Here is a 230,686-nt window from a genome sequence, read left to right as displayed (position 1 = left end):
GCCGGGGATCAGCGGCGTCCCCGGGGTGGCCACAGCCCGCCTCCGCCCCGGTCCGCTGAAAGTTTGGATCCAAACGATATGCCCCGCCTCGTCGATTGGCAAGACGTTCCAGGCGGTCAGGCCATTGACGCCGGTTTGTTTGGGCCCATACATTCGCTCCCGAACGACCGGCGGAGGCGACTCTCAAGGACGGATCTGATCCGGTAGCTCCAAGAAGAGAGGGCAAGGATGTCCACCACAGCCGATCTGATCATGGTGAACGGCGACGTGCTGACCGTCGACGCGGACTTCTCCGTCGCGCGGGCCGTGGCCGTACGGGACGGGCGCATCCTCGCCGTGGGCGGGAACGCCGAGATCGAGGCGCTGGCCGGGCCGCGGACCCGGGTGATCGACCTCGCGGGCCGTACGGTCCTGCCCGGCATCAACGACTCGCACCTGCACGGCGCCACGTGGGGGCTGACCCGGCCGCCGTTCGCGCTCAGCGTGGGCCACCCGGCCGTGACGTCGATCGCCGACGTCGCCGAGGCCGTACGGCGGGCCGCCGCGACCACCCCGCCCGGGGAGTGGATCACCGGCCTGGGCTGGGACCTGGGCTACCTGGCCGAGTGCCTGGCCGACCCGGCCCGCCGTCCGCACCGGCGCGACCTGGACGGGGTCTCCCCGGACCACCCGGTCTGCCTGACCGACTTCTCCGGGCACACGGCCTGGGTCAACTCCAAGGCCCTGGAGCTCGCGGGGATCACCCGCGACACCGTCGCGCCCGCCGGCGGCGTGATCGACGCCGATGAGGACGGGGAGCCCACCGGTGTCCTGAAGGAGACCGCGCAGGCCGTCGTGCAGGGACTGATCCCGCCCGCCACCGTGGAGCAGCGCAAGGAGGCCATCCGCTCGGCGGTCACGTCGCTGCACGCCCAGGGCATCACCAGCTACACCGAGCCCGGACTGGGGCCCGGCGGCACCGAGATCCTCGGCGGCGGCCTGAGCACCGAGACGCTGGAGGCCTACGTCGAGCTGGTCCGCGCCGGCGAGCTGGCGTCCCGGGTGAGCGTGCTGCTGCTACCCGCGCCGATGGGCGGCTCGGCGGCCGACGTGACCGCCGGGCTGGCCGGACTGGACACGACCGCCGGCCTCGACCGGGAGCGGCTGGCGGTGATCGGCGTCAAGCTGTTCGCCGACGGCGTGCCGCCGAACGAGACCGCGTGGATGCACGACCCCTATGTCAGCGGCAACCAGGGCGCGCTCTGCGTGCATGGAGCGGACTCCGGGCTGCAGCAGGCCGAGCTGGCCGAGATGATCCGGGTCGCGCACGCGGCCGGCTACCAGCTCGGCGTGCACGTCACGGGCGACCGGGCGATCGACGCCGTGGTGGACGCCTTCGTCGCGGCGGACGAGGCGCATCCGCGGCCCGACGCCCGGCACTACGTGATCCACGGCGACTTCGTCTCGGCCGGGAGCCTCGCGAAGCTGGCCGCGCGCGGCTACTCGGTGAACATGAACCCGGCCATCAAGTGGACCATCGCCGATCTGATGGACGAGGTCGTGGGCAAGGAGCGCTCGGACTACCAGTGGCCGGTCCGCTCCGCCACCGAGGCCGGTCTCGCGGTCTGCGCCAGCTCCGACGCCCCGATCACCGAGCCCAACTGGCGCCAGGGCGTCACCGCGATGATGCTGCGCGAGTCCAAGGCCACCGGCCGGGCCAGCGGGGCCGGGCAGTGCGTGTCACTGGAGGTCGCGATCCGCGCCTACACCGTCAACGCCGCCCGGCAGGACTTCGCCGAGTCCTGGAAGGGCAGCATCGAGCCGGGCAAGGTCGCCGACCTGTGCGTCCTCGGCGGCGACCTGCGCGCCGCCGACCCGCACGACATCCCCGCCATCCCGATCGACCTCACCGTCTTCGACGGTGAGGTCGTCTACGAGCGTTAGGGGAGCGAGTCCCTCGCGGAACCCCCCGGCACGGCACCGGGGGTTCCGCGGCGCGTTCGGCGTTCACCGGTCACACCTCCCCGCCACGGTCCGCCGGTGCGGCGACGGACAAGATCCAGACGATAGGGCGGGCCGGGCGGACGGGTGGGCGCCCCGGCCCGTCCGGGACGCCGTCGCCTCCGGGTCAGCGGGTGGGCGCCCCGGCCCGTCCGGGGCGCCGTCGCCTCCGGGTCAGGCGGTCGCCGGGGCGCGCATCAGCTCGGTGCGGTAGCGGGACGCCGCCGCGGGGAGGCCGATCATGACCACGCCGACGAGCCGGTCGGCGTCGTGGTAGCCGACCACGACCTCGCCGCCGAGGTCGCCCTCCAGGACCCGGATGTCGTCACACCCCAGCGTGGGAGCGCCGAAGGACTGGATCCGCAGGTCGTACTGGTCGCTCCAGAAGGTCGGCAGCGGCGCGAACGGGGCCGGGTCGTGCGCGGCGTGCCCGAGGTCGGCCAGCAGGCTGGCCGCCGCGCGCCTGGCCGTGTCGGTGGGGATGCTCCAGTGCTCCACGCGGCGCGCCACGTCGTCGTAGCGGGGGTTGGGGAAGCGGGCCACGTCACCCACCGCCACCACGCGGGGGCGCCCCTCGACGCGCAGCGCGTTGTCGCAGAGCACGCCGTCGGACAGGTCCAGCCCGTTGCCCTCCAGCCACGCGGTGTCGGACGCCGAGCCGACGGCCTCCACCACCACGCCGGCCTCCACCACGGTCCCGTCGGACAGCTCCGCGCCGCGCACCCGCTCCGCCGTACGGCCGTCGCCGAGGAAGCGGTTCACCGTACGGCCGAGCAGGAACCGGACCCCCTCCGCCTCGTGGCGGTGCCGGAGCGCCGTGCCCAGCCCCGCGCCGAGCGGGCGGAGCATCGGCGCGCTCTCCGGTGCGACGACGGTCACCCGGCAGCCCAGCCCGCGAGCGGTCGCCGCCACCTCGCACCCGATGAACCCGGCGCCGATCACCAGAGCCCGGACCCCGGGCCGCAGCTCCGCGCGGAGCGCCGCGGCGTCCTCCAGCGTCCGCACCACGTGCCGCCCGGCCGCCGGGCCGGGCACGGGCAGCCGCCGGGGACGCACCCCGGTGGCCACCACCAGCCCGTCGCAGGCGAGCTCCGCGCCGTCGGCGAGCCGTACGGTGCGGGCGGCCAGGTCCGCGGCCGTCACCGGCGAGCCGAGCCGCCAGGTCACGTCGGCCACGGCCGGGCGGAGCCGGAAGGCGACCGCCTCGTGGGTCACCTCGGAGGCCAGGGCCTCCTTCGACAGCGGCGGCCGGTTGTAGGGCAGGTGCGTCTCGTCGCCGATGGCGACGATCTCACCGGTGAAGCCGCCGGCCCGTAACCGCTCGGCCGCGCGCAGGCCGCTCATGGACGCGCCCACGACAACGATGCGGTGGTCCACCGTCATCCTCACTTCCTCGGCCGCCTGCGCGGGCCGTACGGGGAAAGGATTCAGCCCTCGACCGTGATGGCCTGGAGCGGGCACACGTCGGCGGCCTCCTCGACGGCGTCGCGCAGCGTGTCGTCGGGGTCGGCCTCGTAGACCAGGCGGCCGTTCTCGTTGATCTGGAAGACCTCGGGCGCGGAGAAGACGCACTGCCCGTGGTCCTTGCAGACGTCCATGTCGACGATGACCTTCATTGCATGTCTCCCGGTGAACCTGGTGAATCGGCGACGGGGGCGCGGACGCCGCGGGCGGGCGGACCTGCCCGCCGCCGATCCGGTCACCGCCCTCGATCGCGGCGACCCTCCGCTCCGCCAAATCGTTTGAGTCCAAACAATTTAAGGGCGTCTCGGCGGCCGGTCAAGGCGCCGGGATGTCATTTGGCTTCAAACGATTTTTCGGGCGGCCTGGGACCTCGTGGTTTTCCGTCCGCCGGGGTCTGCGGGATGGCGAGGGACGGGGGCCTCGCCGTCTCCTCCGGCACGGAAGCCGGGCGCCTTCCGTGCCGGTCCCTTCGGGGGTGGCCGTTGCCGGGTGTGGTGGCTACCCGGTGCGGCGGCGGCCGCCTCGGCGTGGGGGGAGGGGGGTGGTGCGGTGGAGGTCTTCGCGTCGTTGTTCGCCGTGTTGTTCGAGGTGGGTGATGATGCGGCGGAGGGTGTCGGCGAGGTGGCGGGATTCGTCGGGGGTGAGGGGGGCGACGACGAAGGCCTCTTCGTCGTTGAAGGTGGGGAAGAGGTGGTGCATGAGGTGGAGGCCGTGGGGGGTGAGGCGTAGGAGGGCCAGGCGGCCGTCTTCGGGGTGTTGGCTGCGTTGGGCGAGGCCGCGGGATTCGAGGGTTTTGATGATGCCGGTGAGGGTGCCTTTGGAGATGCCGGCTTCGGCGGCGGCGTGGCGGGTTTCGATCTCTTCCCAGATCCAGATGACCCAGAGGACGACGAAGGCGCTCCAGGTGAGGTCGGCTGCGCGGAGGGCGGAGTTTTCGAGGTGTTGGCGGACGGCGGTGGCGGCGCGGTAGAGGTTGGAGACGGCGGCCAGTGCCTCGCGTTGTACCGGGATGGGTCCGAGGCGGTGGTTGACGGCTTTCTCGGTCTCGGTCAGCGAGTAGTGCGCGGGCACTCAAGCTCCTTCGGCATCGAGTTCGGCATCGAGCGGCGGCGGACGTCCGGAGTGCCGGACTCCAGGAGGGTACCGCCGTTCCGGGCGCCCCCGTCCGGCGGCGCGGCCCCGCGCCCGCCGGGCGCCGGGCCGCGCTCCGGCGTCGCCAGGGGCGCGGGGGCGGCACTCGAACGCGGCCCGGCCCGGCCCGCCGGCGGCTAGTGCGAGTGCGAGTGCGACCACCGGTGGAGGTCGTCGTGGATGATGCGGAGCTCCTCCATGGCGCGGCTCGCACCGGTCTGCCGCGACAGCGACAGAGCCTGGCGGGCGATGCCGGCCGAGCGCTCGCTCTCGTGCGCGTCGGCGTAGGCGTGAGCGAGACGGGCCATGTTGTAGGCCGTGAGGTAGTTCGACGGGGCCGCCGAGAGGTCCCGTTCCAGGATCTCGATCGCGTCGGCGGGATGGTGGAGCTGGATGAGGCATCCGGCGGCCAGGGCGTTGTGGAGCCAGGCGGGGTAGTCGAACACGATGGGCGTGTCGTCCTTCGAGCCCTCCCGGGGCGCCTCCGCGGACTCCTCCAGGCGGCGGTGGCACATGTCCTCGGCTCCGGCCATGGCGTGGCCCTGGGCTTCGTGCCGGCGGGCCATCGCCTCCAGCGGCGGCGGGGAGAGGACGTGCTCGCGGGCGGCGACGGCCAGGCCTATCAACTGCTCGGGATTGCCCTGGTTGTCCTGAAGGCCGGCCCGGCGGGCAAGGGTGTATGCCACGAGCCGTTCGTCGCCCGCCTGGTGCGCGGCCAGCAGAGCCCGGTCCGACCAGGCCAGCGCCTCGTCGAGGTTGCCGGTCTCGTAGTGCATCCGGCTGATCAGCTCGGCGTCCTGCGAGCTGATCCGGAGCAGCGCCCGGTGGATGCCCGACCTGGAGTCACGGCGCAGTCCGTCGATCGCGGCGAAGACGGGAGACAGGGCGTTGATCGTGCGGGCCGGGCGGAGGTCCGGCCGCGAGTAGGCCCGCAGGACGGTCTCGAAGTAGGCGGCGGTCCGGTCGTCGGCCCGCTTGGGGTCTTCGATCGCCCGGCCGGTGCGCTCCTCGTCCTCGGCGGAGAAGGTCCCCGCCATCAGCGGGATGCCGGTCAGGTGGTGCCAGAGCGTCGTGCCGGCCGCCTCGCCGCTGAACAGCTCCGCCTCGTTCATGTTGAACGCCCGGCAGAACAGCTCGGAGTACAGCTCGTCGGGCCGCTGTTCCCCGGCCTCCCAGGAGCGGACCATCTCCGAGAGCTTCTCCTGGCTGGGCAGGCGGTCGCGGGTCGTCTCGTCCGCGGCCTCGGTCAGCTTCTCGCCGAGGTCCTGCCGGCTCCACAGGCGGCCACGCCGCCAGGCACGCAGGCGGGCGGCCCAGGTCGGAATGTCGATGGCAGCCATAGGTGCATCCTCTCGGCAGACGGGCGGGAAGAGACATTCCACCCACTCAGGGACATTCGCTCCCATTCTCCCCTGCCGGTCGCTCGTCGTTCTCATAAGAATGCTAAAAACTCGGGCGACGATCTTGATGGGGGCGGGGTGCGGGCATGGCCGGCGGTGATCGTCTCCCGTGATCCGCGGGGGGCGTCCGGGCTTGGCGATCACGATGTGGCGCGGGAGCCCCCTCTCGTCCGGACGGGTTTCCGGGAGAAACCTCCTCCGGCTGCGATGTCGCGCGTCACCTGGCAGCGGGATTGCGCATGACAGGAGAAAGTGACAGAGAGTTTTTGAGGATGTTGGAGAGCTTTATGTATTTCGCGCTGTTTTCCGTAGATAAATCTGCTTAAATTCGATCGCGGGAGCCCCGGGATCCTCCGGTGAGGCGACCTCCGCGCCGGCGCCTTCCGGCGCAGGGTACGGGCCGGTGGAAAGGCGCGCGGATCCATCGGGTGGGTGTTTCGTCTAAGAGGAGCAAGTTGTCTTAAAGGCCGGTTTTCGCGCTGTGTACATGTGGGAGTAAGTGCTCGATACATGCGCCAGAATATGGTTGTCCGATTCTCGTCGAAAAAAGCGGAACGGTCGCACCGCCCGGGTGGCGCGACGGGGAGTGATCATGAGCACGGAGCACGCCGAAAGCAGCGTGGCGCACGGCGGTGTCCTGACCGGGGCCGGCGGCGGTCCCACGATCCTGCGGATCCTGCTGGGGGCCCAGCTGCGGCGGTTGCGCGCGGCCAGGGGCATCTCCCGGGAGGACGCCGGCTACGCCATCCGCGCCTCCCACGCCAAGATCAGCCGCCTGGAGCTGGGGCGGGTCGGCTTCAAGGAGCGCGATGTCGCGGACCTGCTGACCCTGTACGGGGTGACCGACCCCGGCGACAGGGCGCCGTTGCTCTCCCTGGCCGGCCAGGCCAACACTCCGGGCTGGTGGCACAAGTACGGTGACCTGCTCCCCAACTGGTTCCAGGTCTATGTGGGCCTTGAGGAGGCCGCCTCGATCGTGCGGACCTATGAGGTGCAGTTCGTCCCCGGCCTCCTGCAGAGTCCGGAATACGCTCGGGCGGTCATCATGCTCGTGCACAGTGCCGCCTCCTCGGAGGAGGTCGACCGCCGTGTCGCCCTGCGCATGACCCGGCAGGAGCGTCTCACCCGGCCCGACGCGCCGACGCTCTGGGCCGTGATGGACGAGGCCGTGCTGCGGCGTCCCATCGGCGGGCCGCAGGTGCTGCGCGCGCAGGTCGACCACCTGCTGAAGGTCACCGAGCTGCCCAACGTGAGGCTGCAGATCATGCCGTTCCACCGCGGCGGTCACGCGGCGGCCGGCGGTCCGTTCTCCATCCTGTGCTTCCCCGAGCGGGACCTGCCCGACGTGGTCTACCTGGAGCAGCTCACCAGCGCGCTCTACGTCGACAAGCATGAGGAGACCGACCACTACATACAGGTCATGGACCGCCTGTGCGTCCAGGCCTACTCCGTCTCGGACACCAAGAGGTTCCTCCGCGACCTGCGTGCGGAGCTGTCAGGCTGACATCCGGTCCGCCCGCCGCCCGGCCGGCCTCCTCAGTAGTCACTGAGGGCGATGGCGGTGGCCGCCCTGTGGATCGGCTCGACGATTTTGGCCATCATGCGGTCCTTGCCTGGCATGCGGTTCATCAGCGCGAGCATCTTCAGGGAGAACCAGACCTGCGACTTGCTCCGCATCACCATCCGCTTGACGTTGGCCGGCCCGAGGTTCTGGTTCTGCTCGGCGAAGTGCCGCAGCGCCCTCTCGTAGCCGTCGAACCCGGCCCGGTGGTCGCCGCCGGCGGCGGCCAGCTCCCCGGCCAGGACGTAGGCGCCGACCAGGGCCAGGCTCGTGCCCTGTCCCGAGGCGGGGGAGGCGCAGTAGGCGGCGTCTCCGACCAGCGCCGTCCGCCCCTTCGACCAGCGGTCCATGTGGACCTGGCTGAGCGAGTCGAAATAGAAGTCGGGCGCGTCGTTCATGCCGCCGATCAGGCGCGGGACCTCCCACCCCTCCCCGGCGTAGGCGTCGGCCAGGATCCTCTGCTGCCGGTCGCGGTCGCGGTGGTCGTACTCCAGCGGTTCGGAGGCGAACAGGAACATGGCCTTGGCCCCGGTGGCCCCGGCCGTGCTGTAGGTCAGCGAGGTCCTGCGGGGGGAGACGTAGGTGAGCTCCCAGCGGTCGAGGTCCAGGTGGTTGGGGACACTGAAGATCGAGACGTAGTAGCCGAGGTCGCGGACGAACCGCGCCTCGGGGCCGAAGGCCAGCGCGCGGGTGGCGGAGTGCAGCCCGTCGGCGCCCACCACCAGGTCGAAGACGCGTGTCCGGCCGCTGTCGAAGGTGACCTTCACCTCGTCGCCGACCTCGGTGAGGGCGGCGATGGAGTCGTCGAGGAGATATTCGACCTCGTCCCTGGTGAGGTCGTGAAGGACGCGCTGCAGGTCGCCGCGTAGGATCTCGGCGTCCTCGCCCTCGCGCCCGCCGAAGGTGTCGCCGTCCATGCTCGCCACCGCCCTGCCGGTGGCGGTGACGATCGATCCGCCCCGCACGTCGGTGCGCAGGCGTCGGATCTCGTCCAGGACGCCCATGCGCTCGACCACCTTCAACGCCGCGCCGCGAATGTCGATCTTGTAGCCGCCCTCCCGGATCGCGGGCGCCCGTTCCACCACCGTGGGGGTGAAGCCGTGGCGGCGCAGCCAGTAGGCCAGCGTGGTGCCCGCGATGCCGGCGCCTGAGATCAGGATGTTCTTGTTCCGCACGGGGACTCCTCGGCCGTCGCTCGGTTTCCACTTCCCTGGCGATGGTACAAGTGTATGAGACATTTGTACAACACATTCGTTTGAGACGATCGTTCAAGTCGGGCGCGAGGTCGGCGGCGCGAGGGCTCCCCGGAGCCGGAGAGGGTCCTTACTGTTGAGTCAGTAATCTGTAAACCAGCTTGTAAACACGGCGGAACGGGCCGACATTCTTGAGCAACGGAGCCGCTCGGGGGAGAGCCCAGGAGGCCAGTTTTGAACGTCCCCCGCCGGACCCTCGCCCTCGTCGCAGCGCTGACCCTCGCGTCCGTCCCGGCCACGGCCGTGGCGGACGCCTCGGCGGTCCCCGACACCATGGCCGCGATGGGCGACTCCATCACCCGCGGGTTCAACGCCTGCGGCTTCTACCTCGACTGCCCCTCCCGATCCTGGTCGACCGGGTCCAGCCCGGCGGTCAACAGCCACTACCTGCGGCTGCAGGCCGGCAGTCCCTCCCTCGCCGTCCACAACGACGGCCGGTCGGGCGCCAAGGTCGCCGACATGGCCGGGCAGGCCCGGCAGGCGGTCTCTCAGGGGGCCGACTACGTCACGATCCTGATCGGGGCCAACGACGCCTGCGCGTCATCGGAGGCGGGGATGACCTCGGTGGCCGACTTTGAGGCGAGGTTCCGTACGGCGGTGCAGACGCTCACCGCCGGCCTGCCCGGTGCGGGGATCTTCGTCTCCAGCATTCCCGACGTCAAGCGGCTCTGGGAGGTCGGCAAGGACAGCTCGTCCGCCCGCACCGCGTGGTCCACCTTCGGCATCTGCCAGTCGATGCTGGCCAGGCCCCGCTCCACCGACCAGGCCGACGTCGACAGGCGTGACCGGGTGCGCGGGCGCGTGGCCGACTTCAACGCGGTGCTGGCCCGGGTCTGCGCCGAGCAGATCACCTGCCGGTACGACGGCGGAGCCGTCTTCGGCCACCCGTTCACGCTGTCCCAGCTGAGCCGCTGGGACTACTTCCACCCCAACGCCTCCGGCCAGCAGCTCCTCGCCGAGATCACCTACACGGCCGGCGCCGTTCTGTAGGGCCACGCCGTACGGCTCGCGGGCCGGGGTGCGGGCCGGTGCTCAGCGGTGGCCGGGCACCGGCCTGACCCAGCCCAGCGCGCGTTCGACGGCCCGCCGCCAGTTGTCGTGCTCGGCCGTGCGCAGCCGCGGGTCCATGTGCGGGCTCCACTGCGCGGCCCGGTGCCAGTTGCGCCGGAGCCCTTCGAGGTCGGCCCAGTACCCGACGGCGAGACCGGCCGCGTAGGCCGCGCCCAGCGACACGGTCTCCACCGCCATGGGACGCACGACGGGCACGTCCAGCACGTTGGCGACGATCTGCATGAGGAGGTTGTCGGCGGTCATGCCGCCGTCGACCTTCAGCGTCCGCAACGCCAGGCCCGAGTCGGCGTTCATGGCGTCGACCACCTCGCGGGTCTGCCACGCGGTCGCCTCCAGCACGGCCCGCGCCAGATGCCCCTTGGTGACGTAGGAGGTCAGCCCCACGATGACCCCGCGGGCCTCGCTGCGCCAGTGCGGTGCGAAGAGCCCGGCGAAGGCCGGGACGATGTAACATCCCCCGTTGTCCTGCACGGTCCGGGCCAGCGTCTCGATCTCCGGCGCGCTGCTGATGAGCCCGAGCCCGTCGCGGAACCACTGCACGAGCGCACCGGTGACCGCGATCGGCCCCTCCAGCGCGTAGACCGCCGGTTCCCGGCCCACCTGGTAGCCGACGGTCGTCAGCAGGCCGTGGGCGGAGCGGACCGGCGTGGTCCCGGTGTTGAGCAGCAGGAAGCCGCCCGTGCCGTAGGTGCACTTGGCCTCGCCGGAGGCGAAGCAGGTCTGCCCGAACAGCGCCGCCTGCTGGTCGCCGAGCGCGGCGGCGATGCGCACGCCGGGGAACACCCGCCGGGCGGTGCCGTAGGTCTCCGTCGAGGGCCGGATCCGCGGCAGCATCCGGCGGGGGACGCCGAAGAAGGCGAGGAGCCCGTCGTCCCAGTCCAGGGTGGTCAGGTCCATCAGCAGGGTGCGGCTGGCGTTGGTGACGTCGGTGACGTGGACGCCGCCGTCGGGCCCGCCGGTCAGGTTCCAGATGAGCCAGCTCTCCATCGTCCCGAAGAGCACCTCGCCGCTTTCGGCGCGCTCCCGCAGGCCCGGGGTGTGGTCGAGGAGCCACCGGATGCGCGGCGCGGAGAAGTAGGCGGCCAGCGGCAGGCCGCAGCGTTCCGGCACCGCCTCCGCGCCCGGCCGGCGGGAGAGCTCCTCCACCAGGGCGTCGGTCCGCGTGTCCTGCCACACGACGGCCCGGCCGACGGGGACCCCGGTCCGCCTGTCCCACAGGACGGTCGTCTCCCGCTGGTTGGCGATGCCGACGGCCACCACCTGCCCGGGGCCTATGCCGGCCCGGGCGAGTGCCTCGGGCCCGATGCGCTCCAGGTTGCGCCAGATCTCGACGGCGTCGTGCTCGACCCATCCCGGCCGGGGAAAGTGCTGGCGGTGCTCCCGCTGGGTCACCGAGACGAGATGTCCCCGTTGGTCGAAGACGATGCACCGCGTCGACGTCGTGCCCTGGTCGATGGACATCACGTAACGCGTGGCCATGGTGTCCTCACCCGGACGTGGACGGTCGGTATCGGGAGGCCCCGAGGTCCCGGGAAACGGCACGGGCCGCATCCCGGACATAAGTCACCAGCACCGGGACCGGCTGCCCCCTGGTGTCGCAGATCCGCTCGACCGCGCCGGAGATCCCGATGGCCCCCACCACCAGGCCGCCGTAGCCGCGGATCGGCGCCGCGACGCCGGCCTCTCCCATGGTCATCTCCTCGACCTCGGTCACCCAGCCCACCTCCCGCGCCCGGGCCAGGGCGCGGGAGAGCGCGCCGGGCGTGGTGATGGTCCTGCGGGTGCGGGGTTCCAGGCCGCCGGCCCGTACGGCCGCCGCCGCCCCGGAGTCGTAGGCGAGCAGCGCCTTGCCGAGCGCCGTGGCGTGCATGGGCAGCAGCGACCCGACGTCGAGCGTCTGGAGGGTGTCGTCGGGCCGGAAGACGTGGTGCACCACGAGGACCTGGCCGTCGAGGACCGTCCCGATCCTGACCGCCTCACCGCTACGCGCGGCCAGCGCGTCGGCCCAGTTGATCGCGCGCGAGCGCAGCTCGTTGACGTCGAGGTAGCTGGTGCCGAGGTGGAGCAGCGCCGCGCCGAGCCCGTACTTGGCGGTCGCCTCGTCCTGCTCCACGAAACCGACGCGCTGGAGGGTGCGCACGATGCCGTGCGCGGTGCTCCTGGCCAGGCCCAGGGAGCCGGCGATCTCACCGATGCCCAGCCGGCCGGGGCTCCGGGCGAGCAGCCGCAGGATGGCCGCCCCGCGCTCAATCGACTGGACTGAGCCGGGCATGTGGCCGGTGGGGGACGGGACGGCGGTCGTTCGACAATGTCGGCACCCATCGAGAGACGGTCTCCGCTTCTCCCGGCACCGCCGGACATCCGGGCGCTGCCGCACAGCCCGCCGATACTACTATCGACTCTCATTCCTGACCAGTGTTCGACATTGTCGTCAGCCTGCCGTTGACCCTGTCCCCTTTCGCGCCTAGCGTCCCGGGCAGCCGAGAGGATCGCCTCTTCGGGGGCGGATTTCTCCACGGCCGTCCGGCGGTATTCCGGTCCCGCCCGGAGAGCGGGCGCGGGCTTGTGACGCAACGCGGCACCGTGAGGAGAGCACATGGCGGAACGGCTGAAAGCCCGGGGACTGCTCGGTGAGATGGCCGCCGAGTTCGCGGGGACCCTGATCCTGATCCTGTTCGGGGTGGGGGTCGTGGCGCAGGTCGCCGCGGCCGGCATCGGCGACCACGACAGCATCGCGTGGGCGTGGGGGCTCGGGGTCACCCTGGGCGTCTACACCGCGGCCCGGATCAGCGGCGCGCACCTCAACCCGGCCGTCACGGTCGCGCTCGCGGTCTTCAAGGGCTTCTCCTGGCGCAAGGTGCTGCCGTACTCGCTCGCGCAGACCGCGGGCGCGTTCGTGGCGGCGCTGCTCGTGCGGTGGAACTACGCGGAGGTGCTCGCCAAGGCCGACCCCGGCCACACGATCAAGACCCAGGGGGTCTTCTCCACCCTGCCCGGCAACGGAGCGCTGCCCGTCGGCACCTGGGGGGCGTTCCGCGACCAGGTGATCGGCACCGCGATCCTGCTGTTCCTCATCCTCGCCGTCTCCGACGTGCGCAACTCGCCGCCCGCGGCGAACCTCGCCCCCTTCGTGGTCGGACTGGTCGTCGTGGCGATCGGCATGGCCTGGGGCACCAACGCGGGCTACGCCATCAACCCGGCGCGTGACTTCGGGCCCCGGCTCGCCTCGTTCCTCACCGGTTACGAGACGGCCTGGCGAGATCAGTATGGCCAGCTCTACTTCTGGGTGCCTATCGTGGCACCGGTGATCGGCGGACTGATCGGCGCGGGCCTCTACCAGGCCATGGTGGCCCGTTTCCTGCCGCCCGGAGCCGAGCCCGAGGCGGGCCGGGTGCCGTCACCGGCCGACTACGAGACCGCCTGAAAGCCGCCGCCCCCAAGCCGCCCCTTGAAGGAGACATCACTCCATGCCTGACTTCGTCGGAGCCGTCGACCAGGGAACCACGAGCACCCGTTTCATGATCTTCGACCACGGTGGCAACGAGATCGCCCGCCACCAGCTCGAACACGAGCAGATCCTGCCGCAGGCCGGCTGGGTCGAGCACAACCCCCTGGAGATCTGGGAGCGGACCAGGGCGGTGATCGAGACGACCCTGAACCGGGCCAACCTGACCGCCTCCGACCTCGCCGCGCTCGGCATCACCAACCAGCGCGAGACCACGGTGGTGTGGAACCGGATCACCGGCCGGCCCTACTACAACGCGATCGTCTGGCAGGACACCCGGACCGACCGCATCGCCGCCGCGCTGGACCGCGACGGGCGGGGCGACGTCATCCGCCGCAAGGCGGGCCTGCCGCCGGCCACCTACTTCTCGGCCGGCAAGATCCAGTGGATCCTGGAGAACGTCGACGGCGTGCGCAAGGCGGCCGAGGCGGGGGATGCGATCTTCGGCAACACCGACACCTGGCTGCTGTGGAACTTCACCGGCGGGACCGACGGCGGCGTGCACGTCACCGACCCCACCAACGCCAGCCGCACCATGCTGATGGACCTGGAGACGCTGGAGTGGGACGACGAGCTGCTGTCGTTCTTCGGCATCCCCAGGCAGATGCTGCCCGCCATCCGGCCCTCCTCGGACCCCGGCCTGTACGGCCTGACCAGGGGCAGCGGCCCGATGGGAGGCGAGGTGCCGCTCTCGGGCGACCTCGGCGACCAGCAGGCCGCCACGGTGGGACAGGTATGCTTCGAGGTCGGCGAGGCCAAGAACACCTACGGCACCGGCAACTTCCTGCTCCTCAACACCGGCCACGAGCTGGTCCGCTCGGAGAACGGCCTGCTCACCACCGTCTGCTACCAGTTCGGCGCGGACCGGCCGGTCTACGCGCTGGAAGGCTCGATCGCCGTGACCGGCTCGGCCGTGCAGTGGCTGCGCGACCAGCTCGGCATCATCTCCGGGGCGGCGGAGAGCGAGGCGCTCGCCCGGCAGGTCGACGACAACGGCGGCGTGTACTTCGTGCCCGCCTTCTCCGGCCTGTTCGCCCCCTACTGGCGCTCCGACGCCCGGGGCGCCATCGTCGGCCTGTCGCGCTTCAACACCAACGCCCACATCGCGCGGGCGACCCTGGAGGCGATCTGCTACCAGACCCGCGACGTCGTCGAGGCGATGAGGCAGGACTCGGGCGTCACCCTCGACGTGCTGAGGGTGGACGGCGGCGTGACGGCCAACGACCTGTGCATGCAGATCCAGGCGGACATCCTGGGCGTCCCCGTCTCCAAGCCGGTCGTGGCCGAGACCACGGCGCTGGGCGCCGCCTACGCCGCCGGCCTGGCCGTCGGCTTCTGGAAGTCGGCCGACGAGCTCAAGCAGAACTGGCAGGAGGACCGGCGCTGGCAGCCGGAGTGGTCCGACGAGCGGCGGACCGGCGGCTACGCCGGCTGGAAGAAGGCGGTCGACCGTACGCTCGACTGGATCGACCTGTCCTGAGGCCGGATCACCCCGCCGCGGGGGCGCGCGGTCCCGCGGTCATGTCCTCAGGGCCGCGCGCGCACGGGCGGCCCGCACCGCGGCCGAGAGGGTGGCGATGTCGTAGGCGCCGTGGTGCCGCCGCCCGTTGATGAAGAACGTCGGTGTGCCCGACACGCCGCTCAGGTCGGCGGAGTCGATGTCCTCGGCGACCCGGGCGGCGCCGGCGTGGCCGCGGAGGCTGTCGCGGAACCGCTCGACGTCGAGACCGAGCTCCCCGGCGTAGCCGATCAGATCGCGGATCCGGAGCTCGTCCTGGTGGTCGAGCAGCAGGTCGTGCATCTCCCAGAACGCCTCCTGCTCGGCGGCGGCCTCCGCGGCCTCCGCGGCGAGCTGGGCGTAGGGATGCACGTCGTGCAGCGGCAGGTGCCTCCAGACGTAGCGGACGTCGCCGAGGTCGGCGAGCAGCTCGCGGACGACCGCTTCCGCCTGGCCGCAGTAGGGGCACTCGAAGTCGCCGTACTCGACCACGGTCACCGGCGCGACCTGGGGACCGCGCACGTGGTCGCGGTCCGGGTCGACGGGCGCGGCGAGGTCGACGATGCTCTCGGCGGTGCCCAGCAGCGCCCGGATCCGCAGCCGTTTGGGGAGCAGCGTGGTCACGCGGTGGACGGCCCAGGTCATGAGAGGCGCGCAGAGCGCCGCGGTGAGGATGCCGAGCTTCGCCTCCTCCAGCTGCGGGCCGTCGAAGGCGAGGGTGGCGATCAGCAGGGACACGGTGAAGCCGATGCCGGCGATCGTGCCGCCGGCCGCGACGGCGGCCCAGCCGACGGGCGGGCGGACGCGGCCGCGGCTCAGCCGGGTGACGAGCCACGAGGACCCGATGACGCCGACGGGCTTGCCCACGACGTAGGCCAGCAGGATGCCCAGGGTGATCGGGGAGGTGAGCGCCCGCGCCAGGAACTCGCCGCTGATCGTCACCCCCGCGTTCGAGAGGGCGAAGAGGGGCACGACCAGGTAGCTCACCCACGGGTGGTAGAGCTGCTGCAGCCGCTCGTTCGGCGAGATCGTCGAGGCGAGCCCCACGCTGGCTGAGCGGGCCAGCTCCGGTGTCGGCTGCTCGCGGAAGAGCCGGAAGAGGTCCGTCGCGCGTGCGAGATCCCCGCGCGCGGCCGGGGAGGCGTAGGTCAGCAGCCCCATGGCCAGGCCGATGACGATGGGCTCCACGCCGGACTTCAGCAGCGCCACCCACGCCGCCGCTCCGAGCAGCGCGTAGGGCAGGCCGCGGCGCACGCCGGCGGCGCGGACGAGCAGGATCACAGCGAAGATCCCGGCCGCGGCCAGCAGCGCCGCCGGCACGACCCGCTCGCTGTAGAAGATCGTGATGACCCCGAGCGCGACGAGGTCGTCGACGACGGTGACGGTGAGCAGGTAGGTGCGCAGCCGTGCCGGGAAGCGGGACCCGAAGAGCGCGAGCATGCCGAGCGCGAACGCGGTGTCCGTCGACATCGCCGCGCCCCATCCGTGCGCGGAGGGGCTGCCCGCGTTGACGGTCAGGTAGATCGCGACGGGCACGGCCATCCCGCCGACGCCGGCGACGAGCGGCAGCACGAGCCGCCGCCGGTCGCGCAGCTCTCCCATGTCGAACTCGCGGCGCGCCTCAAGCCCGACGACGAAGAAGAAGAACGTCATCAGCCCGTTGTTGACCCACTGGCGCAGGTCCTGCGACACGTCCAGTCCGTCGAGGCGGATGGACAGCACCGTCCGCCAGACGGCCTCGTACGACGACGGGCCGGCGTTCGCCCAGGCGAGGGCGGCCAGCGTCGCGGCGAGCAGGATCAGGGCGCTGCCGGTCTCGGTCCGGAGGAACTCGCGCAGCGGCGTCGTGAGCCCCTGTGCCCATGCGGTCCGTCCGGAGAACGGCGCGCCGGCCTCCCGTGGTTCTGTCATTCCTGACGGTATCTCCTGTCCGCCCGTCCCGCCCGGAGGCGGGGGCCGCACCGTCCGCGCGTCCCGGCGCGCCCCTACCCCTGCCGGGTGGCCGCCTCCGGCTCCTCGTCGGTGAACTCCATCTCGGGGGGCGGCAGCCGGAACAGCCGGGTGAGGTAGGCGAGGTAGACCACGCCGATGCCGAGCCAGATCAGCCCGAGCGTGATGGCGTGGCTGTCGAGCTTGGTGAGCAGCCACAGGTCGACGGCCGCTCCGATCACCGGCGCGAGGACGTACGGCACGGCTCCGAGCCTGCGCCCCGCCCGGCGTTCCCGGAGGTAGAGCGCGATGACGCTGAGGTTGACGAAGGTGAAGGCGGTGAAGGCCCCGAAGTTGATGAACGAGGTCGAGGTGGCGACGTCCAGGCGCAGGGCGACCAGGCCGACGACGCCGGTGAGCAGGATGCCGAACGCCGGCGTGCGGAACCTGGGGTGGACGTAGCCGAAGACCTTGTGGGGGAGCACCGAGTCGCGTCCCATGGCGTACAGCAGCCGCGAGGTACTGGCCTGGGCGGCGAGGCCGGAGGAGAACTGGGCGATGACCAGGCCCGCGAGGAAGACCGCCCCGAACAGGTTCCCGCCGATCGTCCTGGCGATCTCGAAGGCCGCCGAGGAGGGGGCGTCGAAGGAGCCGCCGGGATGCACGAGCTGGGTGGTGTAGGAGACGAGGATGAAGATCGCGCCGCCGATGAGGGCGATGAGCAGGATCGCCCGGGGGATCGTCCGCCTCGGCTCGACTGTCTCCTCGGTCAGGGTGGTGACGGCGTCGAACCCGAGGAAGGAGTAGGCGGCGATGGCCGCCCCGGCCGCGATGCCGGACACGGTCGTGGCCGGGTTGACGAACGGGGCCGGGTCGAACAGCGCGCCCGCGCCCCCGGCCCTGAGGACGTGGCCGGCCGACAGCAGCACGAAGAAGGCGAGGACCAGGATCTGGAAGGTCATGAGCAGGGAGTTCGCCCTGGCCGCCACCTTGATGCCCAGCAGGTTGAGGGTCGTCGTCACGGCGATGAAGGCGACGATCCACACCCAGGAGGGGACGCCGGGGAACTGCGCGGACAGGTAGGCCCCGCCGATCAGCCAGATGACCATGGGCAGGAAGAAGTAGTCGAGCAGCACCGCCCAGCCGACGAGGAAGCCCACCCGGGAGTCGACGGTGCGCCGCACGTAGGTGTAGGCGGACCCTGCGACCGGATACGCCGCCGCCATCCTGCCGTAGCTGAAGGCCGTGAACAGCATGGCCACCAGGGCGAGCGCGTAGGCGGCGGCGGTCGCGCCCCCGGTGGTCTCCGCCACGATGCCGAAGATGCCGAGGACGATCAGCGGTGTCATGTAGGCCAGGCCGAACAGGACGACCGGCCTGAGCGTCAGGGTGCGCCTCAGGACCGGTTCGGTGGACGGCATCACGGGACCTCCTCCGGTCGGTCACCCGCCGGGTTCCAGCGGGAGGGGTCGATACGTCCCTGGTAGACGGGGAGTTCGATCGGCTGGTCGGCGTCGGTGAACTGGTCCCACATCCGGTTGAGCCCGGCCGTGCCGTACCTCCGGACCCGGGTGACGTCGTCGAGGTCGACGACGTCGGTGAGCACGGTGGCGGCCTCGCCCGCCTCGACCCGGACGCGGCCCTCGGGGTCGACGACGAGGCTGCGCCCGGTGCCGGTGGGGGCGGCCGTGTTGACGCTGATCACGTAGACCTGGTTGACGATGGCGTTGGCGCGCGCCAGCACGAGCTCCTGGGCGCGGTCGGCGGTCGTGGTCATGACCGGGTTGACGATGACCTCGGCACCCATCCAGGCGAGCTGGCGCGCCACCTCGGGGAACCACACGTCGTAGCAGATCGCGAAGCCGACCCGGCCCGCGCCCGGGACGTCGAAGACGACGAAGCGGTCGCCGGGCCGGTAGGGCTCGTAGGGCCGCCAGGGGAACACCTTGCGGTACCACGCGGCGAGCCGGCCTTCGGGGGAGAAGGCGAGGGCGGTGTTGTGCAGCGCTCCGTCCTGCCCGCGCTCGCACACGCTGCCGGGGAGCAGCCAGACGCCGAGGTCGCCGGCGAGTTCGGCGAGGAGCTTCGAGCGGGGGCCGTCCAGCGGCTCCGCGGACGCCTCCAGCTCCGCCTCCCTCTGCTCGGGCGGGGCCTGCGCGCCGTGCAGGTGCAGCTCGGGGAAGACCACGAAGCGGGCCTGGGGGAAGCCGGCGGCGAGCGCCTCGACCTCTCCGGCGAAGGCCGAGGCCGGTGCCCCGATCGGCTGGGGGGCGGCCTGGGCGAGCGCGACGGGAAGGGGGCGGGACATGGCGTACCTGCTTTCGGGCTGCGGGATGTGAAAATGGTGCATAGTGAGCACTTAAATCAATAATGCTCACTATGAACCATTTTTCGCCGAGTACCGTAGGGGCATGACGCCTGGTAGCCCCCTGACCGCGCTCAGAGCCCCCGCTCTCGCGGGTATCCGGCGACTCAACGCACTCGACACCGTCCGCGCCCGCATCGCCATGGCCGTCGACCTCGGCCTGCTGCAGCCCGGCGAGCGGCTCCCGCCGACCGGGGAGATCGCCCGTGCCCTCGACGTCGGGGAGATGACGGCACGGCGCGCCCTGGTGGCCCTGTGCGAGGAAGGCATGCTGGAACGGCGGCGCGGCCGGACCGGCGGCACCCTGGTGGCCCCCCGCCCCGCCGGCGGCCGGGTCCGTGAGATCGCGGCCTACCAGGCGGCCGCCGGAGACGTCCACCGGCTGATCGACCAGCGGCTGCTCCTGGAGTGCGGGACCGCGCACCTGGCGGCCTCGAACGCGGCGCGCCACCAGATCGGGGAGCTGGAGGCCCTCGTGGCGCGGATGGACCAGGCCTCCGACTGGGCCGAGTTCCACACCTGGGACGAGCGCTTCCACATGACGGTGGCGGCGGCCACCGGGCTGCCGTCGGCGGCCGAGCAGTACGGCCTGGTCCTGCGGGAGCTCTACCGCCACTACCTGCCCTGCCCGCTGAGCCACCTGCGTGAGTCCAACTGCGAGCACGCCGAGCTCGTCACGGCCCTGGCCGACCGTGATCCGCTGAAGGCGGCCGAGGTGGCGCGCGGCCATGTCGAGGCGCTCCGCCGCACCATGTTCGTCGGGCTCGCCGAGCACGGACGGGATGCCTGAGCCCCGCGGAGAGTAATGACTTCTTTTCTCTTTACTAGTTTCAACCGCAACGCGTCCGGGGCTTTGCTGGAAACAACCGGCCGTCACGAGTCTTTGTTGAATGAAAAGTTCTCCGTGTGCCTTCCCTCACCACCGTCGGCACACCTCCGTCCTCCGTAGATCTATGACGGCAGCCGCCTGAGACGCCTGCCGGGCTCCCCCCTGAACAGCTTTCAGGAGGTCGTTATGGCTCGCTCACGTATCGTCTTCTCCCTTTCGCTCGTCGCCGCCATCGCACTGGTGGCGCTGGTGCTGGGAGTGGTGGGAGGCCGGGCGACGAGTTCGGCCAGCCAGTCGGCGGGGGGAGGAATGGCCGGGGCGGCGAGTGGCAAGAAGATCGACGTGATCATCAAGGCGAGCGACTCCTCGTTCTGGCAGACGATGATCGCCGGCGCGAAGCAGTCGGGCGGGGACTTCGGCCTCAAGGTGAGCACCTTCGGCCCCACGTCGGAGACGAACATCGACCAGCAGGTGCAGCTCGTTGAGAACTCCATCTCCCGGGGCGTCGACGGCCTCGTCATCGCGCCCAACTCCTCCAGCGCCCTGAACTCGGCGATCGAACGGGCGCGCAAGGCGGGCCTGAAGGTCATCACGGTGGACAGCCGCGTGACCACCGCCTCGGAGGGGTTCATCGGCACCGACAACCTCAAGGCCGGGATGCAGGCCGGCAAGCGCATGTGCGAGCTGCTCAAGGCCCAGAACAAGACGAGCGGCAGTGTCATGATCGAGTCCTCCGTGGCGGGCATCCAGTCGCTGGTCGACCGGGACTCCGGCTTCAAGCAGGGCCTCGCGAACAACTGCCCGCAGGTCAAGGTGACGCTGCAGCGCTACAACAACAACGACATCAACACCGCGGCGTCGCAGGTCAACGACGCGCTGACCGCCAACCGCGAGCTGGCGGGGGTCTTCGCCGACAACAACACCTCAGGGGTGGGCGCGGCCCGCGCGATCCAGGACAACAACGTGACCGACACCGTCCCCGTCGTGGCGTTCGACTCCGACCCGCAGGAGAACGCCGCGCTCGCCGCCGGCACCATCGACGCGCTGGTGGTGCAGAACCCCTACTTCTTCGGATACCAGGGCGTCCTGGCGGCCGGGATGGCCGCGGCCGGTCGCATCCCGCCGCGTGACATCGACCCCGGAGCCGTCGTGGCGGACAAGCGGAACATGAACGACCCCGATGTGAAGCTGCTGCTCAACCCGCCGACGATGAAGGCGGAATGATGAAGGCGAAAGAACCCGTCGTCGAACTGCGCGACGTCTCCAAGGCCTTCGGGCCCGTGCAGGCGCTCACCGACGTCTCGCTCCGCCTGATCCCCGGCCAGGTGAACTGCCTGGCCGGGGAGAACGGCGCGGGGAAGTCGACCCTGATCCGGGTGCTGACGGGTGCGCTGCGCCGCGACAGCGGCTCCTACGTGATCGACGGCCGGTCGGTCACCTCGCCCACACCCGCGTCGGTGCGCGCGGCCGGTGTCCAGGCCGTCTACCAGGAGCTCAGCCTTCTCCCTCACCTGTCGGTCGCGGAGAACCTGTTCATGGGCCGTCTCCCCGCGCGCACCGGGGTCATCGCCAGGGGCCGGCTGCGGGCCCGCGCCAGGGAGGCGCTCGATGAGGTCGGCCTGACGGACCTCAGCCCGGACGCGATCGTGGAACGGCTCCCGGCGGCCACCCGCCAGCTCGTGGAGATCGCCAAGGTGCTGACCGCCGACTCCGTCAAGGTGGTCGTGTTCGACGAGCCGACCACGGCGCTCACCGAGGCGGAGTCGGCGCGGCTCCTCGAATACATCCTGCGGCTGCGCGAGCGCGGCATAGCGATGCTCTACGTGACCCACCGGCTGGAGGAGATGTTCGAGATCGGCGACTGGGTGACCGTCCTGCGGGACGGGAGCCTGTCCGAGGCGGGGCCGATCAGCGACTACGACGAGGACCGCCTGATCACCGCGATGGTCGGGCGGGAGATCAGCTCGCTCTATCCGGAGACCCACCGGCACGCCGGCACGCCCGCGCTGCGGGTCCGGGGGCTGCGCCGGTCCCAGGACTCGCCGAGCATCGACCTGGAGGTCGGGACCGGGGAGATCCTCGGCATCGGGGGCCTGCTGGGGTCGGGACGGAGCGAGCTGCTGCTGTCCATCTTCGGCGCCGACCCCATCGTGGCCGGTGAGCTGGAGGTCGCGGGCAAGCCCGTGAAACCGTCCGGGCCGCGCACGATGATGAACGCCGGGGTGGGGTTGCTCACCGAGGACCGCAAGGTGCTGGGGCTGCTGCCCGAGCTGTCGATCCGGGAGAACGTCACCATCGCCAGCCTGCGCAGCGGCTCCCGGCACGGCCTGCTGCCCGCCCGGGAGCAGGCCGAGGAGGCGGACCGGCTGCTCGACAGCCTGCGGTTGCGGGCCGGTTCCTACGACCAGCCGGTCTCGACGCTGTCCGGCGGCAACCAGCAGAAGGTCCTGCTCGCCCGATGGCTGCTCACCAAGCCGAAAGTGCTGATCTTCGACGAGCCGACCAAGGGCATCGACGTCGGCGCCAAGGGCGAGCTCTACACGGTCATCGGCGACCTGGCCGCCAAGGGGCTGGGGATCATCGTGGTCTCGTCGTATCTCCCGGAGCTGCTTGGCCTCGCCGACCGCATCCTCGTGCTGCGCGACGGGCGGGTCGCGGGCGAGCTCCCCGGAACCGCCACCGAGGAGGACGTGCTCCGCCTGGCGAGCGGCGGCGGCAGAGCCGCCGAGTCGGTGCTCCAGGAGGAGATCCCCGCGCCCAGAGAAGGGGCTCCGGCGTCCTCCGAAGGCGCGGGAGCCACCATCCCGCCGACCCCAGACGACCCAGGAGAGGTGAGCCGAGATGCCTAAGCTGATCTGGCGCGAACCGATCGCCACCACCACGATCACCAGCAGGCAGCCGACCGGCGAGGAGCTGGGGCCGGATGCGGTACCCAGGGCCAGGGAGCCGGAGCCCGAGCCGAAGGGCGAGGCCCCGCGCCGGGTCGTCACGCTGGGAGACATCGCGGGACGCGAGAGCGGCGGGCTCGTGGTGCTGCTCGTGGCGGTCGGCATCCTCACACTCGCCAGCGACGAGTTCCTCACCGGCAACAACCTGGCCAACCTCGCCCGGCAGGTCGCGATCTTCGGAATCATCGCGGTCGGCCAGCTCCTGGTCATCCTGACCGCCGGGATCGACCTGTCCGTCGGTTCGGTCCTCGGCCTGTCCGGCGCGTCCACCGCGCAGTTCCTGGTCGCCGGCATGCCGATCTGGCCGGCGCTCCTGCTCGGGGTCGGGATCGGCACCGTGCTCGGGATCGTCAACGGCCTGCTGGTTACCCGGGCCCTGCTGCCACCGTTCATCGCGACCCTGGGCATGCTCGGCATCGCCCGGGGAATCGTCCTGGTCACCACCGACGCCCAGACGGTGCAGGGCCTGCCGGCCGGGTTCCAGGCCATCGCCAACGGCACGATCCTCGGCATTCCCAACCTTCTCATCGTCGCGGCCCTGGTCACGGGCGTGATGTGGTTCGTGCTCTCCCGGACGGTCTTCGGCCGCTACATCTACGCGGTCGGCTCGAATCCCGAGTCGGCCCGCCTCGCGGGTGTGCCCGTGCGCATGGTGACGATCTCGGTCTACGCGATCTCGGGCCTGCTCGCCGGCCTCGGCGGGGTGCTGCTCGCCTCCCGGCTGGGAGCGGGCATCCCCACCGCCGGTACGGGCTTCGAGCTCAACGCGATCGCCGCCTGCGTCATCGGCGGCGCGAGCCTGTTCGGTGCGAAGGGCAGCGCGATCGGCGCCGCCACCGGAGCGCTGATCATGGGTGTCCTCAACAACGGAGGCAACCTCCTCGCGATCAACGCCTTCTACCTCCAGATCGCCATCGGCGTGCTCATCCTGGTCGCGGTCGGGTTCGACCAGCTGAACACCAGGAGATCGGCGACGGCCGGCTGACCGCCGGGGGGCCCGCGCCGGCCGGCCCCCCGGAGGCGGTCACCAGGTGACCGGGATGCGGGTGAACCCTCCGGTGAGGGAGGTCTCGCGCTCCACCAGCTCCTCGGCGGGCACGGCGAGTTCCAGCGTGGGGAAGCGCCGGAACAGGGTGCCGAACACCGACCGCAGCTCCACCCGGGCCAGGCTCGCCCCGATGCAGTAGCGGGCCGCGTAGCCGAAGGCGAGCTGCGGGTCGCCGAGAGGGCGGCCGATGTCGAACCGGTCGGGCTCGGGGAAGGTCCGCTCGTCGCGGTTGGCCGCCGTCGTGACGATGAGCACCGCCTCGCCGCGCCTGATCGTCACGCCGCCGATGCTCACGTCCTCGTGGGCGTACCGGGGCAGGCCGTGGTTGCCCGGCGCGGCCATCCGCAGGATCTCCTCCACCGCCGGGGCCGTCAGTGAGGGGTCGGCGACCAGCGCGTCGCGCTGTGCCGGGTTGCCGAGCAGCAGCAGCACGCCGTAGTCGATCCGGTTGACCGTCGTCTCGTGGCCGGCGAACAGCAGCCCCGCGGCGAGCGTGGCGATCTCCTCGTCGGGCGCCTCCATGGTGGCCATGTCGGAGAACACGTCGTCGGCCGGGTCCGCCCGCTTGTCGATCAGGATGGCGCGGGTGTAGTCGGCCAGCTCGGTCATCGCCGCCTCGGCGCGCCGCGGGTCGCTCAGATCCGTCATCGCCTCGGCCAGCTTCCTGAAGTGCCCGCGGTCGCCGTACGGCACGCCGAGCAGCTCGCAGATCACCAGCACCGGCAGCGGTACGGAGAACTCCTCCCGCAGGTCCACCGGGCGCGGCAGCTCGGCCATGTGGTCCAGCAGCTCGTCGACGAGCTGCTGGACGTGGGGCCCGAGGGCGCTCATCCGGCGGGCGGAGAAGGCCGGGGCGAGCATCCGGCGCATCCGCTCGTGCTCGGCCTTCTCCGTCTCGATGTCGCCGCGCGGGCCGCCGAGCAGCACCGAGCCGGAGATCCGGGCGGCCCGCTCCGGGTCGGGCGCCGACCGCCCGAGGCGCGGGTCGGCGAAGGCCTGCCTGGCCTCCTCGTAGCCGGAGACCAGCCAGGCGAGGTCACCCGCCTGGGTACGGACCCGGGTCACCGGCCTGACGGCCCGCAGGGCGCGGTACATCTCCGGAACCTCAAGCGGGTCGTCGCGGGTGAACGGCAGTCTCGGCAGGTCGTCGGCGTGACCGGTGTGGTCGGTGTTCTGGTCGTCCATGGTCGGGAAGCACCCCCAGGGCTCGACGGCAGGGCCACTGTCGAACGTGTCATCTGCGGGCAGGTCCGGCAAGACGGGCACGGCAGTACGGCGGAAAAATCCAGCAGACATGGGTCTGACCTGGTGGAACGCGCGGCCCCGTGAGATCGCCGAGCCCGGATGGGTCGTCAACGGGCGGGTCGACGTGCGCGAGGAGACGGTGGGCGTCATCGCCCGGCCACCGGTCCGGCGCTGCCGTCGCCCTCCCGGCTTCCGGGCGATCCGCCAGGTCCGTTCGGGCACAATAGAGGGCATGTCCCGTCGTGTCCCCGCCACCGCCGGCTGCCTCTGCGGCCTGCCGGCCCCCTACCAGGACTGCTGTGCCCGCTTCCACCGGGGCGAGGGTTCGGCCTCCACCGCCGAGCTGCTCATGCGGTCCCGTTTCAGCGCGTTCGGCGTCGGCGACGAGGCATACCTGCTGCGCACCTGGCACCCCGCCGACCGCCCGCCCCGCGTCGAGCTCGACAAGAAGCTGCGCTGGGTCCGCCTGGAGATCCTGGAGACCGCCGACGGCAGCGTCTTCCACAACGAGGGGACGGTCCGGTTCCGCGCCCACTACCTTGATCGCGGACAGCCCGGGCAGATGGAGGAGCACAGCCGTTTCGTCCGCCTCGACGGCCGCTGGGTCTACGCGGGCGTCGTGTAGGACACGACGCGTGCCCGCCTCCGCCCTACCGGCTCAGGCGAGTGTCCCCGTCCTGCGCCTCGGGTCCAGATGTCCGCCCGTGTCCGGCGCGCTCAGGCTCGGGCGAGCGCCCCCGCCCTGCGTCCGCCTCCGCCCGGCGTTCAGGCGTCCGCCTCCGTCCTACCGGCTCAGGCCCAGGCGAGCGCGCCGCGTCCGGCCCAGTAGGTCTCGGGGTCCTCGGCCAGCCCGGCGAGCCGCTCGTCGAGATCCGCGTCCCATCCCACCTCGGCCGCGCCCAGATTGCTGTGCAGCTGCTCGACCGAGACCGCGCCGCTCAGCACCACCCCGGCCCAGGGTCGTGCGAGCACGGCCGCGAGCGCGAGCGCGTCCGGTGTCACCCCCCGATCGCGCGCGGCCGCCGCCAGCGGGGCGGGAGCCGCGCGGGCGGTCAGCCGCCCGTTCGCCACCCCCTCCTTGACGATCACGCCCATCCCCGCCCCGTGCGCCCGGGAGAGGGCTCCGCCGGCCGAACGTTCGAGCAGGTTCCAGGTGGACTGCACCGTGTCGAACGTCCCGATCTCGACCGCCCGCGCGATCGTGTCCGCCTGGCGCGGGCCCGTCGTGCTGAGCCCGATCGCGACGCCCTCGGCCCGCAGCGCGCGCAGCCGGCCGAGCACACCCTCGTCTTCGAGCACTCCGCTCTCCACCGTCGCCGAGTGGATCTGATAGAGCGACAGGTGCTCGCCGAGCAGCTCGCGCGTCTGGTCGAGCTGGCGGCGGAGCCGCTCGGCCGACAGCTCCTTCACCTCGTGGTGCTCGGCGTCCATCCGCCAGCCGCCCACGTAGGCGTATCCCCATTTCGAGCCGGTCGTCGCCGCTCCCGGCGCGATCCCGCGCTCGCGCAGCCAGCCGGCGAGGAACTCCTCCGCGCGGCCGTACGAACGCGCCGTGTCGAAGTAGCGCACGCCCCTCGCCCACGCCGCGTCGAGCACGGCCCAGGTCCGCGCCCGCATCGCGGCGACGCCGCGGTCGTCGCCGAGATCCTCCTCGCGGCCGAGCGTGATGTAGGCGGGGCGGCCGAGCGCGGCCAGGCCGAGACCGAGCCGCGTCACCGTCAGGTGGGTCCGGCCCAGCGGCCGTTGGACGAGTGCCTGCACCCCCACAACATAACCAACCTGCGAGGAGTCCTCCGCGGCGGCCGGGTCACGGCAGGGCCTTCCCGCCGGCCTTCCAGGAGGGGTACGGCGGGGCGGCGCCGTGCCCGGTTTCCGGCAGCCAGGACTCGTCGTCGGCGGCCTGGGCGAGCAGGTACTGCAGCAGCCCGCGGAGGGTCTTGATCTCGTGGGGCCCATGCCGCCGGGGTGAAGGCGCTGACCGCCGAGGTCGGGCGCCCCACCCTCGACGACGTCTTCCTCGCGCACCGGCCGCAGCCTCCTCGTGGAGGCCGGCGACGGCTCCGCGCACCCGGTTGCCCAGGCGAACATGCGGCTCCGCGCACCCGGTTGCCCAGGCGAACATGCGGCTCCGCGCGGTCGTCGTATCGGCGTACGGCCGGCGGAAGCCGTGACGGGCCGTCCACCGGTTACCGTGAAAGAGGGCGAGGTGTGTCCCCGCCCGGACGCAGGGAGGTCGCGGTGTCGGAAGATCGTGAGGGCGTGCGGGCCCCGAAGTGGTCCATGAACCCGGCGACCAGGTCCACGAATACGTCGTGGAGCAGGTCAGGGATGTGACCCGCGGCGGAAAGATCGTGTTCGAGGTCCCCGGCGGGGGCGTGGACACCGGTCTGCGGCGGCTGATCCCGGTGACCTACGACATCGTCCTCGACCACCCGGAGGTCAGGGAGACCGGCGAGGACAGGTGAGCCGTACCACCCGCTGAGGGGGGCGCCTTCCCCTCTCCGGCCTGGCCGCGTGTGTCCCCGGCCTGGCCGCGTGCGGCGCGGTTCCGACGTCGCGACCTCACTCCGAGACGGCGACGTAGCGCCACTCTTCCAGCGAGGGCTGGGGCTCGGAGAGGTCGACCTCGACGCCGGGAAGGGCGAGCCGGACCCGCGCGGCCATGTCGTCGGTCAGGAAGTGGTGGTGCAGGTCGAGGTGGCGCAGATGGGTGAGGGGCTGGCCGCTCAGCAGCGACTCGGCTCCGGTGTCCGTCAGCGCGCCCATGCTCAGGCTGAGCGCCTCCAGGCGGGCGACGACGGGCGCCGACGCCACCGCGGCGGCCACCTCGTCCTGGATCTCGCTGTCGCGCAGCCCGAGCCGCCGCAGCGCGGGCAGGCCGCTGCCTGACAGGATGCCCTGCAGGTCGCCCACGGTGGCGTCGCCGCCGTACTGGGAGACGCCGAGCCACATCTCCAGATGCTCCAGGCCGGGCAGCTCCGACTCGCCGACCGCGCGGACGACGTGGCCGGGCAGTCCGCCGGACTCGAAGCGCAGGACCTTGAGGGACGCGTGCCGTACGGGCCGCAGCCGCAGTCCCTCGCTGCCGCGTACGTCCAGCCGCTCCAGGCGGGGGAAGGCCTCCAGGACCGGGGTGACGTCGCCCTGCTGGATCCAGGAGATCTCCCAGTGCTCCGGTTCGACGAAGCCGAGGAACAGCGAACGCAGCCGCGGCAGCCGGTGGGCGTTGGCCGCGAGCATGGCGGGAGCGTTGGGTGCGCCGCTCCCGGCCACCACGATGGCCTGGATCCTGGAACCGTCGACCGTGCCGAGCAGTTCCTCCAGCCCGGCCGCGAACCCGGAGCCGTCGTCGTTCTCGCGGTCCGGGTCGCCGTCGTAGAGAGGCCAGGCGAACCGCCAGGGGTCGGGGGAGCGGTGGTGGACGATCACGTGCGGTTCGGCGACGGGCAGCCCGGCGTAGGTCTCCCGATGGGCGCCCGCCATGTCCCAGTGGTAGGCCCCGCTTGCGGGGATGAACGCCTCACCGGGATCGCGCGGGTCAGCCGGTGTCTCGGCGTTGAGTGCCGCGAGATCCTCCTCGTCGTGGTCGTAGTGGCCGTCGTGCGTGTGGCCCACCTGCCGCATGATCGCCTCACTGCCCTTGACGACCGCGGACAGCTTCGCCAGAAAGTCGTCCGTCATCCGTCCACCGCCACGGGGCACCGGTCGTGTTCGATCATGATGGACATCCTCGCCTGGGGGGACTGGGTGGTCCTGTCCTACCAGACCCGGACGACAGTGCCGGGACCGATCCGTCGCCGGTCAGAAAAGCGCCGGGGTGGTGACCGTGTCCGCCGGGCTGGGCTCGCCGGGTCCGAAGAGCCGGATCGTCCCGTACTCACCGTCGTACCCGGGCTCCCGGATCACCTTGCCGCGGCGCAGCCGGTCGACGGCCTCGGCGAGCGGCGGGGAGAGGGCCGCGATGTCGCCGACCGGCACGTCCTCCAGGATCGTCGGCTCCGGCCCCAGGGCGGCGATGAGACCGTCGACCTCCGCGAGCACCTTCTTGCTCTGCGGCCCCACCCCGAGGATCTCGCCCACGATCTCCGGGAGCGGGACGAGGTTGCGGAAACCGGCGGCGCCGTCCGGCCGTACGGCCTCCTCGCGGTCGGCCAGCTCCTCGACCCGGCTCAGCACGCCCACCGTGAGCGGCCTGCCGCACACCGGGCAGATCCCGCCGTGCTCGCGCGTCTGCTCCGGGGCCATCCGGACGCCGCACTTGCGGTGCCCGTCCAGGTGGTATCTCCCCTCCTCGGGGAAGAACTCGACCGTCCCCTCGTGCCCGGCGCCGGTCCGCAGCGCGCGCAGGACCGCGAAGTAGTCGAGGTCGACGTCGAACACCGTGCTCTCGCGGCCGACCCTGGGCGGCGAGTGCGCGTCGGAGTAGCTCACCATCCGGTAGCGGTCCAGGCCGGAGACCCGCCAGTTCATCGCGGGGTCGCTGGACAGCCCGGTCTCCAGCGCGAAGATGTGACCGGCCAGGTCGCCGTAGCACTCCTCGATCGTGTCGAACCCGGACTTGGAGCCGAACACGCCGAACCAGGGTGTCCAGACGTGCGCCGGCACCAGGTAGGCGCCGTCGCCGCAGGCCAGGGTGATCTCCAGCAGCTCGCGGGAGTCCAGGCCGAGGGTGGGCCGGCCGTCCGAGCTCAGGTCGCCGAAGCGCGCCACGCCGCGGTTGAACGCCTCCGCCGCGTCGAACCCGGGCATGTACACCAGGTGGTGGATCTTGCGGGTGCGCCCGCCGCGCCGGTAGACCGTGGAGACCTCCACCGACAGCATGAACCGCACTTCGGCCGAGGCCACACCGGGCGGCAGCCCGCGAGCGGCCTCCCCGTCCAGCTCCGCGCGGAGCCGGAACAGCCCGGGCTCCGCCGGCACGAGGTCCTCGCGGAGCCGCTCGAACCAGGCCGGATGCGTGAAGTCTCCGGCGCCCATCACGGTGACGCCCTTGCGCCGTGCCCACCGGGCCAGATGCTCCAGGTCGCTGTCCTTGCTGCAGGCCCTGGAGTATTTCGAGTGGATGTGCAGATCGGCATGGAACCGCATCCATGTGATTGTGTCACGGACCGCCCTGGCCCCCTCGGAGCATCCCGGAGCCGTGGAGCATCATCTGCGTGGGCAGAGGACGAACATCCTGGCCGCCGTCGCAGAGGCACGCTACGGCCTCGCTTCCATGACCCGGGGGCTGTTTCTCACTCCATGGGTTTCCTAGAGGCTGTGCGTGAGCGGGGCGGCGGGGTTCCGGGTGGCAAGCGTGCGATTGACGCGGGCTGTCATGATCCAGTGTGCCGCCCACAGCGGGAGGGCGATTGCTGCGCCGACATACCCGGCCGTCCCCGGGAAGAGCGACAGGATCTGGAACGCGCACCAGCCGTATCCGAGTGCCGCCCACCGCCGGATGAACGCGCTCGTCACCTGCCCGTCAGCGGCCAGCGAGGTGGAGACGGCGCGCACGATGAAGAAATCTTCGGTGAAGTTGTAGGGGGTCGCGAACATCCACCAGACCGACGTGGGTGACGCGGTCCTGGCATCGGGGCGCACGAGCGTTGTCGTCTGCTGGCGGAGTGTACTGATAGTACACGTCGGTGATCCACCTGCGATCGGGAACGGTCGGGAGCGGTGGAGAGGCCGGACCACGGCTTTCCCGGAGTCAGAGGCAGGCGCCCTCAAGGGGCCCCGGTAGCATCGGCGAAATTTTCAACGGATATGCAAGTCAGGGCTTTCTCAAGGGCCTTGGGGCCCGGCTTGGAAGATGGACCGCCGACCTGCATATCCGTTGTTTTCCACGTCGTTATTACCGGGCTTCCGTGGCTTCGCCGGCCGGCCGGCTTCCGGGAAACAGGGTTTTCCGGAGATCGGGCGTCCACCGGAAAGACTCCAAGCCGTTTGCAAGCCTCCTCCAAGGAGGCTGCGGAAGCCTTGGCCATGATCGATCGGATAAATCGACCGGATAAAAGGAGAAAACCATGCTCGCGCGTTCCAAGCCCAGTGCCGTTCTGTCGATGCTAGGCATTCTCGGGGCGCTGGCCCTGGCCACCGCCGCCCCTGCCGGCGCCGCTCCTGTCACCGCCGCCCCCGCCGCCGCCGTCGTCGAAACCGAACTCGGCATCACCGTCTACGCTCACGATATAGACGAGGAGGGGACCTGGAGCAACGGCGACGAAGTCTTCATCAAGGTCGTGCGTAATGGAGCAAGTCAGCGCTTCGCCCCGACCGATGGCACAGTCGACGTCAACGAGGACGAAGAGGGCCAGATAGTCGAATTTCCGTCGCATTACCCTCTCAAGTTTTCGCCGGGCGAGAAGGTGACGGTCCAGGTATGGGAAGATGACACTGCCGGAGATGACCTCCTCGCCGAAGCCAAGGACGTCATCGTCGAGTGCAACCGCCCGTTCAGCGGCGTAACCGAAATCTCAAAGCGGAAATACTATCATTACTCATTCGAAGCCAAGTTCTCCGCATTCGGCTGCTGATTTTTGCATTGTGATGTTCTTCGGACGGTGAGAGGGTCGGGTCACCGCGGTATCCCTGTCCATGCGGTATGCGTGAGGCGGCGGGCTGCTCGCCGGACGACGGGCCGAGTGTGAGAAGGGACGGCCGCGCGTGGCCGACCTGTCCGCACGGGGGCGTACAGGCACCCAGGCCGCCGAGGCGGTGGCGGTGCCCGTTCACCTCCGCTCCGATCCAGGGGGGTGTCCATCTGTGCGGCGCCGTACCGGAGTGGAAGGTCAAAAGCGCGGCGAGGGCGGGTGGGGTGGCCGGGGACCGGCCCATCCGCGCGGCGCCGTACGGGGTGCTCCCCGCTGCGCGGGCCGGGGGAGGGGCGGTGCGGGGGTTTTCCTTGATCTGTTGGGATTGGGCGTCCTATAGCACCGCCAATCCCAACAGATCAAGGAAAACCCCTGATCACTGCCGCTCCCGGGGCTCATCGGCGCCCGCCCGGTCCAGCACCGGCCCCTCACCAGGCCTTCCCACCCGCCCATCAGCCGACCCCTCCTGAGCACCACCCCCCAGGCCACGAGACACCGACCCGCACGGAAGAAACGGCCCCCGGCCACCCCACCCGCCCTTGCTGCGCTTTTGACCTTCCACCCCGGTACGGCCTGCACGAAAGGGATGGCCCCCGGCCACCTCACCCGCCCTCGCTGCGCTTTTGACCTTCCACCCCGGTACGGCGCCGCGCCGGTTGGCGGCGAACGACCTTGTCCCCACCTCCGGTCCCGGCCTCACCTTCGCCTCGGCCCCGGACACTCGTACACCACGCCACTGGATGTGGCCTTCATGGTAGGTATTCTTGGCATGGAGTTCTTCTGTTATCACCGTGATCGCCCCGGTTCCGCGACCCTCCGTGACCAGTTGGTGGAGGAACATTGGTCCTACATGGACCGGTACGCGGCGGAGCTGATCGCCCGCGGCCCCACTTTGAGCCCCGACGGCGAGACGGCCACCGGCAGCGTGCACATCGTCGACCTGCCGGACCTCGCCACCGCACGCGCGTTCGTCTTCGATGAGCCCAACTACCAGGCCGGTGTGTACCGGGACGTGGTGTTGCGCCGATGGCGCAACGTGCTGGGGCGTACCATGTGGGATTTCCCTGGTGGCAAGGAGGGCGGCAACCGGTATCTGGTGCTGGGCCTCGGCTCCGGGCAGGCCGCCGACCTTGTCCCGGCCGACCGGGACGAGCTGATCGCGTATGGGCCGTTGCTGTCCGACGACGGCACCACCTGGCTGGGTACGGCGCTGCTGGTCCGGGCGCCGGACCCGGATGCGGCACGCGCCGTCCTGACTCCGGATCGGTACGCCGACATCGAGGTCCACGACTGGACGTTCGGCGGGCGGCGGTAATGAGCACGTGACCGGGTCGCCGCCGATGGAGGGATACGAGCGACTTCGGGCGACGGGGGCGGGGGCGGGGCAGACAGTGATCCTGTAGACCATGACGCCGCGCCCGCCCCTCTGGGCGGACGCGGCGGGAACGGGGGGGCCGTCTAAGCGATGATGCCGGTCCAGACGTTGGAGGCCTTCTGGTAGACCGTGTACAACTCACCGTCGAAGTACGGCGAGACGCCGGTGTCGTACCGGTTGTCGCCATCGGTGTCGGAAACGCTGATCGTGATGCCGTTGAGATAGCCGGTGCGGCTGTCGTTCGCGTACTGGGTCAGCCACGAGGACCCGAGAGAGCCTTCACCGGTGAACGGGGAGTCAACGCCGATGGGCCGGTCCGTGGGGAGGCCGGTGACCTTCATCGCGGACGCCGATCCGGTCGACCGTTCGAGGGTCTCGCCCGTGTAGGGCCGGCTGCCGTCGGGCTCGGGGCCGGCGGGGTAGCCGAAGACGTCGACCGTGGGCGCGAGCGGCTGGTTGAACGCGACCCCCTGACCGCCGACGTTCTCGGCCAGCATCCCGGTATTGGTCAGCACGTCCGGCGAAGAGGGGACGACACCGCGGTACACGTTGACGAAGGCGAGGTCGCGGTCGTAGTCCTGGATGTCGTCGAAGTCGTAGTGGGCGACGCCCTGCTTCCCGACGTACAGGCCGAACGGGGCCGTGCCCTCGGAGTAGCCGGGGACGAAGACCCACTTGGTGAGCGGGCCGGCCGGGGCCTCGGTGTCCAGCAGGCAGTGACCTGCCGTCGCGACGACGTTCCGGTATTTCGAGCGCACGGCCGTGCCGGTGCACCAGTGCGGCTGGAGGTCGCTGCCGATGAAGAACACCTTGCCCGAGGTCGTGGGCATCTCCCCTTCCGGCGAGGCCGGCCCCTCCAGCGGCGGGATGGAAGCCGGGGGGCCGTCCGGGACGATGTCCGTGGACAGGCGTTCCCCGCCGACCGCGGTCTGCACGGTGTACGGCGTGGCGTTCTTCAGGTTGGCGGCCCCGTCGGCGAGCCAGAACCATGCGACCTGCTGAGCCGCCGTCACAGTGGGAGACAACGGGACCATCACCACACTCGCGGCCTGTGCCGGCTGGGTGACGACCGTGGAACCCAACACGCTCAAGCCGACACCCACCGCGATCAGTGCACGCCTCAAAGTTGATCTCCCGTCCAGTCGTGGGGCGTTTTCGCACCCCGTCAGCGTGGAGAGCCGGCCGATCGACACGGCCGGCGAACATCAAGATCGTAACTTTGGCCGGGACCCCGGTCATAGAGTTTTTAGATCACGTGTTCGATACAAGAGTGATCGTCGGCCACCGGTCCATGGCTGCGGAGGCCGCACATCAGACCGCGGCGCCGGCGAGCAGCAGGCCGTAACCGCGCGTGTCGAGGTGCAGCGCCCGGGTCGCCGGCAGGCCGGGTGTGACGTTGCCCAGTTGGCCGCAGAAGGTGTTGACGCCAAGCAGCCGGCCGTGGGTGGTGCGGAGAGGTTGTTCGCCGATCTGCACCCGGATCTGCGCTGGTGCGACGGTCGGCTGGTGCTTCAGGAAGCGCGCCGGCGGACCGAGCGGGTCGTGAATCGCGGTCCGGGTGGGCTGGTTCTCATGCCGGTCGTTCTCGGTTCGCCCTATGTGCTGATCAAGAAGAGCACCTCCACGCAGACCACGGTGCGGTATCCGGCACGGGGCGTCGGGGCGTTGTGGACCGCGGGAACACGACCGCCGGCGGGACAACTACCCAGTAGGACTTGGTTGCCTCACCAAGCCCTGTCGGGAAGTGGGAAACACCACCACAAGGTCTTCTCCCACCCCCTCGTCCAACGTTCGGGTGTGCAGGCGAACCCGATATTTCCCCGCCTTCGGAAGGGCGACTTCGACCTTGATGCCCCTGCCCTTCAGATGCATCCGTCCCGAGCCGAGAACCAGATCCGCGTCGACCACGTCGTCCCAGCCCTTGCGCCGGATCGGCGGGGCCGTACGCAGGACCTTCACGGTGACGCAGGTGGCGCCGTACTCCAGTGTCGTGCTGACCATGGCAGCACCCCCGTGGGCCACAAGCGGGCTGTCGGATTCGATGTTCTCGCCATAAAGTGCCTCCAGGCTCGCCGCGCGCCCGTCGAAGATGTAGTAGCCGTCCCAATCGGTGGGCAGGTGAACGGCTGTGACCTGGCGGGAGGTCCGCAGCGCGGGCCAGGGATCGCGGCAGCCGCTCACGTACTGAGCGGCCTCATCCGCCACCTCTTGCCGCCGCCGGGCTCGCTCCTCGGCGTCCCGCTGCTTGAGCTGGGCCGCCGTGAGCAGGAGGTCGGGACGGTCACGTGCGACGACTTCCGGGCACAGGTAGACCAGCGCCTCGGCCCTCACTCTGCCGTCGCCTGCCGCGCAGCTCTTCCAGCCCTTGCCCAGGAGCTGCTGGTCCGCGACCGGGCGCCCGCCTGCGCTCCAGAACCGAATGTTTTCGTATAACCGTCCGTTTCCGGCCAGGCACAGGTAAACGCGCCGGCGATCCTGCGGAGGGGTGTCGGCGAACAGCGGGATCGACGAACAGTCGGCATCGAGCCAGGTGTAGGTCATGTGGGGCTTGGCCTCGGGGGCGATGACCGCCATCGGAGCCAGGACCATCAGCGCGAGGAGCCATCGGGGCGAGCGCAGGGGCTCGGGATCCGGTGCGGTGCTGGGACGGTTGAGCTCGTGGGCCGTCCGGGCGAGCCAGACCAGCTGGAAGACGACCAGCACATCCAGGAGGTCGGACAGGACCACGCTCTCCGGAAAGTCGACGAGCTGGTTCAGGACGACGGTGATGGGGATGACCGCCAGCTGGCACGCTCCCAGGACCATCGTGGTCCGGGTCCAGCGGCCGTCGCGTCGCTGGGCGATGAGGATCATCAGAAACCAGACCAGCCCCGCCGCCACGAGTGCCATGCTCACAGCGGAAAGCACGGGTGCGGCCCAGCCGGCGTAGCTGTCCCGGCGCACAGCTTCGAGCACCGATGGAAGCGCCGTGCTCACCAGAGCCGTGGTGACCAGGATCAGGCGGAAGGTCGGTCCCGAGCGCGTCAGCACCTGCGCGAAGAGGATGACGATGGGTACCCACAGCACCACGTCGAACGCGGTCTCCACCTCGTCCGGGAGCGGCACCGGGATCAGTAGCCAGCCGACGTAGACGTAGAGCAATCGACGCAGCCACAGCGCGCGTCGCGGCAACGGCGCAGCATCGGCCGGCCCCTGGAGCACCTGCCAGAACATCCACGAATTGACCGCGCCGACCAGTAGCAACCCACCCAGCACCGCGAGCAGCGAGGTCTTGTCGGCGAAGCGGGAGGGCGGGTACCACTGGACCACGGTCCAGGCCGGATCAAGGGAATCCCGGACCAGGCTGACGACGACCGCGACCACCACGGCCGCCATGTTGACGATTACCGCTAACCGCCCTAGACGGTATCTCTGCACTGCATGCCGCCCTTTTCGCGCGAAAGGGCTGATCGTAGCGCCCACCTGGCGGCGCTTGTGTGCAAGCTGTTCGCAGGGTGATGAACCGGGAGTTTCTCCAAGCTGCCGGGGGCGCGCAAAAGGCCACGTGTACGAGGAAAGACAGGTCGCGTCGTCAGTGGCCGGTCAGGGTGTGGTCGATCGTCAGTGGGGAGTCGCAGCTCAATGGGTGCGACGCCTGGTAGGGCCTGGTCGGCTTCGGACGCGACGGCGTGCCGGTCCCGTGAAGACGAGGCGGAAGAGATACAGAGCCCCACAGATGGGACGGATGACATCCAATCGTCGCCCCACTCAGGGCCCTGCCGCCGGGCGACTCGTCGGATCGACCTCCACCTGACCAGGCACTACCAGGAGTCCAACCTCTGCAGCAACCGGACGAAGTCCCGGTACGGCAACCCGGCCTTGGCGCCACTCCACATCTTCTGCGCGAGCACGCCCAGGCTGTGCTCGATGAGCTCGTACATCCTCTCCTCGGTGTAGTCCGCTCTGACCAGGTCGTTCCAGAGCGCCGGCATGGCGCCGAGCAGGCGGGGGTCGCCCGGATCGAGGGATTGGCCGTCGGCGAAGACGTGCGGCTCCCAGTGGTCGTAGAGCCACTCGGCGTCGAGGCCGGCGCCGTGGTAGTAGTCGGCCTCGGGGACGATGTAGAGCAGGTCGTCATTGCTGTTGATCAGGGCGTAGGAGTCCTCGCGAGCCCCCTCGGGGCCGTAGAAGCCGTTGTTCCAGCTGTTGATCACCACGTCGGGGTCGAATCCGGCGGTGTCACCCGTCGGGGACAGGCGGGTGAACCCGCCCCACGCGCGGGGCTGCTTGCCGAGCGAGCGCACATGCGCGGCCATGTTGTTGAAGAACTGCTTCCACAACGCCTTGCTCTGGTAGTACTCGTCGGCCCCGAAGTGCACAGCCGGTCCGCGGAACCAGGGCACGAACTCGGTGAACACGGCCTTGACCAGCTCGGTCGCGGCCGGGTTGGCCAGGTCGAGGTGGTCGGAGTCGCCGCCGTCGTGGCCCACGGAGGGGTCGAAGGAGATGAAGGCGCGCGAGTGGGCCGGGGCGTCGATCTCGGGGACGAGGGTGATCGCGTGGGCGGCGGCGAGTTCCTCGAAGCCGTCCCAGTCGTCACGGGAGTACGACTCCTCCGGCGCCAGGCCGGGGAAGGCGGGCGAGCGCAGCCGGAAGCCGTGCAGAGCCTTGCCCCAGTCTCCGTCCGGGGCTTTGATCTCATTGTCGTTGAGGTGGAGCTGCAGCTCGTTGAGCTTGTAGCGGCCCATCAGGCGGACGAGGCGGTGGATGAGCTCGGGGGTGACGTAGCGGCGGCCGACGTCGAGCATGTAGCCGCGGACCGGGTAGTCGGGCCAGTCGTGGGCCACGCCGCACGGGACCGCGCCGGTACGGAGGATCTGCACGAGGGTGCGGGTTCCGTAGAACAGGCCGCGAGCGGTGGGTGCGGTGATCGTCACGCGGCCGGGCGCGGCTTCGATCCGGTAGCCCTCGGCTCTGCCGCCGGAGGGGACGATCTCCAGGACGACGTCTCCCGGCCCCTCGGTGGCGTGTCCGATGCCGAGCTCACCGGCGAGGCGGCTGCCGAGCCTCTCGTCGGCGCAGACGACCCGGGACTCGGGGCCGAGCCGGAACTCGCCGGTGCCGCCGGTCCATTCCTGCAGGGCCGGGACGACTTCGGGCCGCTCGTTCATGCGTACTCCACGATCACATAGCCGCGATGCGGCACATCCGCATCGATAACGAAATATCCGGATTCTTCGCGTACGGGGACGGGCCGGGGCTCCTCCAGCGGCGCGAGCAGCGTCGCCTTCTCGGGGCGGACACCCGACACCACCGGACGGGCCGGGTCGGCGGAGCCGTTGACGATGGCCAGGCGGCGTCGCCCGTTCACCGTGGCGAACTGCGGCATAAGGTGGGGCCCGCCTGTGACCAGGGGAAAATCACCGCCGAGGAAGCTGATCGCACGGTGTGCCAGCCGGCGCCCGTCGTCGCAGCGGCCGAGCCGTTCCGGCGCGCACGCGGCGAGCGTGACCACGCGCCCGCCGAGCTCGTTGACGAAGGCCACCCGCCCGTCGCCCCAGTGCTCCTGCCGCGGGGTGAGGATCCGCGTCCAGACCTCGGCCCCGCTCGCCGCGGCGAGCCTGGCCACCGCCTCCTGCACGTTGACGCTCAGCAGCTCGCCGCCGTCGGCGATCCGCTCCATGCTGTACGGGTACCGCGACGGCGTGGACCGGTGGGCCACCTCCTCCACCGTCACCCCGAGGAGCGAGCCGTAGCCCCGCTCGGTGAGGATCATCGCCGCGTGCCCGTCGAGCAGCACACCTCCGGACAGCAGGGTCTCCACCTCGGAGTCGGGCACGCCCCACGCGATGGTGCCGAACACCGCGGTGACGGCGCCGGCGCCGGCCTGGATCGGCACGCCGTACGGCAGCAGGTAACGCGCCGCGCGCAGCGGGTCGGCGGCCAGGCCGCCGAACGTGCCGTCGCCCGGGATCCGCGCGGCCGTGTCAGGCCACCACGGGACCGTCACCCCGGTGGTCCGCAGGCCAGGGGACGCGGTGGCGTCGAGGGCGGCGCGTGAGCGGTCGAGCATGGTCCCGATCCGCGGGTAGCGAGCAGGCTCGCCGGTGACGAAGGGATGCACGTCGAGGAGCAGGCCGTCGGCCCCCGACAGGCGCGCGGTGACCATCTCCGACCAGGTCTGGGTGTCGGACTTGGTCCATTCGGTATGCGGCCAGTTCTCGATCTCGGGAGCGACCTCCACGGCTGCCGGGCGCAGTGGACGCTGCAGCTCCAGCATGGCGATCGAGTACGCCAGCGCCTCGCCCGGCTCGTCGCGGTAAGCGGCGAAGTGCGGCCGATGCACCTCGATCCGGTCGAACAGCGCCGCCCAGTCCCGGCCCTCGACCGAGGCGACTCCGAGCCCTGAGCTCATCAGGCCGAGCTTGGCCCGTCCGGCGACCGCCTGCCGTACCTGGTCGAGCGCGTCGAGCTGGGCCTCGCGCCAGGTCCGCTGGAGCAGCGCCCGCCAGGGGTGGGGGGAACCCGGTGCGGTGATCGCGGTGACGAGCTCCTCGCGCTCCACCCGCCGGCCCGACAGCCGGGCGAAGCGCTCCAGCATCTCCGGCTCGAACCCGCCGCCCCAGGTGAGCGGGGAGTGATTGTGGAAGCGGAAGTCGTCCTCCAGCCAGAGCACGCGGAAGTCGAGCTCGGCGAAGCGGCCGTAGTGATCGGCCAGCCACGTGCGCCAGACCGGGCAGGCGAAAGAGGCGGTGGCCGTGGAGACCTGGCCGGACGGGGAGACCATCGGGGCGAAACCGCGGTCCTGCATGCGGCCCCGGTCGGCATGACCGACGGTCACCCACGGGTTCAGACCGGCACCGACGCCGTGCGCGTCGAGCACGCGCTTGACCGCGGCCACGTGCTCGAACCACAGGTCCTCGTCGGCGCCGGTCGGATGGCCGGAGTGCAGTTCCTCCGAGTTGTAGATCAGCACGACCTCGGGGATGCCGTGCTCGGCGCAGTATCGGGCCAGCGGGGCGGCGTCTCTCCCGGGAAGCACCTGGTAGCGAAGGTGATATGTCATGACTCGTTGTGCAGCCAGCAGTTTGTCCAGCTCCCGTCGGCGAACTCGGTGCGTGGTGGGAATGACGTCTTGCACTGCTCCTTGGCGAAGGGGCAGCGCGGGTGGAAGCGGCAGCCGGGCGGCGGGTCCACCAGGCTCGGCGGCTCGCCCAGCTTCGCCGTCGCGGTGAACGCCGAGCTGCCGCCGGCCCGCTCCGGGTCGGGGGAGGAGTCGAGCAGCAGCTGGGTGTAGGGGTGCTTGGGCTCCTGGATCACCGACTCGGCAGGACCGCCTTCGACCATCTGCCCGGCGTACATGACATAGATGTCGTCGGACAGGTAGCGGGCGCTGGCGATGTCATGGGTGATGTACAGCAGCGCCAGGCCCTCCTCCTCGCGCAGCCTGGCCAGCAGGTTGAGCACGTCGAGCCGGATGGAGACGTCGAGCATCGAGATCGGCTCGTCCCCCAGCAGCACCGAGGGCCGCACGGCCAGCGCACGGGCGATGGCCACGCGCTGGCGCTGGCCGCCGGACAGCTCGTGCGGCAGCTTGCGGGCGAACTCGGCGGCCGGGCTCAGGTTCACCTTGGCCAGCAGCTCGTGCACGGCCGCGTCGTCGGCCGGGTGCCCGTGCAGCTTGAGCGCCCTGCGCACGTTGTGCTCGACCTTGCGCAGCGAGTTGAGCGAGGCGAAGGGGTCCTGGAAGACGAGCTGGACCTCACCGTAGAAATCCTTGTCCGGGCGGCTCACCACCTCGCCGCGCAGCCGGATCTCGCCCGAGGTGACGGGGTAGAACTGGGCGAGCAGCCGGGCCAGCGTGGTCTTGCCGCTGCCGCTCTCGCCGACGAGGGCGGCGATGCGGCCGCGGTAGAGGCGCAGCGTCACGTTCTCCAGCGCGCGCACGGTCTGCCGGCCGGTGTCGAAGTGCTTGGTCACGTCCTCCGCGGCCAGGACCGGGGTCTCCTCAGGCATGGGCCGTCCTCTCTCGGTCATGCAGGTGGCAGGCCGCCAGGGCGTCGCCCACCGCGAGCAGCTCCGGACGCCGCTCGGTGCAGTCGGCGAAGCGGCGCGGGCAGCGTGGCTCGAACGCGCAGCCGGTGGGCAGGTTGCGCAGGTCGGGCGGCGTTCCGGGGATGCCGTCCAGCCTGGTGACCGGCGCGTGCAACGGGGGGAAGGAGTCGCGCAGGCCCTTGGTGTAGGGATGCTTGGGCGCCCGGTAGATCTCCGCGGCCTCGCCCAGCTCCACGATCCGCCCGCCGTACATGATGGCGATCCGGTCGGCGAGCTCGACCAGCAGCGACAGGTCGTGGGTGACGAACACGACGGAGAAACCGAGCCGCTCGCGCAGCTCCAGGATCTGGGCGAGGATCTGCCGCTGCATGACGACGTCGACGGCGGTGGTCGGCTCGTCCATGACGACCAGCTCGGGGTCGCAGGCCAGGGCCAGCGCGATCATGGCGCGCTGGCGCATGCCGCCGGACATCTCGTGCGGATAGGAGCGGGCGCGGTCGGGCGAGATGCCGACCATCTCCAGCAGCTCGGCGGTGCGCTCCTCGGTGTTCTTGTACCCGTGTGCCCTCAGCACGTCGGCGAACTGGGCGCTCAGCCGGGCGACCGGGTTGAGCGCGTCCATGGCGCTCTGCAGCACCACGGCCATGCTGCGCCAGCGCAGCCTGCGCAGCTCCCTGTCGGTCCGGCTCGCGATGTCGACCGGCTCGCCCTCGCGCGGATGCAGCCACACCTGGCCGCCGGTGATCGCCGCCGGCGGGCGCAGCAGCCGGATGAGCGCCATGATGAGCGTGGACTTGCCGCAGCCCGACTCGCCCGCCACGCCCAGGATCTCGCCGCGCCGCAGCTGGAAGCTCACGTCGTTGACGGCCCGTACGGCTCCCTTGGCCGTGATGTAGTCGACGTTGAGCCCTTTGACGTCCAGGATCATGCGAGCGCCTTTCTCATCGCCTTGATGTCGGCCGTGCGCAGGCGGGGGTTCATGACCTCGTCGATGCCGAAGTTGACCAGGCCGGTCGCGGTGCCCAGCAGCGCGATGCACAGGCCCGGCGGGACGAACCACCACCACATGCCGTTGAGCAGCGCCACCTGCCTGGCCTGGTCGATGACGGTGCCCCAGCTGATGGTGTCGGCCGAGGAGACGCCCAGGAAGGCCAGACCGGCTTCGGCCAGGACCGCGCCCAGCACCAGGTGCAGGAACATCGCGGAGATCCAGCCGGCCAGGTGCGGCAGCACCTCGACGAAGATCATTCGTGGCTTGCTCTCACCGATCATGCGCATCGCCATGACGAAGTCGCGTCCGCGCAGGGAGAGCGTCTGCGCCCGCAGCGTGCGGGCGCCGGCCGCCCAGCCGAACAGGCCGATGATCAGCGCGATCGTGACGGGCCCGGTGTCCTGCACGTAGCCCGCGACGATCAGGGTGAGCGGGAGCACGGGCAGGACCAGGAACATGTTGGTCACGAAGGACAGCACCGCGTCGACCTTGCCGCCGAAGAAGCCGGCGGTGACGCCGACCACGACCGCGAGGATCACGCCGATGACGCCGGCCACCGAGCCGACCACCATCGAGTTGCGCGTCCCGGCGATCATCTGGGCGAGCACGTCGGTGCCCTGGCTGGTGGTGCCGAGCAGGTGGCCGGCGCCGGGCGGCTCGCTGATCGCGTTGTAATCGATCTTCCAGGGCCCGATGCCCATCAGGTCGTTGAGCCACGGCCCGATGATCGCGATCACCGAGAAGAAGGCGATGATGCCGATGCCGATGCGGACCTTCATCGGCCTGCCTCTCTCGTACGCGGGTCGATCATCACATAGACGGAGTCGGCCACGAAGTTGGCCAGCAGCACGGTGAGCGTCGTCAGCAGGAAGACGCCCTGCATCAGCGGGTAGTCACGCTTGCTGACCGCGTCGTAGAGCAGGTAGCCGATGCCGGGATAGGAGAAGACGATCTCGGTCAGCAGCGCGCCGCCGAGCACGCCGCCGATCGCCATGGCGAATCCGGTGACGCTGGGCAGCAGGGCGTTGCGTGCGGCGTACCTGAACATGACGCGCCCGGCCGACAGCCCCTTGGCCTTGCCGAGCAGGACGTAGTCCTCGCTGACGGTTGTGATCATCATGTTGCGCATGCCGAGCAGCCAGCCGCCGAAGGCGGAGAAGACGATCGTCGCGGCGGGCATCACCATGTACTGCAGGACGCTGCCCAGGAAGCCCGGCCTGCCGTACAGGTCGGGGTCGTACCCGCCGCCCAGCGGGAACCAGCCGAGCACCAGGCCGAAGACGTACAGGGCGATCAGGGCCACCCAGAAGTACGGCACGGCGGTCAGGAACGTCGACAGGGGCGACAGGAACCCGTCGAGCCGTCCGCCCGGCTTCCAGCCGGCGGCGATCCCCAGGCCGGTCCCGAGCACGAAGGCCACCACCGTGGTGGCGCCGACCAGCATCAGCGTCCACGGCAGGCCGTCCGCGAGCAACTCGCCCACCGGGGTCGGGAAGCGGCTGACGGACAGGCCGAAGTCGAGGCGCGCGATGCTGACGAGGTAGTCCCAGTACTGCTGGAGAAGGCCGGCGCGGGGGTCACCGAACAGCTTCTGGATCGCCGCCACGGCCTCGGGCGAGACGGACTCGCCCGACTGCCTCTGCAACTGCCTGACGATGACCGAACTGGGGTCCCCCGGCATGAGCCGGGGGATGAGGAAGTTCAGCGTGATCGCCGACCAGGAGGTGGCCAGGTAGAAGGCCACCCGCTTGGTCAGGAAGCGCCACCTGCCTTGCTTCATCTACTTGCCCGCGGGCTTGAGACCCTTGAGGGTCATGACGATGTCAGGGCCGAGGGCGCTGTGCGGGACGTGGTCGGTCTCGCCCGTCTCGGGCCAGCCCACCCACCGGGACTGGTTCATCTCGACGAACCAGTCGGCGGTGAACATCGGGGAGAACGGCACCTGGTCCAGCACGACCTTCTGGAGCTGGTAGCCGGCCTCCGTCTGGGCGGCCGGGTCGCCGACGGTGTCGCGCAGCCTGTCGAGCAGCGGCGTGGTGGACGTGTCCTTCCAGCGGCTCTGGTTCTGGTACTGGGCGTCCTTGCCGATGGGCTTGTACTTGTCGGAGTCGAGCTGGTCGGCGAAGACGGAGTACAGGCCGTTGGAGTTGCCGGTCCAGTAGAGGGCCATGTCGTAGTCGCCCTCGTTGAGCTGCGGGTCGTAGTTCTCCTCGGGGATGGCCATGACCTTCACGTCCAGGCCCAGGTTGGACTTCCACTGGTCCTGCATGCCCTTGCCGTAGGCCATCCAGTTGGCGTACTCCTGCACGACCTTGATGCTCAGCGGGTAGGTCTTGCCGTCCTTGGCGAGCCGGCCGCCCTCGACGGTCCAGCCGCCGTCGGCCAGGGCCTTCTTGGCGCCCTCGACGTCGAGGGGCTGCGGCTTGCACTCCGGCGCCATGAACTCGGCGTACACCTGCGGCTCCAGGCCACAGGCGTTGGCCGGCTCCTGGCCGGTGGGGGCGAGCTTGAGCACGCTGGCACGTTCCACGCTCATGGCCAGCGCCTTGCGCACGTTGACGTCGGAGAAGGGCTCCTTGGCCAGGTTGAACAGCAGCGACTCCTCCCCGCCGGTGTGGAACGTCTTGTAGACGTTGGCCTTCGGGTTCCGGGCCATGTATTCCTGCTCGGCGTTCGGCCAGGAAATGGTGGCGTAGTCGATGTCACCCTTGAGCAGGCGCGCCTTGGTCTGGTCGTCACCGCCGGTCGCGACGATCTTGATCGACTTCATCGGGAACTGGCCGCCCCAGTAGTCCGCGCGCGTCTCCAGGGTGAACTGCTGCGGGGTGAACTGGGTGAGCTTGCCCACGCCTGTGCCGATCGGGTCGGGGTTCGTCCAGGTCTTGAGGTCCTTGTCCTTCCAGATGTGCTCGGGAACGATCCGGGGCGCGAAGCCGGTGACGCCGAGCGCGAAGCGGTAGAAGTCGAGCTGCGCGGGCTTCTTCCACTTGACGACCACGGTGTGGTCGTCGGTCGCCTCGGCCGAGACGTAGGTCTGGCCGCCGGTGTTCAGCTCGGGGTGCTCCAGCGAGATGTTCAGCGTGAAGGCGACGTCCTTGCTGGTCATCGGCGTGCCGTCGGAGAACTTCACGTCGGTGCGGAGCTTGAGGGTGACGGTCTTGTCGCCGTCGCTCCACTCCCACGACTCGGCCAGCCACGGTTCCAGCCGGCCGCCTTTGAGGACGTTGCGGCGCACCAGCGGCTCATAGATGAGGCTGATCTGCGGGGCGATGTCGGTGGAGGGGGAGTAGATGTTGAAGTTGCGGGAGTACGTGGTGGCGTTGTTGATGCGCAGGCTGATCGAGTCCGACGTGCCGCCGGCGGCGTTGGTGGTGGTCTCCCGGGCACCGCCCGAGGTGCCCGGCGAGCACGCGGTCAGCAGCAACGCCAGCCCCAGCGCGCCGGCTGTGGCTGCGAATCTAACCTTTTTCATGGGGGATGCGCCTTTCAGATGCGGGTCTGGCCGCCGTCGAAGTAGGCGACCAGTTCCGGGTCCAGGGATGGCACTTCGTACGGTGTGCCGCCGTTTCGTAGCGAGAGGGTGGCCATGTAGCCGGCGGCGACGCTCATACGGGCGGCCACGGGGGAGGTGTCGGTCTGCCCGCCCTCCCGCACGAACCGGCAGAACTCCGCGATGATGTGGTGGTCGGCGCCGCCGTGTGTGCCGAGCGCCTCGGGCACCTTGTGTGCGATGTCGAACTCGCGCAGCCAGCCCTCGGGCCGGGGCGTGTCCGGCGCGCGCCGGGGCAGGTCGCCGTAGACCATGAGGTCGCCGAAGGCGTTGACCCGCTCGGTGTAGCCGCCGGCCGGCCAGTGCACCACGTCCAGGTCGTGCGCGGCCTTCTGCAGGAGCAGCCCGGTGGTGCGCTCGCGCTCGGCGTGCCAGTCCTTGAAGCAGTAGTCGCCTCCGTAGGAGACGAAGTGGCGGACCCAGACGGTTTTCGGTTCGCCGATGACGCCCTTGTGCCGCATGTTGTGGCCGACGTACAGGCGGGTGCCGGTGTCACGGGCGGCGCGCAGGATGGTGTCGCAGATCGCCGCCACCACCGACCCCATGCCCGGCCGGTGTGCCGCCTTGGCCAGGCTGGCGCGCAGGCCGAGGCCGAGGACACCGATACGTAGGTCTTCCACAGAGCCCCCCTTCTGGCGAGTGAGAGGAGGCTAGCGTGGCAATTATGAAAATAACTAGCTTAAAGAAGGGGGAACTGTACGAAGATGCACGGTTGAGGCAAGCACGTGACATTTTCGTGATGGTTTTTATTCAGGAACCTTTCCTAAAGAGGGTGGCCTCCGCGTGGTTGAGCGCGGCCTTGACCGCCCCGACCACGATCGACTCCGCGCCGAGCTGGGAGGCCAAGACCTGCGGCGGATAGACGCAGACCCGGTCGAGATACCGCTTGATCGGCTCCACCAGCAACTCGCCGCCGGGGGCGAGCGAGCCGCCGATCACCACCATCTCGGGATCCAGCGGGTTGACGACGGTCGCCAGGCCCTCAGCCAGGGTCGTGGCGAAATCCTCGACCGCCTTCGCGGCACGCTCCTCCCCTTCCCGAGCCCGGGCGAAGGCGAACTCCGCGGCCTGGGCGGGCGAACGCAACTCCCCGGGCTCGACGGACATGGCGTACTCGGTGACGTGGCCGAAGGCCATCCACAGGCCCTTCGCCGGCTCGCCGATCTCGCCCGAGGCGGAATGCGCCCCTCGGTAGGGCGTGCCCCCGATGAGCAGCCCGAGCGAGAGCCGGTTGCCGGTGAACAGGTAGACCACGTCGCTGCGCCCTTCCGCGACGCCGCGCCAGTGCTCGGCCAGCACCGCCAGGCGCATGTCGTTCTCGACCAGCACCGGCACCGAAAGCCGCGCCGACAGCTCGGCCTGCAGCGGCACCCCGGCCCAGTTGGGCAGCACGTTGCTCTTGACCACCTGCCCCTGCCCGTCGACCACGCCCGTGGTCCCCACCGCGACGGCGGCCAGGTCGCGCATCTCGACGCCGGCCTCGGCCGCGCACTGTTCCACCAGCTGGGCGATCTCGTCGATGCGCTCGCCCGGCGTCATCTCCTGGAAGACGGCGACCCGCCGCGTGGCGATGATCGTGCCACCCAGGTCGGCGATCATGGCGTGCAACCGGTAGGCGCCCACGCTGATCCCGACCACCTTGCGCGCCGAGGTGCGGAAGCGGAAGCGCTTGGCGGGCCGGCCGCGCTGGCGGCCGCCGTACTCCTCCGTGTACTCCTCGACCCAGCCCTCCGCCAGCAGTTCCTCCACGATCGCCTCGACCGTGGGACGCGAGACATGCGCCGCGCGGGCGAGCTCCGCCAGCGTTGCCACGTCCGTGTTGCGGAGGATTCCCAGGATCGCGGCGCTGTTGAGGCGCCGGAGGAGTGAGGCGTCGCCGCTCTGCTGATGCATCGGCACATCGTACTTAATAAGCCATCTTGCAAAAAGCGATCCGGCGTGAAGCCGGATCACGGGCGGAGCCGCCGGTCGACCGCGCCACCGGCGGCCGGCCATGGCCGTCGCGGTGCGGCTGTCCATGGGGCGGGCGGCAGGCCTGACGGCTCCGTCCGAACCTCCGTCCTCGCCCGCCCTCAGCCGAGGTCGGGTTCCGCGCGGAGCTCGAGCACCGAGCCCACCCGATCGAGCTCCAGGTGCACGATCTCGTTCCCGCCCGCCCGCAGCAGCGGGGCGGGAACGTAGAGCGTGCGCTGCGGCCCTCTGTCCCAGTAGCGGCCCAGCAGGACTCCGTTGACCCAGACGTAGCCCTTGCCCCAGCCCGGCAGCATCAGGAACGCATCCGCGGGCTCGGTCACCTCCAGCACCGTGCGGAAGAACGCCGGAGCCTCGTCCACCGTCCCCTGTCCGAAGGCCAGCGCCGACACGTCCTCCAACGGGATCGCGCGGGCCCCGTATCCGTGCAGGTACTGCTGGTGGTGGAGGATCCCGCCGAGGAGCCCCTTGCGCTCGCCGAGCAGCGGCCCGTAGTTGGTCCGCCCCATCGACTCCACCAGCACCTCGACCACGGCGGACCCGCCCGCCACCGGTCCGGGCAGGACTTCCGCGTCCCGCTCCACCACACCGGCCGGCCGCCCGTCGACGAACACGTGCGCGCGGTCGCGCACCTCGCGCAGCGTCAGCGGGTAGGGCTCACGCGGCCCCGGCACGGTGGTCCGGTAGAGCACGAGCCCGTGCTCCAGCCCCAGCTCCTCGAAGGTCGGCGGCACCGGTGCGACCACCTCCGGCCGCGCCAGGACGTCCAAGGCCTGCCGGAGCAGGACGGACCCCTCCGGGTGGAGCGTCGCGGGCGGCAGCACGGCCGGTACGGCGGGCACCTCGGGCAGTTCCTCGTTGTAGGCGGAGAGCACCTCGCGGAAGCGCCAGAACTTCTCCGTCGGCGCGCCGCGCTCGTCGATCGGGGCGTCGTAGTCGTAGGAGGTCACGGTGGGTCGCCAGCCGCCGTCGGCCTGCGCTCCGTCGCGGTTGGCGCCCGCCCGGGTGCCGGGGTTGCTGCCGCCGTGCGCCATGTAGAGGTTGACCGATGCGCCCGCGGCCAGGATCCGCTCCAGGGTGTCGGCCGCGTCATGGGGGTCGCGGACGACGTGCTCGTGCCCCCAGTGGTCGAACCAGCCGCACCAGAACTCCATGCAGAACAGCGGGTCGTCCGGGCGATGGGCGCGCAGCGTGGCGAATGCCTGCTCGGGCTCGGAGCCGAAGTTCACCGTGGCCAGTACACCGTCGATCGTTCCGCCGGTCAGGTAGTGGTCGGCCGGTCCGTCGGAGGTGAACAGCGGCACCTCGATGCCCCGCCTGACCAGCCCGTCCGCCAGATGCCGCAGGTAGGCGTGGTCGCTGCCGTAGGAGCCGTACTCGTTCTCCACCTGCACCATGATCACGTTCCCGCCGCGGGTGACCTGCCGCTCGGCCACCTGGGGGAGGATCCGGTCGAGGTAGCGGTCGACGTGGGCCAGGTACTCGGGGTCGCTGGTACGCAGGTGGCCGGTCAGCCAGACGGGCAGCCCGCCGTTGTCCCACTCCGCGCAGATGTATGGCCCCGGCCGCACGATCGCCAGGAGCCCTTCGGCCGCCGCCGCGTCCAGGAACGCCCCCAGCTCCTCCACCCTGCGGAAGTCTCCCGGCCAGGGCTCGTGCAGGTTCCACGGCACGTACGTCTCGACGGTGTTGAGCCCCATCGCGCGCAGCATGGCCAGCCGGTGCCCCCACTGTTCCCGGTGCACCCGGAAGTAGTGCAGGGCGCCGGACAGCACCCTGAACGGGGTGCCGTCCAGCTGGAACGAGCCGTCATCGACGGAGAAGGCACGCACGAAAACGCTCCTTTGAGGAGTCGGGGCATGGGAGCAGGGTGAAGGGGTGACGCGGTGGGGGACGCCCTCGACCGGCGCGGCGTCGCCGTGCCGGCCGTCGACGCCGACGGTCGGGCAGTGTCTCCGCGGCAGGGGGGAGGCCCCGGCCGGCGCCGGACTCGGGGTGCAACCTGTCGGCGGACAGGAGCAAGTTCCGGAACAGGGTACACGTGATCGTTACGGCGCTCCGGTCGGCACAGGGCGCCGCCGGAGTTCGGTTGCGACCGAGGTCCCGGTCCGGGAACCTACTGGCTGGAACCGACCGCGCGCGTCGCCGACCGTACGATCTCCTCCAGGTGCTCGCTGTGCGCGCCGCGCCAGTAGATCTGGCCGCACTCCGGGCAGCGGCCGTAGGCGTCGTAGGTGCGCCGGGTCCCGGCCTCCAGCAGGCGCTCGACCTCGTGCTTGCCGACGGGCGCCAGCTCCCCGTTGCAGGCCGTGCAGCGGGTCCACGGCCGTAGCGGCGGTGCGAATCGTTCCAGCAGGTCACGGAGCTGGTCGTGCGGGCTGCTGCCGCGCACGTAGGCGCCGAGCCAGAGCGCCCGGCGGCGCAGCAGCCCGCGGTCGCGGGTCAGCAGCACGCGGCGTTCCGCGTTCGCCTGGACGACCAGCGAGGGGTCGTCCATGTCGTTGTGGTAGGCCGCGTCCAGGCCCAGCAGCCGGAGCCGTCGCGCCAGGGTGCCGAGATGGACGTCGAGCAGGAACCGGGGAGCGAGCAGCCCCGGTTCGAGGGGCACCTGCTGGGGGCGGGGCACGGCGTGGACGTGGACCACGTCACCGGCGGCGGGCTGGTAGGACGGGCCGACCCCCGCGCCGTCGACGGTCATGGGCCCCACCTCCGGCAGCGGGATGCCGAGCGACTCCACGACGTGCCCCAGCGTCGACGTCCCGTCGGGCGCCACCCGCTGCCACTCGCGCCGGCGGCTCGCGGGCAGGAACAGCAGCAGCTCGGCGGTGATACGCAGATGTATGTCACGTTCGACCACGCTGTCAGCATGCCATCCTGACGGCGTTCCGCGCGGCCCGTGCGCCATGGCCGTCGCGGTGGCCTGGCCCGGGAGCGCGCGCGGGTCGCTCCGGGGGACACCGAGGTCGCGGCGCCCGCGCGGGCCGGAGAGGCGCCTGCCGACCCGGAGAGACGCCTATTGACATCGCCGGAACGGGCGAAGAGACTCACCCGAAACCATACTCACGGTCCGGGTGTGCGGACCGGCTTGCTGTAAACGTTTACAGCACTATCAAGGAGTGACCCGATGGCCGTTTCGCGATGGCGCGGGCTCGGTGTTCTGGCAGCTCTGGCACTTGTCGCCGTGCTGGCCGTACCCGGTCAGGCGCAGGTCGGCAAGGACCGGGCCGGCACGATCACCACGGGCTCGGCGCACTCCGCCGCGCTCGGCGAATCCATCGCGTACAACGTCTACCTGCCGCACGGCTACGACCGGGGCGCGGGGCGTTACCCGGTGCTCTACCTGCTCCACGGCAGGGGAGACACGATGCAGGCGTGGACCCAGGTCAAGGACACGCTGGACCGGCTGATCCAGGACAAGCGGATCCCCGGCCTCATCGCGGTCATGCCGGACGCGCCCTGGAGCGGAGGCGGCAGCTGGTACGTGGATTCGCGCTACACCGGCACCGACGCGCCCGGCCGGCCGGTGGAGACCGCGTTGACCCGCGACCTGGTGAACCACGTCGACTCCGCCTACCGCACCGCGCCGATCCGCAACGCGCGGATGGTCGGCGGCTACTCCATGGGCGGCTACGGCGCGCTGCGCTTCACCCTGGCCCACCCGGACCTCTTCGGCAGCGCGCTCGTCCTCAGCCCCGCCGTCTACACGCCGCTGCCGCCGGCGGACTCGTCGGCCCGCGAGTACGGCGCGTTCGGCCTCGGCGACCAGAAGTTCGCCGACGAGGTGTACCGCGGGCTCAACTACCCGGACCTGCTGCCCGGCATGGATCCCGAGCTGCCCGTGCGGCTGTTCGTCGCGGTGGGCGACGACGAGTACGCCAATCCGGACCCCGCCGACGCCCGCCACGACCTCGACTTCGAATCCGAGGCGCTCTACAACACCGTACGGCGGGCGCCGGGCGTCTCGGCGGAGATGCGCATCCTGGACGGCGGCCACGACTGGAGCGTCTGGGGGCCCGCGTTCGAACAGGGCATGGCGAACCTCGGCCCCATGCTGAGCGTGGTCCCGCCGACCGGGCTGCCCGCGCCGCTGTACGGCACCGCCGGCACCGACTGGGCGGGTGGCGTGGCGGCACATGCCGACGGCTCAGCCACGCTGGGCCTCGCCGCCGGTGGCCCGGTGAACGGCCGGCCGTACGCGGGCAAGCTGGACGCGGTCCTGATCCGCCGGAGTCCGGACGGCACCCCGCGGTGGACGAGACAGCTCGGCACCGCCGCCGACGAGCGCCTGTACGGCGTCGCCGCCCTGCCCGACGGAGGCGTGCTGGCCGCCGGCTACACCAGGGGCGACCTGGACGGCCGCCATCCCGGCAACACCACCGACGACGCCTTCGTGGTGCGGCTGGACGCGAGCGGCGAGGTCCGGTGGCTGACCCAGTTCGGCGCGGCCGGCGCGGCGGACCGCGCCTACGGGCTCACCGCCACCTCGGACGGCGGAGGCTACCTGGTCGGCTACACCAAGGGCGCGCTCGCCGGGACGAACAGCGGTGACAAGGACGCCTTCCTGACCCGGGTCGGCGCGGACGGGCAGATCGGCTGGACACGCCAGCTCGGCGGCGCCGGCGAGGACAAGGCCTACGGCGTGGCCGCCGACGCCACCGGTGTCTTCGTGGCCGGCAGCGCCACGGCGGGGCTGCCCGGCGCGCCGGCGCTCGGCGGGCTGGACGGCTGGATCGCCGGATACGGCACGGACGGCACCTCGCGGTGGGTGTCCGCCGCGGGCGGCGACGGCGACGACCGGCTCAGCGCGGTGACGGTGACCACGGACGGGCTCGCGGTGGCCACCGGGGAGAGCGGCGGCGACCTCCTGGCCGTGGCGTACACCTCCGGAGGCAGGCAGAAGTGGAGCAGGACCGTCGCCACCCCGGCCCCGGACGCGGGAGCCGGCGTGGTCGCGCTGCCCGGCGGCGCCGTCGAGGTGATCGGATACACCCGTGGCCGGATCGGTGTGGCGGCGGGCGGCGCCGACGTGCTGGCCGTGCGCCTGTCGGGCACGGGAAGGCAGCAGGCAGCCGCCCAGTTCGGCACGGCACGCGACGACGGCGTCGACCCGTTCGCCGAGCCGAACCTGTACGCGACGCCGACCCCGGCCGGGGACGTGCTGGTGACCGGGCTGACCTACGGGACTCCCGGCGACGGCACCGCGCCCGGCAACGGCGACGTGTTCCTGGCCACCGTCGACCCCACCGGATGAGACGCGCGGGCGGGCCCGGACACGGCCCGCCCGCGCCGTACGGCTATCGCCCGGCCTCGTGCGCGCTGACCAGCTGCTTGGGCGCCGTCAGGCACCACGCCTCGGTGACCAGCTCGAACAGCTCCTCCGGGTCGATCTTCTCCAGGCGCACCACGACCCAGCCGAACCGGCCCGCGGTGAACTGGACCTCGAACACCTCCGGACGCTCGGCCACCAGCGCGATCTGCTCCTCGATCGTCGCCTTGAGCCCCACGGTCTGCGTCTTCTCCCACAGGTAACCGAAACCCTTGCCGCGCACCTTCAGCGAGATCCAGTCGCCGCCCTCGCTCTGCCCGACCTCGGGCAGCCTGTCCAGCATCTCCAGGAACTCATCAACGCTCACACCCATGGCCCACATGTATCAGAGCCCTCCGACACTTAACGCACGGAGTGCGGGGGGAGGATATCGGGCATGCGCGATCTGGCGGCGGTACGGGACCGCCTGCGGCACGAACTCCTGGACCACCCCGTCGATCCGGCCGAGACGGCACGTCTCACCGGCGAGCTGGCGGCTGACGGCACATGGCCGGACATCGACTACACCGACCGGGACGCCCTGGCCTTCCGGCCGGTGGAGCACGTGGCGCGCGCACTGCGCCTGGCGCTGTCGGGGGAGCACCGGACCGCGGCGCTGAGCGCCCTCGACGCCTGGCGACGCCGCGGCCCGCGTAGCGACAACTGGTGGTTCAACGAGATCGGGGCGCCCCGGCTGGCCGGCGACGCGCTCCTCCTGATGGCCGGCGCGCTCGACGCGCGGCAGCGCGCGCGGTGGGGAGACTGGCTCGCCGGGTGCGCCGGTCCCGTCGAGATGACCGGCCAGAACCTCGTCTGGACCCAGGGGATCGTGCTGCGGCACGGGCTCCTGACGGACGACGGCGAGCTGGTCGCCTCGGCCGTCGCCCGGATGTCGGAGGTCCTGCGGGTGACCGACGGCGAGGGGATCCAGGACGACCTCAGCTTCCACCAGCACGGCGCGCAGCTGTACTCCGGCGGCTACGGCTCCGCGCTGGCCGCGGACCTGGCCCTGTGGGTCTACGTGGTGCACGGCAGCCCGTGGGCCTTCGGCGCGCCCGGGGTCCGGCTGCTCACCGACTTCCTGCTGGACGGCCAGCAGTGGGCGGTGCACGGAGACGGGTTCGACTTCACCACCATGGGACGCAACATCACCCGCGCCGCCGCGCACCGTGCCGCCGGCGAGCTGCGGCCCGCGCTCCGCAGGCTGCTGGCGGCGGGCGCGCCCAGGCGGGACGAGCTCGCCGCGTTCGACGCGCGCCTGGCCGGTGCCGGTGCCGAAGCCGGTGCTGGAACCGGAACCGGTGCCGAAGCCGAAGCCGGTGCTGGAACCGGAACCGGTGCTGAGGCCGGAGCCGGTGCCGGAGCTGATGCCGGTGCCGGGGGCGAAGCCGGGGCCGGGCGATCCGCCGGCGGCCTGGTCGGCTGCCGGTACTACCCCCGCTCGGACTACCTCGTGCACCGGCGGCCCACCTGGTCGGTGTCGGTGCGCATGTCGTCCACCCGGACCGCTCCCACCGAGAGCATGAACGGTGAGAACCTCCGGGGCCGCCACCTCGGCGACGGCGTCGCCGCGATCCGGGTCGGTGACGATCCGCAGGACGGCTACCGGGCCGTCATCCCGCTGTGGGACTGGTCCCGGCTCCCGGGCGTCACCGCCGAGTGGCTCCGCGACCCGGCGGGACTCTTCCCCCGCCCCAACCACCGGCACGGCGCTTCCGAGGACGTCGGCGGCTGGTCCGACGGCCGTCACGGCATCGCCGTGATGCGCCTGGAGGGGACGGACCGGATCACGGACGGCTGGAAGGCGTGGTTCTGCTTCGACGACCTGTTCGTCGCGCTCGGCGCCGGAATCACCGCGCCGTCGTCCGAGCATCCGGTGGTCACCACGATCGACCAGCGGCTGGCGGAGGGGCCGGTGACGGCGGGGCCGGACCCGGACCGTCCCCGTTACGTCCACCACGGACGCATCGGGTACGTGCCGCTGGCCGGCCACGGGGCCCTGTCAGCCTGGACGGAGCGCCGTACCGGCAGCTGGTCGGACGTCACCAGGACCGGTTCCGCCGAGCCGCTGTCGGCGGAGGTGTTTTCCATCGGGTTCGACCACGGCGCACGGCCGGACGGCGCCTCCTACGCCTGTCTGGTCCTGCCCGACGCGGACCGGACGGCCACCGCCGAGCGGTCCGTCGCCCCGGGCGTCACCGTGCTGTCGAACACGCCCGAGCTGCAGTCGGTCCGCTGTCACCGCAGTGGCGTCACCCTCACCGCCCGGCACGGCGCGGCCGGGCTCGCACTGACCCGGGAGCCGTGACCTCACGCCGGGAGCCGGCCCGGCGTGGTCCGGCACCGTCCCGTCCCGTCCCCGCGACGTTCCACGATCGGCTCCGGGCATCCGTCCCCCGGCCCAAGGTAGGGGCAGGCGGAGGCGTGGAGCGGGAGCATCACGATTTTCGATGCTCAGGTCGTAAAGCGTTCACGGTTCTTGGGGGCGTGCCCACTGATCGTCAGCATTCGTTCACACACGCATGCCGAACGACCAGGAGACATCAATGGGGACAGGCAACTCGCGGCGCAGGCTGGCCCTTGCCGCTTGCGCGCTGAGCGGTTCACTGGTGGCCGCTGCCACCACCTTCGGCGCCGCAGCCGCCGCAGCCGCCGCAGCCGCCGCGCCGGACGCGTCCGTGTCCGCGTCGCAGGAGACCACGCTGCGGGTGAAGATGTCGGGCGCGGGCGTCGACACGCTCAACCCGTTCCTCGCCTTCTTCAACGGCGCCCTGGACATCTTCGGCTCGATCTACCCCACGCTGAACTCGCTGGACGAGAACGGCAAGCCGGGCCCGTACCTGGCCGAGTCGTGGACGCCGTCGGAGGACAAGCTCACCTGGACCTTCAAGCTCAAGGACGGTCTGAAGTGGAGCGACGGCAAGCCGATCACGGCTGAGGACGCCGCCTGGACCCTCAACCTGATCATGACCGACACGGTCGCGGGCACCGCCAACGGCTCGCTGGTCGGCAACTTCGAGTCCGTCACCGCGACCGACCCTACGACGCTGGTCATCAAGACCAAGGCGCCGCAGGCCAACGTCGTCTACGTGAGCATCCCGATCAGCGGCATCCCGATCGTGCCGAAGCACATCTGGGAGCCGCGGGCCAAGAACCTCAAGGACGCCAAGAACGACACCTTCCCCGTCGTCGGCTACGGCCCGTGGACGCTCACGGACTACAAGCCCGAGCAGTACGCGAAGTTCGACGCCAACAAGGACTTCATCCTCGGCAGGCCCGGCTTCGACCACATGATCCAGCAGAGCTTCAAGTCGACCGACGCCGCCGTCGCCGCGCTGCGCAGCGGCCAGCTGGACTACATCAACGCCGTGAACCCGACCCAGTTCAAGGCGCTGCAGGCGGACAAGAGCCTGCTGACCGCCCAGGAGGTCGGCAACGGCTGGACCGGTGTCGAGGTCAACCACAACGCCCGCACCCGCACCGGCAAGAAGATCGGCACCGGCCATCCCGCGCTCGGCGACCCGGTGCTGCGCCGCGCGATCTCGCTGGCCACCGACAGGAAGACGCTGGTCACCAAGGTGCTCGACGGCATGGGCGTGGCCGGCTCCGGCTACCTGCCCCCGGCCTGGCCGCAGTGGAGCTGGAAGCCGGCCGCGGGCCAGGAGACGCCGTTCGACCTCGCCCAGGCCGGCAAGATCCTCGACGACGCCGGCTACACCAAGGGCGCCGACGGCGTCCGCGTCGACCCCAAGAGCGGCAGGCCGCTGGAGCTGCGCCTCGGCATCCACTCCGACGACACGGCCGACGCGGGCATCTCCACCTACCTCAAGGGCTGGCTGGAGACGATCGGGATCAAGCTCAAGATCCAGACGCTGAGCATGAGCGCGCTCAACAGCGACCTGGCCAAGGGCGACTGGGACCTGCTGATGGACGGCTGGACCACCGGCCCCGACCCGACCTACCTGCTCGGCATCCAGACCTGCGCCACGCTGCCCAAGGACGACGGCACCGGCGGCAACACCGACGCCTTCTTCTGCGACGAGGCCTACGACGAGCTGTTCAAGAAGCAGCTCACCACGTTCGACCAGGACGAGCGGGCCAAGGTCGTCGCCGAGATGCAGGACATCCTGTACAAGGCCGACGTCGACCAGATCCACTTCTACGCCAACACCCTCGACGTCGCCCGCACCGACACCGTGACCGGCCTGATCACCGGGCAGCCGGACGCGCAGGGCATGTACCCGGCGCAGACCGCGTTCTGGAGCTACCTCAAGGCCGCGCCGCCCGCCGCCAAGCCGGCCGCCGCCTCGGCCGGGGAGGAGAGCGGCGGCGGCCAGCTGTGGGTCGGCGCGGGCGTCCTGCTCCTCGCGCTCGTCGGCGGCGGGATCGTGCTCAGGCGCCGCTCGGGCGCGGGCGACCGTGAGTAGTCTCACCGCCGCGGGCCCGGCCAAGGTCAGGGGGCAGGGGGTCAAGCGGTCGGGCTTCCTGCCCTACCTGGGCTCGAAGCTGGTCGCGGCGCTGGTGAGCTTCTTCGTCACACTGGTCATCGGCTTCGTGATCTTCAGCCTGATGCCGGCCGACCCGGTCCGCACCCTGACCAGGGGTCGCCCCACGAGCGAGGCCCAGCTCGCCCAGATCCGGGTCCAGCTCGGCCTGGACGACCCGGTCTGGGAGCGCTTCCTCACCTTCGTCGGCGACACGCTCAAGGGCGAGCTCGGTTACTCCTGGCAGTTCCAGCAGTCGGTCTCGTCGCTGGTGGCCGACCGGCTCGGGCCGACCCTGCTCCTCATGGGCACGGCCGCGCTCCTGTCGATCGCGCTCGGCCTGTGGCTGGGCATCCGCAGCGGCTGGCGGCACGGCAGCCTGTTCGACCGGATCGCCTCCGGCACCTCGCTCACGCTGTGGTCGGTGCCGACGTTCTGGCTCGGCATGATCCTGCTGGTCGCCTTCAGCGTGGGTGTCGGCCCGATCCCGAGCCTGCTCCCCGCGGGCGGGATGAGCGACCCCGCGCTGCCGCAGGAGGGCTGGACCCACGTCGTCGACGTGGCCAGGCACCTCGTGCTGCCCTGCCTGACCATGGTGCTGGTGGTCTTCGCCCAGTACGTCACGGTGATGCGCACCTCGATCATCGACGAGATGGGCAGCCCCTACCTGCTGACCGCCAAGGCCAAGGGCCTGACCGACGACGCCGTACGGCGGCGCCACGCGGTGCCGAACGCGCTGCTGCCCTCGGTCACGATGATCTTCATGCATCTCGGCGTGCTGGTCAGCGGGGCGATCACGGTCGAGGCCGTCTACTCCTGGCCCGGCCTCGGCTACCTGACCTACGAGGCGCTCAAGATCCCCGACCTGCCCCTGCTCCAGGGCACCTTCATCGTCTTCAGCGCGAGTGTGATCATCATGAACCTTCTGGCGGACGTGGTCTACCGCTTCCTCGACCCGAGAGTGCGAGCCCAATGAAGCGCCTTCCCCCGGGCGGTGTCCGGTGACCGCCGCCACGCACGCCCCGGCCGCGGTCGAGGTCCCACGCCACCACGCGTTCGGCCGGTTCTGCCGCGCCTACGCCAGGCGGCCCGCCGGCCTGGCCGGACTCGGCCTGCTCGTCGCCTTCGGCGCGCTGGCCCTGGCCGCGCCGCTGTTCATCGGCGACGACCAGCTCAACGTGATCAGGGTGGACGGCCCGCAGCTCTCCCCGCCCGTCGACGGCTACCCGCTCGGCACCGACCAGGCGGGCCGCTCGGTCCTGCTGCTGGTCATCTGGGGCGCGCGTGAGTCGCTCAGCATCGGCATCATCGCCACCGCGCTCACCGTGGTCCTCGGCAGCACGGTCGGCCTGCTGGCCGGGCACTACCAGGGCCGGGTCGGCCAGGGCCTGATGCACGTGACCGACTGGTTCATCGCGCTGCCCAGCCTGCCGCTGGCCATCTCGCTGTCGGCCGTGCTCGGCCAGGGCGCGGCGTCGATCACGATCGCCATCGCGGTCACCTCGTGGACCGCCACCGCCCGCCTCGTGCGCGCCCAGACGCTCGCCGTCGAGGCGAGACCCTTCATCGAGCGGGCCAGGGCGCTGGGCGCGGGCAACACCCAGATCATGATCAGGCACGTGCTGCCCAACGTCATGCCGCTGATCCTGGTCTCCAGCACGCTCACCGTCGCCTCGGCGATCCTGTCGGAGGCCACGCTGACCTTCCTCGGCCTCGGTGACCCGACCAGCGTGACCTGGGGCTCGATGCTCCAGGCGGCTTTCGCGGGCGGCGCGGTCACCGCGGGCGCGTGGTGGTACCTGATACCGCCGGGCATCGCGATCCTCATCGTCGTGCTCGGCTTCACGCTCGTCGGCCGGGCCGTCGAGCACGTGCTCAACCCGAGGATGGTGGGCCGATGACGGCGAGGGACCGGACCCGGGCGCCGGAGGCGTCCGTGGCGGCGAGGGGACAGGTCCAGGCGCCGGAGGCGCCCGTGGCGGCGAGCGGGCAGGCCCCGGCACCGGAGGAGCGGCCCGGGACCCCGATGCTCGACGTGCGCGACCTGCGGGTGACCTACCGCAACGGCGAGCGCGCCGTGCCCGCCGTACGCGGCGTGAGCTTCATCCTCGACCGCGGCCAGACCCTCGGCGTCGCGGGGGAGTCGGGCTCGGGCAAGTCCACGATGGCGCTCGGCCTGCTGCGGCTGCTGGCCCCCTCCGCCCAGGTGAGCGGCGAGGTGCTGTTCGAGGGCGAGGACCTGCTGACCGCCAGGTGGGCGCGGCTGCGCGCGGTGCGCTGGTCGGCGGCCTCCGTGGTGTTCCAGGGCGCGATGAGCGCGCTCAACCCGGTGCGCACGGTCGGCGAGCAGATCTGCGAGCCCATCCTGCTGCACGAGAAGGTCGGGCAGAGGGCGGCACGCAGGCGGGCGGCCGAGCTGCTCGACAGCGTCGGCGTGCCGTCGCGGCGCTCGGGCTCCTACCCGCACGAGTTCTCCGGCGGCCAGCGCCAGCGCATCATGATCGCAATGTCGCTGGCCTGCCGGCCCGACCTGATCATCGCCGACGAGCCGACCACCGCGCTCGACGTCATGGTCCAGGCGCAGGTGCTGGAGCTGCTCGGCGAGCTGGTACGCGAGTCGGGCATCGGCGTCATCATGATCAGCCATGACCTGTCGGTGCTGTCGCACATGTGCGAGCGGCTGGCCGTCATGTACGCGGGGCAGATCGCCGAGATCGGCCCGTCCAGGCAGCTCATCGCCGAGCCGCGGCACCCGTACACGCGGGCGCTCGGCCGGGCCTTCCCGACGATCGGCGACCCGGCCTCACGGCTCGCGCCCGCCGGGCTGCCCGGCGACCCGCCCACGCCGCCCGAGCTGGCCAGGCTCAGCGAGAGCAGGGGCTGCGCCTTCGAGCCGCGCTGCTCCGAGGCCGTGGCGGCCTGCCGTACCGAGACCGTGGAGCTGTGGCCGAGCGGTCCGTTGCGCGAGGCCGCGTGCCTGCGCGTGCTGGAAGGGAGCGGGACGTGAAACCCGTGCTGGAAGTCCGCGACCTGATGGTCACCTACCCGCCGCGCAGGGGCGCCGCGCCCGCGCGCGCCGTCGACGGGGTGAACCTGCAGGTACGGCGGGGCGAGATCGTCGCGCTCGTCGGCGAGTCGGGGTGCGGCAAGTCCACGCTGGCCAGAGCCCTGGTCGGGCTGGTCAAACCGACCGGCGGCCAGGTGCTGGGCGACGGCGAGCCCCTCGGATACTCCGCCGCCGCGCTGAAGGCCTACCGCCGCCACACCCAGCTCGTCCTGCAGGACCCGGGCGGCGCGCTCAACCCCAGGCAGAACGTCTTCGACGCCGTCGCCGAGGGGCCCCGGCTGCACGGGCTGACCGATCGGCTCGGCGAACGGGTGCACGCCGCGCTGGCCAAAGCCGGGCTGCGGCCGCCCGAGGAGTTCGCGGGGCGCTTCCCGCACGAGATGTCCGGCGGCCAGCAGCAGCGCGTCGTCATCGCGGGGGCGCTCGCGCTCGAACCCTCGGTCATCGTCGCCGACGAGCCGGTGGCCTCGCTCGACGCCTCCGTCAGGGGCGAGATCCTCAAGCTGATCCTGGAGCTGCGCGACTCGCTCGGCCTGTCCGCATTGGTCGTCAGCCACGACCTCGGCCTGGCCTGGAACATCGCAGACAGGGTCGCGGTCATGTACCTCGGCAGGATCGTCGAGACCGGCACGGTCGAAGAGGTCCTGCTACGTCCCAAACACCCCTACACCAGGGCGCTGCTGTCGGTGCTGCCCGACTCGGGCGAGCAGCCCGTGCTGCTCACCGGCGAGCCGCCGGACCCGGCCGCCGTCCCCGGCGGCTGCCGCTTCCACCCCCGGTGCCCGCTCAGAGCGGCCGGTCAGGACACGCTGTGCGACAGCCACGACCTGCCCGTCCTGACCGGCGATCCGTCGAGGTCCAGCCTCGCCGCCTGCCATCTCGTCCACTGAACCCGCCCACCGAAGGAGCCCTCCGATGACCGCTTTCCTCCGTCCGTCCGCCCTGCGACCCGGCGCCCGCGTCGCCGTCATCGCCGCGAGCAGCCCGCCCAACCAGGCCAACCTGGACCGCGGTCTGGTGGCGATGGAGGAGAGCGGCCTCAAACCCGAGGTGTTCGCCTCCTCCCGGGCCGGCGGGACCGAGTACGACTACCTGGCGGGCGACGACCTCCTGCGGGCGGGCGACCTGACCAGGGCGCTCGGCGACCCGGCCTTCGACGCGGTCTTCTGCGCCGGCGGCGGGTACGGCATGCAGCGCACGCTGGAGCTGGTCGACTGGTCGAAGATCGACGCGGCCAGGCCGAAGGTCGTGGTGGGCTACTCCGACGTGACCGCGCTGCTGGAGGCGATCGCGGTCAAGCTGGGCTGGGCGTCGCTGTTCGGGCCGATGGTCGCCTGCGACGGCTTCTACCAGGGACCGGGTGAGTACGACTTCGACGAGCTGATGAAGCTGCTGTTTCACCCGGAGACGGTGACCGAGCTGGTCTTCCCCGACGCCAGGACCGTCGTCCCCGGCGTCGCGGAGGGCCACACGCTGGGCGGCACGGCCACGCTGCTGGCCGCCTCGATCGGCACCGACACCTCGCTGCCCGCCCGGGGGGCGATCCTCTTCCTTGAGGACGTGGACGAGGAGCTGTTCCGGATGGACCGCTACATCACCCAGCTCCGCCGGGCCACCTACAGCGACGGCGTGGCCGGGATCCTGCTCGGCACGTTCACCAACTGCGGCGAGCCGCGCGACGTCGAGCGCATGCTGGTGGAGCGGCTGAGCGATCTCGGAGTGCCGGTCCTCGCCGGAGCGGACATCGGGCACGGCATCTCGATGCAGACCTACCCGATCGGGGTCAGGGCCCAGCTCGACACCGAGGCGGGCAGGCTGCGCCTCCTGGAGCCGGCGCTCATGCCCTGACCCGCGTTTCCCGGAGCCGGAATCAGGGGTCCTTCCGGACAGGAGGGGTGATCCTGCCGGTCGCTGCCGTCCTCGGCGACGGATTCCGCAGGTGACGCCCGCGCCAAGAACCTTTACAAGTCAGCCACAAGAGCTTCCCAAGCCCTCTCGGAAACATTGGTCATCAGCCAGCCGAGACGTTCCGGACCAGCGGTACCGGAAGGGGGAGTTGAGATGGCGACAGTCGCCAGTGGTGGCGGGGTCGGGGCGCTGCCCGCCACGGCCCCGAAGGGGGATGAGCCGGGTGCCACCGCCGGGGGGCGGGTCCTGGTGATCCTCAACCCGGGGGCCGGGAGCGAGCGCCTGGAGGACGAGCTCACCGGCCGCGGCCGGCGGGTGCGGGTGGCCGGCGTGCCGGCCGGCGACCTCGCCGCCTGCGTCGGGGGGATCACGGATTTCCTGGCGGCGCCGGACAGCCCGGACCGCGCCGTACTGCTCGGCTACGGTGCGGCCGGACCGGCGGCGATCGAGGTCGCGGACCGTCATCCGGAGCGGGTGGCCGCGGTGGTGGTCGTGGGGCCGCCGGGTGGCGGGGGCCTGGCTCTCGGAGACTCCGCACCGGAGCTGCTCTGCCCGGTCCTGGTGCTGTCCGCCGCCGATCCGGAGGCGGCGGTCCCGGTGCTCGTCCCCTTCCTGGACGATCTGGACCGGCAGGCGGGCGAGGCGGGCGCTCACGCGCAGGTCCCGGCACGGCTCCCGGCGCTCACCCCGGCGATCTTCAACGATCCCGGCGCGCTCCGGCAGTGGCGGGAGCTGGGGCCGGTCCACCGGGTCAACACGGCCGACGTGGCGACGTCCTGGGTTCTGACCGGACACGAGGCGACCACCACGGCGCTCGCCGGTCCGGGACTGGCCGGCGAGGTGGAGATCACTGCGGGGTTCCGGCTCCAGTCGGCCGATCCGGCCCTCGCGCACCGGGGCGAGCTGGACCTGATTACGATCGAGGGCCGGGAACACGCCCGGCTGCGCCGGCTGATCGAGCGGCACCTCACCCCGGAACGGGTGGAGGCGCTGCGTCCGCGCATCCAGCGGGAGACCGACGCGCTGCTGGACGCGGTCCCCTCCCGCGAGGTGATCGACCTCCTCCAGAGGTTCGCCTACCCCCTGCCGGTCGCCGTCCTGTGCGAGCTGTTCGGCGTGCCGGAGCGGGACCGGGGCTACATACACGAATGGATCCTGGAGAGGCTGGTCTCCCCGCCGCCCAAGGCGCACGGCGACATCGACGACTACCTGCGCGTCCTGATCGCGGACAGGAGGGCCCGGCCCTCGGACGACCTGCTCGGCTGGGTCGTCGAAGCCGAGGGGGACGGCCTGTCCGAAGAGGACCTCGTCTCGGCGGCCAGGTTCCTGATGGTGAACGGCCACCGGGCGCCGACCACCGTGCTGGCGAGCGGCGTCGCCGCCCTGCTACGGCGGGAGCAGTGGAAACGGCTCGCGGACGACCCCACGCTGACCGTCACCGCGGTCGAGGAGCTGCTGCGGCTCGTCACACCGTTCCCCGTGGGCATCCCCCGTCACGTGGCGGCCCCGATCGACGTGAAGGGCACGCCGATCCCGGAGGGGAGCCTCCTCACCGCGTCACTCGTGGCGGCCAACCGGGACCCGTCGTTCTTCGCCGATCCGGACCTGCTGGACATCAGGCGGACGAGCAACCCCCACCTCGCCTTCGGTCACGGCCACCACCACTGCCTGGGGGCGGAACTGGCCAGAGCCCAGCTGCAGATCGCCATCGGCACGCTCGCCCGGCGCTTCCCGGACATGGAGCTCGCCCGCGACTCCCAGAGCCTGCACTACCGGCAGAGCAGCGTTCGCTACCTCCTTGGACTGCCGATCGTCCTCGAACCGGACCGGAGCGTCCCCGGTGGCCGGCGTCCGCCGGACGGAGCGTGATGTCAGGAAACACGATCTCGTCCGAATGATTCCCCTCACGCTTTCAGCATCCAGGAGTCCGACCAGATGAAAGAGACACTTCCCCAGTTGGTGGCCTACTGCCAGGCCGACCCGCTGTTCTTCGAGCCGGTCTGGCGCATACCGGACGACGGCAACCGCTTCCCCACGGCACGCCGGCCGCTCCCGAGCGGGTGGCGCGTCGGCGAGAGCGAGCTGTGGGTCGTGCTGCTCCCGCCCGACGCCGCGCTGCCGGAGCAGGGATGGAAGATCCACGTCTCGGCGACCGACGCCGACGCCGCCACCGTCTGCGACCTCGTGGTGGACTTCTGCGTCAGCCGGAACATCGCCGTCAAGTTCCTCAGAAGCAAGATGGCGATGCGGCTGCTCAACAACAAGTACGCCGATCGGGGGAGCAGCGGCAAGCTGATCACGCTGTACCCGGTCGACGAGGAACAGCTGAGCGAGGTGCTGCCGGCGCTGGCCGGAATCCTGCGGGACTTCACCGGCCCGTACATCCTCAGCGACCTCCGGTACGAGGACTCGCCGGTTTACGTGCGGTACGGCGCGTTCCAGCCGATGACCTACACGAAATCGGACGGCAGCCTGGGGTACGCGATCCGTACGCCCGACGGGCAGCTGGTGCCGGACAAGCGGACTCCGGCGTTCACCGTACCGGAATGGGTCTCCATCCCCGAGGTGCTGCGCGCGTCGGTCGCCAGGCACGGGGCGGGCAGCGAGGAGGAGTTTCCCTACCAGATCGAACGGGCGCTGCACTTCTCCAACGGCGGTGGGGTCTACCTCGCCCGCGACGGGGCGTCCGGAGGGTACGTGGTGCTGCTGGAGGCCCGGCCGCACGCGGGCCTGGACACCGGCGGCGTCGACGCGGTCGCCAGGCTGGCACACGAGCGCGACATCCTGGAGCGGCTGAGCGGCCTCGACTGCGTCCCCCGCCTGCTCGACCACCGGATGTTCTGGGAACACCATTTCCTGGTCGAGGAGTACATCGAGGGCAAGACCCTGATGGACGAGGTGTTCGAGCGCTACCCGCTGGTCAGCCCCGACCCGACCGCCGAGTCGCTGGCCTCGTACACCCGGTGGGCGACCGATGTCCTGGCGAAGGTCGACCACGCGCTCATGTCCGTCCACGCGAGGGGGGTGCGGTTCGCCGACCTGCACCCCGAGAACATCATCGTCCGCCCGGACGGACGCGTCGTACTGATCGACTTCGAGATCGCGTCCGACCTGACGGACCCGCGCCCCCCGGGCCTCGCCGCCGCGGGATTCGCCGCGCCGAAGGAGCTCTCCGGTCGCGAGGCCGACAACTACGTCCTGAACTGCCTGCGGCAGTGGGTGTTCCTCCCGATCAGCCCTCTCCAGGAGCGGGACCCGGTCAAGCTCGCCAGCCTCACCGACGTCATCACCGAGCACTTCCCGCTGCCGCCGGCGTTCGGACCGCGTCTGGTCCGGCAGTTCAGCGCGGTCAGGGGACCTCTCGGCGAGGACGGAGCGGCCCGGATGTTCACCGCCGGGGACCTCGACTGGCCGGCCGTCCGCGACTCGCTCGTGGCGGGAATCAACGCGAGCGCGACGCCCGATCGCCGGGACCGGCTCTTCCCGGGAGACCCGCAGCAGTTCGCGACCGGCGGGTTCACCGTGGCCAACGGCGCCGCCGGCGTGCTCTGGGCACTGCGGCAGGCCGGCGCCGCCGTACCGGACGACTACGTGGACTGGCTCGTCGCGGCCGCGCACCGGGCCCCCGACCCGCGCCCCGGCCTCCTGAACGGGCTGCACGGCGTGGCGGCGACGCTGGAGTCGCTCGGGCGTCGTGACGACGCGCTCGACATACTCGACCGGGCCCGGAAACTGCACGACGGCCTCGCGGTACCCGGCATACACGGCGGGCTGGCCGGAGCGGGCCTCAACCTCCTGCACTTCTCCGAGCTCACCGGAGACGAGGGGCTGCGCACCGAAGCCCTGGACATCGGCGAGAGGCTGGCCGCGGAACTCGGCGACGGCGACTCGGGGATGTTCGCGCCCCAGGGCCGCGTCGGCCTCGAGCACGGCCTGACCGGGGTCGCCTCCTACTTCCTCCGGCTGCACGACACCACCGGGGAGACCCGTCACCTCGACCTGGCCCGGCTGGCGCTGCAGCGTGAGATCGGCCGGGGCCAGGTGCTGCCGGACGGCGGTTTCTGCCTGCTGGAGAGCAACCGCTACCTCGCCTATCTCGGCACCGGCAGCGGCGGCCTGGCGCTGGTCCTGTCCCAGTACCTGGGCCGGCGTGCCGAGCCGGGTTTCGCGGACGTCGTCGACGGCGTCCGCCGCGCCTGCCGGGCGCCGTTCGTCCGTCACCCGTCCCTCCTCATGGGACGGGCGGGGACCATCGCGACTTTCCACCTACTGGGTAGGCCGGAAGACCGGCCCGTGCTCCGCGAGCACGTGCGCCGGCTCGGCTGGCACGCCCTCTTCTACCAGGGCCACCTGGCCTTCCCCGGCAACCAACTCATGCGGCTGTCCATGGACCTGGAAACGGGTTCGGCCGGAGTTCTCGTTGCCCTCAGCGTCGCGTTCAACCAGAGCGCGTCGGTTATCCCCGTCCTCGATCTGCGGTCTCCCGCATTCGAGGCGACCGAAAGGAAACAAGAAGATGGCTCAGATTCTCCAGCTCCAGACGCTCAACGCCTCTGAGGGCAAGGCGCACCCGTGCTCCAGCCTGGTCACCTCGTACAACGGCACGGCCTGCTACGTCTGCGTCTGATCGCTCCGGCGCCGGGGGGCGGTAACGCCTCCCGGCGCTGACCCTGGCCGAGCGTGTCTCGGCGCGCTCGGCCAGGGCCGGACGGCGGGAACGCCGGTGACCCCCGCGGTTCTCCCGTCCCGGGCGCCCCGCTCCGGACATCGGCGCCCTCGCGGTTCTCCCGTCCCCGGCACTCCCGCTCCGGATATCGGCGTCCCCGCGGTTCTCCCGTCCCCGGCACTCCCGCTCCGGACACCGGCGACCCCCGCAGTTCTCCCATCCCAGACATTCTTGCGAGGAACCCCGTGGACACGCAGCGCCTTCAGCCCGACGCCCCAGCGGCGGTGGCCGGGGCGGCCGAGCCTCGCGTTTCCCGACCCGGACGGCTGCCCCCTCGCGACGGCGGGACCTCCGCGCCGGTCCCCGCGCCGTCGGACCCGTCACCCGCCTGGCGCGTGCTGCTGCGCTACATGCGCCCGTCCTGGCGCTGGCTCGCCCTCGGCGGGCTGTTGAACCTGGTGTCCGGGGCGATCGGGCTGGCGCTTCCGCTCGCGGCCAAGCAGCTGGTCGACGACCTCGGCGCGGACCGGCCGCTGACCGACGTGCTGCTGCTGATGGGCGTCCTCGTCGTCGTGACCGCGGGGATCGGGCCACTGGGCGAGTACGTGCTGCGCCGTACCGGCGAGTCGATCGTGCTCACCGCCCGCCGCCGCCTGGTCTCCCACCTCCTGCGGCTGCGGATGTCCGCCGTCGACCAGGTCGAGCCCGGTGACCTGATGTCCCGAGTCACCTCCGACACCACCCTGCTGCGCCAGGTCACCACCGACTCGCTCGTCGGCACGGTCACCGGGGGTCTCACCATCCTCGCGACCATGACGATGATGGGCGTGCTCGACCCGGTGCTGCTGGCGGTCACGCTCGGCGTGCTGCTCCTCGCCGGGACGGTCGTCCGCGTGGTCATGCCGCGGGTGAGCCGGGCGAGCAGGGACATCCAGAAGTCGGTGGGAGCGATGGGCGCGGCCCTGGAGCGGATCCTCGGGGCGCTGCGCACCGTGAAGGCCTCCGGCGCCGAGCACCGCGAGGAGGCGGCCATCCACGGTGCCGCCGAGGAGTCGTGGCAGGCCAGCGTGCGTGCCGCCAAGTGGCTGGCGGTCGCCGGGCACACCGCCGAACTCGCCCTGCAGGTGGCCTTCTTCACCGTCCTCGCCGCGGGCGGGGCCCGGGTGGCCTCCGGGCTGATCGACGTGGGGACGCTGATCGCCTTCCTGATGTACGTGTTCACCCTGGTGCCGTCCCTTCAGGGACTCGTCGGCGCGGCCGGCCAGTACCAGATCGGGGCCGCGGCGGTCGCCCGCATCCAGGAGGCCGAGCGGCTGCCGTCCGAGCCGCAGAGGCCGGCCGCCGTGCTCCCCGCCCCCGGCGCGGCACCCGCCGAACTGCGGTTCCGCGACGTGCGCTTCCGCTATGCGCCCGACCTGCCGCCCGTCCATCGCGGGGTGACCTTCACCGTCCCGTCGCGGGGCATGACCGCTTTCGTCGGTCCCTCCGGCGCGGGCAAGACCACCCTCTTCTCCCTCATCGAGCGGTTCTACGAGCCGACCTCGGGGAGCGTCCTGCTCGACGGCCGTGACCTCGGCGACTGGGACCTCCCGGAGCTGCGGGCCGCGATCGGCTACGTCGAGCAGGACGCCCCCGTCCTGTCGGGCTCCCTCCGTGACAATCTCCTGCTCGGCGCCCCCGGAGCCACCGGCGAGGAGATCCGGCGGGTCCTGCGCACCGCCCGCCTCGACGACCTGGTGGCACGGCTGCCCAAGGGCCTGGACACCCTGGTCGGCCACCGGGGCACCAAGCTCTCCGGCGGAGAGCGCCAGCGCGTGGCCATCGCCCGCGCGCTCCTGCGCCGCCCGCGTCTCCTGCTGCTGGACGAGGCCACCTCGCAGCTCGACGCCGTCAACGAGGCGGCGCTGCGGGACACGGTCGCCGAGGCCGCCCGGACGACGACGGTGCTGGTCGTGGCGCACCGGCTGTCCACGGTCACCCTGGCCGACCGGATCGTCGTCATAGAGGCGGGCACGGTCCGGGCCGTCGGCACCCACGACGAACTGGTCGTCGCGGACCCGCTCTACGCCGAGCTCGCCGCCACCCAGTTTCTCACCGCCACCGGCTGATGCGCCGGGCGGGCACAGCCGGCCGGCCGCCGGCGACCTCACCCATCCGTCCACCGCGGGGACTCGTACGGAGTCCCTCACGTCCGCGGAGCCGGCCCCGGCCTGTCCCGCGTCAGGAGCGCCACCTTGAAAATACCCGATCGCCCGCTTGAGGTCGTCTGGGACATCACATACGCGTGCCCGCTGCGGTGTTCCCACTGCTACTCGGAATCCGGGCGCCGGCCGGCACGCCAGCTGGACCACGGCCAGATGCTCCGCGCCGCCGACGCCGTCATCGCGATGAAGCCGTACGGCGTCTGCATAGCCGGCGGTGAGCCCCTCCTTGTGAAGGGTGTCTTCGAGGTCATCGACCGGCTGTCCGCGGCGGGGATGGAGGTCTCGCTCTTCACGGGCGGCTGGTCGCTGCGCCCCGAGATGATCGACGACATCGTGCGGGGCTCCTTCCGGATGAACGTGAGCGTCGACGGGGCCACCGCGGAGGTGCACGACCGGATCCGCGGCCGGCGCGGATCGTTCGACCGGGCGATGAGCGCGCTGGCGCTCCTGGACACGGCCGCCCGGAAGCGGCGACTGTCCGGGGGGAGCCCCCTCGGCCTGGGGATCGACTGCGTCGTGGTCAGCAGCAACTTCCACCAGATCGAGGACTTCTGCACCGCCATCGCGCCCAGGTTCCCCGAACTGGAGTCCATCGCGTTCGGAGCGGTGATACCGGAGGGGCTCGCCAGCCGCGAGGGGTTCGCCCAGCACGAGCTGCTCTCCGACTCCCAGGTCGAACTGCTGGGAAACCCCGAGTACGGGGAACACCTGCGCTCCCTGGCGCCGCCGTCCGTGCGCGTGGCCACGACGGACAACCTGGCACTGCAGATGCATCCCGACCGTATCCGCGGCGGGTCGTTCTTCCCCGTCCTGCAGATCGAGCCGGACGGGGCCGCGCGGGCGATGGCCGCCTACGAGGGAACGGTCGGCAACGTGCTGACGGACTCCCCGGAGGAGCTGTGGCGGCGGGCCGTCGAACGCTGGCACGACCCGTTCGTGGTCGAGACGCTCGCGCCCGTGCGCACGATGGAGCAGTGGGCGGAGGCGACCCGGAAGATCGACTATCACTTCGGGTCCGAGGCCGATCGCGCGCGCATCGACCGCCGGCCGGAATTCGTCCCCACCGGCCCGGCCGCACGCGTGCCGCGCCAGGACTCCGCGCAGCGGCTCTGACCCGCGCAGACCCGGCAGCGGACGTGGTGGTGCCGGTAGTGCCCGCAGCGCCGCCTCCGGCGCGCCCCGCAGCCGACCGGCACGCAGATTGCATATCCGAAAGATGAGCGCAAAAATGCCATATTTCGGTCATTTGCTCTGTCGGGGTGAGAAGGCGCATGTCACAGCGGCACGGAGAAGACCGGATGTCGCGCTTCGCCCTGATGCCGACCCTGGTCTGCCTCACGCTGTACTGCCTCTTCCGGATCAGCGTGCTGGCGGCCGGGATGTCGTTCGGCAGCCCGCCCGACCTCGCGGTCGTGGTGGCGGGGGCGGTCCTCGTGGTCGTGCTGGGCGGCCTGTACCTGGCGGCCGTCCTGCGCCGCCTGCCACCGTGGGTTCTGGCCGTCCAGGTGCTGCTGGCCTTCGGCCCCTACGCGGTCTTCGGTGACGCCTGGGGGCCGGTCTCGGCGCTGCCGGCGGCGGCGCTGCCGCTCGCCCTCGCAGGCTGGGCCGGCTGGTCCGGCGCGGGGCTCGTGGTGGCCGGCGAGCTGGCGGTCAGGCTGCTCTGGCTGCCCTCGGGCGGCCTCGCCTACGCCCTGTGGGCGGCGCTCATCAGCGCCGCGCTCGGTCTGGGCTTCTTCGCGACCGCGCGCCTCGGCCACCTGGTGCGCGAGCTGGAAGCCACCCGTGCCGAGCACGCCTCGGCCGAGGTGGCCCGCGAGCGGCTGCGGATCGCGGGCGAGCTGCGCGCCTCGCTCGGCACGCGGCTGGCGGCCGTCATCGCGGCGGGCCGGAGCGCGGCGGACGACCCGGCCCGCTTCCCGCCGGCCGAGCTGGTGGAGGGGGCACGCCAGGCCCTGGACGCCGTCCGGTCGGTGGCCGACGACTACCGCGAGCACTCGCTGGCCGCGGAGGCGGAGTCGGCCGCGACGGTGCTGGCCGCGGCAGGGGTGCCGGCCACCACCGCCCTGGTCGCCGCCGACCGGCTGCCCGCACCGGTGGACGCGGCGCTGGCCGCCCTGCTGCGGCGGACGGTGATCGCCGCACTCCGCTCCGGCACCCCCTCCGGCTGCCGGATCGAGCTGGACGCTCAGGCCCGTTTCACGGTCGTGTTCACCGGCCTGCCCCCGGGGGCGCTGCGCGAGGCGGTCACGGGGACGGTGATCACGGGGACGGAGGTGGAGCTGGCCGAGGAGGGCGAGCGGGCCGAGGTGGTGGCGCGGGTCTCGCCGCCCGCGGGCCGGGTGCCCGCGCGCCGGCCGAAGCCGGTGGCCACGGTCCCCTGGCTGGCCTGGTGCGTCCTGCTCGTTCTGGAGATCGACCATCTCGGCACGGCGGCGCTGAGGCTGTTCGGCGCGCGGCAGCTCGCGCTCTCGGTGCCGAGCCCCGCGGAGCTCGCGGTGGCGGCCGTGGCCCTACCGGCGGTCGCCGTCCTGCAGCTCCATCACGTGCTGCCCAGACCCCCGGGCGTGCAGCCGCCGGCGTGGCGCGTGACGCTGGCCGCGCAGATCGGCCTGGTCGTGCTCGCGCTGGCCGCCGCCGGCGACATCACCCCGCTCCCCTACCTGGGCATGGTCGCCGGCGTCGTCCTCTTCCACGTGCGCGCTCCGCTGTCGTGGGGGCTGGCCGCGCTGCTGGCCTGCGGCGTCCCGGTGCTGCTGTACGGCGTGGAGGGCGTGGTCGGCAGCCCCTTCACCGTGCTGGGCGGCCTGCCCGCGGCCGCCATGACGTACGCGCTGTGCCGGCTGCCGGTCACCGCGGGCCAGGTGCGGCAGGCCCGCGAGGAACTGGCGCGCGTGACGGTGCTCAAGGAGCGGCTGCGGATCGCCAGGGACCTGCACGACCTGCTGGGCTTCCAGCTGTCGGCCGTCGTGGTCAAGGGCGAGCTCGCCGACCGGCTGGCCGGCGGTGCCCCCGGCGCGGCGCGGGTCCACCTGACGGAGGCGGTGGCGCTGGCCGAGCAGGCGCTGTCGTCGGTCCGCTCGGTCACCGGCGAGTCGGCGGGGCCGGCGTTCGGGCAGGAGGTCGAGGCCGCCCGCGCGATGCTGGCGGCCGCGGGGATCGAGGCACGGGTACGGCTCGGCGCCGCCCCCGGCGAGCCGGCCGCGATCGTGCTGCGCGAGGCGGTGACCAACGTCGTACGGCACGCGCGTGCCCGGGTGTGCGAGATCGAGACGGCGCCGGAGGCGGAGGGGACCGTACGGCTGCGCGTGTCCAACGACGGCGCACTGCCCCCGATCGCCGGCCGGCGGGGAACCGGCCTGCTCAACCTCGCCTCCCGCGCCCGGCAGGCCGGCGGGCACCTGAGCACGGAGCGCGACGGCGAGCGCTTCACGCTGACCGCCGTACTCCCCGCTGACGCCTCGGATCCCGCCTGCCTCGGCGGCGCTCCCGGTGGCGTCCAGCCGGCCGCCCGCGCCCCGATCGGTGACCGCTGAGGCGGGTGTCACCGGCCGTGCCGCAGGAGGGGCCGGTCCGCGCGGCCTCCTGCGGTCCGGCCCGTCGCTGGCAGTTTTCTTCAGACAAAAAAGTAATTCTGGCGAAATATGCCACAAGATCTGGACGGGCAGCTTTACCTGGGTGACAATCCGTTCGTCAATTGAAGATCATGGAGACGCCGGGCGGGCGTTGACCCGCGCGTCGTCCCAGCTCGACAACGGCGAGGGCTGATGCGCTTAGCTCGTGGGTTGGTCGTGGCGATGGTGGCGGGCGCGGTCGTGGCAGCGCCCGCCGATCACTTGGGCGCTGTCGCCGATGTGCGGCAACAGGGCGCGGACGCCGTCACACGACAGCGGAGCGCGGAACCCGCGGAGAAGCCGGCTCTCGCTCTCGCCCGCCGGACGGGGCAGCCGGTCGAGGTGGACGCGATGCGCACGGAGACGCGCCAGGTCTTCGCCAGACCGGACGGCACCTTCGTGCTGGAACAGCACGCGCGCCCGGTGCGCGTGCGCCAGGCGGGCCGGTGGGTGGCCGCGGACGCGACGCTCCGGCTCCGGCCCGACGGCGCGGTCGCCCCTGTCGCGACGGCGGTCGACCTGACGTTCTCGGGCGGTGGGAGCGCGCCGCTCGCCCGGATGGCGCGCGGCGGCAAGGCGCTGGAACTGGAGTGGCCGGGCGCGCTGCCGAAGCCGGCGCTGAGCGGTGACACCGCGACCTATCCCGAGGTGCTGCCGGGAGTGGATCTCCAGGTGAAGGCGGACGTCGACGGTTTCTCCCACCTCCTGGTGGTCAAGTCGCGGGCGGCGGCCGAGAACAAGGCCCTGGCCGAGCTGGGCTTCCCGCTGTCGGCCGACGGGCTGTCGATGAAGTCCACCAGGGGCGGCAACCTCGAGGCGGTCGACGCGAACGGCGGAACGATCTTCACTGCCTCGCCGCCGATGATGTGGGACTCGTCGGGGGCCTCGACCGCGCGCACGCTCGCCGCGGGGGAGGGCTCCCCGGCGGACGCCCGTCACGAGGTGATGGGCCTCGAACTCGCCGGCGGGAAGCTGCTGCTCAGGCCGGACCGGGACATGATCGAGGACCCGAGGACCAGGTTCCCGGTCTACCTCGACCCGTTCTTCTCGGCGGCCCGCGGCGCGTGGACGTCCGTCTGGAGCAACAATCCAAGCTCCAACTTCCTGAACGCCAACGACGTCGCCAGGGCGGGACACGTCCCCGGGCAGACCAACCGGTCGTTCTTCCAGATGAACACCGGCACGGCCATCCACGGCAAGCAGATCATCAAGGCGACGCTGCGGACATACGAGACGTGGTCCTACTCGTGCAGCGCGCGGAAGGTCGAGGCCTGGTCGACCAATCCGATCAGCAAGAGCACCACCTGGAACAAGCAGCCCACGTGGGCCAAACTCCTCGACACCGTGAACGTCGCGAAGGGCTGGGGGCCGGCCTGCCTGCCCGGCGGTGTCGAGTTCGACGTCACCAGCCAGGCCGTGGACGCCGCGGCGAAGAAGTGGCCCAACATGACCATCGGGCTCAGGGCCACGAACGAGTCGGACAACTACAGCTGGAAGAAGTTCAAGAACAACCCCAGCCTGGTGATCGAGTACAACTCGCTGCCCGCCGCGCCCGTCGCCGCCGACGCGTGGTCGGACCCGGGAGGCGGCTGTGTCGCCGGTGAGGGGCGGCCGACCATCGGCAGCACCACACCGAAGCTGTGGGCCAAGCTGCGTGACGCCGACAACTCGGTCAGGGGCCGGTTCGAGTGGTGGAACGCCGCCGGCACGAAGGTGGGCGAGCGTCTCACCGAGCCGCAGGGAACGGGCAGCGCCTTCTACGCGGACGTCCCGCAGGGCGCCTTCGGCGACGGCTCCGTGATCCGCTGGCGGGTCCGCGGCGAGGACGGCAGGGCCAGTAGCGCGTGGAGCCCCTGGTGCGAGGCGACCGTCGACGCCACCGCCCCCGGCAGGGAACCGGGGGTGACCTCGCCGGAGTACGCCGAGGGAGGCTGGAACGACGGCGTCGGCCGGGCCGGCTCCTTCACCTTCACCGCCAACGGCGTCGCCGACGTCGTCGGCTACGTCTACGGGCTGGACACCGCGCCCAAGGTGGAGGTCGCGGCCGGCCTGCAGGACGGGTCGGCGGCGATCCGGCTCACCCCCCGCCACGACGGCCCCAACGTGCTCTCGGTGCGCAGCAAGGACCGCGCGGGACACCAGGGCCCGATCCGCACCTACGTGTTCAACGTCAACGCGGGAACGGGCCCTGACGGGCACTGGGCGCTGGACGACGGGCAGGGCACCGGGGCCGCCGACCGCACGGGCGCCCACCAGGCCACCCTGTACGGCCCGGCCGGCTGGACCACCGGCAGGACCGGCCTGGGACTGCGGCTCGACGGCGCCGGCGGCCACGCGCGGACCACCGGCCCCGTCGTGTCCACCCTGAGCAACTTCACGGTCGCCGCCTGGGTGCGGTTGACCGGTGTCAACGCCACCGCGACCGCGGTCAGCCAGGACGGCGGGCGGACCGGCGGATTCTCCCTGCAGTACTCCAAGGCCGACAACCGCTGGGCGCTGGGCCGTACCGGCGCGGACGCCGACGGAGCGCCGGCCGTGCGCGCGCTGTCGGAGGCCGCGCCGAGGCTCGGCGAGTGGACCCACCTCACCGGCGTCTACGACGCAGCCGCGGAGACGCTGTCCCTGTACGTCAACGGGCGCCTGGAGTCGACGGTCCCGTTCACCCAGCCGTGGGACGCGACCGGGCCCCTGGCGATCGGCAGGGCGAAGGCCGACGGAGGGGCGGCGGAGTTCTGGCCGGGCGACATCGACGACGTCCGCGTCCACGGCCGGGCGATGTTCGGCGACGAGGTCGCCGACCTGGTGAACAGCGCCGCGACGTTGGTCGGGCACTGGAAACTGGACGAGGGGGCCGGTGCCGCCGCCGCCGACTCCTCCGGACGGGCCTCGGCGGCGGCGCTGGGCGGCGGCGCGTCCTGGACCGAAGGCTGGCTGGACGGCGCGCTCGCCCTCGACGGCACGGGCGGTTACGCGCAGGCCGCCGCTCCCGCGGTCGACACCAGAGCCGGATTCACCGTCGCCGCCTGGACCCAGCTCGACTACCTGCCCACCCGCGACGCGTCCGCCGTCTCCCAGGCCGGGAACAGGGCCAGTGGCTTCCAGCTCGGCTATGACAGGGAGCAGGGGCGGTGGGTCCTCGGCATGGCCGCCGCCGACACCGACACCACCGCGCTGGTGCGGACCCGGTCCGACGCCCTCCCGGTGCCGCTGGAGTGGGCCCACGTGGCCGGGGTCTACGACCCGCTCCAGGGCGAGCTGCGGGTCTACGTCAACGGACGGCTGTCGGACAGCACCGTCACCGATCACGTGAGCGCGTGGAACGCCGTCGGCCCCCTGCAGCTGGGCCGCGCCAAGAACGCGGGTGTCTTCACCGGTTACTGGCCGGGGACCGTCGACGACGTCCGCGCCTATGACGGGGTGCTGAGCGCCGAGCAGATCTCCCAGCTGGCCGCCCAGTAGGAACCTCCCAGCCGGTCACCCTTCAGCCCGACTCGTCCAACCAGTCACCCTTCAGCCCGACTCGTCCAGCCGGTCACCCCTCAGCCCGACTCGTCCAACCAGTCACCCCCCGTTCGACTCGTCCACAGATTGGGTGAAGTCAATGGATCTGCCACCCGAGCCAGCCCCTCCGGACTCTTACTGGAATCGTTTACTGAAACCCGTACGAAGGTCGCCGTGGCCCCGGCGGCTGGCGGCCACGCTGGCCGTCGTCGTCGTGGTGCCGCTGGTGCACGCGATGCCCGCGAGTGCCGCGCCACGCTCCGCCCCGGCCGTCCAGAAGGCGACCCCGGTCCGCGGGGAGCGGGTCCCCGTACTGCCGCAGGCGGCCGATCCGGCACAGAAACAGGCGTGGAAGGCGCCGCCGAGCACCGTCTGGCCGAAACCGCAGGCCGTCGAACTGGACGCGACCGGCGACACGCAGGCGCGGTCCCTGACAGCGGGCTTCCCCGTACGGCTCGCCACGCCGAAGGCGGCGGCCAGGGCGTCCGCTCCCGAGCGGGTCCGCGTCGAACTGCTCGACACCGCGCAGACGGGTCTGCTCGGCCTGGCGATGCGGGTGTCGCCGGGACAGGGCATAGCGGCGAAGTCCGGCAGGACGCGCCTGGAGATCGACTACTCCGGGTTCCGCCACGCCTTCGGCGGCGACTACGGCGCCAGGCTGCGGATGGTGCGGCTGGAGGAGTGCGCCCTGAACGCCGCCGCGGCCGGGACCACCTGTCCACGGCCGGAGCCGGTGCCTGGCGACAACGACACGAAGGCGGGCACGCTGACCGCCGAGGTCGACCTGCCCGCGCTGTACGCGGTGACGGCCGCGGCGGCGGGCCCGTCGGGCGACCACGCGGCCACCTCGCTCGCCCCCTCGGCCGACTGGAGCGTCGGCTCCCAGTCGGGCGACTTCGGCTGGAGCTACGAACTGCGGGCGCCACCGGCCCTGGGCGGCGACGAGCCGGAGATGTCGATCTCCTACTCCTCGCAGAGCGTGGACGGCCGCACCGCCTCCACCAACAACCAGCCGTCCTGGGTGGGCGAGGGTTTCGAGCTGAGCCCGGGTGGTTACGTCGAGCGCCGCTACAAGTCGTGCATGCTCGACGGCAAGAAGACCGGCGACCTGTGCTGGGACCAGGAGAACGCGACGCTGGTCCTCGGCGGCTCGTCCGTCGAACTGGTCAAGGACGCCACGACCAAGCAGTGGCGGCCCAAGCGCGACGACGGGACCCGCGTCGAGTATCTGAAGGGTGCCGTCAACGGCGACGACGACGGTGAGTACTGGCGCGTCACCACCGCCGACGGCACCCAGTACAGCTTCGGGCTCAACCGCCTGCCCGGATGGGCGTCGGGCAAGCCGGAGACAGCGTCCACCTGGACGACGCCGGTGTTCGGCAACAACAGCGGCGAGCCCTGCTACAAGAGCGACAGGACGGCCGCCTGGTGCCGGCAGGCGTACCGGTGGAACCTCGACCTCGCCGCCGACCCGCACGGCAACGCCACCACCTACTGGTACGAGGTCGAGAAGAACCACTACGGGCGGAACATGAAGCCCGAGCTGGGCACGGAGTACGTGCGCGGCGGATACCTCAGGCGCATCGACTACGGCTACCTGCAGGGTGAGCTGTTCACCAGGTCGCCCGCGGCCCAGGTCGTCTTCGACGTCGCCGAACGGTGCGTCCCCGGCGGGACGGTCACCTGCGCCACCGACCAGCTCAGGAAGGAGACGGCGGGTCACTGGCCCGACGTCCCCTTCGACCAGATCTGCGGATCGGGGGAGAAGTGCACCGACCGGCTGTCACCGACGTTCTTCTCCCGCAAGCGCCTGGCGAAGGTCACCACCCAGGTGGTGAACACCGACACGGCCAAGTGCTCCGGCAAGCCGTACTGCGCCGTCGACTCCTGGACGCTGACGCAGTCGTTCCCGGCGCCGGGTGACGGGCTCAGCCCCTCGCTCTGGCTGGCGTCCCTCCAGCAGAGCGGCCACGTGGGCGGCACGATCACGCTGCCGAAGATCACCTTCACCGGCGTCCAGCTCCCCAACAGGGTGGACGCGGACGAGGGCCGCGCGCCGCTCGTCAAGTGGCGGGTCCAGACGGTGAACAACGAGAGCGGCGGGGATCTCCGGGTCAACTACGCCCCCGCCGACTGCAGGCCGGGAGACCTGCCGGCCGCCGACCGCAACACCCGGCTCTGCTTCCCGCAGCGGTGGGCGCCGGAGAACGAGGGCGAGGTCACCGACTGGTTCCACAAGTACGTCGTGAAGCAGACCGTCGAGGTGGACCGGGTCGCCGGGTCGCCGTGGGTGGTCACCGACTACGAGTACCTCGACGGAGCCGCCTGGCGCTACGCCGACAACATCCTGGTGAAGCCCGAGCACCGCACCTGGGCGGACTGGCGCGGGTTCGGCAGGGTGCGCGTCCGCCAGGGCGACGGGCAGGACGGCAGGCGCACGCTCACCGAGTTCAGGTACTTCCGCGGCATGGACGGCGACCGCCTGGCCGACGGCTCCAAGCGCAGCGCGCAGGTCGTGGACTCCGAGGGCGGCAAGCTGGACGATCTCGACCACCTGGCCGGTTTCCAGCGGGAGGAGATCCTCTACGACGGCGACGGTGGAGCGATCCTGACCGCGTCGACGGACGAACCGTGGTCGCTGAAGACCGCCGAGTCGACGCAGGGCGGCGTCACCAAGGCCGCCCACATCGTCGAGGACAGGTCGATGGTCACCCGCACGGCCCTGGAGGGCGGCAAGTGGCGGCGGACCGGAGAGACCCGCTCCTACGACGAGCAGGGCCTGGTCACCCAGGTGGACGAGCAGAACGATCTGGCGACCGCCGACGACGACCAGTGCACGCGCTACACCTACGCCCGCAACGGCACGGCCTGGATGCTGGACTACACCAGCAGGATCCAGAAGGTCGCCGCGGGGTGCGGCACCGCCGTGGCCGGGCTGGCCGCCGATGACGTGATCTCCGACGAGCGGGTGCAGTACGACGGCAGGCCGTACGGCCAGGGGCCGGTCAAGGGCGACATCACCACGATCCAGGAGGTCGCGTCCGGAGACGGCGCGACCGTCACCAACTCCACCCTGACCTACGACGCCTACGGGCGCACGACCAGCGAGACCGACGCGGCCGGCACCAAGGTCACCACCACCTACACGCCGGCCGCCGGAGCCCCGGCGACCGAGATCAAGGAGACCAACCCCCTCGGGCACGAGGAACGCACCTTCCTCGAACCGGCCTGGGGTGAGCCGGTGGCCGAGATCGACGCCAACAACCGGCGCACCGACATGGAGCACGACGCGCTGGGCCGCCTCGTCAAGGTGTGGCAGGGCGACCGGAGCAGGGCGGCAGGCCAGTCGCCCAACACCGAGTACTCCTACCTGACGCGTACCGACGGGCCCAACGTCGTCACCACCAGGACCCTGCGGGCCGACGGCGGCTACACCACCAGCCACGAGCTCTACGACGGCCTGCTGCGCAGCCGGCAGACCCAGGAGCCCGCGCCGCGCGACGACCAGACGCAGGACCCCGCGCTGCGCGACGGGCGCACGATCACCGACACCTTCTACAACTCGCTCGGCGAGGTGGCCAGGAGCAACAGCGGCTACTTCAGCCCCGGCGAGCCGTCCACCGACCTGCTCGGCGTGGCGGACGCGGACGTGCCCAGCCAGATCGGCTACGTCTACGACGGGGTCGGCGAGGTCGGCGCCCAGACCTTCCGGGTCAAGGGCGTGGAGAAGTGGCGGGCCACGGCCGCGCAGCAGGGCGACCGGGTGCACATCACGCCTCCCCCCGGCGGCACCGCCGTCACCCGCATCGGCGACGCCGACGACCGGCTCATCGAGCTGCGGCAGTACAGGGGCGCCACGCCGACCGGCGAGTACGACGCGACCAAGTACACCTACGACGACGCTGGCCGGCTGGCCAGCGTGACCGACCCCGCCGGCAACGTGTGGCGGCACACCTACGACCTGCGCGGACGGGAGATCAGGACCGAGGACCCCGACAAGGGCGTCACCACGTTCACCTACAACGACGCCGACGAGATGCTCACCTCCACCGACGCCCGCGGCAGGACCCTCGCGTACGTCTACGACGCGCTGGGCCGCAAGCTGGAGACCCACGAGGGCTCCAAGGACGGCCCGCTGCTCGCGGAGTGGAAGTACGACGCGCTGGCCAAGGGGCATCTGAACGCCAGCATCCGCTACCTCGGCGGTGAGGCGTACAAGGCCGAGATCAACGTGATCGACGCCGAGTACCGCGCCCTGCGGCAGACCGTCACCGTCCCGGCGCGGGAAGGCAAGCTGGCCGGATCGTACGTGCTCAACTCCCGCTACACCCTCGACGACCAGATCCAGTCGGTCAGCTTCCCGGCCGCGGGCGGGCTGGAGGCGGAATCGGTCGTCTACACCTACGACGGGCTGGGCCAGCCGACCAAGGTCACCGGCCTGTCGTCGTACGTCACGGCCGCCCGCTACTCCAAGCTCGGCGAGACCCTGCAGTACGAGCTGAGCACGGGCGGCAGGAAGAGCTGGCTCACCTACACCCACGACGAGAGCACCCAGCGGCTGACCCGGACGCGGCTGGACCGCGAGTCCGCCCCGTCGGCCGACCTGGATCTCAACTACGCCTACGACCCCGCCGGCAACATCACCAGGATCACCGATACGGCGGGCGGCCAGCCGAGGGACACCCAGTGCTTCACCTACGACCATCTGCGCCGCCTGACCTCGGCGTGGACGGCCACCGACGACTGCGCGAGCGGTTCGCCGCGGTCGGACAGGATCGGCGGTGTGGCGCCGTACGCGACCAGCTACGCCTACGACGTCACCGGGAATCGGATCAAGGAGACTCGGCACGCGTTCGGCGGACGCCCGGAGTCCGTCCGCACCTCCACCTACCCCAAGGCCGGCGAGAAGCAGCCGCACGCCCTCCAGTCGGTGGGGACGGACACGTTCACCTACGACGCGGCGGGGAACACCACCGGGCGCAAGGTCGGAACCGCCGGCCAGACCCTGGTCTGGGACGCCGAGGGCAACCTGGAGTCGGTGGCCGAGGCGGGCAGGACCACCTCGTTCGTGTACGACGCCGACGGCGGCCGGCTGCTCCGCAAGACGCCGGCGGACTCGACGCTCTACATCGACGACATGGAGCTGCGGCTCGACAACGCCAAGGGCGTCGTCGAGTGCACCCGCTACTACACCGTCAACGGCGAGCCGGTGGCGGTGCGCACGCCCGACAACCAGGTCTACTTCCTGGCCTCCGACCACCAGGGCACGGCTCAGGCCGCCCTCAACGCCGGCAACGGCGACCTGGCGGTACGGAGGACGACGCCGTTCGGCGAGGATCGCGGCTCCCCGCCGCCGTGGTGGCCGGGCCAGCGCGGATTCGTCGGAGGCGTCAAGGACCAGACGACCGGGCTCGTCCAGCTCGGGGCCCGCGAGTACGACCCCGGGAACGGGCGGTTCCTGTCCGTCGACCCCGTCGTCGACGTGGAGGATCCGCAGCAGCTCAACGCCTACGCCTACGCCAACAACAGCCCCGTCACCATGAGCGACCCCGACGGGCAGCTCGTCTGGTTCGTCGTCGGGATCGCGGCCAGGATCGCGGCGCGGGCGCTGCTCAGGAAGCTCGCCCAGCAGGCGGCCAGGCGGGCCGCCATCCGCCTGGCCAGGCAGCGGGCCATCGCCCTGGCCAAGAAGAAAGCCGCCGAGGCGGCCAAGAGAAGGGCGCTCGCGGCGGCCAGGAAGAAAGCGGCGGAGGCGGCCAAGCGGAAGGCGAAGGAGCTCGCCAAGAGGAAGAAGGCGGAGGCGGCCAAGAAGAAGGCGGAGGAGATGCGCAGGAAGGCCGCCGAAGCGGCGCGCAAGCGCAGGGCCGCGAAGGCCGCGCGCCAGTCCAGGCAGGCCGCGAGGCGGACCAGGGCGCACGTGAGGAAGGTGACCGGCGGGCGCGTGACCAGGCTCCCGGCCAGGGCCTCCCGCCCGCGTCCCGCCAGCCGGCCGACCAGCCACAGGGCCGCCCAACGGCAGTCGCCACCCAAGGCGACCCGCTCGCCCGCCGTGAGGGAGGGGCAGGTGTACGGCAACAACGGCGTGTCACAGCCGACCCAGTCCGTCTCGGTGTTCCGCAACGGGAAGATGTACCCGGATGGAGCGCCACCGCCGAACATGTTGCGGCCCTCGGGCTCGGGGCGGGGTATCAGACAGGACTACAAGCCGCTGGAGCAGGAGCCTGGGCTGACGAGGCCGGGCTCCATCGCCGAGACCTCGGCCCGGACGGTCCGTTTCTTCGACCAGAGCGGGCTGGACGACCTCTTCGGCGGTCTCGGAGGGTTCTTCTGACCCGATCCGGAAGCCGGTGAGCAACCGGGCGGACGGTAGCGGGCCCTGGCGCACGATGGTGTGCCGGGGCCCGCTTTTCCTGTCGCCGCGACGGCGCCCGCGCGACAGCGTGCGGTCCGGGAACCGCCCGACGCCTTTCGGCGGACTTTAACAGCATTTTCACCTAAATACTGCTACATCAGTGAATATCGGTGCATATGTGGAGAAAGTCCTATTCCACTCGTGCGCTGATGGAGGATTCAATGATCCGAAGGATTATCGTCCTGCTGGCCGTCGCGGCCGTCACGCTGGGCGGCACCGCCGGAGCCGTCGCCGCTCAGCCGGATCTCAACGAGCAGGACAAGAAGTTTCTGGTGCAGTTGCATCGGGTCGATCTGACCGAGATCCAAGCGGGGAATCTCGCTCAACAGAGATCGACGGACCGGAGCATAAGCGACCTCGGGAAGATGCTGGTCGACGACCATACGAAGCTGGACGAGAGCGTACGGCAGGTGGCCCAGAAGGCCGAGGTGCCGCTGCCCGACAATCCGAATGCCAGCCAGCGCGAGGATCTCGCCGAGCTGTCGAGGCTGACCGGGCAGGTCTTCGACAACGTGTGGCTGGCTGCGATGATCAGCGGCCACCGCCAGACCCTCGAACGCCTGGACCAGGAGCTGAGCGAAGGTTCCTCTCCCGAGGTGAAGCAGCTCGCCGAGGACGCCAGGCCGGTGGTGCGGGAGCACCTGAACCTGCTCCGGAAAGCCCGTGGCGGCACCATGAGCCCCAGCCCCAGCCCCAGTGGCACCATGAGCCCCAGCCCGGGCGAGACCATGAGCCCCAGCCCGGGTGGCAGCATGGGCCCCGGTCATGAGGGAACCATGAGCCCCGCTCCCAGCCCCGGCGGCACCGGCGAGTGACGGGGCGGAGGAGGCAGGCGGTGGCGCGCCCGTGCGCGCCGCGCGCCGGCCGGGTCCGCCCGAGCCGTCCCGCCGCGGTCGCGCTCCCCGCTGCGAGCCGGAGCGAGCCGAAGCAAGATGGAGCGCGACGGAGCGAGCCGGAGCGAGACGGAGGAGAGGTGACGGACTGATCGAGTGATCGAGTGACCGACGGCAGGCGTAGATTTCACCTATTTCGCTATTACCTGAGATCTTTTCTGTGGAAGCCTTTCCGTCCGCGACAGGATGCGATGGGCTTGCCGTCATGGAGATCTGTGTGGATAGTTGATGATCTGCAGACGAGCTTTTTAAGGAGAAGCCCGATATGCCGGAGGTCGACCCCCTTCGCTCGGATGATCCTCCTTATTTAGGCGTATACCGGATTGTCGGAAAGCTCAGTGAGGGCGGGAAGAGCACCGTCTATCTGGGGACGGGGCCGGAAGGGGAGCAGGTCGCCGTCAAGCTCGTTCACGCCGACCTGACCGGGAGCGAACGGTTCCTGCGCAAGGTCGAGGAACTGCGGCAGGTGTCCGCCTTCTGCACCGCGCAGGTCGTCGAGACCGGCCTGGCGGGCGATCGGCCGTACGTGGTCAGCGAATACATCGACGGCCCCACCCTGCGCAAGGCCGTCGAGGACGACGGTCCGCTGCGCGGCGCGGCGCTGTACCGGCTCGCCATCGGCACGATGACGGCCCTGGTCGCCATCCATCAGGCCGGGATCGTCCATCGCGACTTCAACCCGGGCAGCGTGCTGCTCGGCCCGGACGGGCCGAGAGTGGTCGACTTCGGCATCGCCGAGGCGCTCGACGCCAGTGCCGCCAGCACCACGCGGTCGGTCGGCATGCCCGCCTACCTGACGCCGGAGCAGCTGGAAGGCGAACCCGTGGGGCCGGCGGCCGATCTGTTCGCGTGGGGCGCCACCATGCTCTTCGCGGCATCCGGGCGGTCGCCCTTCGAGGCGGGTTCCATGTCGGGGACGATCAATCGGGTCCTCGGGAGCGATCCGGACCTCACCGTCCTGGACGACGATCTCCGTGGCCTGGTGGCCGACTGCCTGGCCAAGGACCCCCGGAACAGGCCTGCCGCGAGCGACGTCCTGCTCAGGCTGGTCGGACACTCCCAGATCCTCGCGATCGCCGAGCCGGTCCCCTCCGTCCCGGCCCCCTCCGGCCCGGATCTCCGGTCCGCCCCGCCGCCCGATCCGGCCACGCGTGTACGGCTCCCGCCCCCGTCCCAGCCGGGCCGGCGCCGCCGCTCGGTGGTTCTCGGCGCCGCCGCCGTGGCCATCGCGCTCGTCTCGGGCGGGGCCGTCTACGCGTTGACACCCCGCGCGGCTCCCGTCCCGGTGGCCGCGCCGTCTCCCACCCCTGTCCCCTCCCCGTCCTCCGTCGTCATCGAGGCGTCACCGACCCCTCCTCCGGCGGCCACGAAGGAGGTGAAGGCTCCGGGAGCGAGGTTCACGCTGCACGAGAACCCGGCGGACCCGGTCCGGCTGGTCTCTTACTTCATCACCGACAACAAAGGGCCGGTCTACAGCACATACGCGCGCGAGCCGGGCGGTGAGGCGTTCCGCCTGATCGCGCAGAACGCCGACTTCGGCGACCCCACGGTCTCACCGGACGGCAAGTGGGTCGCGGTCAACCCCTGGCTCAAGTTCGCCGCGTCGAGCTATGACTACGTCACCTTCATCAACCGGGCCACCGGCGAGAAGTTCTCGGTGGACACGCTCAAGCAGCCGCTGAGAGGGCTTTCGGGGACGTGGAGCCCGGACAGCCGGCGGTTGCTCCTCACCTTCTACGAGTTCGACGTGAAGCAGGAGGTGCAGTATCCCGCGGGGTTCGTCGTCGTGGACGTCGGCACCCGCAGGGCGACCGTCGTCAAGACCGACGACCAGCGGGACGGCTACGGCAACTTCGACTGGAGCCCCGACGGAACCCTTGTCGTCGGCGCCTACGAGCACAAGAAGCCGGCCTTCGGACTGCGGTTCCGCGACCAGAGCGGGAAGGTCGTGCGCACCATGCCCTGGGTGGGGCTGATCCCCGGTCCCGGGATCTTCTCCCCTTCGGGCACGCGTTTCTACACCTACTGCCCGGAGAACAAGGGCAAGCTGAGCGCCGGATGCGTGTGGGATGTCAAGACCGGCAACAGGACGGCCTCGGTCCCGATCTGGGACGGCGACACCGCGATAGTGGGCTGGTGGGACGATCACCACCTGATCGTCCGCGATCCACGGAAGGACCCCTACAGATACGTCGTCGTGGATCTCCACGGCAAGGTGGTCCGCGCCCTGGCCGAGATCACCAAGAAGAACGCCAAGCTCGTCCAGTTCAGATTCGCCCGGAAGTAAGCCGGCCATGACGGACCTCGCTCCTCTGCGCGCGGACGACCCCTCGTACGTCGGCGCCTACGAACTCCTCGGGCGGGTCGGCGAAGGCGGCCAGGGCTCGGTCTTCCTGGGCGTCTCGCCCTCCGGGGAACGCGTCGCCGTCAAGCTCCTGCGCCAGAGCCCGGGCACGGAGGGTCCGGGCATGGAGGACGGACGGGCGGGCACGGCGCCGGGCCCCCTCCGGGAGATCGAGATCCTGAGCCGGGTGGCCCCCTTCTGCACCGCCCAGGTCGTCGAGACGGGCATGTTCGGCGCCCAGCCCTACATCGTCAGCGAATACATCGCGGGACCCACGCTCCAGCAGGTCGTCGACACCGAAGGCCCGCTGCGGGAGGCCCGGCTGCGGAGACTCGCCGTGGGCACGATGACCGCGCTGAGCGCCATCCACCGAGCGGGCGTGGTGCACCGGGACTTCAAGCCGAGCAACGTCCTGCTCGGCCGGGACGGGCCCCGCGTGATCGACTTCGGTATCGCCCGCGCGCTGGACGCCTCGGCCACCGGTTCCGGCGTGGTGGGCACACCGCCGTACATGGCGCCGGAGCAGCTCGAATCCGCTCTGGTGGGACCGCCCGCGGACCTGTTCGCCTGGGGCTCGACCATGGTGTTCGCGGCCACCGGAAAGCCGCCGTTCGGCGTGGACTCGCTCCCGGCGATCGTCAACCGGATCCTGCACAGGGACCCCGACCTCGGCGACCTCGACGGTGACCTGCGCGATCTCGTGGGGGAGTGTCTGTCCAAGGATCCCGGACAGCGCCCCGCCGCGAAAGACGCGCTCCTGCGCCTCCTGGGCGCACGCGAGCGGCGCCTGGACGGCGATCTGCTCACGGCGGGTACGGCCGTCGCCTCCGGGAGCCCCGAGCGCCCCGAGCTCGCCGCCGCGCCGCTCATCAGGCGAGATCGCGGGAGAACGCTCCTCGCCGGGGTGGCCGTGGCGGTGGCGCTGCTCTCCGGCGGGGCGGTGTACGCCGTGGTCCGCGGCTCTGTCCTCGATGACGCGAAGGTTTCCGCACCTCCCTCTCCGGCCGTCATCCGGGAGGTCACGGATGCGCCCGCCGCCCCGGCCAGGGAGATCCGGCTCCCCGAGCTGAAGTTGAGGATGCACGAGAACCCCGGAGACCCGGTACGCATAACGTCCTACATGCACCTCCGGAAGGACGTTTCGAGCTCCTACGCGCGAGACGCGAAGAGCGGGGAGTTCCAGTCGATCGGTCCCTACCAGGAGCCGCTGGTCTCGCCGGACGGGGCCTGGACGGCGGTCCTGCCCTGGGTCAAGGCGAACACGCCGGGCCCCCGCGACTCCATACGGCTGATCAAACAGGCCACCGGCCAGGAGTTCCTGGTGCACACGGTGAGCAAGCCGATGGCCAACTACAACCCGTACTGGTCCTCGGACAGCAGGCGGGTCCTGTTGACGACCTACGACCGGTCCGTCGGCACGAGGCAGGTCCTCGGGTTCGTCATCGTCGACGTGGCGACGGCCAAGGCGACGGCCGTCTCGGTCGACACGGGCGGGATCGGCGCGTTCCCCTTCATGTGGGCCCCCGGCGAGTCCACCGTCGCCGTGCGCTTCCCGAGTGGCTCGGGCGCCGGGCTGCGCTTCTTCGACCTGAGGGGAAAGACCGTCCGCACCATCCCGGCCGTGGGTGAACCCAGCAGCAACGAGAACACGTTCTCTCCGGCGGGGAAGCAGTTCGTCACGGCCTGCCCTGACCGCCGCGCGGCCGCGTGCCTGTGGGACACCGTGACCGGCCGGCGACGGGCCACGGTCCCGGTTCCCGCGGCGAACACGCTCATCGGCTGGTACAACGACGCCCACGTCATCCTGGTCGACCGGACGAAGGACCCTCGCCGGGTCGTCGTCGTGAACGCGAAGGGAAAGGTCGTCCGGACTCTCGTGGACATCCCGGCCGACGAGCTGGAGGGGAACAACGGACGTTTCGTGCCGCGCTACACGAGGAACTGAGAGACCGATCACGCCGGGAGGGTGCGGCGTTCAGGGACGATCACGCCGTGAGCGTGCGGCGTTCAGGGACGGGAGTGCACGCCGCCCCGGCTCGTGCGCAGCCGGGGCGGCGTGCCGCCCGGGGCCCGTACCGGCAGGTCCGGCCGGGCACACCGGTCAGCGACCTTGCAGGCCCTTGACGTTGTCGCCGAACGTCCAGCCCTTCGACCCGTCCCAGTTGATGGACCAGGTCATCAGACCCTTGAGGTTGCCGCCGAAGCTGTTCCAGCTCTGGCTCACCAGGGAGGGCGCCATGTAGCCGCCTCCCGCTCCGGACTGGGCGGGCAGGCCGGGGACCTGCTTGTCATAGGGGACCCTGATCGTGGTGCCCTGGATGACCAGCCCCTTGTCCAGGCAGGTGGTCTGAGCGGTGAATCCCTGAACCGTCCCCGCGGAGTAGGAGTCACCGGAGCAGCCGTACATGCTTCCGTTGTAGTACTGCATGTTCAGCCACCAGAGGCGGCCGTTGTCGGCGTACTTCTTGATGATCGGCAGGTACGCGCCCCAGATCGAGCCGTAGGTGACGCTGCCGCCCGTGACGTACGCCGTCTCGGGGGCCATGGTCAGGCCGAAGTTGGCGGGCATCTGGGCGAGCACGCCGTCGATGATGCGGATGAGGTTGGCCTGGGACGCGGACAGCTGGTTGATGTTGCCGCTGCCGCTGAGGCCGGTCTCGATGTCGATGTCGATGCCGTCGAAGTTGTACTTCTTGAGGATCGGCACGATGGTCGCGACGAAGCGGTCGGCGACGGTGCTGGAGCTGAGGTCGATTCCGGCGGTCGCTCCGCCGATGGACATCAGGATCGTCAGACCGGCGGCCTTGGCCTGGCACATCTCGGCCGGGGTGGCGACCTTGACGGTGGAGTCCATACCGTCTTCCCACAGAGCGGTGCCGTCGGAGCGGATCACCGGGAACGCCGCGTTGATCACGTTGTAGCCGTGGGCCTGGATGCGGGAGTCGGTGATCGGGATCCAGCCGAGCGGCGGGTGCACACCATTCGACGCGCCGTCCCAGTTCTCCCAGTATCCGTGGAGGACCTTGCCGGTCGGCCTCGACTTCACCGGGCACGTCGTACCTGGTGTGGGTGTCGGCGTAGGCGTAGGTGTGGGTGTCGGCGTGGGTGTGGGTGTGGGTGTGGGTGTCGGCGTCGGTGTCGGTGTCGGCGAGGGGGACGGCGTGGCCCCGGGACCGTCGAAGCTCATGTCGTCGGCGTAGTAGGTGCCCTGGCCGTACCAGCCGTGCAGGTAGATCACGGCGGTGGTCTGGTTGGCCGCGGTGGTGAAGGGGACGGTGAGCTGCGTGTATGCCGTTGCCGACGAGGTCCAGGTGGACCCGCCGCCGTTCACGCCGAGGTACACGTAGCTGCCGCGGACCCAGGCGGTCAAGGTGTAGGCGGTGCTCGGCCGGACGGTCACGGACTGGCTGCATTGGGCGGTGTCGGAGCCACTCGCCGCGCCGGCGAGCGCCTTCGTGCCGGAGCGGACCGGGGAACTGACCACTGACCCCAGCCCGCCGGCGCAGGACCAGGGCGAGAGGGTTCCGGTCTCGAAGTCCGGATTCACGAGCAGGTTGGCCGCGTTGGCCGGAGTCTGGGCGATGAGAGCGCCCACGGCCGCGAGCAGGAGCGATACTGCCAGCATCAGCAGACGCGATGGTCGGTTTCGCATGAAGGTCTCCCGAACCAGGAGCGATCGGAGCCTCTGCGCCGATCGAGGGGGGTGAGGGTACGGGTGATGGCGCGCTGGCAAGGCCGGGGATTCTCTCGCCAGCGAGCTGCTGTATGAGTGCACGGATCCGCGTGGTTACATGGTCGGGACCAACGGCGCCACTGTCAAGTTTCTTAACAAATAACTCTCTCACCAGCTAGAACCCTCTCGGCAGGGAAACGCCGACCCTGGATCGCGGTAGATCCGGGCCATCGGCCCGGATGCGGGAGCGGCGGACGTCTCCGTCCGGCCCGGTCGCTGTCAGTGCCGCTGTCGACGGCCGCTGCATACGGCATCATGCTCTCTGGCGTCGCGCGGGAGGAATGCTCGAACGCCCCGGGAAGGGCTCCGGCACCTACGCACGGGAAGCCGCTGCCAGGGGCGTATGGCGGAAGCCCCGAGCACACGCTCGCGATCGCCCTCGACTCGGCATGAGCGGATGTCCGGCCATCCGGCTGGGGCGGGGAGTTCGGCGAAGCGCGGGGCACGGGTGTCCCGGCCGAGGGGAACGCACCTCGCGGAGGCTCCCCGGATCGCCGTCCGGCCTCCTCGCCAACCGGGGGGAACCGTCGTTTCCGACCGGGGGAACTGTCGTGTGCGGATGGCAGGATCATCGTCGTGACAGACATCGATGATCTTCTTCGGCGAGTGTCCGCGGAGGCGGGTGCGACAGTGGAGCGGTTGCCCGCCGCTGTGACGGCGCAGGAGTTGGCACGGGCGGAGGAATCGCTGGGCTTCGCCCTGCCGCCGGTGCTCGCAAGGCTCTACCACGAGGTCGCCAACGGCTGTTTCGGCCCCGACTACCAGCTTTTCCCGCTTCTGGGGGACGGCCGTACGGCTGTGGCCACCTATCACAAGGAACGCGCGGGGTCGGTGTCCGGGGGCAGCCCGTACTGGCCGGCGGGCATCCTGCCGATCATGGACTGGGGATGCGGCATGTACGCCGCCGTGGACTGCCGGAGCTCTGAGGGCACCGTGCTGCTCTTCGAGCCGAACGGGATCGAGGACGACTGGCACCACGCGTGGTACCTCGACGCCGAGAGCCTGGCCGGCTGGCTGGAGACCTGGCTCGCCGGGGCGGGCTGGTACGAGGAAGACCCCGCCGAAGACGCCGAGCCGGCGGAGCCCCGGCCCTGGGAGATGGCCCGGCAACGTCTGTCGGAGAAGAAGTGACGCACCTCGCTTCGATGATCTTCTGCGGGCCGGATCGGATGACGCGTTCGGCACCGGGCGGCGCGCAACCGTTCGCGGACACCGGTAATCTTGATCGTCATGTCCAAATTGATGATGAACGGGCGAGTTCCTGGACTGCTCGCAGTGGTTGTTCTCGCCGTTGCCGCCTGTGGTGGCACCGATGAGACAGCGGCCGCGTCGCCCTCCGCCGCGACTCCCGCGTCGAGCCAATCACCCGCGCGATCCTCCGCGCCCCAGACGAAGGCCTACGAGGTCACCCTGGAGGTGAACGGCAAGGGCAAGATCTACCAGCCGATCGCCTATTTCGCCGACACCAACGGTAGCGAGTCGGATGTCACCCTCCCCTGGAAGAAGACCGTGGCAATCGACCTGACCGCGGCTGAACAGGAAGCCGGATACCTGATCTCCGTCATCCCCGGCGCGGTCCGCGACTCCAAAGGCATGCTCGAACCGGCCAAGTGCCGCATCCTTGTCGACGGCAAGGAGGTCGCCACCAACGATGGCGGTGAGAATACGTGCAAGCACACGTTGAAGTCAGCTTCTCGGCCCTGAAGGACCGAGCTTGCAGCTCCTTACCGTGCATGGGGTGCACGGTTTAGGCCGCGTCGTCGGCAGCGTGACTCACTGCCCTGCGACCAATGTTGATCGCAGCGTTGTAGTCGGCGGGGCCGGCGAACCCGCAGCCGAGGCACTTGAAGTCGTCCCGGTTGGGACGGTTGCGCTTGTCGCAGTGCCCGCACCGATGGCAGGTGCGGGAGGTGTCGCGGGGGTCGACCAGACGCACGGGCACGCCGGTGATGGCGGCCTTATAGGTCACGAACGTGCGGAGCTGGTGGAAGGCCCACGAGTGGTGGTCGGCACGCTGAGCCTTACGAACCGTTACCCGGTCGCGGATGCCTTCAAGGTCTTCGAGGGCGATCCCCGTCTGGGTGTCTTTGGCCTTGCCGACCAGATGCTTGCTGATCACGTGGTTGACGTCCCGGGCGAACCGGGACTCCTTGCGCTTGCGCTTCTTCAGGAGGCGTTTGGCGGACTTGGTTGCCTTGGCTTGCAGGCGTGCCCGCAGGCGGGCGTTACGCCGCCGGACGGCCCGCACGCCCTTGCCGGTGTGTGCTTCGCCGGTGGAGTCGGTGGCCAGGTTCACGATGCCGAGATCCACGCCCAGCCACTCGTCCGGCTCATCACCCTGCGGTGGTTCGGGAACGTCGATTACGGCGGCCAGGTAGAACGCGCCGTCCCGGTAGACGAGATCGGCCTGCCCGCGCATGGTCGCCCCGGTAGTGGCCAACCATCGCCCCTGATACACCACCGGGACGACGATCCGGCCCGTGAGGGTGAGGATGCTGACCCGGTCGCGCCCCTTCCAGGACAGGATTCGCTGGTCATAGGCGACCGCACCCAATTCGCGAAACACCGGCTTGATCTTCTTGTCCCGTTTGTACGCCTCACATGCCTTGGCGATCGACCGGATGGCCATCTGCGCCGACAAGCCGAACTCGGCTCGCAGATCGGCGTACATCAGCTTCTGCAAGGCGATCTTGTTGGCGGTGCGGTGCTCGAACGCTACCTCGGCGGTGTGATTGGCGGCGACGTTGCATGCCCGCATCGTCGCCAGCAGCGCCTCGCACTGCTCGGCGCTCGGGGCGAGCTTCAGCATCTCCGTCACCAGCATGCATTGAGTATGTCATTCAATGCTTCGCCGTTCCGCGTTTTCTCCTCGCCCTGAAGAACGGAGCATCCACGCTGTACGTTCTTGGTGAACTGAGCTCGTTCCGCTTTCCCGGACTGCTCGACGACGCCACGTCTCCACGATCTGAGGGGATCGGCAGTTCTCCTGGTGGGCGGTCAACTCTTCTGAGGCCTCACTGCCACCGGGCGTGAGCGGAGCCACCCCGGGGAGGATCTCGGTCAAGGCCGTGATGATCGCGGGCGGCAGCGAGTCGTCGCCCGATCACTGGTCACGCATGGCGCGGATCAGTACGGGCATCGCGATCAGCAAGGCGACCCCTCGCAGCACACCCGCGACGGGGTACGGCGCGCGCAACCCGAACGTGTGCGCCACCAGTCCGCCGGCCAGTCCCCCGAGCGGGATCAGTCCCCAGCCGATCATCTTGTAGACGCTGTTGACCCGGCCGAGCATCTCGGACGGTACGGCCTGCTGCCGGAGGCTGACGGTCACGATGGTCCACAGCGTGATGACGAAGCCGTTGACGGCCAGCAGGGCGCCGAGCACGATCGCGTTCGGGCTCAGCCCGATCCCGACGAAGACGACGACGTTCGTGGCGAGCGCGGTGAGGAGCGCGGGAAGCGCGCCGACCCTGTTGACGACGCGCGCACTGACCAGGCCGCCGAGCAGGCTGCCGACCGCGGCGCCGGCGAGCAGCAGGCCGTAACCGCGCGTGTCGAGGTGCAGCGTCCGGGTCGCCAGCAGGACGAGTGTGACGTTGCCCAGTTGGCCGCAGAAGGTGTTGACCCCGAGCAGGACCGCGAGGGTGCGCAGCAGCCGGTGACGGGCCAGCCGGCGCAGGCCCTCCGCGATCGCCGTACGCATCGGTGGGTGCTCGATCCGCCGGTGCCTGTGCCTGGGCAATGTCGCCAGCAGTGCGGCGGACAGGGCGAAGGAGGCGGCGTCCATCCCGAACGGCGACGCCACGGCGACCGCGAACAGCAGGCTGCCGAGCGGTGGTCCCAGGAACTGGTAGCCGATCGTTGCGATCGTCTGCTGATGGCCGTTCGCCTTGTGCAGCAGGGGCCTGGCGACGATGTCCGGCAAGATCGCATGCGCCGCGCCGGCGAAAACGATCTCGCACACCCCCAGCCCGAAGGCCATGACCGCGAGCACCGGGATGCCGATGTGGCCGAACGCGGCAAGGATGGCGATGCCGCTGACGATCACCGCCTGGATCGCCTGCGAGCGCCACATGAGGCCGGCGCGGTCGTGCCGGTCGACGAGCGCACCGACGGGGAGCGACAGCAGCAGCCAGGGCAGATACGTCGCCGCGGATACGACCGACACGAGCCGCGGGTCGTGCGTGATCGTGACGGCCAGCAGCGGGACAGCCGCGGCGAATGCCCCGTCACCGATGCTGTTGATGCCCGTCGCCCACCACAACCGCCAGTAGGCCGCGGACAAGCGTGGCTCGGCGTCGGCCTGTGTCATGTCCTGCTTCATGCCGGGATCCTCCGGCGCCGGGCGTCGCCGCGACAGCATTTAGCCCATTGCTACATAGTCGGTCCATGGCTCTGACGATCGATCTCGGCGTGGCCGAGCTGGCGGCGACGCGATTGGCGATCTCACCGCTGTCTGAGACGGTGTCCGGCCTGCAGCAGCTGGGTGATGTCGATCGGCATCCGATCAACCTGCGGTGGCTGCGGTGGGCGACAGACGAGCTCGCCGGACATCCGCTCGACCTCTCGCACACCTTGCCGCTGATCGTGAATGACCGGCCGAGCTGGCCGGAGTTCCTGGTCCCCGCCCCACTCGGCGCAGGGGCATCCATCGAGGACGACCTGGCAGCGTTGCAAAGGACGACCGCTCGTCAGGCGCGGGCCAGCCTCCGGCGGGTGTTCGGCGAAGAACTCCCCGACGCCGTCGCCGCACTCGCCGCGCAGCCGGCGGCAGGCCTGCGTGTGATCGCCGCGGAACTGCGTGCGGCACACGACCGGCTCATCGTGCCGCACTGGTCACGGATCCGGGCCGTACTCGATGCGGACGTCATCTATCGTGCCAAGCAGCTGGCCGCGGGTGGTGCGGAGAGGTTGTTCGCCGATCTGCACCCGGATCTGCGCTGGTGCGACGGTCGGCTGGTGCTTCAGGAAGCGCGCCGGCGGACCGAGCGGGTCGTGAATCGCGGTCCGGGTGGGCTGGTCCTCATGCCGGTCGTTCTCGGTTCGCCCTATGTGCTGATCAAGAAGAGCACCTCCACGCAGACCACGGTGCGGTATCCGGCACGGGGCGTCGGGGCGTTGTGGACCGCGGGAACACGACCGCCGGCGGGTAGTGCGGTCCGGTTGCTCGGTCGGGCGCGGGCCGAACTTCTGGAGGCACTGCGTTCTCCCGCGACGACGACGGACCTGGCTCGTGCGCTCGGCGTCACGCCCAGTGCGGTGTCGCAGCATCTCGGGGTGCTGCGTGAGAGCGGGCTGGTGGCGCGGGAGCGATCCGGGCGCAACGTTCTGTATATGACGACTGCGCTCGGGGCGTCCCTGAGCGGGACAACTACCTAGGCGCCCTTGCCGCGGTGCGTGACATGGCAGTCGAGCCTGTCGCCGCAGTCCTCAAGGTGGGTCATCTCAAGCCGACATATGCCTGGATCACACCACTGAACCCGAGGTGGGGGCGGCTGCCCGTCAGGATTTCTCCTGACCGTCCACCGGGAACCAGGTGGCCGTCAATCAAGACGGACATGGCCGCCGGCCAGGATTTTCTCATGCCCGCTTACCGCCATCACAGTCCTGACCACCTCGCCCGGCCCATCTGGAACGGCATGATACGGCGGTGACCTGCAACCCAAGACGCCTTCGATCAGGTCCAGGCGTCAGTCACGACCAGGGTTGCTCTGCCACTTCTCGAATGGGAGGGCGGGCGGATGCATGAATTCTCGGAGCTGTTTCGCCTTGTTCACGCAGTCGGGGCAGATGGGTTCCTCGACCGATCTGTCCGTCGCTTCCGGTGTCGGCTCGCGGGAGGTACCCAACACCGTCATGCCGGGAGGAAGACCGGTCTCGGGGTCGATCGTGACTGCCGTGACGCTCGCAGGGATAAAACTGAAGGTGCGCTTGCATCCATAGCATCTGCCGATTGTCGTAATCTGCTCGTCTGCCATATGACGTCTGCCCTCCTCCACAGCACCGTACATCCTGGCCGGTTTCCTCAGGTGTGCTGCGGCCGCTTCTGCGTTTGCAGGCGGTCGACAGAGATCATGGTGTCGGCCTTGACGGCACGTGATCAAGCCGTACATCCTGCGTGGACACGCACGACTTCCCCTGCCCGATCCTCCCGTCCGCCTCGATCCACCGGGAAGCGGCGGCGGGCCGGGGACGGAGGGGCAAGCCCGTCTTCGCGCGTACGTTGACCGATCGTTCTTTCTCGATCATCGGATGCCGACGGTCCCAGACGGGCCTGACCCGTAGGAGCCGGCCCGCTCCTCTTGCCCGGGGCGTGGCGGCGGGACGATGAGGCTTCCACCGCAGCCGGTTACGGACCTCATGTGATCTCTCTTTCCAGGAGTCTGCCGGCAATATCGCCGGTTTCCTTGCCTGTCATTTTCCGTCTCTGTGGCGCCCTGTTGGAAGCCCCGGGGAAGTGCATCCAGGCCGCCGTCAGCGGCACGAATCTGCGGCTCGGAGGCTCGTAGCGGCCAGTTGGGGTGAAATGCCCCTTTTCTCTAGTGGATGCGGATAATCACATTTATGTAGTGATGTGGCAGAAATAACTTTTTGCCTCTGGCTGGGAGATTTCGTCTGATCAAGCGATTAGTGTGAGTGATGTTCAGCGCCGCATCGGTGTATCCCGGGACCCGGAACCGACGCTCGTCATCCCCGTCAATCGGGGTTCGGTCCTCACCTCAGGGAGTGATCTCTGATGCTCAAGCGTTTGCTCTTCGCCGTCGCGTTGGCGGCGTCCACGCTCCTCGTCACCGGAAGCGTCACCGGCACCGCGCAGGCCTCCACGCCAGGCGCCTGTGCGTCGGCCCAGCACGGCACCCTCACCTCCCTCAATCCCAACCTGTGCAAGTGGAGGGATGATGGCTGCTACTACTGCTACGACTACAGGACCGCGAGGTGGGACCAGCAGTACTGCAACGGCGGCTCCGGCGGCTAGCCGCAGCGGCGACTAGCCCCGACGGGCAACGGCAGCCCCGCGAAGCACTGCCTCGCGGGGCTGCCCCGCGCGTGGAGGAGCGGGTTGTCCGAGCCCGTTACCCGGGGAAACCCGTACACCACCGCCGTGGACGTGATCGTCCCCGTGATTCCTCCTGCTTGCCTGTCCGTACCGGCACGCGAGTGGTACGGCCTGACCTCGACTCGAAGATCCTGGAACGGAGCAGGCATCCGGCACCCGTGACCGTATCGAGGAACGCGCCGGCACCGTCATCAGGAACGGAGCCCCGGACCGGCGATCGCCCCCAACCGCGTACGACTGCCGGCTGCGGCATGGCGATCGCAGTGCCGCATCGGTGCGGCACCGGCACGAGCGGGGAATCGGCGTCAGTCGCAGACCAGGCAGAACTCGTTGCCCTCGGGGTCGAGCATTACCTGGTAGGAGCCGAGGTCGTCGCCGACGATCTCTCCGACACGGACCGCGCCCAGACGAAGGGCTGCGGCGATGGCTGGTTCGAGCTCATCGACTTCGATGTCAAAGTGCAGCCGGTTCTTGCCGGCCCTCTGCTCCTCAACGGGCTGGAAGGCCAGACGTACGAAGCCCGGCGGTTCGACATGCGACCATCCCCGAGCGCGATGGACGGGACTGCCTCCGAGCAACGCCGCCCAGAACAGGACGAGCGTCTCCGGATGACGGCAATCAATCACGATCTGATTCAGGCGAGCACGCATGATCGCCAGAATAGGAGAGGACGCCGCCACAGGGCATGGCCAGCGCCGCGCCGCAGCCTGACGCGCTCACCGCGTGACCTCGGCACCGCACACCGACAGGCCCCGGGACTCCTCGGAGTCCTCCGTCGTCCCAGCCCCGGAATCGTTCCACACGCCTCAGCAATCCCCGGCCCGCCTGGGAAAACGCGCCCCAGGGCCTTCGCGTACGGTCCGCGACCACCGGCCTGCGCCCTCCGGAAGCTGCTCGGGCCTGCGCATGACCGGCAAGGAGTCTTTCGCGAGATCCGCAACGAGGCTCTCCGGCCGGGGCGCCGGACCTTGGCCGACCGCTGTGTTATCGGGAGCCTCTCCTCACGCCACCCCTCTCAGAGCGTGTTTGAGAAGTGGTGATACCAGCCGATAAGGGCCGGAGCGTCGCCTGGTCGATCGAGAGTTTGACCAAACGCTAGCGCGTCCAATTCGGTGGAGAGTCCTCCACGAGACCTCGCATGCGGACGCCGAGATCGGAACAGCGCCCGAGCCGGGTGGACGGAGCCGTAACGGAAAAGGCTTCTCACACGCGGCGGCCGACCCAGTCACGAAGAGAGATCCCGCAGCCAGGAGGCGATGGCATTTCCGATCTCATCGGGCGCGTCTTCCTGCACCATGTGGCCGCCCTTCATCGTGACATGTGCCTGATTCGGCCACGAACGGGCGATGGCCCTATGTGTTTCGAACATCGTTCCCGGAACCGCTTCGACGAACAGTTTGGGAACCGGCGAATCAGCGAGCCATTCCGCATAACGCGTGATGATGTCGTGGACGTCGCGGGGTTCGCCCGCGACGGGAACCTCACGCGGCCAGGTGAGCGTCGGCCGACGCGACTCGCCCGGTTCCGTGTAGGGACGGCGGTAGACGGCCATCGCCTCCTCCGACAGCCCTCGCAGCACCTCCGAGGGCAGGACGTCGTCGACGAAGATGTTCCGGTCGATGACCATCTCCTCTCCCACGTCGGAGCGAATCGCCTGGAAGAAGGCCACCGCGGCCTCCGGCCAGTCGCTCCACGAGGGGATCGGGGTCACGAATGCCTCCATGTAGGCGATGCCCCGGACCGCGGCAGGATGACGGCAGGCCCAGTCGAAACCAAGGGCCGAACCCCAGTCCTGCAGCACCAGCACCACCCGCTCACGTACGCCGAGGGCCCGGAGGAACGCGTCGAGATAGCGGCGGTGTTCGACAAATCGGTATGAGCCCGGCCCGCTGTCCGGGAGTTTCGCGGAATCGCCCATCCCGATCAGGTCAGGGGCGATGCAGCGCCCATTGCCGGTCAGGTGCGGGATGACGTTTCGCCATACATATGACGACGTCGGGTTGCCGTGCAGAAAGACGATCGGATCGCCTTCTCCCTCGTCGACGTAGGCCATTTCCAGCTCGTCGATCTCAATGCGGCGCTTCCGATAACGTTCCTCGGTCGAGATCATGGTTCTCCCCATTCTGAATGGCCCGCCACGCGGTTGTTGGCACGGCTTCGGTCAGAGATTCTGCAGGACGAAAGGGGTCTTGCCACAAGCCCCCCGGTGGGGCATACTCTGCGGCCGTTGTCAGGTTCTGCCCCCGGCGGACCGACGCTGTTCGCGGGGCTCGCCTCCAACCTCGGTGTGAGATCGCGCCCGCCGCCAATGCCATCCGTCCAGTTCATAGCCCTTCAGGGCTTCGCGTGACGTGGCGTGACCCTCGGCCACCACGGAGGGGCCGAGTGCGACAGGATGAGCCGCTGTGCTCCTTCGCCTGGCCTGCCTTGCGGTCACGAACGCCTTCGCCGCGCCGCGGTTGTCGCCGATGGGCGATCGGGACAAGGACGCGGGGATTTTCGCCCTGCGCCACCAGATCACCGTCCTGGAACGGCAACTCGGTGCCGACACCAGGGTGAGCTGCTCGGCGACCTTCCTCTGAGAGCGTGTTTGAGAAGGACTGATCCACCGATCAGGTGAGGACGGACCGCTGCTGTCGGACTGCGGCTCGGCCCCGGGTAAGTCGGCGGGTCATTCCGCTGATCGCGGCCCAACGGATCATGGCCTCGGCGATGGCGGGCCGGCGCTCGTAGTCGCGGGCAAGGCGGCGATTGCTGGTGAGCCAGGCCAGGGATCGTTCGACGACCCAGCGTCGTTCGATCACGGCGAATCCGATCCGGCCCGGCGTCTTGCGGACGATGTGCAGCACGGTGCGCAGGATCCGCTGCACCCAGCCGACCAAGGTCCCGGCGAAGCCGGCGTCGGCGAACACGTACCGGACCGGGGTGACCAGATACAGGCCGAGCAAGGTGGTCTTGGCTCCGTCGTGGTCCTGGACGGAGGCGGCCATCACACACACGACCAGCAGTAATCCGAGCGTGTCGGTCGCGATGAACCGCTTGCGGCCGTTGATCTTCTTGCTCGCGTCGTAGCCGCGGCTGTCACGGCCGACGGTGTCGGCGCCTTTGACGCTCTGGGAGGCGATGATGCCCGCGGTGGGTTCTTCGGCACGGCCTTGCCCAGCCCGGACCCGGCGCCGCAGGACGGCCATGATCTGGTCGGTGACCTTGGCTTCTTCCCAGCGGGCGAAGTACCAGTACACGGTCTGCCACGGCGGGAAGTCGAACGGGAGTTGCCGCCAGGCGCAGCCGGTACGCACCACGTACAGGATCGCGTCGACGATGTCGCGGCGTGGGTGCTTCTCCGGCCGTCCGCCCGAGTTCGGCCCGGGTAACAGCGGCTCGATCAGCGCCCACTGCGCGTCGGTCAGGTCGGAGGGATAGCGGCGTTCTCGGGGCATCTGACCACGCTGAAGGTCTCCACGCCGGACGACCAGGCGACGCTCCGGCCCTTATCGGCTGGTATCACCACTTCTCAAACACGCTCTCAGACTCCTACTGCTGACCTTCTCAATTGAGCAGAAACGGGTTCGTGAGATATGTGAAGGCAGCGATTTTCCGAGAAAGCCTTTTTCCAAGGATGCCGGCCAAGAGATGATGGGGCGTGCGACGAATCGGCCTCTACTATCCCTTCATTCATTTCCGCGATGACCGATGGCTCAAAGCGGCGGCGCTGTACTGGCCCGCCATGGCGCGCGTCGTGCCCGCCGGGTATCACCCCAACGACTCGGCTGTCACGCGAGCACTGGCGGATGGTCTGGGCTTCGTCACCGACGTGGACCCGGAACCAGCGGCCGCCGCCGTGGCCCCGGCCTTCACGCAGGTGATGACGGAGCACGCCGACCGGCTCCGTCATCTGTGCCCTCCAACCACCAGCCTCCCCGTCGTCGATGTACGGAACCGCCTCTCCCACCCGCATTTCTCCGCTTCCGTAGCGCTTGAGGTCGATGTGAACGGCTCACCCCGGCCGACAGGCATAATTACCGGGGAAATCGAGCCCGGTCTCCGTGAAACGCTGTTAACGGCCGGTCTCGCCTATCCAGGGTCCCGAATCCAAGGAGGACACGAGCATTGGCTCATCGTGCACCCCGACCTGGCATGGGTGTACAAATGCGCCCTCACCAAGGAGGTTGCACGGCAGAGTCTCCTGCACCCCACGACTGACCAGATCGACGTGCAATCCGCGGATCAGGAATGGACGGCCGACCACATCGCTGACGCCCTGCTCACCTCGGCCGGGAGGCGGGCCGCCGCACAGGAGGGGCAGAAGGTAAGCGACAGGATCGCATTTCTGGCTCTCCACGTGGCCATCCCGTTCAACCTGAACAACATTCCTGCCAAGAAAATCGTCCGTCTCCGCCAAGATCACGGGGACGAATTCGACGCGTTCGGCGAACTGGTGACCGCCACGGTCGCCGAGTTGGCCGACACCCTCGCAGAGGTCAAAGACCCGAACATCCTCGACGCCTATCTCCGGCAGGAAGTCGGGCGGCGATTCGAACGTCCTCTGAAGGACCTGCGGAAGGCCATGGGGGGTTCTCGTGTCGACTCGGTCCTCGGAGCGCTGAACGTCAAGTTCGAGGTGCCGGCTCTTGCCGCCGCCGCTCTGGGCGGAGCCGTTGCCACCGGCCACCCCGTCCTCGCAGGCGCCGGAGCTGCGTTCGGCCTCTTCGGTGTCGTGCGAGGTGCCAGGCAGGCGCGGGCCGAGAAGCTGGCTGCTTCGTCCGTGAGCTACCTGCTACATGTCGGCAAGCTGGAGCCGAAGTCGTTGCTTGGCAGAGTCGCCAGAGGCTCCGCGGGCACGGCTCGGCGAGAGCTGCCGTAATCATCCTGGGGCCGGTGGAAGAGCGGACCGAGTGGAGATATCGGGCGTGTGATCGAATACACCCTTGTGGACGATGTGGCGCTGGAGGCGCTTGCACAGCGGCTGGTGGAGATCCCCGGGGTGGTCGCGGTGGTGCTCGGCGGTAGTCGGGCCCGGGGCACGCACCGCCCGGATTCGGACATCGATCTGGGGCTGTACTACCGAGGTGATCTGGACGTGACGGCGCTGCGAGCGCTGGCCGTGCAGGAGGGCGGGGAGCGGGCCGAGATAACCGCGCCGGGTGGCTGGGGACCGTGGGTCGACGGCGGCGGCTGGCTGACCATCGACGGCCGGCGAGTCGACTGGATCTACCGCGACCTGGACCGGGTCCACCGGGTCTGGGCCGACTGCCAGGAAGGCCGCTACGAAGTCGGAGTCCAGGCCGGACATCCGCTGGGGTTCTACTCCCACTCCTACGCCGGCGAGGTGGCGCTGTGCCGGGTGCTGGCCGATCCCAGCGGGGAGCTTACCGGCCTGCGGGAAAGCACCCATGCGTACCCCACGGCCCTGAGCGCTGCCCTCGTGGACGGGCTGTGGGAGGCGGACTTCTCCGTGACACTGGCGCGGTACGGGGCGGCCGGCACCGACCCCGCTTATGCGGCCGGCTGCCTGTTCCGCGCCATCGGCGTCGCCTGCCAGGCACTGCACGGTCACGCAGGCCGTTGGCTGATCAACGAGAAGGGCATGGTGGCCTCGGCCGGCCGACTGCCCCTGGCCCCGCAGGACTTCGCCGTACGGGCGCAGAGGCTGCTTGGCCACGTCGGCGAGTCAGCGCGGCAGATCGAGCAGATCGTGGCCGACGCGGCCACCCTGATAGGGGAGGTCCAACGGAATCTGATCTACCGATCGTGAACCTGAGCCTGTGGCGTGCCGATTCGACCTGGCCGCCGACGTTGACATCACCGAAACGACGCGTCCTCCACGGATGGCATCCGTGGCTTCTCCGCCGTGGTGGGGATGCCGTGGTGGGGATGGAGTATGACCCGGCGACCGGGGAACCGGTAGAGCGGAACCGGCCAGCCCGCTCTACCGGCACGAGGAGACCTGATCCCGATGCGCGTCACTTTCGCCACCGAAGCAGTTCCCGGCCGTCCGAATGAGGACTTCGTCGGCGCCACGCCGGACGCGATCGTCCTGCTCGACGGTGCCGGCACCCCGCCCGGCTCGGAATCAGGTTGCGTTCACGGTGTCGCCTGGTACGCGCGCTCCCTCGGCTCCACTCTCCTCGCCGGCCTGGCCCAGGACGGCAAACCGCTGACCGAGATCCTCGCCGAAGGCATCAAGGCCGTGGCCTCCCTGCATGACTTCGTCTGCGACCTGACCCATCCCGGCTCGCCCTCGGCCACCGTGGTCATGCTCCGCCGTACGGCCGACGCGCTGGACTTTCTCGTCCTGGCCGACTCCGTCCTCGTCCTGGACATGATCGGTACGGCGGAGCCGATGGTCATCTGTGACGACCGGGAGGCCCGGGTCGGCGCGGCCCACCGGACGGCCATGGACGCGCTCGCCTCCGGTAGCCCGGAACATGCCTCGGCCCATCGGGCGTACGTGGAGACGTTGCGCGATCACCGCAACCGCGATGGCGGGTTCTGGGTCGCCGCCGTCGCCCCCCTCGCCGCCGAACAGGCCCTCACCGGAACGGTTCCCGCTGACCGCGTGCGCGCCGCCGCGCTGCTCAGCGACGGGGCCTCCCGGCTCGTCGACCGCTTCGCCCTGGCCACCTGGCGGCAAGCCCTCGACCTGCTCGACGACTCCAGCCCCGAGGAGCTGATCCGCCGAGTCCGCGAAGCCGAGCACTCGGATCCGGTGGGGGAGCGGTGGCCGCGCGGCAAGATCTTCGACGATGCGACCGTTGCCTATTTCCTGGCGCTGCCGTAGACCTTTACGCCGAGTGCGTCGACGGTCGACGCGACGTGGCCGACCAACCGAGCATGGACGCCCTCGCCGTGTGAGACGTCGTAAGGACACCGTGGAAACGAAGGGTCTCGGTGCACGCCGGGACCCTTCGCCGGGCACGGAGCCGATCATCGTTCATGGATGCGGTGATACCACCATCCGCCGAAGCGTCCTGGGGGGCGATGTGGCCGGGGGTCGGGGAGCGTCCGGCGGTAGAACTCCTCGTCCAACCTCGCCACAGTCCGTGAAAGCTCTGTCCTGGCTGAGCGTCGGAGACGTCGCAGGGCGTATTCCAGGGTGTCCCGTGCCTCTACCGGGTCGCAGCAGGGGCAAGCCGATAGAGGCAGGTAGAGATAGCGGCCGGGCTGGCGGAGGAATTGCCGGTATTCGGAGAGGGCTCCTGCAACGGATCCGGGTCCTAAGTACTGGTGCTCGAACTCGATCCGTGCGATGGCCGCATGGGTCCGGCCAGAGACGCCGGGAACCTTGGGGGCTGGGCGGTAGCGTCGGCGGTTCGCCCACAGTTGTGCGCGCAGGGCGCGCGGCCGTCTACGCGGCATCGGCCTTTCGGGTCGTCATGGACCGCATGGTGTCACACCCTGCCATCACTGGCCACCCCGCCGCCTGCCTCGAATCATTGGTGGGGCCCTGCAGGATTCGAACCTGCGACCGTCGGATTAGAGGCTGACTCATTTGGCGGTCGGTCGTCGGAAGAGTCATGGAAGCGTTCCCCCACCCGTGTGCGCCGCTTCCCGCGCGGGCGCGGCATCATCCCGCGCATCGCCCGCCGTGGGGTGGAATCCAGCCAATGCCTGGGACGTCGCCGCTGGGTCATCGAGCGCACGACGGCATGGTTGAACGGGTATCGTCGACTCCACCTCCGCTACGAACGCCGGGCCGACCACTTCGTATCTTTCGTCGCCCTCGCGGCTGCGCTCATCTGCTACCGCCGACTCGCCAAATGAGTCACGCTCGGCGAGTGGATAAAGCAGAACCCTTTTATTGTCCTGTGGGCAGGGGTAGTGCTCTTTGCTATTCAGCCTGTCCCGGGTCGATGGTGGGCGGGACGATCAGGCTTCCATCTCAGCCGCTTATGGACATCCGCCAAAGTGTCGCGATCATCCCGGAGCCGGAGCGCGCCCGGCGGAGCCCTGTCCGATCCCCTCTTGCTTATTCAGCGGCCCAAGCGCCATGATCATAGCTGCGCCTGATCGCCGAGGGCGTGGTCGCCCGGCGGACGCCGTACGAGGCCAGGTTGATCGTGATCGACTACCGGCGGTCGCTGCTGCCGCTGGCGGAGCCGCTGTCGCAGGCCCGTGACATCGGGCTGCACCTGGTCATGTCGCGTGCGATGGGCGGCGCCGGACGGGCGATGTACGGCCCGGTCATCCAGCGGATGAAGGACATGGCCGGCCCGCCGTGACCCTGTCGGACAACAAGGGCGAGGGCTTCCTGTTCGGCAACGTGCGGCCGCATCCGCTCCCGCCGGGCCGGGGCTATTTCGTCGACAGGAAGTACGGCGCGCGCCTGACGCGGACCTCGTTCCTCTCGTCCTCGCCGGTTCCGGAAACCGGCTGATGAGACCGTGGTGGCAGCGGAGTCGGCCTTCTTCACGAGGATTTGCTTATTTGAAAACGTGATCTGTTTTATGGTGACGCGGGCAGATCTTTCATAGATTATGTTTCTCGACCAGCGGCGCCGTTCCCGGCCGAAGCCTCTCATGGAAGATGCACCGTGAAGACCAATGGTGTCACGGCGCCCCTGCCACCGGCGGACGAGAACAGACGGCCGCGGCCCGATCGAACGGACAAGCACCGGAACAGGGCTGAATGGTGATCTACGACGGATACGAGGTGGACCCACAGGCGCTCCGGCAACGTGCCACCGCCTTCACCGCCGCGGGTACGACGCTCGAGGATGCCAAGGGGCGACTCAAGGCCGCACTGGCCGCTGGGGGTTCCCCCTGGGGCGACGATCAGTACGGCAAGCGGTTCGAGAAGGGCTACGAGCCGCTCATGCAGGCCATCCTCCAAAAGCTGGATGAGTCCGTCGAGGCGTTACACGAGATCAAGCGTGGTCTCGACGTGATGGCGACACGCTATGAAGAGGCAGATAGGCAGAGCACGGTAAGGCCGTGACCTGGGATGGACAGTCACTTTGAAGCACTGGTCCCTCCGATCGTGCGGCCTTACGTGGGCTGGATCGTCGGAATGGACTGGCCGGAGGGTGACGAGGAGCGCTGTTTCCAGCTGTCCGACGCCTACCGGGAGGTTGCCGAGGCGATCGCGGTCCTGATGGAGGACGGCGACGATGCCTGCCTCAACGTGTGCAAATGCATGGACGGGGTGGCCTCCGACGCCTTCCAGGAATATTGGAAGACGTTCACCACGGTCGACCCGCTCCTGTTGTGCCGCCTGAAGGAGGGGTGCGAGCGGGCAGGCAAACAGCTCAACGCGATGGGCCTGGAGATCGAGTACGCCAAATACATGATTCTGCTGTCCCTGATCCTGCTGGGGGTGCAGATCACCTACTTCGTCGCCCTGGCCGCACCGTCGTTCGGGCAGTCGCTGAGCCTGATACCCATGGCGTGCAGGCTGACGCAGATGACCGTGCGGCAGATCGCCATGCGGCTGTTGCGCAACATCGCCTTGTTCACCGGGGTGATGGCCGGGATGGACGGGCTCATCCAGACCATACAGATAGCCAGTGGGCGGCGGGAGGATTGGGACTGGCTCAAGACAGGCATGTCAGTGGCCGGCGGCGCGCTGGCGGGACTGATGTTCACCGGATTGGGCGTGATGATCAACAAGCTGGGCGGCGCGCGCATGGCGAGCGAGACGGTGGAGCGTCTGGCGATGACGGGAAGGGAGAAGGCCGCCGCTTTCCTGGACAACTCGGCGTGGGGCATGGCGACGCAGAGCATGATGGCCAACACCACCGCCGCCGTGCCGATGCTGGCGGCGAACGGCCAGCTGAGCTGGGAGACGCTCGCCAAGAGCGCCACCGCCGGCTTTCTGGGGGGCGCCGACGGCCACCTCATCACCCCGGCCGGCCGTCACGGTGTCAACGGCCTGCCCAGCCCGGTCGGCCACTTCCCGGAAATGGGAAACCCCGCCGCCCCGGGCGGCCGTCACGGCGCCGGTGGCGACCCGTCCCCGCCCATCGCCCTCACCGGGAACGACCCGGTGCCCACCGGGCCCCGTCCGGCCACGGCTCCAGACGATCCCGCCAGGGTGACGCCACCCCATCCCGGCGCGGCCGACTCGACGGTCGTCGCCTCCCTCCTCCGCGACACCGCGCAACCCGATCCGGCGACGCCGTCCCCCATCGGCTCAGAAGTGATCGCCGGGGACAGGCCCGGACCTCCGCAGGGCCAGCCGACGCACAGCGGAACGGGCGTGCCCGCCCGCCCGCCCGGAGACACGCCGGCGCCGGCAGCTCCCCCGGCCCGCTCGAACACACAAGCGGGCACCGCCGCGGCGCGTCCGGAAACCCCTGCCGCGGCGCGTCCGGAAACCCCTGCCGCGGCCCGTCCGGAAACCCCTGCCGCCGCCCGCCCAGACACTCTCGTCGCGGCGCGCCCGGACACGGCCGCCCCTCGCACCGATGCGCCGGCGGCCGCTGGAGCCCGTCCGGATACGCCCTCGTTGACCGGGGAGCGGCTTGTGCCAGGTTACATAGATCGGATGCTCAACCCGGATTCGCCTTCTGGGCCACCGAAGGATGCCACCTACCTGTCCAACAATTCCTCGGCCTCCGCACAGCCACACGAGGCACCCGTCCCAGCGTCCCGCAATGCGTCACAGGCCGGTTCGGCCCCGCACGATCCCGCCGCGTCCGGTGCCGCCCCGCCACGGGGGCCCGGGGACGGGGCGCCTCCCCCTGCGGACCCTCCCCGATCCTCGGATTCGGGTCACGGCGTGCCTCCGGACGACAAGACAGCAGACCTGCGTCCCAGGGGAGGCGACAAGACAGCAGACCTGCGTCCCAGGGAAGACGACAAGACAGCAGACCTGCGTCCCAGGGAAGACAACAAGACAGCAGACCTGCGCCCCAGGGAAGACGACGCCTCCGCATACCCCGCCCCCAAAGACATGGCAGACGACGCCTCCGCTCCGAGAGGGGCGGAGGGCTCTCACCCCGATGGGGACGGCCCCGCGTCACCCCGGGCGGCGGAGCTGCTCGACGAATTGACAGCGGCAAGGGAACGAGAGCCCCGCGTACCGCCGTGGCTGGACCGTGGAATCCGCTCCGGCATCGCCGGAGAGCCCGTGCTGCTGGGCGGCCGCACCGGGGGGGCGGACGGCGTAAGGGGGACATGGTCCGTGCTGGTAGAGAAATGGACGTTCAACGACGGTTCCCACATGATCCGCAAGGTCCTGGCGATCTCGCGAGAGGCAGACGCCGAGGCGCTGGCTGCGATAGTGGGGACCGCCTTGGGGGCCGACGTCCCCGGAGTTTACCGGGCTGGCGACACAGTCATCTATCAGGAGTTCAAGGAGGGGCAGCACAGAGCGGTGTTACCAGCGGAAGAGGTACCGCTGAGACCCGAGTTGACGCGGAGCGGCATGCGCATCAGCCTGCTCGACGTGCTGATCACCAACCCTGATCGCCACTCCTTCAACTGGTTGCTGAGTTCTGACCCGGAAATGCGAACGCCCACTGGCCAGAGGATCGGGGTCATCGGCATCGACCACAACCTCTCGTTCGAAGACCCCCTGACCTGGGCTCCCAAAGGGGAATTCGGAACTCAGTTCGTCCGTGGTGAGCTCACCTCCGATGGTGCCCACCAGCAATACGTCGGGAAGCCCAATCCGCTCAGCCCGGAGGACATCCAGGGCATCAACAAGGTGCTCAAAAATCCCAGGATGAAATGGGAGTTCGAACGACGGGGACAGTTGGACTGGTACCACAACATGCTCTCCCAGCTCGATATGATCGCGAGGAACGCGGTCGGGACGGAGCCAAGGATGCCGATGCCCGCACGAGTAGTGCCCAAGGTGATCACACTCCACGAGAGAAGCCCTCTCGCCTCGGAGGAGTGATCCGGATCGCAACCTCGGAGATCAACGCCAACTACGGAACGGATGCTTCGGCTATGACGGGACGGATGCTGAAAGTCGTGACGGCAGACACCGACATGGTCCTGGGAACGATCGAACTGACCGAGGCGGGCGAGTTGACGGGTAGCTCGCCCGACATCCAGGACATGATCGACACTATGGCGAGCAGCAGGCGGGCAAGCCCGCAGGAGGCGTTCGAGGGCCTGACCTTCTGGAGCAACGGCTATGTCAAGGTCGTCCCCGCCGAGGGCTGACCTCGGGTCGCGCCGGACCAGCCATCACCCACGCTCCTCCGACGGCAGGTTCAGGGGCTGGGACAGGAACGACTCGAAACTCACCCCCTCCCCGAAGATCTCCTCGTACGGCAGGCCCTTCGGCGCGAGGGGCCCTGGCCGATCGCTTCCACCAGGTGAAGGTGCGCCCGATGCGGACGCCGGCCAGGTTGAGACAGTGATCTGTGAGTCGCGCCGATCCCATCCGTGGCGGGGCAACGCACGCCGGTGTGCTCCGCAGGAAGGCACTGGGAAGGACCGACCGCAATCCGCGGGTGCTAAGCGGCATTCCAGAAGTTCCGTTTGTAACCGGCCGGGAGCCAGGGGCTGGTCCACGGGGCGGCGGTGGTCAGCAACTGGTCCGGTGAGCGGGCGCGGAAGAAGGCATGGATCTGTCTGAGACGGCCGGGCCAGGTGACGGCGGTGTTGGCGATGAACGCCTTGAGCGCGGCCCAGATCCGCTCGACCGGGTTGTCGTGCGGGCTGTAGCGTGCCCCGTACAGCACCTCTATCCGCGGGTGCGCCTGCAGGTAGCACGCCACGGCCCGGGCATGGTGGATGCTGTCGTTGTCGCAGATCACCACGATCTTCGGCGCGGACGGGAACGCGGCGGCCACCTCATCCAGCAGGTACAGGAAGTCGGCCGCGCACCGGCGGCCCAGCCGATACACCCACCGCCCCGTGGTCAGCTCCACCGCGCCGAACACGGTGACCTGACGGTTCTTGCCCGGCGTGACGACGTCCGGGCGACCGGCGCGCAGTGTCCACCCCGATCGCAGGTGCGGCAGCAGGTGCACGTGGGTTTCATCGGCGGCCCAGACCACCGCCCCGCGCGGCAGGGCACGCAACTGCTCGGCGATGGCGGCCACCGCCCGCCACCGGTCCGGATCGCCCCGGGCCACCAGCTTGGAACGCCGCCAGACGGCCACCAGCCGCACCCGCCGGTACAGCGTGCGCCTGCTCAGATGGGGCCGGTTGAGGTAGCGCCACAGCCGCGCAAGGGTCCACGGCCCCGGCCGGGCCAGCAGGGCGGCGATCCGGCCCATCAGGCGCTCGCCGCCCAGGCGAGGGCGGCCGGGGCGGGGACGGTCGGTCAGTCCCGCCAGCCCGTGGCGGTTGAACCGGCCGATCCATCGGCGCACCGTGGCGGCGTCATAGCCCAGCAGGCCGGCGATCTGCGCCGCCGGCAGGCTGTGCAGCGACAGCAGGACCATCACCGCGCGGATCGCCGGCCGCCAGTGGCCTCGCAGATGGGCGTGTAATTGCTCGATCGAGGTGGCGGGGGCATTGGCGAACACGATGGGCGGGCGCATACTGACCACGACCTCGCCGGTGGGTGGACGTTGTGGCAACCTCGATCCAACCCCCGGCGAGGCCCGTGTCAATGCCCTCACGCCCTGGCGATCTCACGCCCGATTACGCGCAGAACTTCTGGATAGGCGCTTAGCCTGCATGGGTCAGTTCTTCGGATCAACATCCGAACCTGCAAGGTTTGCTGAGGATGCGACAGTTTCCTGTCGCTGGAGAAAACCGGTTCCATCCGGTCGTACGACGACGACCCATCCATCCGGCCAAGAATGATGGCCGTCTGGCTGGAACACCTGTGCGTCTTTCCCTTGGAAATATGCGCCTTTGCTAAAGGTCACTTCGCCGAACCGGGCGTTTCCAGTAAAGGTCGCGTCGCGGAACTCGGCGTCTTCGCTGAAGGTCGCCTTGTTAAATCGGGCTTCTCCGCTGAAGGTCGCCTTATCGAACCCGGCCTCTCCTGTGAAGGTCGCCTCGTCGAACCAGGCGGTCCCCGTGAAGGTTGCTCTGCGGAACCCGGCCTCCCCAGTAAAAGTCGCATCACACCAGATGTCCTTGGTGAAGGTCGCCTCGTTGAACCGCGCGTTTTTGGTGAATATCGCCTTATTGAACCAGGTCTCTCCGGTGAAGGTCGCCCTGTGGAACCAGGTGGTCCCGGTGAAGGTCACCTCGTCGAACCAGGCGGCCCCGGTGAAGGTCGCCTTATCGAACGAGGCGTTCCCGGTGAAGGTCGCCTTGGAAAATGACGCTTCACTTACGCGGCAACGATTGATGTCAAAGCTGATAAGAATAGCGCCAGATAGGTCGATGCGCATGTCGTCCCAGAAGCGGGGACCGGTGGGTTGGCCGGCGTCCCGCTCCTCCGCGGTGCGCTCGTCCTTTAGGTGTTCGGCGAGGATGCGCTGGGCAGTGAGCCGGACCTGTCGTTCACCCTCCCCGCCGGTGGAGGGGACGGGCTTGATCTGCCACGGGCCCGGGGGTTGTGCGGTGTGGGCATCGGTGTTCGGCACGGTGTAGGGCATGCGCAAATAGGCACAGATGACGTTGACGATGGTCTGCCGGTGAGCGGGGTTGTCCTGGGCCAGGCGTTCTAGGGCGTACAGCCCACCCAGGCGGACGGCGGCTTTCTCGCTGCCGAGCTGCTCGACGGCTTTGGTGTACAGATCGGTGACCCGACGCTCGATGGCGTCATGCTCAGTGTGCTCGGCAGTGCGTTCGGCATAGTGGCTGGTAATAAGCGTGGTGAGTTCTTGGTGGCGCTGGCGGCGGAAGGCCAGCATGAGAGTGATGGCTGCGCCTACGCCGACACCTGCGGCCAGGGCGGTACGCAGAACCTCGCTGCGAAGCTGAACGGGGTTGGTGTCTTGTGAGGAGGCGGCGACAGCCGGCGGCTTCGGAACAGGGCTGTTAGGGGCGGGCGGGGTGACGGCGGAGGGAGTGGTGAGCAGCCACCACGCCACCCCACACACCACGGCGCCGATCAGCAGCGCGACGGGAACGATCCACCACCCGGCCTGGCGTGGAGGGCGTAGCGGAGGCGGGGCAGCTGGAAGCGGAGAGAGGCGGCGGCGTGTCCATGCAGGCAGACCCATACCGGCTATATCAACGCGCAAGCACGCCATGGTCGTACGGAATGCGAAGATCGTTACAGGACCGACCGGCCTGTGGAGACGTGCACGTGATGAACGTGCTTGGCCCCTCCTCGCAGAGAAGACGCACAAGGAGGCGCTGTCTGTCGAGTAGGTCGGGCATGCCCCAGGACCGGTCCGGAAACTTGGGCACGTATTCGGCACAATCAACCGCAGTCACTCGCCGCTAGCCGCACACCACCGCACACACCAAAAGAGCCTCTGCTCAGCGTTACCGCTGGTCAGAGCCTCTTTTTGCTGCTCACACGAAGCGCGCCCTGCAGGATTCGAACCTGCGACCGTCGGATTAGAAGTGGATCGCTGCTTCTTGGCGTGGTGATGCGCTGACCTGCTGCCTGCTTACGTGGGCTTTCCTGGCAAGAGACGTGCGTTCCGCACATGTTCCGGATCTTGCTTCTGACCTTCTGGAGATGCGAAGGCGGAAAGATCTGCCTTCCGTCCACGAACCTGAGTTGCTCTTGACGATTACCTCGAAGCCAAGCCCTCGCCGGAGGCATAGGGGTGCGGAAAGGTGTTGCGCTCGGGATCGCGTGGCCGGAGCATGGTGGTGCGACTGCTCCTGTGGCGGTCACGCAAGTCCCTGTAGCTCAACTGGATCGAGCGGCCCAAAAACGCAAGGGTGTCATGCCAGGAGGTTGCGGATGCACCGGGACCGGGCCTGTGCGGGTAACCGTACGGGTTGGGGAACCTCAGCCCCCGGCAGGGAAGCGCGTTTCCAAACCTGGCAACGTTGATGCGGGTTCGAATCCCGTCAGGGACACAGATGACAGTGGCGTGGCCGACGACACTGAAGGTAGCGGTTTTCAAGAGGGCTGCGTTCCAGACGGCAGCAGGGCCGTCTACCAGGGCGGAAGCACCTCCCCCGTACTCCTGTAATAAAGATCATCCCGCGTATATCCCGCGCTGACCGGCCGTCGACATAATGACGGGGAGATCGAGAAGGTGATGCCATGGAGGACTACCAGCGGATGATCATCGGCCAAATGGTCGAGCGCATCGACCTATATGGCTCCGGTGAGATCCCTCTACCCAAGCTAGTCGAAGACATCCGCGGCCTGTTCGAGGCCGCCGACCCCCGCGAACTGAGCATCAGAGACTCCTTCGAGGAGATCTGGGCCGAACTCGACGCCGAGAGCGAGCTCAGGACTGAACCATGGGCACCTCCCGGACTCGCCGACGATGCTCACTTGCGTGAGATCCTCCGTCGGTTGCGCTCCTGGATCGAGTGGTATGGACTCGCACCTTCTGATCCGTAGATCCCCAAACGATGTCCAGCGGCGTTCAGACTCGTTCACCGCACAGGTCGCGGACGATGCGCTTGTTCGTATCAGTCCAGCTCGGTCCGGGGCCGTACGGCCCAATGGCTCCCAAGTTGGCTCCCAGAATCGGAGTGGCGGTGGGTTCAAGAGGACTGCGCTTCAATCAGCGAGAGGGCCTCTCGCCAGAGTGAAAGCACCTCCCGGGCCCGAGCGCAGAAGATCATCCCGCACATACAGCTGAGGCCCCTAACCTGCTCACGTGATCACCGAACAGCGTGTTTACTTCATGATCCAGTCCAACCACCTATCCCCTGAGCGGATCACCAGGCATCTAGGGATCGCCCCGACCCGGGCTGAAGCCAAGGAATCGAGACGAGGCAGCCGAAACGGGCGTCCGATACCGCCACGACATGAGTGGATCATGGATTCAGGTCTTCCGGAGACCACTTCACTCGATGATCAGGTGGAAGCCGTACTGAGCCGGCTGGATGGCACATGTGAGCGAATCGGAGAGCTGACGGCCCTGGGCAGTGAAGCCGGCCTCGTCATGTTCCGCTCCTTCGAGCCAGGGCCGGCGTCCACCCGCCTGGGGCTCCTCCTCAGCGAAGAAATCATCGGGTTCCTCCACAAAGCCGGAGCTCACGTATGGATCGACGAGTACGGATACGAGGATGAATAGCTAGGAAACGGCAACATCATCAGCTTGGGAAGTGCATGGATCACGCCTCGTAGGAGCGCTGAGCTGGGCGTCGGGCCGGTCGTGAGTGACCGTGTTTGCCCCCTCGTCACCCTGTCTAATTGCACGCTAATTGCATGACGATCAGCCCGTGACCTGGCCTTACCTGCGCGGCGCGCACTCTGCCCGTGGTCTGCTCGGCTTGTCCCGGGTCGAGGGCGGACGGGATGAGCAGGCTTCCACCTCCGCCATCTACGGAGCCTCAGAACAATGCGGCGATCATCCCGGAGTCGGAGTACCCTCGCCGGAGGTGTAATCGTAGTGTCGGCCGCACCTCCGTCAGGGCAGACCTTACTGTCGGGCGCGGCGAAGTTCGGCTTCGATGAAAAAGCGGTGGTCATGGACGGTGAAAGCGCCCTCGGATTGGATGCGCTCATGGAGAGCGCGTAGTGGTTTCTCGTAGCGATTGTGATCGAAATCGGACACCTGCCACGGGACAGAGCGTAGGTGGAAGACTATGGCGCCGATGTCCTGAAAGGTGTAGTCGATCATATCTTCCCGGGCGTCCAGCATGCGCAGCCCGCATTTGTGGAGCTGCTCCTCCGCGACGGCTAAGGTCCAGCTTTTTGGATCTGTGGAGGATGGTGTGCCCAGCGCAAGGTTCAGCTCTAGGTTATTGCGGCTGCCTACTTGCTGCGTGAGTAGTCGGCCACCTTCGGTTAGAACGCGCGCCACTTCGGCCGCATCAAGCGCGCCATGCCTGTTGAGTACGAGATCGAAGGTGGCTTCGCGTGCAGGGATGCGATCTGCCGTACCGGCCAGCACAGTAACGTTCATCGGCCTGAGCCGCTTGACGGCGACGGGTACGTTGGGCTGCCATCCCTCCATGGCGATGGTGTGGCGGGGCAGCGGAGATAGAGAGGCTAGGACCTCTCCTCCGCCGGTGTCTATGTCGAGCAGTCGCCGCGTTGTCGGAAGCAGCGCCGAGGCTCGTTCGGTGTAAGCCCAGGATGGTTTCCCGCCAGTTGTTCTGCCGCGTAACCAGCTGAAGTCCCAGCCGAGGGTAGATGCTTGAACGGCTTGGTCTACAAGATCGTCGTAGCTGAGCACTCGGTCACGCTAATGAGGTTCGTGGCTGGTGGCCACTGGATTACTGGCGCGGTTGGCTTTCTTGGACCGAGCGGTTCCCCGCGCTGTCAGCTTGGGAAGTGCATCGATCACGCCTTGCGGGGCGGCTGAGCTGGGCGTTCGGCTGTTCGTGAGTGACCGCGGTTGACCCCTCGTCACCCTGGCTAATGGCCCGCTAATGGCCCACTGATCATGCCTAGAGGCAGAGACCCGTTCTGTCTGACCTCTGTCCTACGGTGTGTGGTCACAGTGTTCCGGATGATCGGAGTGAGAAGGCGTGGGACTGACGACACCGCCCGCACCGGTGGATGTGGTGGCCCTCTTTCCTGAGTTGGCCGGCCGGAGCAGGACCACGGTCCGACTGCATCCTCGCCGCGGAGCTCCGGCCGTCACGGACAGTTCTATGGGTGGGCCGCTGCTCTGGCCTGCCGGTGAGTCGTGGCCGTTCTGTGGGTCCTCCGACCATGAGGACCTCTCGGCCTTGCAGTCGATCGCGATGGTGCCGATCCTCCAGATCTACGCCCGGGATGTGCCGGAACTGCCGTTCCCGCCGGATACGGACGTGTGCCAGGTGTTGTGGTGCCCCTTTGTCCACGAGTCCGACTACCGGCCCGTGGTGCATGTGGTCTGGCGCGATTCGCATCTCCTCACGGATCTCCTCGCCGAGGCCCCGGAGCCCGTAGCCAGTGAGAAGGGCTATCGTCCGCGGCCCTGCGTGCTTTCGCCTGAGCGAGTCGAGGAGTATCCCGCAGTCTGGGAAGCGTCGAAGGAGCTGTACGCGAAGATCGATGCATGGGAATCGTCTCTGGACGGCCCAGAGGAATGGAGCTATCAGTACCATCTGTCGGTCGCGCCGGGAACGAAGGTCGGCGGGTGGGTCGACTGGGTACAGTCCCCGGAGAGCGTCGAGTGCGATCAAGACCACGAGATGGAGCACCTGCTGACGATCGCTAGTTGGGAGCATGATCCTGGATCCGCGATCAGATGGGTACCGCTCAAAGAGCGGCATCTTCTCAGCTCGGACTTCGATCCCGAACGTATGGGTCCCGCTGGCATCATGATCGGCGACGCGGGATCGACGTACCTCTTCATCTGCTCGCAGTGCCCTGACCGGCCCGTCAGAGGAGTCAGCCAATGGTCGTGAAGCCGAGCGACGCGGTCAGGAACCGAACCGTACTGTCAGCTTGGGAATCATCTACTGAGCTTGCTGTCCTGAGCTGGGAAAACAGGGGTGCAGGTCAGGGCGGGTCGAGTCCCCGTGAGTCCCCCTGAGTGACCGTGGTTCCCCGCCTGTTCTGGCACGCATCTGGCACGGGAAGCTCGCTCGTCGTCTATCGCTTGACGGCAGCCTGGTTGCGCTGCCGCTGATAGGCGATCTTGTCGGTGGCGAAGTCTATGCTTCCCGCCCATGACCAGAGATGAGACTCCTGTCGTGCAGGTCAAGCAGCTGGATGTGGGGGTGGATTACAGTCAGGTCTATCTCGTGGATGAGGGGTGTGACGCGTGCGGCCAGTTTGATGGCGTGCCGGGCCACCCTGTGGGGATCATCCGAGTGGAGAAAGGCAGGGCCTCCCTGATTGTGGGTCCTCAGTGGGGAACGGTGGAGTTCACGGTGGCTGTCGCCGATCGGGATCCGGGTGCTGACCTCGATGGTTACGAGGACATCGTCGAGATCAGCTATGAGTCCCCATCAGGCCGTGTTTCTCTGGAGGAGTGGGAAGGGAGGGAATATTCTCTTCCTCCGTTGCCCGCCGGTCCCGGAGCGTATCGTTTGCGGTACCACGTCAGAGGTATGGACGAAGAGGTCGCGATCGAAATAGGTGATCACTACTTCCTGCAGATCTGGCCTGAGCCGCCACGTGATCCCACCGTGCTCAAATCTACGAGTTCATCCTTTCAATACTGGCTGAACTCTGAACGATCCAGGCAAGCTGGCGTGGAATAGAGCGATCTGCATTGTCAGCTTGGGAAGTCTCTATCGCACCTGGTCGCTGAGCTGGGGAGACGCTGACCTGCGGAGGAGCGCTCCGAGTACCCGTGATTCCCCGCGAGTCCCTTTTGGTCACCCTTCTGACGGGCACGTAACGGGCACGCGGAACGTCTGTACCGTCGATCGCCCCCAGACCTGAGCAGGGATCAGCCGGCACCGGGCGATCGTGAGGGTGGTGCCGGCCTTGATGTAGTCCGCGCGCGTTCTATGGCAAAACTGGTTACCAGGACCACAGCTAGGCCGATTGAGGAGACCTCAAGCGCTGTCCAGAAATCAGCCCCAGTGAACCGTTGATGAGCTATGAAGGCCACGAGGAGGAGTAGGACAGTCTGGGTGATGACTCCGATCCATCGGCCGTCTTCGACGCCCGCATAGCCCAGCACTGCTGCGACAGCTAGCACCGCTCCGATGATCGCTGTGATCATGAATACGTGCATAGACGCAGGGGTTCCGATGAGCCAGGCGAGCACAAAGAGCCACATGACGAAGGATGAAACTATGAGGGATACGGGTGGCTCCTTGCCTTTCAACTGAACCCATGTGGCAAGACCTGCGAGAAGAGCGAGGGCGGAGAAGGCGACGACTATTCGCAGATCGTTGCGGCCGGTGTTCCACAGAACCACCAGAAGACCGACCACGACGAGAGCAGTCAAGCCAATGGAGATGATGCCTCGTGGACGCATGGAATCAGCACCTCCATACAGGGGGGAAGAGCAGGCTTGACAATCAACCGTAGATTACCGGGCTCCTAAATCGTGGAGCGGGGCAGTCGGCCCCAATGCGCGGCAGTTGAGACCAATGGTTCAAGCAATCTCAAGGCGGCGATGCGGCCCCGGTGCGGCGGGTTGGTTGGGTCGGCGGGCGCTGGGTGCGGTGCGCGGCCCTGAGTCCCGCCGCCGTTCGGGACCGGCCTCCAGGCTGCATGCCCGGACGGCGTTCGGGCGGCGGGCCGTGCGGCGGCGCGCCGCGCCGTCGCCTTGACGAACTGGGTGGCATCTCGGAACGCACGTTCTACCGCTGGCGTGAGATCGGCAAGTTTCCCACCGGCATCCGGCTGCCCAACGGCAAGATCCGGGTCTACCGCAGCGAGTTCGAAGCCTGGCTTGAGAGCCTCCGGGAGGCGGCGTGACCACCTCGTACAAGGTGAAGTTCTGGGGGATTCGCGCCAACACCCGATCTGAAGGGACTGGTAAGAAGCTCCGTATCGTCTCCCACACCGTTCGCTGGACCGTGGGTACCCGGGAGAAGTCCTCGACCTTCAAGACGAAGGGCCTCGCGGAGAGCTTCCTGTCATCCCTGCGGCAGGCGGCCAAGAACGGTGAGGCGTTCGACCTGGAGGGCGGTCTTCCATCACGTGCTGGAGTACGCGGTGGAGCTCGAAGAGCTTTCGGCGAATCCGCTGCACAAGGTGAAGCTCCGCAAGATCAAGTCCAACGGTGAGATCGATCGGCGCTCGGTGGTCAACCCGGCCCAGGCCCGTGAACTGCTCACCGCCGTGACCTACGTGGGCCGGTCGCGGGGGCTGATGCTGGCGGCCATGTTCGCCTGCATGTACTTCGGCGGTCTCCGCCCGGCTGAGGCCGCGGGGCTCCGTAAGAAGGACTGTCACCTTCCGGCGACCGGGTGGGGTCTCCTCACCCTGGAGAAGACCATGCCGCAGAGCAACAAGCGGTTCACCGACTCGGGGGAGGCCCATGACGATCGCGGCCTCAAGCATCGGCACACGAAGGAGACTCGGGAGGTTCCGATCCCGCCGGAGCTGGTGACCATCCTCTGGGAGCACATCGATAGGCACGGCGTCGGCACAGATGGCCGGCTGTTCCGGACCCGTACGGGTGGCCTGATCTCCGGGTCGGCCTACGCCAAGGTCTGGAAGGAGGCCCGGACCTACGCCTTCACCCCCGATCAGGTCGCCTCGCCTCTGGCAGCCCGGCCGTACGACCTGCGGCACGCGGCGGTCTCCCTCTGGCTCAATGCCGGAGTCCACGCGCCGGAAGCAGCCGAGCGGGCGGGTCACGGAGTGGACGTGATGCTCAAGGTCTATGCCAAGTGCATCGACGGCCAACGCGACGTGGCCAACCAGCGCATCTTGGACGCGCTCGCCGCATGACATCGACACCGCACACCGACAGGACCCCGGGACCCCTCGGGGTCCTTCGTCGTCCCAGCCCCGGAATCGTTCCGCATGCCTCCGAAATCCCCGACCCCACCTGGGGAAACGCGCCCTGGAGCATTCCGCGTATGTTCCGCGACCACTGGCATACGGCTGCGTCCGACTGCCTGCGGCTGCATGAGCCGTGCGGGCCGTACACATGCAAAAGACCAGGTCAGAGTGGAGATGACCTGGTCTTGGTTGCGCGCCCTGCAGGATTCGAACCTGCGACCGTCGGATTAGAAGTCCGATGCTCTATCCAGCTGAGCTAAGGGCGCTCCCGCCTAATTGTGCATGATCCGGGGAGTGTCCATGTATCGGATCCGCGCTCGTGTCGCGAGGATCACTCTACGAGGGCCGGTGGCCGGTCCCGTGGACAGGGGGCCGGGGCGTCTGCCCGGGGGCCGGGTGGTATCGCGATCGCCCTGCCGACTGAGGTGGTCAGGCGGTGGGCACCGTGAAAGGGGCTTGGAAGCGGCCCTGCGGAGATCCTGGCAGAGTCCCGGGGAAGCTCCGGTGGAGCCCTGGGCGTCCCTGGGGGAAGTCTCCGGAAAATCTCTGTGGCATCCGGCGTGGGTGGGTTTTACGGGTGTGCAGGAGAGGGCTGGGATGCGGGCCGGAACATCCGAAAACAGGTCCTCCCGTCGGGCGGACCGGTCTAGGCTCGTATGTCATGTTCGCCGTCACGGTCCAAGAGGAGATCCCCCTGCTGGGCGGTGACGTGACCGACGGGGTGGTGCGGGTCGGTGACACCGTCCGCAGGCCCGTCCGCCCGTCCACCCGGTCCGTGCACGCGCTGCTGCGGCATCTGGAGGAGGCCGGGTTCGACGGCGCGCCCAGGGTGGTCGGCCTCGACGCGCAGGGCCGGGAGATCCTGACCTACGTCGACGGCGACTCGGCGGCCATGCCCCTGGCCGCCTACGCGACCACCGATGAGTCGCTGGCCGCCCTGGCGAAGCTGCTGCGGCGCTTCCATGACGCCTCGGCGAGCTTCGTCCCGCCGCCGCAGGCCGTCTGGGAGGCCGGCTCCAACGACGACGCGGTCCCCGAGGTGATCGGCCACTGCGACGTCAACCTCGACAACGTGATCTTCCGTGACGGGCTCCCCGCCGCGCTGATCGACTTCGACCTGGCCCGGCCCACGACCCGGCTGTTCGACGTGGTGACCACCCTGCGGCACTGGGCGCCGATCGCCGACCCCCTCGATCTGGACCCGCTCCAGCGCTCGCTGGAGGTCGGCCCGCGACTGCGCCTGTTCTGCGACGCGTACGGCCTGGCGCCGCGTGAGCGCCGTCGCCTCCTCGACCTCGCCAGGCTCCGTTTCGACCGCTCCTACCACGTCATGCGCACCAGGGCCACCACCACGGGCGGCGGTTGGGCCCGCATGTGGGCGGGGGGCGCCGGGGCACGTATCCGCCGGGCCTGCGCCTGGCTTGAGACCAACCAGGACGAACTCCATGCCCATCTCATCTGACCGCTCCGCGTTCAAGCGGGACCGCTCCACCTTCGGGCGGGACCACTCCGCGCTCCCGCGGCACCGGTCCGCCCTCCAGCGGGATCGAGCCGCGTCCGGGGGGAGCCGGGCGGTGTCCGGGCCGGACCGGGCGGCGTCCAGGCGGGCCGAGGCGCTGGGGATGCTCGCCGGGGTCGCGCTCGACGCCGTGCTCGCCGACCCCCGGCGCGGGCATCCGGTGGCGCTGTTCGGACGGGCCGCCGCGGCGCTGGAGAGGCGGGTGTACGGTGACGCCCGGACCGACGGGGCCCTCTACACCGTTCTGTGCGTCGGTCCGGCGGCGCTGCTCGGGCTCGCCGTGACCCGGGTGGAGAACCCGCTGGCGCGGGGTGTGCTGAGCGCCGTGGCGACCTGGTCGGTGCTGGGCGGCACGACCCTGGGACGCGAGGGCGTGGCCATGGCGGAGCTCCTGGAGGCCGACGACCTCACCGGGGCGCGCAGGAGGTTGTCCCACCTGTGCGGGCGTGATCCGTCGCTGCTCCAGACGCCCGGACTGGCCAGGGCCACCGTCGAGTCGATCGCGGAGAACACCTCCGACGCCGTGGTGGCGCCGCTGTTCTGGGGTGCGGTGGCCGGAGTCCCCGGGCTGCTGGCCTACCGGGCGATCAACACGCTGGACGCGATGGTCGGCCACCGCAGTTCTCGCTACGAACGTTTCGGCTGGGCCTCGGCCCGGCTCGACGATGTGGCCAACTTCGTCCCCGCCCGGATCACCGGAGTGCTCACCGCCCTCGGCGCCCCTCTGACCGGCGGCTCGGTCCGCCGCGCGGTGGCCGTGCTGCGTAAGGACGGTCACCGCCATCCGAGTCCCAACGCGGGCCGGTGCGAGGCCGCCTTCGCCGGAGCGCTGGACGTCACGCTCGGCGGCATCAACGTCTACGGCGACCGCGTCGAGCACCGGCCCGAGATGGGCGACGGGCCCAAGCCGTCGGTCAAGGACATCCGCAGGTCCGTACGGCTGGCGCGGGCGGTGGGTCTCGCCGCCGCCGGCCTCGCCGTCCTCGCGGCGCTCCCCGGCCCCCGCCGGTGGCTTCGAGGCCCGGGCGGGATCTAGACGAGGCCCGGGCGGGATCTAGACGAGGCCCGGTTGGGTCTACGGCATGCCGAGCGTCATGCTGGTCACCATGATTGTCGATCCGTCCGCGTGCCTGCCCACGGGCCTGTCTGCCGCGCTGCCCGTGGATCTGCCCCTCGCGCTGCCCGGGGACCCGTGCGCCGCGCTGCCCGCGGACCCGTGCGCCGCGCTGCCCGCGGACCCGTGCGCCGCGCCGCGCCCGTCCGCCGAGCGGGCGGTGGGCGTGTGAGGGGCTCCCTGCTGGTCGCCGGGACCACCTCCGACGCCGGTAAGAGCGTCGTCACCGCCGGGATCTGCCGCTGGCTGGCCCGGCAGGGCGTGAAGGTCGCGCCGTACAAGGCGCAGAACATGTCACTCAACTCCTTCGTCACCGCCGACGGCGCCGAGATCGGCAGGGCCCAGGCGATGCAGGCCGCCGCGTGCGGCCTGGAGCCCAGCGCGGACATGAACCCGATCCTGCTCAAGCCGGGCAGCGATCGGCGCAGTCAGGTCGTGGTCATGGGCAGGCCGCTGGCCGATGTCGACGCGATGGAGTACTGGGATGTCAAGGATCGGCTCCGCCAGGTCGCCGTGGACGCGCTGGAGCGGCTGCGCGACACCTACGACGTGGTGGTCTGCGAGGGCGCGGGCAGTCCGGCGGAGATCAACCTGCGCAGGGGCGACATCGCCAACATGGGTCTGGCCCGTGCCGCGAGCCTGCCGGTCATCGTGGTCGGCGACATCGACCGGGGCGGGGTCTTCGCCTCGCTGTACGGGACGGTGGCCCTGCTGGAACCGGCGGACCAGGCGCTGATCGCCGGGTTCGTGATCAACAAGTTCCGGGGGGCGCGCGAGCTCCTCGAACCCGGTCTCGACATGATCAGGGATCTGACCGGCCGCGAGGTGTACGGCGTGCTGCCCTGGCTGGACGGTCTGTGGCTGGACGTCGAGGACTCCCTCGCCCTGGACAACCGGCCGGCGATCGGTGCGCGCACGCCGTACGGCAGGCAGACCCTGCGGGTCGCGGTGGTCAGGCTGCCGCGCATCTCCAACTTCACCGACGTCGACGCCCTGGCCTCCGAGCCCGGTGTGGTGGTCCGCTTCGTGACCTCCCCGGCCGAGCTGGACGACGCCGACCTGGTGGTGCTGCCGGGCTCCCGCGCGACGGTCTCCGACCTGGCCTGGCTGCGCGCCACCGGCCTGGCCGACGCGCTGCGCGGCCGGGTCGTGCTGGGCATCTGCGGCGGCTACCAGATGCTCGCCCGGACCATCCATGACGGCGTCGAGTCCGGAGCAGGCCGGGTCGAGGGGCTCGGGCTGCTGCCCGCGACGGTGGAGTTCGCCGCCGAGAAGACGCTGGGCCGCCCGGTCGGCGAGGCGTACGGCTGCCGCGTCGCGGCCTACGAGATCCATCACGGCGTCGTGACGGCCGAGGGCGGCGACCCGTTCCTGGACGGCTGCCGGAGCGGCTCGGTCTGGGGTACCACCTGGCACGGAGCCCTGGAGAACGACGACTTCCGCCGGGCCTTCCTCGCCGACGTGGCGGCCGTCTCCGGCCGTGACTTCACCCCGGCCCCGGACGTCTCCTTCGCCGCGTTGCGTGAGGAGCGGCTGGACGCCCTCGGCGACCTGATCGAACACCATGTGGACACCGCCGCTCTGCTGCGGCTTCTGGAAGGGGGCGCGCCGCGGGGCCTGCCTCTCCTGCCTCCGGGCGGGGCTCCGCGCGAAGCACCGGATTTCTCGCACAATAGAAGCGTGGGAGGTGAGAGATGACCCGGGTGGTGTTGATCCTCTTCATCATGGCCGTGATCGCCGCGGTGGTCCTCGGTGCCGCGCTGGTGTTCCGCGCGTCCAGGGCGCGCAGGCCGGTCGCGGACGACCCTCGCGAGATCCTGAAGCGCCGCTACGCGGCCGGTGAGATCGACGAGGACGAATACCTCCGCCGCATGTCCGGCCTCTCCCAGGACTGGTAGGCGGAAGGTCACGCCGCCTCACGGCGGACCTTCGGGTCCCAGGGCGTCAGGGAGTCTGCGGCGGTGGCTCCGGGCGGAGCCGGGTGGTCGCGCACCGGATCATTCCCGTGCGCTGTTCATCAGTGATCCGATTTTCCGGCATCGCGCCATTTTTTCGGTGATCATTGAAGGCGGACCTCACAGCGCGCCGAGGAGCAGGATGTCCGGACTGGAAGCCGTCATCGCCGCCGCCGGCAAGGCCGTCGCGGGACGTGCCATGCGGGAGGGGCTGGCCGTCCGGGCGGCCAAGGAGGAGCGGAACGCGGATCTCGCGACGCTGATCCGGATCGGGTTCCCCGACCGGTTCGTACGGCGCAGCCTGGAGCGGCAGCTGGAGGCCGTCGCCGACGGGGTGGAGCGGCGGCTGGCGGTGCTCGTCGAGCAGGAGTACGGCGGGCTCGCCGAGAACGACCGGGCGGCGGTCCTCCACGAGGTCGTGGCGGTCCTCAAGGCCGCCGACCTCTCCGACAGGGCCGTCCTGGCCGCCGACATGGACCCGGTCAAACTCGCGAAGGACCTCCGCGCCGGACTGCCCGACCCCGCCCGGCAGCTCGGTCAGGCCGGAGCGCGGCTGTACGACGTGCTGCTGGATGAGTGCCTCGACTGCCTGGTCAGGATCCTCCAGCAGCTCCCGCAGTATCTGCCCCGGGCCACCACCGAGATCCTCGGCCGCATGTCCGCCGTCGAGGACCGGCTCGCCGCCCTCGGCCGGCAGATCTCCTCGGTGCTCGGCCGTCTCCCGGCCCGTTCCCTTGAGGCGCCCTCCGGCACCCGGGACGACGACGAGTTCGGGCGCCGCTACCTCGAACATCTCAGCACGGCTCTCGACGAGGTCGAGCTGTTCGGCGTCCGGGTGGAGAACTACCGTCCCCGCGTCACGCTGAGCGTCGCCTACATCAGCCTCAGCGTCACCGCCGAGGGGCGGGGAGGGAGCGAGGTCCCCGAGCGGATGCGTTTCGCCGACCTGACCAGCGCGACGGCCCAGCGGGAGGGCACCACGCTGCGGGTCGAGAGCGCGCTGGGCGACTCACGGCGTGTCCTGATCAGAGGCGAGGCGGGGACGGGCAAGAGCACGCTGCTGCGGTGGCTGTCGGTGACCGCCGCCCGGGGCGGCTTCTCCGGTGACCTGGCCGGCTGGAACGGTTCGGTCCCGTTCGTCATCAAGCTCCGCAGCCATCCCTCCGGCGTCCTCCCCGGCCCGGAGGACTTCCTCGCGGACGTCGCCGGAGCGGTGGCGGGGCGGATGCCGGTCGGCTGGGTGCACAGGATACTCGACTCGGGGCGGGCGCTGCTGCTGGTCGACGGGGTGGACGAGCTGGCCGTACGGCACCGCCCGGCGGTGCGGCAGTGGCTGGGCGGTCTCCTGTCCGCCCATCCCGGGATCCGGGCCGTCGTCACCTCCCGTCCGGCGGCGGCCGACGCGCACTGGCTCGGTGAGGAGGGCTTCTCCTCCGTGGCGCTGGAGCCGATGACCCCGGCCGACCTGCGGGAGCTGGTACGGCAGTGGCACACGGCGATGCGGGGCTCCAAGAGCCTGCCGTGCGCCCCCGAGAAGCTGGACGAGTACGAGGGCGCGCTGCTGGCCAGGTTGGAGAGCGGCCCGCACCTGCAGACGCTCGCCGTGACACCCCTCCTCGCGGCGATGCTGTGCGCGCTGAACCTGGACCGGGGCAAGCAGCTGCCGCGCAACCGGATGGGACTGTACGCGGCGGCGCTGGAGCTGCTGCTGGAGCGCCGGGACGTCGATCGGGGGATCGTCTCCGACGTCGTCCTCGAACCCGAGCAGAAGGTGCGGGTGCTGCAGGACCTGGCCTGGCAGCTCGCGGTCTGGGGGCGGTCGGAGCTGTCCAAGGTCACGGCGCTGCGGCGGGTGGAGGAGAAGATCCGGACCATGCCACGGGTGGACCACACCGCCGAGGCCGTCCTGGATCACCTGCTCCAGCGCAGCGGCGTCATCCGGGAACCGGTCTCCGGCCGGATCGACTTCGTGCACCGGACCGTGCAGGAGTATCTGGCGGCCAAGCAGGCCGCCGACGACGCGGACGTGGAGCCGCTGATCGAGCGGGCCCACCTCGACCAGTGGCGGGAGACCGTGGTGATGGCCGCGGGGCACGCCCACGCGCCCCTGCGCAGAGAGCTGCTCAGGGGGCTGCTCGACCGCGCCGACCGGGGGGACAGGCATGCCCGGCGGCTGCGCCTGCTGGTGGCGGGCTGCCTTGAGACGATCCAGGAGCTGCCGCTCGACCTCGCCGCCGATGTGGAGAGTTGCCTCGCCGAGGTGATCCCGCCCCGGAGTCTCAACGAGGCCCGCGCGCTGGCCGCGGCGGGGGAGGAGGTGCTCCGGAGGCTCCCGGACGACCTCACCGGGCTCTCCCGGCGCCGGGCGGGGGCGACGGTGCGGACCTGCTGGCTCATCAACGGTGAGAAGGCGCTGGAGAAGCTCTCCCGATACTCCGCCGACTCCCGGCTTGAGGTGCAGCAGGAGCTGGCCACGGGGTGGGACTACTTCGACCCGCAGGAGTACGCCCGGCGGGTGATGGCGGACTCCACCCTCATAACCGACGAGGTCGGCCGTACGGTGTGCGGATACATGGACGCGGAGAACCCGAGGACCTTCCCGTACCTCAGGCACCTGCGCAACCTGGAGGAGCTGCGTATCGCGTTCGCCGGCGAGGACCTGGGCTTTCTCAGGGACGTCCGCCCGCTGCGCAGGCTGAGCGTCTACCAGCTCCTCGCGCCGCACTCGCTCGGCGTGCTGGAGGACCACCACCCCGGCCTGGAAAGGCTGTGGGTGCGGCTCAGGCGGGATCCGGCCGACTCGCCGTGGCCCGTCATGCCCTCCTCCCTGAGGGAGGCGTACGTTCTCCGGAGCGATCCGGCGCCGCCCGACCTCGGCTTCCTCGACGGGTTCCGGACGGTCGAGAAGCTCGCCTTGGACCGGCTCGCGCAGGTGACGGACTTCACCCCGCTGACCCTGCTGCCACGGCTGCGGGAGCTGCATCTGTCGGACTGCGCCGGTCTCACCGATCCGGGGATATTCGGCGCGATCCCCGGCCTGGTGGAGCTCCAGCTCACGTATCCCGGGCTCGACGGCGGGCTCGCCGAGCTCGTCGGCGGCTGCGCGGGCCTCAGGCGGCTGCTGATCTCCGGGGCGCCCTGGCTCGACGACGTCGCCCCTCTCGCGTCGCTCCCCCTGGAGGAGATCCAACTGCTCGACTGCTCCAATCTCGCCGACCTCGCACCGCTCTCCGGGGTGGCGGAGCTGCGCAGCCTCAACCTCAGGAGCTGCCAGAAGGTCCACGACCTCTCCCCTCTGGAGCCGCTGGAGAAGCTACGGCAGGTCAACCTCGCGGACCTGCCCCATGCGATCGACGTCGCGCCTCTCGGTGGAAAGCCTCATCTCGTCATCAAAATCGACCGGGAGCAGGACCTGCGGAACACGGACCTGCTCCACCCGACCGCGAGGATCCGGCGCCTGTAGTCAGGTTCCGGCGGGGGCGGGGCGGTTCTCGGCGATCCAGGCGTCGATCTTCTCCCAGTGGTCGAAGAGCCAGCGGATCTGGCTCTCGCGGTCGCGTGGGACGTCGGCGGACCGTACCCTCCACCACCGGGCCCTGATCTCGGCGCGGACGGGAAGCCGGCGCCAGACGTCGCCGATGGTGATCAGATCGTCGAGTCCGGTGTGGGCGACGAAGATCACGTCAGCGGTGGGGCAGGCCTCGATGGCGGCGATGGCCCCGTTGGGGCGGGGGGCGAGGAGGTGCTCCAGGCGGCGGGCGCGGGAGGCCTCTTCCGCCAGGCCTTTCTCCTCCAGCCGGAATATGGCGCGCCAGCGGCGTCTGGGGGTGAAGTTGCCGCCCTCGGGGAAGATCACGAGGGCGTCGTCGGCGTCCATGTCGGAGGCCAGGCGGCGGATCTCGGTGAGGATGCCGCTCTCGGCGACCTTGCGGGGGACGAAGGCGTTGGGGAGACGGTTGATCACCACGTCCAGGGACGGGTCGAACTGGAGGGCCGCCTTCATCACGATCCTCGGGCGCCTGCCGTACAGGACGAGAAGGTGGTGGATGAGGAGGAACGAGTCGCCGGGGCCCGCGTGGCGGGACAGGACGATGACCGGGCGGGTCAGGCGGCGGGAGAGCTCGTCGGGAGTATGCGGCGGCTCGTCGACCTCGACGCTCAGGCGGAAGATCCGTACGGCGGCGCCGTACACCCGCGACAGGAACCAGCGGATCAGGGCGTAGTGCCGCTCCTGGTGCTCGTCGCGGTGGAGCCGCCCGCCGAACCCGCCGGCCACCCAGAGTCCCAGGCAGGCGACCAGCGCCATCGACTCCAAGGTCAGCCACGCCACCGCGAACCAGACCAGCCGGGTGCCGCGCCGCTGCGGGGGCGGCAGGCGCAGGGAGGCCGCCGCCACCACCAGCAGCCAGATCGGAAGCGTGACCACCGCGACCACGGTGAGCACGATGAGGAGGGGCGCGAGGATCAGGCGGCGGAGGAAGCGGGGAGGGAGCACGGCGGTCTCCTGCCTGGAAGGGCCCTGCACGGCCTGGCTCAGGTGGGCGAGTGCTGAGCCAGGTATCGGGACGAGGCCTGGTAGGCGCGTTCGATGTATCCAGATATACGTGACGAATCCCGGTAGCGCAGCTGGGACAGGTCCACCCCGGGGCGGGCGTCGGCCCCGGCGGGCATGACGTGGACCTCGATGCCGGCGGGGAGGGCGGCCATCTCCTCGGCGAAACGGTGGCGGCGGGCGATCTCGAAGGCGATCAGGCCGACCTCCCACGGGCGGCGCGGGGCGACCAGGGGCCGTTCGATCCGGCCGACGTGCAGGACGTACACGCGGCGGGCGCCGAGGGCGACCGCACGGCCGACGGGGATGCTGTGGACCAGGCCGCCGTCGAGGAAGTGGCCGTCGCCGACGCGGACGGGAGGCAGCAGGCCGGGGACGGCGCAGGAGGCGAGGACCGCGTCGACCACGGGACCTTCGGTGAACCAGTGGGCGGAGGCGCGTTCGACGGAGGCGGCCACGCACTGGAACGGCACCGCGAGGTCCTCGATGCGGGAGACAGGGAGCATCTCGGCCAGCAGGCGGCGCAGCGGGCCGGAGGAGTGCAGATGGGTGCCGGTCCTGGCGAGGGTGGAGATCCGCGTCATCCAGGACCCGGCGAAGGCCGTGCGGACCACGTCGGACTGCCACAGATCGGTCAGGCCGGCGACCGCGTCGCCGGGGGAGGCCGCCAGCATGACGCCGTTCAGCGCGCCCACGGACGTGCCGACGATCACGTCCGGTTTGACGCCCGCCTCGTCCAGCGCCCGCAGCATGCCCACCTCGTGGGCGCCGAGCACGCCTCCGCCTCCGAGCACGAAGGCCGTGTCCACGTTCATGGCTTCACGATAGACCGGCGTTCACGGCCTCGCGGCAGGCCGGCGCAAGGCTCCGGAGCCGGCGGGGGCTCCGGCGTGGAAGGTCCGGCGTGGAAGGTCCGGCGACGGCGGGGAGGGGTGCGACGGCGGGGGTTTCGGCCGGCGGGGGTTTCGGGGCGAAGTTCCGGATCCGGGCAACGAACGAGGGGCCAACTGTCGGAGTCCGGTCATGGCCGGAGCCGGGCCGGACCGTCACCATCAGGGGCATGACATCGGTAGTGCGGACCGAGAGACTCACCAAGTTCTACGGCGACCGCCGGGGCCTTGAGGATCTCGACCTTGAGATCCGTCCCGGAGAGGTGTTCGGGTACCTCGGCCCGAACGGCGCGGGGAAGACGACCACGATCCGGCTGATCCTCGACGTGATCCGGCCCACCAGAGGCCGGGTGACCGTGCTCGGCACGGACCCCCGTGACGCGAGGGTGCGCGGCCGGATCGGTTACCTGCCCGGAGAGCTGGCCCTGGAGGGCAGGGAGAGGGCGAGCGACTACCTCGCCTTCCTGGGCGGAGCGCGCGGCGGCGTGCCCAGGGGACGGATCGCCGCCCTGGCCGAGCGGCTGGAGGCCGACCTGTCGGCCCCCATGGGCAGGCTCTCCAAGGGGAACCGGCAGAAGGTCGGGCTCATCCAGGCCTTCATGCACGAGCCGGAGTTCCTGATCCTGGACGAGCCGACCAGCGGCCTGGACCCGCTGGTGCAGCAGGAGTTCCTGGCGATGGTCCGCGAGGTCCGCGCCTCGGGCCGGACCGTGCTGATGTCCTCGCACGTGCTCGCCGAGGTCGAGGACGTCTCCGACCGGGTCGGGATCGTGCGCGGCGGGCGGCTGGCGGCGGTGGAGGACATCTCCGCCCTGAGGGAGAAGGCGGTGCGGCGGGTGGAGTTCCACTTCGACGCGCCGGTGCCACGGGAGGCGTTCGCGGGCCTTCCGGGCGTGCGGGACCTGCGGGTGCAGGGCGCGAGCGTCCGCTGTACCATCGACGGCCGCCCCGACGCGCTGGTGAAGGCGGCGGCACGGTTCACCGTGGTGCACATGGTCAGCGCCGAGCCCGATCTTGAGGAGATCTTCCTCACCTACTACAGCGGAGAGGGGGAGCGCCATGCCCGCGCTGCTGTCCAAGAGCCTGCGTGACTACCGCAGGGCGCTGGCCGGCTGGACGATCGGCATCGTCGCGTTCTTCGGGCTCTACCTGTCGTTCTACCCGAACATCGCCCAGAACCCCGACCTCTACGGGCAGGCGGCACTCGCCAAGTTCCCCGGGCCCATGCGCGAGCTGATGGGAGGCCTGGAGGGTTTCACCAGCGACGTCGGCTACCTGCACAGCCTCGTCTATCAGCTGTTCGGGCCGATGCTGTTCGTCGTCTGCGCCGCGGTCCTCGGCAACCGGGCCATCGCGCAGCCGGAGGAGTCCGGCACGCTGGAGCTGACCCTCACGCTGCCGATCGACCGCAGGAGGCTGGTCTTCGAGCGCTTCGCCGCCCTCGCCCTCGGACTGCTGGGGGTGGCGGTGGTGACGTTCCTCGCGCTGTGGGCGCTGTCGTCGGCCGTCGGTATGGGCGTGCCTCCCGGCAGGATCCTGGCCGGTCACACCGGGGTCTTCCTGCTCGCCCTGTTCTTCGGCACGCTGACCCTTGCGGTGGGCGCGGCCGTGGGGCGCAGGGGGATCGCCATGGCCGTGGTGGGCGTGGTCGCGGTGGGCGGCTACGTGGTCGAGAGCATGGGCCGGAACGTGGACGCGCTCTCCTGGCTCCGCCGGCTCTCGCCGTTCCGCTACTACCTGGACGGCAGGCCGCTCTACCAGGGTCTCCCCACCGGTGATTACCTGGTCCTCGCGGGAGCGACGGTCGCGCTGCTCCTGGTCGCCATCCTCGCCTTCGATCGGCGTGACGTAGGAGTCTGATGGACGAGGTCCCGGGGGTGCCCGCCGACCTGCTCGGCGGGCACCTCCGCGTGCTGGAGGCCGCGGCCGCGACCGGACGGCCGCCCGACCGCGCCGCGCTGGACGGCTACCGCGCGGCGGGCGCGCGGGCCGCCGAGTCGGGGGTGTCCCTGCGCGCGCTGGTCGAGACCGCCCTGGTCATGGCCGAATCCGTGCGTACGGTTCCGCTCCCGGTCCTGCGACGGGCGGTCTCCGCCCTGATGGAGGGCTACGAGAACGCCCAGCGCCTGGCCCTGCGTCAGGAGGAGGCCGCGCGCCGGGAGTTCGTGGACGACCTGCTCCAGGGGCGGGCCGACAGGCTCGCCGAGCGGGCCGAGCACTTCGGCCTCCGGCTGGCCGAGACCTACGTGGTCGCGGTCGCCCGCCCCGCGGGTCCGGTGAGCGACGGCCCGACGGGCGGCGACGGGTACGGCGGGGCGACGGCGGTCACGGACGGCGACGGGTCGGCCCGGCGGATCGAGGAGGCGCTGGTCGCCCGGTTCGGCTCGCACAACGTGCTGGTCGCGGTACGCGACGGTGGGCTCGTGTGCGTCGCCCCCGGCAGTCTCGCCGTCGCGACGGGGGAGTTCACCCACCACGTGCGGCAGATGTTCGCGCCCGGCTGGCGGGTCGGGCTGGGACGGGCTCACCGGGGGCCGGGCGGGGTGGTCACCTCCTACCGGGAGGCTGCCAACGCCATCGAGTTCGGTGACCGGCTGGGCCTGCGGGCCTCCGTTCTCAAGGCCTCGGACCTGCTGGTCTTCCCGGTGCTCCTGCGGGACAGGGCCGCCATCGAGGACCTGGTGACGACCGTGCTCAGCCCGCTGCTGGACGCGAGGGGCGGTCCGGAGCCGCTGCTCGGCACGCTGGAGGCCGTCTTCGCCTCCCAGGGCAACCAGACCGCCGCCGCGCGCAGGCTCGGTGTCAGCACCCGGGCGGTGACCTACCGGCTGGAGCGGATCCGCCGCCTCACCGGGTTCTCGCCCGACGACCCCACCCAGCGGTTCACGCTGGAGACCGCGGTGCTGGGCGCCCGGCTGCTGGACTGGCCGGCTCATCCACTGCGCTGATCGCCCGCCTGCCCGGGTGTCCGCGGCCGGGCCCGGTCCTGCCGGGTGGCCCCGTGGACTCAGACGGAGGCGGTCCTGTCGGACGGCCCGGTGGCCCGGGACGGCCCGGTCATGCCGGGTGGAGGGCCGCGGCCCGGTCATGCCGGATGGAGGGCCGTGGGCCGGGCGGATGACGCCTCCGCGGCGGCCACGGAGCGGGTGGAGACGGCGCGGGAGACGAGGACGACCGCGATGACGCACAGCGCGGAGGCGGCGCAGAAGACGGCGGGCAGGCCGGCGTAGGTGCCGAGGAGCCCACCGGCCGCCGCGCCGAGGGGGGTGGTGCCCATGCCGATCAGGCGGTAGCTCGCGTTGACCCGGCCGAGGAGGTCTTCGGGGATGAGCCGCTGCCTCAGCGAGACCAGGATGACGTTGGAGATGGCGTTGGTCGCGCCGAGGAGCGCGGCGGTGACGCCGATCGCCACCGGCGTGGGGATCAGTACGGGAACCAGCAGCAGGAGACTGTTGACCAGGTTGGCGGTGAGCAGGGTCCTGACCTGGCCCGCGCGGCGGGCCAGCCGTCCGGCCAGCAGGGAGCCCGTCACCGCCCCGGCGGCCAGCGCCGCCGTGAGGATGCCGTAGCCGGCGGCGGGCAGCCCCACCCGCGACCCGTCGCCGACGACCCACAGCACGAAGACCGCGAAGTAGGCCGCGTTGGCGAAGTTGAGCACGCCCGCGAAGGCGGCCAGAGCGCGCAGGACGCGATGGTCGCGCAGGTAGCGCAGGCCGTCCCCGATGTCGGCGCGCAGGGAGCGCGTCGACGGGGCCTCGACCCGGAAACGGCCGCGCATGCCGCACAGGGCCAGCCCTGCCACGGCGTAGAGCAGGGCGGGCGCGCCGAGGACCGCGGCCGGGCCGATCACGAGCAGGAGTCCGGCCAGCGGGCCCCCGAGGAAGTTGTTGCCGACCGTCTGCACGGCGATGAGCTGCCCGTTGGCGCTGTCGAGGCGGTCGCGCGGGACGGCCATCGGCAGCACGGACTGCGCGGAGGTGTCGGAGAAGACCTCGGCGACGCCGATCAGGAGGGCTCCGGCGAGCAGCACCGGCAGGTTGAGCGCCCCCAGCCAGGCCGCCGTGGCCAGCGCCGCGAGCACGCCGGCCCGGGCCCAGCTCGCCACGACCATGATCCGTCGCCGGTCGTGCCGGTCGACGACCGCGCCCGCGTGCAGCGCGAGCAGCAGCCAGGGCAGCGTCGCCGCCGCGCCTGCCAGGGAGACCAGGAACGGCGACCTGGTCAGGGTCACCGCGATCAGGGACACGCCGAGGACCGCGATGCCGTCGCCGATGTTCGACAGGCCGGAGGCCGTCCACAACCAGCGGAATGACCGTCCGATCACGCGGACCTCCGGTATCGTGTAAAGGAAAGTGTGCAAATGTTCCTTTGCAAAGATATGGCTGCACATGACAGATGACAAGACTCGTGATCTCGGAGCCTCGGCACTCAAGGGGCTCGCCCATCCCTTCCGGCTCCGGCTCCTGGAGCTGCTGGAGCAGCACGGCCCGGCGACCGCGACCCAGCTCGCCGCCCAGATGGGGGAGAACACCGGGGCCACGAGCTACCACCTGCGCCAGCTTGAGCGGCACGGGTTCATCGAGGACATGCCCGAGCGGGGCAAGGGCAAGGAGCGCTGGTGGCGCACCCGGGGCTTCTCCCTCGACGGCGACCGGTTCCGCCGTGACCCCGAGACCGCGGAGGCCACCGAGTTCCTCCTCGCGGAGATGGTCCGCCAGCGCGGCGCCGAGCTCGCCCGGTGGCTGGAGGAGTCACGGACCTCCCCCCGGCCCTGGATCACGGCCGGGGTCAACTCCCGCCTGGCGTTACGCCTGACCAGGGATGAGCTCGCCGGCCTCGTGCGCGAGGTCTCCGGGGTCCTCGACGCCTACCACGACAGGGTCCGGGAACGGGACGAGGAGGTTCCGGACACCGCGCGCGTCATCGTCCACTTCGACGCCTTCCCCGTCGGCCTGGGGGAGCGGGCCCGGCCGGAGTGAGCTCGCCATCGCCTCGCCCGCCGTGATGTGAGGCGATGGCGCGGGCCGGGCGCTGAGACACCTCACCATCGGCTGCTCTTCGCGTCTCTCTGTCCTGACGCCGCGATCGCATCGATCGTCAGCCAGGCGTTCGTAGACGGGTTGCGACCTTTCCGATTGGGGGAGTCATGGTGGGGGTCGGCGGTCCGTGCCCGTCGCCGGGCCGTCCCGTGCTCGCCGTAGGGAAAGTCTTCCGGCAGGTGCTTTTCGTAACCGGGAACATATCTGTGGATCTTGTTCTGGACGATCGCGGAAGTGAGCGCGGCCGAGCATTCCTGGAAGTGCCGCAGCAGCCAGATCTCAAAGCATGGAGTGGAGATCGCGAGGCGGATTCCGGATTCGCGGGCTCTTCTGATCGCGGCTTCGAGCGAGGTGTGCTCGTCCACGTCGACCACCGCCCGGACCTCGTCGTAGGCGAGATAGGCGTCCCCCTGGCGCTGTGCTTTCCGATGGGCGGTGTCCCGGCGTTTCTCTGCCGCGCGCACGACTCCCAGGGGGTCCCTTCCGCATCCGTCGATGTCGCAGGTCCCGATCTCCACCGGGAGGGCGCGAAAATGATCCTTGATTCCGGAGAAGTACTGCACCTCGGTGACGGTGCCTTCGCACATCACGAGAATCCGCTTCTTCGGTTCCCTTCTGGATGACGTTCTTTCCAGGCCTTGGGGGCTACGCCGTCTCTTCATCCAGGGCGGCTTGCCTCTCTTGGAATATTTTTCGAACCATGTCGAAATCGAGGTGGGGAACGGCACCATACCGCCCCTGGAGGTAGCCCCGCTCTACGTTCTCGTCACGTCGTGGATGGAATTCGGCAAGCGGAAACAACGTCGTGGCGCCGTCCACGTCCTTCTGCGTGAACCAGACCTCGTCGCGTGACAGCAGTTCCTCGGAGAGCATGGTCCCGAGCAAAGTGGTGTCATGTGAGGCGAACAGTAGTTGTGCGCCCTTCCGGTTGATGTCCGGATCTTTGAACATGCGTAGCAGCGTGGAACTGAGCAGCGGGTGGAGGCTGGAGTCGATCTCGTCCACCACGAGGACGGAGCCGTCCGCCAGAGCTTCGAGTGTCGGCCCGACGATGGAGAGCCATACCCGTGTTCCGGCACTCTCCTCGTCGATGCTCAAGGCGATGTCGCTGCCCGTTCGCCGGAGCTGGATCCTGCTTTTCAGGTAGTCGACGTTCGAGGGGATGACTCGCAGGCTCTCGTCACCCGCCATCAGCCGATGCAACCGCTCCAGCCGCTCCGCAAGCTCGGCGGGGAGTTCGCTCTCGACCACTTCCGCCTTTTCGATACCCAGGTCCGCGAGGCGGAGAAGCGCGTTGATGTCCGGCGCCGTCGCGGGGTTCTGGAGTAGTTGCCTGGTCACCAGCAGCCGGATGTGTTCGTCGGGAAAGTCCTGGCTGGCGAACTGGATGGAAGTGGTGAGTCTGTGGTGGAGTGCGCCGAGCAACGGATGGTTGTTGGACGCCGCGGAAGACAGGTACAGGGCGTTGCCCCGGGTGAGTGTGGCGATACGGCGCATCTCTCCGGTGAGTGCTCTGCCGAAGTCGTAGTCGTTCTCGTCCGGTCCGGTGCGCTCGAACAGGCGCCGAGGACGGCCATAGGGGAAGGAGAACAGCCACTCGCCCTGCACGACTTCGTCATCGATCTCGAAGCCGTACGAGTAACAGGTCCCTTCATGGAGGAAGTCGAGTTCATAGAAGGAAGGGGCCGAGCGTGCTTCTTCCGTCAGGAGGAAGGGGTGCCGTGGCACACCCCGGTTTGGTGCCCAATTCGTGTGGGATGCCTGAATTGCCCACTGCATCCACCGTAAGGCGTCAAGGATGTTCGACTTCCCGGAGGCATTGGCACCGTAGATTCCCACGACCGAGACGGTAGGAGGGGTTTCGGTCCGCCGATGCCGATCTCCCCCGCGACGACGGGATGCAACGAAGGACAGTGTCTGCTCGTCGCGTATCGATCGGTGGTCGGCCACCCGGAATCGTAGGAGCACAGCGGATCACCTCTTCGTCGGAGCGTACGAACCATACAGTTCCAGCGCCCTTTGTGAAGAGATTCCCCGCAGACAGCTTTTTAAATGCGTCCAAAGCTTTGCTCCGTACGGTCCTCGCCCGGCCGCCGCTCCGAGTGGGGCGGCTCCCGGTGTCCCAGGGGCGATATCGAGATCGTCGCCGCCCTGCCGGCCTTCCCCGGACCGCTGGAACCCCGCTGACGGCGGCCGCCCCACCGTGGGGCGGCCGCCGTACGCCGGCGTGGCGGCTCAGGGGATGAGCAGGAGCTTGCCCGTGGTCCGGCGCGCCTCCAGGTCCTCGTGGGCGCGGGTGGCCTCGGCCAGGGGATAGCGGTGCGAGATGTGCACCTTGAGCTGCCCCGAGGCAATCCAGTTGAAGAGATCGGAGGCCCGCCAGGTCAGCTCGTCGCGGGTGGCGACGTAGTGGACGAGCGTGGGGCGGGTCAGGAAGAGGGAGCCGTGCTGGTTGAGGACCTGCGGGTCGACGGGCGGGACCGGGCCGCTGGCCTGGCCGTACAGGGCCATCATGCCGCGCGGGCGCAGCGAGGCGATGCTGCCGTCGAAGGTGGCCGCGCCCACGCCGTCGTAGACCACGTGCACGCCGGAGCCGGTCAGCTCGCGGACCGCCTCGGAGAAGCCGCCGTAGCGGAGCACCTCGTCGGCGCCCGCCTGACGGGCCAGCTTCTCCTTCTCCTCGGTGGAGACCGTGCCGATCACCCGGGCGCCGCGCAGCTTGGCGATCTGGGTGAGCAGCAGGCCCATGCCCCCGGCCGCGGCGTGCACCAGCACGTCGTCACCGGGTTTCACCTCGTAGGTGGAGTGGGTCAGGTAGTGGGCGGTCATTCCCTGGAGCATCACGGCCGCGGCCAGATCGGCCGTGACGCCGTCGGGCACGGCGAGCAGCCGGGAGGCGGGAACCACGGTCTTCTCCGCGTAGCTGCCCATCACGTTCGCCCAGGCCACGGTGTCTCCGACGGAGAAATCGCGCACATCCTCGCCGACCGCGGCGACGGTGCCCGCGCCCTCGTTGCCGGGGACGAAGGGCAGCGACAGCGGGTAGCGGCCCATCCGCTGGTAGACGTCGATGAAGTTCACGCCCGCGGCTGAGACGTCGACCAGGACGTCACCGGGGTTCAGCTCGGGATCCGGGTGGTCGGTGTAGGTGAGAACCTCGGGGCCGCCGGTGGCGGAGACGACAATGGCGCGCATCGTGCTGGACTCCTTACCTCATTCGAGTGCTTCGATCCTCCCCAACCTCGCCGCGATCACTCGTTGTTCCCGTTCAGGGCGCTCCGGAGGCCGCGTTCTCCAGAGTGCCGTGCATGGTGAAGTTGTCGAACGAGGTCTTGAGCGTGGCCGTGCCGTTCTCGCCGACCCGGGCGATCAGGCCGACCTCGCCGGGGGGCAGCGGGCTGGCGTCCAGAACGCTCTGGACCTTCTCGCCGTTGACCCACATGATGAGCTGCACGCCCTGCGGGCCGCCCGAGCACTCGACCTGGAGGCGGACGGGCTGCTCCTTGGGCAGGTTGACCTTGACGGCCTTGGTGAGCTCGCCCCCGGCGCTCTTCACGCTCTTGCGGATGCGGGTGTTGCCGGCGGTGTCGAGCAGGAACTCGTAGCGGGTCGCCTCGTAGGTGTCCTCGCCCCGGCAGAACATGCCGTACTCGCCCTGGCCGCTGCTGCCGTCGCGGATCCCGACGTCGACGCCGAGCAGCAGGCGGCTGGGCAGGACCGGAGTGGGGGTGGCCGTGGGGTTGGGGGTGGCCGGCGGAGCGGTCGCGAAGGGGACGGGGGCCTTCTCCCGCAGTACGGAGTCGTCGCCGTCCACGTCGAGGGCGTAGTAGCCCTCGGGGGCGTAGCCGTGGTCGTTGTCGCCGTCGTAGGTGCCGCCGCTCCAGCCGTTCCCGCTCTGGGTGAAGTCGTTCTGGTAGAGCAGGGTGAGGTTCTCCGGCGGGCCGCCGGAGGCGAGCGAGAGATAGAGGCCGGCCCCGCCGCCCACCGCGACCAGGGCCGCCACCGCCGCTCCGGCGATCAGCTTCTTCCTCCGCGCGGGCTGTCCGGCGGGCGCGGCCGCGACGGTGTGTCCGGAACCGCCGTGTCCGGGGCCGGTGTGCTGTCCCGGCGGTACGGTTCCCGCCCACTGGGCGGTCCCGTGAATCGTGGGCGGGCTCTGCTGCCAGACCGTCTGGACCGAGTGGGCGGTCTGCTCGGGAGCGGCGGAGCGGCCGACGAGGTGGTCGAGCACCTGCTGGGAGGTGGGCCGGTTCCGGGGGTCCTTGGCGATCGCGTAGGTCACCAGCTCGCGCAGCGCGGGGTCCATGCCCTCCAGGGAGGGCTCGGTGTTGAGCACCTGGTACAGCACCGCGGGCAGCGCCTCCCCGCCGAACGGCGCGTGGCCGCTTGAGGCGAAGGCCACCAGGCAGCCCCAGGAGAACACGTCGCACGCGGGGGAGACCGGCTCGCCGCGCAGCACCTCGGGCGCCATGTAGCGGGGCGTGCCGATGATCTCGCCGGTGCCGGTGACCCCGCTGAGGGTGTCCAGCGCGCGGGCGATGCCGAAGTCGATCACGCGGGGGCCGACCGAGGAGAGCAGCACGTTGGACGGCTTGAGGTCGCGGTGCACGACCCCGGCGCCGTGGATGGCGGTGAGCGCGGTCGCCACGCCGACCGCCAGCGCGTCGAGGCTGGAACCGCGGAGCGGTCCCCCCGAATGGACGGCTTCCTCCAGGTTCGGGCCTGCCACGTATTCGGTGACGACGTAGAGCTGGTCGCCGTCCAGCGCGGCCTCGATCACCGCGGCGGTGCAGAACCGGCGGACCCGCTGGGCCGCGTCGGCCTCCCGGCGGAAACGCATCCTGAACTGCTCGTGCTGGCTGTACTCCGAGTTGATCACCTTGACGGCGACCCGTTGCCCCTCGGGTGACTCGCCGAGGTAGACGGTGCCCATCCCGCCTCGGCCCAGCCGGCTGAGCAGGCGATATCGCCCGATCTGTATGGGATCACCTGGAGTGAGGTTGTTCACCGTCATACCTAACCGCATATACCGTCACATGAAGTGGTTCAGCCTACCGAGATCTTCCCGGCTGTCAGCAGCCGCAACAGTGCCAGATCCACTTTCTCCAGGCTCTCCACCGCCAGCACGCCGTACGGCGCCGGCACTCCGCCCGGCACCGCGACCACCCGGCATCCCGCGGCGCGGGCGGCGGCGAGGCCGGTGGGACTGTCCTCCACGGCCACGCACTCGGAGGGGTCCACGCCCAGCGCCGCGGCCGCCCTCAGGTAGGGGTCGGGCAGCGGTTTGCCGCGCGCCGTGTCCTCGGCGGCCACGACCAGACGGAACCGCTCCGCCCCGACCGTGCGGAGCACCATGTCCACGATCCGCCGGGGTGAGGCGCTGACCAGGGCCACGGGCACACCGGCCGCGCCCAGGTCGTCCAGCAGCCGGATCGCGCCGGGCAGCGGGGTCACCCCGCCCGCGATCCGCTCGGCGAAGGCCTCGGTGAGCCGCGCGCCGACGGCCTCGGCGGACGTCTCGTCGGATCGTGCGGGGGCCTCCCCAGGGAGCACCCGGCCGGGGTGGGCGGTCATCCCGTCCGAGGAGGCCCGGTCCCGCCGCGCGAGGCTCCGCCGCAGGAGATGGGCGGCGGCGTGCTCGACGGGCCGGCCGAGCACGTGGGCGGCGTCGGCCCCGGCCAGCTCCAGGCCGAGCTCCGCCGCCACCGCCACGCATGCCTGCCACCACAGCCCCTCGGTGTCCACGAGCGTGCCGTCCATGTCGAACAGGACGGCGCGCAGCTCAGCCGGCACCGGCGGGAGCCGCAGGCTCGGCGGGGGCCTGGTCGCCGCCGGCGGTGGCGCGCTCGGCGACCAGGACGGGCCGTCGCACGAGGCCGACGGCCACCCGGGTGCCGGGGGCCAGCCGTACCGCGTCGTGGCCGGGCACGTCGCTGAGGACCTCCAGCTCGCCCAGCCGCACCCGCAGCCGCGCCGACGAGCCGCGGAACGACGACGCCACGACCAGCGCCCCGCCCTCCGGGTCGGGCGTGACGAGCACGGTCTCCGGGCGGACCAGCACGTCCACGTCGGGGGAGGCGGGCAGCGGGCCGTCCACCTTGAGCAGCCGGCCCAGGACCGTGACCTCGTCCCCGGACAGGCGGCCGGGGATGTGGTTCATCGTGCCGACGAACTCGGCCACGAACGGCGTGGCCGGCCGGTCGTAGACGTCGGCGGGGGCCCCGCACTGCTCCAGCCGCCCGTCGCGGAGCACCGCGACCCGGTCGGCGACCGACAGCGCCTCCTCCTGGTCGTGGGTCACGAAGATCGTGGTGATGCCGAGGTCGAGCTGGAGCCGCCGGATCTCCTCCCGCAGCGTGACACGGACCTTGGCGTCCAGCGCGGACAGCGGTTCGTCCAGCAGCAGCACGCGGGGCTCCAGGGCCAGTGCCCTGGCCAGCGCGACGCGCTGCTGCTGGCCGCCGGAGAGCTCGTGCGGGTAGCGCTCGGCGTGCGCGGGGAGGCCGACCAGCTCCAGCAGTTCCGCCGCCCGCGCGTGCCGCCGGGCGGCGGGCACCTTGCGGACCCGCAGTCCGAAGGCGACGTTGTCGCGGGCGTTGAGGTTGGGGAACAGGCTGTAGGACTGGAAGACCATGCCCGCGTCCCGGCGGTTGGCCGGCACCCGGGTGATGTCCTCGCCGTCCACCAGCACCGCCCCGGAGTCGGGGTGCTCGAAGCCGGCCACGCAGCGCAGGGCCGTCGTCTTGCCACAGCCCGACGGTCCGAGCAGCGCCATCAGCTCGCCCTGCTCGACGGTGAGGTCCAGGCCGTCCAGGGCGACCGTGCGGCCGAACGTGCGGCGCAGCCCCCGGAGCTCTACGGTCAACGACGTTTCCTTCCCGCACCCGAGAGGGTGAGCAACAGCAGCCAGATGAGCAGCAGGCTGATAATCGACAGGGCCACCGACAGCTGCCCGTCGTTGCCGGAGACGGTCACGATCCAGACGGGGAACGTCTGGTAGCCGAGCAGGGCCGCGACGGTGTATTCGCCGAGCACCAGCGCGAGGGTGAGGAAGGACGCGCTGGCGATGGCGGAGCGGATGTTGGGGACGATCACCCGCAGCAGCACGTGCGGCCACGAGGCGCCCAGGTTCCGCGCCGCCTCCACCAGGGTCCGCACGTCGATCACCCGCAGCCCGGCGTCCAGCGAACGGTAGGCGAACGGCAGCGTCAGCACCACGTAGGCCAGGACGAGCACCACCGGGAACCTCTCGTCCTGGACCGCGATCAGCGTGGCCCAGAACGGCGTGGCGGACAGCGCCTCGGTGCCGCCGCGCAGCGCCGTGCCGATGCCGACCACATAGGTGATCGGCGGCACGACCAGCGGGAGCGTGGCGATCAGCTCCAGCGCCGGCCGCAGCCGCGGCGCGCCGAGCCGTACGGCGAGCATCGCGGGGAGCGTCAGCAGCAGCACCGTCACGATCGTGGCGGCGGCCAGTCCCAGGGAGAGCAGCAGGCTGGAGACGAAGCCGGGCGCGGACAGGATCCGTGTGTAGGCGCCGAGCGAGAGGCCCTTCCCCTCGGTGTGGACGGTGAACCAGAAGGAGACGGCCATCGGGACGAGGAAGTAGAGCGCCGCGACGCCCAGCACGACCCCCCGCCAGACGCGCACCCGCCCCGGGCGGGGCCGGGAGGCGGCCGGGCCGGGGGCGGCCTCGGGCACGGTGGCTACCGCAGCCATCGGGAGCTCCTCCTCTGCAGCGGCAGGTAGACCGCCATCACCAGGATCGCGATGACGATCATGTCGAGGCTGAGGGCGAGCGCGATGTTCTCGTGGCCGATCAGCACGTCGCCGGTGAGCGCGTCCGCGATCTGCAGGGTGACCAGCGGGACCGTGCTGCCGACCATCGCCTGGGCGGTGGCGTAGGCGGCGAACGCGCCGCCGAACAGCAGCACGACGCCGCCGAGCAGCGCGGGGGCCAGCACCGGGATACCGACGTGCCGCCAGAACTGCCAGGCGGTGGCGCCGCTGTTCTGCGCCGCCTCCCGCCACTGCGGGCGCAGGCCGTCCAGGGCCGGGGTCATGACCAGCACCATCAGCGGCGCCGAGAAGTACATGTAGACCATCACCAGGCCCCAGAAGGTGTACAGGCTCCAGCCGGACTCGCCCAGCCCGAAGGCCTTGGTGACCACGCCGGAGTTGCCCAGCGTGGCGATCCAGACGAACGCCAGCGGCACGCCGCCGAAGTTGGCCAGCACTCCCGAGGCGGTCAGCACCGTCTCGCGCAGCGCCCGGAACCGGGAGGTGACCACGGCCTGGGCCAGGAAGGTGCCCAGGACCGCGCCGAGCACCGCGACCAGCGCCGACAGCCGCACGCTGCTGAGGAGGGTGGCGAGGTAGTTGCCCCGCAGGCTCTCGGCCACGTTGGCGGCGCCGAAGGAGGAGAGCCCGCTCTGCGGGTCCCTGACGGTGAACGCGCCGAGCAGCAGCGCGACCGCGGGGATCCCGAACGCCAGCGCCACGAAGGCCAGCAGGGGCAGGGCGGCGAGCCACCCCGTGGAGCGGGTACGGCCGCCGCGCCGGGTGGCCGTACCCCCGTTGACCGCCGTCATCGCTCGGCCGGGGAATCGGTCGTCGTCATCGGTCAGCCGGAGACGGCGGCGCCCCAGCCGCCGGCCAGGACTTCCTTGGCCTTGTTGACCTGGGCCTCGGTCGGGAAGGTGGGCTCGCCCTCGACCGGGGGCAGGTTGGCCTCCGCGGTCTTGTCGACCGAGCCGTCGGCCTTCATGGCGGGCAGCAGCACCGGGCGGGCGAAGCCGCCGAGGTAGAGGTTCTGGCCCTCGGTGCTGTAGAGGAACTCCTGCCAGAGGCGGGCGGCGGCCGGGTGCGGGGCGTCCTTGTTGATCGCCTGCGCGTAGAGCTGGAAGTATTTGCCGTCGGTCGGGATGACGGTCTTCCAGTCGAGGCCCTTCTCGGCCATCTTGGGGGCGTAGGCGGCGTTGTTGTAGTCCCAGTCGATGCTGATCTGGGTCTCGCCCTTCTCGATGGTGGCCGGAGTGGTCTCCACCGGGTTGAAGTTGCCGGTGTCCTTCAGCTTCTTGAAGAACTGCAGGCCGGGCTGGATGTCGTCGAAGGAGCCGCCGTTGGCCAGGGCCGCCGCGTACACACCTGCGAACGCCGAGCCGGACTTGGTCGGGTTGCCGTTCAGCGCGACCTTGCCCTTGTATTCGGGCCTGAGCAGGTCGGCGAAGGTCTCCGGGCACTTGGTGATCTTCTTGGCGTCGCAGCCGATCGAGACGTAGCCGCCGTAGTCGTTGAACCAGAGGCCGCTCGGCTCCTTCTGGTTGGCGGGGATCTTGTCCCACGTCTGGACCTTGTAGGGCGCGAACAGTCCCTCGGCGGCGCCGCTGATGGCGAAGGACTGGCCGACGTCGAGCACGTCGGGGGCGCGGTCCTGGCCCTTGCGGGTCTTCACCGCGTTGATCTCGTCGGCGCTGGCGGCGTCGGGGGTCTCGCTCTCGATCTCGATGCCGTACTTCGCCGTGAAGGCTTCGATGATCTTTCCGTAGTTGGCCCAGTCGGGCGGCAGGGCGATGACGTGGAGCCTGCCTTCCTTCTTCGCGGCCTCGACGAGCTTGTCCAGCCCGCCGAAGTCGGCCGCGGAGGCGGCGGTCCTGGCGTCCACACCGGCCGCGGAGCCGCTGCCGGAGGCGGACGGCGCGGCGGTGGTCGGTGCGGCTCCGCATGCCGTGGCGCCTGCGAGGAGAAGCGCGGCCAGGCCTGCAGAGCGGACTCGGGATGCGATCACGTTGTCTCCCAAGGGGGTGTCGCGCAATATGCAATGAAAGTAGGCGAACTTGTACAAACAAGCTAGACCTAGTAAGTCGGCAGCCGGTTTCGGTCCGATGAACGCCCGAAGTACGTCGGGAGAATGCGAGAGCTGGGACTTCATGGGCGATTCATCCTTGTTTAGGGTGAAGGTGGGTTGGCCGCCCGGTGTGCGCAGCGAGGGTTGTCCTGGCTGCGCGCCGGGACGGGACGGAGGGGCGGATGTGAGGGGCGAGGCGAGATCGCACGACCGGCGGGCGCCCGGCCGGGGGCACGGACGGGAGCCCGGCCGAGAACTCGGGCGCGGCGCCGGCCGGGGAGCCGGGTGGGGGCGATCATGACGGCGCGCTACGTGGGGATCGCGGCGGAGCTGCGGGATGCGATCATGCGCGGCGAGTACGCCGTCGGAGCGCAGCTGCCCTCGGAGGCCGAGCTCGCCACCCGCTTCGCGGCCTCGCGCGGCACGGTCCGCCAGGCGGTGGCGGTGCTCGCCACCGAGGGGCTGGTCGGCTCCCGGCAGGGGGCCCGGCGCATCGTGCTCGGCCGCGAGCGCAGCCAGAGCTTCGCCGAGCTGCACAGCTTCGCCCAGTGGGCGAGGGCGATGGGCTACCGGGTCAGCGGGCGGGTGCTGGAGCAGCGCCGCCGGGGCGCGGGCGCCACCGAGGCGGCGCGGCTGGCACTCCAGCCGGGCGAGCCGGTGCTGTCGGTGCTGCGGCTGCGCTCGCTCGAAGGCGAGCCGGTGCTGCTGGAGCGGACCGTCTACGCCGGGTGGATCGCCCCGGCCGTCGAGCGGCTCGACCCCGGGTGCGAGTCGGTCACCCAGGCCCTCTACGAGGGGGTCGGCCTCGTCTTCGCCTACGGCGAGCACCTCATCGACGCGGTCGCGGCGGGGGTCGAGGACTCCCGGCTGCTGGCCGTACGGCGGGGCAGCCCGCTGCTGCGCCAGCGGCGGGTCACCACCACCCACGAGGGACGCCCGGTCGAGTGGTCCGACGACCGCTACCGGGCGGGCAGCGTGACGTTCAGCATCCGCAACTCGGTGGACGCCAATCCACTGGTGCGACAGGTGGGGGACTTGCGCTCGGCTCCGTAAGAACGTATGTTCGATATGCCATGGCCCGTCTTCCCCCGGGTGATCATCTGGAAGCCGCGGGGGAGAAGAGCGTCTTGAGCAGACTTTACGGAGACCCGATCGAGGTGTGGACCCGGGAGGGGCAGCCGGTCCAGTTCGTCTGGCGCGACCGGCTGCACGCCGTCCACCGGGTGCTGGACCACTGGGTGGTCTCGCGGGAGTGGTGGAAGACCTCCGCCCGCGATCCGGGGGAGCGCCGGTTCTGGCGGGTCGAGGCCGATCCCGGCAGCAGGCCCGGCACCTACGAGCTCCGCTTCGACACCGCCGGCGAGGGCTGGCTGCTGATGAGGGCGTGGGACTGACCTCCCGCCCCGCCCGAGGACGCCGGCCCGGGGCGCCGGCGTCCCGGCGGTCACCGCCGGGCGTGGTGGACCTGCTGCGCGGAGTCCTGCTCCGCGAGGATCCGCGCCATGACCGGGCCGGTCCGCGCCGGCGGGCGCGGGCGGGCGCCCGCGGCCTGGATCCGGGTGATCTGCCGGACGGTCGCCGCGCACAGCAGGGCGCAGAGCGTGACGACGGCCAGCTCGGCCGGGCCGAGGCCGGTCAGGTCGGTGTCGCCCGCGGCGGTGTCGCCCGCGGCGGTGAGCCGTAGCAGCACCAGGGCGAGCACGGCCAGCCAGCTCAGCCACCAGGCGGCGAGCAGCGCCACCCAGCGGCCGTGACGGTCCGCCGGCGGCCGGGAGTCCCACCAGAGGCGATGGACCAGCACCGGCGGGGCGACCAGGTTGATCCCCGGCACGGACCAGGCGGCCAGGACCGGTGCGGTCTGCGCCCCGGGGGAGGCGTTCTGGCGGGTCTGGATCAGCCAGGTCAGGTAGGCGGCGGCGGCCGCGACCGTGGTCGCGGTGACGAGCATGATCAGGATGGCGAAGACGGAGACCGCGCCGACGACGGCCTGCGCCCCGGGGGCGTGGGGATCGCCGCCGAGTGCCGAGATCTCCTGGACCAGCCGCCGGCCCCGGGCCTGCTCGAACACCACCAGGGCGGCGGTGGCGGCCACCTGGGCGGCGAGGGTCACGTAAACGGCTGAAGCGGACTTCGTGTGTGGAGATGAGCTGGCGCGCATGTATGTCTCCCCCCGCCATGCGCTGAAGGACCTGCCCTTTTTCTATCCCGCGGGCCCCTCCGCTAATCAGCCCTCCGCGCCCCGCCGGTCAGCTCACCACGCCCGACTCCCACGCCCAGGCGGCGATCTCCACCCGGTTCCTGGCGCCGAGCTTCGCCTGGATGCTCCCCAGGTGCGTCTTTACCGTCGACAGCGAGACGAACAGCTCCGCGGCGACCTCCTGGTTGGTCCGTCCCCTGGCCACCAGGCGGACGACGTCCAGCTCGCGTTCGGTGAGCGGCTCGGTGAGCGGGCGGGCGCCCCCGGACCGGGGATGGGCCAGGTGTTCGAGCAGGCGTACGGTCACCGACGGCGACACCAGGGCGTCCCCGGCCGCCGCGGCCCGGATCGCCTCGATCAGCAGCGTCGGCCCGCTGTCCTTGAGCAGGAACCCGGTCGCGCCCGCGCGCAGTGCTCCGTAGACGTATTCGTCCAGGTCGAAGGTTGTGACGATGACCACCCGCATCGGATCGGGCACCCCGGGCCCGGCCAGGATCCGGGTGGCCTCAAGACCGTCCAGCTTGGGCATCCGGATGTCGAGCAGGCACACGTCGGGCCGGAGCCTCCTCGCGTGCTCGACCGCCTCGGCGCCGTTCCCGGCGGTCGCCACGACCTCCATGTCCTCCTGGGCGTCCAGAATCATCTGGAAACCGGTCCGCACCAGAACCTGATCGTCAGCGATGAGCACCCGAATCGTCACCTGATGGATTCTGCCAGCTCGAAATCCGGCATCGGACTTTCGGACGAGGCCCCTGCCGGGGAATCGGACGGTCGGCCGATCCTCCGGCAGGCTCCCGCGCGGGAGGGTCATCGGCATGAGTGTTGTTCTTGAAGGGACCGGCCTGGTCAAGCGGTTCGGCCCGACCGTGGCGCTGGGCGGCGTCGGGCTGGCCGTCCACACCGGCGAGGCAGTGGCGATCATGGGACCGAGCGGGTCGGGCAAGTCGACCCTGTTGCACTGCCTCGCCGGGATCATGAAGCCGGACGCGGGCGAGGTCCACCTGCTCGGCCTGCGCATCGACGCGATGGGGGAGCGGCAGCGCAGCGCCCTGCGCCGTACCCGGTTCGGGTTCGTGTTCCAGTTCGGCCAGCTCCTGCCGGAGCTCCCGGCCGAGGAGAACGTCGCGCTGCCTCTCATGCTCGGCGGCGTCTCCCGGGCCGACGCCGTACGGCAGGCCCGCGAGTGGTTCGGCCCGCTCGGGCTCGGAGGCATGGAGGGCCGCCGCCCCGGCGAGCTCTCCGGCGGTCAGGCGCAGCGGGTGGCGATCGCCCGCGCGCTGGTCACCCGGCCCGCGGTGATCTTCGCCGACGAGCCGACCGGCGCGCTCGACCAGAGCACCGGCCACGACACGATGCGCCTGCTGGTGGAGGCCACCAAGCACAACGGGGCCTCGCTGGTGGTCGTCACCCACGACCACCAGGTGGCCCGGTGGTGTGACCGCGTGACCGAGGTCCGCGACGGCCGGATCCTCCCCGGCCAGGACGTCACGCGGCCTCCCGCCGGACACGACCCGCACCTCTCCGCCGGTCACGGCGCCCACCCCTCCGCCGGTCACGACCCGCGCCCCTCCGCCGGTCACGACCCGCGGCACCCGGCCCCCGGCCAGGACGTCACGCGGGAGCCGGCGACCCGGATCCTTCCCGGGGTGACCGGGTGAGCGGGCTGATGGGTCTGACCTGGCGGCTGCTGCGCGGCGGCGGACGCCGCGGCCTGCTGGGCGCGGGGCTGACCGTGGCGGCGGTGGCGGTCTCCACCGCGCTGCTGATCTTCGCCGTGTCGGTCAACCTCGCCTTCCAGGGGCGGGCCGACCGCGAGGCGTGGCGCAACCCGGTCGCGGCGACCGGGAAGGCCACGGCGATCGAGGCCGTGCGCAGGGACTACGTGCGCGACCGGCAGATCACCGTCGTGGACCTGGCGGCGCTGACGCCGGGCGTGGCCCCGCCGCCCGGCCTGGAGCGCTTTCCCGCACCGGGAGAGGTCTGGTTCTCCCCGGCGCTGGCCGAGCTCGTCCGGGAGCTCCCGGCCGACCAGCTCGCCGGCCGCTTTCCAGGGAAGGTCGCCGGAACGGTCGGCGACGGGGCGCTGGTCCACCCCGGCGAGCTCGTCGCGGTCCGGGGCCAGGAGCCCGGCTCCCCGATGATGACGGCGGAGCCGGCGGACGGTCCGCGCGCCGGTGCCGGGCCCATGAAGATCTCCGGCTTCACCGGGCAGCCGACGGGCGACGCCGAGGCCTACATGGCGCTCGGGCTGATCGCCAGCGTGCTCATGGTCGTGCCGCTGCTGGTGTTCGGCGGCGCGGCGGCCAGGCTCACCGTGGCCCGCAGGGACCAGCGCCTGGCCGCGCTCCGGCTGGTGGGCGCGACCCCCGGCCAGGTGGTCACGATGACCGTCGCGGAGGCGGTGATCACCGCGTTCGGCGGCGCGGTGCTCGGCATGGTGCTGTACGGCCTGGGCGTCCCGCTGCTCACCGGGATCGAGATCGCGGGCGGTCCCTGGTTCCTGTCCGACATGTGGCCCGGCGTGCTCGCCGTGCTCGCGGTGCTGGTGGCCGTACCGCTGCTCGTGGGCCTGTCGGCGGTGGTCGGCCTGCGCCGGATCGTGGTCAGCCCGCTCGGCGTCGCCAAGCGGGAGACGCCTCCGGCGATGCGCTTCGTCCGGGTCGTCGCTCTGCTGGCGAGCCTCGCGATGGTGCCCGTGTTCAGGGTGGACAGCGCCATCGTGCTCGCCGCCGTCGTCATCGGCCTCCCCTTCCTCGCCATCAACCTGGCCGGCCCGTGGGTGGTCGGCATGCTGGGCCGGATCGTCTCGCGCGCCGCCCGCGGCCCGGCCCGGCTGCTGGCCGGGCGCCGCCTGGTGGACGACCCCAAGGCCGCCTGGCGGACCGTGAGCGGTGTCGCCATGACCGGGTTCGTGGCCGGGTTCATCGGCCTGCTCAGTCCGGGGAGCGGCCTGTTCGGCAACGCGGACGCCGTCGACCTGCGCCTGTCGGTCCCCTCCTCCCAGGTGGCCGAGGTCACCGCCGCGGCTCGCGAACGGCTGTCCGCGGCGGGCGTCCCCGCCACGGTCGAAGCCGGCGGCGACGGCGGGACCAGAGTGCTCACCGCCTCGCTCGGCAAGCGCGACGCCGAGTCCGTGGACCGGGCGCGCACCGCCCTCGACGGCCTGGTCCCGGGGCAGGGCGCCACCTCGGCCGCGGACGAGAACCGCTCCGGCGTCCAGATCCTGGAGGACATCGGCACCGGCACGGTGACCGTGCTCGCGGTCTCCTTCCTGGTCGCGATCGCCAGCGCTGGGATCACCGCCGCCTCCTCGGTCCTGGACCGCAGGCAGACCTACGCCCTGCTCCGCCTGGCGGGCACCCCGCTGGAGGTGCTGAACAAGGCGCGCCGCGCCGAGACGCTCATCCCGCTGACGGTCATGGGCGGCGGTGCCATCGTGGTCGGCATGTTCTGCGCCACCCCGTTCGCCATCTCCGCGATGAACGTCGCCGGCGTGGTCACCCTGCTCGTCTGCGTGGTGCTCGGTTTCGCCGGGGTGATCGGGGCCGGAGCGGCGAGCGCACCGCTCCTGCGCTCGGTCACCGCTGACCCCGCACCCCGCCCGGACTAGATATTCCTATTTAACCAGTAGGAAAACTTGCAAACATGGAAGCGGATCGTTACCGTCGGGAGTACGGGGACCCCGGCTGCCGAAGGAGCCGCGGGGCCGGACCCGCGCGGCGGGCGCAGACCTTCCGGCCGGGTGTTCCCCGCAGACGGGGCGCACCCCATGGTCACGGGTGCCGCTCACGGGGATGGAGCCGGCGGGCAGAGGCCCCCTCGTCCGGCGGCTCCTCCTCGGGGCCCTCAGAAGACCTAGGAGCGATTCGATGGCGATCCGCATCGGGGTGCACGTCCGCAATCCCTCGCTGTTCATCCTCTCCCACCTCGATCACCTGCTCGACGGCATCGAGGTCCACCGCTACGCCGACGCGGGCCGCACCGGAGAGCTCATCGCCGAGGGGGTGATCGACTTCGGCGGCGCCGGCTCCACGGGGTCGCTCGTCGCCCAGGCCGCGCGCCTGCCGATCGCCTACGCGGCGGTGTCGGCCCCGCGCCCCGGTTACGGCGCGCTGCTGGTGGCCAGGAACGGCCCGGTCATGACCGTGACCGACCTGCGCTACCGGCCGGTCTCGCTGCGGGTGGGCTCGTGGCAGACCCACTTCCTGGCCAAGGTGCTGGCCGATGCGGGGCTCTCCTACCAGGACATCGAGCCGCGCCCGGCCGCCTCCGAGGCGCGCTTCTGGCTGCGCGACGGCGTGGTGTCCGGCTGGGTCGCCGAGGGGGCGGAGCTGGTCGAGGCCGAGCGGTCCGGGCACTTCGCCCGGCTCTCCGGCACAGCTGGCGTCATCGCCGACCGCTCGGTGTTCCTCACCCGCACCTCCTTCGCCGAGTCGAACCCGGAGGCCGTCGCCACCGTCGTGCGCGCGCTGCGCGAGGCCGGCCGGTGGGCGCGGGAGCACCCGATCATGGCCGCCAGGATGACGGTCGAGGCCGTGGGCGGATCCGTCGACTCCTGGGCGACCGCGCTCAGGCGGCTGCCGTGGACGCTGGAGCCGGTCACCGGCGCGTTCGTCGCCGAGCACCGGCAGGCCGCCGGCGTGCTGTACGACGCCGGGTTCCTGGCGGCGCGGGCCGACGTGGAGAGGGCGGTCGTGCCGTCGCTGAACCGGATCGTGGCGGCCGAGCTCGAAGAGGTCGCGGCCTGAGGCGCCCGGCCTCCCCGAGGTCCGCGCGGAGTGGCGGGCCCGGTGGAGGCGGGCCGTGGTCGGAGCTCCTGGTCCCGGCGGCGGCGGGTCCGGAACGGAGCCGGTGCGGGGTGAGGCGGGGCCGGCCGGGGCGGGTCAGCCGAGGACGAGGTCGCGGACCGTCTTCAGCGAGGCCTCGTCGCGGGGGCCCATGACCAGCAGACTGGTGACCGGGCTCTTGCGCCACAGTTCGAGGCGCTCGCGGATCCGCTCCACCGGGCCCACCAGGGAGATGCCGTCGGCCAGCTCGTCCGGGATCGCGTTGAAGGCCTCGTCCCTGCGCCCGGCCAGATAGAGTGCCTGGATCTCCTCGGCGGCCTCCGCGTAGCCCATCCTGCCGATGATGTCGGCGTGGAAGTTGCGGCTCTTGGCGCCCATGCCGCCGATGTAGAGGGTGAGCATCATCTTCACGCCGTCCAGTCCCGCCCGGACGTCGTCGGTGATCAGTGTCATGACCATGGCGGCGATGTCGAAGTCCGGCCCGGCCCCGGCCAGCGAGGGGCCGTACATCTGCTCGATCTTCTCCGGGAAGACGAACAGCGGCAGCCAGCCGTCGGCGATCTCTCCGGCGAGCGCCACGTTCCGGGGACCTTCGGCGCCCAGATAGAGCGGGATCTCCTCGCGCAGCGGGTGGGTGATCAGCTTCAGCGGCTTGCCGATGCCCGTCCCTCCCGGGTAAGGGAGCGGGTAGTGCTCGCCGTCGCTGGTCACCGGCTCCTCGCGGCGCCAGACCTTGCGCATGATCTCCACATACTCGCGGGTGCGGGCCAGCGGCTTGGGGAACGGCCTGCCGTACCAGCCCTCGACCACCTGCGGGCCGGAGGCGCCGATGCCCAGGAGCAGCCGTCCACCGGTCAGATGGTCCAGCGTCATCGCGGTCATCGCGGTCGCGGCCGGGGTCCTGGCCGAGATCTGTGCCACGGAGGTCCCCAGCTTGATGCGGGATGTCCGCGCGCCGTACCAGGCCAGAGGGGTGAAGGCGTCGCTACCGTAGGCCTCCGCGGTCCATACCGACCCGTAGCCGAGCCGTTCCGCGGTCTGGACGATCTCGGTGGCGTCGTCGGCGTTCCGCTGCCAGTAACCAAGATTCAGGCCAAGTTTCAGGTCGGTGCTCATGAAGGCCTCCAGCCGGATATGCGCACCGCAATTAGAACACGTTCTAGCTTGGCTGGTCGAGAGTAAGGTGTCGATATTCACCCTTCCGGGAAACGTGAATATGTGCTTGATGCTGTCCGCAAGGCCCTGTGCCTGATCTTGCTGTCCCTCCTCTGCGCCTCAGGAGTCACTCCCGTCGCGGCGCAGGCCGCCGGCCGGCCCAACATCGTCCTGATCCTCGTCGATGACCTGGACGATGGGGATCTACAGAAGTTTCCGAATATCTGGAATCAACTCGTCCGTGCCGGCACCAGTTTCGATCGGTTTTTCGTGACGAACTCCTGGTGTTGCCCGTCGCGTTCGTCGATCCTGCGTTCCCAATACGTCCACAGCCACGGCGTTCTGACTAATACGGCGCCTGAAGGCGGTTTCACGAAGTTCCATGATTCCGATTTGGAGCGTTCCACTCTCGGTACGTGGATGAAATCGGCCGGCTATCGCACCGGACTGATGGGCAAATACCTCAACCACTATCCCGGCGGCTCCGCCGAACCCACGTACGTGCCGCCGGGCTGGGACGAGTGGGACGTACCGGTACGCAAGCTCTACGAGGAGTACGGCTACACGCTCAACGAGAACGGCGTGCTGACGACCCGCGGCTCCGCGCCGGAGGACTACCTGACGGACGTGCTCAGCCAGAAGGCCGGGGCGTTCGTCTCCCAGAGCCCCGATCCGTTCTTCCTGTACCTCGCTCCGACGGCGCCGCACAACCCGGCCAACCACGCGCCCCGGTACGCCAACGCCTTCGCCGACGCCATCGCCCCCCGGACCCCGTCCTTCGACCAGGCGGACGTGAGCGCCGAGCCCCGCTGGCTGAGCTCGCGCCCCAGGTTCAGCGCCAGGACGATCGAGAAAATCGACGAGCGCTACCGTCGCAGGCTCCGGTCCATGCTCGGCGTGGACGACATGGTCGGCGCGCTGATCAAGACCCTGAGGGATACCGGCAAACTAGACGATACGTACATATTTTTCGCATCTGATAACGGGTTCCATCTGGGGCAGCACCGGCTCGCCCAGGGCAAGACGACCCCGTTCGACGAGTCGATCAAGGTGCCCCTGGTGGTCCGCGGCCCGGGTGTCCGGCCCGGCGGCGTCAACGGCGATATGTCGGCCAACGTGGACCTCGCGCCGACCTTCGCCGAGCTCGCCGGGGCGCAGCTCCCCGACTTCGCCGAGGGCCGGTCCCTGCTCCCGCTCCTGCGCGGCCAGACGCCCTCCCCGTGGCGGCAGAACGTCCTGCTCGAGTTCTACCGCCCGACCAGCGAGAAATCGGCCCGCCAGACCCCGGTCCCCGCCTACCAGGGCATGCGGACCGCCCAGAACACCTTCGTCCGCTACTCGACCGGCGAATACCAGCTCTACGATCTCGTCAGGGATCCGCACCAGCTCCACAACCTCGCCGCCAGGGTCGCGCCCGCCGTGATCGCCCAGTTCAACCAGCAACTCGACGCCCTGGCGGCCTGTTCCGGCGCCACCTGCCGTTCGGCCGACTCCGTCCGGCCGCCCCCGTTCGTGGGGCCGCCCTCACCCGTCGGCCCGACCTCGGTCCTCACTCCGAGCCTGGTCCTCACCCCGGCGTCGGTCATCGGCGCCCGGAGGCCCTGAGATGACCGAGGTCCGGAAGATGTCCGGGTAGGCGCGTCGCAGGTGCGTCTCCACAGCGGCCGTCGCCTCCGAGGGGTTCCCGGAGGCGATGGCCCGACGGATCAGGTGGTGGTCGGTCATGAGGCCGTCCGTGTCGCCGAGGCGTTCGACCGCCTCGATGGCGTAGCGGCGGACCGAGTCGCGCAGGGAGCGCATCATGGCGGCGATCAGGCGATTTCCCGAGGCCTCCGCGATGGCGACGTGGAAGGCGGTGTCGTGCTCGACGAAATCCTCGGCCGTGGCGGCCTGATCCATCCGCTCCAGCGCGTCGCTCAGGGCCGACAGGTCGCTCCCGTGGACGGCGGCGCGCGCGGCGGACCACTGCTCGATCATCAGCCGGGCGTCGATGACCTCTTCAAGGGACAGGCTCGCCAGCCCGAGGTGGAGCCGGAGCAGGTCGGTCAGCGCTCCGGCGGGCCGTGAGGTGAGTACGGCCCCCGCGTCAGGTCCCCGGCCGACCTGCGAGGACACCACTCCCAGTGTCTCCAGCACGCGCATCGCCTCACGCACCGACGACCGGCTGACCTGGAGCTGCTCGGCGAGCTGGCGCTCGCCCGGCAGGCGGTCGCCGACCGTGAGGCCGTCGCCCGCGATGCGCTCCTCGATCCGGGCGATCACATCCTCGAACGCCCGGGTGCGCCGGACGGGCTGCCATCCGCTCAAGGGCCCTCCTCTTGTGACTCGGTATGGTCAGACCATACTGTGGTCAGACCATAGAACGGAAGGAGTGCCGTGCGCGTCGCCCTGTTCATCACCTGTGTGAACGACACCTTGTTCCCCGGCACCGGGCAGGCGGTCGTGACGCTGCTGCGCCGCCTCGGATGTGACGTCGAGTTCCCCCAGGCGCAGACCTGCTGCGGTCAGATGCACGTCAACACCGGATACCCCGAGGAGGGGACGCGGCTGGCGCGGCATTTCGTGGACGTCTTCGCCGGATACGACGCGGTCGTCGCGCCGTCGGGGTCGTGCGCCGCGATGGTCCGCGAGCAGTACCCCCGGCTGGCCCGCGCCGCGACCGCCTCCCGCGCCGCGACGGCCTCCTTCGCCGGCGAGGTCGCCGAGATGGTGCCGAAGGTCCACGATCTCTCCGAGTTCCTGGTCGACGTCCTCGGCGTCACCGACGTCGGCGCCTACTTCCCGCACCGGGTGACCTACCACCCGACCTGCCACTCCCTGCGCGGACTCCACCTGGGCGACCGCCCCACCCGCCTGCTGGAGCAGGTCAGAGGGCTGGAGCTGGTCCCCCTGCCCGGAGCCGAGGAGTGCTGCGGCTTCGGCGGCACCTTCGCGGTGAAGAACCCGGCCATCTCCGCGGCCATGTGCGGCGACAAGGTGCGCAACGTCACGAGCACCGGCGCCGAGGTGCTCTGCGCCGCGGACAACTCCTGCCTGATGCACATCGGCGGCACTCTCGCCCGCCAGCGCGCCGGCGTCCGGATCATGCATCTCGCCGAGATCCTCGCCGCCACGGAGGCCACCCGATGACCGGCACCACGCGGCCGGCGGCCCTTCCCGGCGGCCGGGCGCCTCACATCCACGTGACACCGGCACTCGGGGGAGGGGCCACGCGATGAGCGGAGGCAACACGTTCCTCGGCATGCCCGCGTTCCCCCGGAACGCCGCGGCGGCCGTACAGGACTCGCAGCTCAGGTTCAACATGCGCAAGGCCACGCACACGATCCGCGGCAAGCGGGCCTCCGTGGTGGCCGAGCTGCCCGACTGGACGGAGCTCCGGACCGCGGGCAAGGAGATCAAGGACCACACCCTGCGCAACCTGGAGCGCTACCTGCTCCAGATGGAGGAGGCGGTCACGGCGGCCGGCGGTCACGTCCACTGGGCGGCCGACGCCGAGGAGGCCAACCGGATCGTCGCCGACCTCGTCAAGGCCACCGGCGAGACCAGCGTGGTCAAGGTCAAGTCGATGGCCACCCAGGAGATCGGCCTCAACGAGGCACTCCAGGCCGAGGGCATCACCGCCTACGAGACCGACCTGGCCGAGCTGATCGTGCAGCTCGGCGACGACTGGCCGTCGCACATCCTGGTCCCGGCGATCCACCGCAACCGCTCGGAGATCCGCGAGATCTTCCAGGACAAGATGGCCGACTGGGGCCGCGCGGCGCCCGAGGGGCTGACCGACGAGCCCCGCGCCCTCGCCGAGGCCGCCCGCCTCCACCTGCGGGAACGCTTCCTGTCCACCAAGGTCGCCGTCTCCGGGGCCAACTTCATGATCGCTGAGACCGGCACGCTGGTGGTGCTGGAGTCCGAGGGCAACGGCCGGATGTGCCTGACCCTGCCGGAGACGCTGATCAGCGTGGTCGGCATCGAGAAGCTGCTGCCGAGCTGGCGGGACCTGGAGGTCTTCCTACAGCTGCTGCCCAGGAGCTCCACCGGCGAGCGGATGAACCCTTACACCTCCACCTGGACCGGCGCGGTCGAGGGGCAGGAGTTCCACCTGGTCCTGCTCGACAACGGCCGCACCCAGGTCCTCGCCGACGAGGTCGGGCGCCAGGCGCTGCGCTGCATCCGCTGCTCGGCCTGCCTGAACGTCTGCCCGGTCTACGAGCGCGCGGGCGGTCACGCCTACGGTTCGGTCTATCCCGGCCCGATCGGCGCCATCCTCACCCCGCAGCTCCGCGGCATGGGATCCGCGCTGGACGCCTCCCTGCCCTACGCCTCCACGCTCTGCGGCGCCTGCTTCGAGGCCTGCCCGGTGGCGATCGACATCCCCGAGGTCCTGGTCCACCTGCGCGGCAAGGCCCGCCATCCTCGGACCGAACGGCTGGGCATGCGCGCCGCCGGATGGGTGTTCAACCGCCCGGCACGGCTGGCCCGTGCCCAGCGCCTCGGCGGACGGTTCCGCAGGTTCGTCCCCGAGCGCCTGCCCGGCCCGCTGTCCGCCTGGACCGACACCCGCGACATCCCCGACATCCCCGCCGAGTCCTTCCGTGACTGGTGGAACCGTACCGACGGAGGCGCCCGATGAGCGGCACGGCAGCCGGGCGAGACCCGCGTGACCCCCGGGCGGGCGTGCCCGCGGGCGGCAGGGAGCTGATCCTGTCGAGGATCCGCGCGGCCGTGGCCGGAGCACCGGACGTCGAGATCACCCGCGCCTACCGCACGTCGTCGGACCTGACCGGGGTGGTGGAGCTGTTCGCCGAGCGGGTGGCCGACTACCGGGCCGTCGTCCACGTGGTGGAGGCGGGGGAGGTGGCCGGGGCGATCGCGGCGGCGCTGGGACGCCGGGCGCCCGCCCGCGTGGTCGTTCCCGACGGGCTGCCGGAGGAGTGGGCGCAGGCCGTGCGATCGGCCGTCGCGGCGAGAGCCGTGGAGGCCGGGGACCCGGCGTCCGGTCCCGGAGCGGCCGCGGTCGTGCGGGACGAGCCCGCCCTGAGCGCGGTGGAGCCCGGTCCCGGAGCGGCCGCGGTCGTGCGGGACGAGCCCGCCCTGAGCGCGGTGGAGCCCGGTCCCGGAGCGGCCGCGATCGTGCGGGACGAGCCCGCCCTGAGCGCGGTGGAGCCCGGTCCCGGAGCGGCCGCGATCGTGCGGGACGAGCCCGCCCTGAGCGCGGTGGAGCCCGGTCCCGGAGCGGCCGCGATCGTGCGGGACGAGCCCGCCCTGAGCGCGGTGGAGCTGGACGCGGCCGACGCAGTGATCACGGGCTGCGCGCTGGGGATCGCCGAGACCGGCACCATCGTGCTGGACGCCGGACCCGGGCAGGGACGGCGGGCGCTGACCCTGGTGCCGGACTACCACCTGTGCCTGGTGCGGGCCGATCAGATCGTCGCGGGCGTGCCCGAGGCCGTCGGAAGGCTTGACCCGGCACGGCCCCTGACCTGGATCAGCGGCCCCTCGGCGACCAGCGACATCGAGCTGAACCGGGTCGAAGGCGTTCACGGCCCCCGCACGCTGGAGGTCGTGATCGCCCGCTGACCCCCGGCTCCGCCCGCCCGCCCGTCCCTCCCGGACGGGCGGACGGGTGGAACCGGGCTTGCGGAGGTGTGCCCCTCTGGGGTGAGCTGTGAAGCACCCATTCCCGGGGTAGGGAGAGCGCGTGACCGTGCTAGCGCCTGATCTGTCCGTCACGACCGAACGGCTCACGCTCCGCCCCTTCGCCCCGGCCGACGCCGGCCGGATCCGCGCGGTGGTCGAGGCGCGGCACGCCTTCCTCCCGCCGGGCGCGCCCGGCCATCCGTCCGGGATCTCGCAGTGGCTCGCCCACGGCGTGCACGAGCTGCACCGCTCCGGCCAGGGCGTCCACCTGGCGATGGACGCCGACGGGCTGGTGGTGGGCGCGATCAGCCTGTTCAAGACGCTGTGGGGCGCCGGGACCGCCGAGGTCGGGTACGGCGTCCACCCGATGCACCGGGGACGCGGCTACGCTCCCGAAGCCGTGCGCGGACTGGTCCGCCGGCTGTTCGAGACCACGGCGCTCCGCCGGATCGAGCTCCGCGCCAATCTCGACAACACCGCCTCCCTCCGGGTGGCGGAGAAGGCCGGGTTCGTCCGGGAGGGCGTGCTGCGCGCCGCGGAGCTGGAGGACGACGGCCCGCACGACGTCGTGGTGTTCGGCCTGCTCAGAACCGACCTGTCCTGACCCTCACGGGCATCACGGCGAGTACGGCATCGGCGTGCGCGACGGCAGGACCTGTCCCGGCCCGCGTAGGCGTCCTGTCGATATGTCATGACCTGTTCCCTGGCGTCCCGGTCAAGAGCGGGAGTGGTGGAAGCGACGGGTCATGCCGCCCCGCGCTTCCGTACCCGCTCCCGTGTGCTCCGGCTCACTTTGCTGATCCGTTACCTGTCCATGTCGCGGCGTTATCGGATATCCTCGCGATTCGCTGTTGCGTATCCCCAGGTCAAGGTCATTGGAGTCCTGTTTCTATGAAGCCGCCGCTGCTGCTCATCGGGCAGGGCTCACACGATGACAATGGATCTGCTGAATTCGGCAGGTTCGTCCACCGGCTCCGCTGCCGCCTGGACCAGACGGCCGCGGCCGTGTCCGGCGGATACATCTCCAAGGCGACCCCGCGCCTCAGCGACTCGATCGCCTCGCTGGTCGCCCACGGGCACCACCGCATGGTGGCGCTCCCGCTGAGCCTCACCGGGGACACGCGGATCGGCGTCGACATCCCCGCGGCGATGGCCCGCGAGCAGGAGCGGCATCCCATGCTCACCTGTGACTACGGCCGCCCCCTGGGTTCCGACCCCCGCGTCCTGGCGCTGCTCGCCGAGCGCCTGGCCGACGCCGCGGCCGAGGTCGCCAGCCTCCGCCTGGTCCCCGCCGCCGCCGGGCCGTTCGACGACGAGCCCGAGCGCATCGAGATCGGCGAGACCGCCGTGGTCCTGGTCGGCGACGGATCCACCAGCCCCGCCTCCAACGCCGACGTGCACCGGGTCTCCCGCCTGTTCTGGGAGACCCACGCCCACGAGTACATGACCGTGGAGACCGCCTTCGTCTCCCTCACCCCGCCCGGCGTCCCCGGCGGCATCGAGCGCTGCCGCCGCCTCGGCGCCAAGCGTGTGATCGTCGTGCCCTACCTGCTGTTCGCCGGCGGTGTGCTGGACCGCGTCTGGGCCCAGGCCATGGCCTACGCCGCGGGCCACCCGGATCTCGACGTCCGCTGCGCCGACGTCATCGGCGACTGCGAGGGCCTGGCCGACGTGGTCATCGAACGCTACGAAGAGGCGCTCAGCGGCATCGCCTGGTGACCTTCCCAGGAGACCCCGTTTCCGGGGGACACTAGGCGGTATGACCATCCTTGAGCAGACCGTCGCCGCGATCCGGCCCGCCGACCCGGCGGCCCTCGCCGCGGCGCGGGCCCACCAGGACAGCCTGACCAAGCCCCGGGGCGCTCTGGGCGTGCTGGAGGAGGTGGCCGTACGGCTTGCGGGAGCCGCGGCCGTCAGCCCACCGCCGCTCCCGGCCCCGGCGGCTCTGGCGATCTTCGCGGCCGACCACGGCGTCCACGCCCAGGGCGTGACCCCGTGGCCGCAGGAGGTCACCGTGCAGATGGTCGGCAACTTCCTCGCGGGCGGCGCGGTCGCCAACGCCTTCGCGGCCCAGGTCGGCGCCTCGGTGACCGTCGTGGACGTCGGCGTGGCCGCCGACCTGCCCCCCGCGCCGGGCCTGACCCTCAGCAAAGTCGCGTACGGCACGGCCGACCTGTCCATCGGGCCGGCGATGACCGCCGAACAGGTGGCCGCGGCGCTGGAGGCCGGGATCGCGGTGGCCCGCGAGCTGGTGGATCAGGGCGCCCGCTGCCTGGTCACCGGGGACATGGGTATCGCCAACACCACCGCCTCCGCCGCCCTGATCTGCGCGTTCACCGGCAAGGATGCGGCCGCTGTCACCGGCAGGGGCACCGGCGTCGACGACGAGACCCTGGCCCGCAAGGTCGAGGTGGTCCGGCAGGCCCTGCGGGTCAACGGCCTGCCGGGCGGGCGGGAGGGCGCGTCGGCGGCCGGTCCGGCCGGCGGGCGGGAAGGCGCGGACGGCCTGCCGGAGGGCGTGGCGGGCGGCCGCGCGGTGCCGGCGCTGGAGGTCCTGGCGGCGGTCGGCGGGCTGGAGCACGCGGCGATCGCCGGATTCATCCTGGGCGGGGCGGCTCTCAGGGTGCCGGTCATCCTGGACGGCGTCATCGCGGGATCGGCCGCGCTGGCGGCGGCCGCGCTGGCCCCCGCCGTGGTGGACCACTGCGTGGCCGGACACCGTTCGGCCGAGCCCGGTCACGCTGCCGCGCTCGACCACCTCGGGCTGCGTCCCCTGGTCGAGCTGGAACTCCGGCTCGGGGAGGGCACCGGCGGCCTGCTCGCCCACCCGCTCGTCTGCGCGGCTGTCAGGGTGATGCACGAGGTGGCGACCTTCGATTCCGCCGGAGTCACCGACAAGGAGGCCTGACCTGCGAAAGGCTCGGGCCTCGCTGCCGAATCGTGGTCAGTGCCTTCTTTACCCTGTTAACAAGGGGGCAGCAAACGGCGGCCCATTAGCCGGTAGGTTTACCTCTTAACACGCCATGCTTCACATTCATCGCGAACGGGAGATCTGTCACCATGTCGCCCTACCTGCTCGGTCTGCGTCTTTCCGGGCGGCGGGTGCTCGTCGTGGGCGGAGGGCGCGTCGCCCAGCGGCGGGTCCCGGCGCTGCTTGACGCCGGTGCCCTGGTCACCATCGTCTCGACGAGTGTCACGCATGCCCTCGACGATCTCATCGCGACCGGCCGCGTGATCTGGGAGGCCAGGCCGTACCAGGTCGGTGACGTGGACGGGGCCTGGCTGGTCCAGGCCTGCACCGACGACCGCGCGGTCAACACCGCGGTGGCGGCCGAGGCCGAGGCCAAACGGATCTGGTGCGTGCGCGCGGACGACAAGGACGCCTCGGCGGCCTGGACCCCCGCCAGCGGGCAGGTGGACGAGATCAGCGTGGCGGTCACCGCCGGTGGCGACCCCCGTCGGGCGGCCGGGATCAGGGACGCCGTCGTTGGAGCGCTCCGCGACGGCACGGTCGACGCCCGGCGCAACCGCACCAAGCCGGTCGGCGTCGCCCTGGTCGGCGGCGGTCCCGGCGATCCCGGCCTGATCACCGTCCGCGGGCGGCAGCTGCTCGCCCAGGCCGACGTGGTCATCGCCGACCGCCTCGCCCCGCAGGCCCTGCTCGACGAGCTCTCCCCGGACGTCGAGCTGATCGACGCCGCGAAGATCCCCTACGGCCGCTACATGGCCCAGGAGAAGATCAACGAGCTGCTGATCGAGCACGCGAAGCAGGGCAAGTTCGTGGTCCGGCTCAAGGGGGGCGACCCGTTCGTCTTCGGCCGGGGCGGCGAGGAGATGCTCGCCTGCGCCCGCGAGGGCATCCCGGTCATCGTCGTCCCCGGGATCACCAGCCCGGTCGCGGTGCCCGCCGCGGCCAACGTGCCGGTGACACACCGCGGCGTGAGCCAGGAGTTCCACGTGATCTCCGTGCACGTCCCGCCCGGTGACGCCCGGTCAACCGTCGACTGGCCGAATCTGGCGAGATCCGGCGGAACCCTGGTGCTCATGATGGCCGTCGAACGGATCGGAACGATTGCCGAAACCCTCATCCACGACGGACGTTCGCCAGAAACTCCCGTAATGGTGGTACAGGACGGTACTCTTCCCACCCAACGCGCTCTTTACGCCACGCTCTCCACCGTGGCGGAGCGCGTGACCGCGGCTGGGATTCGGCCACCTGCGATCGTGATCGTCGGCGATGTCGTGAAGGTCGGCCAGGAGGTCGAGATGGTTCGAGCGGAGCGGGTACCGTGAAATCGGCTGCCAACAAGCCCACTCATCCGAGCGAGCGCGGTCACGGCCTCGCCGGCACCCCCCAGGAGTCGCCCGACGGCACCTCGCCGGACGACGCCGAGTCCCTCGGCGAACAGACGGTCACCTTCAGCGCCATCCGCCCCGACGATGACGCGATGTCCATCCGCGCCTCCCGTCCACCGGCCGCCGGCGAGGAGAGGGCCGCCACCGCCCCGGGCCCGGACGACCCCCTCGCCGCGTTCCGTGCCGCTGCGGCCGCCGCCGAGGCCACCATCGCGTCGCTGACCGGTGGGGCGCCCGCTGGCTCCCGGGCCGGTGGCGCGCCTGTTCCGTCTCCGGGGGGTGAGAGCGCCGCTCCTCGGACCGGTGACGTCCCCGCCTCCGGTGCGGCCGGTCCTTCTCGTGACGTTCCCCTTCCCGGTCCGGCCGTGGGTGGTGCCGGTCCTCACGGGGCGGAGGGGGTGGCCGCTCCGGCGCAGGAGGACGCCTTCGCCGCGTTCCGTGCCGCTGCGGCCGCCGCCGAGGCCACCATCGCGTCGCTGACCGGTGGGGCGCCCGCTGGCTCCCGGGCCGGTGGCGCGCCTGTTCCGTCTCCGGGGGGTGAGGCCGCCGCTCCTCGGACCGGTGACGTGTCCCCGGGGCGTGGTGTGACCGGTCCTCCGGTGGGCGACGGCGCGTTCCCTCCTCGGGGGCGGGGTGAGGTCCCTTCGCCGGGGCGTGGTGCGGCCGGTCCTTCCCGTGACGTTCCCGCCTCCGGTCCTTCTCGTGACGTTCCCGCCTCCGGTCCTTCCCGTGACGTTCCCGTTCCCGGTCCGGCCGTGGGTGGTGCCGGTCCTCACGGGGCGGAGGGGGTGGCCGCTCCGGCACAGGAGGACGCCTTCGCCGCGTTCCGTGCCGCTGCGGCCGCCGCCGAGGCCACCATCGCGTCGCTGACCGGTGGGGCGCCCGCTCCGCGCGCGGAGCGGGACACCACGGACTCCCGTGAGGTGGACGCGGCAGACTCTCCTCCGGCCGGCGGCCCGGCAGCCTTCCAGACGGCCGGGCCGCCGGCCGCCTCCCAGACGGCCGGAGGGTCCGGCGCCCTGTCTCCGGCCGGAGGGTCCGGCGCCCCGTCTCCGGCCGGCGTCTTCGCTGATTTCCACGCGGGCGCCGAGGTCCCCCGTCTCCGGCAGGACGGCGACGGACCGGCGTCCGCCGCCACGGACGCCGCAAGCTTCTCCCGCCAGTCTCCAGCCGCAAGCTCCGCCGGCCCGTCTCCGGACGATGCCCCCATCGCCCCCCGTGACGTCCCCGCCACCTCCCGTGACGTCCCCGCTGCTCACGTGGGAGACGGGGACGACCGCCCCGTGGCAGGGTTCCCCGAAGCCGAAGCCGAAGCCGAAGCCGAAGCCGAAGCCGAAGCCGAAGCAGGCTCGGGTGCGGCACCGGACGATGCCGTCGGCGACCTCGTCGACTCTGTCGACCCCGCCGGCTCCGTCGCGTCCGCCGGTTCTGTCGAGTCCGCCGGCAACGACGAGGATGACGTTCACACGGCCGAGGAGACGCAGGGCGACCGGGTGCGGGAGGTGGCGCTGCCGGACGCCGTCTCCGAGGCCCTGACCAACGCGCTCACCATCCTCCGCCGCAGCGTCACCGATCTCAGCTTCGGCCTGGACCTGCCCGGCGCCGAGGAGGCCAGGCGGACCCAGAGCGAGATCCTGGCCCAGCTCGACGACTACGTGATCCCGCGGGTCCACATGAGCACCGCGCCGGCGCTCGTCGTGGTCGCGGGCTCCACCGGCGCGGGCAAGTCCACGCTCCTCAACACTCTGGCCAACGCCAAGGTCAGCGCCACCGGCGTGCGCCGCCCCACCACCGGCACGCCTGTCCTCGCCTGTCACCCCGACGACCACGAGTGGTTCGCCGAGGGCGGCCTGCTCGGCAGCCTGCGGCGGCAGGAGACACCCGATCCCAAGGCGGCCCCGGGCAGTCTCGTGCTCGTCTCCACCGAACGCCTCCCGCCGGGCGTGGCCCTGCTCGACACCCCCGACATCGACTCGGTCGTCGAGGAGCACCACGAGATCGCCCACCGGATGCTCGACACGGCCGACCTGTGGATCTTCGTCACCACCGCCGCCCGCTACGCGGACGCCCCCGCCTGGCGGCTGCTCCGGCTGGCCAAGGAGCGCGGGGCCCGGCTGGCCATCGTGCTCTCCCGGGTGCCGCCGAAGTCCCGGGAGGTGGTCACCAAGCACTTCTTCAGGATGCTCACCGAGTACGGCCTCGGCGAGGTCGACCGCTTCGTCATCAACGAGAGCAAGGTCACCGACGGCATGCTCCCCGACCACGAGGTCACCGAGCTCCGGCTCTGGCTGACCGAGCTGTCGGTCGACGACCAGCGCCGGGCGCAGGCCGTACAGGCGACCCTGTCCGGAGTGCTGGACAGCTTCCGTACCCGCATCCCGGCCCTGGCCAGGCAGCTGGAGACCCAGGTGGTCTTCAGGAGCGACCTCCGTGGCGACGTGGACGCCGCCTACGCGGGCGCGATGGCCGAGATCGAGGAGGCGACCAGGAACGGCTCGCTGTTACGCGGCGAGATGCTCGCCCGGTGGCAGGACTTCGCCGGTTCCGGCGACCTGATGAGGACCCTGCACCTGCGCAAGCCGGGCCGGTTCGCGGGGAAGGCGAGCCATCAGGCCCCCGAGCGGCTCAGCGCGCTGAAATCCGCGCTCCGGGCCGGGGTGGAGTCCGTCATCATCTCCGCGGCGCAGCGGGCGGCAGAGGAGGCCGTCTCGCGCTGGCTGCACCGTCCCGGTGCCGGCGAGACCCTGGCCGCCACCCCAGGTCTCGGCCACGCCTCCGACGAGCTCCTGCGCAGGACCGGCCGGACCGTCGCCGCCTGGCAGGAGCACATCATCGAGCTGATCCGCACCGAGGGCGTGACCAAGCGGGCGGTCGCCAGGCTGGTCTCCTTCGACGTCGAGTCCCTGTCGCTGATCTTCGCGGTCGGACTGCTCGGCGACGGCTCCGCCGAGGCCGAGAGCGCCTTCACCGGGGCGCTGCCGCAACGGCTGGTGCACGCACTCCTCGGCGCGGAGTCGCTGCGCAACATCGGCGCCAAGGCCCGCAGCGATCTGCGTGCCCGGATCGGCATGCTGTTCGACGATGAGATGTCCCGCTACGTCCAGGCTCTCGACGGTGCGGGAATCCCCGACGAATCCGCCGCCACCCGTCTCCACCAGGCGACGTACAACCTTGAGGTCGCCCGATGAGGAACCGGCCAGGAGCGGTGAGCGGTCGACGGCGGGGAGCGGATCCGACGTGGTGAGCGGAGCGGATCGTGAGGGACGAGTGGTCCGCGAAGCGAACGAGGAGTGGTGAGCGGTCGATGGCGGGGAGCGGACCCGACGTGGTGAGCGGAGTGTTTCCCGAGCGTGCCTCCGGCACGATGGCCCGCGAGGGACGAGCGGTCCACGCAGCGAACGAGGAACGGTAAGCGAGCATGACCACTGTTGGCACCACCCAGACGCGCCAGGGGCTCGGCAGCAGGCTCGCCGCGCTGGCCCGGATCGTGGAACTGGGGCCGGGCAGAGTCGACCCCAAGCTCCTGACCGAGTCGGGGCAGCTGCTGATGCGGGCCGGTGACAGGCTCAAGCTCTCCTCCGACCACACCGTGGTTGCGCTCGCCGGGGGCACCGGAAGCGGCAAGTCCACCCTGTTCAACTCGGTCTCCGGACTCGAACTGTCGCCGACCGGGGTCCGCCGCCCGACCACAGCGCGCACCCACGCCTGCGTCTGGGGTCTGGACGGCGCGGGCCCGCTGCTCGACTGGCTGCAGATCCAGTGGCGGCACCGCTTCGCCAGGGCGAGTGCCCTGGACAAGGGCGAGAGCCGGCTTCACGGGCTCATCCTGCTCGACCTGCCCGACCACGACTCCATCCGGGCGCTCACCGACACCGAGGCCGACCGGCTGATCCAGATCGCCGACCTCGTCGTGTGGGTGCTCGACCCGCAGAAGTACGCCGACGCCTCCACGCACCGCCGCTACGTGACCGAGCTGGCCGGGCACGACGCGGTGACGATCTTCGTGCTCAACCAGGTCGACCGGCTGGACCCGGAGGAGCTCGCCGAGTGCGTCGCGGACCTGGAGGACCTGCTCCGCCGCGAGGGCGTCGAGAACCCCGTGATCGTCACCACCTCCGCGATCAGCGGCAAGGGGGTGGACGGTCTCAGAGCGGTCCTCGCCGAGACCGTGGTCAGGCGCAGGGCGGCGATCCAGCGTCTGGAGGCCGACCTCGACCGGCTGACGCTCCGCCTGGCGAAGATCATGCCCGCGGACGGGATCCCGGCCGCCTCCGCCGCCATCGACGACGCCCGCCGGATCGGCCTGACCGACGCGCTCTGCGACGCGGTCGGCGTGCCCGCGGTCGGTGAGGCGATGGAGAACGTGTACGGCGTGCGGTCCATGGAGTGGGTCGGCTGGCCGTACACCCGATGGGCCGCCAAGCTCCGGCCCGACCCGCTGAACAGCCTGCGCCTGGGCGACCTCAGGGACGAGATCCGAGGTCTCAGCGGAGGCTCGGTCAGCGCGCAGCCGGCCGAGGTGGACAACGCGGTGCAGGCCCTCGCCGACGGGTTGACCTCCGGCATGCACGAGGCCTGGCGCAACGGGATCAGGGACGCCGCACGCTCCCGCTCGGCCCAGCTGCCCCAGGTGCTATCCGAGGAGCTGTCGGAGGTCGCGCCGCGCCTGGACCGGGTTCCCGGCTGGTGGCGGCTGCTTCTCCTCTGGCAGTATCTGCTGGTCCTGCTGTTCGTGGCGGGGCTCGCCTGGTTCGGTACGGCTCTCGCCTACGGGGTGTTCGGCGCCGGGGAGCTGCCGGCGGGCCTGGCGGTGTTCGGCGAGGCGGCCTCGCTGCCGTGGGTCGGGCTGATGACGCTCTCGGTGCTGGGGCTCGGCCTGCTCACCGCCGTGGCCAGCCGTAACTTCGTCGCGCTCGGTGCGGGCAGTGAGCGCGACCGGCTCGAACGGGAGATGCGCCGCAGGGTCGGCGGGGTGGCCGGGAGCATGGTGATCGAGCCGGTGGAGCGCGAACTGGCCAGATACAACGAGTTCTACTCCGCCATGCGGAGCGTGCAGGGCTGAGCCCGCGCCGTCCACAGCCGTTCATCGCGCGCATGCGGTAATCCACAGAGCGCGATTCGGCGGCCCGTGCCACAGGTGGCACGGGCCATCGTGTCTTCCACGCCACGGGCAGTCCGCCCGCTCTCAAGGGAGACATGATGAACGACATCTACATCACGCTGACCGGCAACGTCGCGGCCCCACCGCGCCAGCACACCTTCCCCGACGGCTCGCGGGTCACCTCGCTCAAGGTCGCCTCGACGAGCCGTTACTTCGACCGGGAGAACCAGCAGTGGTGCAACGGCGAGACGACCTACTTCGGCGTGCGCTGTTTCCGCGGGCTCGCCGACAACGTCGCCCAGTCGGTCCGGACGGGCCAGCCGATCGTCGTCCAGGGGCGCCTGCGGATCCGCGAGTTCACCCATGAGGGCCAGCGTCGCTTCATGCCCGAGGTGGAGGCCAATTCGCTCGGGCACGACCTGCGCTGGGGACTGGGAAGCTTCAGCAAGCCGCAGCGGGGAGGGGCGGCCCCCTCGCTGGGGCGCGAGGAGCGGACCGAGCTCGACCGGGAGACCCACGACTGGGCCATGGGCGACGCCGCCCCCGCCGCGGCGGGGGCCGCCGGCGGCGGCCTGAGCCTGGTGAGGACCGGGGTGGGAGATGAGGAGACGGCCGGGGCGGAGAGCGCCCCGGCATGGGAGGGCACCTCCGATGGAGGAGCGAACACGGAAGATCACGGCGTGTCCGAAGGAGAGACGGGGGCGGATCAGGAGAAGATGATCGGCAGAGAGACGGACATGACTGACGGGGAGTCCACGGACGAGACGCCATGGCCTGCGGAAGCGCGCCTGGCGGCCTGAGACAGGCCGCCGACGGCAGGAGCCGCCGGCGACGAGGGCCGTTGACGGCAGGGGCCGCCAACGGAGGACCGTTGACGGCGAGGGGCGCCGAGCGGCGGCAGGCTGTGTGTCTCCGATGGGGAGCGATCCGGAGAGGACCGAGAAGACGGATCCGAAAGAGGACCGAGGGGAAGAGGAGGGGGCATCGGCCGAGCGCGGTCGGTGCCCCGCCAGAGGAGGCGGTCGCGCCGAGAAAACGGCCGATGGTCTTGCCCGTGTCAGATGCCCGAAGCACCTGTTAGGTCCAGGTCACGCCCCGCAGCATGGCTACTCCTTTCCCACACGGTCCGCTCGCGGAGTGAGCGATTCCCAGATGTGGATCACCTGATGGGAGACCCACTCTGCCAAAGGTAGCGGTTACTGTCGCGCAGCGCACACTCCGCAACTATCGTGTTACACATCGTTAGTCGGAGAAGGGGGCGACATGGCGGCACCCATTCACACCTCGGTCAAACCGCGCGGCGGCGTGGCGGCCATGGCCAACCGGTGGCCCCTGCTCGGGCAACGTCGTGCGCTGGTCGTCTACCTTTGCGGGATCGTGGCGCTGGATCTGGCCGCGATCGGCTTTTTCGCCGTATCCAGTGATCTCCGCTGGTCTGACCTGCTCACCTTCGCCGCGTTGATGGCATGCGGCGCGGTCTGCATCGAGGCGACGCGCAGGCTCGGCATGCCCGCCGGTGTCTCCCGTGACCTGCTCTCCGCCTGGTGGCTGCCCGCCGCGCTGCTCCTGCCCCCCGTCTACGCGCTTCTCGCCCCCATTCCGCTCCAGATCCTCCTGCAGAAAAGGGTGCGCGAGACCGTCGTCTACCGGAGGGTCTTCAGCTCGGCCGCGATCGGCCTGGCCGGATGCGCGGCCTCGGTGCTGTTCCACACCGTCGTCGGAGACCTGAGCGCCCTGACCGCGGGTGCCGGCAGGCCGATCCTCGTCGCCGTGGGCTGTGCCGTCCTGTTCACCGTGGTCAACACCGCGCTGATCGCCGTCGCCGCGCACACCGCCGCACCCGACAGCCGCTGGAGGGAGGTGCTGTGGAACCGGGAGAGCCTGCTGCTCGACGTGGTCGAGCTCTGCCTCGGCGTCCTCGTCGCCATCACCTGCGGGCTGAACCTGGCGCTGCTGGTGCTGGCCCTGCCGCCGGTGGTCCTGCTCCAGCGCAGCCTGCTCCACGCCCAGCTCCAGGCGGCGGCCCGCACCGACCCCAAGACCGGCCTGCTCAACGCCGCGGCCTGGCAGCGCGAGGCGGACACCGAGATCGTCAGGGCGCGCCGCACCGGTGAGACGCTTGCCCTGCTGATCGTCGACATCGACCATTTCAAGCGGGTCAACGACACCTACGGCCACCTGATCGGCGACCAGGTCCTGGTCGGGGTGGCCGCCACCATCCGCAGTCAGCTCCGTGACTACGACGTGGTGGGCAGGTTCGGCGGTGAGGAGTTCGTCGTCCTGCTGCCCCGGGCCGACGTGACCGAGGCCCGCAGGGTCGCCGAGCGGCTGCGCTCCCGCATCGGGCGGATGGCGGTCCCGGCGGACGACAACATGATCACCGTGACCATCTCGGTGGGTGTCGCGGTCATGAGCATGCACGGCGACGACCTCATCGAGCTGCTCGCCGCTGCGGACCTGGCCCTTTACCGTGCCAAGGAGCTCGGCCGCGACCGGATCTGCCTGCCCGCCACCGTGGTGCCGCCCGCCCGCAGGCCCGGTTCCGAGGCCGCCCCTAGCTAAGCCTGACAGGCCCTAAGCTAGAAGGCATGCCGGAGTACATCTACACACTGCAGCGCGTGCGCAAGGCGCACGGCGACAAGGTCGTCCTCGACGACGTGACGCTGTCGTTCCTGCCAGGCGCGAAGATCGGCGTCCTGGGTCCCAACGGCACCGGAAAGTCGACGCTGCTGAAGATGATGGCGGGTCTGGAGCAGCCGTCCAACGGCGACGCCCGGCTCATGCCCGGCTTCACCGTCGGCATGCTTCAGCAGGAGCCTCCCCTCAACGAATCCAAGACCGTGCTCGGCAACGTCGAAGAGGGCGTCGCCGAGACCAAGGCCATGCTCGATCGCTTCAATGAGATCGCCGAGCTGATGGCAACCGACTACAGCGACGACCTGCTGAACGAGATGGGCAAGCTGCAGGACGCGCTGGACCACCGTAACGGCTGGGATCTCGACAGCCAGCTGGAGCAGGCGATGGACGCCCTCCGCTGCCCGCCGCCGGACGCGGACGTCACCCAGCTCTCCGGTGGAGAGCGGCGCCGGGTCGCGCTCTGCAAGCTGCTGCTGGAGCAGCCCGACCTCCTGCTGCTCGACGAGCCCACCAACCACCTGGACGCCGAGAGTGTCCAGTGGCTGGAGTCCCACCTGGAGAAGTATCCCGGTACCGTCCTGGCCGTCACCCACGACCGTTACTTCCTGGACAACGTGGCCGGCTGGATCCTGGAGCTCGACCGCGGCCGTTGCCACGCCTACGAGGGCAACTACTCCACCTACCTGGAGGCCAAGGCGGCACGGCTCAAGCTCGAGGGCCAGAAGGACGCCAAGCGCAAGAAGCGCCTGGAGGAGGAGTTGGAGTGGGTCCGCTCCAACGCCCGCGCCCGCCAGACCAAGAGCCGGGCACGTCTCCAGCGCTACGAAGAGATGGCCGCCGAGGCCGACAAGCACCGCAAGCTCGACTTCGAGGAGATCCAGATCCCGCCGGGCCCGCGACTGGGCACCACGGTCATCCGGGCGGAGAAGCTCACCAAGGGCTTCGAGGACCGCGTCCTCATGGACAGCCTCTCCTTCGACCTGCCGCGTAACGGCATCGTCGGCATCATCGGCCCGAACGGTGTCGGCAAGACGACGCTGTTCCGGATGATCACCGGCAGCGAGACGCCGGACGACGGCGAGATCGTGGTCGGCGACACCGTCAAGATCTCCTACGCCGACCAGAGCCGTGGCGGCATCGACCCGACCAAGAACGTCTGGGAGGTCGTCTCCGACGGGCTCGACTACATCAAGGTCGGCCAGGTCGAGGTGCCCTCCCGCGCCTACATCGCGGCGTTCGGGTTCAAGGGCCCGGACCAGCAGAAGAAGTCGGGCATCCTGTCCGGCGGCGAGCGCAACCGGCTCAACCTGGCGCTGACCCTCAAGCAGGGCGGCAACGTGCTGCTGCTCGACGAGCCCACCAACGACCTCGACACCGAGACGCTCTCCAGCCTGGAGAACGCGCTGCTGGAATTCCCGGGCTGCGCGGTCATCACCTCGCACGACCGGTGGTTCCTCGACCGCATCGCCACCCACATCCTCGCGTGGGAGGAAGGCTCGAACTGGTTCTGGTTCGAGGGCAACTTCGCCGACTACGAGAAGAACAAGATCGAGCGCCTGGGTGCCGACGCGGCCCGTCCGCACCGGGTCACCTACCGCAAGCTCACCCGCGACTGACGCGGGCCGTCAGCGGTCTCCGGCGCCCCGCCGTACGGTGGGGCGCCGGAGGCTCGCAGCAGAGGGTGACCGACGACGTGAGCCGTACCCACCGGCATGTGTTCCCCCGGGCCGTCAGGTTCGCCGACATCGACTCGCTGGGCCATGTCAACAATGTCCGGTTCTTCGACTACCTCGAAGACGCGCGCCTGGAGATGTTCCACATCGACCTCCACCGGGAGGGCGGGACGCCCTTCCGGGGTCTCGTCGTCGCCCGGCACGAGATCGACTACAGACGTCCTCTCACCTTCCGCGCCGACCCGGTCCGGGTGGAGTCGTGGGTGACGGAGATCCGTCCGGTGCGCTTCACTCTCGACTACGAGATCCGCGACGGCGAGGAGGTCTTCGTACGGGCCCGCTCGGTGATGGTCGCCTACGACGTGGAGCGGGCCGGCCCCCGGCGGTTGAACCCGTACGAACTCAGCTACCTGCGCAGGTTCACCGCCGAGTAGCGGCCGTCGGCGGTTCTTCGCAGGCCGGCGCCCCTTCCCGCGTGCCGGCGCGACGACATGCGCGCCGCCCACCGGCCCGCCCCTGCCGGGCGGTCGTGTCCGTGGGCGGCGGCTCGCCGTACGTCCGCGGGGTGGCGCCCCTACGGGGTGTGAAGCCAGGCGGCGGTGTCCGGGGGGAGGAGATAGCCGTCCACGGGTGCGCTGCCGATCAGGACCCGCTCGTGCGGCGGGAGCTGCACCGAGCCGGAGCCGCAGTTGATGACGCAGGTCAGCGAGCCACGGCTGAAGAAGAGCGCCCCCTCGGGAGAGTCCAGCCAGGTGATCTCGTCGGTGAGCGAGCCGCGCAGCTCGCGGCGGGCGCGTAGGGCCTCCTGGTAGAAGCTCAGGGTCGAGCCCGGGTCGCTCGCCTGGTGTTCGGCGGTCAGCGCGGCCCACTCGACCGGCTGGGGCAGCCAGGGACGGGCGCCGTCGGGCGAGAAGCCGTACGGCTCGGCGACGCCGGACCACGGGATGGGCACCCGGCAGCCGTCACGGCCGGGCAGCTTCCCCTGGGAGCGGGCGAAGATGGGGTCCTGCCGCGAACCCGGGGGAAGGTCCGTCACCTCGGGGAGACCGAGCTCCTCCCCCTGGTACAGGTATGCCGACCCCGGCAGGGCGAGCATGGCCAGCAGAGCCGCCCGCGCGCGGGCGAGGCCCGTGGTGGAGTTGGTCAGGCCCCCGCCGTACCGGGTGACGTGGCGGACCACGTCGTGGTTGGAGAGCACCCAGGTGGGGGCGGTCACGGCGGCCAGGGTGTCATCGATGATCTTCCGGAACGCCGCCGCCGCCCAGGGCGCCTCCAGCCAGGCGAAGTTGAAGCTCTGGTGCAGCTCGTCGGGGCGGACGTAGAGGGCGAGATCCTCGGCGGAGTCGGTCCACACCTCGCCGATGGCCATCCGCTCGCCCGGGTAGGAGTCGAGCACCTTGCGCCATTCGCGGTAGACCTCGTGCACCTCGGGCCGCCCCCAGATCGGCGACTCGGCCTTGAAGGCCTGGTCCTCCGGAGGGGTGTCGGGCAGGCCCTCGGCCTTGTAGAGGCCCATCGCCACGTCGATCCTGAACCCGTCCACCCCCCGGTCCAGCCAGAATCTCAGCACGTCGAGGAACTCCGACCGCACCTCGGGATTGCGCCAGTTGAAGTCGGGCTGTTCGGAGGCGAACAGGTGCAGGTACCACTGCCCGTCGGGCGTCCTGGACCAGGCCGGGCCGCTGAAGGTGGACTGCCAGTTGTTGGGCGGCAGTTCCCCGCCGTCGCGGAAGAGGTAGCGGTCGCGCCCCTCACCTCGCAGTGCCGTCTTGAACCACTCGTGCTCGGAGGAGCTGTGGTTGGGCACGATGTCCACGATCACCCGCAGCCCGTGGCCATGGGCGTCGGCGACGAGCGCGTCGAAGTCGGTCAAGGTGCCGAACAGCGGGTCGACGTCGCGGTAGTCGGCCACGTCGTAGCCGCCGTCGGCCATGGGGGAGCGGTAGAAAGGGGTCAGCCAGATCGCGTCCACGCCCAGCTCGGCGAGGTAGGGCAGACGCTGCCGGATGCCGGCAAGGTCGCCGACGCCGTCTCCTGAGGCGTCGGCGAAGCTGCGAACATAGATCTCGTAGACGACGGCATCACGCCACCAGGGGGTTTCCATGTGCATGGATTGCCCCCGCCCGGCGGGGTTTATGCGTCAGGGGCGTTGACCATGCTGTGCGCCGCGTAGACGAGGTAGTCCCACAGGCGTTTCTCCAGCTCGTCGGGGAGCTCCAGCGAGAGCACCGCGTCATGCATGTGCTTGAGCCAGGCGTCGCGCTCGGCCGGGCCGATGACGAAGGGGTTGTGGCGCATTCGCAGCCGCGGGTGCCCCCGCTGCGCGCTGTAGGTGTTGGGGCCGCCCCAGTATTGGATCAGGAAGAGGCTGAACCGGTCTTCGGCCCCGGCGAGGTCGTCCTCGGGATAGAGCGGTAGCAGCAGCGGATCTGTCACGACGCCTTGGTAGAAGCGGTGGACCAGACGCCGGAAGGCCTCCTCGCCGCCGACGGCGTCGTAGAAGGTCTGGGGTTCCTCGGGGATAGCGGACACGACTCCAAGCCTAAGTGACGTCAGCCGGCGATCGGGATGGAAGCCCGGTCAAGGGCGGACTTGATCCGGACGCGGAGCTCGCGGGCGACCTCGGCCTGCCGGGAGGGGATCGTCTTGGCGCTGATCCGGAAGACGATGGCGGTGTCGGAGATCTGCTCGATCCCCCAGACCTGGGGCTCCTCGACCATGACGCTGTCGCGGTAGGTGGAGTCGTTCCACATGTCCTCGACCACCTCCTTGAGCAGGGCGCGGACCGCGGGGATGTCGGAGGCGTACGACACCGGGACGTCCACGGTGGCACGGGACCAGCCCTGGGACTCGTTGCCGACGCGGGTGATGGTGCCGTTGCGGACGTACCAGACCCGGCCGTCGATGTCGCGCAGGCGGGTGATGCGCAGGGTGACCGCCTCGACGGTGCCGATCGCGGCACCCACGTCGATCACGTCGCCCACGCCGTACTGGTCCTCCAGGAGCATGAACATGCCGGCGATGAAGTCCTTGACCAGCTCCTGGGCGCCGAAGCCGACGGCCACGCCGACGATGCCGACGCTGGTCAGCAAGGGGGCGATGGGGACGGAGAGGCGCTCCAGGACGGTCAGGGCCGCGGTGCCGAGGATGACGATCGAGGCGACGGGCCGCAGCACCGATCCGATGGTCTCCGCGCGCTGCCTGCGCCGCTCGGCGGCGACCGCGTCGAGCCCCTCCAGCGCCACCGACTGCTTCCCGCGGAGGCGTCCGGCGATCGAGCCGCCGCTGGAGGAGGAGGCGCGCTTGACCACCCGCGTGATCAGCCGGTTGGCCACGTTGCGCAGGAGCAGTGCGATGACCAGGATGAGCATGATCGCGATCGTGCTCGCGATCACGGGAGCCCAGGTGGGAGGCAGGACGGATTGCATGAGGGTGCAGATTACCCCGCCGCCGTTCTCGCAGCCGTTGGTTAGACCCGCGCCCATCTTGAGGAGTTCGTCAACCACCGGTCCGTCAGTGGTTTCGGGGGTGGGGGCGGGGGTGGGGGCGGAGACGGGCAAGAACACGGAGCGGATCCCTCTCGGATCGGATCGGTCGGCGAAATGGGCAAGTCACGTTGCCTACCCATATTGCCTACCGAACCGGCCGCCGTCACATCACGCCGGGGAAGACGGGACATCCGGACCCCGGGGCCGCGGGGGGCGGGGCCGGACACTCCGGTGACGGGCGGCTCGGGCGGGGCACGCACCCGGAAGCGTGTCCCGTGCCGTTTCCGAGGGGGATCCCTCCGGTCACCGTCCGGACGGGTCCGGACGGCAGCTCGCGTTTTCCGATCTTCTCGCGTGCACAGGGCCCGCGTTCACAGGTCTTGGGGCCGACGGGGTGCCCAGCGTCCGAGGACGCTCCGCACCGGTCACCCCGCCGGCCCCGCAGAGCCGCGTTGGGGGCGGCGGTCCGGACGGCTGCGACTCCGTCCGGACCGCCGCTCGTCTCACTCCCCCACCGCGGCGAGTACGCGGGCGACCTTGGTCGCGGCACCGGCCGGGTCCTTCGCCGTGTGCATCCGCTCCCCCCAGGACCACCAGTAGTACCAGTCCCGGTGGCTGGGGGCGGCCTGTGCTCGGCAGGTGACGTTCTCCGCCAGGCTGGTTGCGCTAGGGTTGATCACGCGCACGAAGGCGCGACCCGACTGGGTCCGCACCACTCGGGCGTGCAGCCCGCGAGCGTCAAGTTCTGACACCAGCCGCTCCAGGTGCCCGAAGTCGTCTTCCCCCACCTCGTCCCTCCTCTTGGTCGCCCATACCGCACCGAATCGTGTTCGCTTGGTTACGCGAATCAGTGCTGGTTGGCCAAAGATGACTCACCTGGGCCGATGGGTCAACGGAGGGAAAAGCAAGATCGGGTTGTGCCTTCTCCCAAGTAGGTTGAAAGAAGCAGTCCGGTGGTGGACGATCCTTAGCCGATGGCTCTATTCGCGCGTTCCGGATGAGCCAAAGTTGGTCCATCATTCTCGGTAGGCACAGTGCGACACCTGAATCACACTGAGTCACGGGAGAGGACCGGTCGGGACTAGTGTGCCAGCCAGCCCCGCTGGCCACGAGAGAGGGGCCGGTATGTCCGGCAGGCAGCACAGGGAGACAGAGTTAGCTCGGCAGATCCGGGCCAGAGGCCTGGCGGCAGGGCATGGCTCGGCTCAGATCGCCGAGGAGATCCACGACAAGTGCGGTCCCCAGTTCGGGACCACGCGCATCAAGGGTCACCGTCTCGCGCATGGCGTCGCTCTCGCCGACGTGATCGAACAGATACGGGCGCTGTTCGAACGCGACGGCAAGTCGGCGCCGGGTATCGGTGAGACGCTCCTGTCCGCTTACGAGAGCGGGCTGAAGCGTCCGGGGCCCGAATACCTCCACTACCTGTGCTCCGCCTACCGGGTCGAACCGGCATCTCTCGGGTACGACGGCCCGTGCATCTGTGGCCACGGCCACAAGGCGCCCGGTGCAGTCCGAGGTGATCTCCAGGATGGAAGACCCGACACTTCCCCTGGTCCGCGTGAGCGGCTGATCCAGTCGATCGGCGGCGACCCTTCCGCGGACGGGGGCGAGGAGGACGAGAACGTGCTACGGAGGACGCTTTTACAGCTTCTGGCCGGCACCGGCGTCGCGCTGGACGGACAGGTGCTTGGATCTGTGGAGAACATTCGCAGGAGGATGGACGAGACCCTGGTGTCGGCCACCGTTTCGCCTGCGATGCTCGATCAGTGGGAGGAAGCCACCATCGGCTTCGGCCGCCAATACATGAACACGCCGCCGCTGAGGCTGCTCTGCGACGTGCTGCTGGAGTTCAGCGCCGTGCGCAAGGCCATGGAGCGGCGGCAGCCGGTGGACCTGCAGGAACGGCTGTGCCGCATGGCGGCCCAGCTCGCCGGGCTCAGCGGCATGATCATGGTGAACCTCGGCGACCACAGGATGGCCCGGTCCTTCTTCAGGACCGGCAGGACGGCCGCCGACGACACCGGTGACCGCGCGCTCCGCGCCTGGGTCATCGCCAGGGAGGCCCTGGTCCCGCTCTACTACGGCGACCCGCGCGAGGCGCTCAACCTCGCGAGGAAGAGCCGTGATCTGGCCGGCCAGACGCCGTGCGCGGCCCAGGCCATGGCCCCGGTCTTCGAGGCCCGCGCGCTGGCGATGCTGTCGGGTTCGGGGAAGAAGGACGTGGTCGACCAGGCCAAACGGGCGCTGTCCCGGGCCAGGGCGGCGTTCTCGCAGATGACCGCAGCCGATCAGGAGGACTCGACCTTCGGCTACACCGAGCGCCAGCTCTACTTCCATCAGGGGGACGCGCTGGTGAGGCTGGGCCAGGCGATGGAGGCCGACCTCATCCTGGAGCAGGCTCTCACCAAGTACGGCCCGGCGGACTGGCTCGATCCCACGATCATCAAGCTTGACCGGGCCAAGTGCAAGCTCCTTGAGGGGGACCTGGAGGAGGCGCTGTCGATAGCCAGGTCCGCCCTCGCCGGGCTGAACCAGGGCGGCAGGCCCGACATCCTCATGCAGCGCGCCCATGAGGTGGCCAAGGAGGTGGAGGCCAGGAGCCCCGACCATCCCGAGCTCAAGCTCTACCTGGAGGCGCTGCGCCCCGCGTCGGCGGATCCGTCCGAGGGCGATACATGAGGCTCCGGCGCTATCGCTGGTCCGACCTGGAATCCGTCTGGGCACTGCATCAGATCTGCCTCGCCCAGGTGGGCCTCGCGCCGGGAGACGGCGTCTACTACGAGGACGACTTCCCGAGGATCAACGAGATCTACATCGCCGGCCAGGGGGATTTCCTCGTGGGGGAGATCCCGGGCGGGCGCATCGTCGCGATGGGCGGGCTCCGCCGGATCGACGACGAGACCGCTGAGCTGTGCCGCCTGCGGGTCCATCCGGAGTTCCAGCGGCGAGGCTTCGGCGCCCAGATGAGCGTGGCGCTGGAGACGCGGGCGATCGAGCTGGGTTACGTACGGCTCCGCGGGGACACCACCCTGAACCAGCCGGCCGCGATCGAGCTCTACCGCAAGCGCGGCTGGCGTGAGATCGGCCGGGAAGAACGAGGTGGGTGCGTCGTGCTTTATGGCGAGAAAGATCTCGTTCTTGCCATGTCCCATCTTGCTCCATTTAAGTAAAGTTAAGACTGTTTTATAGTCAAGTATTGCGATCTAGTGAAATGACAGAATACTTATTCTTCGTACCTGTAGTCATTTTCCCGTGGGGGGTACGATGAAGAAGATCATTGTTCGCAAACCTGGCACCACCAAGCTGAGCGGTGCTTCCAGCGTCATCCACAAGGGGTGAGGGAGCATCTCTGGCTGATCGGGCCGCTCTCCGGTGACCGTGCGGACCCGTCCCCCCTGGTGGTGAACGGGCACCGGCGGTCGCGTGGGCCCTATACGGTCGGCGGTGCCATTTTGCGCGCGGTCGTCCCCGAGGTCCTGGAACGGGCCCCCGCGCACGTCGCGTTTCACGACATCGAGATCCGTAGCGTGGCCCCCGATCTGCGGGATCGGGTGGCCGCGCGACGGGAGACCATAGACGCGCGGATCGATGACGACGAGCGGATCCTCGTGCCCGCGCCCCGCCGTACCCTCAGGCTCGCCAACGGGGTGGCGGAGTTTCTCGGCGCGTGCCTGAGCGAGCCGCGCACGCTGGTCGTGGAGAACGTCCACGAGGCCGACCCGACCGACCTCGAACTGCTCGCTGTGCTGGTCAGACGGCTGGATCCCGCGCTGCTGACGATGGTGCTCGCCTCGCGGCAGCCGCCGCCGCGCTGGTTCCGCGGCCGTGTGGCGGCCTCCGCCGGGCCCGGGGCGGGGCAGGTTCACGCCGGTCCCGGCGAAGGAGGGCCGCCGCGTGCCGACGGCGCCGCCCACGTGGCCTCCGACTGCACCGACGAGCGATCGCGTGCCGCCTACGAGGCGCTGGACCCGGCGGAGCGGGCCAGGCTGCACGACCTGCGGGCCGCCGAGCTGGAGGCCGCCGGGGAGTTCTCCCCGCGCCTGGGCGCCGTCCCCTTCCACCGGGAGCACGGCGCCGACCCCCGCGGCCGCGGGGCCGAGGCGCTCTGGACGGCCGTCGACCACTGCGTCAGGGAGGGTTTCCTGGACGCGGTGACCGAGCTGGGGCGGCGCGGGCTGGGGCTGGCAGAGCCCGGATCGGACCTCTGGTGGCGCTTCGCCCAGCGCACGGCCACCGCCCTGGGAGCCCTGTCCCGCCAGGACGAGGCCCGTGACCTCTATGAGCGCGCCCGGCGTGGCAGCCAGGACCCCGCGGTGCACGCGGCGTCGGCGTACGGCACGGCCATGCTCGACGCCCGTCACCCCGACCCCGCCCGGCGGGACCTGGACCGGGCCAGGGGCTGGATCAACCAGGCCGTCGCCATCTCCACCCTGCTGCCGGACCGGGAGGAGCGCGCCTTCAAGCTCGGCTTCGACCGCAACGGCCAGGCCCTCATCGAGACGCGCGCGGGCGAGACGCGCAAGGCTCTCTCACTGGTCGAGTCGGCCATCGAGCTGGCGCGGCGGGATCTGCCGCCGGGCCGGCACCCGGTGCACCGGATGGTGCTGTACGCCAACCGGGGCCGGCTCCTCGCCGAGCTGGGCCGTACGAAGGAGGCCCTGGAGGAGTACGCCGAGGCGATCGCCGTCGACCCGCTCTTCGCCGACCACTACCTGGACCGGGGCAACCTGCTGCTCCGGCTGGGGCTGACCGATGAGGCGCTGGCCGACTACGAGGCCGCGATCCGGGTGAGCCCGCCGCTGCCCGAGGCCTACTACAACCGGGCCGAGGTCCGGCTCGCGCGGGGGGATCTGGCGGGCGGCCGGGCCGACCTGGACCACGTGCTGGAGCTGGACCCGGACCATCTGGACGCCTACATCAACCGGGCGGGCGTGCTGGCCGTACTCGGGCTGGCGGCCGAGGCGCGGGCCGATGTCGAGACCGGGCTGGCGCTCATGCCGGGCAGTCCCCACCTGCTGACCGTGCAGGGGCAGCTGGACACCGCGGCCGGGCGCTTCGAGGAGGCCGCCCGTGCCTTCGACGCGGCCCTGGACAAGGACCCCGGTCTCGGTACGGCCTGGGCCAACCGGGGCATCCTCCGCTACGAGACCGGTGACGCGGAGGGCGCGGTGGCCGATCTGTCCAGGGCGATCGAGATCGAGGAGGGCCCGGAGCTGTACTTCAACCGGGCGACCGCTCTGCGGGCTCTGGGCAGGGGGGAGGCGGCCACGGACGATCTGCGCCGCGCCCTCGATCTCGATCCCGGTGATCCCGACATCCGGCGGGCTCTGGGGCTGCGCTGAGATCCGTATCGCGGATCAACGGCTCGCCAAGCCTTTGCCCGCTTTGGTCCCGGTCCGGCCTGAGCGCATATGGCGCGGGCGGCCTCTCGAGTAGCGTCGGAAGAAGTCGGAAGAAGTCGGAAAAAACAGACCAAAGTGGGCAGTTATGGACTACGACCGGTTTCTCTCGATCGTCCAGCACGCGGCCGGTGTCGACCGGCAGACCGCCGAGACCACGGTCCGTGTGGCGCTCGAAACACTCGTCAAGCGGCTGACACCGGATCAGGCCCGGGACCTCGCCGAGCACCTGCCGCGGGAGCCGGCGGGGCTGCTGCCGCAGGATCATGTCCAGGAGAACGTCTACGCCGACGAGTTCCTGCGCCGGATCGCCGAGCGTGAGCGGGCCGACCTCCCGGCCGCCGAACGGCGCGCGGGCGCCGTCTTCCTGGCACTGAGCCGGGCGGTGCCGACGGCCGTGTTCACCCGGGTGGTCTCGGAGCTTCCGGAGGACTTCCGGCTGCTCGTCGAGAGGACCGTCGCCGAGGCCGGTCCGACCCTCACGCTGGAGGAGTTCCTGAACCGGGTCGCCGGCCGGGCGGGACTCGCCGACAAGCAGGGAGCCTGGCGGGCCAGCGAGGCGGTGCTGGAGACGCTGGGGGAGCAGATCAGCGTGGGCGAGATACGCGACCTGATGGAGGCGCTGCCCACCGAGCTGTCCTCCGCGCTGGTGCGCGGCAACGAGGGGAGCGACAACGCTCCCGGGACGACGCCGCTGGAGGACTTCCTCGCCCTCGTCGCCCTGGAGGAGGGGGTCTCCGTGGACGAGGCGCTCAGGCACGCCCGCGCCGTCCTCGCCACGGTGCGGGACGCGGTGACCAAGAAGGAGTTCCACGACCTCACCTCGCAGCTCGCGCGCTCCTACATCGAGGAGCTGGTGCCCGCGTGAGGTGGTGGATCCGGGCGCGGTGGAGAGAAGCCCCACCTGGGGAGAATTCATCCCCTCCGCGGTGATTGTTTTTCCTCCGACTATCCCGCGGGTGTTGATTTTTCCCCCATAGGTGGATTTATCCATACCGTCGGCGTCCGAGGTGGATGACTTTCCCCCGAAGGGGGCGGTGTTTCCGCTCCGGGTGGGGATGTCTTGCACTGAGGAGGGGCCTCCGGCGCCCGCCCGGGAGGGGAGGGGGCCTCCTGTCACGGGCTCACCGGCGTGCTCGGGCCGCGGGTCAGGCCGGTGGGGCGCGTTCGACGATCGGGCCGACGGCCCCGGACTCAGTGATGAGCCACCGACAGCACGTAGCCGGCGTCTTCATGGCCGGATGGCGTCATGCCGCTGCCGAGCATGATCAGGGCCTGCTCGGAGGGGCTGGCGGGTTCGGCGTGAATGGTGATCAGTTGCTGGCCGGGAGCACTGTTGATGTCGAACACCTCGCAGGTGAGGATCAGGTCGCCGACCTCGTGGTGGCGGAGTGGCGTGACCGCGCGCGGTATGGGAGCCACGTCGTGCCGCGCCCACAGCCGGCGGAAATCCGCGCTTTTGAAGGAGAGCTCGTCGACCAGTTCGGTCAGGCGAGGGTCGTCGAGGTCCACCCCCGCGGCGGCGCGCAGGCGGGCCACCTTGGAACGGGCGACCTGCTCCCAGTCCAGGTCGAACTCGCGGTAGAACTCGCGCGCCGAGGGGTCCAGGAAGGCCATCCGGAGCAGGTTGTCCGCGTATTCCCGCCCCTCGTAGAGGGCGGTGGCCAGCGGGTTCGCGGCCAGCACGTCCATCCAGCGGTTGATCACCAGCGCCGGAGTGTACGGCCAGCTCCGTATCAGCTGCAGCAGGTCCGGACTGACATGCTCCGTTTCGCCGGTCGCCCTGCGCCGTGGCCCCGGATGGGCGAGTTCGTGCAGGTACGCCGCGGCGTCGGGGTCGAGGTTCAGTGCCCGCGTCAAGGCGCCGAGCACCTGCTCGGACGGATGGCGTTCGCGTCCCTGTTCCAGACGGATGTAGTAGTCGGTGCTGACCCCGGCGAACATCGCCACCTCTTCCCGGCGCAGTCCCGGGGTACGGCGGGGACCGGAGTGCAGCAGCCCCATCTGTGCGGGGGAAGTGGCTTCGCGCCGAGCGCGAAGGAACTCCCCCAGAACGTTGTTGCTGTCCATTTTGTCACCGTGTGGTTGGGTTCATCCCTTGATGCCGAAAACCGGGGAACCGGATGCCGTATTCCTCGGTTCCAGGATCGACTTCCCGGGAGCCGGATCGGTCCCTTCCGTGGAGGCGGCCACGCCCTCGGTGTGCCGTGGTGATCGTGGCCGGAGAGCGGGGCCGGAAAGTGCCGGCCTCCGCGCGTCGCGCGTCTCCCCGGCCGCCGGCGACTCCGGGAGGTCCACCGGAGGTGGGGCGCTCCTGGGAGTAACACTCCTACCTTCCCTGGAGGCACCCTGCCTAGCGTTTGTAGCAGGCGCCGTGTCGGTGTCCTGCACACCACCGATTCGGAGTTCCATCAGCCCGGGCATCACCCGGGGCGCGACCGATTCGACATGGAGTGATCCGTCATGACCAAGCTCAGAAGCGCTCTCGCGGCTGAAGCGATGATGGCTTTCGCCCTCATCGCGCCCGCGACGATGCCGGCCCAGCCCGCCGGCGCCGACACCGAGGTCGTTCTCACCGTCCAGGGCGACGGCGGCAGCGCCAACGGCGCCGCCAACGGCAGCAGCGGCGCCAACGGCCGCTGAGAGGGGGCGCGCTCCGATGAGGACGGGCCCGGCCCGGGGAGCCGTCCACCCTTGCCGGAGGCCGGAAGGGCTGACGACCCTCCCGGCCTCCGGCGGGTACGGCCTCCGCCCCGGGGCCGGGCCCGTCCCGCTTCCCGATTGACGCGTGCTGAACGCCATGTTCGAAGTGCGGAACATGGCGTTCAGCCGATGACGGCCGCCCCGCCGGAGGGCGACGGTCATCCCGGGGCGGGTGGCCGGCGTCCCGGATCAGCCCAGCCGGGTGATCCGGGAGACCACCTCCACCAGGTCGGGCGGCTCCAGCGCGTCGGGGAGCTCGGCCATCTCGGCCGGGGAGAACCAGCCGGAGCCCAGGTAGGTGTCGTTCTCCTCGGCCGTGAGAGCTCCGGGGCCCACCGCCGGGGTGCCCTCGAACCTGGCCAGATAGAACCGTTCGGTCTTGACGTAGTGGGTGCCCAGCCAGTCGAACTCCCGGCGCACCGGCACCCACCGGTCCAGCACCGCCTCACCCGGCAGCCCGGTCTCCTCGGTCAGCTCCCGCCGCGCGGCCTCGAAGGGCGTCTCGCCCGGGTCGATCCCGCCGCCCGGCGGTTCCCACAGGGACACGCCGCTGACCGTGTCGCGCCAGTGCATCAGCAGCACCCGGCCGTCGCCGGCCACGCAGACCACCCGTGCCGCGGCCCGATCGCTCGCCGGGGAGGCGTCCGCGCCACCCGGGGAGGCGTCCGCGCCACCCGGGGAGGCGCCCGCGTCCGTCTGAGAGTCGCTCATAGACCCGGGACGCTACCACCACCTATCGCCTCAAGAGGCCCGAAGCGACTGCCGAAAAGCGATGATGACCTGCGGAGACGTCCCCAACCTGGCAACCTTTGCGCGGTCAACCGTGCCGGAGGTCCTCACGCAGAGCCGGAGTGCTCCGGCCCAGTGAGGAAGGACGTTCATGCGTTCACGCAACGCGGTGGTGGCGACAGCGGTCGCGGTCACGATCCTGATCCCGGCGACGGCGGCCCTGGCCGGACCCGGCACTTCCACGCCTGTGACCCCCGTCCCGAGCTCCACCCCCGAGGAGGTCCCGAACACCACGGCAGCCCGGACCGCCCCCGTCCCGGTGCCTGACGTCCCGGACGGCATCAGCACCAGCAAGGTCCTGGTGATCGGGCTGGACGGCCTGCGGCACGACCGCATCGCCGCCGCCGACGCGCCGAACCTCGACTCGCTGATCGCGAACGGCACCTTCGGCACGAGTCTGCTCTACACCGGCCCGATGGCCGCTACCTCCAGCGGGCCGGGCTGGTCCACCGTCGCCACCGGCACGTGGCCGGACAAGCACAAGGTCAGGAGCAACGTCTTCGCGGGCAAGCGCTACGACCTCCACCCCGACTTCCTCACCCGGCTGGAGAAGATCGACCCGGCCTACTCCACCTACGCCGCCATGGACTGGAAGTCCCTCGGCGACCAGGGCACCTTCGGTACCGGCATCGACGCGCGGATCGTCCTCGACGGTGACTCCGCCGGATACCCGGCGGAGGACGAGCGGGTCATCCAGGTCTCCGAGAAGGTGCTACGCGACCGCAACCCGGATGTCGCCTTCGTCTACCTGGGCAACGTCGACATCGTCGGGCACGACAGCGGCGCCGCCGGCCAGGCCTACCTGGACGCGATCGCCACCGCCGACACCTCCATCGGCCGCCTGCTGAACGCGGTCCGGACCCGCTTCACCTTCCACAACGAGCGATGGACCGTGATCGTCACCACCGACCACGGCCACACCGACGCCGGCGGCCACGGAGGCTCCAGCGTCGAGGAGCGCCGCACCTTCGTCCTCGCCGCCGGTCCCGGCATCGCTCCGGGAGCCACCCCGTCCGACACCCGGCTGGTCGACGTGGCCGCCACCGTCTTCGGCCAGCTGGGCCTCCAGCGCCCGGCGGGCCTGGACGGCAGGTCCGTCGCGCTGCGCGCCACCGACCCCTTCGACCGCCTCCCCCTCAAGGAGCGGGCAGACGAGGGCGGCATCCCGGCCGGCGTCAGGGGGTTCACCCACACCGCGCCCGCCGGCTGGTCGGTGGAGAACAGGGGGCTGCCCTCCGGCGGTGTCGAGGAGTGGCGCGGCTGGACGTTCACCACGGACGAGTTCTGGTCCCGCGCCCAGCGCGACCAGTGGCGGGAGCTGTTCGTCCGCGGCCGCGGCGTGTTCGCCGTGGCCGACTCCGACGAGTGGGACGACCGCTCCCACGGTGCCGGCACCTTCAACTCCACCCTGGTCAGCGCGCCGTACCCGGTCGCGGGCCGCTCGTCGGTGCGGCTCGGCTACGTCACCCACTACCGGCAGGAGGGCGACCAGAAGGGCCGGGTCCTGGTCTCCTTCGACCGCGGCCGTTCCAAGATCGTGAAGGTCTACTCCGCCGACGCCGTCGCCAAGGTCGAGTCGGTACCCGTCACCGTCCCGGCGGGCGCCACCAGGATGACCGTCCGCTTCCGCTACTACGACGCCGACAACAACTGGTACTGGGCCGTCGACGACCTGCGCGTCTCCTGAACCGCCGCGCACGGGCCGTACGGAGGGATCCCGTACGGCCCGCACCCGTTCCCGGAGGCCGGATGAGGCGTGCCGCGAGGTCAGCGCTTCATCGCGCCGTCGGCGATCGCATCGGCGGCCTCGCTGATCGCCATGCCGACGATCTCCAGGCGCCGGACCAGCTCGCGCTCCTTCATGGTCTCGGCGCTGATCGGTCCGGAGAAGATGCGGGCGATCTCGTACTGGTACATGCGCCGGATGGTGCCGCCGATCTTCTTCGCCTCCAGCGCGTCGTGGGCGATCGCCGAAGGGCGGGACGCCAGGTCGTGGACCGCGGCCTCCAGGGCCTCGATGCCGACGATCACCTGGTCGAGCATGGGGGCGAAGCGCTGCTGGTCGTGGACGCGGTAGAGATGCGACTCGCGGACGAAGTCGCGCAGGGAGTCCAGCACGTCGTCGATCGAGCGCGACAGCCGGAACAGGTCCTCGCGGTCGATCGGCGTCACCAGGGAGCCGGACAGCTCCTCCACCAGACGGGCGCGTTCGGTGTCGCCGCGATGCTCGATGGCCCGCATCCGCTCGTGGGCGTCGGTACGGCCGGTGTCGCCGCCGATCATGGCTATGGCCAGCCAGGCGCCCTGCTTCGTGGCCTCCAGCTGCCCGATCAGCGCTTCGGCGAGCGCGCTGTCCATGCGGCCCGCCATCAGATCCCGCACCCGCCGCAACCGCTTCACGCGATCACCCCTCGGACGATGAGCGCCGCCGCCGCGGCGAGCAGCCCGCTCACCGGCAGCGTCAGCGTCCAGGCTAGGACGATCTTCGTGGCGGCGTGCCAGCGCACCCGGCCGGAGCTCTCGGCCACCCCGGCCCCGATGAGGGCGCCGGCGATCGTCTGGGTCATGCTCACCGGCGCGCCGACCGCCGCGCAGCCGATCACGGCGGCGCCGCTGGCCAGCTCGGCGGTCACGCCGTGCAGCGGGCGCGAGGCGATGATCCCCCGGCTGAGGGTACGGCCGGCACGCGGCAGGCCGTACAGGGCGCCGATCCCGAACAGCACCGCCACGGCCACGCAGACAAGGAGGGGAGGGCTGGAGAGACCGAGGGCGAGCATGAAGACGGCCAGCATCTTCTGGCCGTCGTTGGCGGCGTAGGCCAGGCACTGCAGGGTGAACCCGGCCCGGTGCCACTGCCGCAGCGTGCGGCCGTGCGCCAGCCGCACGAGCAGCCGGATCGTCAGGATCGCCAGCAGCCCTCCCGCGAACGGCGCGGCCAGCGCGACCGCGAGCACGAACAGCACGGCGCCGGCTGAGACGGGCAGGTCCCAGCCCAGGCCCGCGCCGGTGAGGGCGCCCACGATGGCGAGGGTCAGGCTGGTGGGCAGCGCCCGGTTGTTGAGGACCGCGACGACGGCCAGCGCGGCGAGCACGGCGACGGCCAGCGCGATCCGGCCGTAGGGGCCGTCCATGCTCGCCAGCCGGGTGGTGAAGGTCATCGCGACCTGGGAGGTCGCCAGGGGGACCAGCGCGACCGTGACCATCATCATGATCACACCGGCCAGGGGCGGGATGCTGGGGATCTTCAGCCCGGTCGCCAGGAGCGCGCCGCCGTCGTTGACCCCGGTGACGACCGCGAAGAGTCCGGCGAGCGACGTCAGGGCGACCAGGCTCACGCTTCCACATCCCAACTGAACGGCAGGTGAAGGACAAGGCCGGTTCGGTCATGGGGTCCATAGGCGAATGACGGCTGCCCTCGCTCGTGGTCCATGGGTGGTGCCCCCAGTGCACCGATAAGGACATACCTACCCAGAGGTTGAGTGGATGATGGACGAAGAGCTCATCCTGTTGAGCCCCGGGCCGGCCCGTACCTCGCAGCGCGTCAAGAACGCCCTGCTCCGCGGGGACCTGTGCCACCGCGAGCCGGAGTTCACCGGGCCGCTGTCCCGGATCCGCCGGTGACCACGCCTCGGACATGGTGCGGGTGGAGTCGGGCGGGGCGCTGTACTCTGCCCAGGTCGGCGTGAGGGCGCCGTACGATCCGACCTCGTCGAGGGTGAAAGTTTATGAACGAGCGAGTCAGAAGGCCCGTCGCGGGCTCCGAGCCGCTGGGCGAGGAGGTCGTATGAGCTCCGCCGCCCAGTACGTGCTGACGTTGTCCTGCCCGGACCGGCCCGGTGTGGTGGCCGCGGTCTCCGGCCTGCTGGCCGAGCAGGGCTGCAACATCATCGAGAGCCAGCAGTTCGGGGACCCCGTCGCCGAGCGGTTCTTCATGCGCGTGCAGTTCTCCTGCCCGCTCTCCGACGCCGAGCTCCGCACGGCCATCGCCGCGCTCGCCCCCGACTTCGGGATGGACGTCAGGCTGCGGGACCTGGCCGTCAAGCCGCGCGTGCTGGTGATGGTCAGCAAGTTCGGCCACTGCCTCAACGACCTGCTCTACCGCACACGCTCCGGCCTGCTCGACATCGAGATCGTCGCGGTGGCCTCCAACCACCCCGACATGCGCCCGCTGACCCAGTCCTACGGCATCGACTACCACCACCTGCCGGTCACCTCCGCGACCAAGTCCCGGCAGGAGGCGGAGATCCTGAGCCTGGTCGACCACTACGAGGCCGACCTGGTGGTGCTCGCGCGCTACATGCAGGTGCTGTCGGAGGACCTCTGCGTCAAGCTCGCCGGAAACGTGATCAACATCCATCACTCGTTCCTGCCGTCGTTCAAGGGGGCCAAGCCGTACCACCAGGCCCACTCCCGCGGGGTGAAGCTGATCGGCGCGACCGCCCACTACGTGACCGCCGACCTCGACGAGGGGCCGATCATCGAGCAGGAGGTCGCCCGGGTCAACCACACCCACTCGGCGGAGGACCTGGCCGCCATCGGCCGCGACGTCGAGTGCCAGGCCCTCGCTCGCGCCGTACGGTGGCACACCGAGCAGCGGGTCCTTCTCGACGGCCACAAGACCATCGTCTTCCCCCGTTAGGCGGGCACCGGCCGCCTTCCCGCGTCAGGCGGCACCGGCACGCGGACGAGGACCTGGACGGGTCACGGGCGGTACGTCCCGAAGAACCACTCGTTGCCCTCCGGGTCCTTGCACGCGTAGTCGCGCGACCCGTAAGGCTGGTCGGTCAGCTCCATGGTGATCTCCGCCCCGGCGCCGACGGCCCCGGCGTGATGGGCGTCCGGATCGTCCACCGCGACGTAGATCCCGGGACCGCCCGGTTCGCCGGTCCCGGTCATGACCATCCCGGTGCCGACGGTCAGCTCGGCATGGTCGACGCCCCCGTCGCCCGACCTGACGAGCTCGTGGACCTCGAACCCGAACGCCCGGACCAGCCAGTCGACGGCCTTGGCCGGCTCCCGGTAGCGGACCAGCGGATATACCGTTCGCATGGTTTCCTTCCCTCCTGTACGGCCTGTACGGCCTGTACGGCCTGTACGGCTACCGCCAGGGTGCTCGGAGGCGGGCCGTACCGGCTTGGAGGAATCTGACCTCGCCTCAGCCCGGGGTGGTGGCCGGGCTCCCGGACCGGGGCGCCGCCACCTCGCGCGGGGTGGCTCCCGTCATGGCCTTGAAATCGCGGTTCATGTGGGCCTGGTCGTAGTAACCGCACCTGACCGCCGTGTCGGCCAGGGGTAGCCCGGCACGCAGGCGGGCGGCGGCGTGCTCGAACCGCAGGACCTTGGCCACCGCCTTCGGGGCCAGGCCGATCTGGTCGTGGAAGCGGGAGACCAGGTGCCGATGGCTCCAGCCGAGCTCCTCGGCGAGCGAGGCCACGGCGATCGTGCCTCTGGTGGCGACGAGCCGGCCCCAGGCCCATCCGATCCGCCGGTCGGGCTCGGGCGCGGCGTGGATCCGCCGGGTGAGCAGCTCGTCGAGGAGGGCGAGCCGGGCCTGCCGGTCCGGCGCCCCGGCCAGCCGCTCGACCGCGGTCTCCGCCCACGGCCCCAGCGCCTCCTCCAGGGAGACCACCCGGTTGGCCAGCTCGCTCATCGGCATCCCGAGCAGCCGCCGGGCCCCGAGCGGCGTGAGGTCGACCTGCACCCCCTCGGCGAGACCGGTCATGGTGGTGTCGACGTAGGTGTCGTGGAGCCCGCCGGCGAAGGAGGCCAGCCGTTGCGGCGCCTCGGCTCCCGGACCGTCCAGCGCGAGCGGCTCCGCGAACCCGAAGATCATCACTGCCCCGGCGAAGGGGGGCTGCCTGCGCGGCAGGGGCCGGGTGTAGCGCTCGGTGTAGGCCGACAGATGGGTGACGTGCGGTCGCAGGTGACGGCCCGGCCTGCCTTCGAGGAAGACGAGGCCCTCGCTGCCCTCGCTCACCGCGGCGTCTTTCACGCCCTGACGATAACGACCGGCACCGACAGTCCCGGCCGTCCGGCGCCGATGACGACCGGCGCCGGCAGTCCCGGCCGTCCGGCGCCGATGACGACCGTCCGGCGCCGGCGATCCCGGAGACGGTGACCGTCCGGCACCCACGATCCCTGCCGTCCGGCGTTCACCCCGGCGCCGCGGGACGCCGTGGAGCCTGCCACGGAGCCGGAGGGGGAGCCTCCCCGGGACCGCCGGCGGCGGTCCCGGGACGCGCGTGCCGTGCCTACGACGTCAGCCCCGTGTGATGGGCGAGGAAGGTGAGCTGGTCGGCGGCGAGCTCGACGGTCTTGCTCACCGCGCGGGCGCCGTGGCCGACCTCGGTCTCGTTGCGGAGCAGGATCGGCCGGTCGGAGGACTGGGCGTGCTGGAGGGCGGCGCACATCTTCCAGGCATGCAGCGGGTGGACCCGGGTGTCGGACTGGAAGACGGTGAACAGCGTCGCCGGGTACGACACGCCCTCGCGGACCCGGTGATAGGGCGAGTAGGCGTACAGCCAGGCGAACTCGTCGGGCTTCTCGGCGGAGCCGTACTCGACGTTCCAGGTCGCGCCGAGGCCGAACAGCTCGTAGCGGACCATGTCGAGCAGCGGGGCCGAGCAGACGACCGCGGCGTACAGGTCGGGGCGCTGCGTCAGGGCCGCGCCGACCAGGAGGCCGCCGTTGGAGCCGCCGGAGATGGCCAGCCGGGAGGTGGTGGTGACGCCGGTGGCGATCAGGTGCTCGGCCGCCGCGTGCAGGTCGTCGTAGACGTTCTGCTTGTTGGCGAGCATTCCCGCCCGGTGCCACTCCTCGCCCTGCTCGCCACCGCCGCGCAGCTGGGCGATGGCGTAGGCGCCGCCCGCCTCGACCCAGCTCAGGATCGACGCCGAGTAGCCGGGGGTCATCGAGATGCCGAAGCCGCCGTAGCCGTACAGGATGGTCGGGCGCGGGCCCTCGGCGCCGGGCTTGGAGATCACCAGCATGTGCACCTCGCTGCCGTCGGCCGAGCGGTAGGTCACCTGCTCGGTCTCGACGGCGGGCACCTCGACGGCGCCGGGGGAGGAGGCCCAGAGGGTGGTCTCACCGGTGCGGGCGTCGTAGCGCTGGATGGTCGGCGGGGTGGTGTTGTCGGTGTAGCCGAACCAGGCCTCGTGGCCGCCCTCGGGGCGCTCGCTGATGCCGCCGATCGTGCCCAGGCCGGGCGTCGGCACCTCCCCGACGCGCTCGCCGGTGACCAGGTCGTGGACGGAGATCTCGCTGATCGCGTGGCGGGTCCAGCCGACCAGCATGACCGGCCGGTCCAGGTCGTCGAGGATCGCGAAGTCCGACAGCACGGCCTCCGGGTCCTGCGGGATCAGGTCGCGCCAGTGCTCGAACTGGGGGGTGGAGGGATCGGTCACGCAGATCCGCCCGCGCGGGGCGTCGCGGTCGGTGAACACGTAGAGCCTGCCGTCGCGGCCGAAGTGCACGGCGCTCTGGGCGTCGACGTCCTCCTGGACGACGACGAGCTCCGGCGACTCGGGAGAGGAGGCCACGAGGTCGGCCACCCACAGGTCGTTGCGGGGCGCCGTGCCGCGGGAGGCGGAGATCTGCAGCCAGCGGCCGTCGCGGGAGACCGCGACGCCGTAGTAGTTGGTCTTCTCCATGCCGTCACCGAAGATCAGGACGTCCTCCTCGGTGGAGGTGCCGATCCGGTGCAGGTAGACCCGGCGGTGGAACTGCTCCTCCCCGTCGGGCACCTCGGTGGCGGGCAGCCTGCGCACGTAGTAGAACGCCTCCCCGCCGGGGAGCCAGGCCACGGGGGAGTAGCGGCAGCGGTCGATCGGCCCCTCGATCCGCTCGCCCAGCACGACGTCGATCAGGTAGAGGCTCGACTCCTCGTCGCCGCCCACCGAGATCTGGTAGGCGAGCAGGCGGCCCTCCTTGTCGGGCTGCCAGGAGTCGAGCGTGGTGAGGCCGGTCGGGTCGAGCGCCATCGGGTCCAGCAGCGCCCGCTCGGTGCCGTCGGGGGCGACGGTGTAGAGGACCGCGTGCTCCTGCTCCGGGGTGCGCCGCATGAAGAACCCGCGCTCCCCGCGCCAGACCGGCGCGCCGATCGAGCCGGACCTGAGCAGCTCGGCGATCCGCGCCTTGAACGCCTCCCGGCCCGGAAGCCCGCCCATCTCGGCCGCGAAAAGCGCCTCCTCCTCCGCCAGCCACGTCTTGGCCGCCGGATCGTCGGGGTCCTCCAGCCATCGGTAGGGGTCGGGGACGGGGGTGCCGTGCAGGTCCTCGACGAGTTCATCACGGCTGGCTGGAGGGTATGGCTGTCGCGTCATGGCAGGAACCCTACGACGTTCCGCCGACAACACGGGCCCATTGCGCGAGGGGCGTATCCGATCCGTCACGGGAGGAGTTAAAAACTAGTAATGCGGGCATAAAACGTACCAGGCGTCCCTTCAGTCATTTATGGGTGGCTCATTTATGAGTGGCGGGAACGACGATGCAGAAGCCAAACTTGGTTGAGGACGGTGCCGTGGTGACCATCCGCTGGGCCGTCCGGCGGAGGTCCTCGTGACGGAAGCACCCGGGCCCCAGGAGGGGCCGCCAACCGGGGCACGCGACAGCGTGCCCCCTCAACTGACGCGTCGCGTAGCGGGAAAGGCCCGCTGATGCGCCAAGTCCTGCTGTTGAACGCCACCTACGAACCCCTGACCACCCTCTCCCTGCACCGCGCGGTCGTGCTCGTGCTCAGGGAGAAGGCGGACGTCGTGCACCGCGACGGGCGGGGCGCCGTGTTCCGCTCGGCGAGCCGCACGCTCGACGTGCCGTCGGTGATCAGGCTTCGCCGATATGTCCGTATCCCCTACAGGTCGCGGATCCCGCTGACCCGGACCGCGTTGATGCGCCGGGACGACTACCGGTGCGCCTACTGCGGCCAGCGGGCCGAGACCATCGACCACGTGATCCCGCGCTCGCGGGGCGGCCCCCACACGTGGGAGAACTGCGTGGCCTCGTGCACGTCGTGCAACCACCGCAAGGCGGACCGGATGTTGGAGGAGCTGGGATGGACGCTGAGCGTCGTCCCGGTGGTGCCACGCGGCGTCCACTGGCGGTTGATCGGCGCGCACAGTGTCGGCGATCCCCTGTGGGCGCCTTATCTCGCGGAGAGCGCGGCCTGAGGGCGGCGTGCAACCCGTTCGCCCCGGCCCATCCGTTTCGGCACAATCAACATATGGGATGGATGTTCACCTCCGATGTCGAGGTGTATGCCGGGGCGGCGGAGCCGTGGCTGCTACGGGACCCGGTCCGCAACACCGTCCCGCTCACGGTCCTGCGTGGGATCCGCACCGGCCTGTGGGGCGACGACGTGCTGCTGGCGTGGCTGGAGCGGGACGGTGAGACCGTCGCCGCGGCCAGCCAGACGCCGCCGCACCCCCTGCTGCTCCCTGACGTCCCCGTCGACGCCGTCCGCGAGCTCGCCACCCGGCTGATCGAGGCCGAACGGGCGCTCCCCGGCGTCTCCGGGCCCCGCGCGCAGGCCGAGGCGTTCGCCGGCGCCTGGTGGCGGCCCGAGGCCGGGCGCCGCTCCGAACGCCTCTACCGGCTCGGCACGCTCGTCCCGCCGCGCCCCTTCCCCGAGGGGGCCTCCCGTACGGCCGTCGCCGACGACCTCGAACAGCTGGTCAGGTGGTCCAACGAGTTCCAGGCCGAGGCCGGCGGGGTCCTCCCCGTCGACCTGACGTCGCTGGTGGCCAGCAGGATCAGCCGCGAGGAGCTGGTGCTGTGGGAGGCGGGCGGCCGGCCCGTCGCGTTCGCCGGGCGCTCCTCACCCATCGCGGGCATGTCCCGGGTCGGCCCGGTCTACACGCCCCCGGGGTTCCGCAGGAGGGGATACGGCGCGGCGGTCACCCATGCCGTGACGGCCAGGGCGCTGGCGGGGGGCGCCACGGAGGTGCTGCTCTTCACCGACCTGTCCAGCCCGACCTCCAACTCGATCTACCAGGAGATCGGCTACCGTCCGGTCGCGGACTACGCCTCCATCCGCTTCACGTGAGTAACCTGTGTGTCATGCCGCGCTATGACTTCCGCTGCCGTGCCTGCGGGTCCACCTTCGAGCTCTCCCGTCCGATGGCCAGTTCCGGCGATCCCGCGTCCTGCCCGCAGGGACACGACGACACCGTCAAGCTGCTGTCCACGGTCGCCGTGACCGGCGGGTCCGGCGCCGCGGCCCCCCGACCGGCCGCCGGTGGCGGTGGCGGTGGCGGTGGCTGCTGCGGTGGCGGCTGCTGCGGTTAGGCCCCCTCCGCGGGTCTCCGCTCCTGCCCGAGCCGCGGCTCCCTCCTGGGCCGCGGCTCCCTTCTGAGCGCGCCGACCATGAGACGGGCGACGCGCTCGACCGTGGCGATGCCCGTGTCCTTGCCGGGGCTCCGCTCCGACAGCACGGCGACCAGCAGGTCGTGATCGTCCGAGCGGAGCCTGCCGATGCTGTTGACGGTCCACAGGCCGCCGTGCACCCGGGCCGGGAGCCAGCCGTTCTTCAGCGAGACGTGGTCCCCGGCGGACGCGGCGGCGCTCACGCCCCAGGCCTGGGGCGTGACGACCGACGACATCAGCGCCGCCGCGAGGCGCCGGTTCGCCGCGCCGATCGGCCCGGACGGGGAGCTGAGCGCCCAGAGCACCTTGAGCTGCTCGGATGCCCGGCTCCTGGTCACGCCCCAGTAGGGCCCCGGGCCCGGCCAGGTGTCCCCGGCCCCGAGCGCGTGCATCACCCGGGCCAGGCCGTTCTGGCCGCCGATCGCGGCGTAGAGCTCCTGCGCGGCCCGGTTGTCGCTCTTCCTGATCATCACCTCGGCCAGGGAGCGTTCGTGGCGGGTCAGCGGCCGCCGGGCCGCCTCCGCCTTGAGCAGCAGCGCGGCCAGGATGCCGACCTTGGCCACGCTCGCCAGCAGGAAGTGCCGGTTGTCGCGGTAGGTGTAGCCGGCGCCGGTGGCCCGGTCGAACACCGCCGCCGCCACCCGGCCGGGACGGTCGTCCAGGTAGTCGTCCAGCGTTCGGGTGAGGCGGCGGCGGTCCTCGGCGGTGAGGACCGCCGGAGCCCTGTCCGGCGTGGTGACGGCGGACGACAGCGCCCGCCACACCCTCCCGGCCGGGACGGGCGGCGGTCCGGCGGCCGGATCCGGCGGCCGCGCGCAGCCGGAGGCGACCGTCGTCATGGCGACGACGAGCGACGCCCCCCGAACCCTCATGGCGGGAGTCTGCCACCCGGCTTCCCGGATCCAGCCGAGTGACAGGTCAAGATCCGGCTATGCGACGCGCTCGTTCCGCATGGCGCGCCGCCTGCCCTGGAAGGGGAGGAAGTGGTCGGCCGTATGCGGCTGGGCGGGCAGGAAGGTGGGCTCGGTGGCGACGATCCGGTCGAACCGGAAGGCCCTGATCCCGCGCCGCAGGCGGCACATTCCCACGAGGTACCAGTAGTCGCGGTGGACCATGCACGTCACCGGGTCGACGTCGCGGACGGTGATCCGTCCGGACACGTCCCGGTAGTGCAGGCGGACCACCAGCTGGGAGGTGATGGCGTTGGCGATGGTCCGGGCCCGGTCGGCGACGGGGGCGGGCATCGGATCGGTGAGGGTCGAAAGCGTGGTGGCGATGACCTCGTCGTCGAGCTGCATGTGCTCGAACGCGTGGCGCAGGCCGCTGCGGGCGGTGTTGGCCTGCGGGCCCGAACCCAGGTGCGCCAGGGACAGGGCGAGGGCGGCGATCTCGGCGGTCGTCAGCGGGCTGGCTGAGGGCTTCATGACGTTAGCCATACCCAAATAATACGGGCGAGCACCGACATTTTTCGAAAGTCTTGTCGGGTACGGCATGCCGTACCCGACACGTGGAAGATGTCAGCGGGAGAGCTGGGAGAGGTCCCGTGAGGCGCCGGTGGAGGCCGAGGTGGTCAGTGCGGCGTAGGCCTGCAGCGCGGCGCTCACCGGGCGGTGACGGTCGCGCGGCCGGTAGCCGCCCAGGTCGGCCACGAGCCGCTCGCGGCGGGCGGCCAGCTCCTCCTCGGAGACCTTCAGCTCGATCGAACGGCCCGGGATGTCGATCTCGATGAGGTCGCCGTCCTCGACCAGGGCGATGGTGCCGCCCTCGGCGGCCTCGGGCGAGGCGTGGCCGATGGACAGCCCGCTCGTGCCGCCGGAGAAGCGTCCGTCGGTGACCAGCGCGCAGGCCTTGCCCAGGCCCTTGCCCTTCAGGAACGAGGTCGGGTAGAGCATCTCCTGCATGCCCGGCCCGCCCTTGGGCCCCTCGTAGCGGATCACCACGACGTCGCCGGCCTTGACCCTGTTGTTCAGGATGCCCTCGACCGCGTCGTCCTGGGACTCGAAGACCACGGCGGGCCCGGAGAACCTCCAGATCGACTCGTCGACCCCGGCGGTCTTGACGATGCAGCCCTCGGTGGCGATGTTGCCGTAGAGGACGGCCAGGCCGCCGTCACGGGTGTAGGCGTGCTCGGAGTCGCGCACGCAGCCCTCGGACCGGTCGAGGTCCAGCGCGTCCCAGCGCGCCTCCTGGGAGTAGGGCTTGATGGTGCGGACGTTGCCCGGGGCGGCGTGCCACAGCTCCAGCGCCTCGGGCAGCACGCCGGCCGACTGCGGGTCCCAGGCGTCGAGGTAGTCGCCCATCGTGCCGCCGTTGACGGTGTGCGCGTCACGGTGGAGCAGGCCGGCCCGGTCGAGCTCGCCGAGGATGGCGGGGATGCCGCCGGCCCGGTGGACGTCCTCGACGTGGTACTTCGCGGTGGCCGGGGCGACCTTGCACAGGCACGGCACCCGGAGCGAGATCTCGTTGATCTCCTTGAGCCCGAAGTCGACCTCGGCCTCGCGGGCCGCGGCGAGGATGTGCAGGATCGTGTTGGTCGAGCCGCCCATCGCCACGTCCAGCGCCATGGCGTTCTCGAACGCGTCCTTGGTGGCGATGCTGCGCGGCAGGACCGTCTCGTCGTCCTGCTCGTAGTAGCGGCGAGTGATCTCCACGAGCTGGCGTCCGGCGTCCTGGAACAGCTTCTTGCGCGCCTTGTGCGTGGCCAGGGTCGTGCCGTTGCCCGGCAGCGCCAGGCCGATGGCCTCGGCGAGGCAGTTCATCGAGTTGGCGGTGAACATCCCGCTGCACGAACCGCAGGTCGGGCAGGCGTTCTCCTCCATCTCCAGCAGCTCGGCGTCGGAGACGCTGTCGTCGGCCGCGGCGATCATGGGGTCGATCAGGTCGAGCTTGCGGCCCGGCGTCTTGCCGGCCTCCATCGGGCCACCGGAGACGAAGATCGTGGGGATGTTCAGCCGGAAGGCGGCCAGGAGCATGCCCGGGGTGATCTTGTCGCAGTTGGAGACGCAGATGAGCGCGTCGGCGCAGTGCGCGTTCACCATGTACTCGACCGCGTCGGCGATCAGCTCGCGGCTGGGCAGCGAGTAGAGCATGCCGCCGTGTCCCATCGCGATGCCGTCGTCGACCGCGATCGTGTTGAACTCGCGCGGGATCGCGCCCGCCTCGCGGATCGCCCCGGCGACCACGTCGCCGACCTCGCGGAGGTGGACGTGTCCGGGCACGAACTGGGTGAAGCTGTTGGCCACCGCGATGATGGGCTTGCCGAAGTCACCGCCGGCTACGCCCGTCGCCCGGAGCAGGGCCCGGGCTCCGGCCATGTTCCTGCCGTGAGTGACCGTACGAGACCTGAGGGCGGGCATGAGGCTTCTCCCATCATCGAGACCGTGTCCTCAAATGGTACGGCTACCGCCCGGTGCGTGAGACGCCTGTCCACGGCACGAGACATACGGCCCCCGACCGGCCGATGGCGGATCGGGGGCGCGGGCCGGACGGAGAACGGAGGAACGGAGGAACGGAAGACGGGAGCCGCCGGTGCGGGTGGCGCGTGAGGCGCCCCGCCGGAGACTCCCGTCGGAGGGGAAGGGGGACGGGCCGTGAGGGCCCGGGGTCAGGATTCGGGGTAGCGCGCGGGCAGAACCTGCCCGGCGGCCTCGTAGATCCTGTCGATCTCGGTCTCGGTGAGTGACCGCTCCCGTTTGGTGATCCATTTACGGACACGACTGCCGTCGAAGACGTCGACCTCGCGGACGTTGAGGATCTTCCACGGGATCGCCGGGCCGTAGATCGCCAGGGACGGCACGATCGTGACCTCGTGGCCGAGTGTCTCGCCGATCAGCTCGGCGGCCCGGGACGCCTCCCAGCGCGCCTCGTCGAGGCGGGGCTTCTGGTTGAACGGCCCGTGGAACAGCTTGCGGTGCGACTGGACGCGGACCGGCAGGCGCTTGTCCCATTTCTCCGAGTCGACGGCGTAGACCCCGGTGGGACCCACGACCAGGTGGTCGATCTGGGCCTCGCTGTCCGGGATCGCACGGGCGTGCAGGGTGCGGTAACCACCTCGCTCCAGCCTCTTGAGCTGGGCCTCCGTGCGCCGCTCCGCGACCGAGGCGCGCCGCCAGGCGGGCACGGTCGAGTTCGTGCGGGCGTGCAGCACCGTGTCGACGATCGCGGCCACGACGGCCGCGGTGACCCCCAGCCGCCAGCTCGAGAGCAGGATGCCCGCGAGCACTCCCACGCCGACCGCGATCAGGAGGCGACGGCGCAGATGGCGGTATTTGGGATGGTCGAGCAGGCTGCGCAGGGAAGCGCGCTCGACGGGTGCGTACGTAGACGCGGGCGCGGTGGGTCGAGACGGCGGCCTGTCCTCGGCCGGTCGGTCGCTGACCCAAATTGGTGACGTAGAGTTACCGTCTTCTGGTACCTGACCGGATTCCACGTAACTCACGGTAGCTGACGTCCATGGGGGTGCCTAGTATTGGGTATCTCATACTTTTGTGACCGCCATCACTCGCTTGGCGGGGTTCTGATCCGGGTATCTACTCATTTCCTCTCTAGATAACCCGGCCTTCTGCGCTTACTGTGCGGGACGTGGCCCACATACATGATCTTACCGCCCTGGAGCAGGCGGCAGCCGTGAAACGCAGGGAGATCTCGCCCGTCGAGATCGCCGAGCACTACCTCGACCGCATCGCGCGGCTGGACCCGGAGGTCGGCGCCTACGCGACCGTCACCTCCGAACTGGCTCTGGAGCAGGCGCACAAGGTCGAGGCCAGGGTGCTGGCGGGAGAGGACTCCTCGCCCCTGCTCGGGGTGCCGATCCCGATCAAGGACCTCAACCTGGTCAAGGACGTGCCGATCCACTTCGGCTCGGCCACCTACGGGGACTTCGTCGCCCCGGTGGACGACAGCGTGGTCGAGCGGCTCAGGGACGCCGGCACGATCATGCTCGGCAAGACCGCGACGCCCGAGTTCGGGCTGTCCTGCTACACCGAGACCTCGCTCTCCCCACCCACCCGGACTCCCTGGGACCTCTCCCGCTCCGCGGGCGGTTCCAGCGGCGGCGCGGCCGCCGCGGTCGCCGCCGGACTGGCCCCTGCGGCGCAGGGCAGCGACGGCGCGGGCTCGATCCGGATCCCCGCCTCGGTCTGCGGGCTGTACGGCATCAAGCCGACCCGGGGCCGGATCAGTTTCGCCCCGATCATCCCCGACCTCGCCGGCCTGTCGACCAACGGGCCGATCACCCGGACCGTGGCCGACGCCGCCGCGCTGCTCGACGTGATGACGCACGACAACCCCGGCGACCTCTACTACGCCCCGCCGCCCGCGCTCGGCTCGTTCGAGGCCTACGTGGGCCGCGACCCGGGCCGCCTGCGGATCGCCCGCTACGCCGAGCCGCTCGTCCCCGGCACCGAGGTCGACCCCGAGGTGCTCGCCGCCTACGAGCACGCCTCGGCGGAGCTGGCGGCGCTCGGGCACGAGGTGGTGGACATCGCGCCCCCGTTCGCCCCGGAGCTGGTGCCGCAGTTCGTGACCCTCTGGTACGCCTTCGCCTGCATGCACCCGGTGGACCTGAGCAAGCAGGACCGGCTCCGGCCGCTGACCGCCTGGCTGCGCGAGCGCGGCTTCGCCACCCCCGCCCCCGACTTCCTGCAGGCCCAGTCGGCGCTGCAGCTCGCCACCCGGTTCGGGCTGATGGTCACCGATCTCTACGACGCGGTGCTCACCCCGACCGTCACCCAGTCACCCCGGCCGGTGGGCTGGTTCGAGGACGTGGAGAGCCCGGAGGAGACCTTCGAGCGGATGAAGCGCTTCGCCGCCTTCCCCGCCATCTACAACATCAGCGGCCAGCCCGCGGTCAACCTCCCGCTGCACTGGACTCCCGACGGCCTGCCGATCGGTGTCATGCTGGCCGGGCGGTTCGGCGACGAGGGCACGCTGATCTCGGTGTCGGCGCAGGTCGAGTCGGCCCGCGGCGGCTTCTGGGGGGAGCGCAGGCCGGCTGTCTGGCAGGTCTCGACTTAGCTCTCACCACAGGTCTACCGTTGGCTGTGTGGACGCGATCCAGGTCCTCGGGTCTCTCATCGGATCCTCCGCGGTCCTGTTCCTGCTGATCACCTTGCTGGTGACGCTGCCCGGCAAGGTGCGCGCGAGCGCGAGCCGCCCCACCTCGGCGGGCGCGGTGTGGTTCGGCGGCCCGTCCGGCAGCGAACGGGGTGGGAGCCCCTCCGGTCCGGTGCTGGTGGACCAGGGGGCTCCCCGGACGCGGGTGCCGGGGGTGGACTGGGTCTCGCTGGCGGAGCTCTCCGAGCCGGGGCGGTCCACCGGCGGGGCGTCGGCGCGATGGTGACGGTGGTGCCGGCCCTGAGCCCGGCGCAGGCGGCCGGCGTCCGGGAGGCGCTGCGCGCCGCGGGGTGCCGCAGCGGCCTGCGCTTCGCCGCCTACCTCGGCCCGGCCGTCGGCCCGCGCCGCCATTTCTCCGAACGGCTGCACGCCGCGCTGGGCGAGGAGGCCGCCAGGGCCGTGCTCGTCTTCGTGGATCCCGGAGACAGGGCCCTGGAGATCGTCACGGGCCCCCACGCCAGACGTAGGCTTCCTGACGGGGAGTGCCGCCTGGCCGCGATGTCGATGGCGGCCGCCTTCGGCGAGGGAGACCTGGCCGACGGGCTCGTCGCCGGACTGGGGCTGCTCGCGGACCTGGCTTCCCGCCGCAGGTGACCTTCTCGCATAATCGGGTGGTGCTGAAGATCGTGGGTGACACGCCGACGGGTCACGTCGCGGGGGGAGGCGCGGTGCGGCAGGAGCGGGACGAGACCCTCGGCTACATCACGACGGTCCTCGCCGACGTGCGCGACGACATCGGCAGGGTGGACCGCAAGGCCGTCGCCCTGCTGGTGGCGGCGGTCCTCGGCGTGCTGCTGGGCAACGGGTGGCGGCCGGAGGAGCTGCCCAGCCAGGTGGAGTGGCTCTGGTGGACCGGCGTCTTCTTCTGCGTGATGGGAATCCTGATGCTCGCCGGCGCGCTCTACCCCCGTAGCGCGCGGCTCGCCGGGCAGACGGTGGAGCGCCGCCGCTCCTACGCCGGCCTCGCGCAGGCCGAGAGCCCGCAGGACGGCGATCCCCCGGTCGAGGACTCCCGAGCCGGCGCCTTCGCCCGCAGCGCGCTCGCGGACCTGAGGGCCCGCATGGCGAGCCAGGAGACCCGGGTCCGGGCCGACGAGCTCGTGCTGGGGATCAGGAGGCTCAGCGCCGTCGCCGACGCCAAGAAGCGCTACGTCCGCAGGGGGACGATCCTGCTGGTGGTCTCCGTCGTCTGCTGCGCTCTCTCGGTGATCGTCGGTCAGGCCATCACGTCGTGGGACTTCTTCGGCAGGCCCATGGCCCCGGCGGTCCAGCCGACGCCCGCGGCGGGCCACTGCGCCCCGTCCGGAGCCTGTGGCGAGCCCTCCTGAGGCCCGCCTGGGCGGATCTTCCGTCCGGAGCCTGTGGGGAGCCTTCCCGGGCCGCCTGGTGGATCTTCCGTCCGGAGCCTGTGGCGAGCCTTCCGGTGCGCCTGGTGGATCTTCCGGCCGGAGCCCGCGGCGGCCCCTCCTGAGCCCCGGCGGGCCTGCGCTCAGAGCCGCAGGAGCTTCACCAGATGGGTGGTGATGTCGGTCAGCAGCGTCGAAGGGGGCACGGGCGCGGCGGCGACGGCGGAGAACAGGCTGGGCAGGCCCGGCAGGGGGAAGCCGTCCTCCTTGGTGGCCTCGTCGCCCACCTCGTTCTTGCTGAGGATCGCCCGGCTGCGCTGCCAGGCCTCAAGGACCTCCTCGGGGGAGGGCACGCCGAACCCGTGGCCCACCGGGGCCGCATGGCGCAGCCGTACCAGGGGGGTGTCGGCGAAGGTCAGCGCCACCCGGGCGCGCACGGCGAGGTCCTCGCGGCGGTCCGGGGCCACCCAGTCCATCGCGGTGCAGGGGTTGCGGCAGCCGGCCACGCAGGTGGCGAGCGCGCCCGCCACCTGGCTGTGCTGCCGGTCGAAGTAGGCCCGCCAGCCCTCGGCCGGCTCCCCGGCCACCCGCAGGGTCCGGTTGACGGCCGACTGCTCCGACTTGGTGTGGTCGCACTCGCGGTCGCCGATCACGCCGAACCTGCTGCCCTCCGCGCTGAGGCCCCGAGGCCAGCGCGCCGGGTCGCCGGCGTTGCCCAGCAGCGGCTCGAAGGCGAGCAGCGGCAGATACTCGCTGGCGATGTGGATGGCGGCGACCATGGGGCTCAGCTCGCGCCGGTGCCACCGGACCGCGATCGTCTCCAGCAGCAGCCCGTAGGCGGGCCGCAGCGACTCCAGCGCGCCGCGTGGCTGCTCCCGGGGGGTCTGCGGCATGGTGCACGCTCTGGCCCGGCGCCTCAGGTCGTTGGGTACGGCCCGCGCCTCGACGGCGAAGTCCTCCGCGTCGAGCGAGAGCAGCCGTTGCCCGAACTCGCACACCGCCTCGATGTCACCCGCGTCATCGACGACGTCCGAGGCCAGTGCTCCGAGGTCGGCGAAGGCGTATCTCCGCGCCAGGGAGATGAGTAGGTCACGTGCCGATTCCACTTGATCACCTTCTCACGGCATGCGGATGACGGAGGACATTGTCTGTGCAAAGCGGGATTTCAGTCCGTTTTCGCAGGTAGAGCCTATTTTTACCATCATCTGACCGTGGCAGCCGCATTGATCGTGCCTCCCGGGTGGCCGCCGGCCGTCCGGCGCCGGGAACGCGAGGACGCCCCCCGCCGCGATGGCGAGGGGCGTCCGGGACGGCCGGATCAGGCCGCCGGGGTGTCCTTGGCCTGGGCGCGCAGGGCGCGGCTGACGCCGTCGGCGCCCTCCAGCAGGAGGCGCTTGAGGGCGTGCGGAGGCTGGTCGGCGGAGATGAAGTCCTGGGTCCTGGCGACGGTCTCCGGGGAGATGGCCAGGGCCGGGTAGCAGCCGTTGGCGAAGCTCTGGGCGCTGTCGAAGGTCCAGGACTTCCAGATCCGGCCGATCTCCTCGAAGTACTTCGCGGCGTACGGCTCCAGCAGGTCCGGGTGCTGGGGGTCCATGAAGCCGATGACCGTCGAGCGGAGCAGGGCGCCGCTCAGCTTGCCCTCGGTGATCGTGCTCCAGGCCTTCGCCTTGCCCTCGGCCGTCGGGAGGGAGGCGCGGCAGAGCGCGGCGGAGCGCTCGCCGGTGGCGGTGGCGTCGCGCAGGAGCTCCTCGGCGATGTCCTCCTCGCCGAGCACGCCGCCGGAGACCAGGGAGTGGATCAGCGTCCAGCGCAGGTCGGTGTCCACGGTCAGCCCGTCGAGCGCGGCCGAGCCGTCCAGCAGGGCCTTGAGGAACGCCAGGTCCTCGGCGGAGGTCGCCACGCCGGACAGGGCGTTGACGTAGGCGAGCTGGTGGTCGGAGCCCGCCTCGGCCCCGGCGACCAGGGACCGCAGGGAGGAGGCCAGCAGGGCCAGGCCCTCGGCGCGCCAGGCCGGGTCGGCGTACTGCTGGACCGCCTGGCGGGCCTGGCGGAGGACCGTCTGCGTGACGGTGATGTCCTTGATCGACGCGATGCCGGAGACGACCAGGGCGACATAGTCGCGGGTGGACATCTCCGCGTCACGGGTCATGTCCCAGGCGGCCGACCAGCACAGGGCGCGCGGCAGCGACTCGGTGAACCTGGCGATGCCGCCGTTCACCAGCGTCTGCAGCGAGCGCTCGTCGAGCCGGACCTTGGCGTAGGTCAGGTCGTCGTCGTTGATCAGGATCAGGTCCGGCTGGACCTCGCCGACCAGCTCGGCCACCGCCGTGCGCGCGCCGACCACGTCGAGCTCGACCCGCTTGGTGCGGACCAGCTCCTCACCCCGCAGGGAGTACAGGCCGACGGCGACGCGATGCGAGCGCAGCGTCGGGTAGTCGGCCGGGGCCTCCTGCAGCACCTCGAAGGAGAGGAAGCGGCCCTCGGGGTCGGTGGTGAACGACGGGCGCAGCGTGTTGACCCAGGAGGTCTCCAGCCACTCCTTGGACCAGGAGGACAGGTCGCGGCCCGAGGTGCGCTCCAGCGCGCCGAGCAGGTCCGCCAGCGTGGTGTTGCCCCACGCGTGCTCGTTGAAGTAGTCGCGGACGCCGGCCAGGAAGTTGTCCAGCCCCACGTAGGCGACGAGCTGCTTGAGCACCGAGGCGCCCTTGGCGTAGGTGATGCCGTCGAAGTTGACCTCGACCGCGTGCATGTCGACGATGTCGGCGGCGATCGGGTGGGTCGAGGGCAGCTGGTCCTGGCGGTAGGCCCAGGCCTTCTCCACGTTGGCGAAGGTCGTCCACGCGCCCTGGCCCCAGCGGGTGGCCTCGGCCTGGCAGAGCACCGAGGCGTAGGTGGCGAACGACTCGTTCAGCCACAGGTCGTCCCACCAGCGCATGGTGACCAGGTCGCCGAACCACATGTGCGCCATCTCGTGCAGGATCGTCTCTGCGCGGCGCTCGATGATCGCGTCGGTGACGCGGGAGCGGAAGACGTAGTCCTCCAGGAAGGTCACGCAGCCGGCGTTCTCCATCGCGCCCGCGTTGAACTCGGGCACGAAGAGCTGGTCGTACTTCCCGAACGGGTAGCGGACGCCGAAGATCTTGTGGAAGAAGTCGAACCCCTGCCGGGTGATCTCGAAGAGGTTGTCGGCGTCCAGGTGCTCGGCGAGCGAGGCCCGGCAGTACAGGCCCAGCGGGATGCCGTCGTGCTCGGAGGTCACCTTGTGGTACGGCCCGGCGCACAGGGCGGTGATGTAGGTGGACATCACCGGGGTGGCGGGGAAGTGCCAGCGCTTGGCGGCCTGGAGCGCGCCGTGGCGGCCGCGGTGCTCCTGGAGCTCCTCGGCGGAGTCGGGCGCCGCGTTGGAGATGACCTCCCAGTAGGAGGGCGCGAGCACGGTCAGCTCGAAGGTGGCCTTCAGGTCGGGCTGGTCGAAGCAGGCGTACATCCGGTGGGCGTCGGCCGTCTCGAACTGGCTGTGGAGGTAGACGCTCTTGTCGACCGGGTCGACGAAGCGGTGCAGGCCCTCGCCGGTGCGCGTGTAGGAGCAGTCGGCGTCGATGCGCAGCTCGTTGGTCTCGGCCAGGGCGGGCAGCGGGAGCCGCCCGGTCTCCGGGTCGTAGCCGCTCACGTCGAGCTCGGTGCCGTTCAGCACGGCCTTGCGCACCTTCGCGTCGGCCAGGTCGATGAACGTCTCCGCACCCGCCTGGGCGCTGGTGAACCGGACCGTGGTGACGCTCTCGAAACGCTCCTCGCCCTCCGTCAGGTCGAGCTCCACCGCATATGACTGCACACTGAGCAGACGTGCGCGCTCGCGGGCCTCGTCACGGGTCAGATTGCCTGCCACTACCGCTCCCTCGTCACAACTTCCCCCGCTCCGTTGCGCAGGGATTCCTGAATCCTGCCATGTGAGACAGAAGATCGCCGCCTCGGATGCCGGGGGACGGGCCGCCCGCTCCATTCGAGGATAAAGCCGCTAGTCAACGTAATAATCCACACGCGGAATAGGAAACTCGGCCCTCCGGGTTGTCGCTATGCGAGGAAGCTTCACGATCAGAAAGTTGAGAGATGACTGAGCGCACCCCGGTGGACCTCTGGTTCGACCCCTTCTGCCCGTACGCGTGGATGACCTCCCGATGGCTGCTGGAAGTGGAGAAGATCCGGCCGATCGAGCCGCGCTGGCACATCATGAGCCTCAACGTGCTCAACGAGGACAAGGAGGTGCCCGACAAGTACCGCGAGCAGATCGCCAAGGCCATCGGCCCGGTCCGGGTGGTCACCGCCGTGCAGGAGAAGTACGACTCCGAGACGGTCGGCCGGCTCTACACCGAGCTCGGCACCCGCTTCCACAACCAGGGCAGGCTCAAGGAGCTCGACAGGCTCCGCGAGACCGTCGAGGAGGCGCTGGAGGCCGCGGGGCTCGACCCGGCGTTCGCCGACGCGATGGACTCGGAGGAGTTCGACGAGGCTCTGCGCGCCTCGCACAACGACGGCATCGACCGGGTCGGCCAGGAGGTCGGCACCCCGGTGATCGCGGTGGAGGGCGTCGCCTTCTTCGGCCCGGTCGTCTCGCCCGCGCCCAAGGGCGAGGAGGCGGGCAAGCTCTGGGACGGCGTCCGCCTGGTGGCCGGCATCGACGGCTTCTTCGAGATCAAGCGCTCCCGCACCCGAGGGCCGATCTTCGAGTGATCGCCGGTCCTGCCCTGCCACCTGCGCGTTCGGGCGGGGCGGGGCGGGTGCGCGCGGTGTGCGGGGGATCCGGCCCGACCGTCCTCCGCACGCCATCGCGCGGCCGAGACCCCCGCAAGGCATAATCTCTCCTCGTTTATCCGGATATTACGAGTTTTTAAGTATCTCGGTAATTCGCCGTTTATGAGCGTGCTTCGCCGTACCCTCGTCGCAGAGGGGGCCGAGTGCCCGCCGCGGCGAGGACGGCATGCGGCTAAATTGCGATCTTCATGCGGTTGGGCAGGTATCCCGTGACCTGCCGGGCTCTCGCCTTATGACGGTCCGCACGCAAGGATGAGAGCCATGCGTCATCTTTATCTGAACGGAGCATGGCGGGCCTCGGCGTCCGGCGAGAGCGTCGACGTCGTCAACCCCGCGACCGAGGAGACGGTCGACAGGGTGCCCGCCGGATCGCCCGCCGACGTCGAGATCGCCGTGGCCGCGGCCCGCGCGGCCCTGCCCTCGTGGTCGAGTACGGCCGCCGCCGAGCGAGGCAAGATCCTCGCCGCCGCGGCCGAGCTGATACGAGAACGCTCCGATCAGATAGCCCGGATCATCACCACGGACATGGGCGCGCCCTACAACGTGGCGATGAAGGTGCAGACGCTGATGCCGGCCGGGGTGCTGGCCTCCTACGGCCAGCTCGCCGAGACCTACGACTTCGAGGGCGGCAGGGTCGGCAACTCCCGGATCTTCCGGGAGCCGGTCGGCGTGGTCGCCGCCATCACGCCGTGGAACTACCCCCTCCACCAGATCGTGTGCAAGGTGGGCCCGGCGCTCGCCGCCGGCTGCACGGTGGTGCTCAAGCCCAGCGAGGTGGCGCCGCTGGCCGCCTTCGCGCTGGCCGGGATCTTCGACGAGGTCGGGCTGCCCGCCGGGGTGTTCAACATGGTGAGCGGCTACGGCCCGGTGGTGGGCGAGGCCCTGGTCACCCATCCCGACGTGGACATGGTGTCCTTCACCGGCTCCACCAGGGCGGGCCGGCGGGTGGCCTCGCTCGCCGCCGAGACGGTCAAGCGGGTGGCTCTGGAGCTGGGCGGCAAGTCGGCCAGCGTGGTGCTGCCGGACGCCGATCTGGCCGCGGCCACCAAGGTGACGGTGGCCAACGCCTTCCTCAACTCGGGCCAGACCTGCTCGGCCTGGACCCGCATGATCGTCCACCGTGACCAGTACGACGACGCCGTCGGGCTCGCCGTCGCGGCCGCGGGGAAGTACACCGTCGGCGACCCCTTCGACGAGCTCACCCGCCTCGGCCCGCTGGTCTCCGCGGCCCAGCGCGACCGGGTCGTCCACTACATCAACCGGGGGCAGGAGGAGGGCGCCCGGCTGGTCGCCGGAGGCACCGACCGGCCCCTGGACCGGGGCTTCTACGTGGAGCCCACCGTGTTCGCCGGGGTGGAGCCGGGGATGGTGATCGAGCAGGAGGAGATCTTCGGCCCGGTCCTGGCGATCATCCCCTACACCCGCGGCGAGGACGAGGCCGTGGCCATCGCCAACGGCACGCCGTACGGCCTGGCGGGCGCGGTGTGGGCGGGCAGCGAGGAGCGCGCGGTCTCCGTCGCGCGGCGGCTGCGCACCGGCCAGGTGGCCGTCAACGGCGGCCAGTTCAACCCGCGGGCCCCCTTCGGCGGCTACAAGCAGTCCGGGCTGGGACGCGAGCTGGGCGAGTTCGGACTTGAGGAGTATCTGGAGATCAAGTCGGTCCAGCTCTGACCTCCCCGTGGGACGTCCCCCTCAAGGTGTCGTCCCGCGGATCCGTCCCGCGGATCCCTCCCGCGGGGACGGGCCCGCGACTGTGGCCGTGTTCTCCGTAATCGCCTGGCCGTGTTCCGCGGAATCACCGCTCGGCGATCCCGTAGATCGCCGAGCGGCGTTCCACGGAATCGCCGATCACTGTTCTCCGATATTGCCGATCGGCTCGGAAAGGGTTGCCATCGCGGGATCTTCTGGGTAAACCCGCCTTAAGGGAATCCTCGCCCTTCCGAAAGGCAGCGAATGAATCTGGGCACCAAGCGTCCGAGCGCGTTCGACCTGGTGATAGCCGTGGGAGGACTGGCGCTGGTGCTGCTCGCCGCGCAGAACCTCGGATCGGCCCTGGCCGCGCTGCGCGGCGAGGGCACCTGGGGCACGTTCACCGCCCAGCGGGTCGAGTGCGTCCAGCATCCCGGCCACGAGCAGTGCACCTGGCTGGGGGAGTTCCGGGCGGGCGAGGAGGTGCGCCCGGAGATCGCGTTCTACGGCGCGGACCGGGAGGCGTTCGTCCCCGGCCAGACGTCGCGGGCCTTCGACACCGGTCGCCGGGGCCATGTCTACGGCCCCGGCGGATCCAATGAGTGGATCATGGTCGCGCTGCTCCTCGTGGCCGGCCTCGGCCTGGCCGCCAGGCCGGTGATACGCCTGCGGCGCGGCACGGCCCAGACCGCCGGAGCCGCCGGGGCCTCCGGGGCCTCCGGGGGCTGACGGCACGGAGCCCGGCCGGCTCGATCACGGAGCCTGGAGGAGGACCTTCCTGGCGGCGTCCTTGGCGAGGCGGTCGACGTAGAGCATCCCCTCGAGATGGTCGGTCTCGTGCTGGAAACAGCGCGCGAGCAGGCCGCGGGCCCTGATCTGGACCGGCCGGCCCAGGCGGTCGAGACCGCGGACCGTGACCCCGGCGGCCCGGGGCGTCCTGGCGTAGATCGGAGTGCCGGTGTCACGGCCGGGGACCGACAGGCAGCCCTCCTCGTCGAGGATCTCCGCGTCGTCGTCGACCGTCAGCACGGGGTTGATCAGATGGCCCTTGCGGCTGCTGCAGTCGTAGACGAAGACCCGCTTCGACACGCCGATCTGCGGACCGGCCAGGCCGACGCCCTGCGCGGCGTACATGGCGTCGAACATCTCGTCGATCAGGCGGCGCAGGTCGCGGTCGAAGTCGACGACCGGCTCGGCGGGCGTGCGCAGGACCGGATCCCCGACCACTCGGATGTCACGCATCGGGACTCTCTCTTGTAAGGGTTCGAATAGCAGAGCGGTCATTACTCTAGCCGGGGTGGGGGTCGAGCCCGCCACACACACCTGCGAAACTGGGCGGGTGCGCGTCTACATCGGTGCCGACCATGCCGGCTATGAGCTCAAGAACCACGTCGTCTCCTGGCTGAAGGAGCACGGACACGAGGTCACGGACTGCGGTCCGTTCGTGTACGACCCCGAGGACGACTACCCGCCGTTCGTGCTGCGCGCGGCCGAGGGCGTCGCGGAGGACCCCGGGAGCCTGGGGATCGTCATCGGCGGCTCGGGCAACGGCGAGCAGATCGCGGCCAACAAGGTGCGCGGCATCCGTGCCGCCCTGGCCTGGAGCGAGGACACCGCCAAGCTCGCCCGCGAGCACAACAACGCCAACGTGGTCAGCGTCGGTTCGCGGATGCACACCCAGGAGGAGGCCACCCGGCTCGTCGAGCTCTTCCTGGGCACGGCCTACTCGGGCGCCGAGCGGCACAACCGCCGGATCGCGCAGCTCACCTCGTACGAGACCATCGGCCAGCTGCCGCCGCTGCCGTAGACCGGGACCGGCCGGTCCAGTCCGGTCCGGAGGCCCGCCCCCTCCCTCGGGGACCGGGCGCGCGCCTGCTCGCACGCCACGGTCGGGCAGGCGCCTCATCTGCGACGCGGCGGCTCCTTGCGCACCGGTTCTTTGCGCACCGGTTCTTTGCGCACCGGTTCTTTGCGCGGCGTCTCGTCGCGGAGAGGCCGCCGGTCCGCGGCCTCCTGCTGCTCCTGCGCGGGCCGGGAGACGTCCCGGGCCCGCATCGCGGTGATCGCGCTGATCTGCAAGCTCTGCAGTGCCATGCGGTCACCCTAACCCGCGCGACCGGACGGGTCAGAAGATCAGACCGGCCCAGGGGGCGGGCTCCCACGACATCGCGACCGACAGCTCCCGTACGGCTCCCGCCCGCGACTCGCGCACCACCCCCGCCGCCTGCAGCGCCGCCAGCGGGCGGCCGCCCAGGTAGGCCGCGCCCAGCACGGTGACCGGGAGCGTCAGGTCCGCCGGGTCCTCGGTGGGCACGCACCGGGCGCCGGAGGCGTCGGCCGTCAGCCGCCAGCGGCGGGCGTTCCACGGGCAGAAGGCGTCCTCGACCTCGATCACCACGTCCACCGGCGCCGAGTAGCGGCGCGCCGGCAGCGCCCGCTCGACGTCCACCAGGCGGATCCACAGGTCGTCCAACCACCCCGCGTTGAGATGGCGCGGCTCGGCCAGCAGGTGGATCAGCGGGTCGTCGGACGGCCGCTGCCAGGCCTTGACCCGCGCGACCAGGTCCCGCTCCAGCACGTGCCGCCAGAGCAGCGCGTAGGCGGCCGGGTCCAGGCCGAACAGCTCCTTGAGCCGCAGCTCGCCGTCCGGCACGTCGTGCGGGGTGAAACCCTGCTTGATCCTGAAGAGCGCGTAGCCGCGAGGTCCCCCGTCGTCCTCGGCGACCACGGCGCGCAGCGGCCCGGCGCCCCCCTGGTCGGCCTCGTGGTCCGACAGCACCGCGTCCCAGCGTGCAGGCGTGCGGGCGTAGAGTCCCGGGCGGCTGTCGAGCGCGGCCTCGAAGACCTTCTCGAAGGCGGTCCTGGCCTCGGCGGGGGTGACGACGCGCAGCCGCAGCGCGGGATCGACGGGAGCGTGCCCGGCCAGGGCCGCACCGTGCTTGGGGATGTCGAAGAAGAGGTTGTCGGCGGCCCTGCCGTACCCGAAGCGTCCGTAGATCGCCGCCTCCGAGGCGTACAGCGCGGCGACCGCCTCGCCCCGCTCGCGGAGGTCGGCGAGCTGGCGGGTCATCAGCGCGGACAGGACGCCCCTGCGGCGGTGCGAGGGCAGCACGCCGACCGAGGTGACGCCGCCGACCGGGATCGGGCCGCCGGGCACCGTCATGGTGAAACTGCACACGGCGGTGGCGCCCACGAGCAGGTCGCCCTCGAAGGCGCCCAGCGAGCGGTCGAACTCGGCGTTCCTCCGGAACAGCTCCGACCGGTGCGGAGGGATGGCGTTGCCGAACGCCTCCTCGTCGAGCGTGATCCAGGCGGACCATTCTTTCTCGGTTATCGGGCGCAGGCTAAGACTCATTTTTCCTACGGTAGAGGGGGCAAACCGTTCCGGCCATTCAATATCCGCCCTTAATGATCAAGGCCATTGGTCAAGTGGGCTGCCCAAACGGGTGACGGCCAGATACAGTCGAACGCATCATGAGTTCTCGCCCGGTGCCGCTGATCCCTCCGGGGCTCCGCGCGTTCCTGGTGCGGGTGCCCCTTCTCGTGCCCATCGTGCGGTTCCTGCGCCGTGGGCCGCTGGGCCGCGACCGCAACCTGCTCATCATGCTGACCGTGCTGACCGTGGTGCTCGCCGGCCTGGCCGCCCGGGTCTCCATGGAGTGGTTCTCCCCGGCGCTCCTGATCCCGATCACCCTCGTCGGCGGCCTCCGGCTCCGGCTGCGGAGCCTGGGCAAGCTGCTGTGCGCGGTCGCGGCCGCCCTGCTCTACGTCGGCGTCGCGCGCGGGGTGGGGCACATCGGCCCGGGCCTGCTGGTCACCTTCGGCTTCACCACCGTGCTGGCGGCGCTGATGGCCCGCACCCGGGGCAAGCTCGGCGTGCAGGGCCTGCGTGGCGACGCGATGCTGCTGGAGCTGCGCGACCGCCTCAAGAACCAGAGCGAGCTGCCCTCGCTGCCCAAGGACTGGGACTCCCGGGTGGTGCTCAAGCAGGCCGGCGGCTCCTCCTTCGGCGGTGACTTCCTGGTCTCCATGCGCGAGGGCGACACGGTGGAGCTCGCCCTCGTCGACGTGTCCGGCAAGGGCGTGGACGCGGGCACCAGGGCCCTGATGCTGTCGGGGACCTTCGGCGGCCTGCTCGGCTCGGTCGACGACTTCCTGCCCGCCTGCAACACCTACCTGCACCGCCAGCGCGAGGCCGAGGGCTTCGTCACGGCCGTCCACGTCCGGCTCAACCTCGTCACGGGCGAATACGTGATCACATCGGCCGGCCATCCGCCGGTGGTCAAGTTCGAGGCGGGCACCGGCACCTGGCGGGTCTCCCCGGCCAAGGGCGTGGTCCTGGGCATCGTCCCCGACCTGCACTGCGAGCCGGACCGGGGGACGCTCCGCAAGGGCGAGGCGCTCATGCTCTACACCGACGGGCTGATAGAGCAGCCCGGCCGCGACATCGACGCGGGCCTCGACCGGCTGCTGGGGGAGGCCGAGCGGCTGCTGCCCTCCGGGTTCCGCGACGGCGCCCGCAACCTGGTCACCTCGATGTCGGCGGGGCACAACGACGACTGCGCCCTGATCCTCATCTGGCGCCCCTGACGGCCCGGCGCCCGGACGATGTCTCACTCGCCGATCTCACAGCCACCCGGAGTCGCTGGCGATCCGTACGGCGTCGAGGCGGTTGCGGGCATGGGTCTTGCACATGATCCTCGACATGTGGTTTCGGACCGTTCCCACGGACAGGAACAGCTGGTCGGCGATCTCGTTGGAGCGCGCCCCCTGGGCGGCCAGCCGGAGCACGTCCAGCTCCCGGCGGGTCAGCGGGTTCTCGGCCGCCTCCAGGGCGGCCACCGCCAGCTCCGAGTCCACCGCCCGTCCGCCGGCCGCGACCCGCCGGACGCCGTCGGCCAGCTGCTCGGGCCCCACGTCCAGGCTCATGAACCCCAGCGCGTGGACGGCGAAGGCGCGGCGCACCTGACCGGGGTTGGGGTCGCGGGACAGCAGGAGCACCCGGCAGCCTGGGGTGTTCTCGCGCAGCCGGAGCGCCGCGGTGAACCCGTCGACGTCGGGGAGATCCACGTCGATGACCGCCGTCTCCGGGCCGTGCCTCAGGACGGAGGGGACGACCTCCTCTCCGCTGCCCACGTCGGCGACGACCTTCAGATCGGCCTCGCACTCCAGCGATGCCACGAGGCCTCGCCGGACCAGAGGGAGATGCTCGGCCACCAGGATCCCGATCAAAATTCTCCTCTCACTCTTCTTCTCGAAGGGTGATCGAATGATTGCTTACCGTCAACAAAGTGTCTCCATTCGACAAAGCCCGCGCAAGTGGCTTGATCTAGAAGGCCTGTTTTCAGGGGATCCTGGCTCCGGATACTTGGGCTAATCTCTTATGGGGCATTGTCGGTAAATCCGTGACCGGGGGTATGAACCTTGAGCTGGCTCTTCGTGATCGGGATCATCGTCTTCCTCCTGGGATTGATGGTGTCGATCGGGCTGCACGAGATCGGTCACCTGCTGCCGGCGAAGCGGTTCGGCGTCAAGGTCACCCAGTACATGATCGGCTTCGGCCCGACCATGTGGTCGTGGCGCAGGGGCGAGACCGAGTACGGCGTGAAGTGGATCCCGTTCGGCGGCTACATCCGGATGATCGGCATGCTGCCGCCCCGGCCCACCGACGACCCCACCAAGGTGCGTTCGGTCGCCACCGGGCCGTGGCAGGGGCTGATCGAGAACGCCCGCGAGGTCGCGCTGGAGGAGGTCCGGCCGGGAGACGAGAACCGGGTCTTCTACCGCAAGCCCTGGTGGCAGAAGGTCATCATCATGAGCGGCGGCCCGGCGATGAACTTCGTGCTGGCCTTCGTCCTCTTCGCCATCGTCATCATGGGCTTCGGCGTCCCGGTGCTCAAGCCGGTCGTGTCGGGGATGACCAAGTGCGTCATCCCCTACAGCGAGTCGCTGAAGCCGGGCCGTACGTGCACCGAGGCCGACCCGCCGACGCCGGCGGCGCAGGCGGGCGTCAAGCCCGGCGACAAGATCGTCGCGTTCGACGGAGTGCCGGTCTCCACCTGGGAGGAGGCCACCAAGAAGATCCGGGCCAACGGCGCCGGGCCCGTCACCATCGGCATCGTGCGGGACGGAAGGCCGCAGACGCTGAACGTCACCCTGATCTCCCAGGACCGCCCCGCGGTCGACGACCCCAAGAAGATCGAGAAGAACGTCGGCTTCCTCGGCGTCGCGCCCACGCAGGTCATGGAGAAGCAGAGCTTCGGCTACGTGGTCGGCCACATGGTGGAACTCACCGGCAGGGTCGCCGAGTCGCTGGTCAACCTGCCGGAGAAGATGGTCGGCGTCTGGAACGCCGCCTTCTCCGGTGAGGAACGCGACCCCAACGGCCCGGTCGGCGTGGTCGGCGCGGGCAGGATCGGCGGCGAGATCGCCGCCTCCGCCGCCCCCACCGAGAACAAGTTCGTCGCCCTGCTGAGCCTGCTCGCCGGGTTCAACCTCGCCATCGGCGTGTTCAACCTGATCCCCCTGCTGCCGCTCGACGGCGGCCACATCGCGGGCGGCCTCTGGGAGGGGCTCAAGCGGGCCTTCGCCCGGGTGACCCGCAGGCCCGAGCCGGCGCACGTGGACATCGCCAAGGTGCTCCCGCTGACCTACGCCCTGGCGTTCACGATGATCATTCTGTTCGGCCTGCTCCTGTACGCCGACCTGGTGAACCCGGTCCGCCTCACCGGCTGACCCGCCGTACCGCGGCGGGCGGCGGCGGCCGTACCCGCCGATAAGGTTGTTCCGTGAGGGACGGGACGCCCGGGGCGGCGATCGATGTGGCGCTGTTCCGGCTGCGCCGGATCTGGGCGCGGCCGCTGCGCTCGCGCAAGATCGTGGACCCGCAGCGGCCGGTGCAGCTGTCGAACGTGATGGTCGTGCACGCCGTGCACAAGCTGAGCCTGGACGTGCCCGAGGTGACCGTCGGCGCCGTCGCCGAGCAACTGGACGTGGACCCCTCCACGGCCAGCAGGCTCGTCAACGACGCGATCGGTGCCGGGTTCGTGGAGCGCGAGGAGTCCGAGGTGGACGCCCGGCGGGCCCGGCTGGTGCTCAGCGGGCGGGGGCGCAGGGTGCTGGAGGTGGTCGTCCACTACCGGCGGACCTACCTGGACGGGCTGATCGCCGACTGGGACGAGGCGGACCGTGAGGCCTTCGCCCGCCTGCTCACCCGCTTCGCCGAGGCGGCCATGGCCCACCCCGCGGACCTGGCCAACCTCGACCAGGTGATCGCCGAGGCGATCCAGGAGCCGACTACTCTCCGGTGACGCCGTCGAGCTGCTCGCGGATGATGTCGGCGTGGCCGTTGTGCCGGGCGTACTCCGAGCTCATGTGGATGAGGATCCAGCGCAGCGAGACGTCCTCCCCCTTGCGCTGCTGCTTGCCCAGGGTGTCCGGAGGCAGCCCCGCGGAGACCTCGCGGGCGTGGTCGATCTCGCCCTGCCAGCGGGTGAACGCCTCCTCGGCCGAGGCGGTGTCCACCAGGTCGAACTCCCCGTCGGGATGCAGGTCGGACCAGTAGATCCCCGGGGTGTTCTCACCGTTGAGGACGTTGCGGAACCAGTAGCGCTCGACGTCGGTCATGTGGCGGACCAGCCCCAGCAGGGAGAGCGTGGACGGCGCGACGGCGCGCAGGCGGAGCTGCTCCTCCGAGAGCCCGGCGCACTTCACGGCCAGGGTCTCCCGGTGCCAGTCCAGCCACGACTGGAGCATGAGGGTCTCGGCGGCGGCGTAGGGAGGGTCAACGCGGCTGTCGGTCATGGGGCCTCATCATGCCAGTCCACCATGTCGCGTGGGCGACGGTGTCGAACCCGAGGGAGTCGTAGAGCGGCTTGCCGGCCGTCGCCGAGGTCAGGGTGACAGAACCCTTCAGGTGTCCCAGGACCGCGTGCATGAGTGCCCGTCCGACCCCGCGGGAGCGGTGCTCGGGCAGGGTGGTCACCCAGTAGACCCCGCCGACCGCGTCATCGGTGACCGTCATGCAGGCTCCGGCGGGCACCCCGTCCCGGGTGGCGAGGAACAGGTCGACCTCCTGGCGCTCCAGCAGGCTCTGGGGGAGCACCTCGCCCGGACGGTACGGCTGGAAGCCCGGCAGCGGGAATCCGTCGACCACGATCCGTTCCGCGGTCTCCAGCCGCCCGCCCGGCTCTAGCCGGTCGACCTCCACGGCCGGTGGCGCGGGGACCGGACCGGGGCGGCGGATCATGACGGGGAGCCGCCGAGGGCTCAGCCCCAGATCGCCGAGGTCGACCGAGCTGAACGGGTCCTCGACGACCACCCCGCCGGTTGATCGGCACCGGGCCAGCTCCGTCAGTTCGGCGAGATCGCCCGCGTCCGGCTCCGGGGAGAGAAGCAGGACGCGCAGGCCGCCGCGGGCGCCTCCGTCCACGCCGACGAAACCGGGACGGGTGAGCAGTCCGTGCCCTCGGGTCTGCGCGAGAGCCGTCCAGAAGGCGGCGGCGTTCCGGGTGGCCAGGTGCAGCGAGGTCGTGCGCGCGGCGTGGACGCCGTGTGCCGGTTCAGCGGTCATGGAGGCAACCCTATGAGGCGGCCGGACCCGCGCCGAGGTCCACCACCGCGCCGTTGGGCCGGGCCACTTCCGGCGCCCCGCATCCGGCGCCCAGGGCCGCGAGCACGGAGAGCTCGGCGACGCTCGGGAGATACGGCCGGTCGACCGGAGCCTGCGGAGGCATCATCAAGGAGATCGAACAGAGCGCGATCAGCGCTGCGCTCGGGGAAGCAGGGAACATGGTGACGCGGGGGGCATTCAGGTGTTCACTCTGACCTATGACTGCGTGATCAACGGCGATCCCCGCCGGGGGAACTCAAAGTGCGGCCCGGAGTACGGGCGTGTCCTCAAAAAAGAGTACGCACCATTGTGAGCCGGACGGTTTGGAGACCGAGATGAATGACCTGGCCGGCGTCCGGCAAGTGGATGCGCGTGGCGGCGCCCGCTGGAGAACGTGCGCGATCGTACTTGCCGTGCTCCTGGCCGTCTTCCTGGCCGCCGCCGGACTCGTGTGGAAGCGTGAGCGTGACAGGGCGTCGGCTCAGGAGCGCCTCGCACTGGCTCATGGGCTCGCGCTCCACGCCGCGGAACTACGTGACGCCGCCCCCGGCACGGCTCGGGACCTCGGCCTGGCCGCAGTCAAGATCCACTCTGACGGGCAGACCCGGGCGGGGCTGATCGACACCCTGGTCGGGGAACGCGGCGATGAACTCACGCCGGTCGCCTCCGGCGAGGTGGCGCTGAGCGGCGACGGGCGGATCGCCCTGACCGGTGCCGGCGACGAGGTGAGCGTATGGGACCTCACGACCCGGCTCGACCCCAAGATCGTCGATAAGCCCGACCGGATCGCCGTGCTGAAGGGGCACAAGGAGGACGTGGGCGCGGTGGCGCTGTCCTTCGACGGTCGGACCGCGCTGACCGGCGGCGACGACGGCGTCACGATCGTGTGGGATCTCACCGATCCGGCCAAGCCGATCCGGATGGCCGCGTTGGCGGGCGGGAAGACCACCAAGGACGCCGGCAGCGTGCTGGCGGCGGCGGTGTCGCGCGACGGCCGTACGGCCGTGATCGCCGACGACGACGGCAACGTGACCGTATGGGATCTGACCGACCGGTCTCGTCCGGCGCGCCTGTCGGTGACGAGAGCGCGCACCTCCTCCTACATTCGCGACTTCGGACTCAGCGCGGACGGCGGGGGCGCCGTCACCGTGGACGGCGATGGGGCGGTGACGGTCTGGGACCTCGCCGACCCCTCGCGCCGGGTCAAGTCGGCCGGCCTCGCCCTGCCCGCGAAGTCCGCGGCGACGGCGATGAGCGCGGACGGGCGCGTCGTCCTCGCTGGAAACGCGTATCGGGCCGGGCTCTGGAACCTCGATGACCGGTCGCGTCCGGTCAGCACGGCTGTGTTCGATGTGCCCCTCGCCGACATTTATGACATGGCCCTGACCTCCGACGGGAAGATCGCCCTGCTCGCGGGACCGAGCGATTCCGGGATTCTCTGGGACCTCTCCGCCCCGTCCGGGCCGGCCCGGACGGCCGCGTTGAAGGGATACGCGCGGGAGATCGATTCCGTGGCTCTCAGCGCCGATGGCGGCATCGCCCTGGCGGCCGGCCCCGGCGGGGTCTCCCTGTGGGATCTCAGGGGCCTCGCCGAGGTCGTCGCCGACCCGGAGCGGGCGGCTTGCAGCGGTAACACCAACGCGGAGATCGACAAGGCGGACTGGGCCCGCTACGCGGGCGGCGCGGACTGGTCGGACTACGGGGGAGGGGGTTCTGACGTCCTTGCCGTCTGCTTCATCAGCCCGGGCTCCGCATGATGCCCTGTCCGACCATGTCGCTGACGGCTGACACCGTTTGACGACGGGGCCGGGTGCCACTCGGTGATCGAGAAGCCCGGAAATGTTGGCGGCGGTGAACGCGTAGTGTGCCCCGAGAGCCATCCACGACGCGTTAACCGCAGGTCAGCGCCCCAGCAGCTCAGTACATCGAGATGTGGACGTGGTCGAAGTGGTTGGCGGTGATGCCGCCGCGGTTGGACATCGGGCGCCAGCCGGAGCCGGAGTTGATGCGCTGGCGCCAGATGACGTATTTGACGCCGAGGGCGGCCTTGTTCTTGATGGTCCAGGCGGCGATCTCGTCGCCGAGTTTGATGTGGGCGGCCGAGGGCATCGAGCCGCCGGTGCTCATCATGAAGTCGCAGGCGCGGCCGAGGGGGTGTTCGCCGCCGTCGTTCGCGGCCCGGTAACAGCCGACCTGGTAGGGCAGGGGAAAGCGCTTCTTGATGGCTTCGCGCATGATCCGGGTGCGGTCGGTGATGTTGTCGGCGCCGGCGGGGAGCTGGGGGGCCCAGCTGCCGTCGGCGCGGCGGCCGGAGCCGGTGGGGACGAGCGCGTCGAGCTTCTTCTCGATGTCGTCGATCACCTGCTCGGCTTCCTCACGCTGGTTCTCCACTGCCGCCGCCTCCTCGCCGATCGCTTTGGTGAGCTGGGCGGCCTTGTCCGCCGCCTGCTTCTTGAGGTCCCGGCTCAGGGCGAAGCCCTGCAGGTAGGTGCTCTGCTGGGCGCTGAGCTGCTCCATGATCGCGAGGCCTCCGATGTCGGTGGAGAACAGCACGGAGGGCAGGTCGACGGCGTTGCTCTGGTAGCGGTACTGGGCGAGGGTGTCGACCTGCTTCTCGGCCTCGGCGTAGCTCTCCTCGGCCTTGCGCAGGTCCGTCTTGGCGACGCTCTCGGCGGCCTGGGCCTTCTTGAGGGATTCGCGCTTGGCCGCGTAGGTCTCGATGAGCTTGTCGACCTTCTTGTTGAGCTGGGCCAGCTCGGCGCGGAGCTGGGACTCCTTCGGCTTGGGGGTCGCGTTACCCGCGGTAGCCGTGCCAAGGGTGAACGCTAGGGCCGAAACCATGGAAATGGTCAAAGCCGCATGGCGACGGAACGTGGGGGATAGAGCCGCCACGACTCTCCTCTCCTTCCGCCTACCGGGTTAGCTGACGGGTTCGGGCTGGAGGAAGCCCTTCCACCGAAGTGGTTCACCCCAAGTGCGGTGGGTCCCCGGCTCCCGGGCGACGCGCCCGGAATTAGGCATATCGGACATTAGGTCCGATGTGTGAGGATAGTAGTGGTAAACCCTGGGTAACGCGACCCCAATCTGAGACTAATAAGTGATCATCCTGTGACAAGAGAACGTAAAAGGCGCGCCGTCTCCTCAGGCAGGACGTCGTTCACGAAAGCCCCCATGGCCGACTCCGATCCGGCGAGATACTTCAGCTTGTCCGGCGCCCGGCGGATGCTGAACAGCTCCAGGTGCGCGTACGACAGCTCCCGGCCGACGTTCACCGGCGCCTGGTGCCAGGCCGCGACGTACGGCATGGGCACGCCGAAAAGCCCGTCCAGGCGGCGGAGCACCTCCGTGTAGAGCGGTCCGAACGCCGCGCGCTCGGCGGGCTCCAGCCCGCCCAGGTCGGGGACCTGGCGGTGCGGGTAGAGGTGGACCTCCACGGGCCAGCGCGCCGCGGCGGGGACGAAGGCCGTCCAGTGCTCGTTCGAGGCGACCACGCGGATCCCGGCCTCCCGCTCGGCGGCCAGCACGTCGGCGAACAGGTTGCCCCCGGTCCGCTCCCGATGGCGCTCGGCCGCGCCGAGGGAGAGCCTGGTGCGCGGGGTCACGTAGGGGTAGGCGTAGATCTGGCCGTGAGGGTGGGCCAGAGTGATGCCGATCTCCGCTCCCCGGTTCTCGAAGCAGAACACCTGCTCCACGCCGGGCATCGCGGACAGCTCCGCCGTACGGTCGATCCAGGCCTCCATGACCAGCTCGACCTGGCCGGCGGAGAGCTCGGAGAAGGACGAGCCGTGGTCGGAGGTGAAGCAGACCACCTCGCACCGCCCGGTCCCCGGGCGGACCTCGCTCAGCCCCCCCACCTGGTGGTGTTCGCCCCTCTGGGCGGAGAAGGAGGGGAATCGGTTCTCGAAGACGACGACGTCGTAGGCGCTCGACGGGACCTCGGTCAGGTTGCCGAGGGTCGACGGGCACAGCGGGCACTCGCTCGCCGGCGGCAGGAAGGTGCGCCCCTGGCGGTGCCCGGCCACCGCGATCCACTCCTCGGTGAGCGGGTCGTAGCGCAGCTCGGAGGCCGGCGGGCGGGGCGGCAGGTCGCGCTTGTCGATCGCGCCGCGGTCGGCGTCGTCGTGCCGGTCGAAGTAGAACAGTTCCCGCCCGTCGGCCAGGTGGGTGATCGTGCGCTTCATCGGCTCAGCACCGCGCTCTCCGGCCGCGCCTCGGCGACGATCAGCTCGCCGACCTGGGCGGTGAGCTCGTCGCGGGCCTCGTCCGGCATGCCGGAGTCGGTGATCACGACGTGGGCCTGGGACAGCTCGGCGATCGTGCTGATCCCGACCGTCCCCCACTTGGTGTGATCGGCGGGCACCACCAGGCGGTGCGCGGAGGCGACCAGCTCGCGGTTGGTCTCCGCCTCCAGCAGGTTCGGAGTGGTGAACCCGGCGCGGGCGTCCATCCCGTGCACGCCGAGGAACAGGGTGTCCACGTGAAGCCCGCGGATGGCCGCCACGGCGACCGGGCCGACCAGCGCGTCCGAGGGGGTCCGGACGCCACCGGTCAGCACGACGGTGCGGTCGGCGCGGGGGGAGCGGTGGAAGACGTCGGCGATCCGGATCGAGTTGGTGATCACGGTCAGGTCGGGCACGTCGACCACGGAGTGGGCCAGCGTCCAGGTCGTGGTGCCGGCGGACAGCGCGATGGCCGTGCCGGGCCGGACGAGCTGGGCGGCGTACTGGGCGATCGCCTCCTTCTCCGGTTGCTGGCGCATCGACTTGGCGGCGAATCCGGGCTCCTCGGTCGAGCCGGGGCCGGCGGCGGTGGCCCCGCCGTGGACCTTCTCCACCAGCCCGCGCTCGGCCAGCACTTCGAGATCCCTGCGGATCGTCATGTCGGACACGCCGAGCTCGCGGACGAGGTCGGCGACCCTGACCCCGCCGTTGCTGCGCACCCGTTCCAGAATCGCCTGCTGCCGCTGTTGGGCGAGCATTGACCCACTCCTTAATCAAACAGATTCCACCAAATTATCACAGGAGATTTGGGTGATCGCTGTTGGATCCTGGTGAATAGTGGCTCACAGCCGCTCAAGCTCGGCGTGGATGTTCGCCCTGGCCGCCGCCTCCAGATCGGCGATCCGGAAGATCGTCGGCAGGTCGAGCAGCGAGCGCAGCACGGCCGCCCGGCCGGCACGGAAGGCGTCGTCCGGGACGAAGGAGTACTCCTGGCGTACGGCCGCCGCGTAGGCCGCGTAGACCTCGGGCGGGGCGGCCAGGATCGCCAGGTCGGCGTCGCACAGCACGGCGCCGTCCACGTCGTCCGGCGCGGGGTCGTGCGTCCGGGTGAGCCGCACCAGGCGGGCCACCGTGGCCACCGCTCCGGCGGGCAGCCCCATCTCGGGCAGCGTCCGTTCGGCCAGCCGGGCGCTGCGTTCCTCGTTGTCGCCGCGCCGGGGGTCGTAGACGGCGTCGTGGAACCAGGCCGCGAGCCGTACGAGGTCGGGGGCCGCCGCGTGCTCCGCCAGCGTGTCGATGTGGGCCAGTACGGCCTCCAGGTGGTCGGTCGTGTGATACCTGCGGTGCGGCTCGCCGTACCGGGTGATCAGGTCCTGGCCGAGGCTCTCGGCCTCGGGCCCGGCCAGCGACCGCCAGCGGTCCATCAGATTCGCGCTCATGCGGGGGAGCCTAAAACCATGGCCGGCCGTCGTGCCCGCCGCCTCCGCCGCACGGCTCGCCCCCCGGATCCCGTACGGCACGCCTCGGGTCTTGTACGGCGCGCGTCCGAGGAGGAATGTGAAGGCCGGACCCGACGGAAGGGGCGCGGCATGGGCAGGCGAGCGCGCAAGAGCCGGTCACGCAGGAAGCGCAAGGCCAACCACGGCAAAAGGCCGACGGCCCGCTAGCTGCGGCGCCCCCACGAGGCGAGCAGCCTGGTCTGGGAATCGGTGCCCGAGGCCACCGGCTGCTGTTCTCCTATCACCCCCGCCTGGCGGTAACCCTCCTCCGCCCGTGCGAACCAGGCCGCGCAGGCCTCGACCAGCTCGGGGTCGAGCCGCTCGTCGGCGCCGATCGCACGGGCCAGGTCCCAGGTGTGGATGAGCGCGTCGGCGAACAGCTCGGTGATGTACTCCTCGCCGCGCACGTCGCCGAACGACAGGTGGACGACGCAGGTCAGGGAACGCTCGTCACCCGCAGCCTGGGCGGCGGCCACCGCCGAGGTGTCGAACGCCTTCAACGGGTCGTCGCCGAGCAGGTCGCCGTCAAGAGCGTCGCCGAGGTCCGCGACGTTCCGTCCGGCGAGCAGTTCCGGGGCCCAGCGGTTCTCCCCGACCACGTGGTTGACCAGGGCGCGCACGTCCCAGTCCACGCACGGCGTCTTGTTCTCCCACTGTTCCGGCCGGATCCGGTGCACAAGAGCGCCGAAGTCATCCAGGGTGCGTCGGTAGGCCTCACGTATGTCGATAGTCATCATGTCCTCCCGAGTCGTCATTTCGACCGTAACTCCTGAGGGGCACCCCGTCATCGGGCCCGTGGGGCATGATCGGCCGGGGGCGCGGCATCCGACCGTGGGGTTCATCCGGCGGTCATCGCGACGTCAGTGAGCGGTCACGCCATCTCGCCATAATTCCCCTCATGCGTAAGAGGGGGAGGCGGGTCCGCTGAAGGAGACGGCGCTGCGGCGCGGTTGGCGCTCTCCGTGAGCGTGTCGCGCCATAGTGTCACCCATGGCCGAAGCATCCGGACCCGCGAGATCGTCGACTGGCTTCAGGCTGTTGCTCGGGCTGGCCGCCGCGGTGGTGACGCTGGCCGGGATCAGGGCGGTGGCCGACATCGCCGGCCCGGCCTTCCTGGCGCTCACCCTCACCATCGCGGTGAGCCCGCTCCGGGTCTGGCTGCGCCGCCGCGGGGCGAGGCCGTGGGTGCTGGTCGCGGTCCCGCTTCTCACCGTCCTGCTGCTGCTCGTCGCACTGGTCGGTTCGCTGGTCGTCTCGGCGGCGCAGCTCGTGGCCCTGCTGCCCACCTATGCCGCGCAGTACCAGCGGCTGCTGGCCTCGATCGCCCGGGGCATCGACCACCTCGGCATCACCCAGGAACAGGTCAACTCGGCGTTGAGCAAGCTCGACCCCGGCGCGCTCATCGGCCTGGTGCAGGGTTTCCTGGGCGGGCTGCTCAGCATCGGCTCGGCCCTCATCCTGATCGCGCTGCTGCTGTTCGGGATGAGCCTGGACGCCACCGTGACGCACGACGCGATCAGGTCGCTGCGGACCTCGCGGCCCCACACGGTCGGGGCACTGAGCGAGTTCGCCCGGGGGACGTGCAGCTATCTGATCGTCTCCACGGTCTTCGGGCTGATCGTGGCGGTGCTCGACACCGCCGCCCTGTGGATCATGGGCGTGCCGTTGCCGCTGCTCTGGGGACTGCTGGCGTTCATCACCAACTACATCCCCAACATCGGGTTCGTCATCGGGGTCATCCCGCCCGCGCTGCTGGCGCTGCTGGACTCCGGGCCGAGCACGATGGTCGCCGTGGTGGTCGTCTACTCGGTGCTGAACTTCGTCATCCAGTCGGTGATCCAGCCCAAGTTCGTAGGGGAGTCGGCCGGTCTGTCCACCACGGTCACCATCCTGTCCCTGCTCGTGTGGGCCTACGAGCTCGGCGCCCTGGGGGCGATTCTGGCGGTGCCGCTCAGCGCCTTCGCCCGCGCGCTGCTGATCGACTCCGACCCCGCGGCCCGCTGGGCCACCCCGCTGATCAGCGGCCGGCTCCCCGGCCGCCCTTGACGGACGCCGGGATGACGGAACAGGTGGTGTCGGCGGCGGGCATGACGCCGTCGATCAGATAGCGGTTGACGGCGCTGTCGACGCAGGCGTTCCCGGGGGAGAAGAGTCCCCCGTACACGGTGTGGCGGAAGGCGCCGCGCAGGGTGACCAGGCGGGAGCCGGTCAGGGCGCGGTGCGCGGCCCGCTGCCCCGCGTAGGTGGCTGCCGGGTCGCCGGTGGCGCCCACCATCAGGACCGGGACGTCGTTGCGGACCCGGGTGGGCGGTTCGGCGGGAGTGGTCGGCCAGAACGAGCAGGGGGTGAGGTGGCGGGTCAGCGGGCCGAACAGGGGCTCGTCGGCGCGGTGGGCCTGGATGTCGCGGTAGTAGGTCTCGGGGTCGCGGGAGGCATCCCGGTCCGCGCACTGGATCGCGGTCTGGACGCTGGCGGATCCCTCCGCGTCCGGGGACGACAGGCCGGTCAGGACCTGTTCCAGGACCGGGGTGGGGGTGACCGCGACGCCGCGGGCGGCGTCGCGGAGGACCTGGACGTCGGCGGCGAATCCGGCATACGCCTCGTCACCGTCGCCGGCGGTGACGTTCCACAGGAGCTGGGGCAGGACGCCGCTGTCGACGCGGTGGCGGCCGACCCGCAGCGGGCTGCGGGCGGCGGCCCGGTTGATCCGGTCGACTGTGGCCAGGACCTCGGCGGGGGTGGCGCCCAGACGGTGGCGGTCGTGGTGGCGGGCCGCCCAGGCCGCCCAGTTCTCCAGGACCGCGGCCGCGGCCGGTCCCGCCGTGCGTGTCAGGTCGGGGCCGAACAGGTCGGGGTTCAGGGCGCTGTCGAGAACGACCCGGTCGGCGCGGCGGGGAAACAGCTGCAGGTAGACCTCGCCCAGGTAGGTGCCGTAGGAGGAGCCGAGGTAGGACAGTTTCGGCTCGCCGAGGGCGGCCCGGATCACGTCCATGTCCCGGGCGGTGTTACGGGTGGAGGCGTGGGGCAGCACGTCCCGGTGGGCGGCGCAGCGGGACGCCAGGTCTCTGGCCAGCGCCACGCTCCGGTCGAAGGTGCGCCGGTCCGATCCGGCGGAGCCGATGCTGACAGTGGGCCACTTGCAGTTCAGGGGGGTGCTGCGCCCGACGAAACGGGGGTCCATCCCGATCAGGTCGTAGCGGGCCGCGACCGCGGGCGCGACCTGCTTGACCTTGAGCGCGAGGTACATCGCGGGAACGCCGGGACCTCCGGGGTTGTACAGCAGCGCCCCCCGCCGGCGCCCGGGATCGGTGGCCTTCAGCCGGGACATCGCGACCTTGATGGTCCGTCCGCCCGGCCGGCTGTAGTCCAGCGGCACGGTGACCTCGGCGCACTGGGCCTTCGCGTCGTCCAGTTCCTTGCCGATCGCGTCGTCCGGGGCGGTCTGGCAGCGATGCCAGGTGATCCCCTGCCGCTGGAACCGGGTCGTCCCGTCATCCTGGCTGCGACCGCCGGCGTCCGTCCGGGCCGCCCCGGCCGCCGGCTGCACGCCGATCACGGCGGTGCCCGCGAGGGTCGCCATCACGGCCCCGGCCACGGTCATCCTTCGTCCACGCATCGGATTCTCCTCTTGCCCTGTTCTCGGACATGAACGGTGGCGGTTCCGGACCTGACGTCACGGCGCGCGGGCGGCTTCCCAGCGGCCGGAACGGCCCGTGAAGATCACGGGCCACACCATCACGGGTACGAAACTAGGCCGCACGGCCGGTCCGGCGCGTCAGCCCCCGGTCGGGGTTTCCGCTCCTGTGCGTGATCGCCGCGCGTTTTCGGGGGCTGCCGACCGCATCGGCTCTGACCAGCGCTTTCCTCCGGACGGGACTGCGGCGGGTGCCTCCTCCGGGACATCCGTGTACGACTGCGGGCTGAGGCGGTCGCGCTCCGGCCCGGCCCTCCGGTGATCTCGGGGGGAGAACCGGCCGGTCATCCGGGGGGGAAGAGGACCCCTGCCCCGCCGGTCGGTTCCGTGGCCTTCTCCCTGTCCGAAAGGCGGGGCCGGAGGTGTTCGTCCGCCGGCCGGAGCCGACTATGTTGGCGCCATGGACCGGGTCCCCGCCCGCCGCCCGTGCGCGGCGGCGACCCCGGCCGGGGCCACGACGGTACGGAGCGACAGGACCTGTGATGATCGATGGGCCGGTGGCCGGGACGGAATGGGCCGGGCAGCTCGTGAGATACGCCGCTTTCGCCTCCGCACAGACAGCGCGGCCGGTACGGGCCCTGCTGCGGACGGGTGCCCGGCTCCCCCCGGTGGCATTCGACGTTCTACCGGCGGCCGCGATCTTCTTCGGGAGCGTCGGCCTCAACGGCAAGGTCTACCAGGACCCTCCCGGAGCCCTGATCCTCCAGGCGGCCCTGTCGCTGCCCCTGGTGTGGCGGCGCCGCGCGCCCCTGGCGGTGTTCTGCGCGGTGGCCGTCGTCGCGTCCGTCCAGTGGCTCATCGGCGTCCAGCTGCTGACCGACGTGGCGCTGCTGGTGGCCCTGTACACGGTGGCCGCGCGCTCCACCTGGCGCCGCACGCTCATGGCCGCGGCCGTCCTCGAAACCGGCATCCTGCTGGCCTCCGCCCGCTGGGCGGCACCCGACGGGAGATTCCTCAGCTCAGCCGTCTTCCTGACCGCTGTGGCCGTCGCCATCGCCGTCACCGGTACGAACACGCGGATGAGGCGTGCCCACCTCGCGTCCCTGGAGGACCGCGCGGTCCGCCTGGAGCGCGAACGCGACCAGCGGGCCCGGCTGGCGGTGGCAGACGAACGGGCCCGTATCGCCCGGGAGATGCACGACATCGTCACCCACAACCTGTCCGTCATGGTCGCGCTCGCCGACGGCGCGGTCTTCGCGCAGACCCGCTCCCCCGACAGGGCGACCACCGCCATGCGGCAGATCTCCGGCACCGGCAGGCAGGCCCTCACCGACATGCGGCGCTCCCTCGGCGTCCTGCGGGTCGACGGACCGGACGCGCTGCGCCATCCGATGCCCGGCATCGCGCAGCTGGAGTCCCTCGCCGGCCAGATGCGCGCAGCCGGGCTGCCGACCAGCCTCGACCTGGAGGGCGATCCCGTCTCCATCCCCGCCGCCGCGCAACTCACCGTCTATCGCCTGGCGCAGGAAGCCCTGACCAACGCCCTCAAGCACACGCCGCCCGGCACGCGCGCCGAGGTCCGGGTGCGCTGCTCGTCCGAGGCCGTCACCGTCGACGTCACCGACGACGGCCGCACCGCACGGGCACCCGGCCCATGCTCCGGACACGGCATCCCCGGCATGCGCGAACGTGCCGCCGCGTACGGCGGGACACTGGACGCCGGCCCCCTTCCGGGCAGCGGCTGGCAGGTCTCGGCCACCCTCAACCTCTGCCCGGCCGGGGGCGAGGCCGCGTGACGATCCGCATCCTGCTCGCCGACGACGAACCGCTGCTCCGCATGGCGTTCACCATGGTCCTCGAAGCGCAGCCGGACATGGAAGTGGTCGGCGAGGCCGGGGACGGCATGGAAGCCGTGCGGCTCGCACGACGGTTCCGTCCCGACGTCGTCCTGATGGACGTACGCATGCCCGGCACCGACGGAATAGAGGCGACCGGCCGGATCGTCCGGACGTGCCGGCAGACCCGGGTCCTCATCCTCACCACCTTCGACCTCGACGAGTACGCCTTCGCCGGTCTGAAGGCCGGGGCATCCGGCTTTCTCCTCAAGAACGCCCTGCCTGAGGAACTGCTCGCGGCGATCCGGAACGTCGCCGCGGGCGACGCGGCGGTCTCTCCGCGGATCACCCGCCGCCTGCTGGAGAACTTCGCCCACCAGCTTCCCACCGGCGGCGCCCCGGCGAGCGCCGAGCGGCTGCAACGGCTCACCCCACGCGAGCGAGAGGTGCTCATCGAGGTGGCCCGCGGCCTGTCCAACACCGAGATCGCCGCCGGCCTGCACCTCGCGGAGGCCACGGTGAAGACGCATCTGGGCCGGATCCTGCTGAAGCTGGAGCTGCGCGACCGAGTGCAGGCCGTGGTCTTCGCCTACGAGGCCCGGCTCATCCGCCCGGTGTGAGGACGGCCTGGGCCACCGGCTCCGGCCGATCAGCGGACGCCGCGCCGGGCAGCACGCGCGGTGGCAGCGGCGGTCCGACCAGGTCCTTGGTTGCGCGGCCCGGCTCTTCCCCGCCCTGGGCGCGAGGCCTTCTCCTGGCCTCGCGCCCCGGGCTTCCGGGCCTCACGGCAGGCTCTGCTCCACCCAGACGACCTTGCCCTTGGGCGTCAGCCGGGAGCCCCACCGATGCGCGAGCCAGTTGATGAGATGCAGCCCGCGGCCGGTGTCGTCTCCGCTGCCGGCCTCGCGCATGACCGGCATCGCGAGGGAGCGGTCGGTCACCTCGCACACCAGCGTGGGACCGCGCAGCAGGCGCAGCCCGACCGTGCCCGAGCCGTGCTTGATGGCGTTGGTGACCAGCTCGCTGATCATGAGCTCGGTGGCGTCGGCGATCGGGTCCAGCCGCCACTCGGTCAGCGTGGCCCGGATGAAGCGGCGCGCCTTGGAGGCGGAGCGGGGGTCCGACGGGAGGGCGATCTCGACGATGTCGTCCTCGTTCAGCTCGCGCACCCTGGCCAGCAGGAGCGCGATGTCGTCGCGCTCGTGTCCCGGACGCTGCGCGCCGATCGTGAGGTCGCACACCTCCTCCAGGTCCCGGTTCTGGCCGGCGAGCAGATCGCAGACCATGTCGATGCCCTCGTCGATGTCCCGCTCGCGGCTCTCCACCAGGCCGTCGGTGTAGAAGGCGAGGACGGCGTCGTGCGGGAGGACGAGCTCGCGCATCTCGACCGGCTCGTTGCCGATGCCCAGGGGGAGCCCCGGCGGCAGCTCCAGCAGCTCGGGCTTGCCGCCCGGCCGTACCAGGATCGGCGGCACGTGCCCCGCGGAGGCGAGCGCGCAGATCCGGGTGACCGGGTCGTAGGTGGCGTAGACACACGTCGCGATCTGGGTGGCGTCCAGGTCCTGGCTCATCCGGTTGAGCCGGAACAGCACCTCGGCCGGGCTGAGGTCGAGACTGGCCAGCGTGCGGGCGGCCGTGCGGAGCTGGCCCATCGTGGCCGCCGCCCTGATGCCGTGCCCCATGACGTCGCCGACCACGAGGGCGACCCGGCAGCCGGGCAGCGGGATCACGTCGTACCAGTCGCCGCCCACCCCCACCAGATCGCTCGCGGGCAGGTAGCGGGAGGCGATCGTCAGGCCCAGCGGCTGGTAGAGGTCGGCCGGGAGCAGGCTGCTCTGCAGGGTCAGCGCGGTACGGCGCTCGCGGTTGTAGAGCCGGGCGTTGTCCAGGCAGACCGCGGTCCTGGCCGCCAGCTCCTCGGCCAGGCCGATGTCCTGCTCCTCGAAGGGCTCGCTGTCGGGTCTGCGGGTGAAGATGACGAAGCCCAGCACCCGGCCGCGCGCCTTGAGCGGGACCACCAGGAAGGAGCTGTCCTCCAGCACCTTGGACACCGAGTCGCGCTGCCAGAACCGCCCGATCTCCTCGGCGGTCCGGCGCCCCAGCCGGGGATAGAGGATCGGGTTGCCGGTGGCCATGCACCTGGCGTAGGGCGTCCACGCCTCGTAGACCACGACCTCGTCCACCGGGAACGCCCTGGCGTACTCGCCGGGCGCGGGGTCGGACACGCCGACCGCGATCCGCCGCACCAGCGCCGTGCCGTCGGTGTTGCGCTGCGGGAACTCCCCGTCGGTCATGAGCCGGTCCTGCACCAGGATGCCCGCCGCGTCCGCGAAGCGCGGCACGGCGACATCCATCAGCTCCCTGCCGGTCTCGAACATGTCCAGGGTGCTGCCGATCCGCTTGCTCGCCGCGTTGAGCAGGGAGAGCTGCTCGTTCATGGTGGCGGGGCTGCTCATCCGCGGTGCGGCCGCCGCGGGGTCCTTGGTGACGAAGCGGCGGTTCACTCGCTCCACCGGGGG

196 protein-coding genes, 1 tRNA gene, 1 pseudogene and 1 riboswitch (1 of these 199 running past the window's edge) are annotated in these 230,686 nt (G+C 70.5%); of the genes and pseudogenes, 107 read left to right on the top strand and 91 right to left on the bottom strand.

Features of this window, described 5'->3' with window-relative positions:
* Window positions 1–228: 228 nt before the first annotated feature.
* Window positions 229–1,923 carry an amidohydrolase gene (locus tag SROS_RS36150; protein ID WP_012893906.1) on the top strand — a complete coding sequence of 565 codons (1,695 nt, stop codon included), beginning with the start codon at window positions 229–231 and terminating at the stop codon, window positions 1,921–1,923.
* Between the two features lie 231 nt (window positions 1,924–2,154).
* On the opposite strand, the gene SROS_RS36145 is transcribed toward SROS_RS36150, so the two are convergent.
* From SROS_RS36145 to SROS_RS36125, 4 genes are all read right to left on the bottom strand, one after another.
* Window positions 2,155–3,363 (bottom strand): NAD(P)/FAD-dependent oxidoreductase, encoded by a 1,209-nt coding sequence (locus SROS_RS36145; RefSeq protein ID WP_012893905.1) that lies wholly within the window; start codon window positions 3,361–3,363, stop codon window positions 2,155–2,157.
* A 44-nt stretch (window positions 3,364–3,407) separates the two neighbouring features.
* Window positions 3,408–3,596 (bottom strand): ferredoxin, encoded by a 189-nt coding sequence (locus tag SROS_RS36140; protein ID WP_012893904.1) that lies wholly within the window; start codon window positions 3,594–3,596, stop codon window positions 3,408–3,410.
* A gap of 346 nt (window positions 3,597–3,942) precedes the next feature.
* Window positions 3,943–4,515 (bottom strand): MarR family winged helix-turn-helix transcriptional regulator, encoded by a 573-nt coding sequence (locus SROS_RS36135; protein ID WP_012893903.1) that lies wholly within the window; start codon window positions 4,513–4,515, stop codon window positions 3,943–3,945.
* Window positions 4,516–4,712: 197 nt separating this feature from the next.
* Window positions 4,713–5,915 carry an NsdA family TPR-like regulatory protein gene (locus SROS_RS36125; protein ID WP_012893902.1) on the bottom strand — a complete coding sequence of 401 codons (1,203 nt, stop codon included), beginning with the start codon at window positions 5,913–5,915 and terminating at the stop codon, window positions 4,713–4,715.
* 652 nt (window positions 5,916–6,567) lie between these two features.
* Here SROS_RS36125 and SROS_RS36120 point away from each other — a divergent pair.
* Window positions 6,568–7,479, top strand: a complete 912-nt coding sequence (locus tag SROS_RS36120) for a helix-turn-helix domain-containing protein (RefSeq protein ID WP_012893901.1) — start codon at window positions 6,568–6,570, stop codon at window positions 7,477–7,479.
* 32 nt (window positions 7,480–7,511) lie between these two features.
* Here the strand turns inward: SROS_RS36120 and SROS_RS36115 are convergent, their stop codons facing one another.
* A complete protein-coding gene (locus tag SROS_RS36115; RefSeq protein ID WP_012893900.1) occupies window positions 7,512–8,711 on the bottom strand; it encodes an FAD-dependent monooxygenase in 1,200 nt (399 codons plus the stop codon).
* A 252-nt stretch (window positions 8,712–8,963) separates the two neighbouring features.
* Here SROS_RS36115 and SROS_RS36110 point away from each other — a divergent pair, with 252 nt between their 5' ends.
* Entirely contained in the window at window positions 8,964–9,779 is an 816-nt protein-coding gene (locus SROS_RS36110; RefSeq protein ID WP_012893899.1) for an SGNH/GDSL hydrolase family protein, read from the top strand.
* Between the two features lie 42 nt (window positions 9,780–9,821).
* Here the strand turns inward: SROS_RS36110 and glpK (SROS_RS36105) are convergent, their stop codons facing one another.
* A complete protein-coding gene (glpK, locus tag SROS_RS36105; RefSeq protein WP_012893898.1) occupies window positions 9,822–11,339 on the bottom strand; it encodes a glycerol kinase GlpK in 1,518 nt (505 codons plus the stop codon).
* Window positions 11,340–11,346: 7 nt separating this feature from the next.
* Complete coding sequence (locus tag SROS_RS36100; RefSeq protein ID WP_012893897.1) at window positions 11,347–12,132, bottom strand: IclR family transcriptional regulator; 786 nt, start codon at window positions 12,130–12,132, stop codon at window positions 11,347–11,349.
* A gap of 324 nt (window positions 12,133–12,456) precedes the next feature.
* Between SROS_RS36100 and SROS_RS36095 the strand changes: the two genes are divergently transcribed.
* Window positions 12,457–13,284 (top strand): MIP/aquaporin family protein, encoded by an 828-nt coding sequence (locus tag SROS_RS36095; protein WP_012893896.1) that lies wholly within the window; start codon window positions 12,457–12,459, stop codon window positions 13,282–13,284.
* Between the two features lie 43 nt (window positions 13,285–13,327).
* Window positions 13,328–14,845: a glycerol kinase GlpK gene (gene glpK / locus SROS_RS36090; protein WP_012893895.1), complete on the top strand. Its 1,518-nt coding sequence runs from the start codon at window positions 13,328–13,330 to the stop codon at window positions 14,843–14,845.
* Window positions 14,846–14,884: 39 nt separating this feature from the next.
* Here glpK (SROS_RS36090) and nhaA read toward each other — a convergent pair whose 3' ends face one another.
* The 3 genes from nhaA to SROS_RS36075 all read right to left on the bottom strand — a co-directional run bounded on the left by nhaA (window position 14,885) and on the right by SROS_RS36075 (window position 19,100).
* A complete protein-coding gene (nhaA, locus tag SROS_RS36085) occupies window positions 14,885–16,774 on the bottom strand; it encodes a Na+/H+ antiporter NhaA (protein WP_012893894.1) in 1,890 nt (629 codons plus the stop codon).
* Window positions 16,775–16,848: 74 nt separating this feature from the next.
* A complete protein-coding gene (locus SROS_RS36080) occupies window positions 16,849–18,213 on the bottom strand; it encodes an APC family permease (protein WP_012893893.1) in 1,365 nt (454 codons plus the stop codon).
* The gene (locus SROS_RS36075) at window positions 18,213–19,100 is read right to left on the bottom strand and encodes a carbon-nitrogen hydrolase family protein (RefSeq protein WP_012893892.1); all 888 of its coding nucleotides are present in this window, start codon (window positions 19,098–19,100) and stop codon (window positions 18,213–18,215) included. Before SROS_RS36075 ends, SROS_RS36080 begins: the two co-directional genes overlap by 1 nt.
* 103 nt (window positions 19,101–19,203) lie before the next feature.
* Between SROS_RS36075 and SROS_RS36070 the strand changes: the two genes are divergently transcribed.
* The 4 genes from SROS_RS36070 (at window position 19,204) to SROS_RS36055 (ending at window position 23,919) form a co-directional block, all read left to right on the top strand.
* Window positions 19,204–19,947, top strand: a complete 744-nt coding sequence (locus SROS_RS36070; protein ID WP_012893891.1) for a FadR/GntR family transcriptional regulator — start codon at window positions 19,204–19,206, stop codon at window positions 19,945–19,947.
* Window positions 19,948–20,172: 225 nt separating this feature from the next.
* The gene (locus SROS_RS36065) at window positions 20,173–21,210 is read left to right on the top strand and encodes an ABC transporter substrate-binding protein (protein WP_012893890.1); all 1,038 of its coding nucleotides are present in this window, start codon (window positions 20,173–20,175) and stop codon (window positions 21,208–21,210) included.
* A complete protein-coding gene (locus tag SROS_RS36060; RefSeq protein WP_218919742.1) occupies window positions 21,207–22,835 on the top strand; it encodes a sugar ABC transporter ATP-binding protein in 1,629 nt (542 codons plus the stop codon). The genes SROS_RS36065 and SROS_RS36060 overlap by 4 nt, the downstream gene beginning before the upstream one ends.
* The gene (locus SROS_RS36055) at window positions 22,828–23,919 is read left to right on the top strand and encodes an ABC transporter permease (RefSeq protein ID WP_012893888.1); all 1,092 of its coding nucleotides are present in this window, start codon (window positions 22,828–22,830) and stop codon (window positions 23,917–23,919) included. Before SROS_RS36060 ends, SROS_RS36055 begins: the two co-directional genes overlap by 8 nt.
* A 39-nt stretch (window positions 23,920–23,958) precedes the next feature.
* Here SROS_RS36055 and SROS_RS36050 read toward each other — a convergent pair whose 3' ends face one another.
* Window positions 23,959–25,248 carry a cytochrome P450 gene (locus tag SROS_RS36050; protein WP_245564408.1) on the bottom strand — a complete coding sequence of 430 codons (1,290 nt, stop codon included), beginning with the start codon at window positions 25,246–25,248 and terminating at the stop codon, window positions 23,959–23,961.
* Window positions 25,249–25,276: 28 nt separating this feature from the next.
* On the opposite strand from SROS_RS36050, the gene SROS_RS36045 reads away from it, so the two are divergent.
* The gene (locus tag SROS_RS36045; RefSeq protein WP_012893886.1) at window positions 25,277–25,852 is read left to right on the top strand and encodes a YchJ family protein; all 576 of its coding nucleotides are present in this window, start codon (window positions 25,277–25,279) and stop codon (window positions 25,850–25,852) included.
* 167 nt (window positions 25,853–26,019) lie between these two features.
* Here the strand turns inward: SROS_RS36045 and SROS_RS36040 are convergent, their stop codons facing one another.
* A complete protein-coding gene (locus tag SROS_RS36040) occupies window positions 26,020–26,988 on the bottom strand; it encodes an aldo/keto reductase (RefSeq protein ID WP_218919741.1) in 969 nt (322 codons plus the stop codon).
* A 46-nt stretch (window positions 26,989–27,034) separates the two neighbouring features.
* On the bottom strand, window positions 27,035–27,349 hold the full coding sequence (locus tag SROS_RS52435) for a hypothetical protein (protein WP_218919740.1): 315 nt from the start codon (window positions 27,347–27,349) through the stop codon (window positions 27,035–27,037).
* Window positions 27,350–27,500: 151 nt separating this feature from the next.
* On the opposite strand from SROS_RS52435, the gene SROS_RS36035 reads away from it, so the two are divergent.
* Window positions 27,501–27,692, top strand: a complete 192-nt coding sequence (locus tag SROS_RS36035; RefSeq protein WP_012893884.1) for a hypothetical protein — start codon at window positions 27,501–27,503, stop codon at window positions 27,690–27,692.
* Between the two features lie 97 nt (window positions 27,693–27,789).
* Here the strand turns inward: SROS_RS36035 and SROS_RS36030 are convergent, their stop codons facing one another.
* From SROS_RS36030 to SROS_RS36020, 3 genes are all read right to left on the bottom strand, one after another.
* Entirely contained in the window at window positions 27,790–28,908 is a 1,119-nt protein-coding gene (locus tag SROS_RS36030) for an STM4015 family protein (protein ID WP_012893883.1), read from the bottom strand.
* A 120-nt stretch (window positions 28,909–29,028) separates the two neighbouring features.
* Window positions 29,029–30,315 (bottom strand): endonuclease Q family protein, encoded by a 1,287-nt coding sequence (locus tag SROS_RS36025; RefSeq protein WP_012893882.1) that lies wholly within the window; start codon window positions 30,313–30,315, stop codon window positions 29,029–29,031.
* Between the two features lie 162 nt (window positions 30,316–30,477).
* Complete coding sequence (locus SROS_RS36020) at window positions 30,478–30,810, bottom strand: hypothetical protein (RefSeq protein ID WP_218919739.1); 333 nt, start codon at window positions 30,808–30,810, stop codon at window positions 30,478–30,480.
* A gap of 425 nt (window positions 30,811–31,235) precedes the next feature.
* Between SROS_RS36020 and SROS_RS36015 the strand changes: the two genes are divergently transcribed.
* Window positions 31,236–31,742, top strand: a complete 507-nt coding sequence (locus tag SROS_RS36015; RefSeq protein ID WP_012893880.1) for a hypothetical protein — start codon at window positions 31,236–31,238, stop codon at window positions 31,740–31,742.
* A gap of 808 nt (window positions 31,743–32,550) precedes the next feature.
* Window positions 32,551–33,114 (top strand): YciI family protein, encoded by a 564-nt coding sequence (locus SROS_RS36010; RefSeq protein WP_245564405.1) that lies wholly within the window; start codon window positions 32,551–32,553, stop codon window positions 33,112–33,114.
* A gap of 143 nt (window positions 33,115–33,257) precedes the next feature.
* Here the strand turns inward: SROS_RS36010 and SROS_RS36005 are convergent, their stop codons facing one another.
* The 14 genes from SROS_RS36005 to SROS_RS35945 all read right to left on the bottom strand — a co-directional run bounded on the left by SROS_RS36005 (window position 33,258) and on the right by SROS_RS35945 (window position 50,625).
* A complete protein-coding gene (locus SROS_RS36005) occupies window positions 33,258–34,259 on the bottom strand; it encodes a trypsin-like serine peptidase (RefSeq protein WP_281048041.1) in 1,002 nt (333 codons plus the stop codon).
* Between the two features lie 226 nt (window positions 34,260–34,485).
* Complete coding sequence (locus tag SROS_RS50260) at window positions 34,486–34,650, bottom strand: hypothetical protein (protein ID WP_012893877.1); 165 nt, start codon at window positions 34,648–34,650, stop codon at window positions 34,486–34,488.
* Between the two features lie 225 nt (window positions 34,651–34,875).
* Window positions 34,876–36,549 (bottom strand): hypothetical protein, encoded by a 1,674-nt coding sequence (locus SROS_RS36000; RefSeq protein ID WP_043653655.1) that lies wholly within the window; start codon window positions 36,547–36,549, stop codon window positions 34,876–34,878.
* A 425-nt stretch (window positions 36,550–36,974) separates the two neighbouring features.
* Window positions 36,975–38,324 carry a family 20 glycosylhydrolase gene (locus SROS_RS35995; protein WP_012893875.1) on the bottom strand — a complete coding sequence of 450 codons (1,350 nt, stop codon included), beginning with the start codon at window positions 38,322–38,324 and terminating at the stop codon, window positions 36,975–36,977.
* A complete protein-coding gene (locus tag SROS_RS35990) occupies window positions 38,321–40,219 on the bottom strand; it encodes a hypothetical protein (protein WP_012893874.1) in 1,899 nt (632 codons plus the stop codon). Before SROS_RS35990 ends, SROS_RS35995 begins: the two co-directional genes overlap by 4 nt.
* Window positions 40,216–41,169 carry an ABC transporter ATP-binding protein gene (locus tag SROS_RS35985; RefSeq protein WP_012893873.1) on the bottom strand — a complete coding sequence of 318 codons (954 nt, stop codon included), beginning with the start codon at window positions 41,167–41,169 and terminating at the stop codon, window positions 40,216–40,218. Before SROS_RS35985 ends, SROS_RS35990 begins: the two co-directional genes overlap by 4 nt.
* Window positions 41,162–42,136, bottom strand: a complete 975-nt coding sequence (locus tag SROS_RS35980; RefSeq protein ID WP_012893872.1) for an ABC transporter ATP-binding protein — start codon at window positions 42,134–42,136, stop codon at window positions 41,162–41,164. Before SROS_RS35980 ends, SROS_RS35985 begins: the two co-directional genes overlap by 8 nt.
* Complete coding sequence (locus tag SROS_RS35975) at window positions 42,133–42,978, bottom strand: ABC transporter permease (RefSeq protein WP_012893871.1); 846 nt, start codon at window positions 42,976–42,978, stop codon at window positions 42,133–42,135. The genes SROS_RS35980 and SROS_RS35975 overlap by 4 nt, the downstream gene beginning before the upstream one ends.
* Window positions 42,975–43,979 (bottom strand): ABC transporter permease, encoded by a 1,005-nt coding sequence (locus SROS_RS35970; RefSeq protein WP_012893870.1) that lies wholly within the window; start codon window positions 43,977–43,979, stop codon window positions 42,975–42,977. Before SROS_RS35970 ends, SROS_RS35975 begins: the two co-directional genes overlap by 4 nt.
* Window positions 43,980–45,671 (bottom strand): ABC transporter substrate-binding protein, encoded by a 1,692-nt coding sequence (locus SROS_RS35965; protein WP_012893869.1) that lies wholly within the window; start codon window positions 45,669–45,671, stop codon window positions 43,980–43,982.
* A gap of 14 nt (window positions 45,672–45,685) precedes the next feature.
* Entirely contained in the window at window positions 45,686–46,369 is a 684-nt protein-coding gene (locus tag SROS_RS35960) for a Gfo/Idh/MocA family oxidoreductase (protein ID WP_012893868.1), read from the bottom strand.
* A 130-nt stretch (window positions 46,370–46,499) separates the two neighbouring features.
* The gene (locus SROS_RS35955; protein ID WP_012893867.1) at window positions 46,500–47,642 is read right to left on the bottom strand and encodes an ROK family transcriptional regulator; all 1,143 of its coding nucleotides are present in this window, start codon (window positions 47,640–47,642) and stop codon (window positions 46,500–46,502) included.
* 179 nt (window positions 47,643–47,821) lie between these two features.
* Window positions 47,822–49,552: a glycoside hydrolase family 35 protein gene (locus SROS_RS35950; protein ID WP_012893866.1), complete on the bottom strand. Its 1,731-nt coding sequence runs from the start codon at window positions 49,550–49,552 to the stop codon at window positions 47,822–47,824.
* A 284-nt stretch (window positions 49,553–49,836) separates the two neighbouring features.
* On the bottom strand, window positions 49,837–50,625 hold the full coding sequence (locus SROS_RS35945; protein WP_012893865.1) for a Mut7-C RNAse domain-containing protein: 789 nt from the start codon (window positions 50,623–50,625) through the stop codon (window positions 49,837–49,839).
* Between the two features lie 219 nt (window positions 50,626–50,844).
* Here SROS_RS35945 and SROS_RS35940 point away from each other — a divergent pair, with 219 nt between their 5' ends.
* A complete protein-coding gene (locus tag SROS_RS35940) occupies window positions 50,845–52,971 on the top strand; it encodes an alpha/beta hydrolase-fold protein (RefSeq protein WP_012893864.1) in 2,127 nt (708 codons plus the stop codon).
* A 43-nt stretch (window positions 52,972–53,014) separates the two neighbouring features.
* On the opposite strand, the gene SROS_RS35935 is transcribed toward SROS_RS35940, so the two are convergent.
* A complete protein-coding gene (locus tag SROS_RS35935; RefSeq protein WP_043653650.1) occupies window positions 53,015–53,359 on the bottom strand; it encodes an MmcQ/YjbR family DNA-binding protein in 345 nt (114 codons plus the stop codon).
* A gap of 63 nt (window positions 53,360–53,422) precedes the next feature.
* Between SROS_RS35935 and SROS_RS35930 the strand changes: the two genes are divergently transcribed.
* From SROS_RS35930 to SROS_RS46445, 17 genes are all read left to right on the top strand, one after another.
* The gene (locus SROS_RS35930; RefSeq protein ID WP_012893862.1) at window positions 53,423–55,333 is read left to right on the top strand and encodes a polysaccharide lyase family 8 super-sandwich domain-containing protein; all 1,911 of its coding nucleotides are present in this window, start codon (window positions 53,423–53,425) and stop codon (window positions 55,331–55,333) included.
* A gap of 238 nt (window positions 55,334–55,571) precedes the next feature.
* Window positions 55,572–57,452, top strand: coding sequence for an ABC transporter substrate-binding protein (locus SROS_RS35925; RefSeq protein ID WP_012893861.1), 1,881 nt, complete (start codon window positions 55,572–55,574; stop codon window positions 57,450–57,452).
* Window positions 57,445–58,485, top strand: coding sequence for an ABC transporter permease (locus tag SROS_RS35920; protein ID WP_012893860.1), 1,041 nt, complete (start codon window positions 57,445–57,447; stop codon window positions 58,483–58,485). Before SROS_RS35925 ends, SROS_RS35920 begins: the two co-directional genes overlap by 8 nt.
* 25 nt (window positions 58,486–58,510) lie before the next feature.
* The gene (locus tag SROS_RS35915; RefSeq protein WP_012893859.1) at window positions 58,511–59,410 is read left to right on the top strand and encodes an ABC transporter permease; all 900 of its coding nucleotides are present in this window, start codon (window positions 58,511–58,513) and stop codon (window positions 59,408–59,410) included.
* 125 nt (window positions 59,411–59,535) lie between these two features.
* Window positions 59,536–60,516 (top strand): ABC transporter ATP-binding protein, encoded by a 981-nt coding sequence (locus tag SROS_RS35910; protein WP_043657544.1) that lies wholly within the window; start codon window positions 59,536–59,538, stop codon window positions 60,514–60,516.
* Complete coding sequence (locus SROS_RS35905; RefSeq protein WP_012893857.1) at window positions 60,513–61,466, top strand: ABC transporter ATP-binding protein; 954 nt, start codon at window positions 60,513–60,515, stop codon at window positions 61,464–61,466. Before SROS_RS35910 ends, SROS_RS35905 begins: the two co-directional genes overlap by 4 nt.
* 25 nt (window positions 61,467–61,491) lie before the next feature.
* Window positions 61,492–62,424: a S66 peptidase family protein gene (locus SROS_RS35900; protein WP_012893856.1), complete on the top strand. Its 933-nt coding sequence runs from the start codon at window positions 61,492–61,494 to the stop codon at window positions 62,422–62,424.
* A gap of 213 nt (window positions 62,425–62,637) precedes the next feature.
* Complete coding sequence (locus SROS_RS35895) at window positions 62,638–64,353, top strand: cytochrome P450 family protein (protein ID WP_012893855.1); 1,716 nt, start codon at window positions 62,638–62,640, stop codon at window positions 64,351–64,353.
* A 66-nt stretch (window positions 64,354–64,419) separates the two neighbouring features.
* Entirely contained in the window at window positions 64,420–67,041 is a 2,622-nt protein-coding gene (gene lanKC / locus SROS_RS35890; RefSeq protein WP_012893854.1) for a class III lanthionine synthetase LanKC, read from the top strand.
* 354 nt (window positions 67,042–67,395) lie between these two features.
* Complete coding sequence (locus tag SROS_RS35885) at window positions 67,396–69,258, top strand: ABC transporter ATP-binding protein (protein ID WP_012893853.1); 1,863 nt, start codon at window positions 67,396–67,398, stop codon at window positions 69,256–69,258.
* 126 nt (window positions 69,259–69,384) lie between these two features.
* Window positions 69,385–70,467, top strand: coding sequence for a radical SAM protein (locus tag SROS_RS35880; RefSeq protein WP_012893852.1), 1,083 nt, complete (start codon window positions 69,385–69,387; stop codon window positions 70,465–70,467).
* Window positions 70,468–70,652: 185 nt separating this feature from the next.
* The gene (locus SROS_RS46455) at window positions 70,653–72,887 is read left to right on the top strand and encodes a histidine kinase (RefSeq protein WP_012893851.1); all 2,235 of its coding nucleotides are present in this window, start codon (window positions 70,653–70,655) and stop codon (window positions 72,885–72,887) included.
* 429 nt (window positions 72,888–73,316) lie between these two features.
* The gene (locus SROS_RS35870; protein ID WP_245564401.1) at window positions 73,317–76,424 is read left to right on the top strand and encodes a LamG-like jellyroll fold domain-containing protein; all 3,108 of its coding nucleotides are present in this window, start codon (window positions 73,317–73,319) and stop codon (window positions 76,422–76,424) included.
* Window positions 76,425–76,701: 277 nt separating this feature from the next.
* Window positions 76,702–82,797 carry an RHS repeat domain-containing protein gene (locus SROS_RS35865; RefSeq protein ID WP_245564784.1) on the top strand — a complete coding sequence of 2,032 codons (6,096 nt, stop codon included), beginning with the start codon at window positions 76,702–76,704 and terminating at the stop codon, window positions 82,795–82,797.
* A 242-nt stretch (window positions 82,798–83,039) separates the two neighbouring features.
* On the top strand, window positions 83,040–83,693 hold the full coding sequence (locus SROS_RS35860; RefSeq protein WP_012893848.1) for a DUF4142 domain-containing protein: 654 nt from the start codon (window positions 83,040–83,042) through the stop codon (window positions 83,691–83,693).
* A gap of 343 nt (window positions 83,694–84,036) precedes the next feature.
* Window positions 84,037–86,058, top strand: a complete 2,022-nt coding sequence (locus SROS_RS46450) for a serine/threonine protein kinase (protein WP_012893847.1) — start codon at window positions 84,037–84,039, stop codon at window positions 86,056–86,058.
* A 7-nt stretch (window positions 86,059–86,065) separates the two neighbouring features.
* Window positions 86,066–88,060, top strand: a complete 1,995-nt coding sequence (locus SROS_RS46445) for a serine/threonine-protein kinase (protein ID WP_012893846.1) — start codon at window positions 86,066–86,068, stop codon at window positions 88,058–88,060.
* Between the two features lie 156 nt (window positions 88,061–88,216).
* On the opposite strand, the gene SROS_RS35845 is transcribed toward SROS_RS46445, so the two are convergent.
* A complete protein-coding gene (locus SROS_RS35845) occupies window positions 88,217–89,740 on the bottom strand; it encodes a glycosyl hydrolase family 18 protein (RefSeq protein WP_174435273.1) in 1,524 nt (507 codons plus the stop codon).
* A 684-nt stretch (window positions 89,741–90,424) separates the two neighbouring features.
* On the opposite strand from SROS_RS35845, the gene SROS_RS35840 reads away from it, so the two are divergent.
* On the top strand, window positions 90,425–90,979 hold the full coding sequence (locus tag SROS_RS35840; protein WP_012893844.1) for an SMI1/KNR4 family protein: 555 nt from the start codon (window positions 90,425–90,427) through the stop codon (window positions 90,977–90,979).
* A gap of 99 nt (window positions 90,980–91,078) precedes the next feature.
* Window positions 91,079–91,552 carry a hypothetical protein gene (locus SROS_RS50250; RefSeq protein WP_148269309.1) on the top strand — a complete coding sequence of 158 codons (474 nt, stop codon included), beginning with the start codon at window positions 91,079–91,081 and terminating at the stop codon, window positions 91,550–91,552.
* A 43-nt stretch (window positions 91,553–91,595) separates the two neighbouring features.
* Here SROS_RS50250 and SROS_RS35830 read toward each other — a convergent pair whose 3' ends face one another.
* Both SROS_RS35830 and SROS_RS35825 read right to left on the bottom strand, forming a co-directional pair.
* Window positions 91,596–92,672 carry an RNA-guided endonuclease InsQ/TnpB family protein gene (locus tag SROS_RS35830; protein ID WP_012893842.1) on the bottom strand — a complete coding sequence of 359 codons (1,077 nt, stop codon included), beginning with the start codon at window positions 92,670–92,672 and terminating at the stop codon, window positions 91,596–91,598.
* 279 nt (window positions 92,673–92,951) lie between these two features.
* The gene (locus SROS_RS35825) at window positions 92,952–94,172 is read right to left on the bottom strand and encodes an MFS transporter (RefSeq protein WP_012893841.1); all 1,221 of its coding nucleotides are present in this window, start codon (window positions 94,170–94,172) and stop codon (window positions 92,952–92,954) included.
* A gap of 65 nt (window positions 94,173–94,237) precedes the next feature.
* Here SROS_RS35825 and SROS_RS35820 point away from each other — a divergent pair, with 65 nt between their 5' ends.
* A complete protein-coding gene (locus SROS_RS35820) occupies window positions 94,238–95,227 on the top strand; it encodes an ArsR/SmtB family transcription factor (RefSeq protein ID WP_012893840.1) in 990 nt (329 codons plus the stop codon).
* 311 nt (window positions 95,228–95,538) lie between these two features.
* Here the strand turns inward: SROS_RS35820 and SROS_RS50245 are convergent, their stop codons facing one another.
* Window positions 95,539–95,826 (bottom strand): hypothetical protein, encoded by a 288-nt coding sequence (locus SROS_RS50245; protein WP_012893839.1) that lies wholly within the window; start codon window positions 95,824–95,826, stop codon window positions 95,539–95,541.
* Window positions 95,827–96,584: 758 nt separating this feature from the next.
* Here SROS_RS50245 and SROS_RS35815 point away from each other — a divergent pair.
* Window positions 96,585–96,824, top strand: a complete 240-nt coding sequence (locus SROS_RS35815) for a hypothetical protein (protein WP_012893838.1) — start codon at window positions 96,585–96,587, stop codon at window positions 96,822–96,824.
* Window positions 96,825–97,210: 386 nt separating this feature from the next.
* Here the strand turns inward: SROS_RS35815 and SROS_RS35810 are convergent, their stop codons facing one another.
* Window positions 97,211–97,555 carry a VOC family protein gene (locus tag SROS_RS35810; RefSeq protein WP_012893837.1) on the bottom strand — a complete coding sequence of 115 codons (345 nt, stop codon included), beginning with the start codon at window positions 97,553–97,555 and terminating at the stop codon, window positions 97,211–97,213.
* Between the two features lie 575 nt (window positions 97,556–98,130).
* Complete coding sequence (locus tag SROS_RS35805; protein WP_012893836.1) at window positions 98,131–99,015, bottom strand: haloalkane dehalogenase; 885 nt, start codon at window positions 99,013–99,015, stop codon at window positions 98,131–98,133.
* Window positions 99,016–99,310: 295 nt separating this feature from the next.
* Between SROS_RS35805 and SROS_RS51410 the strand changes: the two genes are divergently transcribed.
* Complete coding sequence (locus SROS_RS51410; protein ID WP_012893835.1) at window positions 99,311–99,487, top strand: hypothetical protein; 177 nt, start codon at window positions 99,311–99,313, stop codon at window positions 99,485–99,487.
* A 30-nt stretch (window positions 99,488–99,517) separates the two neighbouring features.
* On the opposite strand, the gene SROS_RS35800 is transcribed toward SROS_RS51410, so the two are convergent.
* Window positions 99,518–100,345: an IS5 family transposase gene (locus tag SROS_RS35800; RefSeq protein WP_012893834.1), complete on the bottom strand. Its 828-nt coding sequence runs from the start codon at window positions 100,343–100,345 to the stop codon at window positions 99,518–99,520.
* 203 nt (window positions 100,346–100,548) lie between these two features.
* Between SROS_RS35800 and SROS_RS35795 the strand changes: the two genes are divergently transcribed.
* The 9 genes and pseudogenes from SROS_RS35795 (at window position 100,549) to SROS_RS35765 (ending at window position 109,021) form a co-directional block, all read left to right on the top strand.
* Complete coding sequence (locus tag SROS_RS35795; protein ID WP_012893833.1) at window positions 100,549–101,769, top strand: DUF6236 family protein; 1,221 nt, start codon at window positions 100,549–100,551, stop codon at window positions 101,767–101,769.
* A gap of 48 nt (window positions 101,770–101,817) precedes the next feature.
* A complete protein-coding gene (locus tag SROS_RS35790; RefSeq protein WP_012893832.1) occupies window positions 101,818–102,660 on the top strand; it encodes a nucleotidyltransferase domain-containing protein in 843 nt (280 codons plus the stop codon).
* Window positions 102,661–102,861: 201 nt separating this feature from the next.
* Window positions 102,862–103,686 carry a protein phosphatase 2C domain-containing protein gene (locus SROS_RS35785; protein ID WP_012893831.1) on the top strand — a complete coding sequence of 275 codons (825 nt, stop codon included), beginning with the start codon at window positions 102,862–102,864 and terminating at the stop codon, window positions 103,684–103,686.
* Window positions 103,687–104,447: 761 nt separating this feature from the next.
* A pseudogene (locus SROS_RS51405) lies at window positions 104,448–104,669 on the top strand (transposase); the annotation flags it as partial.
* 257 nt (window positions 104,670–104,926) lie between these two features.
* The gene (locus SROS_RS35780; protein WP_043653640.1) at window positions 104,927–105,127 is read left to right on the top strand and encodes a hypothetical protein; all 201 of its coding nucleotides are present in this window, start codon (window positions 104,927–104,929) and stop codon (window positions 105,125–105,127) included.
* Complete coding sequence (locus SROS_RS51400) at window positions 105,124–105,282, top strand: hypothetical protein (protein ID WP_169369459.1); 159 nt, start codon at window positions 105,124–105,126, stop codon at window positions 105,280–105,282. The genes SROS_RS35780 and SROS_RS51400 overlap by 4 nt, the downstream gene beginning before the upstream one ends.
* A 251-nt stretch (window positions 105,283–105,533) precedes the next feature.
* Window positions 105,534–105,842, top strand: a complete 309-nt coding sequence (locus tag SROS_RS35775) for a WXG100 family type VII secretion target (protein ID WP_012893829.1) — start codon at window positions 105,534–105,536, stop codon at window positions 105,840–105,842.
* A gap of 54 nt (window positions 105,843–105,896) precedes the next feature.
* Entirely contained in the window at window positions 105,897–108,749 is a 2,853-nt protein-coding gene (locus SROS_RS35770; protein WP_148269308.1) for a WXG100-like domain-containing protein, read from the top strand.
* Between the two features lie 65 nt (window positions 108,750–108,814).
* Complete coding sequence (locus tag SROS_RS35765; RefSeq protein ID WP_148269307.1) at window positions 108,815–109,021, top strand: hypothetical protein; 207 nt, start codon at window positions 108,815–108,817, stop codon at window positions 109,019–109,021.
* Window positions 109,022–109,317: 296 nt separating this feature from the next.
* On the opposite strand, the gene SROS_RS35760 is transcribed toward SROS_RS35765, so the two are convergent.
* On the bottom strand, window positions 109,318–110,352 hold the full coding sequence (locus SROS_RS35760) for an IS630 family transposase (RefSeq protein WP_012893826.1): 1,035 nt from the start codon (window positions 110,350–110,352) through the stop codon (window positions 109,318–109,320).
* A 144-nt stretch (window positions 110,353–110,496) separates the two neighbouring features.
* Complete coding sequence (locus SROS_RS35755; RefSeq protein ID WP_169369457.1) at window positions 110,497–111,804, bottom strand: pentapeptide repeat-containing protein; 1,308 nt, start codon at window positions 111,802–111,804, stop codon at window positions 110,497–110,499.
* Between the two features lie 1,139 nt (window positions 111,805–112,943).
* On the opposite strand from SROS_RS35755, the gene SROS_RS35750 reads away from it, so the two are divergent.
* Both SROS_RS35750 and SROS_RS48165 read left to right on the top strand, forming a co-directional pair.
* Window positions 112,944–113,249 (top strand): hypothetical protein, encoded by a 306-nt coding sequence (locus SROS_RS35750; RefSeq protein WP_012893824.1) that lies wholly within the window; start codon window positions 112,944–112,946, stop codon window positions 113,247–113,249.
* A gap of 262 nt (window positions 113,250–113,511) precedes the next feature.
* Window positions 113,512–113,931: a DUF4279 domain-containing protein gene (locus SROS_RS48165; protein WP_081453296.1), complete on the top strand. Its 420-nt coding sequence runs from the start codon at window positions 113,512–113,514 to the stop codon at window positions 113,929–113,931.
* 348 nt (window positions 113,932–114,279) lie between these two features.
* Here the strand turns inward: SROS_RS48165 and SROS_RS50235 are convergent, their stop codons facing one another.
* Entirely contained in the window at window positions 114,280–115,038 is a 759-nt protein-coding gene (locus SROS_RS50235; protein WP_012893822.1) for a methyltransferase domain-containing protein, read from the bottom strand.
* Window positions 115,039–115,537: 499 nt separating this feature from the next.
* Here SROS_RS50235 and SROS_RS35735 point away from each other — a divergent pair, with 499 nt between their 5' ends.
* Together SROS_RS35735 and SROS_RS50230 are read left to right on the top strand one after the other, a co-directional pair.
* A complete protein-coding gene (locus SROS_RS35735; protein ID WP_148269306.1) occupies window positions 115,538–116,200 on the top strand; it encodes a YwqG family protein in 663 nt (220 codons plus the stop codon).
* 264 nt (window positions 116,201–116,464) lie between these two features.
* Window positions 116,465–117,001 carry a hypothetical protein gene (locus SROS_RS50230; protein ID WP_012893820.1) on the top strand — a complete coding sequence of 179 codons (537 nt, stop codon included), beginning with the start codon at window positions 116,465–116,467 and terminating at the stop codon, window positions 116,999–117,001.
* A 191-nt stretch (window positions 117,002–117,192) separates the two neighbouring features.
* On the opposite strand, the gene SROS_RS50225 is transcribed toward SROS_RS50230, so the two are convergent.
* Complete coding sequence (locus SROS_RS50225) at window positions 117,193–117,699, bottom strand: hypothetical protein (RefSeq protein WP_148269305.1); 507 nt, start codon at window positions 117,697–117,699, stop codon at window positions 117,193–117,195.
* Window positions 117,700–117,968: 269 nt separating this feature from the next.
* Here SROS_RS50225 and SROS_RS35730 point away from each other — a divergent pair, with 269 nt between their 5' ends.
* On the top strand, window positions 117,969–118,175 hold the full coding sequence (locus SROS_RS35730; protein ID WP_012893819.1) for a helix-turn-helix transcriptional regulator: 207 nt from the start codon (window positions 117,969–117,971) through the stop codon (window positions 118,173–118,175).
* Window positions 118,176–118,364: 189 nt separating this feature from the next.
* A complete protein-coding gene (locus SROS_RS35725) occupies window positions 118,365–119,156 on the top strand; it encodes a tyrosine-type recombinase/integrase (RefSeq protein ID WP_043653628.1) in 792 nt (263 codons plus the stop codon).
* A gap of 246 nt (window positions 119,157–119,402) precedes the next feature.
* Here SROS_RS35725 and SROS_RS35720 read toward each other — a convergent pair.
* Window positions 119,403–119,476, bottom strand: a tRNA-Arg gene (locus tag SROS_RS35720).
* 395 nt (window positions 119,477–119,871) lie between these two features.
* On the opposite strand from SROS_RS35720, the gene SROS_RS35715 reads away from it, so the two are divergent.
* The 6 genes from SROS_RS35715 (at window position 119,872) to SROS_RS35690 (ending at window position 127,261) form a co-directional block, all read left to right on the top strand.
* Window positions 119,872–120,672: a phosphotransferase enzyme family protein gene (locus SROS_RS35715; protein WP_012893818.1), complete on the top strand. Its 801-nt coding sequence runs from the start codon at window positions 119,872–119,874 to the stop codon at window positions 120,670–120,672.
* Window positions 120,656–121,765, top strand: coding sequence for a cobalamin biosynthesis protein (locus tag SROS_RS35710; RefSeq protein WP_012893817.1), 1,110 nt, complete (start codon window positions 120,656–120,658; stop codon window positions 121,763–121,765). Before SROS_RS35715 ends, SROS_RS35710 begins: the two co-directional genes overlap by 17 nt.
* Window positions 121,766–121,811: 46 nt before the next feature.
* Window positions 121,812–122,015, top strand: coding sequence for a hypothetical protein (locus SROS_RS35705; protein ID WP_012893816.1), 204 nt, complete (start codon window positions 121,812–121,814; stop codon window positions 122,013–122,015).
* Window positions 122,012–123,541 carry a cobyric acid synthase gene (locus tag SROS_RS35700; protein ID WP_012893815.1) on the top strand — a complete coding sequence of 510 codons (1,530 nt, stop codon included), beginning with the start codon at window positions 122,012–122,014 and terminating at the stop codon, window positions 123,539–123,541. Before SROS_RS35705 ends, SROS_RS35700 begins: the two co-directional genes overlap by 4 nt.
* Window positions 123,538–123,741: an SHOCT domain-containing protein gene (locus tag SROS_RS35695; RefSeq protein ID WP_012893814.1), complete on the top strand. Its 204-nt coding sequence runs from the start codon at window positions 123,538–123,540 to the stop codon at window positions 123,739–123,741. Before SROS_RS35700 ends, SROS_RS35695 begins: the two co-directional genes overlap by 4 nt.
* A 199-nt stretch (window positions 123,742–123,940) precedes the next feature.
* Entirely contained in the window at window positions 123,941–127,261 is a 3,321-nt protein-coding gene (locus SROS_RS35690) for an NACHT domain-containing protein (RefSeq protein ID WP_012893813.1), read from the top strand.
* Here the strand turns inward: SROS_RS35690 and SROS_RS35685 are convergent, their stop codons facing one another.
* Together SROS_RS35685 and SROS_RS35680 are read right to left on the bottom strand one after the other, a co-directional pair.
* The gene (locus SROS_RS35685) at window positions 127,262–128,293 is read right to left on the bottom strand and encodes a 1-acyl-sn-glycerol-3-phosphate acyltransferase (RefSeq protein ID WP_012893812.1); all 1,032 of its coding nucleotides are present in this window, start codon (window positions 128,291–128,293) and stop codon (window positions 127,262–127,264) included.
* 38 nt (window positions 128,294–128,331) lie between these two features.
* Entirely contained in the window at window positions 128,332–129,165 is an 834-nt protein-coding gene (locus SROS_RS35680; RefSeq protein ID WP_012893811.1) for a patatin-like phospholipase family protein, read from the bottom strand.
* A 245-nt stretch (window positions 129,166–129,410) separates the two neighbouring features.
* On the opposite strand from SROS_RS35680, the gene SROS_RS35675 reads away from it, so the two are divergent.
* From SROS_RS35675 to SROS_RS35665, 3 genes are read left to right on the top strand one after another with little or no spacing between them, the layout of a single operon-like run.
* On the top strand, window positions 129,411–130,331 hold the full coding sequence (locus tag SROS_RS35675) for an ABC transporter ATP-binding protein (RefSeq protein ID WP_012893810.1): 921 nt from the start codon (window positions 129,411–129,413) through the stop codon (window positions 130,329–130,331).
* Complete coding sequence (locus SROS_RS35670; protein ID WP_012893809.1) at window positions 130,300–131,100, top strand: ABC transporter permease subunit; 801 nt, start codon at window positions 130,300–130,302, stop codon at window positions 131,098–131,100. The genes SROS_RS35675 and SROS_RS35670 overlap by 32 nt, the downstream gene beginning before the upstream one ends.
* Window positions 131,100–132,188 carry a PucR family transcriptional regulator gene (locus SROS_RS35665; RefSeq protein ID WP_012893808.1) on the top strand — a complete coding sequence of 363 codons (1,089 nt, stop codon included), beginning with the start codon at window positions 131,100–131,102 and terminating at the stop codon, window positions 132,186–132,188. The genes SROS_RS35670 and SROS_RS35665 overlap by 1 nt, the downstream gene beginning before the upstream one ends.
* Window positions 132,189–132,325: 137 nt before the next feature.
* On the opposite strand, the gene SROS_RS35660 is transcribed toward SROS_RS35665, so the two are convergent.
* On the bottom strand, window positions 132,326–133,564 hold the full coding sequence (locus tag SROS_RS35660) for an MFS transporter (RefSeq protein WP_169369455.1): 1,239 nt from the start codon (window positions 133,562–133,564) through the stop codon (window positions 132,326–132,328).
* A 64-nt stretch (window positions 133,565–133,628) separates the two neighbouring features.
* Here SROS_RS35660 and SROS_RS35655 point away from each other — a divergent pair, with 64 nt between their 5' ends.
* Window positions 133,629–134,219 carry a helix-turn-helix domain-containing protein gene (locus SROS_RS35655; RefSeq protein WP_012893806.1) on the top strand — a complete coding sequence of 197 codons (591 nt, stop codon included), beginning with the start codon at window positions 133,629–133,631 and terminating at the stop codon, window positions 134,217–134,219.
* A 62-nt stretch (window positions 134,220–134,281) separates the two neighbouring features.
* On the opposite strand, the gene SROS_RS35650 is transcribed toward SROS_RS35655, so the two are convergent.
* The 9 genes from SROS_RS35650 to SROS_RS35610 form a co-directional block, all read right to left on the bottom strand.
* On the bottom strand, window positions 134,282–134,866 hold the full coding sequence (locus SROS_RS35650) for an RloB family protein (protein WP_281048040.1): 585 nt from the start codon (window positions 134,864–134,866) through the stop codon (window positions 134,282–134,284).
* Window positions 134,867–134,924: 58 nt separating this feature from the next.
* Window positions 134,925–136,118: an AAA family ATPase gene (locus SROS_RS35645; RefSeq protein ID WP_169369453.1), complete on the bottom strand. Its 1,194-nt coding sequence runs from the start codon at window positions 136,116–136,118 to the stop codon at window positions 134,925–134,927.
* 396 nt (window positions 136,119–136,514) lie between these two features.
* Window positions 136,515–137,474, bottom strand: a complete 960-nt coding sequence (locus SROS_RS35640; protein ID WP_012893803.1) for a quinone oxidoreductase family protein — start codon at window positions 137,472–137,474, stop codon at window positions 136,515–136,517.
* 73 nt (window positions 137,475–137,547) lie between these two features.
* Window positions 137,548–139,293, bottom strand: a complete 1,746-nt coding sequence (locus SROS_RS35635) for a serine/threonine-protein kinase (RefSeq protein WP_148269304.1) — start codon at window positions 139,291–139,293, stop codon at window positions 137,548–137,550.
* 32 nt (window positions 139,294–139,325) lie between these two features.
* Complete coding sequence (locus SROS_RS35630; protein WP_012893801.1) at window positions 139,326–140,072, bottom strand: HAD family hydrolase; 747 nt, start codon at window positions 140,070–140,072, stop codon at window positions 139,326–139,328.
* On the bottom strand, window positions 140,062–141,144 hold the full coding sequence (locus SROS_RS35625) for an ABC transporter ATP-binding protein (protein ID WP_012893800.1): 1,083 nt from the start codon (window positions 141,142–141,144) through the stop codon (window positions 140,062–140,064). Before SROS_RS35625 ends, SROS_RS35630 begins: the two co-directional genes overlap by 11 nt.
* On the bottom strand, window positions 141,141–141,998 hold the full coding sequence (locus tag SROS_RS35620) for an ABC transporter permease (RefSeq protein ID WP_012893799.1): 858 nt from the start codon (window positions 141,996–141,998) through the stop codon (window positions 141,141–141,143). The genes SROS_RS35625 and SROS_RS35620 overlap by 4 nt, the downstream gene beginning before the upstream one ends.
* Window positions 141,986–142,870: an ABC transporter permease gene (locus SROS_RS35615; protein WP_012893798.1), complete on the bottom strand. Its 885-nt coding sequence runs from the start codon at window positions 142,868–142,870 to the stop codon at window positions 141,986–141,988. Before SROS_RS35615 ends, SROS_RS35620 begins: the two co-directional genes overlap by 13 nt.
* A gap of 32 nt (window positions 142,871–142,902) precedes the next feature.
* Window positions 142,903–144,066 carry an ABC transporter substrate-binding protein gene (locus SROS_RS35610; RefSeq protein ID WP_012893797.1) on the bottom strand — a complete coding sequence of 388 codons (1,164 nt, stop codon included), beginning with the start codon at window positions 144,064–144,066 and terminating at the stop codon, window positions 142,903–142,905.
* Between the two features lie 357 nt (window positions 144,067–144,423).
* On the opposite strand from SROS_RS35610, the gene SROS_RS35605 reads away from it, so the two are divergent.
* Together SROS_RS35605 and SROS_RS35600 are read left to right on the top strand one after the other, a co-directional pair.
* Window positions 144,424–145,179 (top strand): GntR family transcriptional regulator, encoded by a 756-nt coding sequence (locus tag SROS_RS35605; protein ID WP_012893796.1) that lies wholly within the window; start codon window positions 144,424–144,426, stop codon window positions 145,177–145,179.
* Between the two features lie 74 nt (window positions 145,180–145,253).
* On the top strand, window positions 145,254–145,520 hold the full coding sequence (locus tag SROS_RS35600; protein WP_012893795.1) for a DUF6504 family protein: 267 nt from the start codon (window positions 145,254–145,256) through the stop codon (window positions 145,518–145,520).
* A gap of 50 nt (window positions 145,521–145,570) precedes the next feature.
* On the opposite strand, the gene SROS_RS35595 is transcribed toward SROS_RS35600, so the two are convergent.
* Both SROS_RS35595 and SROS_RS35590 read right to left on the bottom strand, forming a co-directional pair.
* Window positions 145,571–146,236 (bottom strand): DUF4328 domain-containing protein, encoded by a 666-nt coding sequence (locus SROS_RS35595; protein WP_169369451.1) that lies wholly within the window; start codon window positions 146,234–146,236, stop codon window positions 145,571–145,573.
* Window positions 146,237–146,372: 136 nt separating this feature from the next.
* A complete protein-coding gene (locus SROS_RS35590; protein ID WP_012893793.1) occupies window positions 146,373–147,023 on the bottom strand; it encodes a response regulator in 651 nt (216 codons plus the stop codon).
* A gap of 115 nt (window positions 147,024–147,138) precedes the next feature.
* Here SROS_RS35590 and SROS_RS35585 point away from each other — a divergent pair, with 115 nt between their 5' ends.
* The 3 genes from SROS_RS35585 (at window position 147,139) to SROS_RS35575 (ending at window position 151,071) form a co-directional block, all read left to right on the top strand.
* A complete protein-coding gene (locus SROS_RS35585) occupies window positions 147,139–147,981 on the top strand; it encodes an ABC transporter ATP-binding protein (RefSeq protein WP_012893792.1) in 843 nt (280 codons plus the stop codon).
* A complete protein-coding gene (locus SROS_RS35580; RefSeq protein WP_245564397.1) occupies window positions 147,978–149,933 on the top strand; it encodes an FtsX-like permease family protein in 1,956 nt (651 codons plus the stop codon). Before SROS_RS35585 ends, SROS_RS35580 begins: the two co-directional genes overlap by 4 nt.
* Window positions 149,934–150,192: 259 nt before the next feature.
* Complete coding sequence (locus tag SROS_RS35575) at window positions 150,193–151,071, top strand: ABC transporter substrate-binding protein (protein ID WP_012893790.1); 879 nt, start codon at window positions 150,193–150,195, stop codon at window positions 151,069–151,071.
* A 135-nt stretch (window positions 151,072–151,206) separates the two neighbouring features.
* Here SROS_RS35575 and SROS_RS35570 read toward each other — a convergent pair whose 3' ends face one another.
* On the bottom strand, window positions 151,207–152,226 hold the full coding sequence (locus SROS_RS35570; RefSeq protein ID WP_012893789.1) for an LLM class F420-dependent oxidoreductase: 1,020 nt from the start codon (window positions 152,224–152,226) through the stop codon (window positions 151,207–151,209).
* A gap of 102 nt (window positions 152,227–152,328) precedes the next feature.
* Here SROS_RS35570 and SROS_RS35565 point away from each other — a divergent pair, with 102 nt between their 5' ends.
* Window positions 152,329–153,870 carry a sulfatase family protein gene (locus SROS_RS35565; protein ID WP_012893788.1) on the top strand — a complete coding sequence of 514 codons (1,542 nt, stop codon included), beginning with the start codon at window positions 152,329–152,331 and terminating at the stop codon, window positions 153,868–153,870.
* On the opposite strand, the gene SROS_RS35560 is transcribed toward SROS_RS35565, so the two are convergent.
* Window positions 153,790–154,572, bottom strand: coding sequence for a FadR/GntR family transcriptional regulator (locus SROS_RS35560; RefSeq protein ID WP_012893787.1), 783 nt, complete (start codon window positions 154,570–154,572; stop codon window positions 153,790–153,792). The two genes, SROS_RS35565 and SROS_RS35560, sit on opposite strands and share 81 nt — an antisense overlap.
* Window positions 154,573–154,641: 69 nt before the next feature.
* Between SROS_RS35560 and SROS_RS35555 the strand changes: the two genes are divergently transcribed.
* From SROS_RS35555 to SROS_RS35490, 13 genes are all read left to right on the top strand, one after another.
* Complete coding sequence (locus SROS_RS35555) at window positions 154,642–155,394, top strand: (Fe-S)-binding protein (protein WP_012893786.1); 753 nt, start codon at window positions 154,642–154,644, stop codon at window positions 155,392–155,394.
* An 85-nt stretch (window positions 155,395–155,479) separates the two neighbouring features.
* The gene (locus SROS_RS35550; RefSeq protein WP_012893785.1) at window positions 155,480–156,892 is read left to right on the top strand and encodes a lactate utilization protein B; all 1,413 of its coding nucleotides are present in this window, start codon (window positions 155,480–155,482) and stop codon (window positions 156,890–156,892) included.
* A 272-nt stretch (window positions 156,893–157,164) separates the two neighbouring features.
* Window positions 157,165–157,839 (top strand): LutC/YkgG family protein, encoded by a 675-nt coding sequence (locus SROS_RS54615; protein WP_425358640.1) that lies wholly within the window; start codon window positions 157,165–157,167, stop codon window positions 157,837–157,839.
* A 121-nt stretch (window positions 157,840–157,960) separates the two neighbouring features.
* Window positions 157,961–158,503 carry a GNAT family N-acetyltransferase gene (locus tag SROS_RS35540; protein ID WP_012893783.1) on the top strand — a complete coding sequence of 181 codons (543 nt, stop codon included), beginning with the start codon at window positions 157,961–157,963 and terminating at the stop codon, window positions 158,501–158,503.
* A 287-nt stretch (window positions 158,504–158,790) separates the two neighbouring features.
* A complete protein-coding gene (locus SROS_RS35535; RefSeq protein WP_012893782.1) occupies window positions 158,791–159,618 on the top strand; it encodes a sirohydrochlorin chelatase in 828 nt (275 codons plus the stop codon).
* 40 nt (window positions 159,619–159,658) lie between these two features.
* A complete protein-coding gene (locus tag SROS_RS35530; protein ID WP_012893781.1) occupies window positions 159,659–160,807 on the top strand; it encodes a nicotinate-nucleotide--dimethylbenzimidazole phosphoribosyltransferase in 1,149 nt (382 codons plus the stop codon).
* Between the two features lie 152 nt (window positions 160,808–160,959).
* The gene (gene cobA, locus SROS_RS35525) at window positions 160,960–162,192 is read left to right on the top strand and encodes a uroporphyrinogen-III C-methyltransferase (protein ID WP_012893780.1); all 1,233 of its coding nucleotides are present in this window, start codon (window positions 160,960–160,962) and stop codon (window positions 162,190–162,192) included.
* A gap of 851 nt (window positions 162,193–163,043) precedes the next feature.
* Window positions 163,044–165,443: a GTPase gene (locus SROS_RS35515; RefSeq protein WP_245564394.1), complete on the top strand. Its 2,400-nt coding sequence runs from the start codon at window positions 163,044–163,046 to the stop codon at window positions 165,441–165,443.
* A 230-nt stretch (window positions 165,444–165,673) separates the two neighbouring features.
* Window positions 165,674–167,317 (top strand): GTP-binding protein, encoded by a 1,644-nt coding sequence (locus SROS_RS35510; RefSeq protein WP_012893777.1) that lies wholly within the window; start codon window positions 165,674–165,676, stop codon window positions 167,315–167,317.
* Between the two features lie 134 nt (window positions 167,318–167,451).
* A complete protein-coding gene (locus SROS_RS46430; protein WP_081453294.1) occupies window positions 167,452–168,156 on the top strand; it encodes a single-stranded DNA-binding protein in 705 nt (234 codons plus the stop codon).
* Between the two features lie 463 nt (window positions 168,157–168,619).
* Entirely contained in the window at window positions 168,620–169,918 is a 1,299-nt protein-coding gene (locus SROS_RS35500) for a GGDEF domain-containing protein (RefSeq protein ID WP_012893775.1), read from the top strand.
* Window positions 169,919–169,944: 26 nt separating this feature from the next.
* Entirely contained in the window at window positions 169,945–171,609 is a 1,665-nt protein-coding gene (ettA, locus tag SROS_RS35495; RefSeq protein ID WP_012893774.1) for an energy-dependent translational throttle protein EttA, read from the top strand.
* Window positions 171,610–171,674: 65 nt separating this feature from the next.
* Entirely contained in the window at window positions 171,675–172,100 is a 426-nt protein-coding gene (locus SROS_RS35490) for an acyl-CoA thioesterase (RefSeq protein WP_245564392.1), read from the top strand.
* Between the two features lie 140 nt (window positions 172,101–172,240).
* Here the strand turns inward: SROS_RS35490 and SROS_RS35485 are convergent, their stop codons facing one another.
* From SROS_RS35485 to SROS_RS35470, 4 genes are all read right to left on the bottom strand, one after another.
* Window positions 172,241–173,776, bottom strand: a complete 1,536-nt coding sequence (locus tag SROS_RS35485) for a glycoside hydrolase family 13 protein (protein ID WP_012893772.1) — start codon at window positions 173,774–173,776, stop codon at window positions 172,241–172,243.
* A gap of 23 nt (window positions 173,777–173,799) precedes the next feature.
* Window positions 173,800–174,198, bottom strand: coding sequence for a globin (locus SROS_RS35480; RefSeq protein ID WP_012893771.1), 399 nt, complete (start codon window positions 174,196–174,198; stop codon window positions 173,800–173,802).
* A gap of 20 nt (window positions 174,199–174,218) precedes the next feature.
* Window positions 174,219–175,094 carry a mechanosensitive ion channel family protein gene (locus SROS_RS35475; protein ID WP_245564390.1) on the bottom strand — a complete coding sequence of 292 codons (876 nt, stop codon included), beginning with the start codon at window positions 175,092–175,094 and terminating at the stop codon, window positions 174,219–174,221.
* A 563-nt stretch (window positions 175,095–175,657) separates the two neighbouring features.
* Entirely contained in the window at window positions 175,658–175,942 is a 285-nt protein-coding gene (locus SROS_RS35470) for a hypothetical protein (RefSeq protein ID WP_012893769.1), read from the bottom strand.
* Between the two features lie 337 nt (window positions 175,943–176,279).
* Between SROS_RS35470 and SROS_RS35465 the strand changes: the two genes are divergently transcribed.
* From SROS_RS35465 to SROS_RS48155, 4 genes are all read left to right on the top strand, one after another.
* The gene (locus SROS_RS35465) at window positions 176,280–177,836 is read left to right on the top strand and encodes an NsdA family TPR-like regulatory protein (RefSeq protein ID WP_012893768.1); all 1,557 of its coding nucleotides are present in this window, start codon (window positions 176,280–176,282) and stop codon (window positions 177,834–177,836) included.
* On the top strand, window positions 177,833–178,327 hold the full coding sequence (locus SROS_RS35460) for a GNAT family N-acetyltransferase (RefSeq protein ID WP_012893767.1): 495 nt from the start codon (window positions 177,833–177,835) through the stop codon (window positions 178,325–178,327). Before SROS_RS35465 ends, SROS_RS35460 begins: the two co-directional genes overlap by 4 nt.
* 165 nt (window positions 178,328–178,492) lie before the next feature.
* Entirely contained in the window at window positions 178,493–180,499 is a 2,007-nt protein-coding gene (locus SROS_RS35455) for a tetratricopeptide repeat protein (RefSeq protein ID WP_012893766.1), read from the top strand.
* Between the two features lie 145 nt (window positions 180,500–180,644).
* Window positions 180,645–181,424 (top strand): DUF2267 domain-containing protein, encoded by a 780-nt coding sequence (locus SROS_RS48155; RefSeq protein ID WP_012893765.1) that lies wholly within the window; start codon window positions 180,645–180,647, stop codon window positions 181,422–181,424.
* A 326-nt stretch (window positions 181,425–181,750) separates the two neighbouring features.
* Here the strand turns inward: SROS_RS48155 and SROS_RS35440 are convergent, their stop codons facing one another.
* Window positions 181,751–182,626 (bottom strand): helix-turn-helix transcriptional regulator, encoded by an 876-nt coding sequence (locus tag SROS_RS35440; protein ID WP_012893764.1) that lies wholly within the window; start codon window positions 182,624–182,626, stop codon window positions 181,751–181,753.
* A gap of 393 nt (window positions 182,627–183,019) precedes the next feature.
* Between SROS_RS35440 and SROS_RS35435 the strand changes: the two genes are divergently transcribed.
* Window positions 183,020–183,199: a hypothetical protein gene (locus SROS_RS35435; RefSeq protein ID WP_012893763.1), complete on the top strand. Its 180-nt coding sequence runs from the start codon at window positions 183,020–183,022 to the stop codon at window positions 183,197–183,199.
* 249 nt (window positions 183,200–183,448) lie between these two features.
* Here the strand turns inward: SROS_RS35435 and SROS_RS35430 are convergent, their stop codons facing one another.
* A complete protein-coding gene (locus SROS_RS35430) occupies window positions 183,449–183,970 on the bottom strand; it encodes an NUDIX hydrolase (protein WP_012893762.1) in 522 nt (173 codons plus the stop codon).
* Window positions 183,971–184,139: 169 nt separating this feature from the next.
* Between SROS_RS35430 and SROS_RS35425 the strand changes: the two genes are divergently transcribed.
* Window positions 184,140–185,735 carry an alkaline phosphatase family protein gene (locus SROS_RS35425; protein WP_012893761.1) on the top strand — a complete coding sequence of 532 codons (1,596 nt, stop codon included), beginning with the start codon at window positions 184,140–184,142 and terminating at the stop codon, window positions 185,733–185,735.
* Between the two features lie 80 nt (window positions 185,736–185,815).
* On the opposite strand, the gene SROS_RS35420 is transcribed toward SROS_RS35425, so the two are convergent.
* Window positions 185,816–186,448 (bottom strand): DUF47 domain-containing protein, encoded by a 633-nt coding sequence (locus SROS_RS35420; RefSeq protein WP_012893760.1) that lies wholly within the window; start codon window positions 186,446–186,448, stop codon window positions 185,816–185,818.
* The gene (locus SROS_RS35415; RefSeq protein ID WP_012893759.1) at window positions 186,445–187,383 is read right to left on the bottom strand and encodes an inorganic phosphate transporter; all 939 of its coding nucleotides are present in this window, start codon (window positions 187,381–187,383) and stop codon (window positions 186,445–186,447) included. The genes SROS_RS35420 and SROS_RS35415 overlap by 4 nt, the downstream gene beginning before the upstream one ends.
* Window positions 187,384–187,531: 148 nt before the next feature.
* On the opposite strand from SROS_RS35415, the gene SROS_RS51395 reads away from it, so the two are divergent.
* Both SROS_RS51395 and purU read left to right on the top strand, forming a co-directional pair.
* Window positions 187,532–187,669, top strand: coding sequence for a class V aminotransferase (locus SROS_RS51395; protein ID WP_012893758.1), 138 nt, complete (start codon window positions 187,532–187,534; stop codon window positions 187,667–187,669).
* A 163-nt stretch (window positions 187,670–187,832) separates the two neighbouring features.
* Entirely contained in the window at window positions 187,833–188,687 is an 855-nt protein-coding gene (gene purU, locus SROS_RS35410; RefSeq protein WP_012893757.1) for a formyltetrahydrofolate deformylase, read from the top strand.
* A 62-nt stretch (window positions 188,688–188,749) separates the two neighbouring features.
* On the opposite strand, the gene SROS_RS35405 is transcribed toward purU, so the two are convergent.
* The 3 genes from SROS_RS35405 to SROS_RS35395 form a co-directional block, all read right to left on the bottom strand.
* Entirely contained in the window at window positions 188,750–189,097 is a 348-nt protein-coding gene (locus tag SROS_RS35405; RefSeq protein WP_012893756.1) for a VOC family protein, read from the bottom strand.
* A 106-nt stretch (window positions 189,098–189,203) separates the two neighbouring features.
* On the bottom strand, window positions 189,204–190,040 hold the full coding sequence (locus SROS_RS35400; protein WP_012893755.1) for a helix-turn-helix domain-containing protein: 837 nt from the start codon (window positions 190,038–190,040) through the stop codon (window positions 189,204–189,206).
* Between the two features lie 259 nt (window positions 190,041–190,299).
* The gene (locus SROS_RS35395; RefSeq protein WP_012893754.1) at window positions 190,300–192,372 is read right to left on the bottom strand and encodes a prolyl oligopeptidase family serine peptidase; all 2,073 of its coding nucleotides are present in this window, start codon (window positions 192,370–192,372) and stop codon (window positions 190,300–190,302) included.
* Window positions 192,373–192,705: 333 nt separating this feature from the next.
* On the opposite strand from SROS_RS35395, the gene SROS_RS35390 reads away from it, so the two are divergent.
* The 3 genes from SROS_RS35390 to SROS_RS35380 are packed head-to-tail and all read left to right on the top strand — an operon-like array spanning window position 192,706 to window position 194,332.
* On the top strand, window positions 192,706–193,215 hold the full coding sequence (locus tag SROS_RS35390; RefSeq protein WP_012893753.1) for an HNH endonuclease: 510 nt from the start codon (window positions 192,706–192,708) through the stop codon (window positions 193,213–193,215).
* A 53-nt stretch (window positions 193,216–193,268) separates the two neighbouring features.
* Window positions 193,269–194,090: a GNAT family N-acetyltransferase gene (locus SROS_RS35385; protein ID WP_012893752.1), complete on the top strand. Its 822-nt coding sequence runs from the start codon at window positions 193,269–193,271 to the stop codon at window positions 194,088–194,090.
* Between the two features lie 14 nt (window positions 194,091–194,104).
* Window positions 194,105–194,332, top strand: coding sequence for an FmdB family zinc ribbon protein (locus SROS_RS35380; RefSeq protein ID WP_043653618.1), 228 nt, complete (start codon window positions 194,105–194,107; stop codon window positions 194,330–194,332).
* On the opposite strand, the gene SROS_RS35375 is transcribed toward SROS_RS35380, so the two are convergent.
* The 4 genes from SROS_RS35375 to SROS_RS35360 form a co-directional block, all read right to left on the bottom strand.
* Window positions 194,329–195,282 (bottom strand): serine hydrolase, encoded by a 954-nt coding sequence (locus tag SROS_RS35375; protein WP_012893751.1) that lies wholly within the window; start codon window positions 195,280–195,282, stop codon window positions 194,329–194,331. The genes SROS_RS35380 and SROS_RS35375 overlap by 4 nt on opposite strands.
* A 57-nt stretch (window positions 195,283–195,339) precedes the next feature.
* Complete coding sequence (locus SROS_RS35370; protein WP_012893750.1) at window positions 195,340–195,846, bottom strand: helix-turn-helix transcriptional regulator; 507 nt, start codon at window positions 195,844–195,846, stop codon at window positions 195,340–195,342.
* An 81-nt stretch (window positions 195,847–195,927) separates the two neighbouring features.
* Window positions 195,928–197,766 carry a dihydroxy-acid dehydratase gene (gene ilvD / locus SROS_RS35365; RefSeq protein WP_012893749.1) on the bottom strand — a complete coding sequence of 613 codons (1,839 nt, stop codon included), beginning with the start codon at window positions 197,764–197,766 and terminating at the stop codon, window positions 195,928–195,930.
* Between the two features lie 248 nt (window positions 197,767–198,014).
* Window positions 198,015–198,638, bottom strand: coding sequence for a nuclease-related domain-containing protein (locus SROS_RS35360; RefSeq protein WP_245564388.1), 624 nt, complete (start codon window positions 198,636–198,638; stop codon window positions 198,015–198,017).
* Window positions 198,639–198,991: 353 nt separating this feature from the next.
* On the opposite strand from SROS_RS35360, the gene SROS_RS35355 reads away from it, so the two are divergent.
* The 4 genes from SROS_RS35355 to SROS_RS35340 are packed head-to-tail and all read left to right on the top strand — an operon-like array spanning window position 198,992 to window position 201,852.
* Window positions 198,992–200,425, top strand: coding sequence for an amidase (locus SROS_RS35355; RefSeq protein ID WP_012893747.1), 1,434 nt, complete (start codon window positions 198,992–198,994; stop codon window positions 200,423–200,425).
* A gap of 28 nt (window positions 200,426–200,453) precedes the next feature.
* On the top strand, window positions 200,454–200,750 hold the full coding sequence (locus SROS_RS35350) for a hypothetical protein (protein WP_012893746.1): 297 nt from the start codon (window positions 200,454–200,456) through the stop codon (window positions 200,748–200,750).
* 5 nt (window positions 200,751–200,755) lie between these two features.
* Complete coding sequence (locus tag SROS_RS35345) at window positions 200,756–201,118, top strand: DUF5130 family protein (protein ID WP_169369449.1); 363 nt, start codon at window positions 200,756–200,758, stop codon at window positions 201,116–201,118.
* Window positions 201,119–201,138: 20 nt separating this feature from the next.
* On the top strand, window positions 201,139–201,852 hold the full coding sequence (locus SROS_RS35340; RefSeq protein ID WP_148269302.1) for a Pycsar system effector family protein: 714 nt from the start codon (window positions 201,139–201,141) through the stop codon (window positions 201,850–201,852).
* A gap of 161 nt (window positions 201,853–202,013) precedes the next feature.
* On the opposite strand, the gene SROS_RS35335 is transcribed toward SROS_RS35340, so the two are convergent.
* Both SROS_RS35335 and pepN read right to left on the bottom strand, forming a co-directional pair.
* On the bottom strand, window positions 202,014–202,976 hold the full coding sequence (locus tag SROS_RS35335; protein WP_012893743.1) for a hypothetical protein: 963 nt from the start codon (window positions 202,974–202,976) through the stop codon (window positions 202,014–202,016).
* Window positions 202,977–203,188: 212 nt separating this feature from the next.
* On the bottom strand, window positions 203,189–205,756 hold the full coding sequence (pepN, locus tag SROS_RS35330) for an aminopeptidase N (RefSeq protein ID WP_012893742.1): 2,568 nt from the start codon (window positions 205,754–205,756) through the stop codon (window positions 203,189–203,191).
* Window positions 205,757–205,977: 221 nt separating this feature from the next.
* Here pepN and SROS_RS35325 point away from each other — a divergent pair, with 221 nt between their 5' ends.
* The 3 genes from SROS_RS35325 (at window position 205,978) to SROS_RS35315 (ending at window position 209,097) form a co-directional block, all read left to right on the top strand.
* Window positions 205,978–206,598, top strand: a complete 621-nt coding sequence (locus tag SROS_RS35325) for a mycothiol-dependent nitroreductase Rv2466c family protein (protein ID WP_012893741.1) — start codon at window positions 205,978–205,980, stop codon at window positions 206,596–206,598.
* Window positions 206,599–206,940: 342 nt separating this feature from the next.
* Window positions 206,941–208,350: an aldehyde dehydrogenase family protein gene (locus tag SROS_RS35320; RefSeq protein ID WP_012893740.1), complete on the top strand. Its 1,410-nt coding sequence runs from the start codon at window positions 206,941–206,943 to the stop codon at window positions 208,348–208,350.
* 282 nt (window positions 208,351–208,632) lie between these two features.
* Entirely contained in the window at window positions 208,633–209,097 is a 465-nt protein-coding gene (locus SROS_RS35315; RefSeq protein WP_012893739.1) for a hypothetical protein, read from the top strand.
* A 24-nt stretch (window positions 209,098–209,121) separates the two neighbouring features.
* Here SROS_RS35315 and def read toward each other — a convergent pair whose 3' ends face one another.
* The gene (gene def, locus SROS_RS35310; RefSeq protein ID WP_012893738.1) at window positions 209,122–209,610 is read right to left on the bottom strand and encodes a peptide deformylase; all 489 of its coding nucleotides are present in this window, start codon (window positions 209,608–209,610) and stop codon (window positions 209,122–209,124) included.
* 97 nt (window positions 209,611–209,707) lie between these two features.
* Between def and SROS_RS35305 the strand changes: the two genes are divergently transcribed.
* Window positions 209,708–210,175: a ribose-5-phosphate isomerase gene (locus tag SROS_RS35305; protein ID WP_043653608.1), complete on the top strand. Its 468-nt coding sequence runs from the start codon at window positions 209,708–209,710 to the stop codon at window positions 210,173–210,175.
* A gap of 95 nt (window positions 210,176–210,270) precedes the next feature.
* On the opposite strand, the gene SROS_RS35300 is transcribed toward SROS_RS35305, so the two are convergent.
* Window positions 210,271–210,462, bottom strand: coding sequence for a hypothetical protein (locus SROS_RS35300; RefSeq protein ID WP_012893736.1), 192 nt, complete (start codon window positions 210,460–210,462; stop codon window positions 210,271–210,273).
* Window positions 210,463–210,493: 31 nt separating this feature from the next.
* Window positions 210,494–211,723, bottom strand: a complete 1,230-nt coding sequence (locus SROS_RS35295) for a GNAT family N-acetyltransferase (RefSeq protein WP_012893735.1) — start codon at window positions 211,721–211,723, stop codon at window positions 210,494–210,496.
* Between the two features lie 119 nt (window positions 211,724–211,842).
* Here SROS_RS35295 and SROS_RS35290 point away from each other — a divergent pair, with 119 nt between their 5' ends.
* Window positions 211,843–212,958 (top strand): PP2C family protein-serine/threonine phosphatase, encoded by a 1,116-nt coding sequence (locus SROS_RS35290; RefSeq protein ID WP_012893734.1) that lies wholly within the window; start codon window positions 211,843–211,845, stop codon window positions 212,956–212,958.
* A gap of 36 nt (window positions 212,959–212,994) precedes the next feature.
* On the opposite strand, the gene SROS_RS35285 is transcribed toward SROS_RS35290, so the two are convergent.
* A complete protein-coding gene (locus SROS_RS35285) occupies window positions 212,995–213,600 on the bottom strand; it encodes a response regulator transcription factor (protein ID WP_012893733.1) in 606 nt (201 codons plus the stop codon).
* Between the two features lie 192 nt (window positions 213,601–213,792).
* On the opposite strand from SROS_RS35285, the gene SROS_RS35280 reads away from it, so the two are divergent.
* Both SROS_RS35280 and SROS_RS35275 read left to right on the top strand, forming a co-directional pair.
* Window positions 213,793–215,103: a M50 family metallopeptidase gene (locus SROS_RS35280; protein ID WP_148269301.1), complete on the top strand. Its 1,311-nt coding sequence runs from the start codon at window positions 213,793–213,795 to the stop codon at window positions 215,101–215,103.
* A gap of 53 nt (window positions 215,104–215,156) precedes the next feature.
* On the top strand, window positions 215,157–215,678 hold the full coding sequence (locus SROS_RS35275) for a MarR family winged helix-turn-helix transcriptional regulator (protein WP_012893731.1): 522 nt from the start codon (window positions 215,157–215,159) through the stop codon (window positions 215,676–215,678).
* Here SROS_RS35275 and SROS_RS35270 read toward each other — a convergent pair.
* From SROS_RS35270 to SROS_RS51390, 3 genes are read right to left on the bottom strand one after another with little or no spacing between them, the layout of a single operon-like run.
* Window positions 215,665–216,171, bottom strand: coding sequence for a DinB family protein (locus SROS_RS35270; RefSeq protein WP_012893730.1), 507 nt, complete (start codon window positions 216,169–216,171; stop codon window positions 215,665–215,667). The genes SROS_RS35275 and SROS_RS35270 overlap by 14 nt on opposite strands.
* Window positions 216,152–216,940 carry a GNAT family N-acetyltransferase gene (locus SROS_RS35265; RefSeq protein WP_012893729.1) on the bottom strand — a complete coding sequence of 263 codons (789 nt, stop codon included), beginning with the start codon at window positions 216,938–216,940 and terminating at the stop codon, window positions 216,152–216,154. Before SROS_RS35265 ends, SROS_RS35270 begins: the two co-directional genes overlap by 20 nt.
* A 10-nt stretch (window positions 216,941–216,950) precedes the next feature.
* Window positions 216,951–217,106 carry a hypothetical protein gene (locus SROS_RS51390; protein WP_012893728.1) on the bottom strand — a complete coding sequence of 52 codons (156 nt, stop codon included), beginning with the start codon at window positions 217,104–217,106 and terminating at the stop codon, window positions 216,951–216,953.
* Window positions 217,107–217,392: 286 nt separating this feature from the next.
* Here SROS_RS51390 and SROS_RS35260 point away from each other — a divergent pair, with 286 nt between their 5' ends.
* Window positions 217,393–218,736 carry a WD40 repeat domain-containing protein gene (locus SROS_RS35260; protein ID WP_043653605.1) on the top strand — a complete coding sequence of 448 codons (1,344 nt, stop codon included), beginning with the start codon at window positions 217,393–217,395 and terminating at the stop codon, window positions 218,734–218,736.
* A 160-nt stretch (window positions 218,737–218,896) separates the two neighbouring features.
* Here SROS_RS35260 and SROS_RS35255 read toward each other — a convergent pair whose 3' ends face one another.
* From SROS_RS35255 to SROS_RS35240, 4 genes are all read right to left on the bottom strand, one after another.
* Window positions 218,897–219,820, bottom strand: a complete 924-nt coding sequence (locus SROS_RS35255) for a coiled-coil domain-containing protein (protein ID WP_043653603.1) — start codon at window positions 219,818–219,820, stop codon at window positions 218,897–218,899.
* Between the two features lie 53 nt (window positions 219,821–219,873).
* A riboswitch (cyclic di-AMP (ydaO/yuaA leader) is annotated at window positions 219,874–220,009 on the bottom strand.
* 71 nt (window positions 220,010–220,080) lie between these two features.
* A complete protein-coding gene (gene galT, locus SROS_RS35250) occupies window positions 220,081–221,160 on the bottom strand; it encodes a galactose-1-phosphate uridylyltransferase (protein WP_012893725.1) in 1,080 nt (359 codons plus the stop codon).
* Entirely contained in the window at window positions 221,157–221,957 is an 801-nt protein-coding gene (locus SROS_RS35245) for a DeoR/GlpR family DNA-binding transcription regulator (protein WP_012893724.1), read from the bottom strand. The genes galT and SROS_RS35245 overlap by 4 nt, the downstream gene beginning before the upstream one ends.
* Before the next feature lie 84 nt (window positions 221,958–222,041).
* Window positions 222,042–222,638, bottom strand: a complete 597-nt coding sequence (locus tag SROS_RS35240) for an HD domain-containing protein (RefSeq protein WP_148269300.1) — start codon at window positions 222,636–222,638, stop codon at window positions 222,042–222,044.
* Window positions 222,639–222,656: 18 nt separating this feature from the next.
* On the opposite strand from SROS_RS35240, the gene SROS_RS54610 reads away from it, so the two are divergent.
* The gene (locus SROS_RS54610; protein ID WP_148269299.1) at window positions 222,657–222,866 is read left to right on the top strand and encodes a 50S ribosomal protein bL37; all 210 of its coding nucleotides are present in this window, start codon (window positions 222,657–222,659) and stop codon (window positions 222,864–222,866) included.
* Here the strand turns inward: SROS_RS54610 and SROS_RS35235 are convergent.
* Window positions 222,863–223,453 carry a TIGR03086 family metal-binding protein gene (locus tag SROS_RS35235; protein WP_245564386.1) on the bottom strand — a complete coding sequence of 197 codons (591 nt, stop codon included), beginning with the start codon at window positions 223,451–223,453 and terminating at the stop codon, window positions 222,863–222,865. The two genes, SROS_RS54610 and SROS_RS35235, sit on opposite strands and share 4 nt — an antisense overlap.
* A 235-nt stretch (window positions 223,454–223,688) precedes the next feature.
* On the opposite strand from SROS_RS35235, the gene SROS_RS35230 reads away from it, so the two are divergent.
* Window positions 223,689–224,744: an AI-2E family transporter gene (locus tag SROS_RS35230; protein ID WP_012893721.1), complete on the top strand. Its 1,056-nt coding sequence runs from the start codon at window positions 223,689–223,691 to the stop codon at window positions 224,742–224,744.
* Here SROS_RS35230 and SROS_RS35225 read toward each other — a convergent pair.
* A complete protein-coding gene (locus tag SROS_RS35225; protein ID WP_012893720.1) occupies window positions 224,716–226,314 on the bottom strand; it encodes an alpha/beta hydrolase in 1,599 nt (532 codons plus the stop codon). The two genes, SROS_RS35230 and SROS_RS35225, sit on opposite strands and share 29 nt — an antisense overlap.
* Before the next feature lie 560 nt (window positions 226,315–226,874).
* Here SROS_RS35225 and SROS_RS53480 point away from each other — a divergent pair.
* Both SROS_RS53480 and SROS_RS35215 read left to right on the top strand, forming a co-directional pair.
* Window positions 226,875–228,128: a sensor histidine kinase gene (locus SROS_RS53480; RefSeq protein ID WP_012893719.1), complete on the top strand. Its 1,254-nt coding sequence runs from the start codon at window positions 226,875–226,877 to the stop codon at window positions 228,126–228,128.
* Window positions 228,125–228,787, top strand: coding sequence for a response regulator (locus SROS_RS35215; protein WP_012893718.1), 663 nt, complete (start codon window positions 228,125–228,127; stop codon window positions 228,785–228,787). Before SROS_RS53480 ends, SROS_RS35215 begins: the two co-directional genes overlap by 4 nt.
* Window positions 228,788–228,949: 162 nt before the next feature.
* On the opposite strand, the gene SROS_RS35210 is transcribed toward SROS_RS35215, so the two are convergent.
* Complete coding sequence (locus tag SROS_RS35210; RefSeq protein WP_012893717.1) at window positions 228,950–230,671, bottom strand: ATP-binding SpoIIE family protein phosphatase; 1,722 nt, start codon at window positions 230,669–230,671, stop codon at window positions 228,950–228,952.
* Window positions 230,668–230,686: the end of a phytoene desaturase family protein gene (locus tag SROS_RS35205; RefSeq protein WP_012893716.1), read on the bottom strand. 1,568 nt of this gene lie beyond the right edge of the window; 19 of the gene's 1,587 nt are visible here — the last part of the coding sequence; its start codon lies beyond the right edge, outside the window — the gene reads right to left on this strand; its stop codon occupies window positions 230,668–230,670. Before SROS_RS35205 ends, SROS_RS35210 begins: the two co-directional genes overlap by 4 nt.

This window comes from Streptosporangium roseum DSM 43021, assembly GCF_000024865.1.
GTDB lineage: Bacteria > Actinomycetota > Actinomycetes > Streptosporangiales > Streptosporangiaceae > Streptosporangium > Streptosporangium roseum.
Note: the sequence above shows the minus strand (reverse complement) of the source record. Positions and strands in the feature narration are given on the sequence as shown.

Bases quoted from the DNA above. Each gene is read 5' to 3' on its own strand.
- SROS_RS36150 (WP_012893906.1), top strand. From the start codon at position 229: ATGTCCACCACAGCCGATCTGATCATGGTGAACGGCGACGTGCTGACC.
- SROS_RS36145 (WP_012893905.1), bottom strand. From the start codon at position 3,363: ATGACGGTGGACCACCGCATCGTTGTCGTGGGCGCGTCCATGAGCGGC.
- SROS_RS36140 (WP_012893904.1), bottom strand. From the start codon at position 3,596: ATGAAGGTCATCGTCGACATGGACGTCTGCAAGGACCACGGGCAGTGC.
- SROS_RS36125 (WP_012893902.1), bottom strand. From the start codon at position 5,915: ATGGCTGCCATCGACATTCCGACCTGGGCCGCCCGCCTGCGTGCCTGG.
- SROS_RS36120 (WP_012893901.1), top strand. From the start codon at position 6,568: ATGAGCACGGAGCACGCCGAAAGCAGCGTGGCGCACGGCGGTGTCCTG.
- glpK (WP_012893898.1), bottom strand. From the start codon at position 11,339: ATGGCCACGCGTTACGTGATGTCCATCGACCAGGGCACGACGTCGACG.
- SROS_RS36100 (WP_012893897.1), bottom strand. From the start codon at position 12,132: ATGCCCGGCTCAGTCCAGTCGATTGAGCGCGGGGCGGCCATCCTGCGG.
- SROS_RS36095 (WP_012893896.1), top strand. From the start codon at position 12,457: ATGGCGGAACGGCTGAAAGCCCGGGGACTGCTCGGTGAGATGGCCGCC.
- glpK (WP_012893895.1), top strand. From the start codon at position 13,328: ATGCCTGACTTCGTCGGAGCCGTCGACCAGGGAACCACGAGCACCCGT.
- nhaA (WP_012893894.1), bottom strand. From the start codon at position 16,774: ATGACAGAACCACGGGAGGCCGGCGCGCCGTTCTCCGGACGGACCGCA.
- SROS_RS36080 (WP_012893893.1), bottom strand. From the start codon at position 18,213: ATGCCGTCCACCGAACCGGTCCTGAGGCGCACCCTGACGCTCAGGCCG.
- SROS_RS36075 (WP_012893892.1), bottom strand. From the start codon at position 19,100: ATGTCCCGCCCCCTTCCCGTCGCGCTCGCCCAGGCCGCCCCCCAGCCG.
- SROS_RS36070 (WP_012893891.1), top strand. From the start codon at position 19,204: ATGACGCCTGGTAGCCCCCTGACCGCGCTCAGAGCCCCCGCTCTCGCG.
- SROS_RS36065 (WP_012893890.1), top strand. From the start codon at position 20,173: ATGGCTCGCTCACGTATCGTCTTCTCCCTTTCGCTCGTCGCCGCCATC.
- SROS_RS36060 (WP_218919742.1), top strand. From the start codon at position 21,207: ATGATGAAGGCGAAAGAACCCGTCGTCGAACTGCGCGACGTCTCCAAG.
- SROS_RS36055 (WP_012893888.1), top strand. From the start codon at position 22,828: ATGCCTAAGCTGATCTGGCGCGAACCGATCGCCACCACCACGATCACC.
- SROS_RS36045 (WP_012893886.1), top strand. From the start codon at position 25,277: ATGGGTCTGACCTGGTGGAACGCGCGGCCCCGTGAGATCGCCGAGCCC.
- SROS_RS52435 (WP_218919740.1), bottom strand. From the start codon at position 27,349: ATGTTCGCCTGGGCAACCGGGTGCGCGGAGCCGCATGTTCGCCTGGGC.
- SROS_RS36030 (WP_012893883.1), bottom strand. From the start codon at position 28,908: ATGACGGACGACTTTCTGGCGAAGCTGTCCGCGGTCGTCAAGGGCAGT.
- SROS_RS36025 (WP_012893882.1), bottom strand. From the start codon at position 30,315: ATGCGGTTCCATGCCGATCTGCACATCCACTCGAAATACTCCAGGGCC.
- SROS_RS36015 (WP_012893880.1), top strand. From the start codon at position 31,236: ATGCTCGCGCGTTCCAAGCCCAGTGCCGTTCTGTCGATGCTAGGCATT.
- SROS_RS36010 (WP_245564405.1), top strand. From the start codon at position 32,551: ATGGTAGGTATTCTTGGCATGGAGTTCTTCTGTTATCACCGTGATCGC.
- SROS_RS36000 (WP_043653655.1), bottom strand. From the start codon at position 36,549: ATGGCGGCCGTGGTGGTCGCGGTCGTCGTCAGCCTGGTCCGGGATTCC.
- SROS_RS35995 (WP_012893875.1), bottom strand. From the start codon at position 38,324: ATGAACGAGCGGCCCGAAGTCGTCCCGGCCCTGCAGGAATGGACCGGC.
- SROS_RS35990 (WP_012893874.1), bottom strand. From the start codon at position 40,219: ATGACATATCACCTTCGCTACCAGGTGCTTCCCGGGAGAGACGCCGCC.
- SROS_RS35985 (WP_012893873.1), bottom strand. From the start codon at position 41,169: ATGCCTGAGGAGACCCCGGTCCTGGCCGCGGAGGACGTGACCAAGCAC.
- SROS_RS35980 (WP_012893872.1), bottom strand. From the start codon at position 42,136: ATGATCCTGGACGTCAAAGGGCTCAACGTCGACTACATCACGGCCAAG.
- SROS_RS35975 (WP_012893871.1), bottom strand. From the start codon at position 42,978: ATGAAGGTCCGCATCGGCATCGGCATCATCGCCTTCTTCTCGGTGATC.
- SROS_RS35970 (WP_012893870.1), bottom strand. From the start codon at position 43,979: ATGAAGCAAGGCAGGTGGCGCTTCCTGACCAAGCGGGTGGCCTTCTAC.
- SROS_RS35965 (WP_012893869.1), bottom strand. From the start codon at position 45,671: ATGAAAAAGGTTAGATTCGCAGCCACAGCCGGCGCGCTGGGGCTGGCG.
- SROS_RS35955 (WP_012893867.1), bottom strand. From the start codon at position 47,642: ATGCATCAGCAGAGCGGCGACGCCTCACTCCTCCGGCGCCTCAACAGC.
- SROS_RS35945 (WP_012893865.1), bottom strand. From the start codon at position 50,625: ATGGCGCACGGGCCGCGCGGAACGCCGTCAGGATGGCATGCTGACAGC.
- SROS_RS35940 (WP_012893864.1), top strand. From the start codon at position 50,845: ATGGCCGTTTCGCGATGGCGCGGGCTCGGTGTTCTGGCAGCTCTGGCA.
- SROS_RS35935 (WP_043653650.1), bottom strand. From the start codon at position 53,359: ATGGGTGTGAGCGTTGATGAGTTCCTGGAGATGCTGGACAGGCTGCCC.
- SROS_RS35930 (WP_012893862.1), top strand. From the start codon at position 53,423: ATGCGCGATCTGGCGGCGGTACGGGACCGCCTGCGGCACGAACTCCTG.
- SROS_RS35925 (WP_012893861.1), top strand. From the start codon at position 55,572: ATGGGGACAGGCAACTCGCGGCGCAGGCTGGCCCTTGCCGCTTGCGCG.
- SROS_RS35910 (WP_043657544.1), top strand. From the start codon at position 59,536: ATGCTCGACGTGCGCGACCTGCGGGTGACCTACCGCAACGGCGAGCGC.
- SROS_RS35900 (WP_012893856.1), top strand. From the start codon at position 61,492: ATGACCGCTTTCCTCCGTCCGTCCGCCCTGCGACCCGGCGCCCGCGTC.
- SROS_RS35895 (WP_012893855.1), top strand. From the start codon at position 62,638: ATGGCGACAGTCGCCAGTGGTGGCGGGGTCGGGGCGCTGCCCGCCACG.
- lanKC (WP_012893854.1), top strand. From the start codon at position 64,420: ATGAAAGAGACACTTCCCCAGTTGGTGGCCTACTGCCAGGCCGACCCG.
- SROS_RS46455 (WP_012893851.1), top strand. From the start codon at position 70,653: ATGTCGCGCTTCGCCCTGATGCCGACCCTGGTCTGCCTCACGCTGTAC.
- SROS_RS35870 (WP_245564401.1), top strand. From the start codon at position 73,317: ATGCGCACGGAGACGCGCCAGGTCTTCGCCAGACCGGACGGCACCTTC.
- SROS_RS35865 (WP_245564784.1), top strand. From the start codon at position 76,702: ATGCCCGCGAGTGCCGCGCCACGCTCCGCCCCGGCCGTCCAGAAGGCG.
- SROS_RS35860 (WP_012893848.1), top strand. From the start codon at position 83,040: ATGATCCGAAGGATTATCGTCCTGCTGGCCGTCGCGGCCGTCACGCTG.
- SROS_RS46450 (WP_012893847.1), top strand. From the start codon at position 84,037: ATGCCGGAGGTCGACCCCCTTCGCTCGGATGATCCTCCTTATTTAGGC.
- SROS_RS46445 (WP_012893846.1), top strand. From the start codon at position 86,066: ATGACGGACCTCGCTCCTCTGCGCGCGGACGACCCCTCGTACGTCGGC.
- SROS_RS35845 (WP_174435273.1), bottom strand. From the start codon at position 89,740: ATGCTGGCAGTATCGCTCCTGCTCGCGGCCGTGGGCGCTCTCATCGCC.
- SROS_RS50250 (WP_148269309.1), top strand. From the start codon at position 91,079: ATGTCCAAATTGATGATGAACGGGCGAGTTCCTGGACTGCTCGCAGTG.
- SROS_RS35830 (WP_012893842.1), bottom strand. From the start codon at position 92,672: ATGCTGGTGACGGAGATGCTGAAGCTCGCCCCGAGCGCCGAGCAGTGC.
- SROS_RS35825 (WP_012893841.1), bottom strand. From the start codon at position 94,172: ATGAAGCAGGACATGACACAGGCCGACGCCGAGCCACGCTTGTCCGCG.
- SROS_RS35820 (WP_012893840.1), top strand. From the start codon at position 94,238: ATGGCTCTGACGATCGATCTCGGCGTGGCCGAGCTGGCGGCGACGCGA.
- SROS_RS50245 (WP_012893839.1), bottom strand. From the start codon at position 95,826: ATGGCAGACGAGCAGATTACGACAATCGGCAGATGCTATGGATGCAAG.
- SROS_RS35815 (WP_012893838.1), top strand. From the start codon at position 96,585: ATGCTCAAGCGTTTGCTCTTCGCCGTCGCGTTGGCGGCGTCCACGCTC.
- SROS_RS35810 (WP_012893837.1), bottom strand. From the start codon at position 97,555: ATGCGTGCTCGCCTGAATCAGATCGTGATTGATTGCCGTCATCCGGAG.
- SROS_RS35805 (WP_012893836.1), bottom strand. From the start codon at position 99,015: ATGATCTCGACCGAGGAACGTTATCGGAAGCGCCGCATTGAGATCGAC.
- SROS_RS35800 (WP_012893834.1), bottom strand. From the start codon at position 100,345: ATGCCCCGAGAACGCCGCTATCCCTCCGACCTGACCGACGCGCAGTGG.
- SROS_RS35785 (WP_012893831.1), top strand. From the start codon at position 102,862: ATGCGCGTCACTTTCGCCACCGAAGCAGTTCCCGGCCGTCCGAATGAG.
- SROS_RS35775 (WP_012893829.1), top strand. From the start codon at position 105,534: ATGGTGATCTACGACGGATACGAGGTGGACCCACAGGCGCTCCGGCAA.
- SROS_RS35765 (WP_148269307.1), top strand. From the start codon at position 108,815: ATGCTGAAAGTCGTGACGGCAGACACCGACATGGTCCTGGGAACGATC.
- SROS_RS35760 (WP_012893826.1), bottom strand. From the start codon at position 110,352: ATGCGCCCGCCCATCGTGTTCGCCAATGCCCCCGCCACCTCGATCGAG.
- SROS_RS35750 (WP_012893824.1), top strand. From the start codon at position 112,944: ATGGAGGACTACCAGCGGATGATCATCGGCCAAATGGTCGAGCGCATC.
- SROS_RS50230 (WP_012893820.1), top strand. From the start codon at position 116,465: ATGACCAGAGATGAGACTCCTGTCGTGCAGGTCAAGCAGCTGGATGTG.
- SROS_RS35730 (WP_012893819.1), top strand. From the start codon at position 117,969: ATGCCCGGACGGCGTTCGGGCGGCGGGCCGTGCGGCGGCGCGCCGCGC.
- SROS_RS35715 (WP_012893818.1), top strand. From the start codon at position 119,872: ATGTTCGCCGTCACGGTCCAAGAGGAGATCCCCCTGCTGGGCGGTGAC.
- SROS_RS35710 (WP_012893817.1), top strand. From the start codon at position 120,656: ATGCCCATCTCATCTGACCGCTCCGCGTTCAAGCGGGACCGCTCCACC.
- SROS_RS35705 (WP_012893816.1), top strand. From the start codon at position 121,812: ATGCCGAGCGTCATGCTGGTCACCATGATTGTCGATCCGTCCGCGTGC.
- SROS_RS35695 (WP_012893814.1), top strand. From the start codon at position 123,538: ATGACCCGGGTGGTGTTGATCCTCTTCATCATGGCCGTGATCGCCGCG.
- SROS_RS35690 (WP_012893813.1), top strand. From the start codon at position 123,941: ATGTCCGGACTGGAAGCCGTCATCGCCGCCGCCGGCAAGGCCGTCGCG.
- SROS_RS35680 (WP_012893811.1), bottom strand. From the start codon at position 129,165: ATGAACGTGGACACGGCCTTCGTGCTCGGAGGCGGAGGCGTGCTCGGC.
- SROS_RS35675 (WP_012893810.1), top strand. From the start codon at position 129,411: ATGACATCGGTAGTGCGGACCGAGAGACTCACCAAGTTCTACGGCGAC.
- SROS_RS35670 (WP_012893809.1), top strand. From the start codon at position 130,300: ATGCCCGCGCTGCTGTCCAAGAGCCTGCGTGACTACCGCAGGGCGCTG.
- SROS_RS35665 (WP_012893808.1), top strand. From the start codon at position 131,100: ATGGACGAGGTCCCGGGGGTGCCCGCCGACCTGCTCGGCGGGCACCTC.
- SROS_RS35655 (WP_012893806.1), top strand. From the start codon at position 133,629: ATGACAGATGACAAGACTCGTGATCTCGGAGCCTCGGCACTCAAGGGG.
- SROS_RS35650 (WP_281048040.1), bottom strand. From the start codon at position 134,866: ATGTGCGAAGGCACCGTCACCGAGGTGCAGTACTTCTCCGGAATCAAG.
- SROS_RS35640 (WP_012893803.1), bottom strand. From the start codon at position 137,474: ATGCGCGCCATTGTCGTCTCCGCCACCGGCGGCCCCGAGGTTCTCACC.
- SROS_RS35635 (WP_148269304.1), bottom strand. From the start codon at position 139,293: ATGACGGTGAACAACCTCACTCCAGGTGATCCCATACAGATCGGGCGA.
- SROS_RS35620 (WP_012893799.1), bottom strand. From the start codon at position 141,998: ATGGCTGCGGTAGCCACCGTGCCCGAGGCCGCCCCCGGCCCGGCCGCC.
- SROS_RS35615 (WP_012893798.1), bottom strand. From the start codon at position 142,870: ATGACGGCGGTCAACGGGGGTACGGCCACCCGGCGCGGCGGCCGTACC.
- SROS_RS35605 (WP_012893796.1), top strand. From the start codon at position 144,424: ATGACGGCGCGCTACGTGGGGATCGCGGCGGAGCTGCGGGATGCGATC.
- SROS_RS35585 (WP_012893792.1), top strand. From the start codon at position 147,139: ATGAGTGTTGTTCTTGAAGGGACCGGCCTGGTCAAGCGGTTCGGCCCG.
- SROS_RS35575 (WP_012893790.1), top strand. From the start codon at position 150,193: ATGGCGATCCGCATCGGGGTGCACGTCCGCAATCCCTCGCTGTTCATC.
- SROS_RS35570 (WP_012893789.1), bottom strand. From the start codon at position 152,226: ATGAGCACCGACCTGAAACTTGGCCTGAATCTTGGTTACTGGCAGCGG.
- SROS_RS35550 (WP_012893785.1), top strand. From the start codon at position 155,480: ATGAGCGGAGGCAACACGTTCCTCGGCATGCCCGCGTTCCCCCGGAAC.
- SROS_RS35535 (WP_012893782.1), top strand. From the start codon at position 158,791: ATGAAGCCGCCGCTGCTGCTCATCGGGCAGGGCTCACACGATGACAAT.
- SROS_RS35530 (WP_012893781.1), top strand. From the start codon at position 159,659: ATGACCATCCTTGAGCAGACCGTCGCCGCGATCCGGCCCGCCGACCCG.
- cobA (WP_012893780.1), top strand. From the start codon at position 160,960: ATGTCGCCCTACCTGCTCGGTCTGCGTCTTTCCGGGCGGCGGGTGCTC.
- SROS_RS35510 (WP_012893777.1), top strand. From the start codon at position 165,674: ATGACCACTGTTGGCACCACCCAGACGCGCCAGGGGCTCGGCAGCAGG.
- SROS_RS46430 (WP_081453294.1), top strand. From the start codon at position 167,452: ATGATGAACGACATCTACATCACGCTGACCGGCAACGTCGCGGCCCCA.
- SROS_RS35500 (WP_012893775.1), top strand. From the start codon at position 168,620: ATGGCGGCACCCATTCACACCTCGGTCAAACCGCGCGGCGGCGTGGCG.
- ettA (WP_012893774.1), top strand. From the start codon at position 169,945: ATGCCGGAGTACATCTACACACTGCAGCGCGTGCGCAAGGCGCACGGC.
- SROS_RS35485 (WP_012893772.1), bottom strand. From the start codon at position 173,776: ATGCACATGGAAACCCCCTGGTGGCGTGATGCCGTCGTCTACGAGATC.
- SROS_RS35475 (WP_245564390.1), bottom strand. From the start codon at position 175,094: ATGCAATCCGTCCTGCCTCCCACCTGGGCTCCCGTGATCGCGAGCACG.
- SROS_RS35465 (WP_012893768.1), top strand. From the start codon at position 176,280: ATGTCCGGCAGGCAGCACAGGGAGACAGAGTTAGCTCGGCAGATCCGG.
- SROS_RS35460 (WP_012893767.1), top strand. From the start codon at position 177,833: ATGAGGCTCCGGCGCTATCGCTGGTCCGACCTGGAATCCGTCTGGGCA.
- SROS_RS48155 (WP_012893765.1), top strand. From the start codon at position 180,645: ATGGACTACGACCGGTTTCTCTCGATCGTCCAGCACGCGGCCGGTGTC.
- SROS_RS35440 (WP_012893764.1), bottom strand. From the start codon at position 182,626: ATGGACAGCAACAACGTTCTGGGGGAGTTCCTTCGCGCTCGGCGCGAA.
- SROS_RS35435 (WP_012893763.1), top strand. From the start codon at position 183,020: ATGACCAAGCTCAGAAGCGCTCTCGCGGCTGAAGCGATGATGGCTTTC.
- SROS_RS35430 (WP_012893762.1), bottom strand. From the start codon at position 183,970: ATGAGCGACTCTCAGACGGACGCGGGCGCCTCCCCGGGTGGCGCGGAC.
- SROS_RS35425 (WP_012893761.1), top strand. From the start codon at position 184,140: ATGCGTTCACGCAACGCGGTGGTGGCGACAGCGGTCGCGGTCACGATC.
- SROS_RS51395 (WP_012893758.1), top strand. From the start codon at position 187,532: ATGATGGACGAAGAGCTCATCCTGTTGAGCCCCGGGCCGGCCCGTACC.
- purU (WP_012893757.1), top strand. From the start codon at position 187,833: ATGAGCTCCGCCGCCCAGTACGTGCTGACGTTGTCCTGCCCGGACCGG.
- SROS_RS35405 (WP_012893756.1), bottom strand. From the start codon at position 189,097: ATGCGAACGGTATATCCGCTGGTCCGCTACCGGGAGCCGGCCAAGGCC.
- SROS_RS35395 (WP_012893754.1), bottom strand. From the start codon at position 192,372: ATGACGCGACAGCCATACCCTCCAGCCAGCCGTGATGAACTCGTCGAG.
- SROS_RS35390 (WP_012893753.1), top strand. From the start codon at position 192,706: ATGCGCCAAGTCCTGCTGTTGAACGCCACCTACGAACCCCTGACCACC.
- SROS_RS35385 (WP_012893752.1), top strand. From the start codon at position 193,269: ATGGGATGGATGTTCACCTCCGATGTCGAGGTGTATGCCGGGGCGGCG.
- SROS_RS35380 (WP_043653618.1), top strand. From the start codon at position 194,105: ATGCCGCGCTATGACTTCCGCTGCCGTGCCTGCGGGTCCACCTTCGAG.
- SROS_RS35375 (WP_012893751.1), bottom strand. From the start codon at position 195,282: ATGAGGGTTCGGGGGGCGTCGCTCGTCGTCGCCATGACGACGGTCGCC.
- SROS_RS35370 (WP_012893750.1), bottom strand. From the start codon at position 195,846: ATGGCTAACGTCATGAAGCCCTCAGCCAGCCCGCTGACGACCGCCGAG.
- ilvD (WP_012893749.1), bottom strand. From the start codon at position 197,766: ATGCCCGCCCTCAGGTCTCGTACGGTCACTCACGGCAGGAACATGGCC.
- SROS_RS35325 (WP_012893741.1), top strand. From the start codon at position 205,978: ATGACTGAGCGCACCCCGGTGGACCTCTGGTTCGACCCCTTCTGCCCG.
- SROS_RS35320 (WP_012893740.1), top strand. From the start codon at position 206,941: ATGCGTCATCTTTATCTGAACGGAGCATGGCGGGCCTCGGCGTCCGGC.
- SROS_RS35315 (WP_012893739.1), top strand. From the start codon at position 208,633: ATGAATCTGGGCACCAAGCGTCCGAGCGCGTTCGACCTGGTGATAGCC.
- def (WP_012893738.1), bottom strand. From the start codon at position 209,610: ATGCGTGACATCCGAGTGGTCGGGGATCCGGTCCTGCGCACGCCCGCC.
- SROS_RS35300 (WP_012893736.1), bottom strand. From the start codon at position 210,462: ATGGCACTGCAGAGCTTGCAGATCAGCGCGATCACCGCGATGCGGGCC.
- SROS_RS35295 (WP_012893735.1), bottom strand. From the start codon at position 211,723: ATGAGTCTTAGCCTGCGCCCGATAACCGAGAAAGAATGGTCCGCCTGG.
- SROS_RS35290 (WP_012893734.1), top strand. From the start codon at position 211,843: ATGAGTTCTCGCCCGGTGCCGCTGATCCCTCCGGGGCTCCGCGCGTTC.
- SROS_RS35270 (WP_012893730.1), bottom strand. From the start codon at position 216,171: ATGACCGACAGCCGCGTTGACCCTCCCTACGCCGCCGCCGAGACCCTC.
- SROS_RS35265 (WP_012893729.1), bottom strand. From the start codon at position 216,940: ATGACCGCTGAACCGGCACACGGCGTCCACGCCGCGCGCACGACCTCG.
- SROS_RS51390 (WP_012893728.1), bottom strand. From the start codon at position 217,106: ATGATGCCTCCGCAGGCTCCGGTCGACCGGCCGTATCTCCCGAGCGTC.
- SROS_RS35255 (WP_043653603.1), bottom strand. From the start codon at position 219,820: ATGGTTTCGGCCCTAGCGTTCACCCTTGGCACGGCTACCGCGGGTAAC.
- galT (WP_012893725.1), bottom strand. From the start codon at position 221,160: ATGAAGCGCACGATCACCCACCTGGCCGACGGGCGGGAACTGTTCTAC.
- SROS_RS35245 (WP_012893724.1), bottom strand. From the start codon at position 221,957: ATGCTCGCCCAACAGCGGCAGCAGGCGATTCTGGAACGGGTGCGCAGC.
- SROS_RS35240 (WP_148269300.1), bottom strand. From the start codon at position 222,638: ATGAGCGCGAATCTGATGGACCGCTGGCGGTCGCTGGCCGGGCCCGAG.
- SROS_RS54610 (WP_148269299.1), top strand. From the start codon at position 222,657: ATGGCCGGCCGTCGTGCCCGCCGCCTCCGCCGCACGGCTCGCCCCCCG.
- SROS_RS35235 (WP_245564386.1), bottom strand. From the start codon at position 223,453: ATGACGACTCGGGAGGACATGATGACTATCGACATACGTGAGGCCTAC.
- SROS_RS35230 (WP_012893721.1), top strand. From the start codon at position 223,689: ATGGCCGAAGCATCCGGACCCGCGAGATCGTCGACTGGCTTCAGGCTG.
- SROS_RS35225 (WP_012893720.1), bottom strand. From the start codon at position 226,314: ATGCGTGGACGAAGGATGACCGTGGCCGGGGCCGTGATGGCGACCCTC.
- SROS_RS53480 (WP_012893719.1), top strand. From the start codon at position 226,875: ATGATCGATGGGCCGGTGGCCGGGACGGAATGGGCCGGGCAGCTCGTG.